This window comes from Chryseobacterium wanjuense (assembly GCF_900111495.1).
Taxonomy (GTDB): domain Bacteria; phylum Bacteroidota; class Bacteroidia; order Flavobacteriales; family Weeksellaceae; genus Chryseobacterium; species Chryseobacterium wanjuense.
Window position 1 is genome coordinate 518,013 of the sequence record NZ_FOIU01000001.1, and the last position, 230,686, is coordinate 748,698.

The 230,686-nt window shown below is 36.0% G+C and carries 198 protein-coding genes, 2 tRNA genes, 4 pseudogenes and 1 riboswitch (1 of these 205 running past the window's edge); of the genes and pseudogenes, 104 read left to right on the plus strand and 100 right to left on the minus strand.

Annotated features, from left to right (window positions below):
- Nucleotides 1–331 precede the first annotated feature (331 nt).
- Nucleotides 332–874, plus strand: a complete 543-nt coding sequence (locus BMX24_RS02370) for an antirestriction protein ArdA (RefSeq protein ID WP_089790479.1) — start codon at nucleotides 332–334, stop codon at nucleotides 872–874.
- A gap of 59 nt (nucleotides 875–933) precedes the next feature.
- Complete coding sequence (locus BMX24_RS02375; RefSeq protein WP_089790480.1) at nucleotides 934–1,521, plus strand: recombinase family protein; 588 nt, start codon at nucleotides 934–936, stop codon at nucleotides 1,519–1,521.
- Nucleotides 1,522–1,839: 318 nt separating this feature from the next.
- Here BMX24_RS02375 and BMX24_RS02380 read toward each other — a convergent pair whose 3' ends face one another.
- The 5 genes from BMX24_RS02380 to BMX24_RS02400 all read right to left on the minus strand — a co-directional run bounded on the left by BMX24_RS02380 (nucleotide 1,840) and on the right by BMX24_RS02400 (nucleotide 6,710).
- Nucleotides 1,840–3,048 carry a tyrosine-type recombinase/integrase gene (locus tag BMX24_RS02380; protein ID WP_089790481.1) on the minus strand — a complete coding sequence of 403 codons (1,209 nt, stop codon included), beginning with the start codon at nucleotides 3,046–3,048 and terminating at the stop codon, nucleotides 1,840–1,842.
- 196 nt (nucleotides 3,049–3,244) lie between these two features.
- Nucleotides 3,245–3,317 (minus strand) — tRNA-Phe (locus BMX24_RS02385).
- A 117-nt stretch (nucleotides 3,318–3,434) separates the two neighbouring features.
- Nucleotides 3,435–3,507 (minus strand) — tRNA-Phe (locus BMX24_RS02390).
- Nucleotides 3,508–3,606: 99 nt separating this feature from the next.
- Entirely contained in the window at nucleotides 3,607–5,448 is a 1,842-nt protein-coding gene (locus BMX24_RS02395) for a lysophospholipid acyltransferase family protein (protein WP_089790482.1), read from the minus strand.
- Nucleotides 5,449–5,471: 23 nt separating this feature from the next.
- A complete protein-coding gene (locus BMX24_RS02400) occupies nucleotides 5,472–6,710 on the minus strand; it encodes an aspartate kinase (protein WP_089790483.1) in 1,239 nt (412 codons plus the stop codon).
- Nucleotides 6,711–7,024: 314 nt separating this feature from the next.
- Between BMX24_RS02400 and fbp the strand changes: the two genes are divergently transcribed.
- Together fbp and BMX24_RS02410 are read left to right on the plus strand one after the other, a co-directional pair.
- Nucleotides 7,025–8,041 carry a class 1 fructose-bisphosphatase gene (gene fbp, locus BMX24_RS02405; RefSeq protein WP_089790484.1) on the plus strand — a complete coding sequence of 339 codons (1,017 nt, stop codon included), beginning with the start codon at nucleotides 7,025–7,027 and terminating at the stop codon, nucleotides 8,039–8,041.
- Nucleotides 8,042–9,046: an o-succinylbenzoate synthase gene (locus BMX24_RS02410; RefSeq protein ID WP_089790485.1), complete on the plus strand. Its 1,005-nt coding sequence runs from the start codon at nucleotides 8,042–8,044 to the stop codon at nucleotides 9,044–9,046.
- A gap of 244 nt (nucleotides 9,047–9,290) precedes the next feature.
- Here BMX24_RS02410 and BMX24_RS02415 read toward each other — a convergent pair whose 3' ends face one another.
- Nucleotides 9,291–10,421: an alpha/beta hydrolase gene (locus tag BMX24_RS02415; protein ID WP_089790486.1), complete on the minus strand. Its 1,131-nt coding sequence runs from the start codon at nucleotides 10,419–10,421 to the stop codon at nucleotides 9,291–9,293.
- A 158-nt stretch (nucleotides 10,422–10,579) separates the two neighbouring features.
- Here BMX24_RS02415 and BMX24_RS02420 point away from each other — a divergent pair, with 158 nt between their 5' ends.
- The 3 genes from BMX24_RS02420 (at nucleotide 10,580) to BMX24_RS02430 (ending at nucleotide 15,995) form a co-directional block, all read left to right on the plus strand.
- Nucleotides 10,580–12,253 (plus strand): glutamine--tRNA ligase/YqeY domain fusion protein, encoded by a 1,674-nt coding sequence (locus BMX24_RS02420; RefSeq protein ID WP_089790487.1) that lies wholly within the window; start codon nucleotides 10,580–10,582, stop codon nucleotides 12,251–12,253.
- Nucleotides 12,254–12,505: 252 nt separating this feature from the next.
- On the plus strand, nucleotides 12,506–13,675 hold the full coding sequence (locus BMX24_RS02425) for an MFS transporter (RefSeq protein ID WP_089792696.1): 1,170 nt from the start codon (nucleotides 12,506–12,508) through the stop codon (nucleotides 13,673–13,675).
- Nucleotides 13,676–13,964: 289 nt separating this feature from the next.
- Nucleotides 13,965–15,995: a TonB-dependent receptor gene (locus tag BMX24_RS02430; RefSeq protein WP_089790488.1), complete on the plus strand. Its 2,031-nt coding sequence runs from the start codon at nucleotides 13,965–13,967 to the stop codon at nucleotides 15,993–15,995.
- 63 nt (nucleotides 15,996–16,058) lie between these two features.
- Here BMX24_RS02430 and BMX24_RS02435 read toward each other — a convergent pair whose 3' ends face one another.
- Together BMX24_RS02435 and BMX24_RS02440 are read right to left on the minus strand one after the other, a co-directional pair.
- Nucleotides 16,059–17,108 carry an ETX/MTX2 family pore-forming toxin gene (locus tag BMX24_RS02435; protein WP_089790489.1) on the minus strand — a complete coding sequence of 350 codons (1,050 nt, stop codon included), beginning with the start codon at nucleotides 17,106–17,108 and terminating at the stop codon, nucleotides 16,059–16,061.
- Between the two features lie 209 nt (nucleotides 17,109–17,317).
- Nucleotides 17,318–18,277, minus strand: a complete 960-nt coding sequence (locus BMX24_RS02440) for a YpdA family putative bacillithiol disulfide reductase (protein ID WP_089790490.1) — start codon at nucleotides 18,275–18,277, stop codon at nucleotides 17,318–17,320.
- Between the two features lie 155 nt (nucleotides 18,278–18,432).
- Here BMX24_RS02440 and BMX24_RS02445 point away from each other — a divergent pair, with 155 nt between their 5' ends.
- Nucleotides 18,433–19,074: a hypothetical protein gene (locus BMX24_RS02445; RefSeq protein ID WP_089792698.1), complete on the plus strand. Its 642-nt coding sequence runs from the start codon at nucleotides 18,433–18,435 to the stop codon at nucleotides 19,072–19,074.
- Nucleotides 19,075–19,271: 197 nt separating this feature from the next.
- Here BMX24_RS02445 and BMX24_RS02450 read toward each other — a convergent pair whose 3' ends face one another.
- The 6 genes from BMX24_RS02450 to BMX24_RS02475 all read right to left on the minus strand — a co-directional run bounded on the left by BMX24_RS02450 (nucleotide 19,272) and on the right by BMX24_RS02475 (nucleotide 25,928).
- Complete coding sequence (locus tag BMX24_RS02450; protein WP_089790491.1) at nucleotides 19,272–20,576, minus strand: glycosyltransferase family protein; 1,305 nt, start codon at nucleotides 20,574–20,576, stop codon at nucleotides 19,272–19,274.
- Nucleotides 20,577–20,614: 38 nt separating this feature from the next.
- Entirely contained in the window at nucleotides 20,615–23,146 is a 2,532-nt protein-coding gene (locus BMX24_RS02455; protein ID WP_170835640.1) for a YfhO family protein, read from the minus strand.
- Nucleotides 23,147–23,169: 23 nt separating this feature from the next.
- A complete protein-coding gene (locus BMX24_RS02460) occupies nucleotides 23,170–23,391 on the minus strand; it encodes a hypothetical protein (protein ID WP_089790493.1) in 222 nt (73 codons plus the stop codon).
- 129 nt (nucleotides 23,392–23,520) lie between these two features.
- Nucleotides 23,521–24,570 carry a DUF6263 family protein gene (locus BMX24_RS02465; protein WP_089790494.1) on the minus strand — a complete coding sequence of 350 codons (1,050 nt, stop codon included), beginning with the start codon at nucleotides 24,568–24,570 and terminating at the stop codon, nucleotides 23,521–23,523.
- A gap of 27 nt (nucleotides 24,571–24,597) precedes the next feature.
- Nucleotides 24,598–25,350 carry a 23S rRNA (guanosine(2251)-2'-O)-methyltransferase RlmB gene (gene rlmB / locus BMX24_RS02470; RefSeq protein ID WP_089790495.1) on the minus strand — a complete coding sequence of 251 codons (753 nt, stop codon included), beginning with the start codon at nucleotides 25,348–25,350 and terminating at the stop codon, nucleotides 24,598–24,600.
- 104 nt (nucleotides 25,351–25,454) lie between these two features.
- A complete protein-coding gene (locus BMX24_RS02475) occupies nucleotides 25,455–25,928 on the minus strand; it encodes a DinB family protein (RefSeq protein WP_089790496.1) in 474 nt (157 codons plus the stop codon).
- A gap of 253 nt (nucleotides 25,929–26,181) precedes the next feature.
- On the opposite strand from BMX24_RS02475, the gene BMX24_RS02480 reads away from it, so the two are divergent.
- From BMX24_RS02480 to BMX24_RS02525, 10 genes are all read left to right on the plus strand, one after another.
- The gene (locus tag BMX24_RS02480) at nucleotides 26,182–27,186 is read left to right on the plus strand and encodes an AAA family ATPase (protein WP_089790497.1); all 1,005 of its coding nucleotides are present in this window, start codon (nucleotides 26,182–26,184) and stop codon (nucleotides 27,184–27,186) included.
- The gene (locus tag BMX24_RS02485; protein WP_089790498.1) at nucleotides 27,186–27,644 is read left to right on the plus strand and encodes a GNAT family N-acetyltransferase; all 459 of its coding nucleotides are present in this window, start codon (nucleotides 27,186–27,188) and stop codon (nucleotides 27,642–27,644) included. Before BMX24_RS02480 ends, BMX24_RS02485 begins: the two co-directional genes overlap by 1 nt.
- 121 nt (nucleotides 27,645–27,765) lie before the next feature.
- The gene (locus BMX24_RS02490; RefSeq protein WP_089790499.1) at nucleotides 27,766–28,629 is read left to right on the plus strand and encodes a DUF58 domain-containing protein; all 864 of its coding nucleotides are present in this window, start codon (nucleotides 27,766–27,768) and stop codon (nucleotides 28,627–28,629) included.
- Between the two features lie 78 nt (nucleotides 28,630–28,707).
- Nucleotides 28,708–29,604, plus strand: a complete 897-nt coding sequence (locus BMX24_RS02495) for a BatD family protein (protein WP_089790500.1) — start codon at nucleotides 28,708–28,710, stop codon at nucleotides 29,602–29,604.
- Entirely contained in the window at nucleotides 29,597–30,589 is a 993-nt protein-coding gene (locus BMX24_RS02500) for a vWA domain-containing protein (protein ID WP_089790501.1), read from the plus strand. The genes BMX24_RS02495 and BMX24_RS02500 overlap by 8 nt, the downstream gene beginning before the upstream one ends.
- Nucleotides 30,589–31,596 (plus strand): vWA domain-containing protein, encoded by a 1,008-nt coding sequence (locus BMX24_RS02505; protein WP_089790502.1) that lies wholly within the window; start codon nucleotides 30,589–30,591, stop codon nucleotides 31,594–31,596. Before BMX24_RS02500 ends, BMX24_RS02505 begins: the two co-directional genes overlap by 1 nt.
- Before the next feature lie 120 nt (nucleotides 31,597–31,716).
- Nucleotides 31,717–32,442, plus strand: coding sequence for a tetratricopeptide repeat protein (locus BMX24_RS02510; protein ID WP_228404640.1), 726 nt, complete (start codon nucleotides 31,717–31,719; stop codon nucleotides 32,440–32,442).
- Nucleotides 32,442–34,178 carry a BatD family protein gene (locus tag BMX24_RS02515; protein ID WP_089790504.1) on the plus strand — a complete coding sequence of 579 codons (1,737 nt, stop codon included), beginning with the start codon at nucleotides 32,442–32,444 and terminating at the stop codon, nucleotides 34,176–34,178. Before BMX24_RS02510 ends, BMX24_RS02515 begins: the two co-directional genes overlap by 1 nt.
- Nucleotides 34,179–34,222: 44 nt before the next feature.
- Complete coding sequence (locus BMX24_RS02520; protein ID WP_089790505.1) at nucleotides 34,223–34,825, plus strand: MarC family protein; 603 nt, start codon at nucleotides 34,223–34,225, stop codon at nucleotides 34,823–34,825.
- A gap of 5 nt (nucleotides 34,826–34,830) precedes the next feature.
- Complete coding sequence (locus BMX24_RS02525; protein ID WP_089790506.1) at nucleotides 34,831–35,025, plus strand: hypothetical protein; 195 nt, start codon at nucleotides 34,831–34,833, stop codon at nucleotides 35,023–35,025.
- A gap of 179 nt (nucleotides 35,026–35,204) precedes the next feature.
- On the opposite strand, the gene BMX24_RS02530 is transcribed toward BMX24_RS02525, so the two are convergent.
- The 8 genes from BMX24_RS02530 to BMX24_RS02565 form a co-directional block, all read right to left on the minus strand.
- The gene (locus tag BMX24_RS02530; RefSeq protein WP_089790507.1) at nucleotides 35,205–36,173 is read right to left on the minus strand and encodes a chorismate-binding protein; all 969 of its coding nucleotides are present in this window, start codon (nucleotides 36,171–36,173) and stop codon (nucleotides 35,205–35,207) included.
- A 21-nt stretch (nucleotides 36,174–36,194) separates the two neighbouring features.
- Nucleotides 36,195–37,103 (minus strand): hypothetical protein, encoded by a 909-nt coding sequence (locus BMX24_RS02535; protein WP_089790508.1) that lies wholly within the window; start codon nucleotides 37,101–37,103, stop codon nucleotides 36,195–36,197.
- A gap of 15 nt (nucleotides 37,104–37,118) precedes the next feature.
- Entirely contained in the window at nucleotides 37,119–38,207 is a 1,089-nt protein-coding gene (locus BMX24_RS02540) for an RNA polymerase sigma factor (protein WP_089790509.1), read from the minus strand.
- Nucleotides 38,208–38,215: 8 nt separating this feature from the next.
- A complete protein-coding gene (locus BMX24_RS02545) occupies nucleotides 38,216–39,271 on the minus strand; it encodes a hypothetical protein (protein WP_089790510.1) in 1,056 nt (351 codons plus the stop codon).
- 368 nt (nucleotides 39,272–39,639) lie between these two features.
- Nucleotides 39,640–40,077, minus strand: coding sequence for a PaaI family thioesterase (locus BMX24_RS02550; RefSeq protein WP_089790511.1), 438 nt, complete (start codon nucleotides 40,075–40,077; stop codon nucleotides 39,640–39,642).
- Nucleotides 40,078–40,143: 66 nt separating this feature from the next.
- Nucleotides 40,144–40,740, minus strand: a complete 597-nt coding sequence (locus BMX24_RS02555) for a 1-acyl-sn-glycerol-3-phosphate acyltransferase (RefSeq protein ID WP_089790512.1) — start codon at nucleotides 40,738–40,740, stop codon at nucleotides 40,144–40,146.
- A 312-nt stretch (nucleotides 40,741–41,052) separates the two neighbouring features.
- Nucleotides 41,053–42,774 carry a PspC domain-containing protein gene (locus BMX24_RS02560; protein ID WP_089790513.1) on the minus strand — a complete coding sequence of 574 codons (1,722 nt, stop codon included), beginning with the start codon at nucleotides 42,772–42,774 and terminating at the stop codon, nucleotides 41,053–41,055.
- Nucleotides 42,775–42,785: 11 nt separating this feature from the next.
- Entirely contained in the window at nucleotides 42,786–43,115 is a 330-nt protein-coding gene (locus BMX24_RS02565; RefSeq protein ID WP_029295092.1) for a PadR family transcriptional regulator, read from the minus strand.
- Between the two features lie 306 nt (nucleotides 43,116–43,421).
- Here BMX24_RS02565 and BMX24_RS02570 point away from each other — a divergent pair, with 306 nt between their 5' ends.
- The 3 genes from BMX24_RS02570 to BMX24_RS02575 are packed head-to-tail and all read left to right on the plus strand — an operon-like array spanning nucleotide 43,422 to nucleotide 44,701.
- A complete protein-coding gene (locus tag BMX24_RS02570) occupies nucleotides 43,422–43,913 on the plus strand; it encodes an XAC2610-related protein (protein WP_228404642.1) in 492 nt (163 codons plus the stop codon).
- Nucleotides 43,914–43,952: 39 nt separating this feature from the next.
- Nucleotides 43,953–44,108, plus strand: a complete 156-nt coding sequence (locus tag BMX24_RS21305) for a hypothetical protein (RefSeq protein WP_228404644.1) — start codon at nucleotides 43,953–43,955, stop codon at nucleotides 44,106–44,108.
- A 2-nt stretch (nucleotides 44,109–44,110) separates the two neighbouring features.
- The gene (locus BMX24_RS02575) at nucleotides 44,111–44,701 is read left to right on the plus strand and encodes an HD domain-containing protein (RefSeq protein WP_089790514.1); all 591 of its coding nucleotides are present in this window, start codon (nucleotides 44,111–44,113) and stop codon (nucleotides 44,699–44,701) included.
- Between the two features lie 305 nt (nucleotides 44,702–45,006).
- Here the strand turns inward: BMX24_RS02575 and BMX24_RS02580 are convergent, their stop codons facing one another.
- From BMX24_RS02580 to BMX24_RS02590, 3 genes are all read right to left on the minus strand, one after another.
- A complete protein-coding gene (locus BMX24_RS02580) occupies nucleotides 45,007–45,390 on the minus strand; it encodes an acyl-CoA thioesterase (protein WP_089790515.1) in 384 nt (127 codons plus the stop codon).
- Nucleotides 45,391–45,498: 108 nt separating this feature from the next.
- Nucleotides 45,499–45,685, minus strand: a riboswitch (cobalamin riboswitch).
- A gap of 63 nt (nucleotides 45,686–45,748) precedes the next feature.
- Nucleotides 45,749–46,549, minus strand: a complete 801-nt coding sequence (locus tag BMX24_RS02585; protein WP_089790516.1) for a hypothetical protein — start codon at nucleotides 46,547–46,549, stop codon at nucleotides 45,749–45,751.
- Nucleotides 46,550–46,829: 280 nt separating this feature from the next.
- Nucleotides 46,830–48,977 (minus strand): endonuclease MutS2, encoded by a 2,148-nt coding sequence (locus BMX24_RS02590; RefSeq protein ID WP_089790517.1) that lies wholly within the window; start codon nucleotides 48,975–48,977, stop codon nucleotides 46,830–46,832.
- A 237-nt stretch (nucleotides 48,978–49,214) separates the two neighbouring features.
- On the opposite strand from BMX24_RS02590, the gene BMX24_RS21310 reads away from it, so the two are divergent.
- From BMX24_RS21310 to BMX24_RS02600, 3 genes are all read left to right on the plus strand, one after another.
- Nucleotides 49,215–49,451 (plus strand): GNAT family N-acetyltransferase, encoded by a 237-nt coding sequence (locus BMX24_RS21310; RefSeq protein ID WP_228404646.1) that lies wholly within the window; start codon nucleotides 49,215–49,217, stop codon nucleotides 49,449–49,451.
- 14 nt (nucleotides 49,452–49,465) lie between these two features.
- Complete coding sequence (locus BMX24_RS21315; RefSeq protein WP_262485638.1) at nucleotides 49,466–49,732, plus strand: GNAT family N-acetyltransferase; 267 nt, start codon at nucleotides 49,466–49,468, stop codon at nucleotides 49,730–49,732.
- 207 nt (nucleotides 49,733–49,939) lie between these two features.
- Nucleotides 49,940–50,581 (plus strand): uracil-DNA glycosylase, encoded by a 642-nt coding sequence (locus tag BMX24_RS02600; RefSeq protein WP_089790518.1) that lies wholly within the window; start codon nucleotides 49,940–49,942, stop codon nucleotides 50,579–50,581.
- Here BMX24_RS02600 and BMX24_RS02605 read toward each other — a convergent pair.
- From BMX24_RS02605 to BMX24_RS02615, 3 genes are all read right to left on the minus strand, one after another.
- On the minus strand, nucleotides 50,568–51,065 hold the full coding sequence (locus tag BMX24_RS02605; RefSeq protein WP_089790519.1) for a hypothetical protein: 498 nt from the start codon (nucleotides 51,063–51,065) through the stop codon (nucleotides 50,568–50,570). The two genes, BMX24_RS02600 and BMX24_RS02605, sit on opposite strands and share 14 nt — an antisense overlap.
- 12 nt (nucleotides 51,066–51,077) lie before the next feature.
- Nucleotides 51,078–51,569 carry a DUF456 domain-containing protein gene (locus tag BMX24_RS02610; protein WP_089792700.1) on the minus strand — a complete coding sequence of 164 codons (492 nt, stop codon included), beginning with the start codon at nucleotides 51,567–51,569 and terminating at the stop codon, nucleotides 51,078–51,080.
- Nucleotides 51,570–51,649: 80 nt separating this feature from the next.
- Nucleotides 51,650–52,831, minus strand: a complete 1,182-nt coding sequence (locus BMX24_RS02615; RefSeq protein WP_089790520.1) for a carboxypeptidase-like regulatory domain-containing protein — start codon at nucleotides 52,829–52,831, stop codon at nucleotides 51,650–51,652.
- 269 nt (nucleotides 52,832–53,100) lie between these two features.
- On the opposite strand from BMX24_RS02615, the gene BMX24_RS02620 reads away from it, so the two are divergent.
- Entirely contained in the window at nucleotides 53,101–54,366 is a 1,266-nt protein-coding gene (locus tag BMX24_RS02620; RefSeq protein ID WP_089792702.1) for a mechanosensitive ion channel family protein, read from the plus strand.
- Between the two features lie 96 nt (nucleotides 54,367–54,462).
- Here BMX24_RS02620 and BMX24_RS02625 read toward each other — a convergent pair whose 3' ends face one another.
- Nucleotides 54,463–56,112 carry a SusD/RagB family nutrient-binding outer membrane lipoprotein gene (locus BMX24_RS02625; RefSeq protein ID WP_089790521.1) on the minus strand — a complete coding sequence of 550 codons (1,650 nt, stop codon included), beginning with the start codon at nucleotides 56,110–56,112 and terminating at the stop codon, nucleotides 54,463–54,465.
- 26 nt (nucleotides 56,113–56,138) lie between these two features.
- Complete coding sequence (locus BMX24_RS02630) at nucleotides 56,139–59,276, minus strand: SusC/RagA family TonB-linked outer membrane protein (RefSeq protein ID WP_089790522.1); 3,138 nt, start codon at nucleotides 59,274–59,276, stop codon at nucleotides 56,139–56,141.
- A gap of 471 nt (nucleotides 59,277–59,747) precedes the next feature.
- On the opposite strand from BMX24_RS02630, the gene BMX24_RS02635 reads away from it, so the two are divergent.
- From BMX24_RS02635 to BMX24_RS02680, 10 genes are all read left to right on the plus strand, one after another.
- Complete coding sequence (locus BMX24_RS02635; protein ID WP_089790523.1) at nucleotides 59,748–60,467, plus strand: pyridoxine 5'-phosphate synthase; 720 nt, start codon at nucleotides 59,748–59,750, stop codon at nucleotides 60,465–60,467.
- 99 nt (nucleotides 60,468–60,566) lie between these two features.
- Nucleotides 60,567–61,346, plus strand: a complete 780-nt coding sequence (locus BMX24_RS02640; protein ID WP_089790524.1) for an alpha/beta fold hydrolase — start codon at nucleotides 60,567–60,569, stop codon at nucleotides 61,344–61,346.
- A gap of 116 nt (nucleotides 61,347–61,462) precedes the next feature.
- Nucleotides 61,463–61,702, plus strand: a complete 240-nt coding sequence (locus BMX24_RS02645; RefSeq protein WP_089790525.1) for a microviridin/marinostatin family tricyclic proteinase inhibitor — start codon at nucleotides 61,463–61,465, stop codon at nucleotides 61,700–61,702.
- Between the two features lie 41 nt (nucleotides 61,703–61,743).
- Nucleotides 61,744–62,001 (plus strand): microviridin/marinostatin family tricyclic proteinase inhibitor, encoded by a 258-nt coding sequence (locus BMX24_RS02650; protein WP_089790526.1) that lies wholly within the window; start codon nucleotides 61,744–61,746, stop codon nucleotides 61,999–62,001.
- 26 nt (nucleotides 62,002–62,027) lie between these two features.
- Nucleotides 62,028–62,252 (plus strand): microviridin/marinostatin family tricyclic proteinase inhibitor, encoded by a 225-nt coding sequence (locus tag BMX24_RS02655; RefSeq protein WP_089790527.1) that lies wholly within the window; start codon nucleotides 62,028–62,030, stop codon nucleotides 62,250–62,252.
- 90 nt (nucleotides 62,253–62,342) lie between these two features.
- On the plus strand, nucleotides 62,343–63,299 hold the full coding sequence (locus BMX24_RS02660) for an MvdC/MvdD family ATP grasp protein (RefSeq protein WP_089790528.1): 957 nt from the start codon (nucleotides 62,343–62,345) through the stop codon (nucleotides 63,297–63,299).
- Nucleotides 63,292–64,296: an MvdD family ATP-grasp ribosomal peptide maturase gene (locus tag BMX24_RS02665; RefSeq protein ID WP_089790529.1), complete on the plus strand. Its 1,005-nt coding sequence runs from the start codon at nucleotides 63,292–63,294 to the stop codon at nucleotides 64,294–64,296. The genes BMX24_RS02660 and BMX24_RS02665 overlap by 8 nt, the downstream gene beginning before the upstream one ends.
- Before the next feature lie 232 nt (nucleotides 64,297–64,528).
- Entirely contained in the window at nucleotides 64,529–65,542 is a 1,014-nt protein-coding gene (locus BMX24_RS02670) for an NAD-dependent epimerase/dehydratase family protein (RefSeq protein WP_089790530.1), read from the plus strand.
- A complete protein-coding gene (locus tag BMX24_RS02675; RefSeq protein ID WP_089790531.1) occupies nucleotides 65,539–67,308 on the plus strand; it encodes an AMP-dependent synthetase/ligase in 1,770 nt (589 codons plus the stop codon). The genes BMX24_RS02670 and BMX24_RS02675 overlap by 4 nt, the downstream gene beginning before the upstream one ends.
- 106 nt (nucleotides 67,309–67,414) lie before the next feature.
- Nucleotides 67,415–68,470 (plus strand): diphosphomevalonate decarboxylase, encoded by a 1,056-nt coding sequence (locus tag BMX24_RS02680; protein ID WP_089790532.1) that lies wholly within the window; start codon nucleotides 67,415–67,417, stop codon nucleotides 68,468–68,470.
- 76 nt (nucleotides 68,471–68,546) lie between these two features.
- On the opposite strand, the gene BMX24_RS02685 is transcribed toward BMX24_RS02680, so the two are convergent.
- Nucleotides 68,547–69,632, minus strand: coding sequence for an endonuclease/exonuclease/phosphatase family protein (locus tag BMX24_RS02685; RefSeq protein ID WP_089790533.1), 1,086 nt, complete (start codon nucleotides 69,630–69,632; stop codon nucleotides 68,547–68,549).
- Nucleotides 69,633–69,759: 127 nt separating this feature from the next.
- Between BMX24_RS02685 and BMX24_RS02690 the strand changes: the two genes are divergently transcribed.
- From BMX24_RS02690 to gloA2, 3 genes are read left to right on the plus strand one after another with little or no spacing between them, the layout of a single operon-like run.
- Nucleotides 69,760–70,203, plus strand: a complete 444-nt coding sequence (locus BMX24_RS02690; protein ID WP_089792704.1) for a nuclear transport factor 2 family protein — start codon at nucleotides 69,760–69,762, stop codon at nucleotides 70,201–70,203.
- A complete protein-coding gene (locus tag BMX24_RS02695) occupies nucleotides 70,203–71,138 on the plus strand; it encodes a hypothetical protein (protein ID WP_089790534.1) in 936 nt (311 codons plus the stop codon). Before BMX24_RS02690 ends, BMX24_RS02695 begins: the two co-directional genes overlap by 1 nt.
- Nucleotides 71,139–71,516 (plus strand): SMU1112c/YaeR family gloxylase I-like metalloprotein, encoded by a 378-nt coding sequence (gene gloA2 / locus BMX24_RS02700; RefSeq protein WP_089790535.1) that lies wholly within the window; start codon nucleotides 71,139–71,141, stop codon nucleotides 71,514–71,516.
- A gap of 4 nt (nucleotides 71,517–71,520) precedes the next feature.
- On the opposite strand, the gene BMX24_RS02705 is transcribed toward gloA2, so the two are convergent.
- Both BMX24_RS02705 and BMX24_RS02710 read right to left on the minus strand, forming a co-directional pair.
- Nucleotides 71,521–71,904 carry a DUF1634 domain-containing protein gene (locus BMX24_RS02705; protein WP_089790536.1) on the minus strand — a complete coding sequence of 128 codons (384 nt, stop codon included), beginning with the start codon at nucleotides 71,902–71,904 and terminating at the stop codon, nucleotides 71,521–71,523.
- Complete coding sequence (locus tag BMX24_RS02710; RefSeq protein WP_089790537.1) at nucleotides 71,904–72,734, minus strand: sulfite exporter TauE/SafE family protein; 831 nt, start codon at nucleotides 72,732–72,734, stop codon at nucleotides 71,904–71,906. The genes BMX24_RS02705 and BMX24_RS02710 overlap by 1 nt, the downstream gene beginning before the upstream one ends.
- 84 nt (nucleotides 72,735–72,818) lie before the next feature.
- Here BMX24_RS02710 and BMX24_RS02715 point away from each other — a divergent pair, with 84 nt between their 5' ends.
- Together BMX24_RS02715 and BMX24_RS02720 are read left to right on the plus strand one after the other, a co-directional pair.
- The gene (locus BMX24_RS02715) at nucleotides 72,819–73,367 is read left to right on the plus strand and encodes a DUF1543 domain-containing protein (RefSeq protein ID WP_089792706.1); all 549 of its coding nucleotides are present in this window, start codon (nucleotides 72,819–72,821) and stop codon (nucleotides 73,365–73,367) included.
- 140 nt (nucleotides 73,368–73,507) lie between these two features.
- The gene (locus BMX24_RS02720; RefSeq protein WP_089790538.1) at nucleotides 73,508–74,620 is read left to right on the plus strand and encodes a 5-(carboxyamino)imidazole ribonucleotide synthase; all 1,113 of its coding nucleotides are present in this window, start codon (nucleotides 73,508–73,510) and stop codon (nucleotides 74,618–74,620) included.
- A 116-nt stretch (nucleotides 74,621–74,736) separates the two neighbouring features.
- Here the strand turns inward: BMX24_RS02720 and BMX24_RS02725 are convergent, their stop codons facing one another.
- From BMX24_RS02725 to BMX24_RS02740, 4 genes are all read right to left on the minus strand, one after another.
- Nucleotides 74,737–75,552 (minus strand): hypothetical protein, encoded by an 816-nt coding sequence (locus BMX24_RS02725; RefSeq protein WP_089790539.1) that lies wholly within the window; start codon nucleotides 75,550–75,552, stop codon nucleotides 74,737–74,739.
- Between the two features lie 70 nt (nucleotides 75,553–75,622).
- Nucleotides 75,623–76,132 carry a hypothetical protein gene (locus BMX24_RS02730; RefSeq protein ID WP_089790540.1) on the minus strand — a complete coding sequence of 170 codons (510 nt, stop codon included), beginning with the start codon at nucleotides 76,130–76,132 and terminating at the stop codon, nucleotides 75,623–75,625.
- Between the two features lie 5 nt (nucleotides 76,133–76,137).
- A complete protein-coding gene (locus BMX24_RS02735) occupies nucleotides 76,138–77,043 on the minus strand; it encodes a DMT family transporter (RefSeq protein ID WP_089790541.1) in 906 nt (301 codons plus the stop codon).
- A 62-nt stretch (nucleotides 77,044–77,105) separates the two neighbouring features.
- Nucleotides 77,106–78,083, minus strand: a complete 978-nt coding sequence (locus tag BMX24_RS02740) for a zinc-dependent alcohol dehydrogenase family protein (RefSeq protein ID WP_170835641.1) — start codon at nucleotides 78,081–78,083, stop codon at nucleotides 77,106–77,108.
- 50 nt (nucleotides 78,084–78,133) lie between these two features.
- On the opposite strand from BMX24_RS02740, the gene BMX24_RS02745 reads away from it, so the two are divergent.
- Together BMX24_RS02745 and purE are read left to right on the plus strand one after the other, a co-directional pair.
- Nucleotides 78,134–79,024, plus strand: a complete 891-nt coding sequence (locus BMX24_RS02745; protein ID WP_089790543.1) for a helix-turn-helix domain-containing protein — start codon at nucleotides 78,134–78,136, stop codon at nucleotides 79,022–79,024.
- Nucleotides 79,025–79,149: 125 nt separating this feature from the next.
- On the plus strand, nucleotides 79,150–79,653 hold the full coding sequence (gene purE, locus BMX24_RS02750; protein ID WP_089790544.1) for a 5-(carboxyamino)imidazole ribonucleotide mutase: 504 nt from the start codon (nucleotides 79,150–79,152) through the stop codon (nucleotides 79,651–79,653).
- A gap of 96 nt (nucleotides 79,654–79,749) precedes the next feature.
- Here purE and BMX24_RS02755 read toward each other — a convergent pair whose 3' ends face one another.
- The 3 genes from BMX24_RS02755 to ahcY all read right to left on the minus strand — a co-directional run bounded on the left by BMX24_RS02755 (nucleotide 79,750) and on the right by ahcY (nucleotide 83,659).
- Entirely contained in the window at nucleotides 79,750–81,309 is a 1,560-nt protein-coding gene (locus tag BMX24_RS02755; protein ID WP_089790545.1) for a BspA family leucine-rich repeat surface protein, read from the minus strand.
- Between the two features lie 445 nt (nucleotides 81,310–81,754).
- Nucleotides 81,755–82,147: an inner membrane protein YiaA gene (yiaA, locus tag BMX24_RS02760; RefSeq protein WP_089790546.1), complete on the minus strand. Its 393-nt coding sequence runs from the start codon at nucleotides 82,145–82,147 to the stop codon at nucleotides 81,755–81,757.
- A 198-nt stretch (nucleotides 82,148–82,345) separates the two neighbouring features.
- On the minus strand, nucleotides 82,346–83,659 hold the full coding sequence (ahcY, locus tag BMX24_RS02765) for an adenosylhomocysteinase (RefSeq protein WP_089790547.1): 1,314 nt from the start codon (nucleotides 83,657–83,659) through the stop codon (nucleotides 82,346–82,348).
- 54 nt (nucleotides 83,660–83,713) lie between these two features.
- Here ahcY and BMX24_RS02770 point away from each other — a divergent pair, with 54 nt between their 5' ends.
- Complete coding sequence (locus BMX24_RS02770) at nucleotides 83,714–84,328, plus strand: 4'-phosphopantetheinyl transferase family protein (RefSeq protein WP_089790548.1); 615 nt, start codon at nucleotides 83,714–83,716, stop codon at nucleotides 84,326–84,328.
- Here BMX24_RS02770 and BMX24_RS02775 read toward each other — a convergent pair.
- From BMX24_RS02775 to porU, 3 genes are all read right to left on the minus strand, one after another.
- A complete protein-coding gene (locus BMX24_RS02775; protein WP_089790549.1) occupies nucleotides 84,309–86,588 on the minus strand; it encodes an FUSC family protein in 2,280 nt (759 codons plus the stop codon). The genes BMX24_RS02770 and BMX24_RS02775 overlap by 20 nt on opposite strands.
- A 457-nt stretch (nucleotides 86,589–87,045) precedes the next feature.
- The gene (gene porV, locus BMX24_RS02780; protein WP_089790550.1) at nucleotides 87,046–88,209 is read right to left on the minus strand and encodes a type IX secretion system outer membrane channel protein PorV; all 1,164 of its coding nucleotides are present in this window, start codon (nucleotides 88,207–88,209) and stop codon (nucleotides 87,046–87,048) included.
- A 60-nt stretch (nucleotides 88,210–88,269) separates the two neighbouring features.
- Entirely contained in the window at nucleotides 88,270–92,166 is a 3,897-nt protein-coding gene (gene porU / locus BMX24_RS02785; protein ID WP_089790551.1) for a type IX secretion system sortase PorU, read from the minus strand.
- Between the two features lie 164 nt (nucleotides 92,167–92,330).
- On the opposite strand from porU, the gene gldJ reads away from it, so the two are divergent.
- Nucleotides 92,331–93,932: a gliding motility lipoprotein GldJ gene (gene gldJ, locus BMX24_RS02790; RefSeq protein WP_089790552.1), complete on the plus strand. Its 1,602-nt coding sequence runs from the start codon at nucleotides 92,331–92,333 to the stop codon at nucleotides 93,930–93,932.
- Nucleotides 93,933–93,995: 63 nt separating this feature from the next.
- Entirely contained in the window at nucleotides 93,996–95,267 is a 1,272-nt protein-coding gene (locus BMX24_RS02795; RefSeq protein ID WP_089790553.1) for a UDP-N-acetylmuramoyl-tripeptide--D-alanyl-D-alanine ligase, read from the plus strand.
- Here the strand turns inward: BMX24_RS02795 and BMX24_RS02800 are convergent.
- Entirely contained in the window at nucleotides 95,260–95,871 is a 612-nt protein-coding gene (locus BMX24_RS02800; RefSeq protein ID WP_089790554.1) for an NUDIX hydrolase, read from the minus strand. The two genes, BMX24_RS02795 and BMX24_RS02800, sit on opposite strands and share 8 nt — an antisense overlap.
- 36 nt (nucleotides 95,872–95,907) lie before the next feature.
- Here BMX24_RS02800 and BMX24_RS02805 point away from each other — a divergent pair, with 36 nt between their 5' ends.
- On the plus strand, nucleotides 95,908–96,297 hold the full coding sequence (locus BMX24_RS02805) for an SRPBCC domain-containing protein (protein ID WP_089790555.1): 390 nt from the start codon (nucleotides 95,908–95,910) through the stop codon (nucleotides 96,295–96,297).
- A gap of 127 nt (nucleotides 96,298–96,424) precedes the next feature.
- Nucleotides 96,425–97,198 carry an alpha/beta hydrolase gene (locus BMX24_RS02810; RefSeq protein ID WP_089790556.1) on the plus strand — a complete coding sequence of 258 codons (774 nt, stop codon included), beginning with the start codon at nucleotides 96,425–96,427 and terminating at the stop codon, nucleotides 97,196–97,198.
- 5 nt (nucleotides 97,199–97,203) lie between these two features.
- Here BMX24_RS02810 and BMX24_RS02815 read toward each other — a convergent pair whose 3' ends face one another.
- Genes BMX24_RS02815 through BMX24_RS02825 form a run of 3 tightly spaced genes read right to left on the minus strand, consistent with a single transcriptional unit; the run spans nucleotide 97,204 to nucleotide 100,148 of the window.
- Nucleotides 97,204–98,247 carry an anhydro-N-acetylmuramic acid kinase gene (locus tag BMX24_RS02815; RefSeq protein ID WP_089790557.1) on the minus strand — a complete coding sequence of 348 codons (1,044 nt, stop codon included), beginning with the start codon at nucleotides 98,245–98,247 and terminating at the stop codon, nucleotides 97,204–97,206.
- A gap of 4 nt (nucleotides 98,248–98,251) precedes the next feature.
- The gene (gene lptC / locus BMX24_RS02820; RefSeq protein WP_089790558.1) at nucleotides 98,252–98,842 is read right to left on the minus strand and encodes an LPS export ABC transporter periplasmic protein LptC; all 591 of its coding nucleotides are present in this window, start codon (nucleotides 98,840–98,842) and stop codon (nucleotides 98,252–98,254) included.
- Between the two features lie 4 nt (nucleotides 98,843–98,846).
- The gene (locus tag BMX24_RS02825) at nucleotides 98,847–100,148 is read right to left on the minus strand and encodes a hypothetical protein (protein WP_089790559.1); all 1,302 of its coding nucleotides are present in this window, start codon (nucleotides 100,146–100,148) and stop codon (nucleotides 98,847–98,849) included.
- A gap of 256 nt (nucleotides 100,149–100,404) precedes the next feature.
- Here BMX24_RS02825 and BMX24_RS02830 point away from each other — a divergent pair, with 256 nt between their 5' ends.
- Nucleotides 100,405–101,523, plus strand: coding sequence for a DNA polymerase III subunit (locus BMX24_RS02830; RefSeq protein WP_089790560.1), 1,119 nt, complete (start codon nucleotides 100,405–100,407; stop codon nucleotides 101,521–101,523).
- Between the two features lie 155 nt (nucleotides 101,524–101,678).
- Here BMX24_RS02830 and BMX24_RS02835 read toward each other — a convergent pair whose 3' ends face one another.
- Entirely contained in the window at nucleotides 101,679–101,900 is a 222-nt protein-coding gene (locus BMX24_RS02835) for a hypothetical protein (protein WP_089790561.1), read from the minus strand.
- Between the two features lie 155 nt (nucleotides 101,901–102,055).
- On the opposite strand from BMX24_RS02835, the gene BMX24_RS02840 reads away from it, so the two are divergent.
- From BMX24_RS02840 to BMX24_RS02855, 4 genes are all read left to right on the plus strand, one after another.
- The gene (locus BMX24_RS02840) at nucleotides 102,056–102,682 is read left to right on the plus strand and encodes a TetR/AcrR family transcriptional regulator (RefSeq protein ID WP_089790562.1); all 627 of its coding nucleotides are present in this window, start codon (nucleotides 102,056–102,058) and stop codon (nucleotides 102,680–102,682) included.
- Nucleotides 102,666–103,979, plus strand: coding sequence for a TolC family protein (locus BMX24_RS02845; protein ID WP_089790563.1), 1,314 nt, complete (start codon nucleotides 102,666–102,668; stop codon nucleotides 103,977–103,979). Before BMX24_RS02840 ends, BMX24_RS02845 begins: the two co-directional genes overlap by 17 nt.
- 22 nt (nucleotides 103,980–104,001) lie before the next feature.
- The gene (locus BMX24_RS02850) at nucleotides 104,002–105,105 is read left to right on the plus strand and encodes an HlyD family secretion protein (RefSeq protein ID WP_089790564.1); all 1,104 of its coding nucleotides are present in this window, start codon (nucleotides 104,002–104,004) and stop codon (nucleotides 105,103–105,105) included.
- Nucleotides 105,106–105,575: 470 nt separating this feature from the next.
- Entirely contained in the window at nucleotides 105,576–107,153 is a 1,578-nt protein-coding gene (locus BMX24_RS02855) for a DHA2 family efflux MFS transporter permease subunit (RefSeq protein WP_089790565.1), read from the plus strand.
- A 368-nt stretch (nucleotides 107,154–107,521) separates the two neighbouring features.
- Here BMX24_RS02855 and BMX24_RS02860 read toward each other — a convergent pair whose 3' ends face one another.
- The 9 genes from BMX24_RS02860 to BMX24_RS02900 form a co-directional block, all read right to left on the minus strand.
- The gene (locus tag BMX24_RS02860) at nucleotides 107,522–108,307 is read right to left on the minus strand and encodes a hypothetical protein (protein ID WP_089790566.1); all 786 of its coding nucleotides are present in this window, start codon (nucleotides 108,305–108,307) and stop codon (nucleotides 107,522–107,524) included.
- Nucleotides 108,308–108,313: 6 nt separating this feature from the next.
- Nucleotides 108,314–109,108, minus strand: a complete 795-nt coding sequence (locus BMX24_RS02865; protein WP_089790567.1) for a hypothetical protein — start codon at nucleotides 109,106–109,108, stop codon at nucleotides 108,314–108,316.
- A 350-nt stretch (nucleotides 109,109–109,458) separates the two neighbouring features.
- The gene (locus BMX24_RS02870; RefSeq protein ID WP_089790568.1) at nucleotides 109,459–110,181 is read right to left on the minus strand and encodes a hypothetical protein; all 723 of its coding nucleotides are present in this window, start codon (nucleotides 110,179–110,181) and stop codon (nucleotides 109,459–109,461) included.
- 33 nt (nucleotides 110,182–110,214) lie between these two features.
- Nucleotides 110,215–110,916 (minus strand): hypothetical protein, encoded by a 702-nt coding sequence (locus BMX24_RS02875; RefSeq protein ID WP_139176697.1) that lies wholly within the window; start codon nucleotides 110,914–110,916, stop codon nucleotides 110,215–110,217.
- 277 nt (nucleotides 110,917–111,193) lie between these two features.
- Complete coding sequence (locus tag BMX24_RS02880) at nucleotides 111,194–112,048, minus strand: hypothetical protein (protein ID WP_139176700.1); 855 nt, start codon at nucleotides 112,046–112,048, stop codon at nucleotides 111,194–111,196.
- Between the two features lie 45 nt (nucleotides 112,049–112,093).
- Nucleotides 112,094–112,915: a hypothetical protein gene (locus tag BMX24_RS02885; RefSeq protein WP_089790571.1), complete on the minus strand. Its 822-nt coding sequence runs from the start codon at nucleotides 112,913–112,915 to the stop codon at nucleotides 112,094–112,096.
- A gap of 560 nt (nucleotides 112,916–113,475) precedes the next feature.
- The gene (locus BMX24_RS02890; RefSeq protein ID WP_139176702.1) at nucleotides 113,476–114,723 is read right to left on the minus strand and encodes a hypothetical protein; all 1,248 of its coding nucleotides are present in this window, start codon (nucleotides 114,721–114,723) and stop codon (nucleotides 113,476–113,478) included.
- Nucleotides 114,724–114,734: 11 nt separating this feature from the next.
- Nucleotides 114,735–115,829, minus strand: a complete 1,095-nt coding sequence (locus tag BMX24_RS02895) for a hypothetical protein (RefSeq protein WP_089790573.1) — start codon at nucleotides 115,827–115,829, stop codon at nucleotides 114,735–114,737.
- Nucleotides 115,830–116,300: 471 nt separating this feature from the next.
- Nucleotides 116,301–117,902: an AraC family transcriptional regulator gene (locus BMX24_RS02900; protein ID WP_089790574.1), complete on the minus strand. Its 1,602-nt coding sequence runs from the start codon at nucleotides 117,900–117,902 to the stop codon at nucleotides 116,301–116,303.
- A gap of 102 nt (nucleotides 117,903–118,004) precedes the next feature.
- Between BMX24_RS02900 and BMX24_RS02905 the strand changes: the two genes are divergently transcribed.
- Together BMX24_RS02905 and BMX24_RS02910 are read left to right on the plus strand one after the other, a co-directional pair.
- On the plus strand, nucleotides 118,005–118,490 hold the full coding sequence (locus tag BMX24_RS02905; protein WP_228404648.1) for a nucleoside triphosphate pyrophosphohydrolase family protein: 486 nt from the start codon (nucleotides 118,005–118,007) through the stop codon (nucleotides 118,488–118,490).
- Nucleotides 118,487–119,038: a DNA-3-methyladenine glycosylase I gene (locus BMX24_RS02910; protein ID WP_089790575.1), complete on the plus strand. Its 552-nt coding sequence runs from the start codon at nucleotides 118,487–118,489 to the stop codon at nucleotides 119,036–119,038. Before BMX24_RS02905 ends, BMX24_RS02910 begins: the two co-directional genes overlap by 4 nt.
- A gap of 245 nt (nucleotides 119,039–119,283) precedes the next feature.
- On the opposite strand, the gene BMX24_RS02915 is transcribed toward BMX24_RS02910, so the two are convergent.
- From BMX24_RS02915 to BMX24_RS02925, 3 genes are all read right to left on the minus strand, one after another.
- On the minus strand, nucleotides 119,284–119,787 hold the full coding sequence (locus BMX24_RS02915; RefSeq protein WP_228404650.1) for a DUF2199 domain-containing protein: 504 nt from the start codon (nucleotides 119,785–119,787) through the stop codon (nucleotides 119,284–119,286).
- 35 nt (nucleotides 119,788–119,822) lie between these two features.
- Nucleotides 119,823–121,409, minus strand: a complete 1,587-nt coding sequence (locus BMX24_RS02920; protein ID WP_089790576.1) for a patatin-like phospholipase family protein — start codon at nucleotides 121,407–121,409, stop codon at nucleotides 119,823–119,825.
- A gap of 210 nt (nucleotides 121,410–121,619) precedes the next feature.
- The gene (locus BMX24_RS02925; protein ID WP_089790577.1) at nucleotides 121,620–122,519 is read right to left on the minus strand and encodes a magnesium transporter CorA family protein; all 900 of its coding nucleotides are present in this window, start codon (nucleotides 122,517–122,519) and stop codon (nucleotides 121,620–121,622) included.
- Between the two features lie 72 nt (nucleotides 122,520–122,591).
- Between BMX24_RS02925 and BMX24_RS02930 the strand changes: the two genes are divergently transcribed.
- The 3 genes from BMX24_RS02930 (at nucleotide 122,592) to BMX24_RS02940 (ending at nucleotide 126,066) form a co-directional block, all read left to right on the plus strand.
- The gene (locus tag BMX24_RS02930) at nucleotides 122,592–123,614 is read left to right on the plus strand and encodes a 3-oxoacyl-ACP synthase III family protein (protein WP_089790578.1); all 1,023 of its coding nucleotides are present in this window, start codon (nucleotides 122,592–122,594) and stop codon (nucleotides 123,612–123,614) included.
- Between the two features lie 339 nt (nucleotides 123,615–123,953).
- A complete protein-coding gene (locus tag BMX24_RS02935) occupies nucleotides 123,954–124,658 on the plus strand; it encodes a hypothetical protein (protein WP_089790579.1) in 705 nt (234 codons plus the stop codon).
- Between the two features lie 319 nt (nucleotides 124,659–124,977).
- Nucleotides 124,978–126,066, plus strand: coding sequence for a hypothetical protein (locus BMX24_RS02940; protein ID WP_089790580.1), 1,089 nt, complete (start codon nucleotides 124,978–124,980; stop codon nucleotides 126,064–126,066).
- Nucleotides 126,067–126,420: 354 nt separating this feature from the next.
- Here BMX24_RS02940 and BMX24_RS02945 read toward each other — a convergent pair whose 3' ends face one another.
- Nucleotides 126,421–126,822 carry a helix-turn-helix domain-containing protein gene (locus BMX24_RS02945; protein ID WP_089790581.1) on the minus strand — a complete coding sequence of 134 codons (402 nt, stop codon included), beginning with the start codon at nucleotides 126,820–126,822 and terminating at the stop codon, nucleotides 126,421–126,423.
- 29 nt (nucleotides 126,823–126,851) lie between these two features.
- A complete protein-coding gene (locus BMX24_RS02950; RefSeq protein WP_089790582.1) occupies nucleotides 126,852–127,229 on the minus strand; it encodes a helix-turn-helix domain-containing protein in 378 nt (125 codons plus the stop codon).
- A 182-nt stretch (nucleotides 127,230–127,411) separates the two neighbouring features.
- Between BMX24_RS02950 and BMX24_RS02955 the strand changes: the two genes are divergently transcribed.
- The 4 genes from BMX24_RS02955 to BMX24_RS02970 all read left to right on the plus strand — a co-directional run bounded on the left by BMX24_RS02955 (nucleotide 127,412) and on the right by BMX24_RS02970 (nucleotide 131,116).
- On the plus strand, nucleotides 127,412–127,663 hold the full coding sequence (locus BMX24_RS02955) for a hypothetical protein (RefSeq protein ID WP_089790583.1): 252 nt from the start codon (nucleotides 127,412–127,414) through the stop codon (nucleotides 127,661–127,663).
- Between the two features lie 16 nt (nucleotides 127,664–127,679).
- Nucleotides 127,680–128,462: a GLPGLI family protein gene (locus BMX24_RS02960; RefSeq protein WP_089790584.1), complete on the plus strand. Its 783-nt coding sequence runs from the start codon at nucleotides 127,680–127,682 to the stop codon at nucleotides 128,460–128,462.
- A gap of 1,075 nt (nucleotides 128,463–129,537) precedes the next feature.
- Nucleotides 129,538–129,768, plus strand: coding sequence for a hypothetical protein (locus BMX24_RS02965; protein WP_089790585.1), 231 nt, complete (start codon nucleotides 129,538–129,540; stop codon nucleotides 129,766–129,768).
- A 73-nt stretch (nucleotides 129,769–129,841) separates the two neighbouring features.
- Complete coding sequence (locus BMX24_RS02970; protein ID WP_089790586.1) at nucleotides 129,842–131,116, plus strand: hypothetical protein; 1,275 nt, start codon at nucleotides 129,842–129,844, stop codon at nucleotides 131,114–131,116.
- Between the two features lie 97 nt (nucleotides 131,117–131,213).
- On the opposite strand, the gene BMX24_RS02975 is transcribed toward BMX24_RS02970, so the two are convergent.
- On the minus strand, nucleotides 131,214–132,374 hold the full coding sequence (locus BMX24_RS02975) for a thioredoxin family protein (protein ID WP_089790587.1): 1,161 nt from the start codon (nucleotides 132,372–132,374) through the stop codon (nucleotides 131,214–131,216).
- A 280-nt stretch (nucleotides 132,375–132,654) separates the two neighbouring features.
- Between BMX24_RS02975 and BMX24_RS02980 the strand changes: the two genes are divergently transcribed.
- Together BMX24_RS02980 and BMX24_RS21320 are read left to right on the plus strand one after the other, a co-directional pair.
- Nucleotides 132,655–133,530, plus strand: coding sequence for a helix-turn-helix domain-containing protein (locus BMX24_RS02980; RefSeq protein WP_170835643.1), 876 nt, complete (start codon nucleotides 132,655–132,657; stop codon nucleotides 133,528–133,530).
- Between the two features lie 282 nt (nucleotides 133,531–133,812).
- Nucleotides 133,813–134,877, plus strand: coding sequence for a hypothetical protein (locus tag BMX24_RS21320; protein ID WP_228404652.1), 1,065 nt, complete (start codon nucleotides 133,813–133,815; stop codon nucleotides 134,875–134,877).
- Nucleotides 134,878–134,974: 97 nt separating this feature from the next.
- Here BMX24_RS21320 and BMX24_RS02990 read toward each other — a convergent pair whose 3' ends face one another.
- The 6 genes from BMX24_RS02990 to BMX24_RS03020 all read right to left on the minus strand — a co-directional run bounded on the left by BMX24_RS02990 (nucleotide 134,975) and on the right by BMX24_RS03020 (nucleotide 140,692).
- Nucleotides 134,975–135,178: a hypothetical protein gene (locus BMX24_RS02990; RefSeq protein ID WP_089790590.1), complete on the minus strand. Its 204-nt coding sequence runs from the start codon at nucleotides 135,176–135,178 to the stop codon at nucleotides 134,975–134,977.
- Nucleotides 135,179–135,314: 136 nt separating this feature from the next.
- Complete coding sequence (locus BMX24_RS02995; protein WP_228404654.1) at nucleotides 135,315–136,577, minus strand: thioredoxin family protein; 1,263 nt, start codon at nucleotides 136,575–136,577, stop codon at nucleotides 135,315–135,317.
- A 19-nt stretch (nucleotides 136,578–136,596) separates the two neighbouring features.
- Complete coding sequence (locus tag BMX24_RS03000) at nucleotides 136,597–136,746, minus strand: hypothetical protein (protein WP_228404657.1); 150 nt, start codon at nucleotides 136,744–136,746, stop codon at nucleotides 136,597–136,599.
- Between the two features lie 393 nt (nucleotides 136,747–137,139).
- Entirely contained in the window at nucleotides 137,140–138,765 is a 1,626-nt protein-coding gene (gene pruA / locus BMX24_RS03005) for an L-glutamate gamma-semialdehyde dehydrogenase (protein WP_089790592.1), read from the minus strand.
- A 179-nt stretch (nucleotides 138,766–138,944) separates the two neighbouring features.
- A complete protein-coding gene (locus BMX24_RS03010) occupies nucleotides 138,945–140,048 on the minus strand; it encodes a DNA topoisomerase IB (RefSeq protein ID WP_089790593.1) in 1,104 nt (367 codons plus the stop codon).
- Nucleotides 140,049–140,254: 206 nt separating this feature from the next.
- A complete protein-coding gene (locus BMX24_RS03020; RefSeq protein WP_089790595.1) occupies nucleotides 140,255–140,692 on the minus strand; it encodes a DUF6526 family protein in 438 nt (145 codons plus the stop codon).
- A gap of 477 nt (nucleotides 140,693–141,169) precedes the next feature.
- Between BMX24_RS03020 and BMX24_RS03025 the strand changes: the two genes are divergently transcribed.
- From BMX24_RS03025 to BMX24_RS03045, 5 genes are all read left to right on the plus strand, one after another.
- Complete coding sequence (locus BMX24_RS03025) at nucleotides 141,170–142,939, plus strand: aminopeptidase P family protein (protein WP_089790596.1); 1,770 nt, start codon at nucleotides 141,170–141,172, stop codon at nucleotides 142,937–142,939.
- Between the two features lie 487 nt (nucleotides 142,940–143,426).
- Nucleotides 143,427–144,266, plus strand: a complete 840-nt coding sequence (locus BMX24_RS03030) for a hypothetical protein (RefSeq protein WP_089790597.1) — start codon at nucleotides 143,427–143,429, stop codon at nucleotides 144,264–144,266.
- Between the two features lie 162 nt (nucleotides 144,267–144,428).
- Nucleotides 144,429–145,814: a tRNA uridine-5-carboxymethylaminomethyl(34) synthesis GTPase MnmE gene (gene mnmE, locus BMX24_RS03035; RefSeq protein WP_089790598.1), complete on the plus strand. Its 1,386-nt coding sequence runs from the start codon at nucleotides 144,429–144,431 to the stop codon at nucleotides 145,812–145,814.
- A gap of 160 nt (nucleotides 145,815–145,974) precedes the next feature.
- A complete protein-coding gene (locus BMX24_RS03040; protein ID WP_089790599.1) occupies nucleotides 145,975–147,117 on the plus strand; it encodes a site-specific integrase in 1,143 nt (380 codons plus the stop codon).
- Nucleotides 147,118–147,261: 144 nt separating this feature from the next.
- Nucleotides 147,262–147,552: a helix-turn-helix transcriptional regulator gene (locus BMX24_RS03045; RefSeq protein WP_089790600.1), complete on the plus strand. Its 291-nt coding sequence runs from the start codon at nucleotides 147,262–147,264 to the stop codon at nucleotides 147,550–147,552.
- Nucleotides 147,553–148,062: 510 nt separating this feature from the next.
- Here BMX24_RS03045 and BMX24_RS03050 read toward each other — a convergent pair.
- The 3 genes from BMX24_RS03050 to dinB form a co-directional block, all read right to left on the minus strand.
- Complete coding sequence (locus tag BMX24_RS03050; RefSeq protein ID WP_139176705.1) at nucleotides 148,063–150,459, minus strand: T9SS type A sorting domain-containing protein; 2,397 nt, start codon at nucleotides 150,457–150,459, stop codon at nucleotides 148,063–148,065.
- Nucleotides 150,460–151,867: 1,408 nt separating this feature from the next.
- On the minus strand, nucleotides 151,868–154,936 hold the full coding sequence (locus BMX24_RS03055; protein WP_089790602.1) for a DNA polymerase III subunit alpha: 3,069 nt from the start codon (nucleotides 154,934–154,936) through the stop codon (nucleotides 151,868–151,870).
- Between the two features lie 16 nt (nucleotides 154,937–154,952).
- Nucleotides 154,953–156,101, minus strand: coding sequence for a DNA polymerase IV (dinB, locus tag BMX24_RS03060; protein WP_089790603.1), 1,149 nt, complete (start codon nucleotides 156,099–156,101; stop codon nucleotides 154,953–154,955).
- A gap of 61 nt (nucleotides 156,102–156,162) precedes the next feature.
- Between dinB and BMX24_RS03065 the strand changes: the two genes are divergently transcribed.
- The 3 genes from BMX24_RS03065 to BMX24_RS03075 all read left to right on the plus strand — a co-directional run bounded on the left by BMX24_RS03065 (nucleotide 156,163) and on the right by BMX24_RS03075 (nucleotide 158,680).
- Nucleotides 156,163–156,948 carry an XRE family transcriptional regulator gene (locus tag BMX24_RS03065; protein WP_089790604.1) on the plus strand — a complete coding sequence of 262 codons (786 nt, stop codon included), beginning with the start codon at nucleotides 156,163–156,165 and terminating at the stop codon, nucleotides 156,946–156,948.
- Nucleotides 156,949–157,047: 99 nt separating this feature from the next.
- Nucleotides 157,048–157,587 (plus strand): alpha-ketoglutarate-dependent dioxygenase AlkB family protein, encoded by a 540-nt coding sequence (locus tag BMX24_RS03070; protein WP_228404659.1) that lies wholly within the window; start codon nucleotides 157,048–157,050, stop codon nucleotides 157,585–157,587.
- A gap of 295 nt (nucleotides 157,588–157,882) precedes the next feature.
- Nucleotides 157,883–158,680, plus strand: a complete 798-nt coding sequence (locus BMX24_RS03075) for a hypothetical protein (protein WP_089790605.1) — start codon at nucleotides 157,883–157,885, stop codon at nucleotides 158,678–158,680.
- Nucleotides 158,681–159,510: 830 nt separating this feature from the next.
- Here BMX24_RS03075 and BMX24_RS03080 read toward each other — a convergent pair.
- A complete protein-coding gene (locus tag BMX24_RS03080; RefSeq protein WP_089790606.1) occupies nucleotides 159,511–160,296 on the minus strand; it encodes a hypothetical protein in 786 nt (261 codons plus the stop codon).
- A gap of 688 nt (nucleotides 160,297–160,984) precedes the next feature.
- On the opposite strand from BMX24_RS03080, the gene BMX24_RS03085 reads away from it, so the two are divergent.
- From BMX24_RS03085 to BMX24_RS20960, 3 genes are read left to right on the plus strand one after another with little or no spacing between them, the layout of a single operon-like run.
- Nucleotides 160,985–161,218: a hypothetical protein gene (locus tag BMX24_RS03085; RefSeq protein ID WP_089790607.1), complete on the plus strand. Its 234-nt coding sequence runs from the start codon at nucleotides 160,985–160,987 to the stop codon at nucleotides 161,216–161,218.
- A complete protein-coding gene (locus BMX24_RS03090) occupies nucleotides 161,219–161,764 on the plus strand; it encodes a DUF6624 domain-containing protein (RefSeq protein ID WP_089790608.1) in 546 nt (181 codons plus the stop codon).
- Nucleotides 161,765–161,779: 15 nt separating this feature from the next.
- A complete protein-coding gene (locus BMX24_RS20960; protein ID WP_449390475.1) occupies nucleotides 161,780–161,890 on the plus strand; it encodes a recombinase family protein in 111 nt (36 codons plus the stop codon).
- 1,229 nt (nucleotides 161,891–163,119) lie between these two features.
- Here the strand turns inward: BMX24_RS20960 and BMX24_RS03105 are convergent.
- The gene (locus BMX24_RS03105; protein WP_089790611.1) at nucleotides 163,120–164,286 is read right to left on the minus strand and encodes a cation:proton antiporter; all 1,167 of its coding nucleotides are present in this window, start codon (nucleotides 164,284–164,286) and stop codon (nucleotides 163,120–163,122) included.
- A gap of 109 nt (nucleotides 164,287–164,395) precedes the next feature.
- Entirely contained in the window at nucleotides 164,396–164,848 is a 453-nt protein-coding gene (locus BMX24_RS03110) for an Hsp20/alpha crystallin family protein (protein WP_089790612.1), read from the minus strand.
- 158 nt (nucleotides 164,849–165,006) lie between these two features.
- On the opposite strand from BMX24_RS03110, the gene BMX24_RS03115 reads away from it, so the two are divergent.
- Together BMX24_RS03115 and BMX24_RS21115 are read left to right on the plus strand one after the other, a co-directional pair.
- The gene (locus BMX24_RS03115) at nucleotides 165,007–165,615 is read left to right on the plus strand and encodes a response regulator transcription factor (protein WP_089790613.1); all 609 of its coding nucleotides are present in this window, start codon (nucleotides 165,007–165,009) and stop codon (nucleotides 165,613–165,615) included.
- 332 nt (nucleotides 165,616–165,947) lie between these two features.
- Entirely contained in the window at nucleotides 165,948–166,121 is a 174-nt protein-coding gene (locus BMX24_RS21115; RefSeq protein ID WP_170835644.1) for a hypothetical protein, read from the plus strand.
- 303 nt (nucleotides 166,122–166,424) lie between these two features.
- Here BMX24_RS21115 and BMX24_RS21420 read toward each other — a convergent pair whose 3' ends face one another.
- From BMX24_RS21420 to BMX24_RS03135, 5 genes are all read right to left on the minus strand, one after another.
- Nucleotides 166,425–166,547, minus strand: coding sequence for a hypothetical protein (locus tag BMX24_RS21420; RefSeq protein WP_262485633.1), 123 nt, complete (start codon nucleotides 166,545–166,547; stop codon nucleotides 166,425–166,427).
- A 148-nt stretch (nucleotides 166,548–166,695) separates the two neighbouring features.
- Nucleotides 166,696–167,844 carry a serine hydrolase domain-containing protein gene (locus BMX24_RS03120; protein WP_089790614.1) on the minus strand — a complete coding sequence of 383 codons (1,149 nt, stop codon included), beginning with the start codon at nucleotides 167,842–167,844 and terminating at the stop codon, nucleotides 166,696–166,698.
- Nucleotides 167,845–167,956: 112 nt separating this feature from the next.
- A complete protein-coding gene (locus BMX24_RS03125; protein WP_089790615.1) occupies nucleotides 167,957–168,874 on the minus strand; it encodes a helix-turn-helix domain-containing protein in 918 nt (305 codons plus the stop codon).
- Between the two features lie 69 nt (nucleotides 168,875–168,943).
- Complete coding sequence (locus tag BMX24_RS03130) at nucleotides 168,944–169,750, minus strand: SDR family oxidoreductase (RefSeq protein WP_089790616.1); 807 nt, start codon at nucleotides 169,748–169,750, stop codon at nucleotides 168,944–168,946.
- A 160-nt stretch (nucleotides 169,751–169,910) separates the two neighbouring features.
- A complete protein-coding gene (locus BMX24_RS03135) occupies nucleotides 169,911–170,741 on the minus strand; it encodes an SDR family oxidoreductase (RefSeq protein ID WP_089790617.1) in 831 nt (276 codons plus the stop codon).
- Nucleotides 170,742–171,261: 520 nt separating this feature from the next.
- Here BMX24_RS03135 and BMX24_RS03140 point away from each other — a divergent pair.
- The 5 genes and pseudogenes from BMX24_RS03140 (at nucleotide 171,262) to BMX24_RS03150 (ending at nucleotide 175,890) form a co-directional block, all read left to right on the plus strand.
- Entirely contained in the window at nucleotides 171,262–171,459 is a 198-nt protein-coding gene (locus tag BMX24_RS03140) for a hypothetical protein (protein WP_089790618.1), read from the plus strand.
- A gap of 235 nt (nucleotides 171,460–171,694) precedes the next feature.
- Complete coding sequence (locus tag BMX24_RS21120; RefSeq protein WP_228404798.1) at nucleotides 171,695–172,108, plus strand: DUF11 domain-containing protein; 414 nt, start codon at nucleotides 171,695–171,697, stop codon at nucleotides 172,106–172,108.
- A 530-nt stretch (nucleotides 172,109–172,638) separates the two neighbouring features.
- Nucleotides 172,639–172,827: pseudogene (locus BMX24_RS21490) on the plus strand (IS3 family transposase); the annotation flags it as partial.
- A gap of 309 nt (nucleotides 172,828–173,136) precedes the next feature.
- A pseudogene (locus BMX24_RS21495) lies at nucleotides 173,137–173,220 on the plus strand (hypothetical protein); the annotation flags it as partial.
- 420 nt (nucleotides 173,221–173,640) lie between these two features.
- Complete coding sequence (locus tag BMX24_RS03150) at nucleotides 173,641–175,890, plus strand: chitin binding peritrophin-A domain-containing protein (RefSeq protein ID WP_089790620.1); 2,250 nt, start codon at nucleotides 173,641–173,643, stop codon at nucleotides 175,888–175,890.
- A gap of 626 nt (nucleotides 175,891–176,516) precedes the next feature.
- On the opposite strand, the pseudogene BMX24_RS03155 reads toward BMX24_RS03150, so the two are convergent.
- Both BMX24_RS03155 and BMX24_RS03160 read right to left on the minus strand, forming a co-directional pair.
- A pseudogene (locus BMX24_RS03155) lies at nucleotides 176,517–177,715 on the minus strand (IS256 family transposase).
- A 285-nt stretch (nucleotides 177,716–178,000) separates the two neighbouring features.
- The gene (locus BMX24_RS03160; RefSeq protein ID WP_089790621.1) at nucleotides 178,001–179,707 is read right to left on the minus strand and encodes a tetratricopeptide repeat protein; all 1,707 of its coding nucleotides are present in this window, start codon (nucleotides 179,705–179,707) and stop codon (nucleotides 178,001–178,003) included.
- Nucleotides 179,708–181,696: 1,989 nt separating this feature from the next.
- On the opposite strand from BMX24_RS03160, the gene BMX24_RS03165 reads away from it, so the two are divergent.
- The 7 genes and pseudogenes from BMX24_RS03165 to BMX24_RS03195 all read left to right on the plus strand — a co-directional run.
- Nucleotides 181,697–182,455 (plus strand): SDR family NAD(P)-dependent oxidoreductase, encoded by a 759-nt coding sequence (locus BMX24_RS03165; protein WP_089790622.1) that lies wholly within the window; start codon nucleotides 181,697–181,699, stop codon nucleotides 182,453–182,455.
- A gap of 493 nt (nucleotides 182,456–182,948) precedes the next feature.
- Nucleotides 182,949–184,025 carry a hypothetical protein gene (locus tag BMX24_RS03170; RefSeq protein WP_089790623.1) on the plus strand — a complete coding sequence of 359 codons (1,077 nt, stop codon included), beginning with the start codon at nucleotides 182,949–182,951 and terminating at the stop codon, nucleotides 184,023–184,025.
- Nucleotides 184,026–184,357: 332 nt separating this feature from the next.
- Nucleotides 184,358–186,241 (plus strand): beta strand repeat-containing protein, encoded by a 1,884-nt coding sequence (locus BMX24_RS03175; RefSeq protein ID WP_089790624.1) that lies wholly within the window; start codon nucleotides 184,358–184,360, stop codon nucleotides 186,239–186,241.
- A gap of 413 nt (nucleotides 186,242–186,654) precedes the next feature.
- Entirely contained in the window at nucleotides 186,655–186,999 is a 345-nt protein-coding gene (locus BMX24_RS03180) for a recombinase family protein (RefSeq protein ID WP_170835646.1), read from the plus strand.
- 185 nt (nucleotides 187,000–187,184) lie between these two features.
- A complete protein-coding gene (locus tag BMX24_RS03185) occupies nucleotides 187,185–188,228 on the plus strand; it encodes a recombinase family protein (RefSeq protein WP_089790626.1) in 1,044 nt (347 codons plus the stop codon).
- 436 nt (nucleotides 188,229–188,664) lie between these two features.
- Nucleotides 188,665–190,887, plus strand: coding sequence for a polyprenyl synthetase family protein (locus BMX24_RS03190; protein WP_089790627.1), 2,223 nt, complete (start codon nucleotides 188,665–188,667; stop codon nucleotides 190,885–190,887).
- Nucleotides 190,888–191,146: 259 nt separating this feature from the next.
- Nucleotides 191,147–191,491 (plus strand): annotated as a pseudogene (locus tag BMX24_RS03195) (S41 family peptidase); the annotation flags it as partial.
- Between the two features lie 100 nt (nucleotides 191,492–191,591).
- Here the strand turns inward: BMX24_RS03195 and BMX24_RS03200 are convergent.
- The 12 genes from BMX24_RS03200 to BMX24_RS03255 form a co-directional block, all read right to left on the minus strand.
- On the minus strand, nucleotides 191,592–192,413 hold the full coding sequence (locus BMX24_RS03200; RefSeq protein ID WP_089790629.1) for an alpha/beta fold hydrolase: 822 nt from the start codon (nucleotides 192,411–192,413) through the stop codon (nucleotides 191,592–191,594).
- Nucleotides 192,414–192,562: 149 nt separating this feature from the next.
- Entirely contained in the window at nucleotides 192,563–193,264 is a 702-nt protein-coding gene (locus BMX24_RS03205) for a YoaK family protein (protein ID WP_089790630.1), read from the minus strand.
- A 25-nt stretch (nucleotides 193,265–193,289) separates the two neighbouring features.
- Nucleotides 193,290–194,336, minus strand: coding sequence for a cupin domain-containing protein (locus tag BMX24_RS03210; protein ID WP_089790631.1), 1,047 nt, complete (start codon nucleotides 194,334–194,336; stop codon nucleotides 193,290–193,292).
- A 162-nt stretch (nucleotides 194,337–194,498) separates the two neighbouring features.
- On the minus strand, nucleotides 194,499–195,056 hold the full coding sequence (locus BMX24_RS03215) for a hypothetical protein (protein WP_034974811.1): 558 nt from the start codon (nucleotides 195,054–195,056) through the stop codon (nucleotides 194,499–194,501).
- Nucleotides 195,057–195,358: 302 nt separating this feature from the next.
- Nucleotides 195,359–195,907, minus strand: a complete 549-nt coding sequence (locus BMX24_RS03220; RefSeq protein WP_170835647.1) for a putative antibiotic biosynthesis monooxygenase — start codon at nucleotides 195,905–195,907, stop codon at nucleotides 195,359–195,361.
- Nucleotides 195,908–195,917: 10 nt separating this feature from the next.
- Nucleotides 195,918–198,125, minus strand: a complete 2,208-nt coding sequence (locus BMX24_RS03225) for a hybrid sensor histidine kinase/response regulator (RefSeq protein WP_089790633.1) — start codon at nucleotides 198,123–198,125, stop codon at nucleotides 195,918–195,920.
- 49 nt (nucleotides 198,126–198,174) lie between these two features.
- On the minus strand, nucleotides 198,175–198,870 hold the full coding sequence (locus BMX24_RS03230) for a LytR/AlgR family response regulator transcription factor (RefSeq protein ID WP_089790634.1): 696 nt from the start codon (nucleotides 198,868–198,870) through the stop codon (nucleotides 198,175–198,177).
- A 68-nt stretch (nucleotides 198,871–198,938) separates the two neighbouring features.
- On the minus strand, nucleotides 198,939–199,412 hold the full coding sequence (locus BMX24_RS03235) for a Dps family protein (RefSeq protein ID WP_089790635.1): 474 nt from the start codon (nucleotides 199,410–199,412) through the stop codon (nucleotides 198,939–198,941).
- A 498-nt stretch (nucleotides 199,413–199,910) separates the two neighbouring features.
- Nucleotides 199,911–200,786: a hypothetical protein gene (locus BMX24_RS03240; RefSeq protein ID WP_089790636.1), complete on the minus strand. Its 876-nt coding sequence runs from the start codon at nucleotides 200,784–200,786 to the stop codon at nucleotides 199,911–199,913.
- Nucleotides 200,787–200,824: 38 nt separating this feature from the next.
- The gene (locus BMX24_RS03245) at nucleotides 200,825–201,703 is read right to left on the minus strand and encodes a hypothetical protein (RefSeq protein ID WP_089790637.1); all 879 of its coding nucleotides are present in this window, start codon (nucleotides 201,701–201,703) and stop codon (nucleotides 200,825–200,827) included.
- Nucleotides 201,704–201,746: 43 nt separating this feature from the next.
- Nucleotides 201,747–202,607: a hypothetical protein gene (locus BMX24_RS21125; protein ID WP_089790638.1), complete on the minus strand. Its 861-nt coding sequence runs from the start codon at nucleotides 202,605–202,607 to the stop codon at nucleotides 201,747–201,749.
- 331 nt (nucleotides 202,608–202,938) lie between these two features.
- Nucleotides 202,939–205,368, minus strand: a complete 2,430-nt coding sequence (locus BMX24_RS03255) for a histidine kinase dimerization/phosphoacceptor domain -containing protein (protein WP_089790639.1) — start codon at nucleotides 205,366–205,368, stop codon at nucleotides 202,939–202,941.
- A 210-nt stretch (nucleotides 205,369–205,578) separates the two neighbouring features.
- On the opposite strand from BMX24_RS03255, the gene BMX24_RS03260 reads away from it, so the two are divergent.
- A complete protein-coding gene (locus BMX24_RS03260) occupies nucleotides 205,579–207,525 on the plus strand; it encodes a sigma 54-interacting transcriptional regulator (protein WP_089790640.1) in 1,947 nt (648 codons plus the stop codon).
- A gap of 37 nt (nucleotides 207,526–207,562) precedes the next feature.
- Here the strand turns inward: BMX24_RS03260 and BMX24_RS03265 are convergent, their stop codons facing one another.
- Together BMX24_RS03265 and BMX24_RS03270 are read right to left on the minus strand one after the other, a co-directional pair.
- On the minus strand, nucleotides 207,563–208,471 hold the full coding sequence (locus BMX24_RS03265; protein ID WP_089790641.1) for a helix-turn-helix domain-containing protein: 909 nt from the start codon (nucleotides 208,469–208,471) through the stop codon (nucleotides 207,563–207,565).
- Nucleotides 208,472–208,508: 37 nt separating this feature from the next.
- Nucleotides 208,509–209,426: an AraC family transcriptional regulator gene (locus BMX24_RS03270; protein ID WP_089790642.1), complete on the minus strand. Its 918-nt coding sequence runs from the start codon at nucleotides 209,424–209,426 to the stop codon at nucleotides 208,509–208,511.
- 385 nt (nucleotides 209,427–209,811) lie between these two features.
- Here BMX24_RS03270 and BMX24_RS03275 point away from each other — a divergent pair, with 385 nt between their 5' ends.
- From BMX24_RS03275 to BMX24_RS03310, 8 genes are all read left to right on the plus strand, one after another.
- Nucleotides 209,812–210,627: an alpha/beta fold hydrolase gene (locus BMX24_RS03275; RefSeq protein WP_089790643.1), complete on the plus strand. Its 816-nt coding sequence runs from the start codon at nucleotides 209,812–209,814 to the stop codon at nucleotides 210,625–210,627.
- 58 nt (nucleotides 210,628–210,685) lie between these two features.
- Nucleotides 210,686–211,486, plus strand: a complete 801-nt coding sequence (locus tag BMX24_RS03280) for an alpha/beta hydrolase (protein ID WP_089790644.1) — start codon at nucleotides 210,686–210,688, stop codon at nucleotides 211,484–211,486.
- Nucleotides 211,487–211,494: 8 nt separating this feature from the next.
- A complete protein-coding gene (locus BMX24_RS03285) occupies nucleotides 211,495–212,352 on the plus strand; it encodes an alpha/beta fold hydrolase (RefSeq protein ID WP_089792713.1) in 858 nt (285 codons plus the stop codon).
- A 25-nt stretch (nucleotides 212,353–212,377) separates the two neighbouring features.
- Nucleotides 212,378–212,668, plus strand: a complete 291-nt coding sequence (locus BMX24_RS03290) for a putative quinol monooxygenase (protein WP_089790645.1) — start codon at nucleotides 212,378–212,380, stop codon at nucleotides 212,666–212,668.
- A 34-nt stretch (nucleotides 212,669–212,702) separates the two neighbouring features.
- Nucleotides 212,703–213,374 carry a type 1 glutamine amidotransferase domain-containing protein gene (locus BMX24_RS03295; protein ID WP_228404661.1) on the plus strand — a complete coding sequence of 224 codons (672 nt, stop codon included), beginning with the start codon at nucleotides 212,703–212,705 and terminating at the stop codon, nucleotides 213,372–213,374.
- 118 nt (nucleotides 213,375–213,492) lie between these two features.
- Nucleotides 213,493–214,236, plus strand: a complete 744-nt coding sequence (locus BMX24_RS03300) for an SDR family oxidoreductase (RefSeq protein ID WP_089790647.1) — start codon at nucleotides 213,493–213,495, stop codon at nucleotides 214,234–214,236.
- Nucleotides 214,237–214,637: 401 nt separating this feature from the next.
- Complete coding sequence (locus tag BMX24_RS03305; protein ID WP_089790648.1) at nucleotides 214,638–215,450, plus strand: alpha/beta fold hydrolase; 813 nt, start codon at nucleotides 214,638–214,640, stop codon at nucleotides 215,448–215,450.
- Nucleotides 215,451–215,646: 196 nt separating this feature from the next.
- Entirely contained in the window at nucleotides 215,647–216,144 is a 498-nt protein-coding gene (locus BMX24_RS03310; RefSeq protein WP_089790649.1) for a MepB family protein, read from the plus strand.
- A 28-nt stretch (nucleotides 216,145–216,172) separates the two neighbouring features.
- On the opposite strand, the gene BMX24_RS03315 is transcribed toward BMX24_RS03310, so the two are convergent.
- On the minus strand, nucleotides 216,173–217,246 hold the full coding sequence (locus tag BMX24_RS03315; RefSeq protein ID WP_089790650.1) for a serine hydrolase domain-containing protein: 1,074 nt from the start codon (nucleotides 217,244–217,246) through the stop codon (nucleotides 216,173–216,175).
- 337 nt (nucleotides 217,247–217,583) lie between these two features.
- Between BMX24_RS03315 and BMX24_RS03320 the strand changes: the two genes are divergently transcribed.
- The 4 genes from BMX24_RS03320 to BMX24_RS03335 all read left to right on the plus strand — a co-directional run bounded on the left by BMX24_RS03320 (nucleotide 217,584) and on the right by BMX24_RS03335 (nucleotide 224,274).
- The gene (locus tag BMX24_RS03320) at nucleotides 217,584–220,679 is read left to right on the plus strand and encodes an amino acid adenylation domain-containing protein (protein ID WP_089790651.1); all 3,096 of its coding nucleotides are present in this window, start codon (nucleotides 217,584–217,586) and stop codon (nucleotides 220,677–220,679) included.
- A 285-nt stretch (nucleotides 220,680–220,964) separates the two neighbouring features.
- On the plus strand, nucleotides 220,965–221,519 hold the full coding sequence (locus BMX24_RS03325; protein WP_089790652.1) for a helix-turn-helix domain-containing protein: 555 nt from the start codon (nucleotides 220,965–220,967) through the stop codon (nucleotides 221,517–221,519).
- A 105-nt stretch (nucleotides 221,520–221,624) separates the two neighbouring features.
- Nucleotides 221,625–222,776, plus strand: coding sequence for a serine hydrolase domain-containing protein (locus BMX24_RS03330; RefSeq protein ID WP_089790653.1), 1,152 nt, complete (start codon nucleotides 221,625–221,627; stop codon nucleotides 222,774–222,776).
- Between the two features lie 268 nt (nucleotides 222,777–223,044).
- On the plus strand, nucleotides 223,045–224,274 hold the full coding sequence (locus tag BMX24_RS03335) for a hypothetical protein (protein WP_089790654.1): 1,230 nt from the start codon (nucleotides 223,045–223,047) through the stop codon (nucleotides 224,272–224,274).
- Between the two features lie 78 nt (nucleotides 224,275–224,352).
- On the opposite strand, the gene BMX24_RS03340 is transcribed toward BMX24_RS03335, so the two are convergent.
- The 3 genes from BMX24_RS03340 to BMX24_RS21425 are packed head-to-tail and all read right to left on the minus strand — an operon-like array spanning nucleotide 224,353 to nucleotide 227,795.
- Nucleotides 224,353–226,617 (minus strand): glycosyltransferase family 4 protein, encoded by a 2,265-nt coding sequence (locus BMX24_RS03340; protein ID WP_228404663.1) that lies wholly within the window; start codon nucleotides 226,615–226,617, stop codon nucleotides 224,353–224,355.
- A gap of 17 nt (nucleotides 226,618–226,634) precedes the next feature.
- Nucleotides 226,635–227,663, minus strand: coding sequence for a glycoside hydrolase family 130 protein (locus BMX24_RS03345; RefSeq protein WP_089790656.1), 1,029 nt, complete (start codon nucleotides 227,661–227,663; stop codon nucleotides 226,635–226,637).
- Nucleotides 227,664–227,795 (minus strand): hypothetical protein, encoded by a 132-nt coding sequence (locus BMX24_RS21425; protein WP_262485634.1) that lies wholly within the window; start codon nucleotides 227,793–227,795, stop codon nucleotides 227,664–227,666.
- Nucleotides 227,796–227,962: 167 nt separating this feature from the next.
- Between BMX24_RS21425 and BMX24_RS03350 the strand changes: the two genes are divergently transcribed.
- The 3 genes from BMX24_RS03350 to BMX24_RS03360 form a co-directional block, all read left to right on the plus strand.
- Nucleotides 227,963–228,523 (plus strand): helix-turn-helix domain-containing protein, encoded by a 561-nt coding sequence (locus BMX24_RS03350; RefSeq protein WP_228404665.1) that lies wholly within the window; start codon nucleotides 227,963–227,965, stop codon nucleotides 228,521–228,523.
- A gap of 78 nt (nucleotides 228,524–228,601) precedes the next feature.
- Complete coding sequence (locus BMX24_RS03355) at nucleotides 228,602–229,393, plus strand: GLPGLI family protein (RefSeq protein WP_089790657.1); 792 nt, start codon at nucleotides 228,602–228,604, stop codon at nucleotides 229,391–229,393.
- A gap of 274 nt (nucleotides 229,394–229,667) precedes the next feature.
- Nucleotides 229,668–230,686, plus strand: the 5' portion of a protein-coding gene (locus BMX24_RS03360; protein WP_089790658.1) for a calcium:cation antiporter. Its footprint extends 79 nt past the window's final position; the window shows 1,019 of its 1,098 coding nt (coding positions 1–1,019); the start codon lies at nucleotides 229,668–229,670; its stop codon lies beyond the right edge, outside the window.

Genomic DNA, 230,686 nt, shown 5'->3' on the forward strand with positions numbered 1-230,686 from the left:
AAACAATAGGTATCTAAACAAAAAGCCCCACCTTAGGGCAAGTTTTTGGTAGTACCCCCACTTGTTGAAAGTCGGGCAAAAGTTTTCAGGCTGTCTAAAAACCTCAACACTTTTTTTGAACATTTTTAGACTGTAACCCAAAGTTAGAACAGGTTTGAGAGAATTTTGCACAGGTTTAAAATATTTCTTCTGTTTCATTCAAAAGTACCCTAAAATTAACACATTTGGCACAGTTTTCGAGTAATAAAAACCAACAAAAAACCCCGTCAATACTACCAATATTGAACGGGGATGTGTAAAAAATTCTAACGCTAATTAAAACTTACTTACAATGGCAAAGTTAACAAATTGTCTTGATACTTTCAGTATCTATGTCGGAACGTATGCAAAGTACAACGAAGGAAGCCTATACGGGGCATGGCTTGAACTTTCAAATTATTCATGTTATGACGAGCTTTTAAAAGCTATGCACGAATTACACCAAGACGAGCAAAACCCCGAATTTATGTATCAGGACTACGAATGCAGTGAGTTCTTTATCAAACAAAAGCTAATCAGCGAATGTCATCTTTCAGTAAACATTTATGAGATAGGCAAACAAATCGACAATTCGGATTATGATTTTGAGGTTATAGAAGCCTATGCAGAGTGCATGAGTTATTCTCATGAAGACGTAAGAGACCTATTAAACAGTCTTTCAGATTCTTATTATGGCGAATACAGTTCGGATGAAGATTTTGCGCAGACTACTTTAGAACAGGACGGCTCAATTCCTGAAAACCTACCTTCTTACATTTACATTGATTGGGAAGTAACCGCCAGACATTTGATGTATGATTATATGAGTTCTAACGGATATTACTTCCGAAACTAATTACAATAAAAATCTTTGCACCTTGCTTAATTGCAGGGTGCTTTATAACATTTACAATTATGAGAGCACGATATATTAGAGTCAGTACAGGAGCGCAGAATACGGCAAGACAGGAAGAACGCCAAGCAAAAGACGAAAAGGTTTTTATTGATGTTGTTAGCGGTTCTACTCCTTTTAAGGATAGAGAACAGGGAAGGGAATTGATAAAAGCAATTGAAGGAAGTAAAATTAATTATGTCTCGGTAAGTTCTATTGATAGGCTTGGAAGAAACCTGTATGATATTCTTACGACTTTGGAATTTTTCAAAGAAAAGGGCGTTATTCTCAAAGTTGATAATCTCGGAATAGAAAGCCTGATTAAGGGTAAAGAGAATCAAGCATTCAAACTTATTATTTCTGTTATGGCTAACATTGCCGAAATGGAGCGTGAAACCATTTTAGAGCGTCAACGAGAGGGGATTGCACTCGCAAAAGCTAAAGGAATCTACAAAGGACGTGAAAAAGGCTCTACGGAGAGCATAGAAGATTTCCTATCTAAGTATAAAGAGGTGATTAAGAATCTCAAAAAAGGAAATTCTATCAGAGATACGGCTAAAATTTGTTCGGTCAGCATTGGAACTGTTCAGAAAGTCAAAAATAATATCTGATGTGATGAGGGTAGACCACTCAAAGAAAATGAAATTATCACTATCGATAAATCAAAAAGTAGGCAAAAAAGGAGCTATTTATACTATTGGGGCTGGTGTCTCTCTTTATTATTTATATATCTAAAATGGTACTTAATTTAGTTGCCTATTGATTTTTTCAAAATAATAAAATTCCACAATTTTTAGCTACATAGATAATCTATGAAAAAAGAGCCTAATTTACAAAATTGTAATAGTTTAGGCTCCTAAAATATTTATATGAATATTTTTGTTATTCCATTTATTGATAAAATAAGAATTTATCAATAAAATAGGATTTTATTTTTTCCATGCAGAATGTAAACTGTCAGCTACCATTTCACGGGAAAACTGAACATATTTTTTGAAAGATTTGTAATCTTTATGACCTGTAATTTCTCTGATGAACTCTTCATTCATACCATTAATCAACGAGTTTGTAATGAAAAATACCCTTCCATAATGCATTGTTAAATAATCGTGAGCATTTTTTTCTACTGTAATCTCATTTTTACCTGAATATTTTACAAACCGTATCTTAGCATCAAAACCAATCGTTTCAAAAAGTTTTTTAATTTCTCTATTACAGAATTGATTAGTAGGTATTTTTAGCCTACCATAGCGTTCTGTATGAGCTTTGATTATTTCTTTTGGTATATCTAATAAAGGTATATCAAGCATTTCTTTAGCTTTTTTGATATGTAATCGTAAAAAATCTTCTGTAACGTCTTCTGGTCTCATGTTTTGAATATCAACAAATCTCAAACCTGTATAGGAGCTAAAAATGAAAATATCCCTTACGATGTTACTATAATCATCTTCGAAATCAGTTGTTCTCAATTTTTCTACTATTTCAGGAGTAAGCTTTATTTTTTCAGAATCATCTTTAAAAACCAAGAACTTTTTAAATTCCATATTATTATGAAATCGTCTTTCTCCTGCCCAATTCATAAATGTTTTAAGTATTGTTACATATTTTCCAATAGTAGAGTTGTAGAAGTTTTTTTCAATGAAATATGCCAATAACTCATCATAGAAGTTAAGCGTAATGTTTTGAAATGACATATCAAATTTCATTTCAGTTGAAAACGTTTGAAGATGGTTTTTACACGTTTTATAGGTCTTTATTGTATTTTCTGATACAGATTGTTTTCTAACATCAATAAATTCATTAAAAACGCTTAATACGTCTTTTTTTCTAGCAGTTGTTGTATTGACGGGTGTAATCTTGTGTTCAAATTCTTTTTCTAAAATTTCTTTAGATAGGGGCTGTTCTTTCAATAAGTACTCCCGCTCAATCTCTTTTAAGATTTTAACAGTGTTTTCGATTTTCAGATTTTTAATTGCTGATTCGGGAGCTAGTTGTCTCACTTTTGTCCCCGTCCATTGTGAGGGTTTTACTTTTACCCCTGTGGAGCGTTTCAGTCTCTGACCTTTTAAGGTTGCTGAGACGTACACCATTGTTTCGGTTGCCTTTGTAGGCTCTTTTAAAAAAAATGCAATGTTCATAGTTCTATTTTTGTTTCAAAATTAGTCTGTGATACAGTTGAAAATCTTTTTAAATTGTCCTCAGGGACAACAAAGGGACAAAAAAGGACTAAATTTGATGAAACAATAATAAACATCACTAAAACAAAAATCCCTTCTAAACATTGTTTAAAAGGGATTTTTTTGATTGATTAAGTTAAATTGTGTTTAACTTTTGTGGTTTCTCCAGGAATCGAACCAGGGACACATGGATTTTCAATCCATTGCTCTACCAACTGAGCTAAGAAACCATTTAATTTTTACTTCTTTTTTTGAAGTGGTGCAAAAGTAATAATAATTATCAACCTTTACAATTTTATTTAAAACAATTTTGAAAAGAAAACCACCTTTTTACAGGTGGTTTTGTGTGGTTTCTCCAGGAATCGAACCAGGGACACATGGATTTTCAATCCATTGCTCTACCAACTGAGCTAAGAAACCATTCTTTTTTACTTCGTTGTTTTAAAGTGATGCAAAAGTAGTAAGTTTTCGTATATGAAGCAAGTATTAACAATACTTTTTTTAACAAAACTTAAAAACCTATTGATTTTCAGCCGGATTATTTTCCTGCTCCTTCCTGATCTGGTCGCTCATTTCCTCTAATACAGGCTTAATCGTGCTTTCGGGAAGATCACTGATCCTGATGTACATCAACCCGTCGATCGCATCATTGAAGTTGGGATCTACATTGAAGGCGATCACTTTTGCGTTTTGTTTGATATATTTTTTTATTAAAACAGGTAATCTCAACTCCGGTTCAAGGTCATCGATGATTTTATCTAATTTATTCAAATCAGATTCCATTTCCTCGAAAAAGATATTTTTATCCCGGTCACGAAGTTTTACCTTATATTCGTTTCTTGGTGTAATGTATTGAGCAACAGCGGAATCGTAATAATTTGAGCGCATAAACTCAATCATTAATGATTTTGAAAATTCAGAAAATTTATTGGAAATACTTACGCCTCCCATCAAAAATTTATGATCGGGATTTCTTAGGCAGACATGCACAATTCCTCTCCATAAAAGGAAAAGTGGTAGTGGTTTCTGCTGGTATTCCTGACAGATATACGCTCGTCCCATTTCAATCACCTTTTTAAAGAAAGGATGAATATCCTGCTCAAATTCGAATAAAGAACTTGTATAAAAACCTTTGATTCCGGATCTTTTCATCACTTCTTTACCCAGCGCCATTCGGTAAGCGCCGACCAATCGTTCCTCGGCATTATCCCAAAGGAAAAGATGGTGGTAATGTTTATCGTATTCGTCCAAATCGAAAGGAAGATTACTTCCTTCACCCACAGCACGGAATGTAAGCTCTCTCTGACGTCCGATTTCCCTCATGATCGATGGGATTTCTTCGTAGTTCGTAAAGTAAACTTCATAATTTCCATTACTGAAAAACATTTTATCTGTGCCTTTCAGTTTGTTGATGTCTTTAATGATGTCTTCTTTCGGAGTTTCGTCGATGATATTCTGAACGATATTTTCTTCTTTTAATAAAGGAAATTTTACCGATAAATTCTGAAGATTGATACTTTGAGCCAATGATTTTCTCTTTTCGTAGTAAGATTTCATCATATAAACCTTACGCTTCAGAAATTCGCCCAGTTCTTCAATAGTTTCCATATCATCCATCGCTTTTACGGCAATAGGTTTTCCGATTCTGATACGGATTGGCTTTTCTCTGTCGTTCATCATTTCTGCAGGAAGCATCAATGTCTGTAAATTCGGGTGTATTTTTGAAACCTGATAAAATAATCGGCTGTTTTTAGCGTGGAAATACATAGGAACCACCGGCACTTTTGCCATTTTTATCAGCTTAAGAGCCGGTTTTTCCCATTCTTTATCTAAAATCTCTCCGTAAGGATTGTTCTTATTCGAAACTTCTCCTGCCGGAAAAATACCTACGCAACCTCCGTTCTGCAGGTGCTTTAAAGTTTCCCGCATTCCGGAAGAGCTGTTATAGGCGTCTTTTCTTTTTTCAAAAGGGTTTACAGAAATCACGTATGGCTCCATCGGCTTGATCTTTTCCAAAAGAAAATTACCCATCACCTTGAAATCCGGACGAACTTCCGATAAGATTTTACACATTAAAATTCCGTCAATAGCACCAAGCGGATGATTCGAAACCAGAATAAACGGTCCCGTTTTCGGAATTTTTGCCAAATCTTCTTCAAAAGCTATATAGCTTAGGTTTCTTTCTCTTACAAATGAGTCGAAAAAGTCTTTGCCTTCCTTGTCTTTTAGTTTATCGTATAGTCTGTTTACTTCATTTATTTTAGCAATGCTCATAACAGCAGATGCCACAGGATTCTTAAGAAATCCTATTTTACTTAAGCCGGAAGCTTTTATCAGATCGTTTTTCGAAATTAAACTCATATTGTGTTTAGTCGCAATTAGTTTTATTGTGTTACCATTTGAAGCGTGTTCTTCGAAATCTGCTCCAATAATACACTTTTTTCCTGGTAAAACCTATCAATGTGATCCATCTTGGCGTTTCTTACCGTAAATAAAGATACGTTTTTTACAACTTCTGTTTTGAATACTTTTTGCAGTTCTTCATTAAGCTCATCGATAGTATTAAATTTATCTTCCAGACATAAAGCTAGTGAAATTGCCGAATTCTGCATCAAAGAAACTTTAATTTTATACTTAGATAAATATCCGAAAATTAAACTCATATGATCTTCCGCGATGAAAGAGAAATCTCTCGTCGAAATTTTCAGTAAAGTCTGGTTTTCCTTTAAAATATACGTTTCCTCACTTTGGTTTTTGTCGGAAGCACCTACTTTTGTTCCTTCTTTTGTAGGATCCACGAAAGATTTTACATAAAAAGGGATGTTTTTTTGCTGAAGCGGCTGCAATGTTTTCGGGTGAATGACACTTGCTCCGTAATAGGCCATCTCAATCGCTTCTTCATAAGAAATATTCGAAAGAAGGGTAACATCCTTGAATTTTCTCGGATCTCCCGTCATTACTCCCGGAACGTCTTTCCAGATGGTCATCGCGTCTGCATTTAAGCAATAGGCAAAAATTGCGGCAGAGTAGTCGGAACCTTCTCGTCCCAGTGTTACCGTGAAATTATTATCATCAGAACCGATAAAACCTTGAGTCACGTAGCAGATTTCTTTGTTTAAATTAGAGATAAACTCTTCCGTTTTTTTCCAATCTACATTACCGTCTCTGTAAGAATTGTCTGTTTTTACATAATCTCTTGCGTCAAGCCATTGGTTGGTAAACTGGATCTCGTTTAAATATTCACTCACAATTTTAGTAGAAATCATTTCCCCGCAGCTTACCACTTGGTCATAGACGAAGTCGTAGTTCGGAGATTTGTTTCTTCTCAAAAAAGAGTCGATATCATCAAAAAACAGATTAATTTCTGCAAAAACCGCATGATTTTCAGGAAATAAGCCATCTGCAATTTCGATGTGTTTTCGTTTTATCTTTTCAATTTCAGTTTGATAATTATCCTTCTTGAAATAAAGTTCTACCACTTTTTCCAACTCATTAGTCGTCTTGCCCATTGCTGAAATTACCAGCAAACATTTGGCAAACCCCTGGCTTTTTAATACCATAGACACATTCTTTACACTGTCAGCATCCTTTACTGATGCTCCACCAAACTTGAAAATTTTCATTAAATTGTTAATAATAAAATTGTTAGATAAAATTTGTGGGAATATTTTACGGGTGTCAAAATTATAAATTTACAACGAGATATGAAATAGCCCAGTGAAAGGATAGGCTTAAGATTTTATTAAAATCACGATTTGGTTAAAAATATTAAGATTGCTTCAACAGATTGGGAGTTGATTTCACTGAGAAGTTTTGGATAAATCATGAAAGTAAGGCTGTATGATGTTGATAAACAGTATTTAAACTCTTTTATGAATAATTTTTTTTAAATGTAATAAATTTTACGAAATTTGGGGAAAACGTAAAAAGAGAAAATATGTCAGATCAGCCATTACAGACTTTAGGAGAATTTCTTATTGATAAACAGGATGATTTCCAATATTCTACGGGTGAGTTTTCTCGCCTTCTGAGTGCAATAAGATTGGCTTCGAAAGTGGTAAACAGGGAAGTGAATAAAGCAGGAATTGCAGATATTATAGGAAAGGCGGGAAATGAGAACGTTCAGGGAGAGGAACAGCAGAAACTAGATGTCATTGCCAATGAGATTTTTATTACAGCACTATCCCAAAGAGAGGTTGTTTGTGGTATTGCTTCTGAGGAAAACGATGATTTTATTGATATTAAATGCGGCGAAAACGGCCATTTAAGCAAGTATGTCGTATTGATCGACCCTCTAGATGGTTCTTCGAATATTGACGTGAATGTTTCTGTAGGAACGATTTTTTCAATTTACAGAAGGGTTACCGAGCCGGGAACTCCGGTTCAGCTGGAAGACTTTTTACAGAAAGGTGTCAACCAGATTGCGGCTGGATACGTTATTTACGGTTCTTCTACGATGATCGTTTATACGACAGGAAACGGGGTAAACGGATTTACACTTGACCCGTCTCTGGGAACATATTATTTATCTCATCCAAACATGCAGTTTCCGAAAACAGGGAAGATTTATTCCATCAACGAAGGAAATTATATCAAATTTCCTCAGGGTGTAAAAAATTACCTTAAATATTGCCAGATGGAAGAAGGCGACAGGCCTTATACTTCAAGATATATTGGCTCGTTAGTGGCTGATTTTCATAGAAATATGCTAAAAGGCGGAATTTATATTTACCCGTCTTATTCACAGGCTCCCAACGGAAAACTGAGATTATTATACGAGTGTAATCCGATGGCTTTCCTGGCTGAACAGGCTGGTGGAAAGGCAACAGACGGTTTCAGAAGAATTTTGGAAGTAGAGCCGACTGAGCTGCATCAAAGAATTCCGTTTTTCTGTGGAAGCATCGATATGGTGGAAAAAGCAGAGGAATTTATGCGAATCGATAGTGTAAAATAAATGAAAGCAGAATATTTTAGATATTTATTACAATTCAAACGCCCGAGTGGAACATCTCGCGGCGTTTTGCATGAAAAGGAAACCTTTGTTCTTGAAATTTCAGAGAACGGGAAAAAAGGAATAGGAGAGTGCGCCGTTTTCAGAGGATTAAGTTTTGACGACAGGCCAGATTATGAAGAGAAATTACAATGGCTTTGTGAAAATATTCAACAGGATTCTGAGTTTTTAAAGGAAAAATTAAAGGAATTTCCATCGATCTGGTTCGGATATGAGCAGGCTGTTCTAAATTTGAAGCATAGTGGAAACCTCTATTTCCCGAGTGATTTTACAGAAGGAAAAGCTTCAATCAACATCAATGGCTTGATCTGGATGGGAGATATTCATTATATGGAAGAACAGATTCAGGATAAGCTGGAAAAAGGTTTTCATTGTATCAAACTAAAAATCGGTGTCGACTGGAAATCCGAGCACGAAATTCTGCAAAAATTAAGACAAAAATTTTCAAAGGAAAGACTGGAACTTCGAGTTGATGCCAACGGAGGATTTAATAAAGATGAATCAAAAGTGGTGTTGCAGCAATTGGCAGATTTAGATATTCATTCAATTGAGCAGCCGATAAAAGCCGGAAATTGGAAAGATATGGCTGAGCTATGCGCCGAAACTCCAACTCCGATTGCCCTTGATGAAGAATTAATCGGAATTATTGATTGTAATGAAAAGAAAAAGCTTTTAGAAACAATACAACCGCAATATATTATCTTAAAACCGTCTTTGGTAGGAGGTTTTGCAGGTTCAGACGAATGGATTTCCCTTGCTGAAAATCAAAATATCGGCTGGTGGATCACTTCCGCGCTGGAAAGCAATATCGGACTGAATGCCATTGCACAATACACGTATACGAAGCATAGTAAGATGCCTCAAGGTTTAGGGACAGGAGGTTTGTTTACCAATAACTTTGAGAGTCAATTGGATCTTCGGGGAGAGCAGTTATTTTTCTTGAAATAGTAGTTTTAGGGTCGAATAAATTTGTGTGTTTTTTAATGTTAATACTCGGTTATTAAATCACGTCTTTTACGAAAATCGCTTTCTTAATGCATTCTAACCAATAAGAAAACTTTTGTTTTACTTTTTTCATGATGTAAAATTTAGTATTCTTTGTCTGTTGATTTTACAATCTTTATGCCAACTTGAGCGGCTGTTTTTAGGGTATGTCATAAGGATTTGTCATATGTTTAAAAATAAAATAGTATTAAGAGACAATTGTGAAAATATTTTCATTATTTTTCAATCTGTTGGCAATAAGATTTCTATCCACACCATACAAGTTTTGAAAAATATCGTTCTGAACCGATGAGCTCGAAAGATATCCCCAATGATTTCCCGCTTCAAATTTGAAGGTATTAAGCAAATCATCTTCTACAAAAGTGCAGTCGATAACAGAGACAATATCTTTGTAAGGTTCAATATTACTGGGCCCGTTTTTTCCTAATCTCGGAGTCAGGATATTTTTAGTAAACTGTGAGATCCCCAGAATCAGGTCTTTTCTGTTTAAATAAATTGAAATTCTATTCGCCAGCAAAGGCAGTTTGTTGAAAGAAGTTTCCTGATCTTCAAAAACTTTATAGGAAACATCGGAATTCAACAATAAAACCTGATCAATTACCCTCAGTATATTTTCCTTTTTCAAGCTGTACAGCATACTCTGAAGTACACGGTTTCCCATCGAATGCGCTGCAATGTGAATCCTCTGGTTGCAGGGAATCAGGTCGCGGTTCGAGAAAATATCCTTTAAAAACTGAGTATAAAAATAAAACAGTCTCATCAGCGAAGCTCCGGAATTGATACTTGCAGCTTTATCATCAAAATAAGTGAGTGGAACAACATTGCTTGAAGCAGGCCAGCTTACAAATAAAATATGTTCAACAGGAGATTCGGTATTGTCGATAAACAGTTTTTTGAGGTCCAGAATAGCTTTCAGTTCATCATCAAAATCGTACGCATACCCGTGAATGAATATTAAAACATCACTTCTGTCCTTTGTAGAAGACATATTTTTATATAATTCATAAAACATTCTTTGGGTTCCGCCGAGATGATTGGCTGTTAAGGAAGATTCTTTGATTCCTTTTTCATTCAGTAAAACGTCCAGAACATCCTGATAACCTTGTTTTTGTGGTTCTGAGAAAAGTTGATAGTTAAGAATATTCCGATTGGTATAGTCTTTTTTCTTTTTGGCTGCGGCGGTCGGTTCTTTATAGCCGTCGAAATTACATTTTGCAATCCTGAAACTGGGAATAGAATATTCATCATTGGAAAAAGAATCTACTCTTTCCCCTTTATGACGAATGATTTTCCGATTGCTTAAGATGTAAACAGCCATGACAGTACTATTTGAGTAACGGTTTTTAGTTATTCCTAAGTTAAAGAAAAATATTGAATTATTAACAATTATAGATTTAAATTATAATTTCCGTAAACCCTTAAAATTTCCTAAATTTGCAAATTGTCGTATTATGCGACATCTTAAAGCGAATTTTAATGGAAGAAGAAAAAAAATCACTCAATTTTATTGAGCAAATTATCGAAGATGATTTGGCAAACGGTCTGAAAAGAGATCAGATCCGTTTCCGTTTTCCGCCTGAGCCAAACGGTTATCTGCATGTAGGTCACACAAAAGCGATCTGCATCAATTTTGGTTTGGGTGAAAAATACAATGCTCCCGTAAACCTTCGTTTCGACGATACGAATCCTGAAAAAGAAGAGCAGGAATTCGTAGATTCTATCATGAAAGATGTTGAATGGTTAGGTTTCAAGTGGGATAAAGTTTTGTACGCCTCCGATTACTTCCAGCAGCTTTACGATTGGGCCGTGCAATTGATCAAAGAAGGAAAAGCTTATGTAGATGAGCAACCGTCTGAAGTGATCACTGAGCAAAGAAAAAATCCGACAGAACCGGGGGTGGAATCACCATACAGAAATCGTCCTGTTGAAGAGTCTTTAGACTTGTTCGAGAGAATGAAAAACGGCGAATTTGAAGAAGGTACAATGTCTCTTCGTGCAAAAATCGACATGACATCGCCTAATATGAATATGCGTGACCCTGTTATGTACAGAATTTTAAAAAGACCTCACCACAGAACGGGAACGGCATGGAAAATTTATCCGATGTACGACTGGGCGCATGGTGAATCCGATTACATCGAGCAAATTTCACATTCTTTATGTTCTTTAGAATTTGAAAATCACAGACCGCTTTATGATTGGTATCTGGATCAGGTTTATGATGAAACTAAAGTAAGAAATAAGCAAAGAGAATTTGCAAGGATGAACGTTTCTTATATGATCACTTCCAAAAGGAAACTACAAAGGCTGATCGCTGAAAATGTAGTGAACGGTTGGGATGATCCTAGAATGCCTACGATTTCCGGAATGAGAAGAAAAGGTTTCACACCGACTTCTATCAGGAATTTTATTGAAAAAGTGGGGGTTGCCAAAAGGGAAAACCTTATTGAAATCCAGTTGTTGGAATTCTGCGTCCGTGAAGATTTAAATAAAATTGCTAAACGTGTCATGACGGTTGTTGATCCTATCAAATTGGTGATCGAAAACTATCCTGAAGGCAAAGAAGAATGGCTTGAGACTGAAAATAATCCTGAACAGGAAGATGCAGGAACAAGAGAAATACCGTTTTCCAGAGAATTATATATCGAGCGTGAAGACTTCAAAGAAGAAGCGAATAATAAATTCTTCAGGCTGAAATTGGGTGGCGAAGTCCGTCTAAAATCTGCTTACATCATCAAAGGTGAAAGGGTGGAGAAAGACGAAAATGGCGAGATCACTACGATTTATGCAACGTATGACGAAAAATCTAAGTCCGGAAGCGGAACTGAAGAAAGCTTAAGAAAAGTAAAAGGTACGATTCACTGGGTATCTGCAAAACATGCGATTCCTGTAGAAGTAAGAAATTACGATAGATTATTCACTGTGGAACAGCCTGATGCCGAGAAAGATATAGATTTCTTAAACTTCATTAATCCTGAATCTGTCACAACAGTTCAAGGATTTGCTGAACCTAGCCTGAAAGATGTGGTTGTTGGAGAACCTCTTCAATTCCAGAGAATTGGCTATTTCACGAAGGATCAGGATTCTACGGATACAAATTTTGTGTTCAATAGAACTGTGACGCTAAAAGACTCTTATAAGCCGGAGTAAAAATTATTTATATCAATATAAATGAACAGGGCTTAATTTTTAAGTCCTGTTTTTTTTTGTTTTAAACACTAACAGCACCAATAATGAGCACCAATTTCACAAATCAAAATTGTGTTATTTCGTGAAATTCATTTGCTTCATTTGTGTTTAAACAAAACATCAAATACAAATTATTAAACTAAAACTTGAGAAATTGTGAAATTAATAAACTTATATACAAATTCATTCAAAGGGCTTTCGCAGGAAAGCTGGATGTTGGCGCTGGTAATGCTCATCAACCGATCGGGTTCGATGGTGCTTCCTTTTTTGGGAGTTTACATGACAAATCATCTGCATTTCAGCATCGAAAATACGGGAATCGTTCTGAGCTTTTTCGGAATCGGTTCGGTATTGGGATCCTGGTTGGGAGGATTTATTACAGATAAAATAGGGGAGTACAAAGTGCAGTCTTTCAGTTTATTACTGAGTGTTCCGTTATTTTGTCTCATTCCTGTTTTCAAAACAGAAGTGGGAGTGGCAGCGATCATTTTACTTCAAAGTATTGTAAGCGATTCCTTCCGTCCTGCCAATTCGGTGGCGATTACAAAATATGCAAAACCTGAAAATATTACGAGAGCATTTTCATTAAACCGTATGGCGGTCAATCTTGGGTTTTCCATTGGTCCTGCTTTGGGAGGGATTTTGTCGGCCATTTCGTACGAATTTTTATTCTTTAGCAATGCTTTGGCTGCTTTCTCGGCCGGAATATTATACATTGTATTTTTTAGAAAACGTAATAAAATTGCCAGATTAAAAGCTAAAAAAGTGAAAGAAGCCATAGAAATCAAAAAAGAAAATTCGCCTTACCGCGATGGTAAATTCCTGGTTTACTGTTTCTTTTGTATGCTGTTTTCGATCTGTTTTTTCCAGATATTCAGTACATTAACGATATTCTACAAAGATGTTGCAAAACTAAGTCAGCAGAATATCGGCTACATTTTAGGATACAGCGGATTTTTGATCGTATTGCTCGAAATGGGCTTCGTACAGATTGCGGAAAAATATTTCAACCTGGCCGTTACCATGCTTTTGGGAACTTTCATTTGCGGATTTTCGTATGCCATGATGGCTTTTGATCACAGTATCGTTACACTGATAATTTCAATGACGCTGCTTTGTATCGGGGAAATCTGGACACTCCCTTTCATGTCAACCATCACTGCATTAAGATCGGGGGACAACAACAAAGGCGCTTATATGGGGCTCAACGGGATCTCTTTTTCCATTGCTTTTATCGTAACTCCGTATTTGGGGACGATGCTTGCGGAGAAATTCGGTTTCAATGCCTTGTGGATCGGAACAGGAGTTTTGGCGACAGTGATTGCCATTGCATTTTATTTTATCATTCCATGGATGATCGGCGATAAAAAAGAAAAAATATAATTGTTTTTTGGGCGTGTCCCCGGAGATTTTCCAATGCTCATCCAATCCGAAAATCTCCGGGGTCGGGCTGCTTTGGGGTCCGCTTCGCTTCCGTACTCGTTCGTTCCTCACTCGCACCGGCTCCTTCGTCGCCGCCCGCCGCATCCCTCACGTGGGAGAGCCGCAAAAAATATAGCCCTGCCAAGGTTTTAAACCTTGGCAGGGCTATATTTTCATTAAAAAAGAACCATTTATGAAATATTAATCTTTACAGAGTAAAAAGAGAATAATTTTTGCTTTCAATACTTCAATGACAAAGTTCTATTTTTTACTTTCCATATTTTCCGTTTCATTTTTCTTTTCACAGAAGAAAGATTCAGCAACATTGATTTCAGAAGTTCAGATCGATGCTTACAAAAAATCAACGCCTTTTATGGCTTCTACAAAATCGGTTTCGGTAGTTTCTGAACAATTATTAAGTCAAAATACCCCTGAGAGAATGTTGGAATCCATCAACCAGATTGCTGGAGCAAGAATGGAAGAACGCTCTCCCGGAAGCTACCGGATTTCACTTCGCGGAAGTACGCTGAGGTCGCCTTTCGGAGTCCGGAATGTGAAAGTTTATCTGGATGATTTTATTCTATCGGATGCGTCGGGTAATACTTATTTCAATGTGATTTCCCCCGAACTGATCGACAAAATGGAAATCTACAAAGGTCCGGAAAGCGGAGATTACGGAGCGGTAACAGGCGGAACAATCCTTTTGCAGACCAGAAAATCGGATCATCTTTCTGCCAATGTATCGATCGGGAGTTATGGAGCTTTTAACCAGAGTTTTGATTTCTCGAAACAGTTGGGAAAACATTTTGTTGAGATTTTCCAGAATTATTATCAGACGGATTCTTACAGGGAACAATCGGCGGTGGCGCGAAAACAGTTTTTTATCAAAGACAATTTTCAATATTCGGAAAAAGCGTTGTTTAAAGCAATGATTTCATACACAGACCTGAATTACGAAACACCGGGAGGACTGACATTGGAACAGATGCAAGCCAACCGCCAACAGGCCAGACCAGCCACGCCTTCACTTCCTGGAGCTAAAGAACAGGACACAGGAATCCGTAACAAAATGCTTCTGACTGGACTTTCTCATGAGTTTAATTTTAATCAAAATTTTTCTCATTTTATTTTAGTTCAGGGATCGTATGTAGATTTTGAAAATCCGTTTATTACCAACTTTGAGAATCGTTTTGAAAAGAATTTTGCACTAAGAACTCATTTTAATTATGAAAAAAACTGGAACGAAATTTCTTTAGCCTACAGGTTCGGTTTTGAAGGTGGAATAAATGATATTTTGATTAAAAATTACGACAATAATAAAGGTATTGAAGGAAATCCACAGAATTTTGATCAAATTAAATATACTTCCGGATTTTATTTTCTTTCGCAAAAATTAGATTTTAACGAAAAACTTTTCACGGATATTTCAGTGAGCTTAAATTCCAATTCTTACCAATGGGAGAGGCTTTATCCAAGATCACAAGACGGGACGATTAGGTTTAAAAATCAATGGCTTCCTAATTTTGGCATTACTTACCTGTTGGGAAAAGGTTTTTCGGTCAGAGGGAAAATAGGGAAAGGCAATTCTGCGCCTACGAATGAGGAAATCCGCTCATCAAATCAGGAGTTTAATGTGAATCTGGTTCCGGAATCTGGCTGGAATAAAGAAATCGGACTTAGAAAACAATTCGGAAATTCCATTTTTGTGGAAGGAAATTATTTTGATTTCAGGATGAAAAATGCGATCGTGAGAAGGCAGAATGACAGCGGACAGGAATATTTTATCAACTCCGGAGAATCGGTTCAGAAAGGCGTTGAAATTTTGTTGGAGTCGAAAAATTTTAATCTTAAAAATACTATTTTGAGTAATTTCAAATTCAGATTTTCCGGAAGTTTTTACAACTTTAAATTTGAAAATTATCAACAAAATAATACGGATTTTTCAGGAAATGATCTGACAGGAGTTCCAAGAACTACAATAAACAGTTTGCTGAATTTTACCTTATTTAAAAAGATTTCTGTTGACTATTCCCATTTTTATACCTCGAAAATTCCTTTGAATGATGCGAATACTTTTTGGTCAGAATCCAGTTTGATAGGAAATATTCAACTTAGATTTCCTATTGATATTGATAATACCAGATTGAATGTGTTCTTTCAAATTCAAAATCTTTACAATACAGATTATGTCTTGGGTTTTGATAGTAATGCTTTTGGGAATCGCTTCTATAATCCGGCTGCAAAAAGGAATTTTGTTACGGGAATACAGGTTAATTTTTAAAAGCAAAGAGCTATGCCGAAGCATAACTCTTTTCATTAAAATTAATTATTATAATGTGATTTTTTATAGTGCAGGAGGAGCTTCATTCATATTCAATTCTTTTACATAGATTTTAGTATCTGAATAATATCCATAATTAATTGTTCCTTCTTGTTCTGTCAGATTTTGAGTTTTAAGGAAAGAAGCCGGACGATTTGTATATGATGCTGCTTGTTTTGTAACAACGCTTCCTGTAATAGAAACGGGTATTTTGTAGCTTATAGCACCTTTTTGTACCTTTTGAATAGCAACAATATACAATTTCTTATGTGGAGGAATCGTTGGGCTGATCGTTTCACTAATTGTTGTTCCTTTTGTAGTAGTGGTAGTTGTTGTTTTGGATGTGCTTAATGTTGCCTGTACTGATGCTTCTGCTGTTGCCTGCACAAATGGTAACGGAATACTTACACCACCCGGAAGCCCTATATTTCCGGTAGGAGAACTCACCATAATTGATATTTTTGCACCAACATTCAGACCTGCCGCCACAGTAGTACTGTTTGACAAGGTAAGCTGATCACTGAAAGTAAGTGTTTTTGAATATGCAAGAGGATTTGAACTGCTGTTGTAGATGGTTGTAGCACTATATGTTGCCTGGCTGCCATCTTGTACGGGATTAAAACTGTTAATCACCGGTAAAGATGTTTTCACATAAGCTTTAGCACCATTATTTGCCGGACGCACAAGACTTGCATCTGTTTTGTAATCGTTTACGATAACTCCTGTAACATTTCCTCCATATTGATTTTTATATAAAGTGACTATTTTCGGAGCTGTTAAGCCTAACTGTTGAAGGTTGGCAGATGTCAATTCTTCCTGTATTGTAGTGGAGTTTTGTAGTGAAATTTTATTACTTCTGCGTTCGGGCATACTAATCGTTGCAATAAGTTTCAAACCATTTTCCTCAATGAATTTTGCTTCTTCTTTGGCGCTCATGGTTTTTGTAGCCAGTTCTGTTTTCTCTGTCGGCTGAATTTGTTGGATAGTGTCTTCAATCCCATCCTGTTCACATGATGCTAAAAAGAAAGAAACTCCAATGATTCCTAAAACTTTTAATGTAGTTAATTTTTTCATAAGGTTTTTTAATTTAAGTTCTCAAATTTATAAAGATCACAACTAATTGAAATATAAAATTCAAAAAAAAATAATTCACATGATACTTTGTATTATTTATGATTTATTTTATTGATAATTTGATAGTTGGGATTTTGTTTAGTTGAAATTTTTAACAAGTAAATCCCTTAATTTGGAAATAATAAATTAAATTTAGTATAAAATTAAACTCACTTTAAAATACTTTGCAAAATAAGTTCCGCATGAATCCTCGAGTTTTCAATAAACCAAAGATGTGTATCTTTTCCGCCGCAAACAACCCCGGCCAGGTAAAGATTTTTGACATTGGTTTCCATTGTTTCCGGATGATAAAGCGGATTTAAACATTCTCCCTGCAATTCAATACCTGAATTTTTCAGGAATTCAAAGTCAGGAAGATAACCCGTCATTGCCAGAACAAAATCATTTTCTATTTCATTGGTTTGTCCGTTTTCATCTTTAAAAATTACGGTATTTTCCTTTATTTCAGTGATTTCAGAATTAAAATAGGCCTTAATGCTTCCTTCTGCAATTCGGTTTTCGATATCGGGTTTTACCCAATATTTCACACTTTTTGAAATTTCGGAATGACGGATAATCATCGTAACTTCAGCGCCTTTCCTGTACGTTTCCAATGCAGCATCTACCGCCGAATTACTGGAACCAACCACTACAATTTTCTGTTTGGCGTAAGGATAAGGTTCGGTATAATAATGTTTTACTTTTGGAAGATTTTCTCCCGGAATATTCATAAAATTCGGGATATCATAGAAGCCTGTTGAGATTATTACATTTTTAGCTGAATATTTTCCTTTCGTAGTCTCAATGGTAAAGACATCGTTTTCTTTCGTTACTTTCAACACTTTTTCGTAGAGATGAATGTTGATATTTTTTTGTCTTGCAATTCCCTGATAATATTCCAAGGCTTCCTGCCTTCCCGGTTTTGGAGCGGTCGAAATAAACGGAATTTCAGCGATCTCCAATTTCTCTGCAGTAGAGAAAAACCTCATATATAAAGGATAATTGTATAGTGAATTTACGATTGTTCCTTTCTCGATAATTAAATACGTAAGATTATTTTTTTGAGCTTCCAGCGCACAATTCAAACCTATGGGTCCTCCTCCGATGATAAGAATATCCAAAATTTCCATATCACAAAAATACGAAAATGCCTTATACATAAGGTCTTAAATACATAAACAAAAAACTATACTTACAATAATTAAACTCTATTTCACTTACTCTGGAAATTTTGATCAAGCTGGCATTAGTTTTGGTGCTTTCTATCAAATTTAACAGTAAACCGATGAAAAAATTATTTACTTCATTATTAATTCTGAGCATTGTTGCTTGTGAAAAAGATCCCAAGAAACCTATAGAAGACAGGAAGGATTCTACCCAGCAAACTGCCATTGACAGTACAGCGGTGACTCAAAACCCTACTAATAATAAGGATATACTTTTAACGCAGAACAATCAGGAAATTTTACAGGCTTTGAAAAATAAAGACTATAAAAAATTAGCAGAATATATCCATCCGGAGAAAGGAATTCGTTTTTCAATGTACGCGTTTGTAAATCCTAAAGAAGACAAGCACTTTTCAAAAACAGATTTCGAAAAATATGAGCCTACCAAAACGCTTTTCACCTGGGGAGCAATGGACGGTTCGGGAGAATTATATAAAGCCACAATTGATGACTATCTTACAAAATGGGTGTATTCAAAAGATTTTGTAACGGGGCAGACTTCATTAAATGAATTCTTAGGAAAAGGAAATTCGCTGAATAATTTAAAGAAAATTTATCCTAATGCAGATTTTGTAGAAAACTTTATCAAAGGTTCCGAAGCCAATGCCGAAATGGACTGGAAAACGCTTCGCCTGGTCTTTGAAGAATATCAGGGGAAATATTATTTAGTTGGTGTTGTGAATGATCAGTGGACGATTTAATATGAATTAACCACAAAAGGCACAAAAGATTTTTACACATTAGCTTATTTGAAGTTAAAAACTAACTGCAAAGAAGAACACATAGTTTTGAAAATCTTTGATTTCTCAATTGATCTAAATGTTTTCAAAGGTTTAAATTGTCTTAAGTGTTCTTCTAATGTATAAAAATCTTTTGTGCCTTTTGTGGTTAAATATAATTAATCTAAAATTTCAACCAATTTTTCAGTCAGGTTTTTTCTTGAAAATTGCTGAATGTTCTGTGTGTTTTCAAGAAGATTTCCATTTTTCCAGAGTTCAAATTTTTCGAGGATAAAATTTTTAATCGTTTCAGAATCGCTGTAACTGAAGTGTTTTCCGGCTTTAGTCTCATTTAAAATTTCGGCAACATCGGCATCATTGGGTCCGAAAGAAATAATTTGTTTTCCGGTGGCCAGATATTCGAAAATTTTCCCGGGAATAATTCCTTTCGACGATTCGTTCGGAAAGTTTGTTATTAATAAAAGGGAAGATTTCGCCATCTCATCAATAGCTTTGTCATGCGAAAGATAACCCAAATTCAGGATATGATTTTTTAAAGCAGAATTTTCAATTGAGTTTAAAATTTTCTCATCAATTCTTCCGGCAAATTTTAAGGTGAAATTTTCTGCAAAATCAGCATTGGTTTTCACCAAATCATCTAAAGTTTTCCAAAGGTTTTCCGGATTTCTCAACTGTTCCAGTACCCCGATATAGCTCAGTATGAATCTTTGTTTGAGGGTTTGAGAGTCTGAGGATTTGGCTGTTTTTGAAGCATCAGATTCATCAAAACCATTTGTGATACAAACTGCATTGGCTCCATTTTTTTTGAAATTTTCCGCGTCGGTGTAGCTTGTGGCTAAAGTAATATCTGCATTTTTAAAAACATCACTTTCGAGCTGTCGGTGTTTTTTGTCGGAGTTTTTGGTGAGTTTTAAATGTTTGTAATATGAAATTTCCGTCCACGGATCACGGAAATCGGCAATCCATTTTAAATGGGGAAGTTTCTTTTTTAAGTTTAAACCAATTAAATGCAGAGAATGCGGCGGCCCTGAAGTGACAACCACATCGATTTTATTTTCTTTTAAATAATTTTCTAAAAATTTTACAGAAGGCTTTACCCAAAAAACTCTGGCATCGGGGATGAAAAAATTCCCTCTTACCCAAATCGAAAGCTTAGATTTCCAGCTTTGGTTTTTCCCGACATCAAACTGTCCGGCTTTGAATTTTTTGTTGCTTTTATTGAGCTTTTCGGCCAATTGATAAGGTTCCCAGATCTTTGTCTTTACAATTTCAATATCTTTTGGAACATCTTTGATCAGACTCTCATCCAGCAAAGGGTAACTCGGATTTTCCGGTGTATAGATCACCGGTTTCCATCCGAATTCGGGTAAATATTTTGCAAATTTCAACCACCTTTGAACACCAGGACCTCCCGCGGGAGGCCAGTAATAGGTGATGATCAATATTTTTTTTTGAGAACTCATTATACTTATTTTAAACACAAAAGAGGCAAAAGACTTTATTACTTTTCAGTTTTTCTTTTGTCTCTTTTGCGGTAAATAGAATAAATTCCAAAACCACTCAACAGAATAAACAATCCGAAGCAAAGAAGAGAAATCCATTTTCCTTTTTCAATAACTTCTGGTTCGAAGATCATTCTTACGTGATGCTTTCCTGCAGGAACATGAACTGCCCGAAGCAAGTAATCTGCCTTGATATAAGGAACTTCTTTTTCATCTACGAAGACTTTCCATCCGTGAGGATAATAAATCTCAGAAAACACAGCCAATTGCGGAGTTTTTGATTCAGATCTGAACTCCAGTTCGTTCGGCTGATATTTTGTTAAATTAATAAATGCCGTAGAGTCTGCCTGAACAGGTTTTCCGTCAAAATATTTTTTATCTGAAGAAGCGATAACAGCGGTTTTTTTACTGTCAATTACTCCAATTGCTTTAATTTCTTGGTTAGGAGAATCTACAAACTTAAGGTCACTTACAAACCATGCATTTCCGTTTGCTTTTGGATTCGGGATTGCTTGAGGCTGTTCCGGTCCGCCTACAACCCAGTATTTAGCATTTAATAAATTCAGGATATTCGGAACTTTTACAGAATCCATTACCTGGAAATATTCATTGATCACATCGTCGTATCTTCTCAATTTTACGGCGTGATATCCTCCGATGGAAGATTTAAAATAAGAAGTATTCGTCTCACTGAATGTCCCTAAAATATTGTTGAAAACTCTGTAATGCGTTTTATCTTTTTCTGCAATGGTTTCCAGGGTTTTGTTAACGTTTACATTCGCTAAAATAGATTCAAGGTTCGGATTTTCCTGCACTTTTTCGGCCATAAGATCTGAGCTTTCGGTCTGGAAAGGATTTTCCGCAAAGATTTTATCAACGTAGTTTTCATCATTCAGATAACGTTTGTTTACTGTCCAGAGATCAAATAAACTTACGGCTCCGATGATGATTAATGCAATATTCTGATTTAATTTTTGCTTTAAACTCAAGAATAAAACTCCGGCTGCAATAGCGATATAAATAAATGCTTTGATCGCATCAATTTTAAATAATTTAAATCTTTCATCCACCAAATAATCCAACAGGAAAGGAGGTAGATAAGTTTTTTCATTATCTGTATGGAATCCTAATAATGATTTTCCGAAAACAAGCATAATTAAGACTAAACCTAAAGCTCCACCACTTACATAAAGAAGAATTTTCTTTTTGTATTCCTCTGTTAATGATGAATCGGTAAAGAATCTGTACAACCCGATAATGGCAATTAAAGGAAATAATAATTCCACGACCACCAAAATCGAAGAAGGCGCCCTGAACTTGTTGTAAAACGGAACAAAATCAATAAAAAAGTCCGAAAGTGGCATAAAATTGCTTCCCCAAGCCAATAAAATAGTAAGAATTGAAGCGCCTAAGATCCAATAACGGTACTTTTTCCAGGCAAAAAAGAATCCTAAAACAGCAAGGAAACAGACAATAGCCCCCTGATAAGCCGGCCCTGAAGTTCCGGGTTGATCTCCCCAGTAGGTTAAGTTTCCGAATCCTTTGGAAATCCTGTCCATTTCAGCTTGTGAACCTACATTTTCCTGCACCAGTTCCTGAACTTTGGCCATCATTTCTTTTCCTTCCGGTTCCTGGCTTCCACCACCCATTAATCTAGGAATGAATAGGTTAAGTGTTTCCAGTTTTCCGTAGCTCCACATCAGCATACTTTCTTTATCCATTCCTGAATTTCCTCCAGTATGGCTGTCGTTGGTTAAAATTTGTTTTCCACGAACGGTTTCTTTAATGTATTCAGAATTCGCCATGATTCTTTGGGAGTTCATTCCGACACCGATAAGACATGAAGCAGCAATAATTCCTGAGGAAATTAAAAAATGCTTCATTGGAGTCTTTTTCTGAATCGTTCTGATTAATTCCGACAAGAATAAAAATCCTAAGGCAAGGAAAAGGTAATACGTCATCTGCGGGTGATTCGCTGCCACCTGAAGTCCCATGAACAGGGTAGTGACGATAAATCCCCAAATGTATTTTTTTCGGATATAGACCAATAAAATTCCGGCTAAAAGCGGCGCGAAATATTCAATAGTATTGATTTTTCCATTGTGTCCGGCTGCAATCGCGATGTAGAAATAGGTCGAAAGTCCGAAGAATGTTGCTCCTAAAAGTGCATATTTCCAGTTTCTGAGCACGACCATTCCTAAAAGGAAAAACCCTGCAGAAAGTAAAAACAGATAGTTTACCGGTCTTGGAAAAAAGTTTAAGTTAGAATCAATTTTTTTAATGATATCACCTTTAAACTGGCTTCCCATTTGATAAGTCGGCATTCCTCCAAACATGGAATCGCTCCAGTAGGTTTCTTTTCCGGTATCGGCTCTGTAGTCGAGAAGTTCTTTTGCACCGCCTCGATATTGCACGATATCATGCTGGAAAAGCTGTTTTCCCGTAAAGACAGGAGTGGAGTATAAAAATGCTAAAACTATAAATACAACTAATGAAATTGCAATATAAATTAAGTTTTTATTTTTCGCCATGTTGATGGTTATTATCTTTTATTTTACCTTTTGTCGTTATTTTCTTTAATCTCTTCATAGTCCACAGTTTCTGCGTCCCAGTTGATTTTTTTATTGATCTTATTTGAGTTTTGTATATCCGGCTGCTGCTTTTTGTTGTTATTAAACATATAACTGTGGAATGTCTTAAAAAAAATCCTTTTCAAAATATTCCAGACAAAATAAATGATAATCGTTGCAAGTACGAACTCAAAAATGTACTTCATAATAAATAAATTGTTTAAAGTTTAGGGTTTAATATTTAAGTTAAAGCTTTGAAAATTAGACTTTAAAACTCCTCCATACTCCAATTCTCCAACCCTCAAATACTCCAACCCCAAAAACCCTCTCACTCCTTACTTCGCCGAAGGATTTACCATTACAGAAGAATTAGAAACACTTTTCATAGACTGAGACTGTTTTCCGTCTGAGATCGTTTCAATCTGTGTAGTTACCACTTTGATGTTCTGGTTAGTGATCCATCCTGTATTTTGGTCAAACTTAATGGTTCCGTTCTGCGCCAATTCACTGCTAAGGCTGTGTGTGATCGCTCCCTGAGCCTGCTTTTCGGTTTTTTTAGGAATTCCTCCGGTTACGGAAATTTCTGCGATACCGTTTCCTACGCTCTTTAAAATATAGTTTGAGGTTACTTTAATTTTTCCATTTGGATCAGCATTTTCACTGCTTGTCCATTTTTCTCCGATTTTTACTCCTTTTTTAGGAATAATGGTTAAATTTTTATTGAACTGGTCTTTCAAAACTTTTTCATTGAAAGATTCTTTAAGACTCGCTACAACACTTGCTTTTTGGTTGGCGTCTTTCACGATCGTCCCCACTGCATTCGAAACTTTAGTGTAGATCGGATCAAAACCTGTAATTGAAATTACATTCCCTTTTGTATCCATCTTCATGTTCAGTTTATTTCCGGTAAGCGCTCTGTTGATATTCCAGATCATTTTCAGGTCATCTTCTTTCGGAATTGGCAGTTTTGTATCCACTACGATTGTTTTTCCGTCTGCCGACTGAGAATTTCTTTTAGCAATTAAATTTAAAGTGATATCATAAATATTTCCTTTAATATCATTTACGGTGAAAGACATTTCGTCCGTAGATTCGCTTGTTCCGTTAAGGGTTTTTCCCTGTGGATCGGTCATTGTTTTTGTATCTCTCTGATACGTTGTTAAAGGATATGTTTTTCCTTTTTCCAATTTGAAAGTCTGAGTATAAACTCCGGCAGAATCTTTAATAGCAGGGTTTTCTGCCACTTTTGCCACAGAATCCGCAGGAACTTCTACCGTGATTGTTTTACCTGTTTTAGGATCAAATTTCGTTACTTTTGTAGTTTCTTTTTTACAAGAAACAAGAGCTATGGAGGATATTAGCACTAATGCTGCTATGTTTTTCATTTGTTTAAATTTTTAATGTTATCGAAATTAATTGATTTTCATAATTTTCTGTCTTACAGCTTCATATAAAATTGCGCCACAAGCTACAGAAACATTTAATGATTGTGTTTTCCCTTCAATAGGAAGTTTTATTTTTTCGTCTGAATGATGCAGAACTTCTTTAGAAATACCGGTTTCTTCATTGCCCATTACCACTGCGCAAGGTTCCGTAAAATTGATGTCGTAGATCATTTTATCTGCCTTTTCGCTTGCCGAATACACAGAAATCCCGCTTTGCTGAAGAAAATCTACAACGTGAGCCAGATTCGGTTCTTTACATATTTTAATATTGTAAATGGCTCCTGCTGAGGTTTTTATAGCATCGGAATTAATAGGTGCAGCTCCTTTTTCCGGGATAATGACAGCATCAATTCCCACGCATTCCGCAGTTCTGCAGATGGCTCCGAAATTTCTCACATCTGTCAATCGGTCCAGAATCAATAGAAATGGAGTTTTTCCCTCTTCAAATAATTGAGGAACAATATCTTCCACTCTATGAAACGGAACATCCGAAATAAATGCTACAACACCCTGATGATTTTTTCTTGTAAAACGGTTCAATTTCTCAACCGGAACGTAATTGGGACGGATTTTATTTTTAGCTAAAATTGTTTTCAGTTCAGCATAAATAGGACCTTGCAGTGCATTCTGCACAAAGATCTTGTCAATCGTTTTTCCCGCTTCAATTGCTTCAATCACGGGACGCAGCCCGAAAATAAAATCGTCTTTTTTATCTGTCATTTTGATATTTTAAATAGTGAAATGTCAATGGTCAATTTTACTTTGTAAGTCAAATTTTAAAATTCACATTTGACAATTGACTTGCGCAGCAAAATTCACTTTAACTATCTTCCTTTTTCCCCTAAAATTGCTCTTTTCTGCGACATTACATAGCCGTAATGCAGGCTTTCATGCATATTGTTGAAGATGATGGCATCCTGAATGCTTTTCAGATCCATTCCGAAACTTGTGGTGTAAGGGGTGTAATCTGAAAAGAAGTCGCTGTCGTAATCTTTCATTAAAATCTTTGAAGTTTCGGTCAATAAAAATTCCAGATCTTCAACTTCAGATTTTTGGACATTCAAGTTTGGAAGAGTGCCTTTTTTGTATGTTTCAATCCAATATTTATCAATTCTGAAAGGGTTTCCGCTCAGATAATAATGCAGAAGCTGCTGGGTAGCAACCGTGTGTGCAATATTCCAGTAAATATTATTATTAAAACCATCCGGAATGAACAAAAGATCTTCGTGGGAAGTGTTTTGTAAAACGGTCAAAAGGTTCTTTCTTACTTGTCTGTGAGCTTGAAAATGATAATTCATTTTGCAATTTTTTTTAATCACCAAAAATAGTTTAATAAACTGGAAATGACAATTTTTGAATGCGCTATTAAAGCAAATTTTATATATTTTTATGAAAAAAAGAAATAATGTTGTTGAGTTTTAAGGTTTCCACTATTTTTCAATCTCGCATTAATGCTGGAATATTTAACAAACTTTAACTCAAATATGGCATTAATTGTGTTGATTCATGCAAGTATTTATTAGAAATTTACCAATTATTTTAAACTAAGATATGTCAGAAATAAATCAGGCGGAAGATATTCGTCAATTAACGGAACAGGTAAAAGAAGCAAACTACTTTTTTTCTCTTCTGAGACAGGAAATCAATAAAGTTATTATAGGACAGGAATATATGATAGACCGTCTGTTGATCGGTCTTTTGGGGAATGGGCACGTGCTTCTGGAAGGGGTTCCCGGTCTGGCAAAAACGCTGGCCATAAAGACATTGGCAGAAGCTGTTCACGGAGAATTTTCGAGAATCCAGTTTACTCCCGATCTGCTTCCTGCAGATGTGGTGGGAACGATGATTTACAATATAAAAGACAATGATTTTTCCATAAAAAAAGGTCCTGTTTTTGCGAATTTCGTGCTTGCGGATGAGATCAACCGTGCACCGGCAAAGGTACAGTCGGCTCTCTTGGAAGTGATGCAGGAAAAGCAGGTGACCATCGGAGATGAAACCATGATGCTTCCGAAACCTTTCCTGGTTTTGGCAACGCAAAACCCGATCGATCAGGAAGGTACTTATCTTTTACCGGAAGCTCAAAGCGACCGTTTTATGCTGAAATGTACCATAGATTACCCGGATTTTGAAGATGAAAGAACGATCATGAAAATGGTTTCTACTTCGCATCAGCCTGTCATTAAGCCTGTTGTCACTCTTGATCATATTGTGGAAGCTAAAAAGCTGATTAATCAGATTTATCTGGACGAAAAGATCGAAAAATATATTCTGGATATGGTTTTTGCTACCCGTTATCCTGAAAATTATGGTCTTTCTGAGCTTAAAAATTATATCAGTTTCGGGGCTTCTCCGAGAGCATCCATCAACCTTGCAATTGCATCCAGAGCGTATGCATTCCTGAGAGGAAGAGCATTTGTAATTCCTGAAGATGTAAAAGCATTGGCAAAAGATGTGTTGAGACATAGAATTGGCTTAACTTTCGAGGCAGAAGCAGAAGAAATTTCATCAGAAGAAATTATCAATAGAATTTTAGCGAAAATCCAGGCTCCGTAATGAGTGAAGTTGTGATCAGAAGGGCAGTTCAGGAAGATTGTGCTCCGATGTTGGAGTTAATTAAAGAATTGGCCGATTATGAAAAGGCTTTGCATGAAGTTACTTTAACTTTAGAGCAGTTTACGGAAGACGGATTTGGAAAATCACCTGTTTGGGGTGCTTTTGTTGCTGAATTTGAAGAAGAAATTGTTGGAATTTCCTTGTATTACGACAGATATTCAACATGGAAGGGAAGAAGGTTGTATCTTGAAGATCTGGTCGTAACAGAAAAATTAAGAGGAAAGCAAATCGGAAAGAAATTATTTGAAGCCACGTTGGAACACGGAAAATCAAATCTGTACAGCGGAATGGTTTTTCAGGTGTTAAACTGGAACGAGCCGGCCATTAATTTCTACAAAAAATACAATCCGAAATTTGATGATGAATGGTTTAATGTTTCCATAGAGTTCAATGTTTAATGTTTTTGGGTTTAATGTTTTTTTGAATGTAATTAAATCAATTTTAAAAAACTTGAACATAAATTAAACAGTTTTAGGCTAAAAACTCTGAACATAAAACCATAAACTTTAAACTAATTGTATGCAGATAAAAGATATTGTAAAAAAAGTCAAACAAATAGAAATCCGTACTCGTAAGAAGACGGAAGCTACTTTGATGGGGCAATATCACAGCGCTTTTAAGGGACAGGGAATGACTTTCTCTGAGGTTCGCCCCTATCAGTTCGGGGATGAAATCCGAAGGATTGACTGGAACAAGACAGCGCGTTTCCGTGAACCATTCGTGAAGGTAATGGAAGAGGAAAGGGAACTCACGATGATGTTGGTGGTAGATATTTCCGCATCGATGGATTACGGTACAAAAACCCAGCTGAAAAGGGAATATGTGGCAGAAATTGCAGCCAGTTTAGGTTTTTCGGCGGCGGGAAATAATGATAAGGTGGGACTGATTTTGTTTGCAGATAAAGTATATAAAGTGATTCCGCCACAAAAAGGAAGAAAACATATTCTTTCGATTATCAGTAATATTCTGACGGCAGATTATGTTCCTGCAGAGTCGAAACTGGATAAAGCGCTGGAATATATGATGGGGATTTTTAAAAGAAAATCACTGGTTTTCTTATTCTCGGATTTTGAAGATCAATATGACTCTAAAATGCTGAGGGTAGCTTCCAAAAAGCATCAGCTGCTGGGAATGAGGATTTATGATGAAAAGGATAATGAAATTCCGGACGTTGGATATACCCTGCTGTATGATGCGGAAACAGGAAAACAGGTTTGGGCAAATACTTCCAGTGCAAGATGGAGATATACTTTTGCTGAAGCTCAGAAGCAAAAATTAAGGACTTTGGAAGAGGATTTTGCCAATAGTTCGGCAAGTTTTATGAATATCAATACCGGTGCGGACTATTCGAAATTATTGTATAATTATTTTCAGAAAAAATAACATCAATAGGAATGGGTTTTAGCCCATTTTAAAATTAGATATAAACATTAGGCTTTAGCCAAAACTTATTATTTAAAATTGAAAAAACTATTATTTATATTTTGTTTTTTAATCTGTGCGAATGCCTTTTCACAGATCCTTTCTTCCAGTGTTGAGAAGAAGACCATTGCTTTGGGAGAAGTGAATCATATTGTAATTACGATTAATAATCTGAAAAACGAGAAGGTTTCCGCGGCTCCCGAGAACGAATTATTGCCTTTTCATTTTGAAGAAGTGAAAGACAGTATTTCGCAAAATCCTGATATTTATTACAGAAGAATCGAGTTTGCGGTTTTTGAGGAAGGCAAATTCACCATTCCGGAACTGGAATTCAAAGTGGGAGAGAAGGTTTTAAAAACTATTCCTTATGAAATCGATGTGATCAATACAGCTCAAAAGACAGATCAGATCAAGGATATCATGAATAATAAAAATGTAAAACTTGAAGCGACAGATTATTGGGAGCTGTATAAGTTTTATATTTTGGCAGTGATTGCAGCCATTGCTTTGATTATTTCAATTGTGATGTTTGTAAAGTATGGACGGAAATCCAAAGATTCACCCGTCGTCGCCACCAATCAGACCTTAAAGGAATTAGACTCTCTTAAAAAGAAAAAATACGTGGAAAGTGGAAATTACCGTTCTTTTTATGTTGAATTAATTGATATTTCACGAAATTTTATAGCAAAACAATACCGTTTGCCGGCAGATGTTTTGTTGACGGATGATTTGATTGATTTAATGAAGAAAAATAATACCATTTCTCAGGAAAATGAAAGAGTGGTGGAAGATGTGTTTTTGAGAGGTGATCTTGTAAAATTTGCCAAAACTTTCCCAGATCAGCAGACGATGGAAAAAGACTTTGCAGACATCAGGGATTTTGTGAAAAGATCATCAAAAGATTTAGAATTCGAAAACTTGAGAAAGGATGTTTGATTTTGAATTTTATAGTCCGTGGTTTTTACTGCTTTTTGCTTTGTTTATTCCGCTATTATTCAGGGATGCGAGCAGACAGAAAAAGAAAGGAATCAAAGTTCCCACGGTTAAAAATATGGCTGACAGCGGAGGTATTCAGGCTGTGATGTTTTTGTTGAAAATCTCAAAATACATCATTCTTTCAGCCTTGATTATTGCCATGGCAAGACCACGAACTTTCACCGTTTCTCAGGACAGGGATGATACGAAAGGAATTGATATCATGCTTTCTGTCGACGTTTCTTTGAGTATGTTGGCGAAAGATTTGACACCGGATCGTTTGACCGCCCTGAAAGATATTGCCATCAAATTCGTTGAAAAAAGACCCAACGACAGGATAGGTTTGGTAACATATTCCGGGGAAGCCTTTACAAAAGTTCCTGTAACTTCCGATCATCAGGTGGTTATTGATGAATTACAAAGCTTGAATCCATTAGAATTACAGCCCGGAACGGCGATCGGGGAAGGACTTGCTGTTGCCGTAAACCACCTTAAAAACAGTAAGGCGAAAAGTAAAATTATCATCTTAATGACAGATGGTGTCAATACCATTGAAAATGCGATGCCTCCTGCTATAGCTGCAGAATTGGCAAAGAATAATAATATTAAAGTATATGCCATCGGTATCGGAACGAACGGATATGCCTTGATGCCTACGCAGACTGATATTTTTGGAGATCTTGTTTTCACGGAAACAGAGGTGAAGATTGATGAACCTGTTCTGAAGGAAGTTGCCCAAATGACGGGCGGGAAATATTTCAGGGCAACATCGAACAGCAGCCTTGAGGAAGTGTATGATGAAATTAACCAATTGGAAAAATCTGACGTAAAAGTTTCCAAACTGTATAATTACCAGGAATATTTTAAAATCTTCCTTTGGATTGCTTTGGGAATGCTTTTCGTAGATGCATTATTGAGATGGGTACTTTATAAAATTTTAAGCTGATGGATTGGTATTTAGGAAATTATTGGTATTTATTATTGCTGTTGCTTTTGCCGCTGTTAGCTGTCTTTTTGATCCGTTATTTAAAATGGATAAAAAAGAAAAGAGAAGTTTTTGCAGACAGCCAGTTTCATGAGCATTTGTTTGAAAAAAGATCGGGTTTCACAAAATTTTTTCCGGCTTTATATTTAATAGCAACATTATTTTTAATTTTTTCAATCATTGATTTATTAAATGGTTCGGAAGAAGTAAAGTCGAATCAGAAACTGAACAATGTCATCTTTATGCTCGATGTCTCCAATTCGATGAATGCGGAAGACATCAACCCAAGCCGTCTGACGGAAGCGAAAAATCTGATGATTCAGACGATGCAGAAGATGAAAAGCGATAAAGTGGGAATTGTCATTTTTGCGGGACAGGCAACTTCGATCATGCCTTTGACAACAGATTATAATTCTGCAGAAACCTACATCAGCGGTGTTGAAACCAATTCGATGCAGATTCAGGGAACCGATTTTTTAAACGGAATGAAGATTGCAGCAGATAAGTTTAAAAATGTAAGCAAAGGTGCCCGAAAAGTAGTTTTGCTAAGTGATGGCGAAGATAATGAAGGGAATGATGATGATGCCATAAAATTAGCCAACAAAGAAGGAATCACAATCACATCCGTAGGAATCGGAACAGATGAAGGAGCACCGGTTCCGGAGTACGTTTTCGGTCAGCTGATGGGGTATAAAACAGATATGAACGGACAGACCGTTATCTCAAAAAGACAAACCGAAGCATTGAAAAAAATGGCGCAGGCTACAGGAGGATCATACATCGACGGAAATAATATCAACGAAGCACCCGACAGGATTGTTGATACATTAAGCAAGAAAATGGGAGCCTCCGAAACGCTGGTAAAATCACAAAATGCCAATCATTATTATCAATATTTTTTAGGGGTTTCTATATTTTTCTTCTTTTTAATTTATATTTTTAATCCTAAAAGAGATTTCAATGTTTAATATCCGAATGTTTGTCTCAAATTAAGACAAAATACTTTAACCCAATTTTAACAAATAAACACCTGTTTATTAACATTTAAAGGAATAATTTTGCACTTGATGAATACTAAAATCATTTTTTTGTCGTTTATTACTGCTTTCATGTTTTCGGGATTTGTTTTCGGACAGGAAAACTACAGAACACTGGTGTATGAAGGCAACGAAAAATTCAACGGTAAAGATTATGATGGAGCGTCTTCCAAATATATGGAAGCGATCAAGGCAAACGGAAAAGATTTTGCGGCTCACTACAATTTAGGGAACGCATTATATAAAAGAAAAAAATACGAAGAGGCAAAGGCAGAGTACGAAAAAGCTCAAAAGCTTTCGCAGACAATTCCTGACAAGGCAGCCGCTCTTCACAACCTGGGAAACACTTATATGCAGATGAATCAGCCTGAAAAAGCGGCAGATTATTATAAACAATCCCTTAAACAAAATCCCTACAGCGAGGCAACAAGAAAAAACTATGAAATTGCCAAACTGAAAGAAAAAGAAAAACAACAAAAGAAAAACCAGCAGAACAACTCGGGTAAAGGAGGCGGTGGTAAAGACCAACAACAAAATGATGATCAAAAAGGAAATCCTAAAGATCAAAAACAAGATCAGGGACAAGGCCAGCAAAATCAAGGTAAAAGTCAGCAGGGAGATAACCCAGACCAAAGCCAGAATAATGCAGGCAAGATGCCGAAAGATCTTGAAAATCAAATACTCAACAAAGTAAACGATAAAGAAAAAGAGACCGCCAAAAGAATTTTAAATAAAAATTCTTATTCGATGCCCGAAAGCAACGAGAAAGATTGGTGATGCAGAACAGATTTATTTACATATTATTCATTTTTACTTCCGTAATTTCTTACGGACAGGTAAATCTTTCTGTAACCCCGGATAAAACAAATTATAACGGAAAAGATGTTATCAATCTTACCATCGTTCTTGAAATGAATGGTAGCGAATATAATCAGCAGACTCCGTTGCGCTTACCCGATTTTTCTAAATTTAACCTGATCGGAACAGGTTCTGTAAGCAATGCTTATGTAGATCCGGAAACCAATACCGTCGTGTCTCAGTCTGTAACGAGACTGGCTCTGGAACCCAAACAGAAAGGGAAGGTAAGGGTAGGTTCGTTTCTGATAACAATTAATAATAAAATCTATAAAACAGAACCTTTTGATATTTTTGTAAAAGATGTCGAAAAGAAATCTGTTGCCAGCAATACTTCCAAGGATGTTTATCTAAACATGGAGATCGAAGATCGTGAAGTGTATCAGGATCAGCCTACAATTGCTGTTTTGAAGGTCTATTCTAAAAATATGGACAACTTCAGAAGGGTGAAAAATATTCATCTTCCGGAGCAGGATAATTTAAGTGTTTATCCCGTAAGTTTTGCAAAATCTGAGATTGATCCTGCCGATTACGGAAATATGGCATCACAGATTCTTGCCGTATTTATGCTCTTTCCCAACGAAGCCGGATATGTGGAAGTTCCTGGTGTTTCTGCGTCTGTAAATTCTTATTCGAATAAGAATAAAATTGTTTCCAATAAAGTAAAAATCAATGTAAAGAAGCTTCCGGAAGGTTCTCCTGAATATTTTAAAAATGCCGTTGGAAACTTTAATGTAAGTCTTTACAATGCCTCAAAAGAAAAAGCTGAGGTAAAGAAACCCATTAATATAGTGGTGAAAGTAAGCGGAGAAGGAAACCTGAAAGATATGGAGCTTCCAAAAATTGCCGCATCTGATGATTATGAAGTTTTTGCTCCGAAAATTACTTCAAAAGTTGTGGTAGGTACAACGGGAATGAAAGGGGAAATTTTAGCCAGTTATGTTGTGATTCCTAAAAAAGCGGGTGAAATTGCCATCAAAACTGAAGAATTTGCATTTTTTGATCCTTCAAGCAAAGAATATGTGGATCTGGGGCAACAGACATTGGCCTTAAATGCACTTTCTCATGAACAGGTACTGGAATCCCGTACAACGGTGGAGAAAGTAAATGAATACACCAATACGTTCCTGGAAACGGTAAATACGCCGGTTTTAAAAACGACTTCATTCAAAGTAAAAGAAAAAAGTAAGTTCCACTGGAATGCACTTTTAATCAATACTGCCATTTTACTAGGATTATTTTTCAGTTATCTTTTATTTAAAACATGGCAAAAAAAACGCAGATTAATTAAAGAAACCGTACCGGTAAAATCTTTAGGTTCTGTTGCTGAAACAGAAAATGAAATCAGGGAAAGACTGAAAACTGATGTAAATGATTATTTCAGCTATTTGGAAAATCTTAAAGATAATGAAGATTATCAAAAATTCTTTCAAGTGGTGGATGAGATGGATTCTGAAGTGAGAAGTCAGTATTTTCAGGGTTCAGGAGAAGATTTCGGGAAGTTCCTGGAAAGCTATAAAGGTTCTGCAATTGCTGAAGAATACAGGAATCTTGCCCAAAGAATTCAGATCGAAAAATATGCCCCGGTAAAATCTTCCGAGGGAATTGAAGAGCTTTTAAAAGCAATTGTTAATTTATATTCTCAGATTAGCAAATAATCAATTTATTTTCATATTTTTGCGAAATTTTTAATTACAAAGAGATGGAAATTTTTAATGATTTTTCTATAAAAGAAATTATTACCTGTTTTATGGTTCTTTTTGCCGTGATTGATATCATCGGTTCTATTCCTATTATAGTAAGTCTTCAGCAGAAATTTGGAAAAATCGATGCCGAAAGAGCTGCTATTACGGCAGGGGTGATCATGCTTGTTTTTCTTTTTGTAGGAAATAAAATCCTAAAATTTATCGGTGTTGATGTAAATTCTTTCGCCATTGCCGGTGCATTTGTAATTTTCATTATCGCTATGGAAATGATTTTAGGAATTGAGATCAATAAAACCGCAGAGGCAAGAGCCGCATCCATCGTTCCTATTGCTTTTCCGTTGGTAGCAGGAGCGGGAACACTTACAACTACTTTGTCTCTAAAAGCTGAATTTCACGATATTAATATCATTTTTGGTATCATTCTCAATACAATTTTCGTATATTTGGTGCTGAAATCTGCGACCTGGCTGGAGAAGAAAATGGGCGATGCTACATTAGCGATCTTACAGAAAGTTTTCGGAATCATCCTTTTGGCGATTTCAATTAAATTATTCACCGCAAATTTTGCACAATTGGTGCAGACTTATATTAATTTTTAAGAATTATGCAGAAGTTTTATAAAGTATTTTTGGTACTGTTTATTGTTTTCATAGCAATCAATCTTTATGCTCTTGACTGGCAATCAGATGTTTTATCTGAAGATAATCTGAAGTTTGTATTTTCTATCGCTTCGGCGGTTATTGGTCTGATCATCGTTTTCGTAATGAATACGTGGAGCCAGATCGGTGCGAAGAAATAAGACAATTTTTGATATATAATATAAAACCCTTTCAATTTGAAAGGGTTCTTTTTTTGTTAAATATTTGGTATATAGTAAGCTTATCCTATATGATCACTTCAAATGAGCTGTTGAAATAAACAATTGGTATTAGGGATGTCAAGCTAAGCCTGTCGAAGCATCTGTAAGTGCAAAGTAGGTTAAGAAATAACCAAATTTTTCAAAACCGCTTCAGACTTCAATTCCGTTTCAATCCACTCTTTTTCCGGACTGCTTTGAGCTGTAATTCCTCCTCCTACGAATAAGTGCACCGCATTTTTATAAAGCTTAGAACATCGGAGATTAACGAAATATTGTACTGTTTTTTCTGTTTCAATCTTGATATAACCGGCATACAATTCACGCGGAAATTTTTCCAGATTTTGGATATTTTCTTTGCAAAATTCTTTTGGGATACCACAAACAGCGGGAGTGGGATGCAATTCCTGAATGATTTTATCTAGATTTTCAGGTTTTATTTTAGCTTTAAAATCGGTTCGAAGATGTTTAATATTTCCTGAAATATGATCGTAAGTCTTAGATTCATTAATGTTTTCAGAATAATTATTTAAAATATTTTTGATATAAGTTGTCACTGGTTTTTGCTCTTCAATTTCTTTTTCCGACCAGCTTTCTGAAATGGGAAGCGTGCCTGCAAGACTCATGGTTTCAAAATCGTGGGTTTCTTTGTTGAATTTTCCCAACACTTCCGAAAAAGCACCCATCCATGAGGTTTCCCCATTGATGAAAATATACCTGAATGCATTCGGATAAGACTGGCAAAGATTTTTGAAACTCTCTTTTACATCAATTTCATTAAAATCAGTGAAAATTTTTCTTCTGGAATAAACAAGCTTCGGAAGTTGATTATTTTTAATAACGTCAATAACTTTACTGAGATTTTCCAAATATTCTTCTTGGGTTTCAGTTGAAAAATGATTGTTATCTTCTGGAAGAGATTCACTTGAAATGGTTATTTGATCGAATCTTTCGGGATTTATTTCAACGATATTTCCATTAAAATTAATTTGCGTTGTTCCATCAAAAGAATAGAAATTAACAAAATTTTCGTTGGAGTTTTCGTCTGTTGAGTACAGTTTTTCGTCGAAAGGTAATTTGAAATACATCATGATCTAAACATTTTCGAAAAATTATCGGGAAATTGTATAAACGATTCCGAGGTTGATTTTTCTTTCTGCAAAGGTATTATTAGTCTTAAAGATGTCAAAATCAAATGAGCTGTTTTTTAACGAAACATTATTCATATGATATTGCTGATAATCCAGTGACAGCAGGATTTTTCTAAACACCCTGTACTGAAGTCCCAATGAAAATCCGATGTTGGTTTGGTTGCTTTTAAAATCTTCCAATTTATCCAAAACATTATTTTCCGGTGTCAGAAACTGCATTTTGTAGATGTTTTTATTGACTAAGAAACCTGCAAAAGGACGAATATTTTTCCATTCATAGAATAATTTTAACTGTAAAGTGTACTCGAAGTGTTTATTATTAAATCTTTGAAATAATAAAGGCTGATTGTCGTCTGTAAAATAAAAACCGTTGAGATAAGTATCTTCTTTGTTGGCATCCAGATCAAATGAAGAGTTCCAGTGGTAGACATTTGCGGATAATCCCAATGATAATCCGGTATTGCTGATTCTTTTTGAAGCCCAGATTCCAATATTTTCTCCAAATTGAGGCTTGCCGGAAAGCTCTTTTCCCCAATCACTGATTTTTAATCCGGATCCGGCTTCCAAACCGTACTCGAAAGTTCTTATTTTCTGCCTTCTGGCTCTGTTGATTGCCCTTTGTTTTTCAATTTCTTCTTTGTAGACATTGCGGACAAATTTTGTTTCTTCCACCTTTAATTCTGAAAATAGTAAACCATTTTGTTTGAATTTTAAAGGCTTTATCAGATAAACCGTATCATATACTATAACTTTTTCATATACTATAACTTTTTCATATACATAAACCGTGTCAACTTTCTTTTTCTTTTGAGCGAATAAAAAGCTGGTGGTTATGACAGATAAAAGGAATATTATTTTTTTTAAAAACATAAATTACTGTTATTGTTATTTTTCAATAAATACGGTATCTCGTTGGATAATTTTCTTTACTACAATTACTTTTTGTGGTGTTTCTTTTATGGAATCTTTAATGATGATTTTCTTTGAATTCGATTTTATTTCTGTATTTTTTTCTGCTGGAATTACCTCAGTTTTCTGGGCTTTGCTGGTTTCAACATTCTGCCCAGACAAATTTTCATTAACAGGACTATTCTCTGATTTTAAATGAATATTCTGGGATATTTTTTCTTTTTTTACTGTCGTTTCCGTACTGTTCATTGAGTTTTTTAATAATGAATTTTTAGGACTTAACAATACAACTGAACCTGCAATGATAACCAAAACGGTAGAACCCATGATCATTTTATTTTTCCAGGCTCCGGTGGGGGTTAATGAAAATGCAGAATTGATATAGCTGATATTTTCCGGGATTTCAAGTTTTTTTGAAGGGGAAATGCTGAAATCTGCAAATTTGCTCCTGAAAGTTTGCGCCCACAACAATCCTCCCAATCCGAAAATAACGAGAAGCTGTGCCAGTTTTTTGTTTTTTGGTGTGTCCTGATTTACAAAATGGCTGGTCAGGAAATTCTGAACAGATTTTTTTGCCCTCATCAAATGAGATTTTGATGTATTGATAGTAATTCCCAGTGCGCTGGAAATCTCTGCGTGAGAATAATTTTCAATGAAAAATAAATTGAAAACCGATCTATGATGCTCCGGCAGATTGTCGATGGAAGACAGCAGTTGCTCTCTCGTAAAATCGTAAATGAAAATATGTTTTTCGTCTAAAGAAGGATGGTTCATCTCGGAATAGGTATCTGGAATTTCTGATGGTTCTGTAGTCACAAAAACCTCTTTACTGTGTTTACGCAAGTGCATTAATGCATTATTGACAACAATTTTCTTAAGCCAGCCAAAAAGCGCCTTTTCATCGGCAAGCTGATGATTCTTCTGGATAGCCGTAATAAAGCTGTCCTGAACAATATCTTCCGCCGTATAGATGTCTTGTATGTATCTTCGGCAGATCCCCAGAAGCTTTGGGGAATAGTCGCCGTAGATCTGTTGCCAGTTGATATCACTAGTGCTTTTTTTCATATCTTTTTCTAATTGGGAACGACAAAAATCGAGTTGAAACAACCTCTTGCTGTATTGGGAAGGCTCATTACTTCTACATTATTGACATAGAATTTTACGGCTGTTCCACCAACACTGCTGTTGTATCTCGTCATATAAATATTTTGATCTTTTGCTACAAAATGCCCGATATTATTAAAATTATTCGCATCGGAGATTTGAACCTGATTATTGTTTTTAAAATAAAAATTGCTGCCAATATAATATTTATCCGAATTATCCCAGCTTAATTCTGTGATTCCGCTTTGGGCAATATTTGTCGGGATAGAAAGATTGGTATTGGTAACAATATTTTTAATTGAAATGGAGCCAGAGATATCGGAGTAAAGAAGATACATTCCTGTGGCATCCGAAATAAATCGGCGAGGAAGTACATTGTTGGTTACTAAATTATAAGTTCCATTTTTATAAAAACCTGTATTCCAGGAAGAAATTGTTGGAAGATTAATCTTGCGTGTCGCAACATAGGTGTCATTATTAAAAATTCCAATTGCTCCCGCAGATTGAGAATTATAAGAGCTGAAACTTTCTAAAACTGTTTTTGCCCCATTTTTCCAACTGCAAAGTTGAAAAAGATCTGCAGAGGAAGTCGGATTGGGATTTCTTATAATTCCGGAAAAATAAATATTTCCATCCTTAACGGTAAAATTATTCCAAAGCTGTAAACTCAGGTCATCATTTATTGTATTTGGAGCAACATTTAAATATTGGGCAACATTGTACCTTACTCCATTTTTCCAAAAGTACCAAGAGGAAATCGTGTTGTTACCGCCAAGCGAAGCGATATTGTTGGCAAGCATATAAACATCGTTGTTATCAACAGTAATATAAGTTCCCTGTAAATTTTCTCCTCCTGGCAAAGAAATTTTTTGTCCGTTTTTCCAATAGCAGGCATTATATTCATCCACACCGCCGACGTAAACATCGTAAGAAGTGGTTTTTTCCTGAAGGATTTCCAAATTATCCGTTTTGCAGGAAATTACAAGTGTCAATAAAAATAAGAAAGGTAAAATCAAAGTTTTCATGGTCGATATTTTCTTATAAGATGCAAGAAAAGAAAAAGGTTGCAGTATAAAAACAAAAAAAGCTCAAAATTATTTTTGAGCTTGATATTTTTGATATTTTTTGAAGTTTTTTTCTGATTTAAATCGATTTTCCACAGAGTTGTTATTCCATAGAATCTAAGTATTCAAGCCTGAATTCCTGCGGAATGACGAACTTTGTTAATATTTTCTAATATTTAAATGAATGACTTAAACCATAGCCCCGATTGAAACGACATCCTTTTTGGTTGCGGGCGAAGCGAAGCGGAGCCCGTAACCAAAAAGATACAGCACTTCGACAGGCCCAGCATAAATTCCAAGCGGAAAAAGCTTCAAATAAAATTAAAATCCTATCGATTAATAATATTATTCGTCATAGTCGTATGATTGATCAACTGACCTTTCTCGTCACGGATCTCTATTTCAGAAACATGCATAGTCTTTCCTTTTCGGATAAATCTTGCAACGGCTGTTACGATTCCCTCTTTTTTGCTTCTTAAGTGATTGGAATTAATATTCGTTCCGACACCGAAATATTTCTCACCATCAATAAAAATATTAGACAGGCTTGAGCCCATTGTTTCTGCCAAAACACAGCTTGCACCGCCGTGCATGATTCCGAAAGGCTGATGAATTCTTGGTAAAACAGGCATTGTGGCTGTTAGAGTTTCATTTTCAAGATCAATATCAATGAATTTTATATCAAGAGTTTTTGCAAATGTTTCTTCACCCCAATTGTTGATGAATTCTAATATTTCTTCTTTAGTTTTATCTTTCGTGTAATACATGCTATCAGTAAATGAGTAATTGATAATGAGTGATTTTGTGAACTTTCAGCATCCAGCTTCAATCTTCTAGCCCTTTGCTTCAGAATCATTTCCCATGATATTCGGATTCCAGTTTTCCGGAACTTTTGGAACGATATCGTTTTTGATGTAATAATCTTCGATTTCGCGCATGATTTCTGTGAACGGAACAGAAGCAATTCTTTCGTAAGGAATGGTATATCCCAAATAAATAATCTTCCTTTTAAAATCTCCTGCCGCCAAAACGATCGGAACTTTTGCTGCCAAAGCCATGTGATAAAAGCCTTTTCTCCATTTCGGAACCCAGCTTCTTGTGCCTTCCGGAGTGATAACCAGACTGAAATTATCTTTTTCAAACTGTTTGGCCACGAAATTCACCAGGTCATTTTTCTGGCTTCTGTCGATCCCGATTCCGCCTAACCCTTTTACTAATCCTCCGTACCAGGCTTTTGTATGAGCGTCTTTAATGATGACCTTCAGAGGCTTCTCCAAAGCCCAATAGGCAAAGTTTCCCAGAATATATTCCATGTTGTGGGTGTGTGGCGCTACAACGAGAATACATCTGTTGAGGCTGTTGACGTCGCCTTGTAAGACGATTTTCCAGCCCATCATTTTTAACATCAGTTTGCCGAATAGTTTCTTCATATCTTCACATTAAAACAAAAAAGTATAACCAAAGTGGTTATACTTTACAAATATATTGAAATATTATCGCTCTTAAAACAAACCGCTGATTAAATCTACGATTTTCATTATGATTTCTAGTGCTAATTGTACCATGATTATTAAATATTTTTGAGTGTTTTGGTTATAATTTTTTTTCTACACAAATGTAAAACTTTTTATTAACATGGCGAACAAATATTTTATATTTTTTTGCCCCTTGTGAGAGAAGAAGAGTGTGAATTTCAAACAATTGGCTATCCATTCACACCTTCTGCCACTCTCTGCAGTTAATTATTTAGTTTGTATGGAAATTTCGTTTTTACCTTCGTTTACTTTGATGTCTACGTTGCCTTTCATTTTTTTGATGCTGTTTTTCATAGAATCAATTACCTGATCAGCCTGGTTGCTCGGAACTTTTTTACCATTGATGATAATGCTGTCGCTGTCTTCATCATTTGAGTTGTACTCAATGGTAGAGCCGTTCACCGTGATTTTATTTTTTTCGATCTTAATATTTCCATGTTCATCTTTATCCTGATCATCATCGTTGATTCCGTCTCCGTTCAAATCTCCGTCGAAGTCGATTCCGTCTCTTTTTGCAGGGATTACTACAGATTTTGCAGGAATTACCAGTTCATAATCGATACTGTAATCTCTGAAGCGGTGAGCGTAAGGATATTTAATATAGTTAGGAAGAATCACTTTGTTGTCTACCACTTCTACCGGAACATTTACGTTCAGAGGAAAATTGTATCCTTTAGCTTCTTTTTTAATAATTAAATATGGTGTCTTTACGTCTGCTTTTCTTGTAACTTCCACGTGGATCCAGTCTTTTTCGAAAACAGAAACCTTGTCAGAATAAAGATCATCTTCGTATCCTCTGAAGTTTTGAGGAATATTTACCTGCTTGAAGTCTACATAAATGCTGTCTGACTTTGTATTGATGGTAACTTCTTCCGTATCTTCTTTATGACCTTTCAGGAACATTTCTTTTTTTGCCATGCTGATTCCGAAGTAAGTGGAAATCGCGATCAGTGCAAGAATTAAAGCTCCGATTACCCATCCTGTATTTCTCAGTTTTGTTTTTGGAGAGATTAATTTAATACTCAATAATCCGAATAACATTGCAGGAATTAAACTTCCTAAAGTGATCATGGCCATTAGAACATATCTCATTCCGCCATCGTCAAAATAGAAATCCATTTCGCTGATAGGAGGGAAGTCGCTGTTGCCCATGAATCCGAAGATTACAAATACTCCGATTAAACAAGAGAAAGACATTAATGCGAAGATTCCGCCCAGAATATATCTGATTACATTCCATACTCCGCTTCCTGCGTTGTTGATGTAAGGCTTGCTTTCGATATACATTTCTCCGACCCTCTGAGTAGATTCGTTGGCAAATTGTACCAATTTATTAGACTCATTCTTAAGATTGTCGAAGTTCATAGGCTTTCCCTTCATTTTCAGGAAATCTGCTGCTGTTTCTGCTTTTGGTAAAACGATCCAAAGGATAATGTATAGCAATACTATTAATGAAGAAGAAATTGCTGCTGTAAAGATTCCTAAAACGAAAACTCCTAGCCAGATAGCTCTCATCGCGGTAATATCCATTCCTACGTAGTGAGCCAGACCTGCGCAAACCCCAGCGATTTTTTGTCTTTCAGGATCACGGAATAGTTGTTTTTTATCTGTATATTCTGTTCCTGTATTGCTTTTTCTCGAATTGTTTTTTTCAGAATAATAAGCTTCTTCCTGTTCTTCGATTTTTTCAGGAGTTCCGATCTGTGCGATTACTTTCTCTACGTCTGTATCGTTGATCACTTCACGTTTTCCTAAAGAATCTCTGAAGATCTCCACCATTCTGATTTCTATGTCATGCATTACCTCATCTGCTTCCGAAGCATCCAGAGAGCTTCTAAGAGCATTCAGGTAGTCGCTGAGCTTTATATATGCGTGTTCTTCTATGGTAAAAGAAAAACCTGCGAGTCCTATTGAGAGTGTCTTGTTCATAGCTTTGTTTTTTAATTTTTTTGAGTGATTTGGTTGACTGAATCTGTTAATTCGTTCCAGGTATTTTGAAGTTCATCTAAAAACAATTTACCTTTTTCTGTTATCTGGTAGTATTTTCTCGGAGGTCCTCCGGTAGATTCTTCCCATCTATATGAAAGAAACTCACCATTTTTTAATCTTGTTAAAAGAGGGTAGAGTGTTCCTTCTACTACATCCAGTTTTCCTTTTTTCAGTTCATCTATTAGGTCGGAAACATACATTTCACGATGATTGATGAGACTTAAAATACAGAATTCCAGAATTCCTTTTCGCATTTGCGCTTTGGTATTTTCAGTATTCATCTTTAATAAGTTTTGTTAATTAGTTATATTTAAGATCAGGTAAAGTTCCTAGCTAGCTGAACCTATTCTGATTTTACATTACAAAGATATGTAATTAAAATGGTATTATGCAATACAAAGTAGTGAAATTTTTTAAATAAAACTGTTAAAGTGTTGAAAATCAGATTAATAATTTTTAATTGAAATTGACTTTGAATTTTGTTTACGCTAAAACCAGGTCAAAAATTTTAAATTTTCGTACTTTTGAATCAAAATTTTACCCTGAAAAACACTCAAATTTTATTTAAATTTAAAAAACACCTCAAGATGAGCTATAAATTATTGTTACCGATACTTTTGATGGGAAATCTCTGTTTTGCACAGCATCAGTTCGAGTTAAAAGATGCTTCAAAGAACTATGACGTGAAAATCAATGTGGAAAACTGTGAGAACAATGAATGCAGCGGGAAAGCAACCATAGAATTATTTGATAAAAAGACTTCTAAAAAATTTCAGACCCTCAGTTCTGACGATTTAAACTTTTATTTAAATGAAGATCAAAAGCCAACTGCGAATATTATTCAGTTATATAATGAACAAAGTCCATTGATTTTTGATGATTTCAATTTTGACGGAACGGAAGATGTGGCGATCAGAAACGGAAATGAAAGCGGCTACGGCGGCCCTTCCTATGATGTATATGTATTCAATATCACCAAAAAACAACTTGTTCCGAGCGAAGAGCTGACACAGCTGGCTCATGAGAATTTGGGGATGTTCAATACCGATTCTGAACGTAAAAGGTTGATTACCTATTAAAAATCAGGGTGTTGCTGGCATCTTACCACTGAATATACGGTGCTTCCGCAAAGAGGGTTATTTAAAGTATATGAATTGGAAGAGGATGCAACCGGCGGTGAAAAAGTAGTGGTGACAAAAAAAGAATTCATTGATGATAAATGGATTACCAATATTAAAGAATATCCAATAAACGAATATTATAAAGAAAATTAATAATGAAGATACAGAAGGAGATTGATTTTATTCTGGCAGTTGATGCCTTAAAAAATGTACAGAGAAGAAATTACAATGCAGATGATTCCAGAAGGGAAAATACGGCGGAACATTCGTGGCAGATTATTATTTTAGCCCAAATCCTTTATCCATACGCAAAAAACAGAGCAGATATTGATTTGTTGAGGGTGATCAGAATGCTGTCAATTCATGATCTTGTTGAAATTGAAGCGGGAGATACTTTTTTGTTCGACGAAGCGGCAATGGTCGGAAAGTTTGAAAGGGAAAAAATCTCTGCTCAAAATATTTTCGGAATTTTAGACGAACCTTTACGCTCAGAATTCTTTGATCTTTGGCTGGAATTCGAAGAAGAGAAAACTCCGGATGCAATTTTTGCCTGCTCCATCGACAGAATCATGCCTTTTATCTTAAACTCCCACACTTCCGGAAAAAGCTGGACAGAAGCCGGTGTTACGGAAAAGCAGATCAGAAATATGCTGGAAAATGCAATCAGTCGTGCTTCGGATGAACTGGGAGAGGCTTTTCAGTTGCTGATGGTTAAAAACTTGGAGACGGAAAAGGTGTTGAAATAAATTTTAATAAGAAAGAAGCACTCCCGTTAATTTGAGTGTTTTTCATAAGGTAATGAAGAACAATGTATCGGGAATTTTTTTGATAGATTTTTTCGAAAATCTATGAATTTGACGTCTTATTATTCCGTCAACAATCTAATTTTGCTTTGTTTAAATGCTTACAGCATGACAAAATGAGTGGTAATCTTGTAAATTAAAACGATTAAAAAAATAAAAAGTTTCGGCGGGCAAAGCCCGCCGAAACCGCTTAAAAAAACATTGAAAATACTGAGCTCCGGCGGCCGAAGGCCGCCGGAGCCTTTTATTTATAATACTTGAATTGGTTTCTTGAATTCATCAATCGCCACAAAAGTAAAATCGCCGACAATTGCTCTTTCCCTTTCGTAAGAATACATCTGTTCGGTGTAGATTTCTACATTTACTTTCATACTGGTAGTTCCGACGTGGGCTACTTTCCCGATCAGCTCGACGATCGTTCCTGCGGGAATAGGCTTTTTGAAATCGATTTTATCACTGTTTACGGTCACCACTCTTTTTCTGGCAAAACGTGTGGCGGTAATGAATGCCACTTCATCCATCAGCTGCATGGCCGTACCTCCGAAAAGCGTATCGTAATGATTGGTTGTATTGGGGAAAACTGCTTTAAAGATTCTGGTTTCCGATGCTGTAATTCTTTCTTCTGTAGTCATATTTCATTATTAATTAATGCGAAATGAAATATTATTAAAACTACAGAAAAACAGAGACAAAAATCCCTGAAGCATCCATCAGATCAATAAACTTCAAATCGCGAAAGTTTTTTGTTTAAAGAAAAGGCAGGTCTCCTGACTTGTAACATCTTTATTTCCTTCCCATCTTATGTAATACGAGACAGTGGATTCTTTATAAAGACTTCAGTTACTTACAGTTGCGCGACAGTTCGTGATTTTCACACGATTCCCTTTTAATCTGCAGTTAAGCAAAACCAGTTTCTAAAAAGAACTAAGCAAGAGGCAAGAAGCCAAAAGCTCAATACTTTTCGATGTAAAAATAATGATTATAAACGAATTATTCCGGATTTTTGAAAATGATCTGACTTTCGACCTTTCCCTGCTTAATAGTCCAGATCGTGGTATAACGGTTGGCACCTGAACCGTTGATCATATAAAGGAAAATATGGTCGTTGTCGATGGCCGTCACTCCGATATTGCTAAAATCCATCGTGGGCATAAACATATTTTTGATGGCGTCCCTCACAAAAACAGACCCTCTTCCCGGCTGCTGTACCCGGATGGATTTAATTTCGGTTAAGTCTTCTGGAAGCTCAGTTCCGACTCCCCAGGATTTTACTTTATCAATTTTAATGATATTTCCGTTCGCATCTTTCTCCTGTTTTTTGAGTTTGGCGTACGAAGGATAAACATCGATAATGACTTTTGTTCTTTGATTTCCCGGAATTTTCGGATTGGTATCGTCCGTGAAGATCAATGATTTCCCGTTTTTAGATTTTGAAGGCGTAAAATGCGGCAGCTGATCCACAAAAACAACACGGTTTTTATTCACCATTCCTTCTTTGGTGATGCTGTCGTATCTTACGAAAGGTTTTTCGGTGTCGTCTTTTTCAGGATATTTGATCCAGATCCATTCGGTTTCTCCCGGAGCCGGCTTTACATAAACAAAAACATCACCTGTTTTCATGCGGATCTTATCAATGATTTTTCGGTAATCTTCTTTGTGAACACGCACCATGGCATATCCTTCCTCAGCTTTTACAACGCCGAAAGGAACTTTATTCTGACCTTTCATCAAAGCCAAAGAAAAAAGACAGAAAACAGATAAATAAAACGCTTTGCTTACGGAAATCATCATGAAATTTTTTTGACAGTTCAAATATATAAATTAAATACTTTTAATAATACTGTTTCAATTCTTTTAAATCTTTAATTTTTAAACATTTCGAAACTTTTGACCATAATTCAAATTTAAATAAAAAGAGTGCCACAACGACACTCTTTTTTATCTTAACATCGACAACTAATCTGTTTATTATCCAAACTTAACAGGTTTTTGAAACCTGTTAGCTTTACATTTTCCAGAATGACAAAATGGGCTATTTCAGAGATTATTTTATATGCCTAACCATATAAATTTAAATTCTCTCCAATTCATCCGCATCAATCGTCGTCTTGAACGTTCCGTAATTCACAATCACCTTATTTCTGGAGATCTTTTCGATCGTTCCCACACTCGTGCTTCCGGTGATGCGAACCCGTTGTCCGACTTTCATCCACAGAGCGCGGTCTGTTTTACGCTTTTCTTCCAGTTTTTCGTTGGTTTCGGCGATTTTTTCAATGACATCTTCCTTCTTCAGTTGTTGGGTGATTTTTCTTTTCACCACCTGAAGCCGTTTACTTTCATCTTTGTCAGCTCCTATTTTCCTGAATTTTTCCTGTTCCAAAAGCTTCACAAAATCCTTCACCACATCTTTCCTCGATTTTCCTTTGGTATAGCTGTCGATGAACGTTTCAATTTTGTTTCCAAACTGCAGTTTACGATGTTCTTCTTCGTAAAGTTTTTGAAAATTATACAACTTTTGCTGAAGCTGCTCGTTCAGTTTTTGCAGGTTATCGCGCTTATCTTCAACAGATTCTTTTCTTTCCGCGAGATCAGTTTTCAGTTTTTCAACCTCAAATTTTTCCTGCTGAAGCTTTACAATCGTTTTATCAAGATTTACAATATCATGTTCTACTTTTTTCTTAGCAGAATGAATGATAAACCTCGGAATTTTATTCTTCTCCGCAACTTCAAACGTGAATGAGCTTCCCGCTTGCCCGACTTCAAGTTTATACATCGGCTCCAGCGTCTCTTCATTAAACAGCATTGCGGCATTTTCTGCATTGGGAAGCTGTTCTACGACCAATTTGATATTCGTGTAGTGCGTTGTAATGATGGCAAAACTTTTCTTATCATAGAAAAACTCAAGGAAACTTTCTGCCAGAGCACCACCCAATTCCGGATCGGAACCTGTACCGAATTCATCGATGAGCAATAAAGTATTTGCATCGGCTTCACGAATGATCCCCGACATTTTTTTTAATCTTGATGAATACGTCGAAAGATGATTTTCAATGGATTGATTATCACCAATATCAGTCATGATTTTGTCAAAGAAAAACATCTCTGATTTCGGATGAGCAGGAACCAAAATTCCGCTTTGAATCATCAGCTGAAGCAATCCGACGGTTTTCAAAGTGATTGATTTTCCACCCGCATTCGGTCCGGAAATACAGATAATTCTGTTATGTTCCGTTAAAGTCAGGGTTTGAGGGTAGATGGTTTTATTTTCCGCTTTATTTCTTAAAAACAATAAAGGGTGAAACGCATCTTTTAATCTTAAGGTTTTATGACGGTTAATTTTCGGTAAAATACCATTGATTAATTCCGCAAATTTAGCTTTGGCTCTCGTTAAATCCAGGTCAAAAATATACACCTGATATCTCCAGAGCTGAGGTTGAAATTCTGCTAATTCTGCCGTTAATTTTCTCAGGATCTTGTCAATTTCCTTTTTCTCTTCTTCTTCATTTTCCCGAAGTTTGAAATAATGTTTAACCACACTGTCCGGTTGAATGTAAGTAATAGAACCGGTTTTTGAAATTCCTAAAACTCTTCCCGCCACTCTTTTCTTGAAACCCGATTTTACAGCTAAAACCCTTTGATCTTCAATAATAGTTTCGCGGATATCATCCAAAAAATCACTTTGACCGTAAGTGGTCAATGCACGGTTGAAGTTTTCCTGAATCGCTTTTTTAGCGTGCTGGATTTCAGTTCTTAACGTTTTTAAAATAGGTGAAGCTTCACTTTTTACTTCACCAAAACGGTTAAAAACTTTATCTACCTTATCAATAATTTCCTTTTTGAATTCCAATACGGAAGCTTCTTCCATCAAAGTAGGGAAGGTTTCCGGCATGGTCGGGAAAAACTTCTGAAGTTTTCCGATTTGCTCCGTGATGGTTTTGATTTTGATGAAAGCGCTGTTTTCCAGTCGGTAATTTTCGATCAGCATGAGTTTCAACTCACTTTCAATATCCTCATATTCATCAAACGGAATCGCATTTGAACTTTCAAAACTCGAAAGATATTCGGAAGTTTTTTTCAAAGAAAGTTCGGCCTCGTCAATTTCCATCGGACGAAGTTGAAGAATTTTTTCTCTTGTTTTCGGAGAATACGCAAAAGGAGAAATTTCCGCGAGCAATTGCGGAAACTCTAATTCGTTTAAATCTTCTTTATTTATATACACAGTGCAAATTTAGTGAAAAATGTGCATTTTATTTTGGAAATGAGTTAATTTGAAAAATGTTGGTATTCGCAAAGGCGCAATTTTTTTTAAAATTATAAACCGTATTTTAAGACGCAAGAAAATCAAAGATTTTCAATTTTATCGAAGATAAAAACCTTGTGTCTTATCTGAAAAAGAAAATTTAAAAAAATTGCGCCTTTGCGAATACCAACACATTAAGTTTATTAAATTTGAGATATGAAGCTAGAAACCGAAAGACTCCAGTTAAAAGAAATCAACGAAAGCCATGTTGACGATATCCTGAAAATCCGGAGCAATGAAGTGATCAATCAGTTTGTGCAGAGAAAATCTCCGAAAAACAATTATGATGCGTTGCAATTTATTTTAACCATTAAAGAAAGAACCCAAAATAATCAATCTTTTTATTGGGGAATTTCGCTTAAAGATCAATCCAATTTAATCAATCCAATTTAATCGGAACAATTTGTCTGTATAATTTTTCTGAAGACCGAAAAGTCGCGGAAGTCGGTTATGAATTATTACCCGATTACCACAGGCAAGGAATCATGTCGGAAGCATTGAATACTGTTGTAAATTTTGCTTTTAATGAATTACATTTGCATGAAATTCTGGCGATGACCCATCAATCGAATGAAAACTCAAAAAGTCTTCTTTTAAAGCATGATTTTGTGCTGGAAGAGGGGAGAGAGGATGAAGGTTTTCCTGAGAATTTGGTTTTTAGTTTAAAGAAATAGACGCTTCATTTGTCATTCGAGACAGACTGAAGGTCTGCGAACGAAGTTCAAGAAATCTATGTTTTATTTTTAATCATTAAATTTGAAGCTTAATTTTAATAATTTTAAAGAGATTCTTCACTACGCTTCTGAACTACGTTCGCAGACCTTCAGTCTGTGTTCTGAATGACAGTCTGGCGCAAAAATTGAATTTTCAAATTGAAAAATATGACCTGGACAGAAATACTAGCCCCCATAAAAAGCACCCCATACTTTACCAATCTTTGGGAAAAAGTAAAACAAGAATATGCAACTACAAAAGTTTTTCCGCCGAAAAATCAGATTTTCAGGGCGTTGGAAATTACACCTTTTGACGATATTGAAGTAGTAATTATCGGGCAAGATCCTTATCATAATGATTTTCAGGCCAATGGATTGTGTTTTTCCGTTTCTGAGCAAGTTGCTGCACCACCGTCATTGAAAAATATTTTCATTGAATTAAAAGATGATCTGGGAGTTGTAAGAACTTCAAAAGAGCTTGATGATTGGGGAAAGCAGGGTGTTTTATTGTTGAATGCCACGTTAACGGTTCGTGCCCATTCTCCGAATTCCCACAAAGATTTAGGTTGGGAAAAATTTACAGATTTTATTATTAAAGAAATTTCAGATAAAAAAGAGAATGTAGTTTTTGTGTTGTGGGGCGCTTTTGCACAAAAAAAAGCCGAACTTATAGATCCGGCTAAACATTTTATTTTAAAGTCTGCGCATCCGTCTCCGTTTTCGGTCCACAGAGGATTTTTCGGGAGCAAACCTTTTTCAAAAATTAATGAATACTTGGTTTCAAAAGGGAAGAAGCCTATTTCGTGGTAGAATTTTCTCCCGCTTTTTTAATGACGATTCCTATTTTGTATTTGCCTTGCAAAGCTTTCGCGCCTTCCGCATCTCCGGGATACGGATCGACCTGAGCTAAGGAAATGGTATATCCGTTGAAATCTGCAGATTTGCTGTAGTTTCGTCCTTTGTTATCCATAGTTGCGATGTTTAAGGTCATTGGTCGCGTCGCTACACCCATCACTTCAACCTGAGCTACGGCAACTCCCGCCCAAATGCAATTAACCCCTTTCGGACAGCGGCTGTCTTCGGAAATCCCTTTGAAAGTCACATTCATTTGGTATTCTTTCAGGAATTTATTTTCTCCTTCGTTGAAGTAGATGACTTTTTCTCCTTTCATGGGTTGAGTTTTTGGAGTTTCGGTGGCAGTCCAGGTTTTTTCGGCAGTTTTCGGCTCTTTCTGGGCATTGCAATTTATTAATACTAATAATCCTAAACTCAGTATGATGGTTTTATGAAACATAATTTTTTTTATTTAAATAACATTAAGCATATCCAGAACTACTACCAAAAACATTGCCACTCCTACCACAAAGCTGAATCCGGTTCCGTAAATAAACCCGATAAATGCTCCTTTTGTAGATTTTAAGGCTTTGTTCATGTCTTTGCTGTCATGAAGCAATTCACCTACAAAAACTCCGGCGAACATTCCGATTAAAAAACCTAATGGAATCGGAAGAAACATCCCGATAATCATTCCGACTACAGAACCGATGCTTCCCCAACGGGTTCCTCCGTATTTCTGGTTGGTTTTGGCAGGAATTACATAACTGAGAACAACTGAAACCAGCGTCAGAATCCCGAAAGCCCAAATGTAAACCATAGGCAAATCTGCATTTGTCCCGAATTTGTAAATTAATAAACCACAGATGCTCAATAATAATCCCGGCAAAATGGGTAAAAATGTTCCCAAAATCCCCAGGAATAAGAGAATCAGACAGAGAATATTAATTAATGCTGTATCCATATTCATGTTTAAAAAATCTGTATGCAAGATATAAAAAAAGTGGCTTTAAAAAAGCCACCTCCATGTTTAAGATAAAGTTATTATAGGTTTAAGATTACATATTGTAGAATCACGCCTGCGTTTCCGATGTTTCCTGAAGCATGATTATGGAAAGTGGTGTAATAAATATAGCCACTTGTTGAAGATCCGGAACAAGGCCCTACCGTTGCTCCTAGCGCAACCAGATAAGGAACTAATACCTGTGGAACTGAAATACTGATCTGGATATTTCCCGGAAGAGTAATACAAACCGTTACAAATGTTGTGGTTGTTCCGATCGGAGTCGTTGTCGTACCCGTCGCTGTAAAATGATTGGATCTGATCATTAGAGGGTCATTTGATGAAGTTTCTTTAACCAAAACTTCCCAATAATTCGGATCGTAGTTAATGATTTTTTGCCATTGGCTTAAATCATAGTCGATATTAAGTGTACTGAAGCCTAAAGCTGAAGTAAGTCCTGCATTATTTACCGTAGCGGCTACCATACCAGAGGTTCCGATATTTTTAGAACATAGTTTTGAATCAGGAACGAATCCTCCTGGAAGCGAACAATTGTTGGTATTGGTTGTTCCACCCACTAAATACGCCACATCCCAGTCTGAAGCATAGATACTTCCTCCATTAGCTACGAAAGTTGCTAAATTCGCGTCAATTACCGTATAAAGTGCCGGATTGGAAGTGTAGCTGGATCTTGAACCGCAGTTAAGAAAAATAATGTCATACTGTGCAATCGTTGTAAGGTTGGCAAGATCGCTATTGTTGATTTCCGTCGCAGTATATCCTAAAGTCTGGATAATATCTTCGATTTTATCATAAGTTCCTTTTACGTAAGCAATTTTTGCAACCTGGTTCAGTTTGGTTTGGCTGACATCGAGATTTAGAGTTTCATTGTCTTTTACAGTGGCGGAAATTTCTGTACGGAAATTGCTTCCGTTACCTGTTTGGATATGGATGGTGTGGTTTCCAACCGGTGCTTCCAAAGTGAAATTACCTTCTGCGTCTGATGTGGTATAGTAGATTTTATACTTGTCATCAAAAGTAAAAACTGAAGCTCCACCAATAGGTTTGGTTCCGTTTTGTGACATCACTTTTCCGGTGAGTTTTCCGGTTTTTGCAACCGCCGGAGTCGTATTCTCTGTAGCTATCGGAGAATCGTCTCCTCCTGCGCAACTGGTTAAAAGTGTGAATACACACAACAAAATAAAAAAGTAGTTTTGTTTCATATTCAATTGATTTAGATTTGTTTAGTTTTTATCAAATTTAAAAAATAAATAAATATAAAATCATAAAATGGTGAATTTTTTTAATATAATTTAGGGATATTCTTGGTTTGTGATAAATTTTTCATTTGTTGATCAGGGTTTGTTGATGGTTATATTTTAAAAATTTGTAATAAAATTTCCATAAATAATAAAATGCAGCTTATTTTGGGATGAAAATTGATACAGAATTTTTAATTAAAAGCATACTTAAATTTTATAAATTTGCTGTAATGAATGATCAGTTACAAGATACCAAAAGTTTTTTGCAAGAGCTTAGCGAACAGCTTTACATTTATATAAGCCAGATTGCTCCATCTGGTCTTGATTGGGTCTTTCATATTATAGTAAAATTGGCTTTACTTTGTGCTATTTTTTTGATTTTTGATTTTATTTTTAAATTCATCATTAATAATTTTTTTAAATTTTTTCATAATCAGGAAAAATATCCTGTAATAAAATCAATTTATCAATCTAAGGTCTCGAATTCACTTGCTCACTTAATAGCTCTTTTAATAATAGGAGGGATTCATGAATCTATATTTTCTGGTGCATTGAGAAACACATCTAAATTTATTGTAAGATCAGTAAATTTAGGTCTTGTAATGATTTTTGCCGGAATGTTGTATCGAGGATTAACAGCTTTTAGAAACTACTTTACAATAAAACAGGATTTCTACAAAATAATGGCTCTCAATGCTATTTCAGAGACTATGAAAATCTTAGGAATTTTCATTTTCTCAATTGTCGGGATCTGCGTGATTTTCGGGATTAAAGGGACAACCATTGTCGGAAGTTTAGGGGCAATTACGGCGGTTTTGGTGTTGGTTTTCCGGGATACGATTTTAGGATTTGTGACGGGGATTCACGTGGCGACTTCGAAAAACATGAAAGTGGGTGACTGGGTAAGTATTCCCAAATACAGCATCGAAGGGAATATCTCGGATATAAGCCTGTTAACCACAAAAATTACCAATTTCGATAAGACGGTTTCCACCATTCCAACATATGATTTGCTGACAACGGAGATTAAAAATCTTCAGGTAATGTCCGAATCCAACACAAGGAGGATTAAAAAATCGATTTATTTTAATATTAATTCTTTTAAATTTTTAACAGAAGAAGATATTGAAAGATTAAAGGATATTAACCTGATTTCAGAATATCTTGAAGGAAAAAGCATTGAATTAAGAAAAGAAAAAGAAACTCTGAAGCATAGTGATAAAATAATCAACGGAATGCAGCTGACAAATATCGGTGTTTTCAGGTATTATGCCCAAAGATATATTGAAAATGATCCTGAGGTAGATCAGGATGGCGCGATGATGGTACGCCAGCTGGATATAACGCCGCAAGGTTTGCCGCTGGAAATTTACTGTTTTGCAAATGATTCGAAATGGGAACATTTTGAGCAGATTCAGGCAGATATTTTTGACCATTTATTGGTAGCTTCAAAAGAATTTGATCTGCAGGTGATGCAGGTGAGTGTGAAAGTGTAATGAATTAGATATTTAAAACGATTTAGTTTTTAAAATAAAAAAGATTCTGGTGAAATTATTGCCAGAATCTTTTTATTTAAAGGGTTTCTTTTATAGTTATTTTTTATCCCACCAAATACGCCCTTGGATATCACTTTCACTGCTGCCAAAATCCGGGTCTTGCTTCATCTGGTTTAGAGCAGACAGCTGATTATTATAATTCAAATTATTGGCTGAAGGGGTAGGAAGTACAATTCTTCTAGGCATTGTCAGAGGAATTCCTCCATTTCGTGTAGGAGCTTCTAGTTTCAAGGCTGTTGAAGTATTTGGCATACCGGTTCTTTTGATAAGAGCCCAGACTTCATTAGGTTGTTTAAAATAATTTAAATATTCCTGAATGATAATCTGTTCCAATGCATTTGACGGATTAAACTGAACATTGGGTGCACTCAGATAAGCCGTTACCTCACCAGCTGTTGTTGGGGCATATTGATCTACAATGGCTTCTTTAGCGATGAAGTTATACGTGTCGATAGATGCCTTGATACCTTCTTCGTAAAGCGTTTGTACGGAACTTCCGGTTGCAATAATTCCTCTTGCCTGTAATTCTGCCTTTAATAAAGAATAATCTGCATACGTTAAAATAGGGAATACGGCATTTCCTGTACCAGATAGGAACTCGGGCTGCCAAATACGGTACTGAAGCTTTGAGATCGTATCATATATGGTTCCGTTCAACGATCTTCTTGCTGAGGTGTAATATCGGCTTGTACTTTGATCCGGACTGATAGGGCCTCCTACATATCTTTTCAGAGAATCATCTATTACTACAGAGTTCATTAAACCTGCATCTGATAATCTTTTGATTGCGGTTTTAGTATACGAGTTTTTTTGAAAAAATATAGGCATTCTAGGGTCTTTATTGACTCTCATATAATCTACCATCGGTTTTGTGGCAAAGAAACCGTTAGGATTAAAGTTGCCATGCTCGGTAAATCTTCTTGAGCGCAGGGAGAAATCTTCACTTTGACTACTGATTTGATCTCTGGATAATACCTGAGCCGCAATTGTGGCAATTTTTGTTGGATTTCTTTTCATTAATCTTGATGCGATTTTTAGCCTTAATGAATTAGAAACTTTTTTCCATTTCAAGATATCTCCATTAAAGAACAGATCTCCGCTGCCCGGGTTTACCTGTATAGACTGGTTGGCTCCTTCTATAGCGGTGTAAACACTATTTAATTGACTATCAAGAATATCATACAGCTGCTCCTGTGTTTCGAATTTTGGAGTTGCAGTACCACCATACCTCGCCTGAAATGCTTCTGTATAGGCCATACTTCCGTTGACATCGGTAACATACCAGGCGTAGTACACCTTTAAAATAGTAGCTATACTTTTAATATTCACATATTTTGCCTGCTCGTCTGCCGGCATTTGATCAATCTTGTGAATAATATCCGTAAGGAGAGAACCATGATCACCATAGAAAACGTCTTTTCTTGCATTCATATTAGAGCCGTCATCCATAAATTCGGGAACATTGCATGAACCAGGCACTAAAGTCTGGGTCCATGGCATAATTCTACGATAATAATCATAATAATATTCAAAACTGGCATCATATCCTTTTTTGATGGCCAGTGGAAGCAGCGCTTCCGGAGTAGTGTTTACAATATCCAGCGGGTTTGTATTAGTTTCAGCAAAATCACGTGTACACGAATTGAGCAAATAAAGTGAAACAGCTAGTAAAAATATTTTTTTCATTTTTTTATTTTTTATTAAGTAAATGATTAGAAAGAAAAATCTAAATTAAATCCTATATATCTTGACATAGGCGAACCTCCGTACTCTGCAAAGCTTCCCGAATTATTGTTGTACATTCCTTCAGGATTAATACCGTCTGGAAGTTTATTATAGATGTAAAAAAGATTTCTTCCTATTAGAGAAGCGTTTAGTGTATTTATACCAAGAGGCTTTATTAATTCCGGCTTAAATGAATAGGTTAATCTTAACTCACGAAGCGCAACCCAAGTATTCTCGAAAATTGCATTTTCCCGGATTCCATTTCCCCACGATCCTAAATTTCTATAATATAAATCGGTACGCAAAGGATCCATCCAACCTCTCTGATAAACCTCTGCATAGGTCATACCGCCTACATCCCGGGTAATGCCCTGTTTATCTTTGATCTGTGTATTTTGGGCAAAAACCCCTTCAGGAATTAGTCCAAACTGAGTCTTTCCGTTGGCATCCGTATACATAATTCCGCCTCTATCTTCATCTCTATACTGTAGAGTTGAAGGCAGGTTTCCGAATTGCACCCCATAATTGTAAGTAGCTGATAAAATATCTCCACCTACTCTGGCATCAATTAAAACGCTTAGTGCTACATTTTTATATTTAAAGGTATTTCTAAAACTGGTCAGGAAGTCAGGTGTAAGCTTTCCTACCGTCACATAGCCTTGGTTTTGATAAGAATTGGAGCGCAGATAGGTACCATTCGGCTTCAGAACTCTCATACCGTTTCTTGGATCATCGATTTTATTTCCGTTGGCGTCAAGAGCCTGATAGGTTGCGAAAGCATAATTAGTTTGTATTAATCCGTACTCCTGTCCCGGAATGGCAATACTTTTTACATCCCTACCCATTGCCCATTGTAGTACATATTCTTCAACTCCAGGAGCGAGTTCAATAATTTTATCCTGATTTTTCGCGAAGGTAAGGGAGGTATCCCATTTAAAATCATTTGATTTTAGAGGAACTGCATTTACAATGATCTCTATCCCTTTATTTTGTAGATTCCCTGCATTGATTTGTTGTGAATCTACACCCGATTCCTGAGGCATAGGAAGTGTTAATAACTGATTGGTAGTATTCGTTTTATAAACCGAAACATCGAAATCTAACCTGTTATTAAGAAATGCCATGTTTAAACCAAATTCAATCGATCGGCTTAATTCGTTTTTTAAATTGGCATTGGCAAGGGCTCTGCTGTTAAATCCGATCAGAGGAATACGTGTACCGTCCGGAGAATTGTAAGCTGACGGATCGCCTTTGTAATAAAAACCGGCACTCGTGTTATATGGGAATGTATCTCGTCCTACCCACGCGAGACTTCCTCTCAGGCTACCAAAGTTGATCCATTTTGGAAGCTTGAAAGAATTAGAGAAAGTCCAGTTTGCTACAAAAGATGGGTAAAAATAGCTTACATCACCATGACCATCAGGATAAATCAACGTTGAAGACCAGTCATTACGCCCGGTAATATCTATAAATAGCTGATCCTTCCATGCAAAATTAGCAAAAGCATATAAAGACTGGATCTTCTTAGGAGACACGTTTCCATCGGTGTAAACTATCTCAGTGCCTGGAACATCTACCGAATTTTGAATTTCAAAAACGCCCGGAATTCTAAGACCGTTGTTGGTAAATAATCTTGTAGATTTATATTTTGAGCTGAAACTTTCTCCTCCGATGGAGGCATTCATTGTTAAATTATCAGTCAATTTAAAATTGGCATTGGCTAAAAACTTAACGGTATTTTGTTCTTTTCTGCCTTCCAGAATACTATATCCACCTCCTTTAAAGCCCGGATCAGAACCTAAAATTTTAGATTCATTTGTGAAATTGTAGTTGTTGAAGTTACCGCCAACAACAAGGTTCAGCCAGTCTGTAAGCTGAGATTTTACTTCTAAACGGCCAATATAATTGTTTTCTTTTTGGCTTCTGGTGTTCTGGAATATATCAAAATATTGTCCTGCCATACCATAGGGGTCGGCATTACCCTGTTTTATCCCGCCATTCACAGGATCTAAATAATTTTGACTCCAATAATTAGCATCAAAACTTCTGGGAGTTCCATATACAAAACTGAATAATGGGCTGCTGTTTCCTCCCTGCGGAACAGGGTTTTCACCATAAGATCTGGTATAATTAAAGCTTGCGTCTAATTGCAGATATTTATTAAACTCATGCGTGGCGCGCAGGAAATAAGCATTTTTGATAAATTTGTTGCGAGGCAGAATACCTTCCGCTTCCTGATTGGTATAATTAAATAAAAATGTTGATTTATCATTCCCTCCCGAAAGCTCAACGGAGTTTTTTCGGTCAATTCCTACCTGATACATTTGAAGGTAGTTTTTAGGTTGAGGATTGTATAAAACTGTTCTTCCATCAATATCTCTTACCGGCTGGCCATCAAACTTTGGCCCATAACTGTAGAAGAAAGTATTTGGATCTATATATCGCTCTCCATTACTGTCTACAGGGAAAGTCGAGCCGACTCCGGCCCCAAATTCGTTTTGTAGTTTAGGACCTGCATATACACTCTGGGTGGTAAGTGAAGAATTTACTTTGACACCAATTCCGTTTCTGCTGCGTCCTTTTTTTGTGGTAATCACAATGACACCATTGGAAGCACGGGAACCATAAAGCGCAGAAGCAGCGGCACCTCTAAGGACAGAAACAGATTCAAAAGCATCGGAGTTTAGATTTTTCATTTCGTTACCAAAATCATACCCAGATCCCCATTCGTCTGCACCCGTCACGGAATTGTCAATAACTACTCCGTCTACTACTACCAATGGCTGGTTATTTTTTCCGAGTGATGTATTTCCACGGATTTGAACTTTTGCACTCGATTGAGGTCCTCCCGATCCGGCTATAATTTGAACGCCAGGGACTTTACCCTGAAGAGCCTCCATAGGATTCACTACTCCGGCCTGGGAAATGTCTTTGCTTTCAACTTTAGAAATAGCATAGCCCAGCTTTCTTTGGTCTCTTTTTATCCCAAGAGCTGTTACTACAACTTCTTTTATTTCTGTAGTTTTAGTAGAATCGGTCTTTGTCTTTTGTGCGTGTATTTGGGCGGTGGTTCCCAGCAAGAAGCAGAAAGCTCCTATACTAGAGTTTTTAGCATTTAATTTCATCTTGTGTTATAAATATTTGATAATGTAATATTAATAAAAAATTCATATTTACAATAGCTTTTTTTAAATTACTGTCAATAAAAATGATTTTATTTTATATTTAATTAATTTTTTTGATTAAATTTTTAAATTAATAGTATTTTATTAGTATATTTTAACTATTTGTATTGTAAATGTTAACTTATCTAAAAAAGTACATTTAATAGAATAAAAATAAGCAATCATAACTGCCTGTTTTATTAAGATTTATGAATTTTTTTATTGTTTTAAAATTGTAACCTATCTTTCGGACTGATCCCTAATTTTCAGGTTTAATGGTGAAAATAACCATGCAGAAAAAATGAATTCATATTTTTTTTCTATTATTTTATACGATAAATAGTGGTTTTTAATCACTAAATTTGTACAGTTTTTAAATATTGTTGGGATTTACTATTTTGTAAATCTAAACTCTAATATCGAGATTAAAAAATGACAAAACTAAGTGTAAACATTAATAAAATTGCCACACTAAGAAACGCGAGAGGAGGTGAAACACCAAGTGTAACGGAAGCTGCAATAAAAATTCAGGAGTTTGGCGGACAGGGAATTACGATTCACCCAAGACCTGACGAAAGACATATCACAAGAAAAGATGTTTATGACCTGAAGCCTTTGGTTACAACGGAATTTAATATTGAAGGAAATCCACATCGTCCATTCATCGATATGGTTTTGGAGGTGAAGCCGGAACAGGTAACTTTGGTTCCCGATGCCGATGATGCTATTACTTCAAATGCAGGCTGGGACACGAAAAAACACTTAGATTTCCTCACTGAAATTATTGCGGAATTTAAAAATGCAGGAATCCGTACTTCAATTTTCCTTGATCCGACACCGGAATTGGTAGAATATGCTGCCAAAACCGGAACAGACAGAATTGAATTGTACACAGAAGCTTACGCAAAAAATTATACATTAAATAAAGAATTAGCATTAAAACCTTACTATGACACTGCAGTTGTTGCGGCAGATTTCGGATTAGGTCTCAATGCAGGTCACGATTTAAGCTTAGAAAATTTAAAATATTTTGCAGACAATATTCCTAATTTACTGGAGGTTTCCATCGGTCATGCTTTAATTTCTGAGGCATTGTACATGGGATTGGAAAATACGGTTCAGGCATATTTGAAGAGATTGGCAAAATGGTAAACTGAGAGCTGGAAGCCAGAAATCAGAAGAGGGAAGCTCAATGGGTATTTGTTAAATTTCAGCTTCCATCATCTAGCCTCCATCTTAAAAACAAAACTTATGGAAATTCTACATTCAAAAATATTTGGCGAAAATCTTTCGTCTACACCACTTTTGGTATTTCATGGTTTATTTGGAATGCTCGATAACTGGGGAAGCTTCGGAAAAGACCTCGGAGAGCTGCTTCCGGTTCATTTAATAGATTTAAGGAATCACGGGAGAAGTTTTCATTCCGAAGATATGTCTCATGATGATCTGGCGAATGATATTGCCAACTATATGAATCATTACGGGATTGAAAAAGCCCATGTTTTAGGCCATTCTCTGGGCGGAAAAGCTGTCATGCAGTTTGCTATGAATTATCCCGAAAAAGTTGAAAAGCTGATCGTAGTTGATATTTCTCCAAAAGCTTATCCTCCGCATCATCAGGGGATTATCAAGGCTTTAGAAACGGTTGATTTCAATACGGTAAATTCCAGAAACGAGGTTGAAGCCGTTTTAAGCCAATATATTCCTGAAAAATCGACCATACAGTTTTTAACCAAAAACCTGTATTGGGATGAAAATAAAAAGCTGAATTGGAGGTTTAACCTTAAAACATTATCCGAAAAGTATAATGAATTTGTTTCCAATGCTATAAAATTTGGAGTTTTTCAAGGGGAAACTTTATTCATTGCGGGAGAAAAATCCAATTATATTCTTCCACAGGATGAGTTTGCAATAAAGCAGCAATTTCCGAAAGCTAAAATTGTAACGGTAAAAAATGCAGGACATTGGGTGCAGGCAGAAAATCCTGTCGATTTTGCTGAGGTTGTTAAGGAATTTTTAGATTTAAATTAAAATTATTTCGTTAAAAACCAATATTTGTTAAAATTTTCATAAAATAATATTTTATTCTTCTCTGGGTGAATTTTTTTTAATACTTTAGATTTTCTAAATCATTAAAAATTAATGCTATGGAAGAAAAAAAATCAAAGAAGCCTTTCTTCGCTTCATTTTTAGAAAAACAGGTTGAAGATCCTGAAAAAATCAAAGGAGGTTCGGGAACTATTACTTCTGCATTGCAGGATAATACCACCGGAGCTTTGAAAGACAGTATTACTTCTGCACTTCAAGACAATGTTACGAAGCCGGGAAGTGATAATGTGACGATGAAATATCCGTCCGATGGCGACGAAGATGGCGATGCTGTCTAAACAAAAAAACTAACAACCAACCACTCAAATTACAAAACAGTATGAAAAAAAACGGGGGTAAGAAGCCTTTTTTTGCTTCGTTCCTGGAAAAACAAATCCAGAATCCTGAAGAGATTCAAGGAGGCAGCGTTCCTACGGCTCCTCTTACCGACTTCGTAACATTACCCACAAAGGATACGGTAACCACTTCGCCTACTTTAGATAATGCCACTTTACCTTTTAAAGATAATGTAGTGACGCTGAAGTATCCGTCTGACAACGACGAAATTGGAGATTTATCAGATCCGGGAGAATCTTAATTAAAAACTATTCAAATCAAATAATTATGAAAAACAAAAATTCAAAAAAGAAACCATTTTTCGCATCATTTTTAGAAAAACAACTTCAAGATCCTGAAAAAATCAAAGGAGGAGGAGATATCACTCTTGCAACGCAGGATATCGTTACAAAACCAGCTTTCGATGGGGTAACGAAGCCGGATCAGGACATGGCTCAGACACAAAAATATCCTTCAGACGGGGATGATGATGTGCAGTATGTTGATCTTTAAGTCAATGATATAGTTCAAAATACACACTAATAAAAACTATAGAAGGGAAACTTAAACTTTAAGTTTCCTTTTTTAATAAAAAGTCGGCAAATGATTCTTTGTATCACACATTCTCAGGATTATTATAATATTGATCTTTTTTTTGAATACATAAAAACGAAAAATATTCCTTATTTCAGGTTGAATTCCGATCGTATGAATCATCTTCAAAAAATAAGTATTAATGAAAATTTTTTTGAATTAACAGATGAATCGGGGAATAAAATTAATTCTGACAAAATCAAAGGAGTGTGGCACAGAAAAGCCTGGAAAATAAGTGTTCCGGAGGAATTGGATGAAGATTATGAAAAAATATTTTTAAAAGAATATGCCAGTCTCCGCTACAATCTTTTCACCATTCTGGAAGATGCAGCATGGATCAATCCTTTTGAAAATGAAAAGAAAATCGATGGTAATAAAATGCTTCAGCTTAAGATTGCTGAAAAGCATCATCTAACAATTCCCAAAACCATTTTTTCCAATGATGCAGAGAAGATCACAGCGTTTTTTCACGAAAGCTGCAACGGAAAAATGGTGGCAAAACTTCACGGAGTATTGTCAAAATCAATGGGTGGAGAAGATCTTGTTTCCACCAATATTATTGACGGGGATTCTTTGGAGTTTATCTCGGATATAGCCTATTGTCCGATGATTTTCCAGCCTTATATCGAAAAGGAATATGAACTAAGGATCGTCTATGTAGATGGTGAATTTTTTACAGGAAAAATCAATAATAGCGAAAATGCGGACTGGAGAGTTGCCCAGGGAAATTTTTTCTGGTCAGCCTATGATTTACCGAAAAATATTAAGGCCAGCCTGACTTCCATGATGAAGGAAATGGGACTTTACCTCGGAGCCATTGATATGATCAAATCCAGAGACGGAAACTATTATTTTCTTGAAGTAAATCCGCAGGGAGAATGGGGAATGCTGCAGAAAGAATTACATTTTCCAATTGCAGAAAGAATTGCCGATAATCTTATAAAAAGAATGAATACCAATGAATAAAATTTTAATAATTACACATACAGGAGATAATTTTTCAATCGAAAAAGTAACGGAATATATTGATAAAAACGGCTGCGAAGTAATTCGTTTTGATGTTGATTTATATCCTTTAAAAAATAAATTATCCACCACTTTTCAGGATGGAAAATGGATCACTATTCTAGAAACTCCTGAAAAAAAATATCGTCTGGATGATATTGCAGCAGTTTGGTACAGAAGGGCTTACAATATCGGTGATGGTCTGAGAGATCAGCTGGATACCAAATTTTACGGTGCCGCAATGGGCGAGATCCGCAATACTCTTTTCGGTTTTTTAGAGTCGGTTGATGTGTATTCATTAGGAAAACCGAGTGTTTACAGAAGACTCGACAGCAAGGAGGAACAGCTGAAAATTGCAGATAAGATAGGACTTAAAATTCCTGAAACATGTGTTACCAACAATCCTGAAGAAGCCAAGCAATTTATCCTGAAGCATCAGAATGTAGTGGCTAAAATGCAGACCGGATTCGCAATTTACGAAGACGGAGTGGAAAGCGTGGTGTTTACGAATGTGGTAAATGAAGATAAATTAGAGGAACTGGACACGCTTCTGTATTGCCCGATGCAGTTTCAGAAGAAAATTGAAAAGAAAAAAGAACTTCGCGTAACGGTCGTTGGCCGTGATGTTTACGCATTCGAAATTGATTCCCAGCAATCGGAAGCCGCAAAAATAGACTGGAGAAAAGACGGCGTAAACCTGATCGATAAATGGATTCAGACAGAGCTTCCCGCAGAGATAGAAGCCAAACTTCTTGAGCTTTTGGATGTCTATCATGTTGATTACGGGGCTATTGATATCATCGTTTCTCCTGAAGATGAATATTATTTTATCGAAATAAACGCAGCCGGAGAGTTTTTCTGGTTGGATAATCTCACAGACGGAAACCTTATTTCAAAAAGTATTGCAGATGTTTTGTGCGATAAAGCGCCGAGAAGAAATAACATGGTTTTAGCTTAATTTCTTCTAAGTAATGAAATTATGTATATCAATAGGAACGGGCTTTAGCCCGTTTTTCTTTTTAAGATCAATCCCAATAGGCTTTAGCCGAAACTTAAAATAATTTTTTGATTTTTGAGTTAAAAAAACCGTAATTCTGCTTAATAAAAATTGAATTCTGCTTTAAAAATCGCAAATTTGCATAACGGAGAATATTATCATAATTTAGTCAGCAATCAAGTAAAAATAATTGATGGTTTTTGTAACGGGCGCAACCGGAATTTTGGGCAGAGTAATCGTTTTAGAGCTTCTTAAAAAAGGCAAAAATGTTCGTGCAGCAAAAAGACCTGCGAGCAATTTAAAAGAAGTAAGGCATTCCTATACATTTTATACGGAAAATCCCGACGATTTTTTCAACAAAATTGAATGGGTAGATGTAGATTTTGACGATATCAATGCTCTGCAAAACGCTTTGAGAGGGGTAGAAGAAGTCTACCACTGCGCCGCAAAAGTAAGCTTTCATCCCAAAGATGAAAAGGAAATGTATCATACAAACATAAAAGGAACGGAAAATCTTCTGTATGCCTGTGAAGGTTCAGAGGTTAAAAAATTTCTTCACGTAAGTTCGGTGGCTGTCCTTGATAATTTTAATGAAAAAGGAGAATTGGACGAAAGTTCTGATTTTAATCCTAAATTGGAACATTCAGCATATGCTTTATCAAAACATCTTTCTGAAATGGAAGTGTGGAGGGCTTCGGCAGAAGGAATGAATGTGATCATCATCAATCCTGGAATGATTATCGGAACCGGAAACTGGAACCAAAGCAGCGGTGAAATTTTTTCAACTTTTGAAGAAAATAGCTTTACTTTTTCCGGGGGTTCTTGTTATGTGGATGTAAGAGATGTCGCGAAAGTTGCTGTTGAATTAATGGAAAGGAATGTTTTCGCAGAACGTTTTCTGGTCGTTGCAGAAAATAACAGATATACTGAAATCGGCGGACAGATCAGGAAAAAACTTGGGTTAAAAGAAGCAAAAGTTCTTTCAAGGTTTCAATTGAATATGGGAAGGCTTGCCAATATATTTTTCGGATGGCTGATCCCAAAACTGAGAATGATTACCAAATCCAATATCGAATCTGTTTCATCATTCAACACCATTTCCAATCAAAAAATTAAAGAAAAGCTTGACTATCAATTTATTCCTGTTTCGGAAAGTATTGATTTTCATTTGAATAATTATATTAACGATAAAAAGCTGAAGAAATGAATCTTGCAGAGGCAATTATCCAAAAGAATATAGAAAAACATCCTGTAAAATCTGCAATTGGCTTTAAAAAGAAAGAAGCAGGATGGAAGGAATTAAGCTGGAAAAAATTTGGTGAAATCATCTTTAAAACGGCTAATTCACTAAAAAATGCAGGAATTCAGGAAAATGATAAAGTTGCGATTTATTCCGACAATTCTTCGGAATGGATGATCTTCGATCTGGCTTCAATGGCCATCGGAGCGATTACGGTTCCTATTTATTCTACCAATAATGCCGAACAGGCAGAATATATCATTCAGGATTCCGGAGCGAAAATGATTCTGGTTGGCGATCAGGCACAGTACGATGCCTGTCTGGAACTTGTACAGAAGGAAGAAAGTACTCTTGAAACCATTATCGTTTCTAAAAAATCGGTTTGGATCAAGAAAGAATTTAATAGTTTTTATCTCGAAGATTTCATTGCAAAATCACCCTCAAAACTTGAGTTTTGCAAAAAAGAATATGATGATGTCGCAACGCTGATCTACACTTCCGGAACCACAGGAACACCGAAAGGAGTGATGCTCACACACGGAAATTTTATCAAAGCTTTTGATGCGCATTTCGAATTTTTTAAGTTTAAAAATTTTGAAGAAGAGCTGTCACTGGCGTTTTTACCTTTGAGTCATGTATTTGAAAGAAGCTGGAGCTTGCTTTGTCTGTATGGAGGGGCAAGAGTCTATTTTCTTGAAGATCCGAAAAATATTGCGAAAACACTGGAAGACGTAAAACCTACGATGATGTGCGCTGTTCCGAGGTTTTTCCAGAAAGTATATGCCGGAGTTCTGGAGAAAGCAGGGGAAGGTTCTTCTTTAAAGAAAAAAATCTTCAATTGGGCTCTGGAAACGGGCTGGCAAACTGCAGAATTGAGAAGGAATGAAAAGCCACTTTCATTAGGTTTAAAAATTAAAGAATCCATTGCAGATTCATTGGTTTTCAGTAAGATCAAGGAAAGGATGGGAGGGAGATTGTGGTTTTTACCATGCGGTGGAGCTTCTTTATCTCCGGAAGTCACCAGGTTTTTCGAATCTGTGGGAATCCACATTACGGTTGGCTATGGTCTGACGGAAACGACGGCAACTTTAACGCTTTTCCCATTAACCCATTTCGAACACGGAACGAGCGGAAAACCCTTACCAGGTGTAGAAATTCGCATTGGAGAGAGCGATGAAATCCAGGCCAGAGGAAACGGAATCATGAAAGGGTATTATAATAAACCGGAAGAAACTGAGAAGGTTTTCACGGAAGATGGCTGGTTTAAAACGGGTGATGCAGGGAAAATTGATGATAAAGGAAACCTGATCATTACAGATCGTTTGAAAGACCTGATGAAAACGTCCAACGGGAAATATATTGCACCACAGCAGATTGAAAACCTGTTGACCAATAATAATTTTATCCAGCAGATTGTGCTGATCGCGGAAGGAAGACAATTTGTTTCCGCTTTGATAGTCCCGAATTTTGAATTTTTACAGGATTTTATTAAAAAGAATAATATTCAGTTTACCAATTGGGAAGAAATTGTGAAAAACGAGAAGGTGCACGATTTTTATAAAGAAAAAATTAAAGAACTGCAAAGTCATTTATCAGACTTCGAAAAAGTGAAAAAATTCACGTTGATGCCTGCGGAATTTGAGATCAGCAGCGGAGAAATCACCCCGACTCTGAAAGTGAAAAGAAACGTGGTTCTTAAAAAATATGCAGATCTTATTGAGAAGATGTATTAAATAAAATTTTTAAACCACAAAACAGACGTTCCGGAAAATCGGTGATTTTTACTTGTGAATACATTGATGTGATTTGTGGTTGAAAATGAATTTTATAAACTAAATTATGACAATACAAGAATTTCTAGGAAAAAAAGATTTTACGATACATAATCAAACGGTTTCAGAAAGCTGTCCGTCAAATATTGCCTTAATTAAATATTGGGGAAAATACGACAACCAGGTTCCGGCAAATCCGAGTATTAGCTATACTTTGAATCATTGTAAAACCAATACTACCATTGAGTTTTTTGCCAATGAGCCTTTTTCTGTTCAGACTTTTTTAGCGGGTAATGAAGAAGTGAAATTTGCTGAGAAAATCGAAAAATATTTTAAAAATATCGAACAATATCTTCCGTGGATTTTGCAGGGAAAATACATTATTAAAACGGAAAATACATTTCCTCACAGTTCAGGAATTGCGAGTTCAGCTTCGGGTTTCGGTGCGATTGCCAAATGTCTGATGAAATTAGATGAAAATTTTTCAGGACAGACTTCGGAGGAGGAGTCATTAAGGAAAGCTTCATTTTTAGCAAGATTGGGAAGCGGAAGCGCTTGTCGTAGCCTATACAACGGATTGGTGGTCTGGGGCGAATCTCAGGTAAAAGGAAGTTCAGACTTTTTTGCCGTACAATATCCGAATGATGAAATTCATGAGATTTTCAAAAATTTCAATGACTGGGTACTGTTGATTCATGAAGGTCAGAAAAGCGTTTCTTCAACGGTTGGCCATGGATTGATGAATACAAATCCTTACGCAGAAAGAAGATTTCAGGAAGCAAGGGAAAATTTTGCCCCGATGAAAGAAATCCTAAAAAATGGAGATATGCAGAGCTTCATCAAACTCGTGGAACACGAAGCACTGACGCTTCACGCCATGATGATGATGAGCGATCCGGCTTTTATTTTAATGAAAACAGGAACTTTGGAAGTGATTAATAAGATCTGGGATTTCAGAAGAGCAACCCATCTGCCTTTATTTTTTACATTAGATGCAGGAGCAAATGTTCATCTTTTATTCCCGAATGATGGTTCTGAAGAAAAAATTAAATCTTTCATTGAATCGGATTTACTACAGCACACTCAAAATAATGGAGTAGTAAAGGATGTAATGAAATTTTAAAATTAAAATAGATCAATAGAAAAGCGGACTTTTGTTCGTTTTTTTTATGTTTTAAATAAATTTTTTTTACTGAAAATCAATCCTCTGTTACTACAGGATCACGGTCCCCATTTTCTTCTTTCCCTTCCTGGATCATTTCTTCGGCTTCTGTTTTTTCCTCGTTCGTGGCCTTGTCGATTCTTTTTTTCTGCTCATCATTTTGATGGTCTATAAAAAGTTCACAATAGACAGGAAGATGATCTGATCCGAAATTTTCCAGTGTTTTAAGTTCTTTAATGAAAATATTTTCGCTGTGGAACATTAAATCAATGGGAAATCTTAGAAAACGGTATTTTGCATGAAAAGTAGAAACAAAAGATCTTCCGATTCTGGGATCAATCAAATGACTTGTTTTTCTAAATAAAACAGAGGATCTCGACCACGCAACATTATTGAAATCTCCCACAACAATCACCGGTTCTTCTATTTTGGTGACGCGTTTTGCCGTGCTCAAAAGATCGCCGTCCCTCTCTTTGGAAGTCTCTTCTTCGGTTGGACTTGGCGGCGGCGGATGGACTCCAAAAAAGACAAATTTATATCCGTTTTCTGTCTCCAAATGCACTTCAATGGTAGGAATATCATTCGCAACAAAGAAATGGGTCTGAGCCTTTTTTATTTCAGTTTTGGAATAAAAATGCATTCCGTAAGTGTTTTCCAGAGGGACTTTATGCTGATAAATATATTCTTTTTCGAGGGGTTGTAATGCTTTTTCCCATTCAGCATTGCTTTCCATGGTCAGGAAAAAATCGGGTTGATATTTTTCTATTAATTTAATGAAATGATGATGTTCTTTATTAAACTGATACACATTAGCGGAAATAAATTTTAGCTTCTGTGAAGAATGATTGCTTTGTGAATATTTTTTTACAGGATAAAGTGGGGTATATTTCACCAATGTGAAACCATGATAAACAAATAGTATGGCAAGAAATGCCTGGTAATACCAAAAGTTTTCTAAATTTTCCGCGACCACAAAACCCAATGCAAAAGTGAATAATATAAAGAATGTGATCTGTATTTTCCCGAATTCCGGAACCCGAAATATCCAATGAGAATTTTGAATTTTTGGAAGTATGGTTAAAATTAATAACAATACTATCAGAATCAGATAAGCTGTCCACATGTTAATCAGAATAATTAGGATAAATTTAATTTATTTTTTGTCATTTTTCCCATACTTTCACAAAACTTTGCCCAATAGATGTAATATTTTTCCTTATTTTTAATTGTCAGTTTCAACAGGAGAAAATATGAATAAAATACTTATGGCAACCGTATTGTTCGGAAGTTTATGCTTTGGACAACAAAATGAGAATCAGGAAGTTGAAAAAACAATCCGGAATCTGTTTTTAGGTATGAAAAACGCAGATACTGAATTGGTAAAATCTACTTTTTCAGATACGGCAATTCTTCAGACCATCACCAAAAACGGCTTGAAAAATGAAGAGCTCAAAGACTTTCTCGGCTCTATTTCAAAGTATTCTAAAAATGATCTGGATGAAAGAATTGTAATAGATGTCATCCGTACAGACGGCGATCTGGCAAGTGTTTTCACTCCTTATGAGTTTTTTTTCAAGGGTAAATTCTCTCACTGCGGAGCCAACAGTTTTCAATTGGTAAAGCAAAACGGGGAGTGGAAAATCCAATATCTGATCGATACGCGAAGAAAAGATAACTGCAAGGAAATCAAGTAATGGGAAATAAAAATCTGATCCTTAATTATATTTTTCTAGGCTGTCTGATTGTTTTATTTTTAAATGATCATTTCTTTAAATTTCAATTTAAAAGCTGGTTTACGGGAAAATTGTCTGATATAGTGGGGATTGTTTTGTTGCCGATGCTTTTAACATATTTGTTTCCAAAGCTGAAACAAAATTCTGTTTTTGTCGCCGGATTGTTTTTTATTTTTTGGAAATCACCGCTTTCTGAAAATTTTATTAATATTTATAATCTGATGTCTCCGATCTCGATTCACAGGGTTGTAGATTATTCGGATGTAGTGGTATTGCTATTGTTGCCGGTTCCTTATTTTTTGATTAAAAATATGAGCTTATTAGAACAAATTAGTGTAAAAAAAATAAATTCATTTGCAGTTTTGCTGCCGACATTATTGGTGTTAATGTCCACTTCTCAACCGAAGAGCTATACGTATTCGCCTGAAACCGGAGTACTTACCTTCAATAATGACACAAGGTTTGAGGTTAAAAAAACAAAAATTGATCTCATAAACGAAATCAGAAATCAAAATCTTGTCATCGTAAAAGATACAGCCTATATTCTTGAGTCTTCGAGATTTATAGTTTCCAGAATGGGAAAATTTGATCAGGAAGCTATAAAAAGTGACGGGGATATTTTTAAAGTTGATAATGCTGATTTAAAGGAAGTTCTGTTAAAAGAAATTGAAAAAAGATCAGATTATAAAATTGCAGAAATTAGAATAGGAGAGCGAACGGTGAAAAATCTTAGATTTTCAATTGAACCCGCATTCAATAAAATAAGTCCTAAAAAATTCAGTGAAATCGTTGTGCATGGCGTACAAATTGATAAAAATCTGGACAATGATAAAATTGGAGAAAGACTTAGAGAAATTTATAAAAGTATTATAACCAGTAAGTTTAAAAATTTTTAAATGAAAATCCATCATATTGCCATTATCTGTTCAGATTATGAAGTTTCAAAAAAATTCTATACTGAGGTTTTAGGATTGAATATCATCCGTGAAGTCTATCGTGAAGAAAGACAGTCTTACAAGCTCGATCTTGCAATTGGCGATCATTATGTCATTGAATTATTCTCATTTCCTGACCCTCCTAAAAGACCTTCCGGGCCGGAAGCCTGCGGGTTAAGGCATTTGGCTTTTTCAGTTGAAAATGTTCATGAAAAACGCCAGGAATTAGTTCAGAAAGGATTAATTTGTGAAGAAATAAGAACAGACGAATTCACAGGAAAAGAATTTTTCTTTACCAGAGATCCCGACCAACTGCCGCTGGAGTTTTATGAAATGTAAAAAATTAATGCGCGTAACCTGTAAAAAAACTGACTGCCATAATAGCCAATACAATCGAAGAAATAGCTACATAGATATAATCTTTTTCCTTTAAATATCCAATTAAAGCGAAAATAATTCTCATTAAAGGTGTAAAGATCAAAAGCAGAATTCCCAACTGGATAATGGCCATTCCTTCACCTTTGCAAAGGGAATCCCAAAACTGCCCCCAAACTTTCTCTGAGGACGTTCCCATGTCGAGGGAAGTATATTTTTTAGGCATTTTAAAGCCTTCGGTGAAGAGTTTTACAAAACCGATCAGAGAAGTGGCTACAGCCAGAATAACGCCCAGTCTCAGAAGATTTCCTACGGAACGGTTCAGATCTACGTCTGTGAAATTCTTTCTCATTATCTGAAACTTTTATTAATTCCGTTATACATCATGTAAACCGACAAAATGGTGATTACAATGGCAAAAAACACCTTTAATTTTTTCGTCTTGGAAACCATGAGCGTTTTTGATCCGATGAAACTTCCGACTACAACCCCGATCAGAACCGGAGCTACAATCACAGGGATAATTTCCCCTCGCTGGAAATAGATGAGTGCACTCGCAACCGCCGTTACACCGATCATGAAGTTACTCGTGGTCGTAGAAACTTTGAATGGCAGCTTCATCATATTATCCATGGCCAGCACTTTCAAAGCGCCAGAACCGATTCCCAGAAGTCCGGACATTGCACCGGCAAACATCATCATCAAAAATCCGGAAACTGTATTTCTTGCAGAATAGCTTTTTACCACTCCTTTATCAGGAAATGTTCCGTATAATTTTAGTTTTTCTTCCAAACTGCCTTTAATGATAGGTTCTTGGTGATCCGGCTTTCCTTTTAAGTTTAAAATTACCGTTAAAAGAAGAATACTAGCGAAAATAATTCCGATTGTATTCGGGTTAAGCATTCCCGAAACCAAAGCTCCGATAATAGCTCCGGATGTAGTGGCAATTTCCAAAAACATTCCGACTCTCATATTGGTAAAACCTTCTTTCACGAAAGCAACAGCCGCACCGGAAGAAGTCCCGATCACAGAGATAAGTGAAGCACCAATGGCATAATGCATAGGAACGCCGAAACCCAGCGTTAATAAAGGGATAATAATGACTCCTCCTCCTAAACCGGTCAGTGAACCCAGAAGTCCCGCCGAAATTGCTCCAAGGAAGAGAATGATGATTTCTGACATGCTACAAATATAAAACTATTGTGGTAGTCTGCCAAACGTTTGAAAAAGATAAATTTGATGTATTTTTGCATTATGGAAAATCAGTTGAAATTATTCTACATAATACTCGGCGCAACGCCAAAAGGAAGGAATATAGAGCAGCATGACGTATTTTTTGGAATTGCGGAAAGCCTGAAAGATTTGGTTCCTGATATGAAAGATTTTTGGAAAGAAGCAGATGGAAAAATCCATATCGATTGCTATCAGGAAGTGAAATTTGCTGACGGATATGAAGTGGAAATTGTTGAAAAAGGACGGAAAACTACAGAAGATCAATTGTATTTTATTAATCTTGGCGGGTATAAAAAAGGTTTTTTTGAAGAATTTCATGAGCAACATCTGATGGTGGGAAAATCGATGGGAGAAATTGTAAAAAAAGCGAAGGATACAGAGTTTTATCACACCATGGGATTTGACGGAGCGGTAAGTCATATTGATGATAAACATGGGGTGGATATCGATGATATTTTTAATGTAAGTGACATTTTGCCAGAAAAAATGAAAGAAAAATATTCAATTGTCTTAAAGAAATCTGATGTGGAAAATCAGGAAAACCTAATGGGGCTGGGGTATTTGAAGATTGATAAAATATAATAAAATTTAAGAGTTCTTTGCTGAGTGAAACGCCTTTGTGATCTTAAAAACATAATGTATTTTTAAATAAAACCTTTGCGGACTTTGCATTAAAAAACTCAATTAAAAATTAAATCTAATAGAAAAAATAAGAATAAAAAATGAAAATAGGAATTTTAGGAGGAGGACAGCTGGGAAGAATGCTGATTCAGGAAGCGTTGAAATATGATGACGAATTTTATACCCTGGATCCGGCTTCCGATGCACCTTGCCACAATATTTCTTACTTTACACAAGGGAATTTTAACGATTATGAAACCGTCCTGAATTTCGGTAAAGATAAAGATGTGGTGACTATTGAAATCGAACATGTAAATGCTGATGCTCTTGCCGAACTGGAAAATCAGGGAATAAAAGTAGTTCCGAATTCTAAAATTATTAAAACTATTCAGCAAAAAATTCTTCAGAAAGAATTTTATAAAGCTCACGATATTCCAAGCCCGGAATTTGAGGTGATGGATGGAAGTTCTGATGAAATCAAAATGCCGTTGCCTTTTGTACAGAAGATGAATACAGGCGGCTACGACGGAAAAGGAGTTCAGGTCATCCGTACTGCTGAGGATATGAAAAATATGTGGACACAGGACTCAGTTATTGAAAAATTGGTTGACATTGACAAGGAGCTTTCCGTAATCGTTGCCAGAAATGAAAATGGTGAAACAAAAACTTTCCCTGTAACGGAAATGGTGGCCGATCCGAAGCTTAACTTATTGGATTTCAATATTTGTCCGGTTTTCCTGAGCGAAGAAATTGAAGAACAAATCAATTCGATCACTGAGAAATTTTTAAATGCAATCAATTCTCCAGGGCTTTTTGCGATTGAATTATTTTTGGATAAAGAAGGAAAAGTCTGGGTAAACGAAACAGCACCGAGACTGCACAATTCGGGGCATCAGAGCCAAGAAGGAAACGCCAATTCGCAGTTTGAGCAGATGTATCGTGTGGTGAAAAATTTACCTTTGGCAGATACAGATGCTATTATCTACAGCGGAATGCTGAATTTGGTAGGAGCAGAAGGATTCTCAGGAAAAGTGATTTATGAAGGAATGGAGGACGTATTGAGAATGCCTGAAACCTATGTTCACCTTTACGGAAAAACAGAAACCAAGCCGGGAAGAAAAATGGGACACATCAACGTGTTGGCAGATTCCAGGGAGGAATTGATGGAGAAGCTGGTGATGGTGAAAGGAATGGTGAGAGTGATTGCGGAGTAATTTAAACTTATTATATTGAAAAAGACTGCGGAAGAGCAGTCTTTTTTTATTTATTATATTTTTTTCTTTACAATTAAATAATAAAAGTAAAATTATAATTTGAAGAAAATTTTTCATTACTTAAGATCTTTAGATTTACTTACTGTATCTTTTTTATAATTATATTTTATATAGCATCCCAAAGCGGGTGAATAGATGGAAAACTCTTCCAGATTTGAAAAAGGAGCATATAATTTAAATGTACAAATATCCGTTGCAGAAATGAAAGGATTGGTTCTTATATGGCTGTGTGTCGACGAAGCTATGGCATTTCCATCCTGCATTCTCGTCATTGTTGGAATAAATCTGGAATGAAATTTTTTGTTGGAAGTAATATTTCCATCCTTATCTGTAATGAATAAATAATCGTTTCCAAAAGGAATGACACCATGTTCGGAAGCTCCTGTAATGATATAATTTTTATAATTTTCATTAAAAGGAATCGTAATAATGTTTAAGTTAAAGCCTTCAGGAACTCCCACTTCATGTTTAGGAGCTGATAATTGTGAGATTAATTTTGCACGCACATTGCTCAATGTCGTTTCTGTTGGGTTCAGATTTCGTTCTTTAAAGTTTTCTTTTACCGGCTTTTTTGAGTCATTTTTAAATGAATATTCAGCAATGATCAGATTTTGAGACTTGTTAAGAAAAACGGTTTTAACGGTATCATTATTTTTATAAGTAAGATAACCGCCCAGTTTTTCAGCTATTTTTTTATGTTCTCTGGCAAGATCTGAGGAGTTCCAGGACGCATTTTCCATTGAAAATAACAAATTTCCCTCAGCTTTGATAGAATCTAATTTCTGCTGAATTTCTTGATCTGTGAATTTTTGATCCTGTCCGAAAATAATGAATGATGTAAAAATTAAAAATAATGAAAAGATCTGTTTCATAAAAGTTTTTAAATGGTTAAGTTTTTAATTAGTAACAGAAAATAAAAAGAAATATTTTAAGCAAATACAATTATTTTATTAAAGTCGAAGTTACTCTTCCTATTTCTTGTTCTTTACCAAATTCGTATCTATCTGTAAAAATCCAAAACTGATTTTTATTGGCTGAGTCTCTTCCAATAAATATTTTAAAAATTCCTTTCGGAGAAATAACTTCAATCGGCTTTTTATCTTCTGGTCCCGTATGGTTGGGTGAAATGTCCTGAATTTTAAGGAGTTCTTTCTTGAGCTCGTTGGGAAGTATTTCAAAATCATTTCTTGATGTAATGATTTGAGTTTTAGGATCTGATAGTATTTCGACGACCTCATTTCTGATTTTTCTAATGATTATTTCTTGTAGTGCGAACATTATAAATCCCATAACAAAAATCTGTAGAAATAAAATAAAACAAATTTTTTTGAACTTAATATTTTTAGCAATATCTGCAATAAATGACATTAAAAATCCAATTAATGCGATCCCAAAAGAGTAAGGAAGAAGCTTACTTAAAAAGTAATAAATATTCTCAAGAATTTCAATCATATATTTTACTCAATCCTCTGTTTCTTAAACATCTGCGGATTATAATTAATTACAAAAACTCCAAAAATAATTAACACAGCGGCCATGATGAACTTCATCGTAATGGTTTCATCCAAAATAAGCCAGCTCAAAAATATGGAAATAATTGTATTCACATAAGCTAAAATAGAAACCTGTACCGGGGAAACTTTCCTCAATGCATAATGATACGCAAAAAATGCTGCCACAGAACCGAAAACCGACAGGTAAATCATTGCGGAAACACTTTTCAGACTCCAGTTTTCGAAGTTGTAATTTTCTGAAAATAAAAATGCAAAAATAATTTGCATAATTCCTGCAAAAGCAAATTGATAAAATAAATTCAGTGAAATATTTTTACTCTGGATATTAAGTTTTTTAGTATAAATCGTTCCCGAAGCCCAACCTGCAATCGCACAAAACAAAAGTAAAATCCCAAATCTGTAATCCGGATTGGCGAGATCTTTTATTCCGTCCCAAAAGATGAAAAGAATGCCTCCAAAACACATTAAAACGCCCACTAATGCCCTGATGGTAAACTTCTGCAATCCGAGAGCAACACTTCCCAGAAATACGATAATGGGGGATGTTGCGCTTATCAGTGAAGTCAGGCTGCTCGTCAAAGTTTCTTCGGCCACGGTCGTCAGTCCATTGGCGATAATGAGCATTAATAATGAAAAAACAATTTGATAGCCCAAATTCTTCCAGCCGATCCATTGAAATTCTCCCCGATAGAGAAGGATCAAAAGCATAATGACAGATGCCAGAAACTGCCGGATTCCCGCCACAAACCACGCCGGAATGGTTTCTACAGCTACACGGATCGACAAAAAAGTCGTTCCCCAGACAATGGCGACGGTAAGAATGGCAAAAGTGAGTTTTAAATCTTTCAAAATATTTGTAAAATGGAACTACAAAGATATTTATTTTAAAAAGATTGTAAGGCAGATAATGCCTAGTCTATTTCTATGACAATTTTCCCTTTGGTATTTCTATTTTCTATATCACCGAATGCGTCATTTGCCTGTTCAAGCGAATAAAATTTATCATCAAGCATAATTTTTAATTTTCCATTTTCGAAAAGTTGAGTGGCTTGTTGTAAAATTTCACCATAATGCTTTCTGTTTTCTCCTGATAGTAAGGGATATAGCGTAAAAACACCGGAATAGGTTGCATTTCTGAAAGATAAGGGAGCCAAACTGTGAGTTCTCCAACCCAAAATACTCACAACATGGCCGGAATATTGTTTTACAGCTTTAAAAGAATCATCTAAAAGCCCGACTGTGTCAAGAATTGCATCAAAACCAATCCCGTTTGTCAAATCCTGAACATATTTTTCCACAGATGATTCATCAGTATTGATAATTTCAACAGGATAGTTTTCTACAGCTTCAATATTTTCAGATTTTACGGTCGTAAAAACTTTTGAACCTTTTGCTAATGCAATTTGTATGGCAACATGACCTACACCGCCGTTTCCTGCGTGTATCAAGACATTTTGGTTTTTTTGAATATTCATTTTATCAATTAAACCTTCCCAGGCAGTGATGAAAATCAATGGAGTGGCTGCAGCTTCTTTAAACGAAATATTTTTAGGTTTTAATGCTAAAAGATCAGCGTCTACAGCAATATATTCTGCCAAAGTTCCGGGGTTATTTCCTACGCCGCTTACCATTCCATACACTTCGTTGCCAATTTTGAAATTTTTAACGTTTTTCCCGACAGCTTCGACGACTCCAGCCATATCGATTCCCAAAATCATAGGCGGAGTTACCTGTGCATGTGCGGCTTGTCCATTTTTTATTTTGATGTCTAAAGGATTCAGTCCGCTTGCTTTTATTTTAACCAAAACTTCATGATCTTTTGGTTGGGGTTTTTCAATTTCTTTTACCACCAATGGTTGTCCAAATTGTTCTAATACGATTGCTTTCATTTTGATATTGAATTAATTATGATACAAATTTTCAAAATATTTATTTTGAAATGTTGTATTTTTACATGATAAAAGGGTATAATGTTGTCATGAGAAAAGATTATTTACAACAACCGTTCGAACTTGATCTGAAACAGCCACTGGGTGTTTGTCCAAGAGGAGAGCATGGCGTAAGTTTTTTTGAATTGGTGTATATTGTTTCAGGAAAAGGTTTTCAGCATATTAACGGAAATGAATTTTCTTATAAAAAAGGCAATCTTTTTTTGCTTAAACCTGAAGATTCTCATCGTTTTACATTTGAAACGAAAACTCAATTGTTTTTTATACGTTTTAATCGGGTGTTTTTTCAGAATACTACAATCGAGAATAATTTCTTTAAACGGATAGAACAGGTTTTTTCCAACATCAACGGTTTTCAGAGTTTTGTAGTAGATGCTATTGAAGATGAGATAGTTATTGAGCATTTAATGGAGAATTTATTCCTAGAAATGAAAAATAAAAAGCTTTATTCAGAAGAGGTGATCCAGTTATTGGTACAGTCTGTTCTAACGGTTGTTGCGAGAAATTTAATTCAAAAAACTTCATTAATTATTGATGAAAAGACAGAAGATAGAGCAGCAAATATTATTCAATACGTCCATGGAAATATTTATGAGCCTGAAAAATTGACCAGTGAAAGTATCAGTAATTTATTTGGAGTTTCAAAAACCTATATCGGACGTTATTTTAAAAACCAGACCGGAAAAACTTTGAACGAATACATCACCGATTATAAAATTAAACTCATCGAAAATCGATTGAAACACAGCGATATGAGAATCAATGAAATTGCTGATGAATTTGGTTTTACAGACAAAAGTCATTTAAACCGTTTCTTTAAAAAACGAAATAATATTTCACCTTCTGCATTCAGGAAAGAGAATTTTACAAGCGGATTGTGAATTTCAGAGCTAAAAAAATAATAAGTTAAATAAATGGGTTTCGGCGGCGGCAAAGCCGCCGCCGAAACCCAAATTGACATTCAGCATAATTTCTTTATCTTTGAACATCTAATACATATTGAAGAATGGTAGGAATTATTATGGGAAGTCAGAGCGACTTACCGATCATGGAACAGGCTGCAAATTTTTTGAAATCTTTAGACATTCCGTATGAATTGACGGTGGTTTCGGCACACAGAACACCGGAAAGAATGTTTGATTATGCTAAAACAGCTCAGGAAAGGGGCTTGAAAGTAATCGTTGCCGGAGCAGGAGGTGCGGCGCATCTTCCGGGGATGGTGGCGAGTTGTACAACATTACCAGTGATCGGGGTTCCGATTTTATCCAGTAATTCTATCGACGGTTGGGATTCTGTCCTTTCAATTCTTCAGATGCCGGGTGGGATTCCGGTAGCTACAGTTGCGCTAAACGGAGCTTTAAATGCAGGAATTTTAGCAGCAAAAATTATCGGAAGCGGAAATCCTCAGGTTGCCGAACAGCTTCAAAAATATCAGGAATCTTTGAAAGATAAAGTATTGGGAACGGTGGATGATATTAAAGCACAGCACCCGAATCGATATGATAAATAAATAATGTCAATAGTGAAGAGTCAATGATGAATTTTTTTTGATTTAAAAGTTGACTGTTAATAATTTAAAAGCCCCACAAAACGTGAGGCTTTTTATTTATTTCTTAATGAATTTAAAATTCTCTATATTTTCCCTGGAAACAATCTGCAAAATATAATTTCCTTTGGGCAGTGCACTTACATTAATCATTTCAGAATCAGTGTTTCCGCTATCTACAATTCTTCCGCTTGCATCCAGTATTTTGAAACTTTGTGCATCATGGATGCTTTCAATGTGAATATTATCCTGTGCAGGATTTGGATAGATTGATCCTTTTTTTCTCAAACCAACCTCAGAAGTAGCAAGGAAACAGCTTCCGGGAACATCTCCGTTGAAGCTCCAACCTTTTCCTATTAAAATATTCCTTTTATTGACTGCATTTGCTGCATACTGCAAAGGAATTACAAAGCCCATATTAACATTATTGGCCGTATTGGGATTGTCTGCCCATCCTGCTAAAGATTTGCTGTAATTTTCACAGCTAAGCCCGGAATTACTTAAAAAGCTGGAAGCTTCATTCAAGACGGCCAGGTTCCAGCTTGCAAGAGACTGATTGAAACTGCTGGCTCCTGAAAACATGGTGTCTGTACTCGTGGTTTTGGTAAGATCCCAGGTATCTAAATTATAATTAAAGGATGTACATCCATGAAACATATGCCCGAAATTGACAACATTCGAAGTATTCCAGCTTTTCAGAGGCTGATTGAAAACCGGAATGAAATGAAACATAAAAGACATATCCGTTACTTTAGAAGTGTCCCAGTTGTCGAGTCTCTGGTTGAATTTTAAACAACTGGCAAACATCCAGCCCATATTTGTCGCGTTGGATGTATTCCACGTGTTCAGAGGCTGATTGAAGTTTTTCCTGTTAAAAAACATACTGTTGAAGTTGATCGCCGAAGAAGTATTCCAAGTGGAGATATAAGGTGTATCAAAATTGTCAATTGCGGCCGGATAATCACCCTGATGAGCAAACATAAACATGAAGTTCTGGATATGAGAGGTATCCCAATTCTGCATCGAAGGTGCTCCCAAAAAATTATGAGCATTGTGAAACATAAAAGAAGCATCGGTAACATTACTCAGATTGGGTGAATCTGTTGCGGTAAGCTGTATAAGACGGCAGTTGGAGAAGGCGCTGTTCATCGATTCCCAGCTGATATTTCCCCATTGTTCTATTTCAAGGATTTTATCTGCGCTTCCATAGATGGTCCAGATCGGGAAAAGGTTATCCGGAAGGGTAATAATGGCGGGCACTCCGAATCTTATCTGTCTGAAAACTCCATTTCCATTACTCGCTTTTACTCTGTAGGTTGCCGTCGCAGGATCAGGATTGATGGGATTTCCGAAATCGATAAGCACCTGTGCTGTTGAGGTTACATCTGTCATTGTACCGTTATGTGTAGGATAACCGACTTCTTCCCAGGTAATCGTATAATTTTCCCCGATTCCCGGAAACCAGATCTGATTGGATGTGGCCTGAGACGGAGCATCAACAACGATAAGGGGCGTCGTAGCGGGAAGTCCCGGGTGCCAAATGGTGATGAATTCATTCTGGGCTTTCGAAAAATGAATCAGAAATAGAATGAAGAAAAAAGAGATTAATTTTTTATGCATATCAATATTTTGTGAAATAAGTATCACAAAAATAAGAAAATGTATAAAGTTTTGAATATTTTATTGAAATAAAAAGGAAAATTTAACAAAAAATAATTTATAAACCTAATTCTTACAAACTTTTAATCAAAATATTTGTACGAATTCCCCTCCTCTGGAGGGGTGGCGAAAATTCTAAAAGAATTTTTGACGGGGTGGTTGAAAAGTGAATCGTGAATGGTCAATTAATATCATCGTCAATTTTAATAATTTACTATTCACTGCAAAGCAAAAATTGACAATTGATAGTAGCCTAGTATTTATGAAAAGACAAACTTCCTAGCCCTGATAGTAGCGGTTACCCCACAGCAAGCGATGGCAAAAAGAGGCTGGGCGAGGAGTATGAGCGGATAGCAGGATAAAGCTCCTAAACAAAAAACTCCCCAAAAAATTGGAGAGTTGTTCGTTATTCCTGAATCATATTGTCTCTTGTATTTTTTTGAACGGCAATTGCGCCAAAAAGAGCCAGCAGAAAGGCAAAAGCATAAAAACCTTTTTCGCTTGGAAGAATGGTTGCATTCCAGAGTCCTATCGCCAATAATACGATCGATGAAAGGGTGGCGAACCAACAGATCCCGTAGTAAATGTCTGTCACCTGAATATTTTCCAGTCTGTCACGTACTGCTTTCTGTAAAGAAACTACTGCAAATAAGCCATAAAGCAGGATCGTAAAATAATATCCTTTTTCATTAAGCAGCATTTCAGCTCTTGCAAGACCTACGATAAATCCGATCATTCCAGCTCCCAAAGCAACCCATGACGCTGCCACGAATGCGTTTGATACTCTTTGTTTTTTCATTAATTATAATGTTTGTGTTTAAAGGCTCAAAGATATTCTTTTTATTTAATGGCTGCAATAACTAAATTATTCGAATTTTATTGTGCAAATTCATTGAAAGTCCTGGTAAATATTCATCATTAAAAAAAACAAAAAACTCCCCAAAAAATTGGAGAGTTTAATTTATTCGAAATCCTTCGCAAGCTTAGGATAACATTCTTAGTATCTGTAATATTCCGGTTTGAAAGGACCTTTTACATCAACACCGATATATTTAGCTTGTTCGTCAGTAAGAGTTTCTAGTTCTACCCCTAATTTTTTAAGGTGAAGAGCAGCTACTTTTTCATCCAAATGCTTAGGAAGTGTGTACACTTCGTTTCCGTATTTATCAGAGTGATTCCAAAGTTCGATCTGAGCCAAAGTCTGGTTAGAGAAAGAGTTTGACATTACAAAACTTGGGTGACCTGTAGCACATCCTAAGTTTACCAGTCTTCCTTCTGCCAAGATGATGATTTCGTTTCCGTCTACGTTGTAAACATCTACCTGAGGTTTTACTTCATATTTTGTAGAACCATAGTTATCGTTCAACCAAGCCATATCGATTTCGTTGTCGAAGTGACCGATGTTACAAACGATCGTTTTATCCTTCATTTTTTTGAAGTGAGAACCTTGTACAATGTTGAAGTTACCAGTTGTAGTGATGATGATATCTGCATTTTCGATTACAGTATCCAGTTTTTTCACTTCATATCCTTCCATTGCAGCCTGTAGCGCACAGATTGGGTCGATCTCCGTTACAGTAACGATAGAACCCGCACCTCTGAATGAAGCAGCAGTACCTTTACCTACGTCTCCGAATCCGCAAACGATCACTCTTTTTCCTGCCAACATTACGTCAGTAGCTCTTCTTACTGCATCTACAGCAGATTCTCTACATCCGTATTTGTTGTCGAATTTAGACTTCGTTACAGAATCGTTTACGTTGATTGCAGGCATTACCAAAGTACCGTTTTGCATTCTTTCGTATAATCTGTGTACACCTGTTGTTGTTTCTTCAGAAAGTCCTTTGATTTCTTTTGTTAATTCAGGGTATTTGTCAAACACCATGTTCGTCAAATCACCACCGTCATCAAGGATCATATTAAGAGGCTTTTTTTCTTCACCGAAGAATAAAGTCTGCTCGATACACCAATCAAATTCCTCAGCATTCATTCCTTTCCATGCATAAACAGGGATTCCTGCAGCAGCAATAGCAGCAGCAGCGTGATCTTGTGTAGAGAAAATATTACAAGAAGACCAAGTAACTTCAGCACCTAAAGCTACCAATGTCTCGATAAGCACAGCCGTTTGGATTGTCATGTGAAGACATCCAGCGATTCTTGCACCTTTTAGTGGCTGAGACGGCCCGTATTCTTCACGGATAGCCATTAAACCTGGCATTTCAGCCTCTGCAAGAGTGATTTCCTTTCTTCCCCATTCTGCAAGGGAGATGTCCTTTACTTTATAAGGAACGTATTGGGTTGTTGTTTCCATCTATCTGAAAAATTTTTCGCAAATTTACAAACTAAAATTCTGCTGACCAAAAATATGCCCCTTTATCGCGATTTTTCAGATGACAATGCCACGATTCTCGTATGGAAGTACGATGAAACCGAAGATTTGGATATTAATAAACTTTTAGAACCCGAAAATGCCGAAAAGGTAAAAGACTACCATCCGAAGAAATTGCTGGAGGTATTAATGGTTCGACAGATGCTGAAAGGCTTAAAACCACATTCTAAAATATTATATAAAGACAGGGAACCTTTTTTGTCTCCGAAAGATGCGGAAATTTCCATCACTCATTCTTTTCCCTTTGCGGCGATAGCCATTTCTAAAAATAAGATAGGAATTGATATTGAAAAATTTAATCCTAAAATTTTAAGGGTTATTGATAAATTCACGTATGAAAATGAAAGAGATTTTATTCCGTTGGATAAAGAAGTGGCCTTTTATACGATTATCTGGAGTGTGAAAGAAAGTATGTACAAAATACATCATTCCAAGCACTGGTCGCTGAAAAAAAATTACGATGTAAGACCTTTTGAATTAAAACATCTTCACCACATCAAATGTAGGGTGTACGATGATCAGAATTCGGATGAATTTAAGGCTAGGGTAGAGTTTTTCGACGATTACTGCTTTACGATTGTTGAGGAATAGATTCCAGAGCTTCAGTTTGCGATTCGGTTTTATAATTTTCGATCACTTTTCGCTGTTCTTTGGCAACATCATAAATAAGTTCCAAAACATCGTGAATGTTTTTAAGCTCCGTTAAATGTGAGATTTTATTCGGGTCTCTCAAATCGTAGCCTTCATTTTCTATCAGCTCGGTTCTTCTTTTCAGAATCAGATCTTCAAGGGATGAGTCTTCCGGCTCGATGCGGCTTTCCATATTCAATGTTTCGTTGATCTCTTCACCATTTAACAGCTTGGAAATTTTCTGCATTTCGGCTTCAATTTTCCGGCTCCAGCCATCTGCATCTATTTCCGGGTATTTTTCGTCGTCTTTTACATATTGTGAAAGAGAAGCGGTGTACGCCGTAATCAGATGTGAAGTTGCCACAAACTGATGCACGACCTCCAGTTTTTTCTGTTGATTTTTCGGCTCAGAAATCATTCTTTGAAAATTATCGGAAAGGTTGGCCAGCGAAATAATGGCGTTTTTACGCTTCACTTTATACTCTTCAATGTCGTAGTCTTCTTCTAAAAATTTAGAAATAACACTTTGGAAATACAGTAAATTGGATTCCGCCGATTTTTTCATTAAATCCAGATTCTGGGTATGTTCCCAAACTGGAAGTACAACATAGGCCACTAATGAAGTAATCACCGCAGCTACGATGGTATCGACAATTCTGTCTTTAAAAATCACGTCTATATTTCCAGGGCTTAAAAAATTAAAGCTGAGAAAAACATAAATCGTCATAAATAAGACCGCCCAAAAATATTTTCCCTTCAGAAAACTGAAGCACATCACCATACTTAAAAGTAGAATGGTGAATAAAGCCTGACGTGTATGAATATAATGAAGGATTCCGTAAGCAATCACCGCACCGGCAACGGTTCCGTAGAGACGAAGCAGGTTTCGCTGTTTTGTGATGGAGTAGGCGGGCTTCAAAATCGCAACAATGGTGATCAAAATCCAATAGGTATGCCCGATTCCCAAAAATTGAAATAAAGAAAACGAATATCCTATTAAAAGAGCAATGGTGATTCTCAACGCATGGCGAAAATGGGACGATGAAAGAGAAATATTGTTTTTTAAAACATTAAAATTCAATTTTTCTTCGTTCGGCATGAATTTTTTTAAATCCAACCCGGTAGAAAGACTTTTGGCCAGCTTTACATTTTGTGAAAATACTTTGTAGATCTCGTTGATTTCTTTTGTAATTTCATTAATACGCATCAGGATCTGACGCAAAATCATGAAATCTTCAAAATTGTCGGGAGAAATTCTTTTGTTTCTTAAGTCGAAATAATTATGGTTTAAATTTCTTAATTCAGTATCAAGGTTAAACATAGGTTTTGCTCTCGTTCCGATCTGAAGCGAGATTCCGATGTTTGTGATTTCTTCGGCCAACAGGTTCAGATAATCGTGAATATTTACAAGAATCGTAGTATCATCAAAACTTTCCTGTAATTTTTGATAGTCGCTTTCAGAGGTCATCAGCTTTTCATGAAGATCCATTGAATTGAGAAACATCAGCATTAATAAACGGCTTGTCGTCGTAGATTCGTTAACGATCGTTCTTGTTTTAAAAACGGTTTCCCTGGTTTCTTCCTGAAGGTTTTTTATTCCGATCTGTTTTGCGATGACTTGTGTTGTAAGTTTATCAAAGTCAGGATTTTTTTGATAATAATTGGCTTTAATTTTTAAAAATTCGGCTAATTGAAGATAATTTTCCCCAATCATCTGGCTCGCCAGTTTATACGGCTGAATGGTGGTTACAATTAAAAATATTAATAAAAACCAAGTACATCCTGAAGCAAAAATCAGAAGGCTTTTTAAAATGTTTTCCCCAGTCAGATGCCCGTCGATAAAGATGGCAAGAACAACCAGTGATAATGATCCTACTGCAGCTAATCTTTGTCCGTACACCCCGATTAAAGAGAAAAACATCCCGAAAACGATGAGTTCTGCAAAGACCAGAATTTTAATATTCATCACCAAACTGGCTATGAGCGCGACAAAAACGAAACAGATAATAGCAAATGACAATGCATTTCTTCTTCGGATAAATGGTCCCGGCTGGTCTGTGAGTGCTACAAAGCTGGTTCCGAGGGGAAAAAGGAAATATTCTTTTAAAATTCCGAAGTGGGCGAGAACGACACAGGGTAAAACAGTGGCCAGTGTAATTCTGATCGCAGAATATACATATTGACTGGTTACGAATTTTTTGAGCTCCGCCGAATAGTTCATACTACAAAATTAGGTATTGAAAACAAAAAAAGCCTTATAAAAATAAGACTTTGTGAACATATTTTTTAGTATCGAGGTTTATATTAATGTGAATTGTGAATTTTTACTTTGGAAGAGGATGTAAATATTTGTGATTAAATTAAACCTTCAAGGTTTTCAAAACCTTGAAGGTTTGAGAACGAGCATTAGAGGAATGTTGAAATGATGTGCAAAGTCCTAGCCCTGATAGTAGCGGCATCCTTTTTGGTTGTGGGCGGAGCATAAACTGAAAGTTTACGAACGTAGTTCAGGAGCCCGTAACCAAAAAGATATAGCGGATAGCAGGAAATAGCTCCTTTAAAAAACAATCAAAATACAATTCGACAAAGTCAAATGACCTGTAAAAATAAATTGGCTGTATCTGAAAAAGAAAAAAGCCCCATAAAATGGAGCTTTATATGTAGAGAAAATATGTTTCTTAGTAATCTACGTTAGATGTTTCATCACCGATGTTCCAGGTAAGACCGAAACGAAGGGTGTTGTCTAAGGCAGTATTAATTTTGGACATATTGATCAGGTAAGAAATATCAAGTCCGAAAGAACGGTATTTTAATCCGATACCTGCAGTAGCAAACTGTCTTGCTCCCTGCTCTTCACTTTCGTGGAAATAACCTCCTCTTACGGCGAATGCATTGTCATAAGAATATTCCAACGCTCCACTGTACATGATAGAGTTTTTATTTTTGAAAGATTTTCCGATACCTGCAATTGGTCCTACGTTTGGAACTTCGTAGATAGGCTGTCTTGTATTCGGATCCATTCCTACGTACTCAGAGCCCGGTACTAAGATTTTAGAACCTTCCACACTGATTCCCACTCTGTTTACATCATCAAGGTACATGTCGTAACCAACCCCTAATCTTGCCATAGTAGGAAGATAAGATCTTGATTCTTCGTTTCCTGTATAATCTAATTTCGGACCAAGATTCTGAACTGCGAAACCTGCGTTTAATTTACCATCATATCCTCCGAAACTTGAGAATCTAGGAGATGTATAGTATCCTGAAACGTCTACTGCAAAAGAGTTTGCCGGTTTTAGCGTCGTATCTGTGTTGAATCCTCCGGCTAAGTCTGAACGGATAAATCTACCCGTAACGGCCATTGAATAAGAATCAGAAAGTTTAAGACCGTAAGCAACGTCGATAGAGAATTCGTTTGGCTTTGAAGTTCCCATGGAAGTTACTTCATTTCCTACTAATTGAGTCAGGTCTACTTCACCCATATTGAAGTAATAAATACTCGCAGAGATGGTAGATCTTTCTTCCTGCCCTAAGAATTTATGGAACGCTCCATACAACAAAAACACATCATTGGTAAGTTTCCCCATGTAAGGAGTATAGTTGATCCCAACTGAAGAACTTGTTCTGCTAAAAGGATATTTCGCTGCATTCCAGAATTGTGAAAAAGCATCCGGAGAGGTAACTACACCTTGGTCTCCCATACCTCCAGCTCTGGCATCTGGTGCGATTCTTAAAAAAGGAGCTCCGGTTAACACAGGTCTTACTAGACTTAAATCTTGAGAATAGCCTAAAAAGCCAGCACTTAACCCGATCCCTAAAAGCAGTTTAGTAGTTAAATTCATATGTTGTCTTTTATATATTATCAGTTTTTTATTAATATTATTACTGTTATCGTTTTAAAATTATTTCAAAAGTACCATTTTTTCTACAGCTGTAGCACTTCCTTTGCATTTTTCTTGATTTTGACTTTTTGCAAATATCTTAAAAATATACGTACCTTTTGCAACTGTAGCTCCAAAATCGTCTCTTCCGTCCCATTCAATTGCCTGACGTGGCGTTCTAAAGCCCTGTAAGAACGGTTCTGCAACCACTGGCTGAGATAAAGTTCTTACCAATTTTCCTGTTATCGTATAAATCTGAACATTCACATCAAGGATATCATCGCAATTGTGCTCAAACTGAATATACGTTTTATTCGTAAACGGATTCGGCCAGTTCAATGGTCTGTTGATCACCAAATGCTGATCGGCCTGATCCTTAACTTCAAAGTTTAACGTAGCAGTTGTCGAATTATTGTTTATATCCCAAACTTTAAATGTTAATTGATGCTGTCCCACTGCAAGATTCCTGAACGGATAGGTTACATTTCCTTTCTGGTAGTCTGCCAGACTCGGGCTTAAACATCCGTTTCCTTCTCCTGAAGCATAGAAATCATTCAATACGATGGTATTAATAATTTGACCGTCCAAATATACTGTAATATCGTGACCAATACCAGAACCTGTTGAATTTATTCCTGTATCATCTGTAAGACATGCCAGTAGCATCGGATTTTGGTCTGTAATACCGCCGTCTGCGAAGTTGGTGTTGTTCATGTACAATTTTACTTTTGGCGGCTCATTATCGTTGATTCCGTTCGGATTGATATCTCCCACCTGTACTGCCTGATTGTTGAATACATCAGAAACTTTATTATCTGCATATCCTAAAATTCTACCTGTCCCAACCGCATAGTTGATATCTTTAGGAACATAGAATTCTACGGTGAAAACTCCGTTTACGGCAGTTCCTGAAGCTTTTACGATCGCACTTCCTTCTTCGGTATATTGAAGGATAGGTGTAAGGTTTCCATCATTATTTAAAGTGCTTTTATTTAATCTTTTATCAAAAATATTAATAACAACCCTTCCGTTGAAAGAAGTGTTAATGGTACCGTCCGGTTTGTTGATGTGTCCTTTTATTTTCACAAAATCCAACGCTCTGATGAGTCCCGGAACCGGAGTTTCAATGGCATCGATATTTAATAATCGTTTAGGTCTGCTCAGTTTCATGGCTGGATCTCCCAGGAAATTTACCTTTAAGTGATCTGTAGCAGCACCTTTTTGCTTTTTAGCATTTAAATGTGCATATCCTAACGTATCAAAATCATCACTTGTCAGTTTAAAAATATTCTGAGTATAAAGGTTGGTAAAATCAATACCATACCCAACATCAATCGCACGGCTTGAAGTAATCATGGAAGCAGGACCTCCTTGTTTTAGTTTAAGGAACTGTTCCCCTGCAGAAGACGTATCCGGCTCATCCCAAAGCGTAAATTCACAAGTAATTGTCGATACAAACGGGAATCTGCTGTATACGTTGGAAAAGTTATTAGAATTTTGAATTTCATCTAATGTTAAAACCCTTTCCTGAGACCATCCGTTGATCCCTCCATGTCCGAAATAGAAAAGATATAAGCTGTTTCCGATGTCATTGGAAATGGCCTGGTTTACCTGAGGATATCTTTGTCCGCCGGCTGTACTTACTGCCTGAAAAGCATCTAAATAAAGCTTTCTTACATTATATTCTTTAAGATTTGTTGATGGTTGTTCAAAGGTTGTCACCAAAGAATTGTTCATTACCGTATGGAAAGGAGTACCACCGTCATTATCATCATCCACTACAAAATCCAGTTTCATTCTCCATTCTCCGAAAGGGGTAGACTGCCCGGATAGATTATTGTAATACGCCAAAGTTTTATCCATCATATTACCTGCTTCCGTAACGTTTGCCGCAGGAATTCTACCCACCGGAAGATCAGGAAGGTTATTGGTGATGAATTCGTTGGTCTGAGGTTTTGTCATTACAATATAATCATCGGTAACGAAAGACCTGATAACGTCCATAGATTCTTCACTCTGATAGCTGGAAACTACATTGGTATTATTAGGAATTCTGTTTTTATAATCGTAAGAGGTATCTCCTAAAATGAAAACATATTTTAAGGTACCAAGCGGCGTATTCAGTTTAGTTACGAAATCTCTGATTGCTGTAAGATCCCTGCTTCCGCTGCCAAATTCATTGTAAATTTTATCAGTATCTATAATCTGTACATTAAAGTTGCTTTTGGTCTGGTGATAAGACGCCAGCCTCTGAGCCTGTCCCATCATTTCCGGAGTGGTAATGATAAGATAATCTACATTCTGTAATCCTGAAAGATTCTGATTGTTTATTCTTCCTACAAACTGAGGACTAAAAGCTGCATCTGCTTTAAACGCTACAAATTCATTATTAAAATTAAGATCAGAAGCGGTATAGGCAAAATTAAACGTTGTATTTCCTGCAGCTTTGTTTACCCTTCTGTTCACATTGGTAATATCTGTAACGTCCCAAACTTGTTCCGCTGTAGAAGCATTAGACAAACTAAAACCATAGGTCGTATTGCTCCCGCTTACCAAAGAGAAATCTCTGAAATTCATCTGGCTACCGTTAAAATTCAGATTGTCCTTGTACTGTACTTCCAGGTAATCTACGTAGAAAGTTCCGTTAGGATTTACAGAAATATCCGGTTTTAGATTAAAAGTAATTTGAGTTCCGCTCAGACCTGTGATCGTTCCTGAATATCTTGCCGGGTAGAAATCGTTGGTTCCGCTTGAATTCACAGGCGGTATCGCTACCGTGAAAGGATTCAGGTTGTTAATATTGAATGCAATGCTGTTTTGCTGAGATTTATAACCAATTACTTGAGCTCTGTATCGGATCACATCTCCGCCCTGAATGGCAGAAGCAGTAGTGAAAGTCACAGGTTTATCCGTAGTAAAAGGAGTGTCTTCCACCCAGATTCTTCCTACTTTCATCAGGTTTTTCTGGTCATTATTGATAACCTGATAATTGTCAAATCTTGTAATTAAAGGTGTTGTCGGCAGGTTCACATCCACAGGCTGGATCCTTTTTCCCGGACCTTTATCAAAATTAATATAGTAATATGAAAAATCTTCGTAGATATTTTTTAAGTTTTCACTTCTGTCACTTCTGGTATCGACTCTCTTGTAGCCGTTTCCGTTGGATGTATTGTAAAGATTGTACCCGTTCGGTCCCTGAGCGTAAAACAAGGCGTAATCATTGTCATTCCAGACACCGTCATCTTCACCCACTACTTGGATGGCATTTTCCTGAAGGGCACTGTATTTCACATCCTGGTTGTATTCCGGAAGCATAATTCCTCCATTACCATAGATTCTGAAATTTTTAGGATTTACAGAAGAAGGATTGATTCCGTTGTCCTGCAAAAACTGTTTTGTAATTTTAAAAACACCGGATTTGTCAACTTTTATTTTATAAAAACCGCCTGTTGATAAAGGATTTCCGGTCGTTCCTACTTTTAAGGTACTTCCGATATTGTTTGAAGCATTGGTCTCCGAAATTTCGAATGAAGACAATCTCTGAACAGATCCTTTTACATTTTTAAATAAAGCAACATTAATACTTGCATATCTTTCTCCATCGAGATAATAGTAAGCAACATCTTTTATTTCGTAGTCGGGCAGAAGACCTTTGCTTAGCTCGAATAAGTCTCTGCTGGAAACATTTTCCCAGACAGGATTAGAAACTTTTAATTGCTTTTCGCCAATTTTTTGTTTGATTGTTATAAAAATGTTATTTTGGCTGAATGAAAATCCCTGATTTTTAAAGTTTGGGAGATTTATTTTTGTATCACCAAAGTCTTGAATTTTAGAACCATCCCAGTCGATGTTTATTCTTTGAGCCCAAACTGTTGATACAAAGCCAATTAGGAATAAAAGCAGTATTTTTTGTTTCATGTTTACTTTTGAAATTTCTAAATTACAAAATAAATGAAAATTTTATAATTAAATTATGATACAATAAAATTAATTTGTTAACGTTTTTCAAAAAAATCAACTCTTTACTTGATTTATTGAATAATTTATTTTTTCTTTGTACTTTGAAAATATTTATATCGACTATGAAAAAACTAAAGTTGTTTTCATTAATAGCATTAAGTTCTACACTTGCATTAACCAGTTGTGGTGGAGGTACTAGCAAAGGAGGCGGTACTAAAAAATTTGTCAGCAAAACGGGTTGGAAACCAAACGAAAAACAAGGTTGGTTTTTTGCAGGAAAGCAACAAAAGCAGAAAGGTTGGCCGGGAATGGTATATGTAGAAGGTGGAACTTTTACAATGGGATTAGTGAAAGATGATGTTATGCACGATTGGAATAACTCGCCGCGCAGAATGCAGGTAAGTTCATTCTTTATCGGGGAAACAGAAATTACTAACTACGAATACCGTGAATACCTTACATGGTTGAAGTATGTATTTCCTCCAAGTGATCCTAGTTTTAAGGAAATCTACAACGGTGCGTTGCCAGATACCTTATTATGGGACAACAAACTATCCAGAAATGATTACAACGAGACGTATTTCCGTTCTCCTGAATTCGATTACTATCCGGTAGTAGGTGTTTCTTGGACTCAGGCAAACAGATACTGCGAGTGGTTGACAGACAGAGCAAACGAAAAAGCTTTAATGCAAGCTGGTATTATTGCTAAAGATTTGTACATCAACGAATCGAACAATCAGGGTGGAACCGCATTCAACATGGATAAATTCAAGTCGAATGATCCTGAAATGCAAGGATACATCAATGAAAAAAGAATGCAGCAAAAGAATGGTATTAAAACTACCAACCAAAGATTATTGGCTGCTAACAGAGCTCCTGCTGCTGCAATGGTTCAGAAATTCAGACTTCCTACAGAAGTTGAATGGGAATATGCAGCGTTGGGTATGGCTAAAAACAGAGAATACAACCAATACTTAGGTAAAAAACCTGAAATCCAGACATTGGTAGGAAAGAAAGGTAGAGACAAAGGAATGTACCTTGAAAACTTCAAAATGGGAACGGGTGATTACTCTGGTATTGCAGGCTGGAAAAACGACGGTTCTGCAAGAACTTCTGATGTAAGACAATATCCATCAAACGACATAGGAATCTATGGTATGTATGGAAACGTATCAGAATGGACTGCCGATATCTACAGACCTATTGTTGACGAAGATTTCAGTGACTTCAACTACTACAGAGGAAATATGCCTCAAGCTGTAGTAAGAAACGGTGACGGAACTTATAAAATGGTAGATGAAAACAGCATTAAGTATGATACTTTGGATGACGGAAGATTAGTTTACAGAAACTTACCGGGTCAATTCGAAAGAGAAACTATCGCTGACTACAGAAACTACAGAGATGGCGACAGAATGTCTTCTCTAGATTACAGAAGTACTTCTGATTCTGCTGATTCTAAAACGAATATGTATAACGGACCTCAAAGAAGATTCATTGTAGATGCAAGCGGAAAAGTAATTCTTCAGAGAGATAGGAAGGAAAGAACTTCTGCTATGACTAATGATATCAGAGTAGTAAAAGGTGGTTCTTGGCAGGATACAGCATATTGGTTAGACCCAGGTCAAAGAAGATATAAAGACGAAAATAAAGCGTACGGATGGATCGGATTCCGTGTTGCTCAAGATGCGAAAGCAAGTGACAAAGGTAGAACAAGAAGATAATATTTATCAAAATAATTTTCAAAAACCTTCCAGATTTCTGGAAGGTTTTTTTATTTTTGAACTATGAATATAGAACAGTTTTATCCTTTATTTTTAAAGTCCGGAAAGGTAACAATCGACAGCAGAAAAATCGGAAAAGATGATATTTTCTTCGCATTTTCAGGAGAGAATTTCAATGCGGCAACATTAGCGGAAAAAGCCATAGATGAAGGTGCTTTGGCCGTGATTGTAGAACAGCAGGATTTTGAAAATACAGATAAAAATATTTTCTATGTTCCCTCAACATTGGAGTTTTTGCAGGATCTGGCAGTTCGTCACAGAGAACAGTTGGATATTCCTATTATAGGATTAACGGGGAGTAACGGTAAAACAACGACGAAAGAAATCATTCATGCCGTTCTTTCAGAGAAATTCAATGTGCAGTATACTTTTGGAAACCTCAATAATCATATTGGAGTTCCCCTGACAATCCTTTCCATTAAGCCTGAACATGAGATGGCAGTGATCGAAATGGGAGCCAACCATCAAAAAGAAATCGAATTTCTTTCAAATATTGCTAAGCCAAATTACGGCTATATCACAAACTTTGGCAAGGCCCATCTGGAAGGTTTCGGTGGATTTGAAGGAGTAATTAAAGGTAAATCTGAGCTGTATGATTACCTTAAAAATCATCAGCAAACGATTGTTGTTAATGAAAATGATCCTATTCAGGTTCAAAAAACAGAAAATTATTCACCTAAAATTACTTTTGGAAAGGAAAATTCAGACTATCAGTTCGAATTATTTTCGGAAGAACACTTTGTCGGATTACAATATAAAGGAATAAAAGCTGTTTCAAAGCTGACGGGAGAGTATAATTTTACCAATCTTTGCGCTGCTGCAAGTTTAGGATTACATTTCGGAATTGATTTTGAACAAATAAAACATGCCATAGAAAATTATACCCCGACGAATATGCGCTCTCAGGTAGTGAAAAAAGAGGGAAGAACTTTGGTTTTGGACACCTATAATGCCAATCCAAGCTCTATGACGGCTTCTTTACACAATTTTATCACCTTTGAAGGCTCGAAAACAATCGTCATTGGCGATATGCTCGAATTGGGAGAAGAAAGCGAAAAAGAGCATAAAAATATTCTGAAACTAGCTCAGGAATTAGGTTTTAACGAAATTATTACCGTCGGGAAAAACTTTAAACATGTAAATTCTTCAGCAAAAGCTTTTGAAAATACATTGGAATTAATAGAATATTTAAAACAGAATAAAATCTTATCAGAAAATATCCTATTAAAAGGTTCGAGGGGAATTGCCCTGGAAAGGTCGATCGACTTTATTTAGCCTTCGTAGCCCAGAATTCTTCGATAATTAATTTAATATTTTTGAAAGTGCTTGGGAAAACTTCATCTTCAATCTGAGCGGTGTTTTTCCAGGCAACTTCAGTGATTCCTTCTTCAATCTGCGGTTTTGAAGTATCTTCACCATTGAAATTCATTTCAAACCAATGGGTGCATTTCAGGACTTTATCACCATTTCTTTCGACGTAAATGTGATAAGTGGTGTTGATAAATTGGACTAATTCTACGTCTTTCAGCCCGGTTTCCTCTTCAATTTCCCTTACAGCAGACTCTTCGCGGGATTCGCCTTTCTCCATTTTACCCTTCGGAAGATCCCATTTTCCTAATCTTTTAATGAATAGAATTTCACCTTCAGGATTATTGACAACCCCTCCCGCAGCTTCAATGATCCGAAATAATTTTTGGAATTCTGCCCAAATCTCATTAATATTTTCGCCAAAAACATTCAATTCCTTTACAGATGTATTTTCCAAAAGATCCAATGCGATCTCTAAGGTTGTGACGTCTTCATAGCCAAGCGTCTTTTCGAGGTTTTCAGATTGCTTAGACAGTAATAATTTTTTTTCGTTCACAAAAACTTTATACATTTGTAATAATTAAGAATTTAAATACAAAAATAAAAAATGAATTTAGAAGGACGAAAGATTATTGTCAATAAATCATCTAAAGAGTTGGTAGAAATACTAAAATCTCCGGAAAACTACAAAGATTTCATGCCGGATGGTCTTCAAAAGTTTGAAACGAGAGAAGATGGGTTTAAATTCGGGTTGCAGGGAATGCCGGAAATTGCTTTAAAAATTGATGAAGTGAATGATCAAAAAGCTGTTTTGAAGTCTGCAAGTTCAAGTTTAGATTTTTCATTAACGGCAACTTTGAATCCTCTTAACGAAAATCAGACGGAAGTACAGATGTTCTTTGAAGGAAATTTCAATCCGTTTATCAAAATGATGGTGGAAAAACCTTTGCAAAACTTCATAAATACGCTTACAGATAAAATTGAAGCATATAAATAAGAAAGCCGCTTTTTAAGCGGTTTTTTTGTTGAAAATCTTTTTATTGAGCATAATTTACTGATAGTGTTGGTCTTATGGTTGAATTTTTAGTAACTTTATTAGACATTTATTACTAAAATTAACTGCTATGAAAACCAAATTAATCTTTAAAAAAGCAGATTTTATACTTTTGCTTTTGGCATTATTTATCTCTGTAAATTTTTACGCACAGCAAAATAAAACGATCAAAAATATAGTGCTTGTTCATGGAGCTTTCGTCGATGGCTCCGGTTGGGAGGGGATTTATAAAATTTTAGCCAAAAAAGGATATCACGTATCGGTTACCCAGCATACGCTTCTTTCTTTCGAGGAAGATGTGAAGGCGGTCAATAGAATTATCGATCAGCAGGATGGCCCTTGTATACTCGTAGGACACAGCTATGGCGGCGCAATTATAACGATAGCCGGCAACAATCCGAAGGTTGCAGGGCTTGTGTATGTCGCTGCTCATGCTCCTGATGAAGGGGAGTCGGAGGCTGATAATGGGAAAATTTATCCGCCGGCTTATAAATCTTTAATAAAAGGACAGGACGGACTGGATTATATTAATCCTGAAAAATTTCCGGATGATTTTGCTGGTGGAGTAGCAAAGGAAAAGGCGAAATTTATGGCTGTATCTCAAACTCCGACGGCAGATGTTGCTTTTCATGCGATTATTAAAAATCCGGCTTGGAAAGTAAAACCAAGTTGGTATGTTGTGGCAAAATCAGACAAAATTATCAATCCCGATTTGGAAAGAATGTATGCAAAAAGAGCAAAAAGTACTGCGATAGAAGTGGAAGGAGCGAGCCATTGTGTTTACATTAGCCATCCCAATGAAGTTTCCAATTTAATTATTTCAGCTTCAAATCTTAGTAAATAAGCAGATTAAGCAATAACTCCGGAGCTGTGATCATGCGAACTTCCCGTTGCGGAAGAAAGAACATTTATTTCATTATTGAGTCTTAAAACGCCCATAAATGCAAAGATTAATGCTTCTTTGTATTCGATTATTTCATTTTCAGGAATGATGATTTGAGTGTTTGTCTTGGCTTTAATTTTTTCAATTAAAAATTGATTGTAAGTTCCGCCACCTGTAAAAAGTACGTTCTTTAGCTGGTTTTCATTAAAAACTTTTGAAATTTGCTGAGCGGCGTGTTCAGTAAAAGTTGCCATTATATCAACGGTTTCGAGTGTTTCAAATAGTGGAAAAACTTTTTCGTTGCACCATTCGATTCCTAGAGATTTTGGATGAGATTGCTGATAAAAAGGTAAAGAATTTAATTGTAATAGCAAATCGTCATTAATTTTTCCTTTTCTGGCCAAATCCCCGTTTTCATCAAAATTTTTATTGAATTTTTGAACCAGTTTGTTCAAGACAATATTCACCGGAGCTATATCAAATGCAATTCTTGTGTCATTAATTTTCAAAGAAATATTAGAAAATCCACCTAAATTAAGGCATGCATCGTATTGGGAAAATAACAGCTCATCTCCGATAGGCACAAGTGGAGCGCCGTTTCCGCCCATTAAAACGTCCTGGCAGCGAAAGTCATAAATAACGGGTAAGTCGGTTGCCAACTTAATAGCTCTTCCATCTCCGATCTGTAAAGTGAATTTTTTCTGTGGCTGATGAAAAACCGTATGTCCGTGAGAAGCAATAAGATCTATATTCTCAATCTGATGTTTTTCAATGAAATTTTTAACTGATTTTCCTAAATAAAAACCATATTCTGAATGTAATTCTAACAATTCTGCTGCCGAAAAGTCGATACAGTTTCTAAGCTGATCTTCCCAATCTTTAGGATAAGGAACCGTTTCTGCTTTTACAATTTCAAAACTCCAGGAATCTTGCTTTTCAAATCTTGCAAAACAAATATCCAGGCCGTCTAAGCTCGTTCCCGACATCAAACCGATCGCATGGAATTTCATAGATTTATTTTTTGCTTTCAGATAATTTAGTAGTCGTAAAATCTCCGGAATTCTGTAAGAAAACATATTCCGAGAAGTCATCTTTTGCCCTCATCCCGTGATTACTGATCAGGGTGGAGCCGTCTTCCAGCGTTACATATACCGTATCGTGGGTATAGATTTGCTTTTTTCTTTGATCCCAAAAAACACTCTGCATGGCAAATTTTTGCCCTTCATTGGTGGTAATTCTTACATTTCCTCTTGCTTCATAGAATTGTTTATAATCAAAAAACTTGGCATATTTTGCTTTAATTGTTCCCGGAACTTTAGGCTTTTTCTTATCAAAAAACTGGATGTCAATTCCTTTTCTTGCCACAGTGTATGGGCTGTCGATCAATTCATACTTTTCGATGATCGGTGCTTTTGCCCTTAATGTCACAAACCCGGAATCTCTCTGAATAATATTCGCATTATTGATGATCTGCGATGGAAAATTTTTACTCTGCTTTCCTCCGGCTTTCGTAAGGTCTTCTTCACAAGACGTTAATATAAAAAATATAGCACAACTAAAAAGGTATGCTATATATTTATATGATATGTTTTTAATCATCAACATAATTTTATTCGTAAAGTCTCTTTCTGAACCACTTATCAGCAAAATTGAAACCAACTCTGAAGTTGATGTAATTCTGGTTGATCAGATCGTTCTTAAGAGTTCCTCTTTTCCCAACCTCAAGACCCAGCTCAAGACCACTCATTCTGGTAATGCTGCTGTTTTTGAATGGAAGAAGTACCCCGGCAGAAACTCCAAATTTATTGATGTTCTGTCCTGCAATTTTCAAACTTCCTTTTTCATAGAAAGCTCCGTATCTATACACAACTCTTGAAAAATAGCTTCTGAAATTGTTGTAATTCGGCAAATACCAACCTCCGGCAGAAATTCTGTAAGAATCCTGAAGGTCAAAAGATTTTCCGAAATACGTGATGCTTTCTCCTTTTTTATAATCTCCCTGTAAAGAAAGGAACCATTTGTTTTCCTCTCCATAACCTACCCCAAGTGAAGCCTGTAATGGTAAAAGGTTTTTAGAGCTAGCTGTTTTTTGTTCGATGATGCTTTCGCTGCCACTTTGGATCGTTGTTCCGGTAGCATCATAAAAATAAGTACTGTTTTTATACTCAGAAGTCATATTACTGGTATTCCCAAAGGTAGTGGTAGCACCAATTGTCAGTTTTTTGTCCGTACTTGTATTTAGATTCTGATAGCTTGCTCCTAATGTAAAGTTGAAGTTTCTTACATTGTTTTTAGTCTCGTATCCATTGATCAGTTCTGCATTAGATTGAGCTAATTCATTAAGATCGTAAAGATTTCCGAAATAATAATTGGCTCTTAAACCAACTGCAAATTTTTCAGTAAGTTCATATCCTAAAGCAATCTGAGCCGTATTCAATGTTCCGCTTCCTTTGAATCTGTTGGCTCTAGTAGCATATACTACACCGTTTTCGTCTTTAAGTTCATCTGTATGTATGATTTCATAACTTTTTGAGCTGTAAGGCTGGTAAGAAAGACCCATTTTCAACTTTGGTGACAAAGGAAAAGCTATGGAAATATTAGATAAATACGTAGAATGTTTGGTAGACTTCGTATTATTATAATCAGTTTTGAAGTAATTGTTTTCGTTGGTAGCTTCCAGCTTGATACTTGTAAGCTCGAAATTAGCGTTGTTTGCAGGGTTTGCAAAGTTAAAATTACTCGTAAAATCGCTTATAAAAGCGGTTGATATACCCCCCATTGAGGTAGTTTCAATCGTATTATCATATTTTACATCTCCAATTCCATAAGTGGCATAAGGTGAATTACTCAGATTCTGCGCATTTAAGAAATATCCAACTGATATGAATGATAGTACAAAGATTTTTTTCATTCTTTATTTTTAAAACAATGCGCAAATATCTTAAATATTAATGAATTGTAAAAATTATATGAGGTTAAAGTTTGTTAAGGGTGATGAATAGCCATAATTATGGTGAATTGTCAATTGTAAAACGCTTTGCTCGTGAATTTTTATGCCCTATTTCTAAATTAGATTACTAAAATTCACCATTCACTTGCGAAGCAAAATTCACTTACAAAGTAAAATTGACGATCTACCAAACTACAATTTTCTTTATCTTTGAGCCATGAATTGGGAGAACATTGCCGGACAGGAAAATCTGAAAAAACTTCTGAGAGACAGTATCGCCGAAAACAGAGTAAGCCACGCCCAGCTTTTCGTAGGAAAGGAGGGTTATGGTACTTTGCCTATGGTTTTGGCCTATGCAAAAGAAGTGTTAAGCTTGGAAAATGAGCACGCCGCTTCGAAGGTTGAACACCTCAATCACCTTGATCTGCATTTCAGTTTTCCGGTTTTTACGGACAATAAAAATTCTTTAAGCAAAAATAAATTTGAAGATTTCAGGGAAATGATCATGGCTTCTCCATATTCGAGCTATGACGATTGGACGGCTTTTTTGGAGTCTGAAAACAAACAACTTTTTATTTCCGCGGATGAAGTGGATGACCAGAATCAAAAGTTTTCATTAAAAAGTTTCGAAGGCGGAACTAAAATTTTAGTTGTCTGGAGAGCTGATAAAATGAATGTCGCTGCATCCAACAAATTCCTGAAATTTTTGGAAGAGCCACCTGCAAAAACCATTATTTTACTGACTGCAGAGTCCACCAATGATATTTTGCCAACAATTCTTTCGCGGACACAGATCGTGGAAGTTCCGAGAATCAATGATGAAGATATTGAAGCGTATCTGAAAAAGAATTTCAATGTTTCTGATGATAAAATAAAAGAAATCGTGCATGAAGCGCAAGGCGATCTGAATGATGCTTTGAAGCTTTTGCAGTCCGGAAATAAAAGCGATGAATTTGAGAAATTGTTTGTTCAGTGGGTTCGTGATGCTTTTATGGTAAAAAAGAAACCTGAATTTTTGAAAAGCATTATTCTTTGGGCAAGAGAAATTGCAGGCTGGAATCGCGAAAAACAAAAGAATTTTCTAAATTATTGTTCGGAAATTTTCAGATTGGCTTTGCTTCAGAATTATCAGTCGGAAAGTCTGGTGTATAAAAAAATTGATGCCAATGGTTTTAATTGGGTCGGATTCTCAAAATTCATCAGCGGAGCGAATATTGAAAGCATTTTGGAAGAAATAAGCACTGCAGATCTGCATCTGACCCGAAACGGAAACCCTAAAATTGTATGGACGGATTTAGGAATAAAATTATCGAGACATATTCACAAGAATTCATAAAAAAACTCCGGCAGTTGTGTCGGAGTTTTGTTTTTATAATAATTAAGATGTTTTTAATTGGCTCAGATTAGCTAAACATAATCCAAAAACAGTTAGTATTAGCGATGTCATGCTGAGCGTTTACGAACGAATGTTCACGAAGCATCTGTCAAAATTTAAGCAGCTTTCTTCACTGCTTTCACAGCCTTCTTATTTTTTACGGTATTTTCAGCAGTTTTAGCTTTAGCATCACAAGATTTATGATGATCACCGCAAGCTTTTTTATCTTTTACGGAACACTCTTTTTTGTCTTTTCCTGCGCAGCAGCCTTCTTTTTCCTGTGCGAAATTCAGAGTAAATACACTTAAAATAGCTGCAATTGAAATAATTTTTTTCATTGATTTTAATTTTTAATTGAATTCAAATATAACAAATTCAGCGTTTTAAAATTAACCAACATTAAAAAAAAATTAAATTTAAATAAAAAATCAATCAATCGTTTGATTTATAAAAAAATCATTGTAATTTTGTCCCTTGAAAAAATGAGAGTACAATGATTTCAAAAGAAGAAAATATATTATTCGCCGCCGAGATACTTTTTGCTGAAAAAGGTTTTGAGGGAACTTCCACACGGGAGATCGCCAAAGCAGCGAATGTGAATATTTCTATGATCTCTTACTATTTTGGATCGAAAGAGAAGCTTTATGAAAAATTGGTTGAATATAGAATGAATGAAGGCCAGTTTTTCTCAAAAGATATTATTGAGAGAACGGATATTAATGACTGGGAGAAAGTAGAAAAAATCGTAGACCAATTTGCCAATAAGGTGAGACATCATAAATGTTTCTACAGAATCATGCAGAGAGAGCAGCTTCATGCAGAAAATCCTCAGATCGTGGAGTTTTTGAAGGAAACAAAAATGGGATTTCTTACCATGTATTCAAAAATATTGGAAAGTGGTTTAAAAAAAGGAATTTTCACCAAAAATCCTCCGATTTACTTGCTTCATTCAACCGTAAGCGGAACTTTATTTTATGCATTCAATGCAAAGGAGATGTATAAAGAATTCTTGAATGATACCAATGATGAAGAAGTTTTTGACGAAAAATATTACACAGAACTTAACACTCATATTAAATATTTACTAAAAGACCTTTTAGGTTATGAAGAGAATAAATAACTCAGTTATTGCACTTGCCCTGTTTATAGGGGTAGCAAACGCAAATGCTCAGGAGAAAAAAACACTCACTCTTGATGAAGCCGTGCAGTTGGGTATCCAAAACAGCAAAAATCTGAAGATCGATGTTGCAAAGATCGAAGAAGCGACGGCAGACCTTCTGGAAGCGAAAAACAGACAGCTTCCGGAATTGAAAGTTTCAGGAAGCTATATGTATCTTCCGTTGAAACCGAATGTTAATATAAAACTTCCCGGTGTTTCGGGAGACGGAGGGCCTGAAGTACATCAGGTAGCCTACGGATCGGCGAATCTTAGTGTTCCGATCTACAGCGGAGGAAGAATAAAATATGGGATCGAATCTGCAAAATATTTGGTGGAAGCATCAAAATTAAGCACTGAGAACAACAAAATCGCAGTGGCTTACAATGTTGCTCAGGCTTATAATAATTTGTTTAAAGCCAATCAGTCGATCAAAGTTTTAGAAGAAAACCTTACGGCTTCTCAGAAAAGGGACGAAACTTTCCTTAAAATGGAAAACAACGGATTGATTGCAAGAAACGACAGGTTAAAAGCCAATCTTCAGACTTCAAATATCGAGCTGCAATTATTGGAAGCCAAAAACAATTACAATATTGCCAACATCAATATGGACTTATTACTGGGTCTTCCGGAAACCACGGAAATTGAAGTAGATCAGAATTATATCGAGGAAGGCGACGAGGTAAAACCAGTTGATTTTTATGTAAATGAAGCGAAAGAAAACCGTAAAGATCTTCAGGCTCTCGACAAGCAAAGACAGGCTGCAGCACTGGGAACGAAAGCTGCAAAAGCAGAAAATCTTCCTTCAGTGGCTCTTACGGGAGGGTATGTAGCGGCAGATATTCCGAAATTTTTAACGATTTATAATGCAGTGAATGTCGGAGTTGGGATTTCTTACAATCTATCAAATATCTGGAAGAAAAACTCGGCGTTAAAACAATCTCAGGCAAGAGAAATGGAATTATCTGCGACGAATGAACTGCTGAACGACAATATCAAGCTTGATGTAAACAGAGAATATCAAAACACAGACTACTCGAAAAAGAGAATCGCCGTTTTCGAAAAATCTGCAGAGCAGGCTAATGAAAACTACAGAATCACAAAAAATAAATACGATAACGGTCTTGCAACCATGACGGAATTACTGGATGCAGATGCAGCTCAGATTTCGGCAAACGTAGGAGTTATCAATGCAAAAGCAGATGCAGCGCTGGCTTACAGAAAACTATTACAAACTACAGGAACTTTAACAATTAAATAAAAAATAAAGAACGATACCAACAATGGAAAACAATAATACACAAGCGACTGAACCTAAAAAGAAAAAAAGTTTAGTTTTTCCTATAATTTTAGCTGTTGTTTTAATCGGAGGAGGAATCTATGGCTACAGAGCCTATACTTACGGGCAATACCACGAGGAAACCGACGATGCGCAAATTGCGTCCAACATGGCTCCGGTTATTTCTAAAATTTCAGGATACGTAACTGAAGTGAAAGTGAAGGATAACCAATTTGTAAAAAAAGGAGATACATTGGTTATTTTAGACAGCAGAGATCAGAAAATGGCTTTGGAACAAGCTGAGGCAGCTTTATCTACGGCGAAAAGCAATATTTCCAATGCCGAAGCTACAACGACTGCGACTTCAAAAAATATCGGTTCGTCTGAAGCGGCGGTAACTACTGCCAATGCACAGATCGAAGCCGCTAAAGTAAACGTCTGGAAAACTTCCCAGGATTTAAAAAGATACGCCAATCTTGTAAAAGATCACTCGATTACAGAGCAGCAATATGAGCAGGCTTTGGCAGCAAAACAAACGGCTGACAAACAATTACAGGTTTTAATCGATCAGAGAAATCAAATCGCTCAGCAAACGAATATCGCATCTTCTCAAACGGCTGCAAGTTCTCAGCAAATCAGTGTTGCCGGATCGGTAGCAAAACAGAGAGAAGTGGATGTTGAAAATGCAAAATTAAACTTGTCATACACGGTAATCGTGGCTCCTGAAGATGGATATGTTGCGAAAGTTCCTATCCAAGCGGGACAATATCTTCAGGCAGGGTCACAGCTATTTGCTTTGGTGAAAAACGACCAGAAATGGGTAGTGGCCAATTTCAAAGAAACTCAGGTAGATAAAATGGTGGAAGGCCAGAAAGTGAAAATCGAGATCGATGCTTTCCCTGACCAGGAATTTGAAGGAGTAGTAAGCTCATTCTCTCCGGCAACAGGTGCTACATTCTCCATTCTTCCTCCGGATAACGCAAGTGGTAACTTCGTAAAAGTGGTTCAGAGACTTCCTATCAAAATCGATTTTGTAAACCTTGACAAAAACATCGCGAAAAAGTTGAGAACAGGAATGAATGTGAAAGCAGAAGTTTCTTTGAAATAATAAATAAAAATAAGTGAATTGTCAATTTTTTGCTGGAGAAAGTCGATGCTGAAATGTGGAAATGAAGGAGGAAATTTGACCATGAAGCTGATGTCGGTTGGTAGATGAAAATCAGTCACAATGTGGAAATGAAGAAGAAGACTGACCATGACGATGACGCCGTTCTGAAGATGGAAATCAATAATGAAATGTTGAAAATGAAGTAGTAAAAATGACAACAACGTTGATTGACCATTGACAGTTCACTTTTTAAATTAAGATATTTAGAGATTCGGAAACGATCTGTGTTGATAATCGATTTTTTTAATTTAATATAAATAATAAAAAATCGACGGGTGAATAAGTTTTTGAACCTGAATCTTAGCCTAAACACAGATTATTCAAGAATACAGTTAGTTCGTAAAAAACAAATTCTTATTTCTAAATCTTTGAATTTCTTAATTTTTTTTAAAAAAATAGTAAAAATAAACATGCAAGATTCATTAGTAGAATACGGAGCCCGAAGAGTAATCATCACGATTACGGCGATCCTTTGTGCCCTGCTTGAAATTGTGGACTCCACGATTGTAAACGTTGCCCTGAACGAGATGAAAGGTAACCTGGGAGCCACACTTTCTGAAGTTGGGTGGGTAATTACGGCTTATGCCATCGGGAATGTGATCATTGTTCCGATGACCAGCTGGCTGTCACAGCAGTTTGGACGTAGAAATTACTTCGCGGCTTCGATCATCATATTTACCGTATTTTCATTTCTATGCGGAAATGCAACAAACATCTGGGAACTCGTATTCTTCAGATTGATGCAGGGAATCGGAGGGGGAGCCTTACTGGTAACTTCACAGACGATCATTACGGAATCTTATCCGATTGAAAAAAGAAGTATGGCGCAGGCGATTTATGGTCTTGGGGTAATTATCGGTCCTACTTTGGGGCCACCTCTGGGAGGATATATCGTAGATAATTTCAGCTGGCCGTATATCTTCTATATTAATATTCCTATCGGGATTGCGGCGACTTTAATGACACTGCAGTTCGTAAGAAGTCCGAAATATGCCGAAAAACGAAAAGTTTCGGATGTCGACTGGATCGGGATTGCCTTATTGGCCATAACGGTAGGTTCTTTACAGTTTATTCTGGAAAGAGGGCATGAAGAAGACTGGTTTGCAAGCGGAATGATTGTAGCATTTACAGTGTCAGCAGTTTTAGGATTTATTTTATTCCTCTGGCGAGAGCTCACCTTCAAATATCCGATTGTAGAACTGCGGGTATTGAAAAACGGTAATTTGAGAATCGGTACTGCGATGTCTTTTGTGTTGGGATTCGGACTGTATGGTTCAACGTTTATCGTTCCTTTATATACACAAAGTATTTTAGGATGGACGGCGTTGCAGTCGGGAGCTTTGATGATTCCGGCAGCATTAACGACCGCTTTCATGATGCCGATTATCGGACGACTGCTTTCAAAAGGAGCAAAACAACAGATTCTGGTAGCTTTAGGACTCTTCGTTTTCTTTGTTTACAGTTTCTGGGGGTATAAAATTTTAACACCCGATACCAGTAAAGAAGCCTTTTTCTGGATGTTGATGGTAAGAGGAGCCGGTTTAGGACTTCTGTTTATTCCGATCACATCGTTGTCATTAAGTACTTTGAAAGGTCAGGAAATTGGTCAGGGCGCGGCTTTCACGGGGATGATGAGGCAGCTTGGCGGTTCTTTTGGGATTGCGGCGATCACTACATTTATTGCCAATGAAGGTCAGAAATACAGGCTTAATTTAATTTCTCACCTTGATGAAAATGATTTTGCGGTTCAGCAAAGATTGCAGGCTCTGAAAGGAAGCTTTATAGCAAAAGGAATGACTCCCGATGCAGCAATGAATGCCGCATACAAAATGCTCGATTTATCGGTAACGAAGCAGGCAACGGTACTTTCTTATATGGATGTTTTCCTTTATTTAGGTGTGATATTCTTAATATGTATTCCGTTTATCCTTTTTATTAAAGAAAGAAAAAGCAAAGAAAAAATAGATTTGAGTGAAGCAATGCACTAAATATATTTTAAATAATATAAAGACCTTCGATCATTTCGGAGGTTTTTTTGTTTTTACAGGTTGCAGGATTTTGGTTAACTTAATTTAGTTAATCTAAAAAAGTGTAGCAACCCTTTCAGAGTTTTAAACTCTGAAAGGGTTATCGTCTACAAACACATTCTTTGTTTCTGGCCTGAACGATGAGATTTTCATTAATTTAAAACTAATTCATTTAACAAAAAAAGCCCGTTCAAAAAGAACAGGCTTGCAATAACTTACTAAAATTAAGGAAATTAAAAACAAAGGGGAATAACCTTTATATATTGACATTTGCATTTTTAAGAGTAATGAAAAATGAGGGGAAATTTCATTACAATGTATGATGACTTTTAATTGTTGATGTACGATGCATTAAAGGACATTGAGATCGCTCTGCAAGTCATATTTGCACCGGAAGTTACTCCATTGTTGAAAGATCTGATCATTCTTACGTCAACCGTATGCGCACCTGCAGTTAAGGTTTTTACTGTACTCATCGAATATTGTGTCTGAGATCCTCCCTGTACTCTTTCCTGAGTGATAAGATATACGTTGGTAGGAACATTATCTACAAATAATCTTGCCTCATAATAAGCTGCCCCACCTCCCGCAAGAAAAGTGAAGTAGTCTATTCCCAACATAAAATTGATAAACACGGCTTTTCCTCCCGCCGGAATATTCAGGGTTTGTTGGGAAGTTGGGATCATTGTATAAGCCAGATCATTTACAACATAACTGAACCCTGTAGAGTTAGAAACCTCTTCAGTGATTACATTGGGAGTGGTAGGTGTAGGAACAGTAATAACATTACCTGATGCATCTACTCCGAGGTTTTGTCCGGTAGCAGCGACAGGTGTTGCCGATGTTAGGTTTCTAAACTTTAAACCACTGATATTTGCCGTTCCTGAAGTGATTTCCATCTTCGAAGTAGGCGCTGAAGTTCCTATTCCCAGACTTCCTGAAGAAGTTGATGTAAAATCATTAAGCTGTTGAGCAGCAGAAGGAGTTCCTGATGTATTGTTATCTTTTGCTCCGTCTACATGAAAAGCCGTCTGAGGGTTTTGGGTGTTTATTCCCACTTGTGCAGACAAAGTATTTATGACTAAGAATCCTGCCAATAATAGATACTTTTTCATAAATCATTAGTTTAGGTAAGACGCATTGAATGACATTGAAATAGGACGGCATCCTGTAACAGTACCTGCTGCAGTACCATTGTTGGCAGTTCTTCTCATCCTTATATCAAGAGTGTGATTACCTGCGGTAAGGAATTTTACTGTATTTAAAGTATAAGAAAGCTGTTGTCCTCCTGAAGCTGATGCAGAACCCACCGGTTCCTGTATAATCAGATAAGTATTGGTAGCAACTCCATCTATAAATAACATGGCTCTGAAATATCCTGCGCCGGTTCCTGTTACAGTTGTAAAATCGATACCCAGCATGAAATTGATAAACAAAGCCTTTCCTCCTGTCGGAATATTGATTGTTTGTGTAGTTCCTGAAACCAGAGTATCCGAGCTGTCATCTACGTTAAAATCTGCACCGGTTGTAGAAGCTACTTCATAAGGAGTAACACCTACAGCAGTAGGGTTGGGTAGAGTTACCACATTTCCTGAAGCATCTACTCCGATGGTTTGTCCGGCTGAAATGGGTGATGCCGAAGTTAAATTAGTAAGCTTAAGCCCACTTGTATTAGCTGTACCCGAATTGATCTCCACTTTAGAGGAAGGAGCTGTAGTTCCTACTCCGACATTTCCGGCACTGGTAACGATTAAATCGTTAAGCTGTTGAGCGGCAGTGGGAGCACCTGTACTGTTGTTGTCCTTAGCACCATCAATGTGGAATGCTCCTTGTGGATTGGATGTATTGATTCCCACTTGTGCAAACGAAACTCCGAAAGCAATTAATGAGCAAAGCAAAGTAACTTTTTTTTTCATTGTTTATAGTATTATGCGTGACATTATTTAGCTCAAAACTATTCAGAAATCTTGTGGTAAAAAAGAAATAGCCTTTTCGTTTTCCGAAAATGAATAAATTTTAATTTTTAAGTAATTTAAAATCAGGATGTTAAAAATTTAAATAAAAAACTAATAATTCAGTACTTAGTGAAAATAAAAAGCGGAAATCGCAATGAAAAAGCCTGTTCAAAAAAAGAACAGACTCACAATAACCTACTAAAATTAAGGGAAATTAAAAACAAAAGGGAATAATCTTTATATTGATATTTGTATTTTTAAGTGTAATGAAAAGTGAGGAGAAATTCCATTACCATTTATAATAAGGGTTTTTATAGCTGTACGATCGTAAATAAAGCTCCTGCTCCAATGGTAAAGTTTACCGTATTTCCAAGACATCCGATATAACAGTGTACCGACCCGAATTTTACAATCTGATCTTTCTTCAGCTCAAAAGTCAAAGTACCTCCTCTGAAAGCTGCCCCGCCAACACTGTAATCAATCCCTCTAAAAACAAAATTTCTGACTTCATTAGTACCCGTACTGTCATAAACAAAAATGGTGAACTCAGATAAATTGTTGACCTGACTGGGTCTCAGCGGTGCTCCCATAGACATCTGATAAAGACCATCCTGAGGAACGGTATAGCTGTTGGTTGTGGAATTCCAGTTGCCGTCATTCAGAATCACATTCTGGAAAAGCCATGGGTGGGTATCTCCGGTATTGGTGCTGATTATTTCATCTACCGTTTTTCTTCCCGCTGCAACCACTTTGGGAAGAGATGTAGTACCTGATGTAAGGAATTGCTGCCAAACTACGCCATCACTGTAATAAATTCCGTTATTATTAACACTGTTGTCATATTTCATTGCCCCGGCTCCTGCAGCAGGTGCAGTCTGATTGGTGTTTCCAAAAGCTATGGCAGAATTTCCCGTTGTCGCTCTTGCATCCAAATGTACTCTGGGCGTTGCTGTATTGATTCCCACTTGTCCTGTTTGTCCGAAAAAAGCTCCGGAAACAAGAACAGAGAGAAATAAAATAAATCTGTTTTTCATTGTCTTCCAATTTGATATTAAAACTTATTTATTTTATGAATTGCTCAGCTGGGTAATCGTGAATCCTGCGTCCGGCGTAACAGTATAAGTTTTTGGGGTGCTACATCCGTTACAGTATGATGATCCTAATTTTACGACCTGTCCTGCTGTAAGATATAAGGCAAGAGTTCCTCCAGTTGCGGTATAACCTCCAGCTGTGAGTATCGATTGAGTGGCGACAATATATCTCGTTTCTGTAGCTCCGTTAAATACATAGATCGTCCAGTTTGCAGAATTGTTGGTAGCGTTTGCATATATTCTTCCAAATAAAGATACCTGATAAAACCCTGAAGTAGGAACAACATAGCCGGATGTAGTGTCATTCCAGTTTCCGTCATCTATTACGGTTTCGTGAAAAGTCCATACATAAGATTCGTTGGTGTTTGTAGGCCCCATTATCTGTGTATCGTCTTTTTTTCTGGAAGCTACTACTCTGGGAATGAAAACCCCCGCCTGTTTTTCCAAAATAGGAATCCAGGTGGTTCCGTTGCTGTAATACAATTGCCCGGTGTCGTACTTCATGGCACCACCTCCGGCAACGGGAGCTGTTTGATTGGTGTTTCCAAAAGCGATGGCAGAATTTCCTGTTGTTGCTCTTGCATCAAGGTTTACTGTCGGATTGTTGTTTCCTACTCCCACTTGTGCAGAAAAAGCACCGAAAGCAAGAAGAAATAGCATTAAAAAATTTTTTTTCATTGTTTCTCTGTTATTATGCATGATATTTTGTTTTCATTTTAATTATTAAAGTCTTGTGTTTTTTCTAATAAATAATTAAAATTAATTTTTAAAGTCTTGAAAAAGAGTACCCTCAAAAAAAGGGGTACTCAAACTAAATTATACAGATACAATGTATACTGTAAAACATGACTGTGAACTTCTAAGCATTTCAATTAAATATTTTCTATCCGTACTGTGGGGAACAATGGACAATAGAAAACTTGTAATGGCTTTAGCAGCATTTGTGTATTTAGAATCAGTCACCTATTCTTGTTATTAAAAATTGTGTTCCGTCGGCAAAGAGTGTCATTCCCGTTCCGCCACAATTTCCAGATTGTCCTCTTCCTAAGTTGGTCAGGATCATTTTTCCGTCAGGGAGTGATGCAGATGCATAGGTGATCGTTCCTGTGTGTCTGGATCCTACACCTGCGCCCGTAAGGTGGTCAGACGTACTGTGTACTCTGGTAAAAGAAGAAGGTAAAGGAAAATCATAAAAGTATGAACTCAATGTACATCCTCCGTGGCTGGCTGAATATACTACCGTAAAACGATACGTTCCTGCAGGGAGTGTAACAAAATGTGTGGTCGCATTATAAGATAATCCCGGTATTCCGTTCTTTATGACAGTCATCGGCATATCCTGTGCACCTCCGGCGCTTACACCGTTTAGAAAATTAGTAACGTCGGCAGACAGACCAAGCACTGTAGTTCTTGGAAGATCCAGTTCGTTAAGAGATTGTTCTCTTTTTAAATAAGAAAAACCTGCCCCCGGACGAACGACACCTAATAAGTCGATATCCTCAGGATTGGGTGCGGGGAGAAGATTGTCTATTCTTACATTATCACCACCGGTAGTAGCGAAAAATAAAAAGAATTTACTTCTTGGCATACCGGCAGCAAAATAAGGTCCTATATTCATACTTCCGTCTGTATCGATCAGAAAATCGTCATAAACCAGAGGGAGTGAAGGCAATCCTCCTGTAGCAGGATTATTCGCTCTGGTATCAAGATGGAAGGGCGCCTGAGGATTTGAAGTTCTGAAACCCACTCTTTGACTAAACAATGCAGTGCTCATACAGGTAATGGAAAATATTAGTAATAATTTTTTCATTGTAATAAAGATTATCAGTTAAAATTCAGCTTACAGAAAAATCCGTTAAGCTCCCATTCTGTATATCAATAAGTGTGTAGAATCTTTTACCAGAGTCATACCTGTTCCGGTGCAATTTCCAGCCTGTCCTCTTCCTAATCTGATAAAAAAGCTGTTGGTAGGGTTTACCAGTTTTACAGAATAACTTATCGTTCCGCCATGATTGGAAACACCTCCTTCTAAATGCGAAGCATTACTCTGAACTCTTACTGCCGTTCCGTCATTCGGGAAATCAACGAAATATGAGCTTAGAGTACAGCCGGTATTATTATGATCAGCTTCGTATACAAAAGTGAATTGGTATGTTCCCGGTGGAAGTACAATTTCTCTTGTCGCCGCCGTGAAAGTAAGCCCGGGGATTGCGTTTTTTATCATTGCCATATTCACCACCTGATTGTTTCCGGGAGCAACTCCATTAAGGAAATTGGTAACGCTAGTGCCTAAAACGAAAAGTGCCGGTCTGGGAATAGAAAGACTTTCTACAGATCCTATTGATCGTATTAAACCTGTAGACGTAATACCCAGTAGGTTATCTAGTTGTGGATCACCGGCGACAAGTCCGCCAATCTGTGCAGGATCATTCACCCCGTCGCCGACAATATGTAATTTTCTTGCCGGTGTTGTGGTACCGATTCCGACATAGCCATTGGGCGAGGTGATCACAAAATCATTGGCTTGCTGTGCAACGGTAGGTGCCCCTGTCGCAGGATTGTCTTTTCCGGCGTCGACATGAAACATGCCTTGCGGATTATTTGTATGAATTCCTACTTGAGCCTGCATATATAAAGCAGAAATCAAAAAAATCGAAAGTAATAGCTTTTTTTTCATAGTTATAATGCGGTTTTATTGTTGATTTTATTTAATTAAGCTCTGTTTATATTGTTTAATACAAAAATATATTGATTTTATTGTTATTTTCGAAAAAAGCCGTAGAATTAAGCCTACAAATTGTAGAACTAATTCTACAAAGAATGCAGTGAAGTTTTATCGTTAGTTAAAATGAAATTCTTATATTAAATAAACTCCCAACAAGAAGCTCGTTGGTCAAAAGTTCTTACAACGGTTACCGAAAAGGAACTCTGGAGCGTTGTGGAGCAGGTTTAGAACGGCTGGCTTAAAAAAAACCTTATAGATTTTCAAAATCAATAAGGTTTTAATGTATTAACAGACATTTATTTTTTTTCATTTCAAAACAAATTAAAATTAAAGAATGCGGGTTATATTCCCGCATTCCACCAGCTAAGCGATCACTATTTAAGTTTACAAATTCACAAGATGATATTTAAAACATGTATAAATCCTGTCACGGCATTTTATCTTATGGATGATATGATATTTAAAACTTACTCTGAAAATTGCTTTCGTAGCCGGGTTATTTAATATTAATCTTATAATGGTTTTACGCATCTTACAGGATAACCGTCGAGCGTTCCTCTTGGATCGAAGACAGTGCCTGTAGCTAAATTAAATCCTGAAACACGTCGGTCTGCATGTTCTGTACTGCCGCCGCCGCCATAAACAATATTACCTCCTTCAATAACAAACTCAGAGCTGTAGAATGTATCCATTGGGAAAAGAGCCAGCCTGCTTGTTCTCATTAATCTTCTGGGATAAGCTACTAAAGCTCCATTAGCTGCATTTCTAAACATTTCCGGAGCTACAAGTTTTAAAGGATTGTTGAGCCACGGTGTGGAACCTGCATTATAATTAGCTGGACCATAGTTAGCATCCTGAGCAACTGCAAAACCACTTGGACAAGGATCTCCGGGACCTACTGTATATTTTTTCAAAGCGAGATTTAATACCTTAAGACCATAATAATTTCCTGTTTCCGGATCGGGATTTCCTGTACCGTCCAAATTACGGGTACCATCGGTAGAGGTATAAAATAATCCTGAATTTACGGGTGTTACAGTAGGGTTGGGAGCAGGCGTGGCAGTAGTAGACAATCCTGTTGCTGTAGTTGCTGATGTCCAGTTAACAAGCTCATGCCCATCAGAGTTTCTTCCTAACTGAAATAAACTTCCGAATGCCAGATAATCGTCAACATTGGTTGCTCCCATTTCAGGATTGAAAGAAGGATGTCCCACTTCGTTATAATGCGATCCTAAATTGGTCTGCAGCCATTCATCACTTCCGGGGCCTAATATTACCTTATACAAGAAGCGGTGATTGCCGTCATTTCTTATTGTTCCGGTATAGTTCTGATCCGGGACATATACTTTTCTGGTGAAATTACAGCTTCCAGCATTTGTTCCGGTTGTATTGGTTACAGTATAGGAAAATGTTCCATTGCCAACGGTATAATCAACCGGTATTCCTGTACCTGTTAAGGTAACATTCTGTACGCCGGTTGTCGTAAAAGTTCCGGATGCACTGAAAGTCACTCCGTTTACTGCGCCGGTTGTAAAGGCATACGGACCGGGAATGATGACATTCACTGCTATTTCCTGTTTGGCTGCAATGTCAGCACTAGCTGCTGGTAAGCCTGTTCCTAGCCATCCTATTGTAGAAACGTTACATGCTGTAATCGTAAAAACCGGATCCGGAGCATCCAAAGCTTCCATAATCACATTTTGCTGGGCTTTTACCTGTGAAAATAATAGCAGTATAATTGATATATATAAACTTTTCATAAATATCTTTTTTAATTAACTGCGTCTCCTGTTACCGTTGCATAAACAGGGCTTTTTCGAATGATTCCGATAGCGGAATTCTGGGTTCTGGTTTTCAATCCGCGTGCTGAAGCCAATCCCGGTCCTGCAACCGTAACCTGTCCTGTACCCTGCTGAATAATTACACAATGAAATGCATTAGGAAGAGTATCCGGTACAGTGATCGTTACCGGTGTCGAAGACATTACATAGATAAAACCGCCTTCATCAGTAGCCACCAATGCATCGGTAGCGGTTGTAATGTTTCTGAAAGGTGTATTAATTTTAGCATAATTTACGCTGTTATCTGCAATTTTAGCAGTAGTAATATCTCCGTCAGCAATGCCTAATGTGTACGGACTTGCAGCGGTACCTGCTCCGGATCTCGTCAAAGCACCTCCCGCTGTTGCGTTTAATACTTCGTTTCCGATAATTCCGTCTGTTGCTTCCCAAGAGGGTGCTGTTCCGGCTCCGTTGGATACAAGGACTTGCCCTGCTGTACCTGCACTTCCCGCAACGGTTGCTGTACCACCTACATTGAGTTCGTTTGTAAGCTGCATGGTTCCGTTGATATGCACTTTTCTTTGAGGGGTGATGGTTCCCATTCCGACTCTGTTATTTTCTCCATCTACGGAAAAAGTATTTCCATTAACAGAAAATCCGTGAGCTATCGTAGGAGTAAAACGTAGAAAGTTTGTTCCTTGTGTTACAATTCTGTTTCCTTCGAGTGTGCCGTCGGAATTATAAATATTTACAGAACTTGTGGGTGCTGATGTAGGAATCAGTTTTGTCCATGCTGTTCCGTTAAAATAGTAATATCCTACAGCATCGATGTTCACGGCATTTCCGGCCAAGGTTCCGTTTGCAGTACTGTTTACATAGATTAATGTAGAAGTGGGAATAGCAATCATCGACTGGGCTTTTAATCTGTCTACTCTTGGGATCAAAAGTCCTTCTACAGATGTTCCTGTCAGATTTTTAGCCGTAATATCTAATGATGCCTGTGGTGTTGAGGTATGCACACCAACCTGTGCAAATGTTATTACACCGAATGTAAGTGTAAAAATTGATAATAGTTGTTTTTTCATGTTTGTAATTTTTAGAATCTTGTTACTCTAGTTTTTTACCAGTACAATTTCTGGTATAATAAATTTTGCGATCGTTGGGAACTTTAATCGCAATGATAAAATTGTTTGGAATCTAGTTCGTGTATTTTTTTAGAAATCGGGAACTTTTTGATAGAAGAATAATAGTGTTTTTCATGTTGTGAATTGTTTAAATATTGTTATGCCTGACATTGTTTGCAAATTTATCAGCAAACATATTGTGAGGAAAGAAATACCCTTTCCATTTTCGAAAAACGAGAATGATTTTAATTGTAAAATATTGATAATTAGAGTTTTAATTTTAGTTATAAATGAAATCGCAAGTATGTTTTTTATTAAAAATCTTGTTGTTTTTTGAATTTGAAAAGTAAAAAAGTGTCATAAAAATCATAAAAAAAGCCTGTACCTCGATGAGATACAGACCGCTGTAAAAAATTAATAATTTTATCGAAATTAATTTTTATTCTTCTTTGTTTCTTCTTGTTCTATAAATGAAATAAAAGTAGAAGGTGAAATTCCTGTAATGGATTTAAAAATAGTGGTGAATTTACTGTGCGATGAAAAACCGCACTCTTCAGCCAAAGCTCCCACTTTGTATTTTCTGTATTTTTCGGATGTATTTAGCTTATGGATGATGTAGTTGATTCTTAATTTATTGATATAACTCTTAAAGTCTGTTCCTTTATGTTTTTTCACGACATAAGAAATATATCGGATATTGGTATTAAATTCTGTGGCCAGATAGGAAAGGGATATAAAACTGTTGTTATATTTTTCATCTTTTTCAAACTGCTCGAGCTCCGAAAGGATTTTAGCCTCTGTTTCTTTATTGATGGCTATGTCATTCTGTTTGTTTTCTGCTTCTATTTCTTCGTAGATATTTTCCTCTTCATTTTCATTTTCCTCCATTTCTGAGGTTACTACTTTAGATTCCAACACGTATTCTTCCTTTTCTTTATAATGATCGATAATACTTTTGAATTTCTGATATTCGGCTTTGTGTTTCTTTCTATTAATGATGAAAAGAATAGCGAGACTCAAAATCAGCAGGGAAGCGACACCGATTATAATATTCTTTGTACTGTTCCAGCCTATATATTGCTCTTTTTCTTTTTCTATTTTATCGTAATCATTATCAACAGTTTTCTTGTACTTATCTTCTGTTTTCTTGAATACTTCTACGAATTTTTTTCTGTATATGCTGGCTTTTTCATATTGCTTTGTCTGCTCATAATATTTTGCCAGGCCATCGTACACTGTTCTTTTAGCAGCCGGATGATCGGCAGTTTCGGCATATTGCAATCCTTTTAGAAGATACTTTTCAGCCTCTTTATATTGCTTTTGATTGGTTTTTGATATTCCCAACCCAATATAGCTCAATGCTGTACCGACAAATGTTTCAGGTAAAATTTCTATAGCTTTTAGATTATAGCTATCAGAATTTTTATAATCATGCAGCTCAAGATAATTTTGTCCTAAAAGTTGATATGTTCTTCCCAGATTAATTTTATCAGCAGGTATTTTTGAAAGGCATTCAAGTGACTGATTCAGATAATGTATTGCGTTTTTGTGGTTTTTCTGTTCCATTTCATAATATCCTAATTCCTGGTAAAAAAGGGATTTTACTTGCGCTTTTTTCTGTTCATTATTAATTTTATCAGCCAGCTTTAATCCTTCGTCCGCATATGTTTTAGATTTATTATTAAGTCCAATAATTCGATATTCAGAAGCTAGAAGACCACGGATTTTTGATTTTAATTCATCATTTTCAGATTTGTCGAGAATATCTTTTGCTTTTTCCGCAAACTTTATACTTTCTTCATTTTTATTTTGTTGCAGGTAGATGTTAGCGCTTAACATGAAAGCTCTTCCCTTATGTTCAGGAGTAGTAGCCGCTGCATACATCGAATCGGCAATCTTTAATGCACGAGGGGTATCTTTTGCCGCAACTTCTGTTAAAGTTTTCATATACAACTGTTCAAAAGGATCATTGCTTTTTTGGGCCCATCCCATCGTAGAATACAGGAAAATAAGAAAAAGTAAATTTTTAGTCATAATTCAAATTAATGGTGAAAATTTTCTATCAAAATATGTTTTTAACGAATTTAACGAAAATAAATTAAAAAAAAGTTGTTATGTTTAAATTTTCCGTTAAATATGGTATGTGTTGAAAATGAGATTTTTAATTGTCTGAATGATTCTTTTCTGGATGATTTATCTAATGAATTTGTGATGATTTTATCTAAAATTAAAGAAAACTCTCCTGACAAACAGTTGTCATCATTTCATTTTATCTTTATCCCGACAAAAATTGTTTTTTTTATGGATCAGAATAGTTTAGATAAAATCATACAGCGTTCCCTTGAAATCAGAGAAAAATATCATCAACTGGAAATTCGGCAGAATGGTAAAGAATGGACACTGGAACAGGACGTATTAGCTTTTTTAACCGATGCCGGATTGGTGGGAAGAGACGTTATGTCGCATGAAAAAACATGGACAAAACCCAATTCCGCAGAAGAACTGGAACATAAATTAGCCGAAAATATCTGGTGGTTGATTATCTTAGCAGACCGAACAGGAATTGATATTAAAGAAGCGTTAGAAAAATTTTTAATCAAAACCGAAAATATACTGAAATGAGTTATTGTTTAGCCATAGAAAGAATGCAGCCTGAAAGCAGGAGGGAACTTCACAAAAAATACCATGACAATCATTATGGTTTTCCGATTCATGATGATAACGAATTGTTCGGAAGATTAATAATGGAGATCAATCAGGCGGGTCTGAGCTGGGAAACGATTCTGAAAAAGGAAGAAAGTTTCAGACTGGCTTACGATAATTTTGATATTCAAAAAGTGGCGGTTTACACGGAACAGGATCGTGAAAGATTATTAAGTGATCCGGGAATTATTCGGAATAAATTAAAGGTAAACGCAGCCATCGAAAATGCCAAAACCATTATCGATTTGCAAAAAGAATTCGGATCCTTCGAAAAATGGCTGGAACATCATCACCCGAAAACATTACCGGAATGGATGAAATTATTCAAAAAAACTTTCAAGTTTACAGGTGGAGAAATTGTGAATGAATTTTTAATGAGCATCGGTTATCTGAAAGGTTCTCACGATGAAAGTTGTTCGGTCTATCACGAAGTGTTGAAGCATGAACCGATGTGGAAGAAAGGATAATTTTTTTGATTCTCAAAAATATCACATTATTAATAGTAAAAGCTTATTTTACAGTTGTTTGTAGCGGTGTTATACTGAGGTTCTCGAAGCATATTAAAATCAATCTCAAACAGATGCTTCGACTGCTTCGCGCTCAGCATGACACTGGCAAATTATTCTGTGAAAGTAGCAGTTAGTATTAGCGATGTCATGCTGAGCGCGAAGCAGTCGAAGCATCTAAAATATGTTAGTTTACTTAATCGCTTTTAAGAACCATTTAAAACAACACCAATCCTTTTTTCAGCCTCTTCTTTTGAAATTCCGCTATAAAAATCCTTTACAAAAGGATGTTCGCAACTCTCATGAGGATAAATGAAAGGTCTTCCTATTTTATTATCAATAAATACATCTGTTGGAATGGCTTCGTCAAATTCATAATCCGGAATGTAATTTGACAACCAACCGAAACATCCACCTTCAAAATTTTTATCATCGTAGTTCTCGATGTAATTATTAAAGCTTTTTTCACTTAATGAAACCCAAACGCCATATTCAAGATCCTGACAACTATCATCAACTTCCTGTACAAGAACCACTCTGATAAAATAGTTTGTGTGATCGGGATAATTAATAATACATGTATCAGATGTTAGTTCTGAATGCTCTAATTCTTCTTCAGTTAAATGAAAATAAGGAGATGGTGCTGAAAAAGCTATTGCGGGCCAGTCTTCTTTTTCTTCGCCGCAGCATTGGCAGATATATTTCATCATGTAAGATATTTAAACCCAAAAATACTCAAATTTCCTTACCCCACAGTCTTCGTATCCTCCTCCTTCAAAATCTTTTTCTCCTTCATGGACAGCATCATTCTTTCGCATTTGTATTTTTCCCATTCAAAACGGTTGAGAAAATCCAGGGCGGCTTGGAAACCTTTGTTGAAAAGCTCTTCTTTTTCTTCCTTTTTCATAAAGAAATTCAGCCAGTTGCTCGTTCCGCAATTCACGGTTTGTATGCTGTATAAATGGTAAAAAGTATGCTTGGTAAGGAATGTTTTATCATTAAAACCTTTCAAAGTACTGATGATATTTCCGGCGAAAGACAGGGGAGATTTCAAAATTTCTTCACTGGTTTTTCCTTTTTCGGAAAGAATGTCGGAATCGCTGGTCAGCTGTACTCCAAACAATGGAAGTCTGGGATAAAAAATATCGGCAGAGTGGAAAAGATCGATCGGGAAATTGGATATACTTCCGCCGTCAATAAAAACTCCGACAGGGTTGATATCTTCCTGTTTGGTATTCATCCAGAATTTCCAGGCGTACTTCACAGAGTCATCATTTTTGTCAATTCTTTTCTGCATCGGCTCGAAAAAAAACGGAACCGACATCGATGCCCTTACAAATTCGGCGGGGCTGATGTGTTTCATTTCCTCTTCAGACCAATAGAGATTGGCCATTGTCGGAAGTTCGACCTTTATTTTAGCGTTAATATCTGTTGTAATGACAATGTATTCAGATTTTAATAAATAGAACGGATCTTTTTTATAATATTCGTTGTTTACGGCACTTTCGTAGAAAATTCTGTAACGTATTTCGTCGATGTGTTCTTTGTTGTTTACCTTGATCTCTTCAATGCTGTTTAAGGCGATGGCGTAATATTCCATGCCGTTTCCGTAGCGGTAGTCAAGGTTGAGATTTTCTCCGGATTGTACGAATTTTTTATTCAGGGCAGCAACTGTTGTGATGCCGAAACCGTCCAACACCTGTTTCATCTGGTTTAAAAATGTATTTCCGGGATTGAGGCCTGAATTTCTCTTTTTTAAATCAGAGTAAAGTTTCGACAGACATAAAATTCCAAAAATAACAAGGAATAGAGGAATGGCAAAAAGAATTTTCGTTTCCCAGGTCGATTTGGTGGGCAATACAAAAGCCAGTATCCCAAAAAATGCGAGAATCGCCACTGCAATATAAAGATTGATTTTCAGGAAATTTTTATTGTTGAGCATAGCATGGATGGTCGTTTTCACATACGTTTTTCCATCCATAAAATCGGCGAAGTTCCAGTTGAACAAAATATCTTTTATGATTTCGCTTTTGGGTTCTTCTTTGGTTTTGCAGGCTGCGATAAGCATCGTGTTTATGGCTCCTGCACTTGTTCCTGCTACTTTTAGAAAACGAATTCCGAAAATTTCGAGGCCATACAGGTAACCTACCAGTGCGCTTCCCCAGACACCGCCGCCTTCCTGTACAAATTCTACATACTGATTGCCTTCCGCATCCAGCAGATCCGAAAATTCTTTGGACGAAATATTTTCATGCAAAGCAGCAAGCTTTTCTTTGGATTGAGGGGAGAGAACATCTTCCTCTAGGATTTGGTTTAGGGCTTCAGTTTTCATTTTAATTTGGTGTTTAGTTTTTTGTCATTGCCAAGAATGATGTAGAATCTCTGAATATTTGAGTGAGATTGCTTCACAGTTTGCAATGACAAGCTGTTGTGATTTAACATAATAAATTTACAACGTTCTGTTCATTCGTTTTTACGATTTAAAATTAATTATATTTAAAATCTTAAAGCATGGGGTTTTTACTAAATCTCACAGGTAAAATCACCATTGTTTTCTTCTGGCATAGATAAAAGTGCAGATCACGACCAAAGCCATTAATCCCAATGTGAAAAAATACCCGTATTTATGATGCAGTTCCGGCATATTGTCGAAGTTCATCCCGTAAACTCCTGCAATAAAGGTGATCGGTAAGAAGTACACCGAATAGATCGCCAATACTTTCATCACCTGATTTGCTTTTTGGTCGGATAATGCCAGAAACATCGAAATAAGGTTGGTAATCTGGAGATTCAGATGGTCGAAATCGGCCACAACATCTTTATGTTTGTCTTTCAAATCGACTACTTCGGAATCCTGTAGTCCCAAAAGCCTGAATTTATCAACCGCATCGGTAGAAATGGTCAATACCCTTGAATTTAATCCGGATTTCCTTTTAAGTTTATATAATCTTTTAATCTGATTGGTATGGTTGGTATTTTTCAGGAAAATCTCATTTTCGATGTTATCCATGGTTTCCAGAAGGCTTACGGATTCGTCATCGAAACTTTTCATTATTAATAAAGCAATTTTCAGGGCAATGGTTTCGGGAGTGGTTTCTTCCTGTAAAATTGAGATCTGTTTTTTGGTTTCATAGATGCTTTTGGTTTTCATCCTGTGAATGGTGATAATGGTTTTATCGATAAGGAAAATCCCGATTTTTGTGCTGATATCACTTATGGTGTTGAGGTTTTTGCGTTCCAGTTCGGTGCTTTCGCGAAGAAGGAAAAACTTTACGTCTCCGTCTTCTTCATATTTTGGTAAGTGGTTCGGGTCCAGGGTATCTTCCAGGAGAAGGTTGTTGATTTCGTATCTTTCATGAAGAAATTTCAGGTCTTCCGCAGTTGGAGCCTCTACATCTACCCAGTCACATTGGGCGTTTCTGAAAATTGTGTCAATTGGCATAAGTAAAAATACTAATATTTTGAAAAACGATGTATTAAATAAGTTTTATCTTTGTCAAAATTATAAAACTATATGATTAAAAGTACAATAAAAGGGATTGGTTTTCATGTCCCGGATAACGTTGTTACCAATGATAATCTAGCAGAATTAATGACCACCAATGATGAATGGATTACGGAAAGAACGGGCATCAAAGAAAGAAGACACAGAAAAGACCGATATGATTCTCAGGAAACCACTGCTTACTTAGGTTTCAAGGCTTCGGAAAAAGCGATTGCCAAGGCAGGTCTTACTTCAAAAGATATCGACTATATTATTTTCGCGACCCTTTCTCCGGATTATTATTTTCCGGGATGTGGTGTTTTGCTGCAGGAGATGTTGGGCTGTGATACGATCGGAGCTTTGGATGTGAGAAATCAGTGTTCGGGGTTTGTGTATGCGATGAGTGTGGCTAATGCTTTTATTAAATCAGGTACTTACAAAAATATTTTGGTGGTAGGAGCTGAGATCCATTCTTTCGGGCTGGATTTTTCTGATGAGGGAAGAGGTGTTTCCGTGATTTTCGGAGATGGGGCAGGAGCGATCGTGCTTTCTGCAACGGAAGATGAAAATGCAGGAGATGTGCTGGCGTTTAATATGCATTCTGAAGGAAAATATGCAGATGAACTTTGCACCCAATTCCCGGGTTCTAAATTCGGATGGAGCGACAGAATGAGAAAAGATCCTGAAAATGTGACGAATAAAGAAATTTATCCGATCATGAACGGAAATTTTGTTTTCAAACATGCGGTGACGAGATTCCCTGAAACGATGATGGAGGCTTTGGATAAAGCCGGAAAAACCATCGATGATGTAGATATGTTTATCCCGCATCAGGCGAATCTGAGAATTGCCCAGTTTGTACAGCAAAAATTCGGATTGCCGGACGAGAAAGTCTTCAACAACATCCAGAAGTACGGAAATACGACGGCGGCATCTATTCCTATTGCTTTAAGTGAAGCGATCGAGCAGGGGAAAATCAAGAGAGGAGATCTGGTACTTTTATCAGCTTTCGGAAGTGGATTTACCTGGGGAAGTGTTTTGTTTGAATATTAAAATTAAACATCAATATATTAAAAAGACGGAAATATTTTTTCCGTCTTTTTTGTATTTAGAAATTATATTTCCGGATAAGATTGATTAATTATTGCTTTTTTGGTTATTATTTTTACTGTTTAAGGATGAATATTTTAATTTTATTCTGAAATGAATGTTTGTTTTTTAGTTAATATTTTAATTTTAATTAAAATTCTACTATTTGTGACTTAATTTTAATTATTTGGTTTTCAATTAGTTATTTTAAAGTGGTATATGCATGGTATACCATTTTTTTTGTGTTCTGACTGAATTGTTATCTCTTTGTTCAAAATTTTCAAATTTTAAAAATACTAAGCGATGAGAGTAAAATTTTTAACAATTCTATTATTGATTATAAGTGCATCATTTTTGAAAGCACAAGTGGGTGTGAATACAACGACCCCACAAAAAACTTTACATGTGAATGGTTCTTTACAGGTAGTAAATGAATTAAACGTAGGAGGTGATGCCTCGAAAGCGGGAGATGCGGGTACGGCCGGACAAATTCTGACATCTAACGGAGCCGGAACTGCACCAAGCTGGCAAACACTGAACATACATAGCGGAACAATTTCTAATGCATATTATGTACAGGGAACTACCGGCTTAACTATCCCGGCGGGAACAACGGCTGATGTACCGGGAGTTACCATTACATTAACAGTTCCTGCAGGCCGCACACAGACTTTTTTGTTTAATATTTTAGGATATGCGGTTAACCCTTCTCCTGGTACCGGCAAATCTTCACAAGGGGTCTTCAGTCTATTACAAAATGGAACTAAAATATCTTCTGCATATACTTCTAATGTTGGAAATGCAGGTGGGGGATTTGTAGATTTTCCTATACCTGTTACTTTTTTGAAAGCTGTATCGCTTCCTTCGGGTACTTATACTTTTAAAGTTCAGTACAAAGCCTGGGCTGGTGATCAAAGGGTTAATCATAATCCTACTGCTTATGCCGGATATGACGGAGATGCAGAAGCCATGCTTACCAAAATGCAGGTGCTGGTATACAATAACTAAATTTTTTTTGTAGGAATACTAAAAACACTTTATGATGTAAAATGAGTCGGAAGAATTTTCTTCCGGCTTTTTGGGTTGATTTCCTGTCATTAAACATACTACTGCTAAACTCATTTTTATATTTCCTGAATTTGGCTGATTTATATACGTGAAATAAAATATTTTCTATTAAAAAAAATAATTTAAAACTAATTATTTTATTATTATTTTAATTAATTGTGATATTTATTGGTAATATGTCATTTATGTTATATTATTTTTATAAATTTATGTAAAATAATGACTTTTGTTAATAAATTACAAATTAAAAACAGAAAATATGAAAAAGAAAATCTTATTCGGGACTTTACTATTTCCTTTATTCTTTTGTGCTCAGGTAGGAATAAACAATAATGTTCCTGCTTCGACGCTAGACATTACTGCCAAAAATGCGACTGGAACTTCTACTAATGTGGAAGGTCTTTTGGTTCCAAGAGTAGACAGGCAAAAAGCTCAGTCTATGGCTTCTGTTCCTGTATCTACTTTAATTTATGTAAACAGTATTGCTACCGGAACTCAAACAGGAACTGCAGTAAATGTAGATGCTGCTGGATACTATTATTTTAATGGTACGGTTTGGATAAAACTAAACCCGAGTGTAAATATTTATAATTCCGATGGTACACTTACCGGAAACCGAACCGTTACTCAGAATGCAAATACGCTGGCTTTTACCGGCACGGCAACCAATGCATTTTCTGTAGATGGTACCACTTTATCGGTAGATGCAGCAAATGACAGGGTAGGTGTCGGCACGACAACCCCGCAAAAAACACATCATGTGAATGGTTCTTTACAAGTCGTAAATGAATTGAATGTAGGAGGTACTGCCTCTACAGCAGGAAGTGCGGGAACTACAGGGCAGCTTCTCACATCCGGAGGATCAGGAGCTGCTCCCAGCTGGCAAGCTCTGAATACGATGAGCGGAGCTCTGTTCAATACCTATTATGTACAAGGGACAACAGAATTGAATGTAGCGCAGGGAACTACTGCTGATGTACCGGGAGTGACTCTTACAGTAACTGTTCCTGCAGGCCACACCCAGACTTTCATGTTTACTATTATGGGATATGCGGCTCAGACTGCAACAGGAGCCTCACAAGGGGTTTTTATTTTACTTCAGAACGGTACCAAAATTAGCTCAGCTTACGCATCATCCAGTGATGGAAGTGGTTTGTCGAGACTTCCGCATCCGGTTACTTTTTTAAAATCGGTTACACTTACGGCAGGAACTTATACTTTTAAAGTGCAATATGATGCATGGGTAGGGACTCAGGCTGTTAATTTTGTTCCAAGCTTTTATGGAGGATATAATGGCGACGTAGAGGCTATGCTTACCAAAATGCAGGTATTGGTATACAATAACTAAATTTTTCAGAAAAAAAATAAAAATCGCCGGAGAAATTCGGCGATTTTTTTGATATATAGGGTTTTATAATCTTAATATTTTTTATAAAAGCAGTTTATATTTTATGGCTAAATAAAAGGTGGACTTATTTTTATTTCCCAATAGTTTATAAATAAGTAAACGTCACCTGAAAATCATGATGTTACCTGTTTTTTCGAATGACTTAATGCCTATATTTGAAAACGATCCAGTCGGATTATAGTGGAAAATATTTTAGACCCCACATATAATTTTATATCTCATAGTTTATGTTTTTAGAATCAGCGCGTCTTGAAAAAGGCGTGCTTTTTCGTACCTAAACCAGAGACATGAAATCTAGTTTTTCAGAAGTTTTTCGATCAGCTTATTCTGCATTTCCATAAGCTGACTGATTTGTTCTTGTTGTTTTGTAATTTGTTCTTGATTTTGCACAAAACTTTTAAACAAATCTCCATCAATGTTGTTGTTTATTGTATAGTTTCTAAAATATCCAACAGCTGAATTATTACTTGTTTCAATGTCATTAATAACAGTATCGCCTTCCAGAAAATATTGAGGTTCTACCTTAAAAAACTCTGCTACTCGCTGCATAAAAAGAAAGTCTATTTTTTCAATAGAGCCGTTTTCTATTTTGCTGAGATAGCTTTGTGAAATATCCAGTTGGAAAGCCAGGTCTTCCTGCGAAATTTCCTTTTGTTCTCTTAATTTTTTTATTTTAAAACCAATGCTGTTATTCATACGATATCGAATTGAAATGTAAAGATAATCTAGTTTTTCAGAAGTTTTTCGATCAGCTTATTCTGCATTTCCATGAGCTGGCTGATTTGTTGCTGATTTTGCATGACGCTTTTAAACAAATCATTATCAATATTATTATTTATTGTAGACATATGAATATTACCCACAGCAGAATTATTACTTGTTTCAACATTAAAAATTGTATCACCTTCCAGAAAATATTGAGGTTCTACCTTAAAAAACTCTGCTACTCGCTGCATAAAAAGAAAGTCTATTTTTTCAATAGAGCCGTTTTCTATTTTGCTGAGGTAGCTTTGTGAAATATCCAATTGGAAAGCCAGGTCTTCCTGCGAAATTTCCTTTTGTTCCCTTAATTTTTTTATTTTAAAACCAATGCTGTTATTCATACGATTTGGAAATTGAAATGTAAAGATAATCTTTTTACCAGAATATTTTTATTCCGATCGGAATAGTATTTTATTCTATTTGGAATTGTCAGGTAGGGAATTGTTTCACATTTTTGGGAAAAGTTTCGCGAAATACTTTTGGTGTAAAAAATTATTATTAATTTCAAAATTCTAAAAAACAAATGAAGAGAATTTTTTTATTGGCAGCAATGGCAGTTGCCGGAACAATAAGTGCCCATACTTCCGTGGCTGAAATGAAAGCAGAATCCAAAGTGATTTATAATCCTATAAAAATTACTTCCTCTTGCGGGTATACCCAATATGTCACAGTAGGAGCAAACGATGATCCTTTGTGCTATCTTGTAGATGCAGACCAAATGGAAATAGATTGCGACAGTCCGTTTGAAAATCCGCAATATGGTTACAACCCTTAGAAAACCAAACTTTTAGATGCGTTATTACTTTTCAATTTTATTGCTCTTTTCTTTCTTTTTTGCATGTTCCCAGCAGAAAGAAGAAAAATCCTTTTCCGATCTTGAGGTTCTTTATGAATATTCTTTTACCAGAGATACGACAGATGTAGATCCCAGTCACCGGTCAAAAGAGCTCATGGTTTTAGATTGTAATCCCCGGTCATCAATATATTATAGTAGGCAATATGTAGCGGCAAGAAAGGTTTTTGAGCAAGCCGGTATTGCTGCCCAGACTTCGGCGAATGTGGAAATCCGCACTGCTGATCTTCCCAAATACAAAATAAGTTACTCGATATATAGGAATGGCTCGCAAATCTATTACACAGGAAACATCTTTCGGGACGTCTTTACATTCGAAAGTACCTATCTGAAATGGAATACGAATTATGATGAGGTAAAAACGATTCTCGGATATCGATGCAACAAAGCGACAACCAATTTTAATAACAGGATATTTACGGCTTGGTATACGAAAGATATTCCGATTTCGGAAGGACCTTACAGGTTTAAAGGATTGACAGGTTTGATTCTGGAAATCAATGATGAAAAAAATTACCACTCATTCAAAGCAATAGGTATAGAAAAAAAGCAGACGGAAATAAAACCCCTGCAAAAAGGCATTCCTGTAACAAGGGAGCAGTATATTAAAAAGAGAGAAGAATTTAAAAGTAATCCGTATCCGGAAAGAAAGAATCTTCCCAAAGAGAGAAGAGATCAGATGATTGAATCTTTTAAAAAGGAAGTTCCGTTGGAACGATAAATCAGGCACCTGCATCAGCGGGTGTTTTTTTGATAAAAAACGGTTTGAGTTTATTAACTAAATATTAATTAAAATAAATTGATATTCGTAAGATTGGTGGTTTTTTGTTAATATTTTCTTAAAATTTTAATATTTCTTTAAATTTTTTTAATCTTGATTTTAAAATGATATTTGATAAATATTAAATTTAATTTACATAATAACTTATTTTCTTATAATTAATTTAAATCTATATGATTTTTTTTATCTATATTTACATATGGGTAACGGTAGTAGTTTCAACAATTTTTTTGTTAAAGATTACCTGAAAATATGAACTAAAATGAATAGCTAGGAATAGATATTATTTAAATATAAGAACATAAATCACCACAAATAAATAAACTATAGGAGACACAATCAGGCACAAAAAACAAGCTGTTAAATAATAGGTTGGAAAATCTAAAAACACAACACGAAAAATTTATATGTTCCTTTAATATTGTAAATTAAACTTGTTTGAACGCAATCCTGAAAATCCGCAGAATCTTCTGCGGATTTTTATTTTGGTAAAAATCCAAGCATACCTTCCACATTCTGGTAAAAAAAATCTTGTTTTATACATTTCATCAAAATACCTTTTAGAATAATTGAATGTAAATTTTTTTCGGGGGAGAAACGGGTAACGATGTATAAATCACTTGTTATTGATGTTTTTGATTTATTCTGTTATTAATTTTATATGTAAATATGTATTTTTTAATATTATTCATAATAGGCTGTTTGAAGAAATAATTTGAAGTGAAAATGTTAGAGTTAATTCAATATATTGTGTTTTTAAAGAATAATTGTTATATATACTATTGATAATGATAATTATTTGCGAAAAATTAATTTTTTTTATTTATATTTTGTTAATATTTCATGATAAATATCATATGGTTGTGATATAAAATACAGGAAAATGCTTTAATAAGCGCGTTTTTGCTAAATATTTTTTTTTCAAATTAATAAGTAATTATTAAAAATTATACGAAAAATTAAAAATGGTTTGTGAGTTTTATTTGTTTTTTATATTTTTGGGACTTAAACAACAATGATGAAAAAAACTTTATCTGCAGCTATTTTGCTGACAGTTACCTCTCTTTGCTATGCTCTGCTAAATACTCCCGGTTCTACGTTGGGTATTATTGCTAAAACTTCTTTACATACTTCAAGAAATGGTCATGATCTGTTCTCTTCAAGAGGGGGTATTGAAAAATCACAACCAATAATTTTAATTCCCCATTTGAGTATTTATTCAGGCGGTAACGTATTGATAAATTAAATACAAAGAAGTACGGAACTTCAATAACAATGGTTGACTTTAAAAAAACAACAATAAATTAAAAATATAAATTATGAAAAAAGCTTTATCTGCAGCTATATTACTAACAGCCGCCTCATTTTTTAATGCACAGGTTGGTATTAATACACCTACTCCAAGTTCTACATTGGATATTACTGCAAAAAATTCTACGGGTACTTCAAAAAATGTTGATGGTCTTCTCGTTCCGAGAGTAGACAGAGAAAGAGCGCAATCTATGAGTTCTATCCCTGTCTCTACTTTGATTTTTGTTGATAGTGTGGTAAGAGGAACTCAAACAGGAAATGCCGTAAATGTCGATACGGTAGGGTATTACTATTTTGACGGCAATGTCTGGGTAAAGCTGAATGCAGGAAGCTCCGGCTCTTCGGTGAATATCTATAACTCGGATGGTACTGTTTTGACTAACAGAACCGTAACACAGAATGATAAAACCCTTACTTTTACAGGTACGGCCACCAACGCATTTTCAGTAGACGGAAAAACTTTTTCGGTAGATGCAGCCAATGATAGAGTAGGAATAGGTACAATGGCTCCGGTTGCGAAACTTCATGTGGAAGGTATTGAGTCTCAATTTACAAACGCAACTTCAAAATGGGCGCTGTCTCCGGAAGGAACATCGCCAAATTCACAACTAAGCCTTGTTGACAGAAATAATAATATTCGCCGTATCATAATGCAGGAAAACGGAAATGTATTTTTGGGCGGAAATATGGGGAGTGTTGGAGCTAATGCGACCATAAGTGCTGTAGGAGGAAATGTTGGAATTGCCAATACAGCTCCTACCAATACCTTGGATGTAAATGGTACGGCAAGAGTAAGAACTGTGAATTCTGTTGCAGACAATGTAATTTCGACTCCGGTACACGCAGATGCTAATGGTGTTTTTGTAAAAATGAACCCTGGTACCTATGGGAGTGTTATTGCATCTTCTTCTCCTGCTATTACGCCCGGAGCTACAGCTACTGTAATATCAGGATTAGCATTAGGAGCTATTTATAAAGCTGTTGTTTCTGTCTCGAATTGGTGTACGGATGTCGCTATTGCCGAATATTATATTTATAATGGAAGTTATCCCACCCTTACCGGGGACGACGGAGTTGTAGGAACTACAGGATCTAAACCTACATTTACCCAAGCCAGCACAGTGACTACCCATACAACATGGAATCCGATAGGTTGTCAGGATGGAAGTAATACCACCGGTTTTAACTATACTATTTCGCTAGTGGGAGGTGGTACTGTCAATATTACCAACAACGGAAATATTGTTAAAAATTATAGAATTGTTCTTACAAGAATGAACTAAAATTCAAAAATGGAAAGATATTTTATTATTTAAACTATTATTAAAAAACAGCTCCGGCATCGAAGATGCCGGAGCTGTTTATTTCTATGTATTTTAATTAAAGGGTTTTCAACAGCTTTTCTGTGTCTGCAGAATCCTGTCCTTCTTTTTTAGCCAGTTCAATAGATTTTTCTGCCCAAAGCTTAGCATTTTTCTTGTCTCCGATCTTGTTGTAAAGATTGGCCAATGTATCTGTATTGGCATAATTTTCATTTTTCTTTACAGATTCCTGAGCCCAGGTTACTGCTTTTTCCAGAGAAGATTTAGTATTCACATTTTCAAAGAAGTTCCATGCTATTGAGTTCAGCTCTTCTGAATTCGCAGCTGAAGTATCTTTATATAATTCCAAACTTAATTTTTCGTAAGTTGGGATGTCTTTATCTTTCAAAGCTCTGCCTGCTTTTGCTCTTTTCAGAATCTTTTCAGCTTCATCTTTTGTTAAGAATTTTTGCGCTTCCGTCATGAAATAGCTGTCGTTCCAAGTTTTTGTATCGGCATTGTAAGACTTCTTGAAAATACTGTTGATCTTGATATTTTTGTCAATAGCATCATATTTTTCTGCAGGAAGAATTTTCGTGATTTCCACTTTTCTGGCTTGGAACATTTTGTACAAAGGGCTGTCTGTATTTTGTGCTCCGGTAAGCAGCATTTGTACATCTCCTCTGTCTAGTTCTGTTTTTCCGCTCAAATAACGCTCCATCACACGTCCTGCAAATTCAGAATCATTGTACATCGTAAGCTCAGCAAGATTTTTCAAAAACTCAGGATCTTTTTCCCCGTTTTCGAATCTTTGCTTTAATGTTCCTATTCTTTTACTAGGATCTCCTGCATCTTTTGCAAATTGGATGAAGTCGTTTTCTTCAACATAACCCAGCGTTCTGTGTACCACCTCACCGTTTCCGTCTACGAAAAGATAAGTAGGAAAGGCTTTTACGTTGTATTTTTTAGCAAGATCAATACCTTCACCTTTCTCCATATCGATTTTGGCGTTTACAAAGTGAGAATTGTAATAATCCCCGACTGCTTTCTGTGGGAAAACATTTTTCACCATCAGTTTGCATGGCCCGCACCATGATGCGTAGGCGTCGATGAATACAAGTTTATTTTCTTTTTTAGCTTTGGCTAAAATGGTTTTGAAATTGGTGTCTTCAAATTTAATTCCCTGTGCAAAGGCAATTGCTCCGATGAAAAGGGAAGAGAGTATTGCTAATTTTTTCATAAATACTTTTTATTGATTGCAAATGTAATAATAATGCCTACAAATTAGTCATCATCTGATTAAAATAGTTACAACTAAGTTTTGATTATTTTTTTAATGGAAGGTTAAAAAAAGAGAAGGGTAAGTTATTAAAATAAACGATTGTTTAATTTTTAGTTTAAAATATTAATTAATATCGTAAAATTTTAATAAAATATAAATTATTCTTAAGTTTGCACCCAACAAAAAGACACCTCTGAGATGATGAATTATTATAATAACCATGATAATTTGTTGCTTTATGTCTAAAAGTTTTTACAAGCTTTTGTTTTTTATTGTTGCTGCTTTACTCACATTTCCCACTCATTTTCTTCACCACACGAAAAATTTCAAAAAATTATTTCCTTTAGCAGAAATCAATATCTATAAAATTCCTTTGCCTGAGAAAGATTATGCAAAAACAGTTGCAGCAATAACGGTTTCTCCTGAAAATTCAACAATAAAATCTGAAAAAAGAAGCACAGAGATAAGTATTGCTAAAAATATCGCGATTATTATTCTGGCAGCCGCTTTGGTTGGATTGTTTGTCTATTGTAAATCCAAACAGAAAAAACAGTTTTCGAAATTCAGAAATATTATCAGAAACCACTATGTTCAAATTAATAAAGAAAACAATTCCGAACCAGTAAAGGAAGTTGCAGAACCGGATTTTTCAAATATTTCCGTAGAAGAGGTTTTTAAGAAAAAAGATGATCATAAAAAAAGGAATGAATCCCTCATGACATCCGAGACAGAAACAAAATTGCTTGAACTTTTGAATGATTTTGAGAAAGGAAGTCTTTACAATAATAAGAATATGTCCCTGCCTTTTCTGGCCGGAGAACTCAATACCAATACAAAATATCTTTCATACATTATCAATCAACATAAAAGCGCAGATTTTAAAACGTATATTAATCGTTTGAGGATAAATTACATCATCGATAAGCTTATTAATGAAGAAAAATACCGGCAATATAAGATCAGTATCCTTGCTGATGAGTGCGGTTTTTCTTCCCACAGTAAGTTTGCCGCCGTTTTTAAAGCGGAAACCGATTTTTCTCCATCTTCCTATATAAAGCTTTTAGATTCTGAAAACCAATCAGATAAACATGTTCATTTTCAGGAAAACAATTAGAATGATTCGCGATTTAAACAATTATTCTTATCATTTTCCCGAAAACGGATAAGTAATTGTTTTATGCCAATCGATCACTTCAATATCTTTGCAGCAGTTTTACGGGACATAACCCATACTGCAGTCTGTCACACTTTTTCTCAAGGAAAATTTCCTTTTTTAAAAGAAAAAATCTCGTATTTCACACCTAAACACTAAAACTAAAAACTACTAGCGGTACCGGATATCTAACCAATATTTTGTGCCAGACCATGAACATTAAACTAGTATTAAATTAAACGGATGAGAACAACTTTAACGGTCGTTATGGCATCTGTATTGTCCAATCTTGCCTATTCGCAAGTAGGAATCAATACGGCTGACCCGATAACGAGTCTGGATGTCGTTGCCAAAACAAACGACGGATCTTCTGCGGAAGGAATTTTACCACCGAGACTTACGGGAGATCAGATCAAAGCGGGAGATAACCAGTATTTTCCACAACATGCGGGAGTCATTGTATATGCAACAGCTCCTGTAGGTGTACCCAGTACCAAAACCATCAACATTACTTCTGTAGGATTGTATTATTTTGATGGTGCGGTTTGGGTAAAAATGATGCAGGGAGACGGGAGAAACTTCAGCACACAGGCGGCAGGTGATATTAAGCATTCTATACAGCCTATTGATCACAATGGGTGGTATTTACTGGATGGAAGAGACGTTTCCACTCTTCCCGCAGGAGCAATGAATGCCGCGGTAAGCTTAGGCTTCCCGTCCAAATTGCCAAATGCTGCAGATAGGGTTCTAAAAACAAAAAACAATGTTGAAATTTTAGGTAGCGTTGGCGGAAGTAATACGTTACAGATTGAAAAAGAAAATCTTCCGAGTGTAAATTTTACGGGTACTATCAGCGGAAATACCAACGCCGCAGGAGTTCATACCCACACCATGAGCGGAACCGCGATAAGTGCGGGAGCGCATACCCATTCCGTATCGGGAACTGCAGCCAGTGCAGGAGCGCACGCTCACGGCCCGACTTCTGGAGGAGGTTTTCTATTGGGAGGAACAAATGCCGGAAACAACGGAACAGGTAATTATCAGGGGAACGGTTCGCCGGGAGCCTGGGGAAATGTCGGTATTGGAGGAACTACGGCCAATGCAGGAGCTCATACACATTCTGTGACAGGAACCGGAGCCAATGCAGGAGCCCATACCCATAATCTTGATGTAGATGCTGCCAATGCGGGAAATCATACCCATACGGTGACAGGAACGGCAACGGTAAGCTCAGGAGGAACGGGTGAAGCTTTGGATAACAAATCTGCGTATCTGGTAGTGAATACCTTTATCTATCTGGGAGAATAATTTTAAGATTTTTCTATACAATAATCGGGGTGATTGCCCGGTTTTTTTCAGTCAAGTTTTTTTAAAAGATAAAACCGCAGTTTCTGCGGTTTTATTATTATTTTGTTTTTACAGTATCGTTTACTTTTGTGGAGTCTATTTCTGGCCCGATCTCTGAATTGGCAACTGCAGAATCTCCCATCGAGTTTCGCATGGCGCTTTTGTCATGATCATCTTTAAATTCTTCCCTTTTCTCTTTATTCTGAGCGCAGCTTGCTAAAAAAAGAGAACCTACAACAGCTCCTAACAATAATTTTTTCATAGTTAATTTCTTTAAATGTTTAGTATAATCAAATATAATGATATTGGATAAAAGATAAAAGAAATTTATTGGAAACCTTAGTCGTTTATCATACGGGTATTATAATAAAAATTTACAAATAAGTATCTGTAGATTTTTATTTTAAACTGTCTAATAATTTCTGAATATCAGCATTAAGATCCTCACTTTGGTATTTAGCTTTCTTTGCTTCTTCAAGAGCTTTTTCAGCATATATTTTAGCATTAGTTTTATCTCCAAGCTTATTATAGAGACCCGCTAAAGTAAAAAAAGTCATTGAATGTGGATTTCTTTTTGCTGCATCAGAAGACCATAGCAATGCTTTTTCTAAAGACGATCTTGTTTTGATATGATTTAGAAAGTTTTGTGCGACATAGGCCAGCTCAAGAGGCTCTTCATTAGAATAATTATCTTTATATTTATCCAAAACCATTTTTTCGTAAGCTGCATAGTTTTTATTTTCAAGTGATTCACTTATTTTTTCATTAAATAAAATTTTTTCAGCCTCTTCTTTTCCGAAAAATTTTTGTGCTTCTGCTAAAAAGACTTTTTCATCAAGTTTTTTTGATTTTTCATATGCTTTTTTTCGAATGCCTTTTAGTATTACAAATTTATTATACTCATCAAAATTTTCTTGAGATATTAATTGTATGATCTTAGATTTATTTTCTTGTAGTAGTTGATAGCGGCTATCATCTGTACCATTGATAGAAGTAAATAGCATCATTGCATCTTCTTTATCAATTTCAGGTTTTACGGTAAAGTAGCGTTTAAAGACCTTAGGATTATATGCATCATCATCATTTGTCAGCTGGATAAGGCTTTTTAGAAGTTCCGGATCCTTTTCTCCAGCATCAAATCTTCTTTTGAGAGTGGTAATTTGTTTAGAAGGATCCAGAGCATCTTTCCCAAGCTGAATGAATTCTTGTTCATCCATAGAAGACATTGTCCGATGTATTTCCTTACCATCCCCGTCCAGAAATAAATAAGTAGGGTATACTTTTACATTATATTTTTTTGCAATTGCAATACCTTCTCCCTTCTCCATATTGAATTTTGCATTAATAAAATTGGAATTGTAATAATCACCTACAGATTGAAGCGGAAAGATTTTTTTTGCCATTATTTTACACGGAGCGCACCAAGAAGTATAAGAATCTATAAAAACAAGTTTGTTTTCTTTTTTAGCTTTAGCAAGAATTTCAGAAAGTTTGTTTTCTTCAAATTTGATTCCCTGTGCATAAGTAAGAAGTCCTATTGCCGTAAAGGCAACAAATAAGATTTTTTTTATCACTGTGTTGTTTTTAGGATACAAATATAATTTATTTTCAAATAAGTAAATAAAAAAAATCCACAGAGCTTTCATCTGTGGATTTTCCATTTTAAGTTAAACTTTATATTTACTTAACAGGTGTTGTGGCCGCTGAATCCGTTTTAATCTTGATACTGTCAGGATTTGTTGTCTTAGTAGTCATTGTATCAGTCGTAGCAGGCGATACACTTTGTGTTGTATTGTCTACTGCTGTCGAATCTTTACTACTTGTTGACATTGAGGATTCCTTTGTTCCGCAACTCACTGCGAATATTCCTAAACCTACGGCTATTAACAAAAACTTTTTCATAATACTTTGTTTTGGTGTGTGATTTTTAAAATTCAATAATTATTCCGAAAAGGTTTAATTTTTATTAAAATATCAATAAATTAATGTAAAAATTGTTAAAAAAAGTAGAATTTGATTAAATGTTAAATGTTCAATGTTCAATGTTCAATGTTCAATGTTTAATGTTTAAAGTTTAAAGTTCAGGGTAAAGCAATAACTAATAACAATAAACAATTAACTGTCAACAAGCAATCATCAATAAAAAAGCCCCGAAACCGAAATTCAGAGGCTATATGTATTGATGAAGCAAATTACTTATTGCCCATTATTTATTACTTATGATTACCCAAGATAAGGATATCTGTAATCTTTAGGAGAAACAAAAGTTTCTTTGATACTTCTTACGGAAGTCCATCTCAATAAGTTCATTTTCGAACCTGCTTTGTCGTTTGTTCCGGAAGCTCTACCACCACCGAAAGGCTGCTGACCAACAACTGCACCTGTAGGTTTGTCATTGATATAGAAATTTCCTGAAGCATTTTCCAACGCTTTGAAAGCTTCATTGATCGCATAACGATCCTGTGCAAAAACAGAACCCGTTAATGAATAAGGAGAAGAAGAATCTACCAGTTGTAAAGTTTCTTTCCAGTCTTTATCTTCATAAACGAAAACAGATAAGATCGGCCCGAAAATTTCTTCCACCATACTTTCGTACTGAGGATTTGTCGTTTCGATTACAGTCGGGTGTACAAACCATCCTTTAGAATCATCAGTTTTTCCGCCGATCGCTACGTTGGCTTCACTGGATGCATTGGCTCTGTCGATATATCCTTTGCATTTTTCGAAAGAATTTTTATCGATTACCGCGTTCACGAAGTTTGAAGGATCTTCAGGAGAACCGATTTTAATAGAATTGATCTGCGTTTCCATTACTTTTTTCACATCAGCCCAAAGAGACTGAGGAATATAAGCTCTTGAAGCGGCAGAACATTTTTGCCCTTGATACTCGAAAGCACCTCTTACCAAAGCCGTTGCTACAGCTTCTACATTGGCAGAAGGGTGGGCGATAACGAAGTCTTTCCCTCCAGTTTCTCCTACGATTCTCGGATATGTTCTGTAATTGTGAATATTGTCACCGATCATTTTCCACATTCCCTGAAAAACTTTTGTAGAACCTGTAAAGTGAAGTCCTGCAAAATCTCTATGAGCTAAAACTTTCTCAGCAGTATCTTTTCCGTCTGTAAAGATCATGTTGATTACCCCTGCAGGAAGACCCGCTTCAGTAAGAACATCCATGATTACTTTTGCAGAATAAACCTGCTTGTCAGATGGTTTCCAAACCACTACGTTTCCAAGCATGGCCATACAAGTCGGCAAATTTCCTGAAATCGCTGTAAAGTTGAACGGCGTTACTGCAAAACAGAATCCTTCCAATGGTCTGTATTCTACACGGTTCCAGATTCCGCTGTCGGAAACCGGCTGCTCAGAATACATTTCCGTCATGAATTCTACGTTGAATCTTAAGAAATCGATAAGCTCACAAGCAGAATCTATTTCAGCCTGATGAACATTTTTAGACTGTCCGATCATGGTAGCGGCGTTGATTACATCTCTGTAAGGTCCGGCTAAAAGATCAGCTGCTTTTAAGAAAATTGCTGCGCGCTGTTCCCAGCCCAGTTCGTTCCATTCTTGCTTGGCTGCCAATGCCGCGTTGATAGCATCATCCACATGCTGCATGGTACCTTTATAGTAAAACCCGAAATCATGAGCATGATCCTGAGGAGACTGAAGCTGAACTTTTTCGTTAGTTTTTACTTCTTTTCCGTTGATGATCATTGGGATTTCTATCTTTTCTGCCCACATTTTTTTGTATTGAGCGATAAGGCTTTTTACTTCCGGAGTTCCCGGTGCATAAGAATTTACCGGTTCGTTTACTGCAAATGGTACTTGCGAAATTGCTTTTGACATATTACGTTGTATTATTTTTTAATTTGCTAATGATACAAATTTACAACATTTAAAATTGATTTTGTTGATAGATGAATATGTGAATTGTCAATTTTGCTTAGCAAGTGAATAGTGAATTTTAAAAATAATACTTAAAAAATTGCCAGGCAAAGCGAATTGACCATTAACTATTGACGTTTCTACATTTTTTCGTTTTCCAAAATCTTCAACACCAGTTTTTCTTCCTGGGTTAAGCCTGCTTTTCCGTCATTTTGTTCTATTTCTTCAAGCTCGTCAAGATATTTTTTAATGGTATTGTTTTCGTAAAGGTTGATTACCAAAGGATGTACGTAATATTTTCTGCAGACGGTGCTTGTATTTCCGAGGTGGGAAGCTACAATTTCCAAAGCTTCTTTTACTTTTTTCTTGTATTCCGCATGGGTTTCTGCGTAGCCGATTTCTTTAAAAGCAATTAATGCACTTACCGTTCCCGACCAGGTTCTGAAATCTTTTGCCGTAAAATCTTCCCCGCTGATTTCTTTAATATACTCATTCACCATTCCCGAATCGATGGAGTGGCGGTTGCCTTCATCATCATAATATTGAAACAGCTCTTTTCCGGGAATATCTTTACATTTCTGAACGAGTCTGGCCAATCTTCTGCTTTTCAGATCGACATTGTGCATGACTCCTTTTTTACCTTTAAATGAAAAAGTAATTTTCTGCCCGTTGATTTTTACGTGTTTAACTTTTAAAGTCGTTAAACCAAAAGAACCGTAGAGTTTTTCGTAGGCATTATTTCCGATCCGGATGTTGGTTCTCTGCATTAAACTTACGATTAATGCCAGGATTTTCCTCTTTTCAAAATTCCTCAAAGCCAGATCCTGCTCCACATGAAGCCTGATGTTCGGAAGAGCGTATCCGAACTGTAGCATTCTGTAAAACTTTGTGTGATTTCGTAAGGCATTCCATAGAGGGTGATAACGATACTGTTTCCTCTTTTTTACATCAAATCCCGTTGCCTGAAGGTGTCCGTTGTCCAAAGCACAGATCCAGACATTCTCCCAAGCCGGGGGAATAACGAGTTTGTTGATTCTTGAGATCTCGTCCTTATCCTTGATTTTTTCGCCGTCTTTATAATAAGAATATTTCTTTCCGGTTTTTTTCCGAATGATACCGGCCGTTTCTGCATCGGAAGTATATACTAGATGTACCGCCTTTGCAGAAGCCTCCGGATCTCTCATAATCTTGACAATCTTAGAAGGGTTCAGATGGGAAATGATTTCTAAGTCTGAATTTTCCATAAGATTTTTTGGTTAAGAGTTCTTACCCCTTGAAAATAGCCATAATATAATAGCTAATACGCCAACTACTAATATAATTCCCCACCACATTCCTGCCTTAAAGATTGTCTCTATCGCTTCACAACTTGTTAGTGTTAATAAACATAAGATCATAATACTGTATAAGCTCCATTTTTTCATAGCAATTTATTTTGGTGTTTATTATTCTAAATTCTGTGATGGTCTGCTCGCCAGTTTTTGATGGATTTTTTGATTTCGTTCCCCGAAATATTTTCATGAAGTGCTTTGTACAACAGCTCTTTAAATTCATCATCATAAGCAAACCTCAATGCTGCAATCTGATCAAATCCCAACTTGCTTTCAACTTCATCAGACCTCTGGCCGAATAACTCAAAATACCTTTGTTTGAATTCCAGTCTTACCAAACGGTTTTGAAGTCCCAGCGCATAATGCTGTCTGATCATAATTGCCAGATAGAAAAGCAGAAAAATAACAATCGAAAATAAAATCCAGATCAGTTTATTAGGCTCATCATTAAAAATTTTCCAGATCCCGAAAACTTCCAGCAGAATTAATAATGGAAGATAAATAAAATGATGTGGCGGATAAAATTTCCTGTGATTTTGATAACTCTGACTTTCCATATTGTGTAATATAGCAAGAATCTTTCCAAAATGTTAAATTTTTAATAATAATTGATATTTGTGGTATCTAAATATTGTTGATTGTACTGAAATGCCTAAAATTTTTCAATAATTAAACCGGAAGCTTGTCAGGAAATTTATTATTTAAACTTCCATAAACTCTTTTTTAGGAGCTTTATCCTGCTTTCCGCACTCGCTATTTTCTGTTTTTTTTTCGGGCGAGCCAAAGGCTCGCCCGAAAAAAAAACAGAAAATGAGCTCAAACAAATGCTTCAATCAGGGCTAGGGTTGCAGGTTTCATTTAGAAATATTCGATATTAAATTTAATCTCCGGTTGGTAATTCAAGTTATAAAGTCACATTTAAATAAATATATCAACAGAATTATTTATAAAAAAATTAGCATTATCTCTCCTGAAAAATATACCGGGAACACTCAAAAATTCGTAACTTCCGATCTTTAAAAATTCAATAAAAAATGACTTCAAAGGAAAAAGTAGCTGCGCTTCGTGAAGAAATGCAGAAAAATAATGTTGATGCATTTATAGTATATTCTGCAGATCCGCATATGAGTGAATACTTGCCGGAAGAATGGCAGGAAAGAGCCTGGCTGTCAGGGTTTTTAGGTTCTGCTGGTTTTGTGGTGGTTACCAAAGATAAGGCCGGACTTTGGACAGACGGAAGATATTACACACAGGCTGCCATCGAATTAGAAGGCTCCGGAATCGATCTTTTCAAAGACGGGCTGGAAGGAACTCCCAACTATATCGACTGGATCATTTCCGAAATTCCGGCAAACGGAAAAGTAGCGGTAAATGCATTGGCAACTTCTCACGCAAACTGGGAACTTCTTTCACAAAAATTCAATCCAAAACATATAACATTAGTTGATCTTCCTCTTTTAAAGGAAATCTGGAAAGACAGAGGAACACCTTCCAAAAATCCAATCTTTGTGCACCCTGTAGAAAGAGCAGGAAAATCTGTGACAGATAAGATCGCTGCAATCCGCCAGAAAATGGAAGAGCAGGAAGCTACGGTTCATATTATTTCAAGCCTTGATGATGTTGCATGGACATTGAATCTGAGAGGAAGTGATGTAGAAAGTAATCCTGTATTTCTGGGATACATCATTATCACTAAAAATGATGCGATTCTCTTCACTGGCCTTGAAAAATTAGAGGTTGAGGCAAGAAAATCAATGGACGATTCTTTCGTTAAAATGATGCCTTATGAAGAATTTTCAAATCATTTAAAAACTTTCAGAAATGAGAAAATTCTCGTTTCTCCAAACAGCAATCAGTCAATTTTTGAAGCATTAAAATCTGAAAATCAATTCATCAAAGCGCCGGTTCCCGGAAATCTGATGAAAGCCCAGAAAAACGAAACTGAACTGGAAGGTTTCAGAAAAGTAATGGTAAGAGACGGTGTTGCTATGGTAAAATTCCTGTATTGGCTCACTCACAATGCCGGAAAAGAAGCAATGAACGAGTATTCCATCGGTGAAAAGCTGAGAGGTTTCCGTGCGGAAGGTGAAAATTTTGTAGGGGAAAGCTTCGGAAGTATCGTCGGATATAAAGATAATGGCGCTATCATGCATTATTCCGCAAAAAGCGAAGGAAGCAAAGACGTGACAAATGATGCGAGCATTCTGGTAGATTCCGGAGGTCAATACCTTGAAGGAACAACAGATATCACCAGAACATTGGCTTTGGGAGCAGTTTCGGATGAATTTAAAAGAAACTCAACATTGGTGTTACAAGGCATGATCCGTTTATCGATGGTGAAATTCCCGAAAGGTACAAGAGGTGTTCAGCTTGATGCCATTGCAAGACTTCCGTTGTGGATGTCCGGAAAAGACTACAATCACGGAACAGGTCACGGTGTGGGAAGTTTTATGAATGTGCATGAAGGTCCGCAAAATATCAGAAAAGATATGAATCCGCAGGAGCTTTTGGTAGGCATGGTTTGTTCCAACGAACCTGGATTTTATGTGGAAGGAGAATACGGAATCCGTCATGAAAACCTGATCGCCGTAAAAGAATCGGAAAAAACCGCTTTCGGTACTTTCTACGAATTTGAAACATTGACGTTCTGCCCATTCTTTAAAGATACAATCGTAAAAGAAATCCTTTCCGAAGAAGAAATCGCATGGCTGAATAATTACCATAAAACCTGCGAAGAAAAAATCGCTCCATACCTGGAAGGGGAAGTGAAAAACTGGTTCCTGGAATTGGTAAGCCCACTTTAAAAAAGTGAAATAGTCAATTCTCAATTGTGAATTGATATTATTTAAATAATTCAAAGCCTTGTAATGAAAGTTACGAGGCTTTTCCGTTTATACAACCGTATTTTCACGGATAATTTTTAGGGTTTATCCTGATAGATTGGGAAATAAGGCAAGCTATCTTTGTATCAACAAAATGACACATCATTCATATCTTCATATACATTTAGTAAATTCAAAGCAGCGAATCATCTCAGTTCTTGGGATGATTTTTTTATTTTATTAATAATCATTTAAATGGAAAAGTCAAATTTGAATATTTTAAGCGGAGTAAGTCTGGAAGAGTACTGTCATACCTGATCATTAATTTTCAATTATGAAAAAAAATGATTGATTATTTAATTTTTTTATTAAATAATCTTGAAATAAATATAGATATTATTAAAAAAGAATAATATCTATATTTTTTGAATTAATTTTATTAACTTTACATTACACTAAATAAATAAGAATGAAAAAGAAAATTATTATTTTAATGTGCTTTTGTTCTTTATTACACACAACTTATGCACAAGTAGGGATCAATACATCTAATCCCCAAGCTACTTTTCATATTGACGGACAAAAAAATAACCCCTCAACAGGTGTTCCGAATATTGCCCAACAATCTGATGATATTGTAGGAACCTCAACAGGAAACTTAGGGTTAGGAACTACTGCTCCTACTGCTAAACTAGAGATTCAGACAGGTGGAACAACTGCTGCACCGATTTCGGGGATCAAGGTAGTTGATGGTTCTCAAACGGATAAATACGTATTAACTACAGATGCCTCGGGAAGCGCGCTCTGGAAACCTATTACTTTGACTACCATTATGGGAGTATTTCCTTCAAATGTAGGAGCCGGTAATTATACTTTCAAAACGACGGCATTATGGGATAAAACAAATGCATTTATTACCCTTCCTCCAGGAAGCTGGAGAGTAGATGTCACACAGCTTTTAAGAATAACTGGAGATGCACTTACAGGTGATCAGTATATGTGGCTTCGTTTTAGCTTCACTGATGATAATACACCCCTTAATCCTACACTAACAAACGATTTTTCTAACAATGCAAGATATATAAGTGCTCAAATTTCCGGACCAACAGTAGTCATGACAAATGTTTATAAATATGCCTTGGCACAAGGAAGCGTTTTGATAAATAATTCTTCCGGAGCTAATAAAACGTATTATTTAATTGTAGGCAGTACAACATCTTCATTTACAAGTACAGCAACCTGGTTGGAAAGGGTAGGAGCAAATATTTGGGGTGAAAACATTATAACTGCAATTCCTATTTCTCAATAAAACATAAATTTTATATATTCTATTACCTTATAATGTTTTCATTATAAGGTTTTTCTTTTAGTAGCGAATTTTAATTTACAACTTCTGATTGTGGCGGTGCAATGTATAAGAACTGTATTTGAAGAATTAAAAATTACCATTAAAAAACCGTAAATTTGCGGCATGAATAACGATACCATTTGTGCACTGGCTACGGCCAATGGAGTGGGAGCTTTGGGGATAATCAGGGTTTCCGGAAATGAGGCTTTACCGATAGTTCAGAAGAGTTTTCCTGCCAAAAATCTGGAAAAACAAAAATCGCATACCATCCATTACGGATATTTTGTGGATGGCGAAGAAGCGATTGATGAGGTAATGCTTTCGATTTTTTTGGCTCCGAAAAGTTTTACGACAGAAAATTCTGTGGAAATTGCTTTTCACGGCTCGCCGCATATTGGAAAACGTATTCTTGAAACCCTTATTAAAAATGGAGCGAGAATGGCAAAAGCGGGAGAATTTACGCTTCGTGCTTTCATCAACGGAAGGATTGATCTTTCTCAGGCTGAAGCCATTGCAGATGTCATTGCCTCTGAAAATGAAGCTTCAAGAAAGGTAGCCATCAATCAGCTGAAAGGTGGAATTACCAATGAAATTTCGTTGTTGAGAACCGACTTGCTGAATTTTGTTTCGTTAATCGAACTGGAACTGGATTTTGCAGAGGAGGATGTGGAATTTGCGGACAGAACGGCATTGGTTCAATTATTAAATAAAATTGAATTAAAATTAAACTCCTTGATTGAAAGTTTCCAATACGGAAATGCCATCAAAAACGGAACAGCGGTTGCCATCATCGGAAAACCGAACGCCGGGAAATCAACCTTATTGAATGCTTTGTTGAAAGAAGAAAGGGCGATTGTGAGCAATATAGCCGGAACGACAAGAGATACGATCGAAGAAGTTTTACATATTAAAGGTCATGCTTTCCGTTTGATTGATACCGCAGGATTACGGGAAACGATGGACGAAATTGAAGCCATCGGAGTGAAAAAAGCCAAAGAAAAAGTGGAAAACGCCAATGTTCTTGTTTATTTGGCCGATGCGGGAACAGAAGATTTTTCCGAAGATATCGAAATGATAAAATCTTTGCTGAGAGATGATCTGAAACTGATTATCTGCGCCACAAAAATCGATGAAGTGATTCCGACTCAATATGAAAAAGTGGAGGAAATTTTCAGAAACGAGATTTCTCAGGAGTTTGATTTTATTAAAATTTCCGCAGTTGAAAACCAAAATATTCAGGATCTGAAGAATGAATTGTCTTCTTACGTTGAACAATTAAAAACTGAAGAAAATAATGTGGTGATCACCAATCAGCGCCATTTTGAAGCTCTACGAAAGTCTCTGGCTGCTGTTCATAAAGTGAAGGAAGCCATTACTTTCCAGATTTCAACTGAATTGCTGGCGTATGAACTTAGAAATGCCCTGGAACATCTTGGCGAAATTTCAGGTGAGGTGACGAATGATGAGGTTTTGGGAAATATTTTTTCTAAGTTTTGTATCGGAAAGTAAATATGTTTTCTTTTGAATTCTTATTGTTTCTTTTAGTTTATTTTCAGTTATTTACTGTTTTTTTTACTTTCTCATGTGATCTTTTATTTTTATATTTGGTACACCTTATGTACACCTCAAATAAGAAAAGGTGTACAATTGTACACCTTAATTTACAAATATGCTGATTACACTAAAACAGAAGAAACTTAAAGATGGAAGAATAAGTCTGTATATAGAATATTATAAAGGATCAAATACAGATAGTAATGGTAAACGAATTCATATAAGGGATTTCGAATACCTGAAAATTTATTTGTATGAAAATCCCAAATCTGCTTCTGAAAAAAAAGCTAATAAAGAAAATGAAAAATTAGCAGAAGATATTTTGGCTATAAGAAAAACAGAGTATGTTCAGGGAAAATTTGATATTAAAAATACATCAAAAGGGAAGAGAAGGTTTTTGGAATATTTCGAAGAAAAAACGGAAGAAAAATCAAGCTCAGTAAACAATTATGGAAATTGGTATTCTACACTTCACCACTTAAAAAAAATCTTACCGAAAAATTTACTCTTTGAAGAAATTGATCCAACTGTTATCAAAAGGGTTAAAGATTATTTTGACAAAGACGCTAAGACCAAGAGTGATCTTCCGTTATCGTTGAATTCTAAATATTCTTACTTTAATAAATTCAAGGCTTGCCTAAGAAGTGCTTTTGATGAAGGGTATCTAACTATTAATTATGCTTCAAAAGTAAAGTCTTTTGAACAGGCGGAAAGCCAAAGAGAATACCTGACATTTAACGAACTACAATCACTGGCTAAAACTGAATGCAAATATCCGGTTTTAAAAAGGGCTTTTTTGTTTTCTTGCTTGTCGGGTCTAAGATGGTCGGATATCAACATGCTAATATGGTCGGAAGTTCGTGATGAGGGAGAAATGAGTAGAGTTAATTTTAGGCAGGAAAAAACTGACAGTGTGGAATATCTTTATATTTCTGTTCAGGCTCGGGCTCTATTGGGTGAAAGACAGGATCAACAAGATAGGGTTTTTCGAGGGTTAAAATATGGAGTGACCTACAATACTGAGATTGTTCGCTGGTGTAATCGTGCCGGAATTCCTAAACATATTACCTTTCACAGTGCCAGGCATACGAATGCTGTTCTTTTGTTGGAAAACGGAGCCGACATATACACCGTCTCAAAAAGGCTGGGACACCGTGAAATAAGAACCACAGCAATTTATGCAAAAATAGTGGATCAAAAAATGAAAGAGGCTGCTGAGATAATCCCTGAATTGATCATAAAGATTGACAATTTTTAATAAGACGTAAGAGCTTGTGATGTTTATCTTAGTGATATTTATTCGTAAAAATAGGAAAAAGTAGGCCATTATATTCCAATTAATGCTCATTTCAATAAGCTTAAATCGTATTGATCAAAATTTGCTTAATAAAAGAACTTTATTATGGAAAATGATAGAATCTTAAGCAAGCTCAATAGAATCGAAAAGTATATTATTGGTTTAAAAGATATCCTGAATACCGATGAATTGTCAGACTATACGGGATTTAAAAAGTCTTATATCTATAAATTGGTTCATCATAACCTTATTCCTTATTCCAAACCTAACGGTAAAAAATTATTCTTTGATCGTAAAAAGATAGATATTTGGTTATTAAGTAATTCCTTTAAATCTAGCCAGGAGATTGAAAGAAATGCATTGGATTTTATAGTAAAGCATAACAAAATGAAGTAATCATTTTATAAGAAATTACAAAAAGCTTACTAAGATTATCCATAATATTTTAAAGCAGTAATCTTTCTTAATTGTAAGAAAATACCACGAAAATGAATGAGTATTTATTCACCCTTCTTCCAATAATAATACATTTGCGGACTGGATTTGAAAAGCCAAGACGGAAGAAAAGAAGTACAGGAAGCCATCTCCTTTATTATTGGGCAACTATATATTTCAGTGTACCAAATCAAAAATATAAAATAGTAAGTGCCAATGATCTGTCAGGTTTAAATTTGTATTTAATAGCAAAACTCATAATTTAAATAAAGATACTATTTTGTACAATTAGGTATATAATTACCTAGATTATCTGTTTCGACTACAAAGAAGAGCAGAGACGGAAACCGGATGGAGCGATTACAGGAACTCAATGAAAAAAGAAAAGATCTTCTTGTTAAAAACCAGAGCCAAAAAAGGCTGTCTCAAAAGTGAAACAACCTTTATACCTTTACAATGTAAAATTTATAATTAATGTCTTACCATGAGCTGCAGGGATTTGTTCTCAAGGCCTGAGCTGATATTTACCATATAACTTCCTTGCGGTAGACCTGCCGTAGAGAATTGAATACTATTTTTACCTTTTTTCAGTTCACTGGAAATAAGGCTCTTTATCTCTTTTCCATGCCAGTCTGTTATTTTTGCGGTAATTTTCGCATCATTCTTTAAAGTAAAGCTGAGAAAGGCTATATCTGAAACAGGATTTGGAGACAGCTTAAGATCATCCGAAAATAATGAGTAGGAATTACCGCTTTGTTTTTCCAGATATTCTTCATTTTGGTCTTCTCTGTTTATGTCTACCAGAAAATGGCATACACTGCCATACTGCTCTGATGGCTTATCAGATGCGACCTGAGAAACGGCAAAATCATATTCCTGAAGAGTATTGATATTCATATTAACCAGATTGAAATTGACTGTAACAGGTAACGATTCTTTTGCCTGTAGCCGTATGTTTTTTAATATGGCTTTCGATATATTTGTGACGAGGATTTCATGCTGGTCATAATTCAGGATCTGTATCCCTTCTCCCTGCTTTCCGCCTTCTATCCATCTCTGCCATATTCTGGGATCGAGTTTTATGGTAACATTGCCAGCATTTTCAAATGGTATTCCCGAATCTTTTACACGCTCGAAACGGATGTCAAAATGATGTTCATCATTAAAATAATTACCTATGAAGAAGCCGCTTCCACTGAAAGGATATACACCGCTCAGGTTTACCAGTCTGGTGTTTCGGGTAACGATGTTGTTGTTATTCACTACATTGGGTTCAATAGGTCCAACTTGCTCATTATGCATCGGGTCATTGGGATCATCTATTCTTCCCAGAAAACAGATCACATTATCTGCATTGGCTCCATAAATGCTTGGATTTACAGGATGCCACTTTGCATCTATAATGTATTCCTCTCCGGGTGCCAAAGCCGGTATCTTAAAACCATAACCCGGAACATATATATTCGAAGGATTAAAGCCCGTATAAGGAATATTCAATTCACCTCCTGCCGCAATACCTCCGATGTTTCCTACTCCCACACCTATCCAGGAATCAGGCCAGGTTTCACCCGTTGACCCCATTGTCCAGTAAAGTCTTGCATAACTAGGGGATGAGGTATGACAGCTCTGGTTGTGTACTCTGAATCTCATAACATTGGAGCCCGGACCCGAATATCCCGGATTTTCATGGATAAGGTTTAGCCCGGAATTAGTTACTCTATTCCATATATCGGGACTTTGGTAGATATTAATCCATGTGTTTGCGCTAGGGTTTGGTTCCAGACCTGTATCCACAGGGCTGTCATATGATGCCAGATCTTGCTTGTGGTTGACAGTAAAATAATTTTCATTATCCACCTGCTCGGGGAGAGCCCTTACATGGTAACGGCCGATAGCCGGAAGTGTTACAACCTCAGTAGCTGTTAAATTCACAATATCAACCGAAGCCAATTTATACGGAGGAAATTCTCCCGAAGTAGTATAGAACTTTCCATCGATCGCTTTTTCAATATGTGAGTCAAGGTATTGTTGAGAGCCCGGAATATAGGATATGCTGCCAGAAGCCATGTTTATGACTGCAAGACCGCGTTTCAGCGCAACATTATTATTTTGTGAAACGAGCAGCCTATTACTGTCAATAAATTCAAGCCCCCTTACATTCTGTACCCCAAATGATGAGGGTACAGACCATGTGCTGATGTATCCGCCCTGGTTGTTCAGATTATACACCTTAAAGCCTGCATAAGTAGCCAGAGCCAGCTTCATATTTCCGGAAACCGGATCTTCATAAAGATCTGCTTCATCAGAAATATCATTGATATTACTAATAATTGTTGCTTCATAGGTGATACCGGTATTTGAAATTCTAAATCTTCTGCTTTCGCCTGCCGTTGCAAAAAGAAAACGTGTATTATCGGCTTTTAACTTAGAAATGGCTATTGATCCCATTAATGTATTCATGGATCCCAGGTTAACCATATAATAGCCGGGAACATAGTTCACAGATCCGTTGGAAACCTCAATCATGCTGTAATATAATGATGTTGTTCCGCCAACCGGTGCGGGAGGAATTCCGATAAGGTAAAACCTGTTACAGCTTCCCGGCACTCTGATGATTCCCATTTCCTGTGCAAATGAGGTATTTTGATTGATTCCTCCTCCTGTCCTGTTGAAAAGAAGATTATTGTTCTCATCATAAAATCCGTTTACAGACCACAGGTCACCGGTGTTGATGCCTAATGAATTGATAATTGTGGGTGAGGTCCCAGAAAAATCTATTAAAGAATTACCTACCGTCCATTTGGGCATCTGTGCGCTGAATATACAGGCACAAAGAGCCAAAGATAATAGCAGAATTTTTGTTTTCATGGTAATATTGTTTTAGTGAATTAAGCTATTAATATACTCAAGAAGCACAAGCCATGATACTAAAAATGATTATATGGGATGATATTGCCTGTAAGTGTAGACACTTGCTTTGTAAGTGTATTTATAAATATAAAATGATCAGATGATAAAATGAAAGTTGCAATTAAAACATTTTTAATTTTGGATTAACTGAAGGTTAAATATTATGTTTATTACAAAGGATAGGTAAAAAGAAATATCAAAAGAATTTAAACAAGACGCATGAGATTTTATTGTCTTCTATCACCGGTACCAGTGATTTTTTGGTTTTACCCACTAGTGGTGTTTTTTGATAGCCTGTAAAGGAATTAACTTTGAGAAAACTAATAACTAATTATTCCTAAGAGGCCGTTCTTGATAATGGTTATTTTGTAATTATTGTCAGATACGGAGTCCTTTTGGTAATAAATATTTAAAATAGTTTTTGCCAAAAAGAAATCCTTATTGATTACATAGCTAAATTACATTTAACCAGAGAATGGTATTCAAGACTTTTCAGAATCCAACCCCAACCCATAGCATAAGGGATTGGGGTTTATTTAACTAAGTTTGTTTTATTTTAACAAGTAGTTTCCTGTTATAATAAATTTTTTTTTGTAGCAAACCCGTTGTTGGAAATAATAACTTTTCACAGCCCTAATGAAATCTTCGAAATTTTAGAAGGACAAAATATTTCCTAGAAATCCTATTTCATATCCAGTAGATCGAATAATTTAGTCTTATTCCTATTCCTATTGTTGGGGGCATAAGATCGATGTTAATCTGGAAATAGACGAGGTCAAAAAAATTCCATCATGTTTCTTACTTTCGATCTTACATTCATATACTTTGTATTTCAGGCATATAAAAAGTACTATTATTACTTTTCAGTGATTATTCTGCTTAACCTGATTACAATTTGCTGTATCAAATATAAGGGGCTAATAGAGAAATAATCGGTCAAGTAAGTCAGAGTCAGGATTGTGGCTTAGAATATCTTCAGGTAAAAGTTCTGGTTTGTCTGTAAAACAGTATTTTATTTGAATAGATTATTAGGACTGAATTATAACTAGAAAAGATAAAGCTTCTCAGAAGAGAAGCTTATTGATAAGGTTGTAAACTAACTGATCGTTAACCTTTTATAAAGATAGTGAATTTTTTATATATAAAAATTGCCTCTCAGGGGCGAGAGGCAAAAAGATCTATTACCACTAAGCGAAGCGGTAGGGTAAATTTATAAAAAACATTAATTGTATGCAAGTAATTTGTGAATAATTTTAGTTATACTCCTTTGTATAATGAAATATTCACTAAATGCTGATGAATTTGCTTTAATTGATATCTTCAGCTTATAGTAAGATTGAAGTTATATTTATCTTATAAAGCAATTTTAACTTTTTGTTTGAGTGCCGAACATCTGACGGGGTAGTCCTATTTCATGCGCCTGAGGATAAGGTTCCCTGAAGGTCATACTCACATCCTCCTTGATGTGGCGGTGGATATCGTATTGTTTATCTTTATCATAAGCATACCGGGGATCGGGAATCATCGGCATTTTGGCCATTTTATGGATGGTAATGGAAGGGAAATGAAAGTCAACTTCCACGGTTCCCAATAGCAAATAACAGCCGCCGCCCTGAAAATCATATTTTTTCAGGCTGTCCGGAAAATGTGCCGTATCGAAGTAATGACCATTTACATCGATCCAGGTTCCGAAATACATGGTTCCTTTTTTTGTGGGAACGTGTTTCCTGGCAATAAGATAGGCCAACATTTTTACCTGTTTCTTATGATACTGTAAAAGGTCTTTTACAAAAACAGAGCCTCGGTACTTGGTTTGCAGCAGATCAAAAGGAGTGCATGAAACAGGAAATCCGATGAGTTCGATTTCATCAAAAGCATCTTCAAAGTTTTCTCGTTTTAACCGGGGTAATCGATGCTGAGGAACAGCTTCCTCAAATAATAACATGCCCCTGTTTTCAGGTTTAAAATTCACCAGCAATATACGGGCTTCAACAAGCAGTTCGTTTTTAGGTTTCCCGGTAAAGCGGAATGCTCCGACGAATATCAAGGTTTGTACAGTCTCAATACCGATGGGAATACGCCTTATGAAATCTTCCAACGATGTATAATTGCCGTTTCTTTCACGTTCTTCAACAATAGTATTGGTTATTCTTGTTTCCAGGCCTTCCAAAAGCATAAGTCCTAAATAGATACTTTTCCCTTTCAATATGGTTTGAAACTCACTTGTATTAACACAAGGAACCTGAATATTTCCACCTGACATTTTTGCCTCATGGATATAAACTTCAGTACGGTAAAAACCTCCTTGATTATTAATCACGGAAACCATGAATTCCAACGGATAATATACTTTCAGATAGAGGCTCTGATAGCTTTCCACAGCATAGGATGCCGAATGCGCCTTACAGAAAGAATATCCCGCAAAAGATTCAATCTGCCGGTATGCTTCGGCGGTCAACTCCTGCGAATGCCCTTTATCTCTACAGGAATTAAAAAAATTGGCTTTTACTTCCTGAAGCTTTTTAATGGAGCGGCCTTTGCCACTCATTGCCCTTCGTAGGATATCCCCATCCGCTAAAGAAAGTCCTCCAAAGTACTGGGCAATTTTAATCACATCTTCCTGATACACCATAATTCCGTAGGTTTCCTTCAAATGCTCTTGAAACACCGAATGAAAATATTCAAATTGGTCAGGATGGTTGTGCCTGAAGATGTATTCCCGCATCATACCGCTTTGTGCCACACCGGGCCGGATAATGGAAGAAGCAGCTACAAGGGTGCGGTAATCACTGCATTTTAATCTTCTTAAGAGTCCCCGCATGGCCGGAGATTCTATATAGAAACACCCGATGGTTTTCCCTACGGCCAGATATTCATTGGCTTTTTCCTCATCCTTGGATAGGGTTGTATCGCGAATATCAACGTTAATGCCTCTGGTTTTCTTGATAAGATTGACTGTATCGTTGATCGTTCCCAAACCTCTTTGGGAAAGAATATCAAATTTCTCAAGCCCGATATCTTCCGCTACGTTCATATCAAACTGAACGATAGGGAATCCTTTAGGCGGTATTTCCAAAGCGGAATAGTTCGTAATGGGGTCTTCTGAAATCAGAATTCCACAGGCATGCATGCTCCTTTGGTTAGGAAAGCTTTCCAATAACTTAACGTACTTATGAATGGTTTGGATCACTGAATTGGACTCATGGGTTTCCATGGGTTTTTTCGTCAATTCGTCGAGTTCCTCTTTAGGTAGCCCAAAAGCTTTTCCTACTTCTCTGAACCTGGATTTGTGCTTGAACTCTACATTAGTTCCACAAAAAGCCACATGGTCTTTCCCATATCTTTTAAAGATATATTCCAGAATGGTATCCCTGTTCTGCCAGCTCCAGTCGATATCGAAATCCGGCGGGGTCATCCGGTTAAGGTTTAAGAACCGTTCAAAATAAAGATCCAGTTCCAACGGGCAGATATCGGTAATGCCTAGGCAGTAGCTGACAATTGAATTGGCCCCGCTTCCACGCCCCACATGCATAAACCCCAGGCTGTTGCTATACCTTACAATATCCCATGTAATCAAGAAATAGGAACAAAAGTTAAGCTCGTTGATGACTGCCAGTTCCTTCTCAATCCTTTTTCCTGCAATTTTATGATCCGTTCCGTAGCGTCTTTTTAAGCCTATATATGCCAATCTTGTCAATAGCTTTAAGTCAGATTCTTTTGACTGGGTATAACATTGTTTATTCCTGACCTTTTTAAATTCAAAATCAAAGCTGCAGGCTTCTAAGATTTTTTTTGTATTTTCTATAATCCTTGGATACTGCCGGAAAGCTTCCAGGATGGTGTTTTCAGATGTAAAATATTCTGATGGACGGGCTATATCCTGGTCGCTTAATTTTGATAACAATATATTTTTATCAATCGCCCTTAAAATCCGATGAAGGCTGTACTCTTTTTTTGTGCTGAAAGAAACGGGGTGGAGGATCACCATTTTTGGAATCAGCAGGGCAAGCTCAGGACGAATTAAAAGGGTAAGCTCGTCTTCACGAATCCCTATCAATTCATTTGCTTTTAAGATGGAAGGAATTTGATCCAAGGGATAGACTACAAATATATCCTTGAATTCTGGTGCAGTTTGAGAAAGTTCCCGGCCATGGCAATGGTAATCCGTCAGCATGACATTGACTTCGCCGATTCCCGAAAATTCTTTGGCAATAGCGATATAAAGAAGCCGATCCTCTTTTCGTATTTCGACTCCTGCGATAGGTTTGATATGGTAGTTTTCACATTCTTTCTTAAAATCATAGATTGCGGTAACGGTATTAATATCTGTCAGAACCAAAGTTTTAATATCCTGTTCATATGCCTGTTTTACCAGCTGTTCAACGGATAAGGTCCCGTACCTGAGACTGTGAAAAGAATGACAATTGAGAAACATAGTAAAGATGTTAAAGTTATTTTCCGAAATCAAAACCAGATGCCTTGCCCACAGCCCCCGTTCCGAATCGATTTTTAAGATAATCCATGGTCTGGTAGAGCCTCATCTGCTCTTCGGTATCTTCAAAAAGATTCATCTGATGGCTGCCGTGGACCAAGCCTGTAAAGCGCAAGCCGACCAGCCGGAGCCTCATCCGTCTTGTATACACCTTGTTGAAAAGCTCCAGCGCCACTCTCGAAAGCGTATGATCAGCAGCAGTATAGGCTACTTTACATTGCTTGGTCTCCGTATCGAAATTGGCATAACGGATTTTAATGATAACTGTAGAGGTCAGCCATTTTTCCTGCCTCAATTGATAGGCCAATTGTTCTGCCATCCCGGATATGAGTCTTTTGAGCTCAATAATATCCATCGTATTATTTGAAAAAGTCCTTTCGGTTGAGATGGATTTTCTTTCAGAATAGGGGATAACCGGATTTTCATCAATGCCGTTGGCTTTTTTCCAAAGCTCTTTCCCGTTAACCCCAATCATTTGCTGAAGTACCAGCACCGGCATCTCGGATAAGGTGTGGATGGTACGGATACCGATTCTTGAAAGAAGCTGGAAAGTCTTGTCTCCTACCATCGGAATTTTTTTAATGGACAAGGGATTTAAGAAGGGTTTTACCTCCATGTCCTTAATTTCAAGCCTTCCTACAGGCTTTGACTCTCCCGTCCCGATTTTTGAGACTGTTTTATTCGTCGATAAGGCAAAGCTGATAGGAAGTCCTGTCTCTTTGGTAACGGCTGATGCAATTTCCTGTGTCCACTGATAACATCCGAAGAACTTATCCATTCCGGAAAGATCAAGGTAAAATTCATCTACACTTGCCTTTTCCATGACCGGAACCTTTTCCCGGATAATTTCAGTAACGGTATGTGATAAATTGGAATACAGTTCATAATCCCCGCGAATTATCCTGGCATCAGGGCAAAGCCTCTGAGCCATGCGTATCGGCATTGCGGAACGGACTCCGAATTTCCTTGCCTCATACGAGCAAGAAGCTACCACTCCCCGGTCTCCGCCTCCTATAATCAGAGGGATACCTTGAAGCTGGGAGTTATTACGCCTCTCACAGGATACAAAAAATGTATCCAGGTCCATATGTACAATCGCTCGGTTCACGGTGTAAAATTAGATACTATTTGGATCAAATTGTTTATATTTGTTGGTATAAATTATACCAATGTCAGTTTTTGCAGAAAATATCAGGTTTTTGAGAGATCAGGAAAAAATATCGCAACAGAAGCTTGCCGATGCTCTTTTCATTACAAGAGAGCGGTATGCAAAATATGAAGATGGCAGATCGGAGCCACCTATTGAGATCCTGCTGAGGATATCAAGGTATCATAAAGTGAGCATCGACCTTTTGGTGAGTATCGATATCAGGAAATATCCTTTGGATAGCCTGGTAAATCTTCCAGACAATAAAATTTTACTGCCCGTAGTGATTGATCCTGAAGGAAACAAATATATTGAAATTGTCCCTCAGAAAGCTTCTATGGGGTATCTGAAAGGCTTTAGTGATCCGGAATATATTGAAAGCCTTCCGCGAATCCAGCTTCCGTTTTTGGGGCATGGAATATTCAGGGGATTTATGGCTGACGGGGATTCAATGCCGCCTTTTGCTGACGGAACCTGTGTGATAGGGGAATATGTCGAAACCCTGGATGATTTAAAAAAGGGAAAAGAATATATGTTTATCACCCAACAGGGCTATACCTTCAAAACATTTGTAAAAAAAAATACCCGAAGTATAACGGTAGTCGCAGATAATACATTCTATGATCCGTACGATATTCCTTTAAAGGATATGATCCAGATATGGCGTTATGTACGAGGGATTTTACCCCAGGATTATAAACCTCATTATCTTCCGGATCATGTCAAGCTTAAAGATTTGGTGGATGAAGCAAAACGGAGTATCAGTAATTTGGAAACGAAACTTTTTCATTTGAATAACAATGAGTAAAAACTTCCCCGAAGGGAAGTTATAAAACACAAATGATGAAAAAAAAATCCCTTTTTTGAATGGGACAGCATAAAGTTAAGAATTTAAGATAGAATTACAATGGATCAGCTGAGTTTATTTGATGCAAAAGAATTTTATGAATTTCCCAAAGACCTTATAGAATATCAGGAAGATTTTTTAAGCAGAGCAGAAGCCGACATGCTCAAAGACCAACTGCTGCATACTGTTCCCTGGGAGCAGCGGACCCAAAAGATGTATGATAAAATGGTTTTAACACCACGCCTTACGGCTTGGTACGGTGAGCGTAATAAATCCTATAACCCGGAGGAAAATTCTTTACCTACTGATTCATGGATACCTGAACTCTTGCTGCTTAAAGAGAGGATAGAAAAAGAATTCGGCTATCGGTTCAACGGAGTACTGCTCAATTTGTACCGTGATAATAATGATTCGGTGGATAAGGAAAGCCGTTACGGCAAAAGGCCTGTGATTGCGTCAATCAGTTTGGGACAAACCAGAAATTTTGATTTTAGAAAAATGGATCATCATCAAAGCAAATACAGCCTGCCCCTTCCGCATGACTCTTTGCTGATTATGAAAGGGGATATGCAGGAGCACTGGGAGCCATGGTATTGCTAAATCTTCAGTCCCGATGAAAGAGCGGATTAACCTAACGTTCCGATGGATTAAGGAACCCTAACCAAACAGAATAAAAAACTATTTTACGATTGCTTATCATTGGTAACTCTCAAATCATTTAATAATAAATTTTGCCTTTTTCAATTCTCAAGACTTTCCCTTTTCCATTTTTTTGACGGTCCGGATAACCGTTTCAATGCATAAGCCTGTTAAACTGGTCAGCTGTCTTCTGCTGAATGGAACCATATAAGGATAGGGAGATTGATTTGAATTATAGTCCTTATAATAATCCATAATGGTTATATTAACCTCATGTAACACAAACGATGATGAAACTATTTTAGAAGGCAAACAGGCAGCAGCAGTAGATCGGCAGGGCTGGACTCAAACATCTGTACTTCTTGCTGGTCTGAACAATCCGGAAGATACGAGTTTCATGCGATCTGAATTGAATAAGTTAATTAATTTTTGGGGAATTCCTGTTCAAATGATGTTTGTAAATGACCCAGTGGATCCAAACGGGAGTATGAATGCCATATCATACGATAATGGCTCCATGATTTATTATGGATATACTTTTTATAATGACGCAAAAAGTAAAGCAGGAAATATCGGTAATGTATTCATTCTAGGGCATGAGTATGGGCACCAGATTCAATACAAGTTCCAGTTGCCTCAAATAATAACAGAAAATACTTCAAGAGGTATAGAGCTTGAAGCAGACGGATTGTCTGGATATTATCTTGGACGCAACCAGGTCAGTTTTCAACAAGTTGCGATAGCCGCTAATTATGCTGCAGCTATAGGTGACTTTAATATAACGGATCCTAGTCATCACGGTATTCCATCGCAAAGAAGATCTGCTGTCCGTTTAGGTTATTTACTCAGTGCAAACGCTTTGACTCCGCAACAATTTGACATGTACTTTAAATATTATTATTTTGGGGTATTAAATGGACAATATAAAATTAAAGATAACAGCTCTATCTCCATTGATCCTGAACTAGATCAAAATATTAGCAAGCATCTTGAAGAGATACAAAGAATTAAGAACGGTGAAATGTCTTATGAGGAATATCGTAATCTTAAATAAATTGCCTATGTGATCTTGTAATTTCTAGCTAATTTACAAGCAAGCTTAATCATCTGAGACAACAAGAGCGAACTTTATTTTTACTCGATTGGGATGTAATCTGATCGTATTTTAAGGCATTGACAAAAGTTTAAAAACTATTTAATCAAATTTCACTGTTGATACTAAAGTATATACATTCAGTGTTTTTGTGTGCGGGAGTAAGAATACTCCCGCTTTCTTGTTGTTAAAACACAAAATTTTTTTAGTTATAATGAATTGCTGATTTTGGAAAAACTAAGGATATATAGTAAGAACCTTTCTTACAATTTCTCTATTCCTTATATTTTTCATGGTATGTACGATTTCTATAGAATTTAATGACTTTTCTAATTTTACTCATGTCTGTTATTTTATTTGCCATAACCTGTAATTTTTTTACGAATATATGACTGTAACAACATGAAAAAATCTGTAGTATTTTATTGCAAATTTCGAATACAAGGTTGTCAATTTGAACTGAAATTAGGGGGTCAGTTTGCTCCGAAATTAGTGGATACTACATGGTCAATATTACTGAGATTTACATCTTAGTGACGGATGTAATGCTTTCAAGTGATGATATTTTCATTATCAACTTTCTCCAATTGATAGAGATAAATATATTTGCATATCAAATGTTGGGAGGGTACCGCATGTGTTAAGGGAGTGATCTTAATACCTATCTTCATAAATAATAGATTTTCCATAAAATCCAAAGGGATCATAACAACTCCAAATGGTCCTTATAAAAGAACTTACTACAAAGTAAAGGATATTTTAATCTTCTTGTTGTTAATTTTCATATATTGCTATAGTTCCTGGATAAGAATATAGGTAGCAGGGGTCTTGCCTAAGGGATCATTCGGAAAAAGTCCATAGGTATATGAAGGTCCGAAAGTAGTTAACTTAACAGTCACAGGCGTATTACCCGTTTGGATAACGGAAGTGGCGAGACTTATTCCTGCGTCCTTCACAGATTCTGTACTAGCCTCCTGGTACCCTGTAATATTAACAACACCTACTCGGTTTCCTGTGGTGGCGTCCAAAAAATGAAATCTCATCCATGCTTCACCATCTGGTACCGTGGAGCTGTAAAGCCAGCTTACATTGCCATGCAATAAAAATGTTTTGTTGGGAGGTAAAGTTATGTTGCTGCCTGATACACTAATTAAGTCGGCATTGACTCCTGTTTTAGTTTGCCATACAATATCACCCTGCTGCATTAATTGAGCCTGGTTTTTACCAATATATGCAAATATTTTCTGTGTTGTTGCTGTTGTAATAAACTTTTGCCATACATTGCCGTCAAAATAATAAAATCCTACAGTATCAATATTTACAGCGTTACCGGCCTGAGAGCCGGTAGCAGCGTTATTTACATAAATCATGGTAGAAACAACAATACCTACCATACTTTGTGCTCTCTGCCTGTCTACACGGGGAATCACCAAGCCGTCTACATTTGTGGAAGTGCCGGTAGGATTTTTAGCATTAATGTATAATGTAGAAACGGGGAAAGGTGTGTTAATTCCTATTTGTGCATTAATGGTTATCCCTAAGATTAAAGCAAAAATTATTAAGAGTTGTTTTTTCATTTTCGTTGTTTTTAGAATCTACTTGAATAAATTGTATAGATTTTGTTAGTATAAATTGTCAGACTACACTGTAGTTTTTTTGTAAAAATATAAAGAAGAAAATTTTTACAAAATAAAAAGCTTTTCCATTTTTCGAAAATGAAAAAAGAAAAATAATTAATTAATTGATTTATAGTCGGTTATATTTTGTTAAGTTATCTTATTGAACTTACTCTGTTTTGAAAAAAAAAATCTTTAGTCATATAATTGTTTGTTCCACAGTGTATTTATATACAAAGTGACCATCCCATACCTTGAAACGACTAAAATAAATCTCAAAAACGATTCATTTTAATTTTTTAAAAAACGTTTTTAAGATCACATTTCAATTTAAAACATCACTAAAAAATAAGTTTTGATTGACGAGTTGCTGAATGTGGCTAAAGGTAGTTTGAGCTGAGGAATGGAGGTAATTTTATGTTTTTACCCTAAAAATAAAAGATTTGTCAATCCATCGAAAACTTAGAATGAAAATTTTTTGGTAAACACTTAACAATCATATCATCAAAATAAATTTTATATTAGCAGCATACATGGCTTTACGAAAGTTATATAAATCAGATTGACGCAATGCGTAAATTTGAAAGTTAGCAGACATTTTGAAAACAGAACTTAAATATCTAAAATTTAGCAATTAAATACAGAAAAAATGAGAAACAATATGTATACTTTGTTATTATTATTTTTATTCACAAGCATTAATGCTCAAGAATATTCAAAATTAATAAGTGAAGCTGATAAATTATATGAAACAAAAGATTATAAAATGTCTACTGATTTATATAATAAAGCTTTTAAAATTGAAAGTAAAAATCCCAATCACTTATATAATGGCGCATGCGCATCTTCTTTAGCAGGAAATACAAAAAAAGCATTTAAATGATTGAACTTATCAATAGAGCAAGGTTGGACAAATCTAAAGCACTTAAATTCTGATACTGATTTAGAAAATTTACATTCAAAAAAAGAATGGGGGAAAACAATTAAAAAGTTAGAAAAAAAATTAGAGTTAATGGAAGCAAATTATGACAAACCATTGCAGGCTGAATTATTGACAATTCTTGACGAAGACCAAAAATATAGAATTCAAATCAATGAAACTCAAAAAAAATTCGCTCAAGATTCTAAAGAAATGCAAGACCTTTGGAAACTAACAATTCAGAAAGACTCAATTAATGTATTAAAAGTAAAAAAAATATTAGATGAAAAAGGTTGGGTTGGTAAAGACAAAGTAGGCGCACAAGCCAATAGTGCATTATTTCTTGTCATTCAACATTCAGATTTGGAAACGCAAAAAAAATATTTACCAATGATGAAAGAAGCTGTAACAAAAGGAAATGCAAATCCAGGCTCTTTAGCTTTGTTAATTGACAGGATAGAAATTCGGGAAGGCAGGAAACAAATATACGGAAGTCAGATAGGAACATAACAATCTTAAAAAACAATGGCTTCTTTGGCTGAATATGAAAGAGAGTTGATAAGAGAAAGAATTAATGCCGGTTTACAATCTGCAAGAATAAAAGGAAGAGCCGGCGGAAGACCAATCGAGTGGTAATTTTGTATATTTAGTGATAAGATATAGCCTTATCGGTGGGTGCCTATTATATACCAACCAATATCAATAAACTAATAAATTAAGAATTCTATGCGGCCTAATTACAAAAAAATTTATTATGACCTATTAAAAGAGAAGCAGCCTGAGAAATTGGATGATCCGAAAATTTTGCATCTTCTGAATAATTTAAACACAATGGAAGATGTTCTTAAGATTAATGCACTGGTCTCTGATTCGTCGAAAAAGAACTTGAAAAAAAACCAACAGCTTAAAAATTACGATAAAAAAACTGTGTTAAGATTATTGCATTATCAAAAAAAACACAATCTTTCGGATAATTTTATGTCAAAGAAACTTAAAATGAGCAGAACTACCATTGCAAAATGGCGGAAAATATTTGGTCATGAGGTTTGATAATTCACATTCATCTATTGTCGCGATTATTCCCTATAATATTGATTGATATAGGCCAGTTGGCACTTTCATATTAAATAATCTCAAAATGATACGAAAGGGGGTATTTTTATACAGGATCGGGAGAATTATGGTTGGAGTAATTCTGTTTGTGAAAGAATTGAATAAAAAAGAAATACATTGTAAATCTAGGAAAAGGAGGTTGTTACTATTTATCGTCAGGCGGAAATAAGGAATATTTGACAAAAGCTATTGTAAAGGTTATTATTAATATGAATATATTGCAATACTTTTTGTTGATTAATGTATATATTAATTTTTTGAAGAGAATTTAAAAATGTAAATATGTACAAATGTAAAAGCAGGTGTAAATGAAAATTTATATAATGGATTATAAACATTTTTATTTATAACTTCATTGCATTATTGTGAAAAATATAGATATGCTCAGTATTGGTATTACAGCTCCAGAAGATAAAATTAGAATCACTACAATTCTCCGATGCACTATTGAAATTCCCAAAGAGAATGACTGGCCCCCCCCCCCCCCCCAACTAGTTACAGTAAATACTCAATCTTATTTTAATAGTGATCGAGGTTGGAATAATGATAAAAAACTTTTATGCATATCATATTATGGCAATAAAAAATCCTTACCGAGGATTTTATTGATGACTGACTATTGGTGAAATTCTTGGAGTTTAGAGTCTCATTAAAATCATATCAAAATATTTTGTGGAGTGATTGAACATACAGCAATAAATAAACCAATGAAGAGAGGAGAATTAAAATCGATACCACATATTCAAGTCCATTTAATGTGGGATAACTGATTTTCTTTCAATAAGTTTTTTGAGCACCGAAATCCATATCGTAAAGAGTAGCAGTGATAAGCATGTGATGCCAAGTCCGTCTTTATATAAGCTGTATTCGATAATCCCTGTTTTATAGGCTATAGACAATGCCAGAATACCGAATTCTCCTGTCTGCGAGAGCAGGGCTCCTCCATACCAGCTGTCTTTCCAGTTATATCTCAGTAAGCGGAAAATAATAGCTGACATGATACTATTGCTGATCAGAACAAAAAATGCTCCTAACAGGATGAAGCGGAAGTTAAAATAAAGATAAGAAATGTCAATACGCAGCCCTATGGAAACAAAAAAAAGGGTAACAAAGAAAATCTTGAAAGGAATGAGTGAATGCTCAAGCCAGTGGAATGTTTTTATCCTTCCTACCAGAACACCGGCAATAAAACTCCCTAAGGCGCTGCTTAATCCGGCTGTTTCAGCCAGCAGTCCGAATCCCAGACAAATAAGAAGTCCCGAAAAAACCTGTAGATCATGGTCGTTTTCTATGGTCTTGAAAAATTCCGGTAATTTGATCTCCTGGGCAGTCCTTATTTTTTTCAGAACAAAAAAAATAGCAATACATACCAAAATGGGAAGCATACTATTCACAAAACTGGAATCATCCTTATTCCAGACTTTGAGCATCATTAGGACAGGAGCTAACAGCAAATCCTGAAAAATCAGCATATTGAGAATCATTATTCCAAAGGTTGTTTTTAAAGTATGGTGTTTTTTCAAAAATTCGCTGACTACTGCAGTACTGTTAAATACAAAAAGTACGGCGATAAGAATGATACTGTTCAAAGAAAGCCCTATAATATAGCCTACTGAAAAGGCACAGATGATACTCAAAAGTATTTTTATGCTTTGTGCTATGACAGGTTTTACAAGCAAACTTCGGTTATCGGGAACATCAATTTCCATTCCCAGAAAGAACATCAGGAGCATAATTCCTATTTCGCCGACAAGTTCTATCTCGTCCGGCTCAGTGAAAACCCCCGATACGTGAGGTCCGAGCACAATACCGGCCATAATATAGGCAATCAGGTAAGGCTGCTTAAGTTTCTTGAGCAAAAACATTATTCCTAATGTGGTAAGACAGAGTAGGCATATTGACCAGAGTAATCCATTCATAACCTTAATCAATGTTACAAATTAAAAATAGACTGATGGTTGGCAGATCTGATAGAAAATTGGTTTTCCTGAATTCAGGAAAACCAATATAGATGTAAAAAAGTGATAGTTATTGGATCTCGATTAGGCGGGGAGCTTTCTTTTTGGCATCTTCCGTCTTCGGGATTATGAGTTTTAAAACACCATTTTCGTATTTAGCTTCAATACGATCCTCATCCACTACATTCTTGGCCAGCTCAAAGCTGCGTTGGAAAGACTGATAGCTAAATTCTCTGCGGGTGTAATTGTCATTATTTTCTTCCTGTTGGTTTTTCTTGGCAGAAGAAATGGTAAGAAAATTACCATCCAGGGTAATTTGGAAATCTTGTTTTTCCATACCCGGTGCGGCAACTTCCACTTCAAAGTTCTCAGGATTTTCCTTGATATTGACCGAAGGAAGTGTGCTGAGGGTGGAAGAAAAATTGTTGTTGCCCCAGTTAAAAAGTTCGCGGCTGAAAAAGTCATCGAACAGTGTACGATTGGCAGGGAGCAAGCTGCCATTGTTTCTTTTTACGATTGACATAATAAACGAGTTTTTAAAGGTTAAACAATATATTTTAATGATCTCAATCAAAAATTTGCAAACGATATACCAAGGCCAATATTTGGAAAAAATGTCACATTGTGAATGAAAAAATGTCAGAATGAGAAGGTGTATCTATTAAATCGGTCTAATAAAACATGGTAAATAAAATTCTAATAGCTGATGATCATCACGTTGTACGTGTAGGAACATCAATCATTGTAAAGGAAACATTTCCGGAAGTATCCATTGATTTTGCTACGACTTATGATGAAGTCAAAGAGAAGCTGGAAGCTGAGAATTATGATCTTATCATTCTTGATATCGATATGCCTGGCACCATCTATAAATCAATGGTGAAAGAAATTAAAATGTTAAGAGAAGAAATCCTAATCTTAATATTTTCGTTTTATGAAGAAGATATCGCTTTGCAATATTATAAAGAAGGAGTACACGGTTTTCTGAGCAAACTTTGTGACCCGAATGACATTGTCTCAGCCATTAGCTCAATTTGTGAGAAAGGGCATTATTATTCCTCATATATTATTAACCAAATGATTGAGAATAAGAATTCACCCGTAGAGACATTATCACAAAGGGAGCTTGAAATATTCAAACTTTTGGCCCAGGGAAACGGAAATCTTGAAATTGCGAACCTTTTAAATATTGAAGAATCGACTATTGCCACACATAAAAGAAAATTATATAAGAAACTCAAAATTTCCAATCTGGTAGAGCTGATAAGAATTTATAATACACTTCATTAGAATTATTTGAAAGCCATAACATAAACAGCAATAAAAAAGACAAACTGGGCAGTATAGAAACCTTGACAAAACTTCAGATAATACATGCTTTTCAGCACAACATTTGAATTTTCAAGAGGATGAAACATTGAAGAAAGACTCTGGCACTTTATGGAGTTTTTTCTTTTATGTATTGTGTACTTTAATTATAACATCCTATTTACTTTTACAAAGCTGTAGTTATATAAATCAGATTGATACAATGTGTAAATTTGAAAGTTATAGGCTATTTTAAAAAGACACAGTGAACAAGAAACGCATATTACGAATTCTGACAATTTTACTAGCATTGGTTGTACGACTTTTCGGATTCTACAGATTTTATAACCTACGACAGAAATTATACTTTTGCCAAAGAATATGAAGAAGAACTAAAATACATCTCATCAAACGTTTACTTTGGAGAAGAAAAATATTTTACAGTATTTGAATTAAAAGGTCTAGAATCCAGAATACACTCCTACTGAAAGCGGGAGTTTTTATTTAATTCCTAAATCAAATCTCATAGAAAATCCTCGTTTGTCTCTGCGTAAATGAGATAAAATGCATTTTCCAATTTATCTTTGCTAATGCGATCCAAATTTTAGTTCTTTTTTTTGCAACTCTAAATTGCTAATTTTCTGGAAACTTATTTCTAAATAAGTTTAAATAAGTTCATTAATTCTCTGTTTTTTCACGGTATTAAACTTGAATTGACAAGAATTTCCTTATCACTTGGAGTTAAGATAAACAATAACATTTCATTAAAATAATAAAAAAATAGCAGGAGACTATGCTCCTGCTACCTGAGAAAATAAATGTGGCTGGCTTCTTGCATGGAAAATAATATCATTATCTTTATAATGATTATAGTCTGCGCCATATTCTAATAGTAAAGTCTCATTAATAATCATAATTAAATATTTTATGGTGTAGTCGAACATACAGCAATAGTAAACCGCTGAAACAGATCATAATTAAAATCGATACCTCATATTCAAGTTTATTTAATATGGAATAGAGGATTTTTTCTATAAATTTCTTTATTCTTGTTATGAGAAATTATAAAGCTTGTGAAGTTTCAACTATATCCTGCATATTATATTTTAAAAGTTTAACTATTTCTTTACTTATTTCTACGGCTATCGGTCGATGTGAGGCTTCTAATACTGCAATTGCAATCGATGCGTTCAGCTCTGGAATATAGATAAGATCTGTCCCGAGGCCACCACCATGATTATAACCTAAGATTCCTGCATATGTAATTTTGCGGATTCCAAGGCAATAATTTACCTCTAAATTAGGAAGAACATCTTGTGTCATCAAAGCGAGTACTCTTTTATTTTTAATAATCTTTCCATTGAACAGTTGTTGAAAATAACTTGACATTTCTTTTACATTGGTAATTATGCCACCACCGCCATATAAGTCCCAAGATGGATCAAGATTATAAGTATCCCATCCAAATTCATCCCAATATTGGTGAGCCTGTTCAGGAGTATTTTTTCTTTCTTTTTCAAACTTGGCGAAGCGTGTAATCAGCAGTCCATTATTTTTGTAGCTGAGCAGCTTTCTGATCGAAAGATAATAGGGAAGATGGGTAATATTTTCAATTATTTCGGTTAGAAGTACATAGTTGATATCTGCATATTTAAAACCTTCGCCAGGCTGTGAAAGCGGTTTTCCAAGCCTTGTAGCCTTAGCGATCTGTTCGTCCCTTGTCCAGATGTATTTTGGGTGCTCACCAATAAATTTGAAATATTCGGCATCGACATAATCCCTGATGCCTGAAGTGTGTGAAAGTAGATTTTTTATTGTTATACGGGATGTATTATAACCTGCCTGGGTAAGTTCTGTTTCTGATCGCTGGCTGAGATAATCTTTGATGGGCTGCTCGATGTCAAGTTTTCCTTTTTCAACAAGTCTTAATATGGAGGCTGCCACATAGGGCTTGGTTGTACTGGCTATCAATACAGGCTGGTCCATAGAGAGTTTATGTTTGGTATCTCTATTTTCATAACCTGTGGCATAGCCAAAAGATAGCTTTTGGTCCGGCGCTTCAACGTAGACTGCAAAACCAACTGCTTTTAGATTAGCAGCGTAAATGGAATCAACAGTATTTTTTATTTTTTGCTGGATATTCTGAGCACACACATTCACACTGGCCAGCATGATCAGAAATATGGCTTGAAGATTTTTTAAGATATGCATATTGTATTTAAATATTTTTGAGAGAGAATAAAAATTAACAGGAAATAAAATACGTAAGCAAATTTTATTCTCTGTATAATCATAAATCTACTTTTTTTAGCTTATTGATAACTTAATTGAGGTGTTCTCTAAATTGCAATGGTGTCAATCCCGTTTTGTTTTTGAAGAGCTTATTAAATGATTGAGGATACTCGAACCCCAGTTCATAGGCAATTTCAGCTGCAGTAAGTTCTGATGTAGACAGCTTCTGCTTGGCAACTTCGATCAATTTGGCGTGGATATGCTGCTGTGTATTCATTCCAGTCATATTTCTTAGCATATCGCCCAGATACCCATATGATACATTGAGCAAAGCCGAAAAATAATTAACTGATGGGATACCTTTCTGAATGGACTGTTCGTCTTCGTAATAGTTGTTGAGTAGTGTTTCGAAACGCTCTATTAAAGGGCTACTTATAGCCTTTCTGGTGATAAACTGCCGCTTATAATAACGATTACTGTAATTGAGCAAAACTTCAAAGTATGAAATAATCAATTCTTGGCTTGTATCGTCTATTACCATTTCGATTTCTTCCTTAATATTTTCAAAAATAATCAGCACTTTATTTCTTTCTTTTTCTGAAAGATGAAGCGCTTCATTTATATTGTAGCTGAAAAATCCGAATTTTGTTATTAACCTCGCAAGTGGGTGTCCAGCAAAAAAATCTGGATGGATGAATAGGCTACGTCCACTACACACCTCATCATCAATGACGGAAAGAGCCTGTCCCGGGGCTACAAATATTAATCCACCTTCATCAAAATCATAGTAGCTCTGCCCATATTTCAATTTGCCCTTCAAGTTACTTTTATAGGATACCATATAAAAATCGTGAACAAGGTATTGTACTTCCGATTCCGAAGGAATGTCAGCATGATTGACAGAAACAATAAGGGGATGTAGAGGACTGGCAACCCCCAGCCCTCTACATAAATCACTAATTGATTTATAATAATGCAGTTCCTTTTTTTTAACTGATTTATCGATCATGATTAATTTATGAATTTTATTAAACAGGGATTGATGGTATAAAATTAGCTATTTTTAACTACAACGGGTTTAGCCCACCAATCCTTTTGCAATGAGTTTTCTGAACTTTTCCTGACCAATATCTAATCTTTGCTGATACGTCGATATGGCATCATTGCCTGCAAGATAGCGGAGTTGATCTTTACCATCGGTTATTGCTTCGTAAACTATGGCGGCAATAGATTCAGCAGTTGAAAATTGAAGCGGGCTTTCATTATTCTCAAAGCTTGCTAAAAACTTGTCAAACTGCTCTGCATAGGCCTCATGCTTCCCAAAATCTAAAGACCTGCTCATAAAATCAGTGGCAATTCCGCCAGGAGAAATGGTCTTTATCTGAATATTATGTGCAGCTAACTCAAAAGACAGGCTTTCGCTCCAACCTTCAATAGCCCACTTTGTCGCATGGTAAATAGAAGCAAATGGGAATGCTACCAGTCCGCCTATAGAGGTAATACTGATAATTAAGCCACTACGTTTTTCCCTTAAATGAGGAAGAAATGCCTCTGTCACCCTGATCACGCCCAAAACATTCGTATCGAACTGTCGCGTAATCTGGTCATCTCGGTATCCTTCCAATGGACCTGTCAGTCCGTATCCTGCATTATTGAAAACAACGTCTACAGGCCTAATTTGAACAGCTGCCGCTACCGCTTTTTCAATAGATGAAAGATCTGTCACATCTAACTGTAAAAGATGGATATTTTTGATTACATTCAGTTCAGTTTCTTTTTCAGGATGTCTCATCGTTGCAATTACGTTCCAGCCTTTGGATGCCAACAGCTTTGCTGTTGCTTTTCCCAAACCGGAAGATGCCCCGGTAATGAATATTGTACTCATATTATTTGATTTAAAATTTAAAGGTCAATGAATTTCTTGAATTTTGTCAATAAGTACTTCATCTATATCCCCTTATTGACATTAATGTAAAAGCGAGCAACATCAGTTCTATCTAGTCCATAAGAAGCACCTGTTATAAAGACCGTTTTAATTTATCTGCTTATTTCGCTAGGAAAATACTATTTGTAAACGTCTGATATTCCTCCTCAGAAGTATTTCGGCGTGCATTTAGAATAGGCTTGATGTCGTCAGTAGGAGAATAACGCAAGCGATCAGTTCCATCTGTGGCAGCTTCATAAATGGCATGAACTACTTTTTCTACTGCATCGGCGTCTGCCGTTCCCTGCATGCCACCATAGACTTTACCAATTTGTTCTAAAAAAGGCAGATAATCCTCAATCAAATTCAAACCTGCACTTTCGCCACCCACACGGCTCATAAAACCGGTTTGCATAGCACCTCCAGGTTCAATAATTTTTGCAGTGATACCTAATGATACTAATTCATATCTTAACCCTTCTGTCCATCCTTCTAAAGCAAATTTGGATGAACTGTACACGGAAGCCATAGGGAAGCCAATAGCACCGGCACCTGAACTGATATTGATGATAGTACCTGATCTATTGGAACGGAAATAAGGTAAAATAGCTCTTGTGACATCCATAGCCCCAAATACATTCACATCAAATTGTGTTTGGATGGCTTCGCGAGACGCGCTTTCAAAAATTCCGAAAAGCCCATATCCTGCATTATTTACCACTACATCAATACTTCCGAAATGGTTTATGCCCTCAACGATTGCTTTATCAATTGAATTCTTGTCCTGAACATCTAGTTGAGTGACAAAAATATTTCCTGACTTCTCAAGATTTCCATTTTTAGTGGTATCTCTCATTGTAGCAATAACATTCCATCCTTTTGCAGCAAAATAATTGGCAGTTGCGGCACCAAAGCCTGATGATGTTCCTGTGATTAGTATTGTTTTGTTCATTTGTTTGATATTTAAATTTGTCTAACACTTTTGATATTACAAATATCCCATGTATCTTGACCTTCTGATAAACCATATTAAGGAATTGATAATCCAAAATGAGGATTCTTATTGATCAGGTATTTTTATGGTGCAGTAAAAAAACACTTTCCTGCGGGCTTAATTGCAGACTTTTCAATAATGCAATATTTTAATGATTGCTTAAAATCAAGCCTTTGAACTAGATGTTGGTTTCACAGCTCTTGGCTCCAGGAATGCTCCAAACCAAAAGGACCGAATTCACGCCCGACACCAGACTGCTTAAATCCTCCAAATGGATATCGTAGTCTTAATACAGAAGGAGATGGATGTTGCAGAAAAACAGATGAAGCATTGACGGAAAAAAGCTCAAGAAACCGGAGAAAATCACAGTAGAAACGCAAAAAGAAATCGTTAATTATGAAATTATTTAGTTTTATTTTACAATATTCAGAGGGAACATTTATCTCTCAAGTAGAAGCCGAAAATAAAGAAAAAAGCTATGAGGAAATGGCTTAGGGAGATAGATATAACTCAATATCCAAATTTTTATCAAGAAGAAAGGAAAAGATTAATAGAAGAAGATTTTGAAGACGAAGATCCTATTCTTATTCAAGGATGTAAAAATATATGGTGTTTTGGAATGAGGATTAACGGAGAGTTAGCATTCATTAACTTCATTCAAACAGAAAATTTATAATATCAGAGTTTTAATTCCTATCAATGGGCCACGAGGACGTTTTTCTGACCCGAAAAATAACAGCCATTTATCAGGAAGCTCCGGCGTAAGCAGTAATTCGAATGGCCACATCTGGGGACAAGGTGGCACAGGTACAACGGGACTGTTCGGAGATAGCAGGTCTATCGATACCTGGACTTTCATTCCTGGCATACCTGCCCATATTACAGCTGATGTAACGGTCAAGGTTGCCGATCTGAAGGTCACACAAATTGTGCCGGACAAAACAAGTGTTGTTGTTGGTGATCAGGTGCTTTATACAGTAAAGGTGAAAAATGATGGACCTAGCGGTGTCGAAAATGCAACATTTACATTTTCTCTCCCATCTGGTTTTAATCATCAGAATGTAGTGTTTCAGGGTAATGGATGCGGTAGCCAAGGAGCGGTAATAATTTACAACTCCCAGACCGGGAAATATACATCTAAGCTTAATCTTCCCAGCGGATGTGAAATAACATATATTTTTACTGCAGGAGTTACAGCTACCACATCAGGAACCAACCAGCAGGCCGAAGCTACTATTTTAAGGCCTAATGATGTAACAGATCCTGATGCTACCAATACAAGTTTGAATATTCCACCTGCCGATCCGCATTTTTTTTCAGCATGAGAATATATAAGACAAAAAATACTAATCTAGTTGTAAAATCTAAAAAATAATGTTTAATACACTCTCATCGGATAGATTACATAAAAGATGATTGAAATAATCTTTAAAAATAAAGAAAGTAAATTTCAATAATTCAAATAAATGAAAGCGTAAATGAATTTTTACGCTTTTTTGTAAATCAATACCATCAATGATTGGCAGATTTTTTTAAAAAAATTGTAAACCTTTCGTTACTACGAAAAAGTAGTGATTTTATATGATTTCTGTTGTTCAATTTTACACTACCAATATAGCTAGAATGTGACATCTTAAAAAAGGCAGTAGGCATCTTCTTGGGGAGAGACGGGTAAGATATAAATTTATCAAGGATCACATTAGGATGTTTCCTGTCGGGAGGATGTGTGAAGTATTAAAAGTTAAGCAGGAGCAGCTTCTATCATTGGAAGAAAAGAAAATCTACTAGACGATCAGAAATAAGAGCCGTTTTATCTGCTGAGATCTTCAGTATTTATCACTAGAGCCGTGACAGATATGAAAGTCCTCGCATCACCAGGGAATTAGAAACAAAAGAGATGAAAACTTCACATCCTTTCGTTGCGAGACTGATGAGAGAACGTAGCCTGAGAAGTATAGTAAAGAAAAAATTTAAGAAAACTATCAATTCTTCGCACAGATATCCCCCTTGTAGAGAATTATTTGAATCAAAATTTTCAGGCTAACAACAGCAAAGAAGTCTGGGTTTCCGATATTACCTATATCCGCGCTGGTCAAGGCTGGTTGTATCTCATGACGGTCATTGATTTGTTTGGCAGAAAGGTTTAGAGTGGTAGCTAAGTAAAACGATGAAAGCTAAGGACATCAGTATTGATGCCTTAAAAATGGCACGGCTTCACCATCCTTATACAGGATCAAGACAGTTTAATTTCATTTAGAAGGATACCATATGCCTGCACAGAATATACGTCAATAATCGGGAAACCATTATCCGCAGCATGAGTGGAAAATGAAATGCTGTAGCAGAGAGCTTTTTCAAGACCCTTAAAACAGAACTTATTTGTCAAAATAGATATGAAACTAGGAATCATGTCAAAACTCTCTGCTTGAATATATAGAAACATTTACAATACTCAGAGAGGGCATTGACTCCGTCGAATCTTCGATTTCTGCTTTAGGAAATTAACCATGAAAGAGTGTCAAAATTTAATGTCTAATCCATCTAAAAATGTAGCATAAAGAAGTATATAAATTTTGTCTCAAAAATAGTTGCAAATTTAACTTCTCTATAGCATCTTACTGTATACAGTATCTAATTAAAATATGAAAGATAGTTACAAAACGATTTTTTTATTACATTTTTCAATAGCGATGACGAATTATAGAGGTACTGCAATTTTACTGCATTGAATAATTAAGTGATTGAAATTTAAGAAATTATATTGTACAGTGAAATTGCAGTATCGTTATTTGTCCTCAGTTGCTCTAGATTTGCATTCGAATATTTCAACGATTCAAATTATTAAACACTAGATAAAATGAAAAACAAAACCATTACAAGCTTGTTCCTTGTATTAGGTACTATGACCTTTGCTCAAGTTGGGTTCAATACGCCAGAACCCAAAGTGACTGTAGATATTGTGGCTAAAAGTGCAACCGGCACCACAACAAATCCCGAAGGGCTATTGATCCCCAGAGTTGATAGACAGAAAGCCCAATCTATGAAAGAGATACCTGTTTCAACTTTAATTTTTGTAGATAATGTAACAACGGGATCCACGACAGGAATCGCTACAAATATTTATCAGGTAGGATTTTATTATTTTGATGGGGAAAGATGGGTAAGATTAAATTTTGACCCTGTTTTATATGCTCCCATCAATTTGTATAACACTGATGGAACTTTAGAAGCCGATAGAGTTGTTACCCAGAATGATAAGAAGTTGGCTTTTACTTCAACAGCTAATAACGCTTTTTCTATTGATGGCGACACCTTTTCGGTGGATGCCAAAGCTGATCGAGTTGGTATAGGAACGATAGCTCCGGCTGAAAGGTTAGACATAAGTGGGGCGGTGTCAGTTAGGGGACGAGCAGCTATTGATAAAACTTCAGCTGGGACTTTTGATTATGGGCTAGGCCAAACAAGAATTTTATCTTGGGGAGACACAACCTCCGGAGTTATTGGTTTCTGGACAGGTGCAGGAGGGAAACCTACGAGTGAGAAAATGCGTATTCATTCCGATGGAAATGTCGGTATCAACACAAATGCACCTAAAGCTAAGTTAGATATTATTGGATCTACTTTTGGACTTAGAAATTCTGTTGGAAGTTGGGATAATATTTGGTTTGATGTTAACAACACGAGTGCTCCTTCTATCAATGCATCAGGAGCTGAGACCGGTCTTCAATTTAAAGTCGGAAAAAATGCTACGGGTACCTATGGAGATGAAAATCAGTCTTTAATAACAGTTGCAACAATGTCTCCCGACGGAAATATAGGAATAGGAACTGTTTCACCTGCAAATAGTGCCATATTAGAATTAAATGCTACTAATAAGGGATTTCTACCACCAAGACTTACGACAGCCCAAAGAGATGCATTAAACCCAAAACCAGCTGGATTGATGGTGTATAATGTTAATACCAACTGTATGGAATTTTGGAATTCTGCATCGTGGGTATCTACCTGTGCTATTACAGCTCCTCCAGTTGGAGTGGTTACTACGCTTAACTGTGGAGGGGCTACTCATAACGGGACTATTTTAACAGGAACTAATGCATCGGTGTCTTCGGTAATTCCTTACGATGGCGGAAATGGCGGAACGTATGGTGGGCAGACTATTGCTTCTACAGGAGTAACGGGTTTAACAGCTACTTTAACGGCAGGAAATTTTGATAATGGAGCAGGAAGCCTAACTTACACAATTACAGGAACTCCTTCAGGAGCAGGAACAGCGAATTTTGTCATTAACATCGGAGGACAAGCTTGTACTCTTTCCAGAACTGTGAGTGCTGCACCTGGATCTGTTCTAAACTTAAATTGTGGTGGTGCCACAAACAACGGAACTTTAACATCCGAAACTCTAGCAGCAGGTGTATCTTCTATAATCTCTTATACAGGTGGAAACGGAGGTACTCATAACGGACAAGTTGTAAATTCGACAGGAGTGGTAGGTCTAACGGCTACCTTAGCAGCAGGAAACTTTGCGAACGGGTCAGGAAACCTTACCTATACTATTACTGGAACTCCTACGACAGCAGGTACCGCATATTTTACTATTAATATTGGGGGGCAGACCTGTATTTTATCAAGAATTGTGAATGCTCCGACTGGGGTGATTACAAATTTAGACTGTGCTAGTGTTACAAGAAATGGAAATTTACAGTTGGGAGCTGTTGCATCTAATGTTTCATTTGAAATTCCTTATACAGGAGGAAATGGGGGGGCTCATAATGGGCAGACTGTCACTTCTACAGGAGTAACAGGTTTAACAGCTACTTTATCTGCAGGAAATTTTAACGCAACTGGAACGTTAACTTATATTATAACAGGAACGCCTTCTGCGGCGGGTACAGCAAATTTTGCGATTAACATAGGTGGAAAGACTTGTATTATATCAGTTGGAGTTTTAGCTCCATGTACGGCAGAAGGAGTATATGCATATCCTCATGATGTAAGGAAATATTATAGATGTATTAGGATTGGAGGAGATTTGTATCGATATATTTATACTTGTCCTAATGGATCAGTATTTGATCCTATAAAGAAAATTTGTGTTGCTCAGTAAATGCCTAAATTAATATTTATAAGAAGTATATAAGAAGATCAATTAGTCGTAAGCAATAACATAAATGCTATTATAAGTAATCTTAATTATTCTACTTAAAATTAGAGTAAAAAAAGACTAATATTTTTCTTAGTGTTTGTAGCATGAGTACTTTAAAATTTAAGGTCTCATGCTTTTATTTTCATTAAAAAAAGTCTTTAACCGAAAAAACTGTAACCATTGAGTTATGTATATATGGTAGCATTTAGTAAGAAAATGTAATAAATAAAATGAAAGCTTAGTAATCGGCAAATCCATAAAATTAAGCAATACAATTAGAGAATAACAAATGTGATACTTTGACGCAGTGGCTTATACATTAATATCTAGTTATCAATTAATGTTAATATAATTAATAACCAAACTTAAAATATTATGCTGATTAGTGACCAGAGCTGGAGACCATAGTTTTTATAACAACAAAGGTATTTATACTTACACTACTTTAAAAACGAATTGGATGCTTAGTAAAAGTGAAAAAGAAACAGACCTGGGTTATACAAATGAAACAAATTAAACAATAGCCTATAACTATAAAAAAGATATTCTCCAGCGAAGTGTGTAAGTTAAAAAGTTAGGCTTGGATTTTATAATCTGAGCCTTTTTTCAAAAATAAGTATAAATTGATTGAGAACAATACCCCAATTTTGGATAGGCATCGTCCATTTTTTAGCAGCTTCTTTTAATGCCATCCACTGATTTTATTACGGCATCATCGGTAGGAAAGGACATTTTATTTTTGGTGTATTTACGGATTTTTCCGTTGAGATTTTCAATTAAATTAATGGTATAAATGATTTTTCGGATTTCGAGAGGAAATTCAAAGAATACGGTCAACTCATCCCAATTGTTTCGCCAGGATTGGATAGCATAAGAATATTTACTTTCCCATTTGTCTGCAAAATCACCCAGAGCTGCTTCAGTTGCTTGTTTTGTTGGAGCTGTGTAAATATGTTTCATATCGGCAGGAAATTCTTTTCTGTCCTTCCAAACTACATATTTGCAGGCATTTCTGATTTGATGAACCACACAAATTTGGGTTTGAGATTCAGGAAAAACAGAACGGATAGTCTGGGTAAATCCGTTTAGATTATCGGTGGCGGTGATGAGAATATCTTCTACACCACGGGCTTTTAAATCCATGAGAACGCCCATCCAGAAAGCTGAACTTTCATTTTTTGCAAGCCACATTCCTAACACCTCCTTTCTCCCGTCACGGTTTAACCCCACAGCCAGATAAACGGTTTTATTAATGACTTTGGAGTTTTCCCTTACCTTGAAAACAATGCCATCCATCCAAACAATGAGATACAAATCTTCAAGCGGGCGGTTTTGCCAATTCACCACTTCACTTGCAATAGCATTGGTTATTCGTGATATGGTGGAAGTAGAAACCTCAAAATCATACATCTCACGGATCTGTTCTTCAATGTCTGATACGCTCATTCCTTTGGCATAGAATGAGATGATGATGTTTTCCAAACCATCGATAATGTTGTGCCTTTTGGGAACTAATGCGGGCTCAAAATTTCCTTCACGATCTCTGGGAACTTTAATTTCAGACTCTCCAAACGACGACTTTATTTTCTTGCTTCCGTGACCGTTTCGGTAATTTCCAGTGGGTAGATTTCTAATGTTTCTCATTATCCAGATGAGAGTCCAGTTCTGCATCAAGCATATGCTCTACAGCTCGTTTGTGCATTTCTTTGAAGAAAGAAATTAAGTCTTCTCTATTTTTAAAGGACTTATAGAAATCCTTGTTGTTTAATAATTCTTCTTTGTCCATCATAAACTATGTAGGTTTAAAATTAATAAAAAGTTATTTCCGTAAAATTTTTTGAGCTATAAGGGCTCAAAATTTTCCAGAATAACTTTTTAACTTACACAGTTAGTGAAACACTACCCACTTAATCTTACAATAATTTGCATATTAACATAGAACATCGGGGTTGTAAACTCTTTTTTGATTGCATTTCGATGAACTTATTTTGGTTTAGATTTCCTAATGAAGCATGAGGTCTGTAATATATCATCTAGAAGAACGAGTATTTCCTCTCTTTTAATTAACATTTTAGACACTTTTTAAAAACTGATCTAAGCTAGAATTTTTATCGAGACCTATTTTTGTTTTTATTTTTGTCTTATATACTCTTATAGTATTTGGAGTTGTATTTTCAAAAGAAGCAATTTCCTTTGAAGAAAGCTCAAGTCTAAAGTAGACACAGAGTTTCAATTCGTATTTTGTCAGACGTGAAAATTGCAGTGAAAGTTTTTTGATAAAATGTTCATTTTGTAAAGAACTCTCTGTTAACAAATCATAATCCCTTTTGTCGATGTCAAGTAGGTTTGTTACTTTCAGCAGAAGATCTTTTAAGATCTGCTCTGGTTCTTGAATTCTAAGTTTTTTTAAATTTTTTAAACTTTCAAGAAAAGCTTTCTCCGTTTCCATTTTAAGATTAAGTCTTAAATATAAATTCTTTAGTTTCTGATCCTGAATTTCTAGATCTTGCTCAAGAAGTTTCTTATTATCTTCAAGGATAATTTTTTGGTTCTCCATCAACTCTCGTTCTTTTTTATTATGAGTAATAATATATATAATGATAGTTGCAGATAAAATAATGGAAAGGAAGAAAACCAATTTAAGCAAAAAGCTTCTTTTTTTTTCATAATCATATTTTTGATTTACATTTTTTATAATATATTGATTAAGTAGATCAGAGGTTTCCATGTGACTTTTCTCTACCTGAGCCTTGTACTGGTCATTCAGTTTGATACCTTTTTCAGAAAATATTTTTAAATTTTGAAAATCATTATGATTCGCGTAATAAATTTGAATAAATTTGTTAGCTTGTATCTTGTCTTGTATTGTTACTAATTCTTCCTCTTTTTTGATCAGATATACAATAAGTTCTTTGAGACCTTGATGGTCGTTTGTCAGAGTAAGCAAATTAAATAATCTTTTGCTAGGACCCATAATTTCATTTAGAAAATTGCCGCTCTTGTCAAAATTGAATTCGGCATTATATAATTCTTTTGCTTTGTCATAATTTTTGAGTTCCATATAATAATCTCCTAGGTTTCCTAGTATATAATATAAAAAAAGATCATCTTCTGCAACTTTATTTTTCTTTTCCTTTAATAATTGTATTGCCCTATTGGTCTCCTTAATAGCTAAATTTGTTTTCCCTAATTTGTAATAACACAATGCAAAATTATTATGCATTGAGGCTATAAAAAGAATATTGTTTTTATCAAGGGCTTTTAAAGATTTATTAAAATAGATTAATGCTTTGTTGTAATCTTTAGATTTATAGTAATATCTACCTTTTTGATGATACAAGTGAGGAAGAAAATATTTCTTTTTTGATTTTTCATCAAGGCATATAGCTTTATTCAGAAATTCTAGAGAGAGTTCAGGAGAAGTATTTTCGTATTGGATGGAAAGATGGTAATTACATACGATAGAAATATAATTGTATTGACCATTGTTTATTTGGATAAGTTTATATAGCAATAGTTGCTTTTTTTTATTATAATTATTTTGATAAAGGGAAAGTTCTACAAATTTGCTGCTTATTAGATACTGATTAGTTTTAAATTCTTTATATTTTTTAAGCTCTCGGTCATAAATAGCTTTGATCCTTTCCGGTTGGTGTTCATCAACGGCTATGGAAACTTCTTGATTAATATCAAAAAAATATTGATTAAGTTCATTTTGAGGACGTGTGCAAGAATTAAATGTCAACATTCCGATCAGAAATAATAAAATTTTCTTCATAATGTTATTTTTACAGTTTTTACAAATTTAATTATTTATGCTGCTTCATATTGCTTATAATAAACTGTTATGCATGATTTAAAATTAAAAATAAATAGTTTTTTAGATTTTTAATATGTTTTTGATAAAATTTTTTATCTATTTTATTGATTTAATAAATCTGAAGGGGCCAATGTGTTATGCTTATTAGCTTCTTTTTCAATTAGATTGTTTAAAAGAAGCTGAAAATACTATGTAAGGTACAAAGAATATCATTGGATTTATAGAAAAGTAAATACTTTGTTCAAATCCTTTAAGTCACATACTTTATAAAAGGCAAAAAAGCCAGAAATTATTATTAATAATTTTGGAGCTTGAAAAAATATGGTTAGATAGGAATATGTAGTTAAAGTAAAATAGATCAATTAATCAATGCAGCTCGAATGATTTGCTTGATCAAGTTAAACTCCGTACCTGTAAACAAAAATATTTTTAAAAAACTCAAGTTTTGATCAATAATTAAAATTGGAAGATACAAGCTTAAAATAATTTATTCAAAACTACTCACAATTCTATTTTTAATCACAAATTAATATATTTAAAAATTGTCAAATTTTTGTCTATGTCTTTGTTACAGACTTGAAAGCAGATACAAAATAATTTTAACAATGTAATTTTACTTCTACTAAGAAATAAAAATTGTTTTATAAAATTTAAAAAATTATGATGATGAAAAAAAAATGGTATACTGATTATATTTAGTATATGTAACCTATTAGAGACACCAAGCATATAAAAATATTCTTAAAACCGATATTATAATAGATGAATATTTTTTGAATATTCATCCCGATGATCTTAGAAAAGCATTCTTAAGCGAAGATTAATAGATATTAAAAATACTGTTTGGGTTCAAGGTGCAAAAGCTACAAAACCGATGGTTTCAAGACCTCTATAAACTATAATAGTTAATGATAATTCTAATGAATTTGAGGGATTTTAAAATTAATTGCCTCATCTCCCGAAAAGCACAAAGAGTATACGATGGTGGTTCGCCCGATTGCGGAATATCGTAATAGTTACTGAAAGGAAAATCGCATAAAGAATTAGGATTACCCTGTAATGAGGAAGTTTTTAAGTCTGGATGATTTTTCTGAAGATATGCCTTTGGTGAAAGGTCGAATTTAATTGAACAAGAATCTAAAGTTGATTATCTTAATCTGTTAAAGGTTAAAAGAACCTGGATATTAGCAAGAAAGTTTATCATAGAGCTAACGGTTGAATAATTTTACATTAAACATTTTATTTAAATAAAAAATCATTTTTTATATCTGTGTCTTGTGTTGAAAATCCTCTCTATAAAGAGAGGACTCTTTGGTAGCTAAATTTGCAAAAATTTATTTCTTTTTTAATTCACTAGTTATAATGCCGGTTGTTTATTATTTTAATCAATTGACGAAGAAACAAAACTTATTTGTAGTTGATTATGATTTTGAGTTTAAATTATTAATGGGTTTATAATTTAATTGAATTGATAATCAGTTGTTTATTTTTTTTAAGCTAATGTTTTTTTAATAAAAATTGGTTGATTACTAATGAAAATTAATACATTAAAATTTGTGTAAGAGGTATTATTCTATATACCTTTAAAACAATAAAAGCCTATTTCGCATTAAATTAAAAAAATATCATATTGTATTTCTCTTTAATCCTTAATAATATTTTATATATAGCCTGAATTAGTGTTTGTGATGAGAAAGAAGAAAGTTCCCAAATTAAGGAGGGTTTATATTTTTACAAACTTCTAAATATATATACTATGAAGAAAATTACAGTTTTTTGCTTTATACTTGTTTCTTTATTTGGATGTTCTCAGGTTGGGATAAATACTCCAAATCCGTTAGCGAGTTTAGATGTAACATCAAAGAATCCTACTGGTAATTCTTCTAACATAGACGAATTACTAATACATTATGTGGAGGGGAATTAATATCTATGTATACTTGAAATATGAAAACAAAAATTGCATTAATAACGGGTGCTAGCCGTGGGATAGGTAGAAACGCTGCTTTGAAAATTGCTGAAAAAGGACTGGATATAATCATTACATATAATAACCGCAAAGAGGAAGCCGAAACTGTCGTAAAACAAATAAAAATGAAGGGAAGACATGCTGTAGCTTATCAATTAAATACTAAGGATTTTAAAAGTTTTGATCAATTTGTAAAAGACGTTACATCATATTTACAGCAACATAGAGGGAGTCCAGCTATAGATTACCTTATAAATAATGCTGGAACGGCATTAAATTCACTTATTAGTCAAACAACAGAAGATCAAATTGATGACATAATTGATATACATTTCAAAGGAATGTTCCTTTTAACCCAAAAAATGCTTCCTTATCTTAACGATGGCGGTGGAATTGTAAATATTTCATCAGGACTGGCAAGAATTGCATTACCTAGCTCTTCTGTTTACGGCTCCATAAAGGCTGCTGTGGAAATGATGACAAGATACATGGCAAAAGAACTGGGTAATAGGAAAATTAAGGCAAATGTCGTAGCTCCCGGTGCTGTAGAAACTGATTTTGGAGATGGAAGAATACGAGATGACAAGGAATTAAACAAAATAATTGCCAGTAGAATAGCCTTAGGAAGAGTGGGAATTCCAGATGATATCGGAGGGGTTATTGCCTTTTTGTGCACTGAGGAAGCTCGATGGATTAATGGACAAAGGATTGAGGTGGCCGGAGGAATGTGTTTGTAAAAAATAATTATTCAATTGTATGAGAAATATTTTTTATTTACCTTTGAGAGGTTAGTATGTTAATTTAATAATAATATTTAGGTTTTGTTAATGTTTTCGTAAATATTACACTGTAATAATCAATTAATTGAAATCAGATTTTATTGATGCTAAATAATAAATAATCAAAATTATTTTTATATGAATTAGATTATTGTCAATAGTTTGTACGTAATGAAATAAAAACTTGGTATGCCTGCTTTCGGCGGATATCGCTGATATTTTATTCAGTTAACGATTTCCAATATGGTGATTATTTTATAAAAGATATAAAGTTGGAAGATCTATTGAAAGCCAGCTATTAAAATATAAAATCCAGTAAAAAAAATACTGAAATAAGCTTCACTCCCTTCTTATTTACTGACCCTAGAAACGCTGCTGATGAGAAAGAAGAATGTTCCCAAAAAATAAGAAGGGGTTTTACATCTAATTATAACCTTTAAATATTATTATTATGAAAAAAAGTACACTTTTTTGTTTTATGGTTGCTTCTTTATCGGGCTATTCTCAGGTTGGGATAAATACTTCGTCTCCACTGGCAATTCTTCATGTAGATGGATCTAAAGATAATCCTTCAACAGGTACACCTAGCGCAAACGCACAAGCAAACGACTTTGTAGTATCATCATTAGGAAATATAGGTGTTGGCACCATCTCTCCTGCTAATAAAATAGATGTACTAGCTACTGCAGGAACTGGTGATGTCATTGGCATGAGATTGCGCGCTAATAGCAATAACGCATTAACTGGACAATCAATACTGATCGGTTTTCATCCCAATACCGTTCTAGGTGGAAATGCACCATGGGGAATTGGAGCTCAGTTTTTAGCTTCCGCCACAGGACAAGGCAGTGCTGATTTCATTTTTAAATCTTCAAATGGTGCAGCATATAGTAACCGGATGATTATTAAAAATAATGGAAATGTAGGCATTGGTTTAGATTCCCCAAGCTCCAGATTAGAAGTTTCTTCCGGACTAGCTGGAGCATCTGGACTCAAATTTACCAATATGAATAGTGCCAGTACTGCAACTGCAAATGCAGCTACATTAGGGGTAGATGCAACAGGAAATGTTGTAATACAAGATGTCCAAAAAGCTAGATTTAAGGGAAGTGTGAGTACAGCCAGCTTCCCCGGTAACAGTAATTCCGATTCGGGTCCCTTCACTCAATTGTCTTATACAGAAAATTTTGATGAAGGAAATAATTTTGCAATAAACACATTTACTGCCCCTAGGACTGGTTTTTATATTGTTAATGCAAATGTGAGTCTGAGCCGTACTAGCGACTGGAATACATCAAGAAATGAATTATATCTGGATGCGAGAGTAAATGGAACTCTGGTATTAGCTAACTCCAATATATTTTCTGTTTCAGCAGCTTCTAGCGAGGCAGGTCCTACAATAAGTATAAATGGTATCCTTCAGATGATTGCCGGACAACAACTGGCAGTCTTTGGTTGGATGCAGAATAATAATATCCTTAGACCAATACTCGGCGGACGTAGTTATTTATCTATTGCTGAATTATAAATTATTAACTCTTTTGCCTGTTTAATTTAAGATGATGTTAAATTTCTTGCCTTTATCATAAGACTTGATGAAAGTCATTAATAATATTTCGTTTTATAATACAATGCAATCTGATCTGTACCCCGTAATTTTATACCCCTAAAGCTGCTTCAATAATCTGCAATATAAATAGATACAAATAATTGAAATAAAAACACTTACAAATTTGAAATGTAAATGAATTAATACATCCCTTCTTATTGCTTTACTTGAATTATTGCTTGTGATGAGAAAGAAGAAAGTTCCCAAATTAAGGAGGGATTTATATTTTATAAATTCTAAATATATACACTATGAAAAAAATTACAATTTTTTGCTTTATGCTTGTTTCCTTATTAGTATATTCTCAGGTTGGGATAAATACAACTAATCCTGCAGCAAGTTTAGACATAACAGCCAAGAACCCTACAGGCAATACGTCTAATATAGATGGTATTATAGTTCCAAGGGTTGACAGAGAGCGTGCTCAGTCTATGACAACACCTACAGTTTCTACATTAATATATGTAAATGATGCCTCTACTGGAACCGCAGCTGGAACCGCTATAGATATAAATACTGTAGGCTTCTATTATTTTGATGGAACGAAATGGACAGCAATCAACACAACAGCAACAAACAATGATTGGAAAACTATAGGAAATGCAGGAACAAATCCTGCTAATAATTTTATTGGAACTACAGACAATCAAAACCTTATTTTTAAAAGGAATAATGCTGATGCTGGTTTTTTAGGTAATTTAAATACTGCATTTGGACTTAATTCTTTACCATTTACTTCTTCAGCAATACAAAACACAGCATTTGGTATTAATGCTTTAGGTAACAGTGCAGGACCTGCTTCATCAGCTTTTGGGCATCAGGCTCTTGCCGCTAATACTACAGGCGGTAATAACTCGGCTTTTGGCTGGCAGGCTCTCAATGCCAATACCACAGGTACAAGCAACACGGCTTTTGGTTCAAGAGCCCTTGCTAGTACTATTTCTGGAGGTTTTAATACGGCAGTAGGACACTTATCCATGCAAACTATTACTACTGGTGGTTTTAATACAGCATTGGGTTATGCCTCATTAAATAATTTAACTAGTGGAACCGCGAATGTGGGGATTGGGCACAATGCAGGAAATGAAGGTACAGGAGGTGTTTCATTAACATCTGGAGATGGAAATATAATAGTAGGAAGACAAGCTGGTTTACCCAATGGTAATAACCAAATGAATATTGGAAGCATAATCTTTGGAACCAATATTAATGGGACTTTAGCTAATCGTACAGGAAATATAGGAATAGGAACAGTAAATCCGCAAGGAACATTCCATGTTGACGGAGCAAAGGATAATCCAATAACAGGTGCTCCAACGACTGTTCAACAAGAGAATGACGTTGTTGTTTCACCAACAGGAGATGTAGGTGTAGGAACTACATCACCAACGACAACTCTTGAAGTAATTACTAGGAAAGTAAATTCTGGAAATGTGGGAATAAGATTTGCGGGGTATAATGCAACTCCAGCAATAAATCAAAATGTTTTAATTGGATTTAATCCTAATACCGCAGCAGGGGGATATGCACATTGGGCGATAGGGTCACAATTTTTTACTGGCACTTCATTAGGTGAAGCAGATTTTATCTTTAAATCTTCAAATGGAGGAGGTTATAGTGATAGAGTGATTATTAAAAATAATGGGAACGTAGGAATAGGAATTATTGCACCTACAGCTAAGCTTCATGTAAGTGGTACTACTATTCTTGAAGGGGCGACTTCTGTTACTGGAGCTGCCAATCTCTTTGGTACAACAAGCCCACTTCAAATGAATGGAATATCTGGTAACTCAGGACAGGTTTTAGTTTCCAATGGTACAGGTACTCCTGCGTGGAAAAATGTGGTGCAATCAAGTTTTACTGCCGCATTTGACCTGTCATATCCGATTGGTTACTATGAGCGAACAGCAAACTTCATATTGCCAGCCATTACAGGTCCTGCTGATTCAGGTAAACTATTCTACATAAAAAATGTTGGTTTAGCACCAATTGATGCAGCAGTCGCGGCAGGCAATTCAATCTTTGGTCCAAATAATGGTTCCGTTAGTATACCAGTTAATGGAACCGTCGGTTATGTCGCTTATTATGTGAGTGCAGGTAGTCGAGGATGGATTGCAGTGAGTAAAACATGGTAAGGAATATGAGAATTCTTCTGTTTTAAGTAGTAAATAAATTATAGGCTTGCACTTTATTTCTTGAATGTTATAATTAATCTAATTTCTCTAACTGCTAGTATGACTTAAGAAAAGTAAATAATTCCACATACAAAAAAACGGAGTAAAAAAAATACATTTATGGGCAAATTTTTAATCAAAAAGCTGGAAGTAATATGATTTAAAGTATAACTTTATAGATCTTGCGCTTTAGTTTAAAATTATAAATCACAGATATTTGAGAATAATAAATGATTTTTTTCATCACCTTATGTTAAGTGAGATTTTCCCTTTGTGAGAGGAACTTTTTATTTTCTCATCAACTTCAGAAATCTAAATAAAGGAAATATTAAATAATGTTTTTTGATTATTAAATGAGTTTCGAATCTTCAGTTATGTATATACCAAATAAAAAGATTGTCTTTAAAGGTTATTCCCAAAGAGATCAGGAAGAGAGATTACGGAGGTATTGTGAAAATTACCACATCATAATTGGTGAAATCATTTATGAAGATTACTCGGCCAAGGCCTTCAACAGACCTGAGTGGATAAAATTACTTGAAACACTAAAGAAAAGAAGTTCTAAGACAAATTTATTATTATTTACAAAATGGGATCGTTTTAGCCGAAATGCAGGTGATGCCTATCAAATGATAAATTTACTCAAAAAGTATAACGTTGAGCCACAAGCAATCGAACAACCTTTAGACCTTTCCATTCCTGAAAATAAAATGATGTAGGCTATCTATCTTGCAGCACCGGAAGTTGAAAACGACAGGCGTGCCTTAAATACTTATTACGGAATGCGTCGTGCTAAAAAAGAAGGTAGATTAATGGGGAGAGCTCCTTACGGGTATGTCAATAAAATAACAGAGAATGGTAGAAAGTATGTCACTTAAAAAGAACCGGAGGCTTCCAACATGAAATGGGCATTCAACGAAATGGCAAAGGTATATTTTCAGCAAGTCAGATAATGGAAATGATGAACAAAAGTGGAGGTAAGCAAATAAAGATTAGCGCTTTCCTTGCCGGACTGAGGAATCCGGCATATTGCGGAAAAATATATATTGAACAGTACAATGAAGAGGAAGCTCATTTTGTTCCAAGTATTCATGAACCCTTGATCAGTGAAGAATTATTCGAAAAGGTTCAAAGTGTAATGGATGGAAATGTTAATCCTGCTAGACCTAATGCTAAGATATTATGTGATGAAAATCTTCCACTTCGTGGGTTTCTGGTTTGCCCTGAATGTCATCATTTGATAACAGGTAGTGCATCAACAGGGCGGACAGGACAGAAGTATTACTATTACCACTGTAAATCGTCTTGTGGATATCGTTATAAATCAGAAATTGTCAATAACAAATTTATTCAATTACTGGAAGCATTAGAGATGAGGGAATCCATTAAAAAATATTTAAGGAAAGTATTGAAACAAAACTTTGAAAAGTTTATAAGTAATCCTCAACATGAAAGAAAAACAATACTATCAGAAATTGATTGCTTAAACAGCAGGTTGAAATCGGCAAGAACCAAATTGCTAGAAGATGTTATTGATAATGACGAATACCTAGAAATCAAGGCTGATTGCAAAGATCAGATTGATAAGTTAGAGAGCAAACTATCCAAAGTAAAAGATAAGAAAAAAATAGATTTTCCAAAACTACTAGACCAAGCATTATCGAACCTTGTAAACCTGTCTAAAGTCTATGCTGATGGGGATATTGAGGTAAAACGTAAAATAGTTGGTTCGATATTCCCCGAAAAATTAGAATTTTTTGAAAATCATTATCGAACCACCAAGGCTAATGTTCTATTGTCATATATCTATCATATTAATAACGAGTTAGGAGTTAGAAAAAACCGGAAAGAAAGTGAATTATCACCTCTTTCCGGTCTTGTACCGGATAAAAAACAGCTTGAAAATCAATTGAATAAATTATTGGACAACGAGGAATCTTCCCTATAGTGTTCCCAATTAATGGCATAATTGGATAAAATCTAGTGATAAATTTGAGAAATAATATTATTATCAATTATTAGAATTAATAATAAGTGAATTTAAAAGAGAAATAAATAACTAATTAAAGTAACGAAAATATTGAAAATTGTACACCCTATGTACATCTTTAAAATCATAATAGGCTGATTGTCAAAACAAATGAAGATTTTGTATCGGAAAGTAACCAGCGCAAAACAAACAATTGTAAAATATATAATAAACTTGTATTAGTCCCTTTTTATAGGGATTTTTTTATGCTTCAAATATATGGTTATTTTGTTTTGTTATTTGCTTATTTATGAATGTTTGTACCTTTGTTGTATCTCAATCCCTATTTTCTTAATGAAAAAATTATCATAGATTGTGAGAACATAACCTAATATAAAAACTTCTAACTTTGAAAATGAAAAATTATTCTGTTGAAAATAATTCCGAAAAGATAGGTATTAATTTACTTATTGATGATTTACCGCATAAGACATCTAATTTAGAATGGTGGTATTTTCATGCACATGTTGAAGATGATGCAGGAAAAGCTTTTGCGTTCTTTTGCTCATTTTTTAGAATTGCTAGAGATTTTAATGTATTTCCTTTTGAGTTTACTCATTCGCTTACCTGGTCTTTGGTTGATATAGAAGATCAAAAATACCATAGCGAGACCAGCCATGACGATAAGATTTTGTCTAAAATTAGTGATGATTTGAAAGAAAAGAAAGAGTTGAAACCAATTGATAATGCCTTTAAAGAAATTATTGACAAAGGAAATTTTCCGGCTCCAGATTTTCTTATGAAAAAAAGTGTTGTTACTTCTAACAATGAATTAAAATTAAATTATGATCTTGGTCATCTTGAAAAAGATGAGAAAGGGAACTACCTTGTTAAAATTGGTAATCAGATAGGAAATAGTAATGTTAATTTTTGCTTTACTCCTCTTAAAAATCCTGTTCATCATGGTGAAAACGGACTTGTGAAATCATCAATGAATGCAGCCAACAATATGCATTATTACTTTATTCCGGAAAATGCTGTAGAAGGTAATATTACTCTTAATAATAAAACTTTTCGGGTAAAAGGGTCTGGATGGTATGATCATGAATTTAGCGAATCGTACAACCCTGCTCAAAAAGTGGAGCAAAATACTTCAAAACATTGGATGTGGTTTGCAATACAATTTGATAATCATTGTCAGCTTACTTTTTATTCCCTGACTGACAAAAATACAACGCAATCAGATAGACTTATTGTTTGGATTGATGAAAAAGGAGAGTCTTTTACGCTTAAAGATGATAACATTGTTATTGAAATAATTGACTATTATATAAGTAAAAAGACCTGCGCAAAATATCCTGTGGAATGGCAAGTGAAAATTCCAGCGTGGAATCTTGATTTTAATGTAAAGGCAGAACTTTCAGATCAGGAAGTTATGACATTCTTATATGCTCCGGGATTTTGGGAAGGACGGGCAAAGGTTTCTGGTACATTAGAAAATGAAAAAATTACAGGAAATGCTTTCGTAGAAATCACAACAGATAAAGGATGGAATAATATGAATGATCTTTTAGATCAGGCAGCAGAAGAGGTTTTGGATATTATCCATGAGGTAGTACCATATCCCCATGAAAAAGAAAAGATTAAGAAATTGATGAAAGATTATTATTCATCATACTTGAATGCTGTACCGTCCGAGATACTTCATGAGGCCTTAATAAAACCTTTACTTGAAATGCTTGACAGAAAAGGAAAAGGATGGCGTTCTCATTTATTACGTTTGTTAGTAGGTCTTTGTGAAGGTAATATTTCTCAATACGATCCTTTTGTTGCACTTGTTCAATTAATCCATTGTAGTTCACTTATTATTGATGATGTTCAGGATCAATCGCCATTGCGAAGAGGTGATGCAAGCTGCCACGTCATTTATGGAATTCCTGCAGCAATAAATTCCGGCACTTTCGGATATTTTGTGGGCGAAATATTGATTCGCAATATGACACATTTATCTGATTCTAAAATGAAAAAAGTATACGAAGCATATTTTGATACAATGAGACTTTGTCATGCCGGGCAGGCTTTAGATATCAGAACTTTTACAGATTTACTTCCTCAGGCTTTTGAAACGGGTGATACCTATTCAATATCTGAAAGCATGAGAGAAATCCATATACTTAAGACAGGTGTTCCTATTAAAATGATGGCAAATATCATAACTATATTAGAAGATCTGAGCCTAGAAAAGCATAAAGCAATTTGTCATTATGGTGAAGCTTTTGGGCTTGCTTATCAAATAATTGATGATGTGAGAGATCTGAACGGTAGTTTTAAGGGAAGTAAGGTAGAATTGGAAGATATCCGCGAAGGGAAAGTGACATTACCTTTGATAAAAGCTATTGAGCTTTCCCAACCGGAAATTCGTCTGAAAATGAAAAACCTCTGGAGTAAACCCAATAAATCTTCACAGGATATTCATGATATTGCAGATTGGATTATTAGTTCAGGTGCACTTACGCAATGTCGAAAAGATGCTATTAATCTTATCGACGAAAAGTGGATCGAGATTGATAAAATATTTCCTGATTCCCACTATAAACTTATGATTCGGGCAATGAGCAACTATTTTTTAAATTTATAATAATCTTAAATGGTAGTGTTTCACTAACTGGCTAAGTTAATTTTAAACCTACATAGTTTACGATGAACAAAGGAGAATTATTAAACAATAAGGCTTTCTATAAATCCTTTTAAAAATGAAGAAGATTTGACATCTTTCTTCAAAGAGATGCACAAACTGTTGTAGAACATATTTACGCAAAGGTTGTTGAGTTGGTAGACAAGAATATTATAATTGAAACTTATGAGGGATTGTTTATTAATTAGACCATTTTAATGGAAATTTGTATGTTTTAATTGATGGAGCTACTTTTTCTTCTGCTGCACTTTTTACTGCTGCACTTAAATCACAGCGTAAAGCGACAAAATTTATTGGCAGAGAAACTGCAGGTGGTGAGGAAGGCTGTAACGGAATGGTTATCCAGGAGTTTACGTTGCCAAATACAAAGGTTTTAATTGATTTTCCTTGGATGTGCGTCGAATCAGTTGCTCATAATCCAACACATGGCAGGGGCATATTGCCGGATTACGAGGTGAATTATGATCCCTTAGATGTAGTAATTAATAAAGATCGTGATCTTGAAAAGGTTATGGAACTGATCCGGGAGGACGGAAAAAACGAGTAACTATTTAAATTACTCGTTTGTATTATTTAAGAATAAGCCCTTTGTAGAATCTTATTTTTTATTTAAAATAATGTCATTTGCGACAAAAAAGCCTTATTTACTATTCTTCAATAAACTTCAAAAGATCTTTATTGATTGTTGCTGCTTCTGTAGTCGGCATTCCGTGAGGGAAACCTGGGTAAGTCTTTATTGTTCCGTTTTTTAATAATTTAATTGATTTTAAAGCGGCATTTTGGTAAGGAACGATTTGGTCGTCTTCACCGTGAAGCACTAAAACCGGAATATCAACGGCTTGCAAATCTTCTCTGAAATCAGTTTCAGAAAACGCTTTGATTCCGTCATAATGGGCAACGATTCCTCCCATCATTCCTTGTCTCCACCAATTTCTCTGGATGCCTTCCTTCACATCAGCACCTTCTCTGTTGTATCCATAGAAAGGAATGGTCAAATCGATGTAAAACTGCTGTCTGTTGTTCAAAGTCTGATTTCTGATGTTATCGAAAACTTCCATCGGAACACCGTCAGGATTGCTTTCGCTTGCTACCATAATCGGTGGAACAGCACTGATTAAAACAGCTTTTTTCGCTCTTCCTTTTGCATATTTATTTACATATCGGATCACTTCACCGCCACCTGTAGAGTGTCCGATGTGAACAACGTCTTTCAGGTCTAAGAATTCTACCAATTCAGCTGCATCAGCTGCGTACTGCTCAATCGTGTGACCGTAGATGTTCTGGCTAGATCTGCCGTGACCTCTTCTGTCGTGCGTTACCACTCTGTAACCTCTTTGTAAGAAGAAAATAACCTGTGCGTCCCAGTCATCTGATGACAATGGCCATCCGTGGTGAAACATCAATGTTGGTCCTTCTCCTTGATCTTTGTAAAAAATTTCTGTTCCGTCTTTTAATGTTAGTGTGCTCATTTTTTTAATTTTTTAATGTTGTGATTAATTTATTTTAATATTTTGTTGTCTTAATTCTTTAGCAAATGTAGGATGGCTCGATTCATTTCTCGTTAATCTAGTTTAATATCGTACATTTTTAAAAAGAAATTATCTGATTGTCGTAACAATTAGTTTTTAGAGTTAATTCTTGAAATCAATAATCCGCAAATCATTAGCAATAATGCAGGAAGAATAAAAGTCCAGTTTCTTAAAAAGTCGAGTAGGAAAGGAGCAATAAACGCACCGGATAAAAAGCCAACCCATAAGAATAAAAGATGAATGGCGTTGGATTTATATTCTACTTTTGCCACTTTATCATCCGTCATGCTCAGCATTGCAACGTTTCTTGCCAGGCTGTTCAAGGTTCCTGTCACAAAATCTGTATTTACCTTTTGATTTCCTACAGAAGTCACAATGGTGTTCATCAATCCCATAGAAAACCCTATAATCCCAATGGATGATAAAATATTGAGAGTATAAAAATAATCAGCTATCGTATAGAAAATCAGAATTCCTGAAACGATGTAAAATATTAATGCTTTATTCTTTATCCTCTTCCATAATGACAGACAGGTTCCCGTGTAAATTCCTGATAAAAAGCAGGCAATGACCGTAACAGACGTTATGATGACCCCTGGCTTATCAGTAGAAAGTGCAGCTCCTAATTGCGTGGTATTTCCACTCATAAAAGAAACGTATGTTTTCCATTTTATCAATCCTGTTGCATCGATGTATCCTGCGATTAAGGCTAAAAATAGGGCTAATTTCTCCTGTATCCCAATCGATTCAGATGATGCGGAAACGCTTTTCGTATCGTCGGAATTATCCATTATTTCCAGAAATTGAGTTTAAATCTTATTTCTTTGGCTGGATAAATACTTTTTCAGTAGGGAACTTTTCAATTTCGCCTTCTTTCAGCCCAAAATTAGTAATGACTACATCTTTCGGATTCCCGGCCAGCCATTCGCTCAAATCAATGGATTCATATTTTCCACTGTTAAAACCTATTAGAATTCTGCAAACCGTGTCGCCTGTATTTTTGATGTAATGTCCCGCTCCCATTGGTACATACCCTACATCTCCGGCATTGAATTGCTCTGTAACACAAGTAGATTCTGCTAAGAAAACCGACATTTCTGCCTGTCCGGATATAAAATATTGCCATTCGTCTGCGTTGGGATGCCAATGCATTTCTCTCAAAGCGCCGGGCTGAAGTTCCAAAATAGAACCGGACATTGTACTGCTGATAGGGAATTCTTTGCTCGTGACCAATCTCTGCAAACCGCCACCAGGAACAATTCTCGGTTGTTGAGAATGCAATGGATATCGATGAAAACTGGTCAGTTCTATATCAGATTCATTAGGACGGGCTTCTGCATTGAAAGACATTTCATCCGGGACAATTCCTGCTGCGAAATACGCTTCTTTCTGAGGTAGAGCCGCCACTTCTTCCAAAGTTAAACCTAAATTCTGAGCCACAATTTCCGGTGGAACGCTTGAAACAAAATCTGTCACACTGAATGTATGGTCTTCAGAAAAATTACCGTTATCAAATATCAGAATAAAATGACATTCTTCTGTTCCGGTTGCCTGAATCGAGTGGCCATAACCTTTTGGAAAATACCAAACGTCACCCGGTTCAAAATTATCCGTATAACTATGTCCGTCGGGATGAATTATTGTTGTTCGCACAGTTCCGGAAATCACGTAAGCCCATTCTGCAGCGTTGGCGTGCCAGTGCAATTCTCTCATACTTCCCGGCTGCAGTCTCATGGAAACTCCGGCAATTCCGATGGAAGCAGGAAAATCTGTAACAGAAGCTCCTCTTGTTGTTCCACCGTCATTGGTGCGGGGTTCTTTTTTTTCTAATTCATATTTAAAACTTAGTGATGTCGTTTTCATAGCAGTAGATTTTATGATTATTAATAAATAGTTTGTTTTTATTTCTATTGTAAAGCTACTTCGGAATCATCCGGTTTTGAAGTGGTTTTCGGTGAATGGGCAAAAAGAGTCGGTGAAAATTTCAAAAGAATAGCTGATGTGTTTCTCCTTTATCTTTTTTAATTAAAAGGGTTGATTATATTTTCCTGTTAGCGCTTTGTTTTCGATACTTTTTGCAAAGTTGGGTGTTTCTTCGTGGTTGTGGGCATCGGATGCAGCTTGTCTGGACGCGGCGGCATCGGCAAGATTTACATTGTGCTCTTTCAGATATTCAAACATTTCCGGTGTAGCGGTTGCATGAATTTCGTTGGTGTACAATGTGGTATTGTCGTCAATTTTCGTGGCTTTCAGCTCCCATAAAACCTGAACTTTGGTACGGCCGCCTTTGGTGATAGAATCTGAAATTGATAACATTCTGCAGTAATCCGGACGGTGCTCTACAGCGACATAATGCTGTACCATCAATGCATCTCCGATTGTTTCAACGTTCAAGGATACAGGTTCGCCATCATAAGTGGTAGAAATTGCCGCTCCGATGTGCTGTGTTGAGCATCTCTGATATTCTGCATCGGGAAGGTTAAGCAACCAATCTGCGATGTTTACTTTTTCGATAGGTGCATTGATGATCGCTGTTACTGTAGAGTGAGACAATGCGTTTTCTGGTGTTTGAATAATTTCCATAATGTTTAAAGTTTAAGTGTTTAAATTAAATTGTTTGATTTATTTGATGGTGTAAAGCTACGCTCAACAAGTGTCAAAATCAATTGGTCTTCGATGAACAGGCGAAAACTGTCGTTGAATAGTCTGAAATTTAAAGAAAGGAAAAGAAAAAGTTTGTCATTCTGTAAGAATTTAAAATTATTAAAAAAAACTATGTTCAAATTCCGACGGAATAACAAAAACCGATAAGTTACCTTTATCGCAAATAAAAAATCACTGTAAAAAACAGTGATTTTCAATGTATAAATAAATCATTAATATTATCATTTATACAGCCATTTCCTGATTAATTTCGTGTAATTCGGCATCACCACATAAATCACCAGAAAAACCAGACAGCCTGTGCTCACCAAAGTGTCAAAGTATCTGTTGGCCGGGATATTCACGAATCGTAAACCGGGTAATAATACCAATTGCATCAGCAATGATAAAGGATAAATGGCTGACCAGGTGGCCAGATATTGTTTCCAGCGAACCGGAACTTTGTCCGTTTTTTCACCATAAAAAAGAAAATCCAGACCCGATTTGATCTCGTAATTATCTTCTTTGGTGAATAACGGATGTGCTTTTTCAATCAATTTTCTGCGTGCGTCAGATTCCATCCAGCTTCTGAGATGATCAATGGTATCGAAGCGGATAATAACGGTATACACAAAAGTAAGATTAGGAATCGGGCGCACGATCTGCCAATCAATAAAGCCCAAAGCACTTTTTGAAACGGGCAGGATTTCATCGAGCCATTTTTCATATTCAGCCTGTTTTCCGTCCAGAACGTGATGGGTAATGACCACAGAGGCACCTTGAGTTTCCATAATTTTCGATTTATAGCTGTTTGAGAAATTGTTTCGCTTCGTCAAGTGCAAAATTGAGAATGTTTTTTACGTTTTCTAAATCATTTTGCGCTGTCGTATTTTTTTCTGTTGACCTTTCAAGTGCCGTAAGCTTTTCCTCCAAAATGGGTAGAAGTCCCATGATTGCAACACTTGATTTCAGGTCGTGTGCTCTCAGTTTTACAGTGGTAAAATCCTGATTTTCGTAAGCGGTTGAAAGTTGCTCCAAATGGGGAGGAATATTATCAATAAACTGTTTGGTAACGGTTTGTTCGAAACTTTTATTGCCACCACTTATCGACTGCATATAGCTTAAATCAATATATTGGAATGTAACAGGAGTTGTTTCTGCTGTAATTTTTGATGATTCTGTTTTCTGCAATCCGAAATTGGCTATTAATTTAAACAATTCTTCTTCTTTAATCGGTTTAGAGATGTATTCATTCATTCCCCGGCTCAGGCATTTTTCCCGTTCGCCTGCTAATGCGTGTGCAGTCATTGCGATAATGGGAATATCTAATTTCAGCACCTCACGGATTTGCTGAGTGGCAGCATAGCCGTCCATTTTTGGCATCTGAATATCCATTAAAACCAGATCATACGTTTGGTTAACTAGCTGTTCTACCGCCTCCAAACCATTAGAAACGATATCAAAATTGATGTTCCACTGTAAAAGCAGATGCTTCATCAGGCTTTGGTTGATCGCATTGTCATCCACCACCAAAACACGCAAAGGAGTATTGGTTTTATCCTTGAAATAATCGGTATTTGCGGTTGTAATCGTAGTAAGCTGTTCTTCTGAAATACCGTAAGGAATATAAAAATCGAAAGTCGTTCCTTTTCCCGGTTCGCTGCTGACTTCTATACTTCCATCCTGCAAAATCACCAGATTTTTGACAATGGACAATCCTAAGCCGGTACCTCCGAAATTTCGTGTGATAGAATCTTCACCCTGGTTAAATCTTTCAAAAACTTCACCCAGTTTTTCTTTATCGATTCCGATTCCGGTATCAGAAATTTTGAATCCCAGCACAATATTTTTTTCAGTTTGAGACTTGTTGTAAACTTCAATGTCAATTTTTCCATGATGAGTAAATTTGATGGCATTTCCGATCAGATTAACTAAAATCTGCGTGAGTCTCGTAGCATCGCCCGTGAGTGTATCCGGAATCGACGGATCTACTGTACTTGAAATGATCAGTCCTTTTTCTTTTGCCCGTTCCAGGAAAAGTGTTTCCACAGAATCGATTAAACCATTAATGCTGAAGATTCCCGGAGTAATGCGCATCATTCCGGCCTCAATTTTAGAAAGATCTAAAATATCATTAATAATGGTCATCAGGTTTTCTCCCGACCGCTGAATCGATGAAACAAATTCCTTAGAAGTTTCATCCAAAGGCCTTTTTTGTAATAAATTGGTAAAACCTAAAATTCCACTCAAAGGAGTACGGATTTCGTGACTCATATTGGCGAGGAAATTTTCTTTGGTCTGTGCAGCTACTGAGGCTTTTTTCTCGGAAATATCCAGCTCCTGAATAAGTAAACGTTGTCTTTTGAACTGGCGGAGGATATGAAAACCTACAATTCCGCCGCTCAAAACCAATAATGCCAGTAATGAAATGTCATACAATTTGGCTTTTTTACCCATCTCAGCACTTTGTTGGCTGAGTTCCACCATCTGAAGTCTTCGGCTTTTGTAAATTTTAGCGGTTATATTGGTGATTTCATTGGAAATTTTTCTGGCTCTCGGGTTGGCAATTGATGTCTGATCATCCATATCTCCAATGGTGTTGTAACGGAGCAGCAATTTTTCTTTGACGAGTTTTTTCTCCAATGCAAGCTCGCTGAGTCTGTGTATCAGTTTCTGCTCTTCGGGATCTGTATTGTCTTTTGACAGGGAATCGAGGAAATTTTCCACTTCATCAATTTTCTGGTCGACGCCGTTAAGATGCGTTGTATCATTAGTCGCTATCGAAGCCCTGATTCTGCTTTCCACACCCAGAATATCACGGTCAATTTCTCTCAGATGATTGCTCGATCGCAACTCGTTGAGAAGGGTATTGTTATTTTTTATCAGCTCTTTGGTGTTTTTAGCCGAATTGATCTGAACAATGATCAGCAGGAAAGTACCAATAATGAACGAAATAATGATGAAATAACTGAAACGTTTGTTGCCCATTACCGAGGATATATTTTTCATAATTAATGCTAAAATGAATGACCAGAATTAAACAGACAAAAGGAAAATATTAAAAAACATTCATCCTCGCGTTGAGTGCCTTCCGGTAAGCATCTGCAACAGGAATGAACTTTCCGTTGATCATAATTCCGCCATCCTGTAAAGTGTCAATCTTGCCGACGGAAACGATATAAGAGCGATGGACTCTGATGAAAGCATCTTTCGGCAAGCGTTCTTCAGCCGTTTTCATCTTACCGTGAATGGCAAACATTTTTTCCCGCGTGTAGAATTTTACATAATCGCCCATTGCTTCTGCATAGAAAATATCGTCGAGCTTCAAACGTCTCGTGATATTGGAATCTCTGACGAAAAGAAACTCATCCTTGGTGACTTCCACATCTTCTTTTTTGCTTTCAAAAATTGACTGTGCTTTGCTCACCGCCTGTAAAAACCTCGCAGGCATCACTGGTTTGAGGATATAATCTGCGATATTCAGCTCGAAGGCTTCGAGTGCATATTCTTTGTTGGAAGAAGTGAAAATGATAATAACGTCTTTCCCGGAAAGGTTTTTTGTAAGTTCGATCCCTGTCATTTCCGGCATTTCAATATCCAGGAATATCAGGTCTACATGATTGGTCTGCAGGTGGTTGTAAGCTTCAATAGCGTTGGAATATTCATTAACAATGGTCAGATTGGGGATCTGTTTTGCCAGATGCGCCAAAGTGGTTCTTGCAATCTCATTGTCATCGACAATTAAAGCTTTCATAGGGATAGTTATTTAGGATGTACACAAATATAATTATTCCTTTTTATTTTCAGGCCTTCCCAGTCTGTTTATCTGAAATACGAACGGATCATCCAGGCCATTTCCTCGTGGGTTTCCATCACACCTGTAATGAAATCACTTGTCCCGTAATCTTTGTATTTTTCAGCAAAAGGCGTGATGTTTCCTCTCAGAAAATCGATAATGCTTTCGTGGTCTTTTAAGAGATCTTTCATAAAGCCGGGCCCGTCGTTGGTTCTTTCGCTGTATTCGGTAAGGTGGGTTAATTCAAGATAAATTTTCATTGTAGCCGGTGCGTAATGACCAATTTTACGCATACGTTCTGCAACGCTGTCGATCAATTCATCCAATTGTTTATACTGTTCTTCAAAGAAAATATGATTGGCGTGAAAATTTTCGCCATTTACATTCCAATGTGCATTTCTTGTTTTGATGTAAAGTACAGTTTCATCAGCTAATAATTTGGCCAATTGTTCTGCTACTGCTTCAGTGTTTTTTTCTGTAATTCCGATGTTTGTTTTCATAATTGTAAGATTTAAGTTTGAGCGGTATTGCTCTTTTTCTAATGTAAAGTTATGTCGAAATCCTGTTATTTTGATGAATTTTTCGATGAACGGGCAAAATGAATCGGTGAAACAGTTTTTTTTAATCTTTTACTGGAGCTGATCTTTTCTATGCTGCGAAAAAGCATCTATTACAATTCACATCATTTCTCCTTTGGCTGGGTTTGAATGAGCTCGCAAGGAGACTTTGAGACCTTTTTCTTTTTATATAGTAAAGAGTTTAAGCTTCTCAGACAAGTTATTAATGGATAATAAGTTCAGTTTCAACAAATAAAAATTCTTTGTAGATCTTTCCACTTATGCAAATTATTGATATTTAACAATAAGAACTTTGCGGTCAGCTTTTATCAGCTTGAAAAAAAATTTAAAATAAAACCATATTTATCCTTATGAATACGGAAAATTCTCTCCATAAAACAAGGACAAATATGGTTTATATAATATTAATTATTCAAAACTTTATTGCCCTAAATAGATAAAAGAGTTGACAACAACATAGGCAGACCGATTGTTTATGGATTGACCCGAACCTAATGTTGTAGATGTCGTTCCGGAGAAGCTATGGGCATGATTTCCAGAAACATTTGTAATACCTATCCCCACACCTCCAAACAAAGTGGGACTTATATTGCCTCCATGTCCGGTGCCATTGTTCCCATTACTTGTCCCACCATATAAAAATGAACCTCCCGTATCTGAACCGTGAGTGTGTGATCCTGCAGACAAGGCAGTACCGCTGACAGTAGTGGTTAAATTGATATTAGGCAGATTGCTCTGTAAAATGGTAAAAGAATCGCTTCCTCCTGTATCACCTATATTTTCTGTCGCGTTTTTAGTTTTTAAAGTTCTGTCTGTGGCATCAAAAAGGGTAGTCGTTAAACCTAAACTTGCCGCCGCTACCTGCGCTGCAGCCGGAAGTGTAGAGATTGCTCTTCCGTTTAAAAGATACCATCCGCTGTAATCCGCAGATTTAAATGACTGTGTAATACTTCCGATCGGGTATGATAAAAGAGTTTTGTTGATTTTTTCCCAAACACTTCCATTGAAATAATAGAATCCGTTAGCATCAATATTCTGGGCTTTTGCTGTCTGGCTGCCCGTAGTATAATCATTAACATATATAATTGTAGAAACTTCTACCGTTCCCATGTTCTGTGCACGCTGTCTGTCCACCCTCGGAATTAGCATTCCATCTGTATTAGTGGTAGTACCGGTAGGATTTTTGGCATTAATATCCAGCGTTGATTGAGGTGTGGATGTATTTATTCCGATCTGGCTGTAGACTGTATTAATGACTGACAAGAATATAATTGATAATAATGTTTTTTTACTCATGATTTTTTGTTTGATGGTTTACTATGAAATAATAACAGTTATTCACCTAAATAGATAAAAGTATTTACAGATAAGTAAGGAGCTCTGTTATCAATTGACTGGCCGCCTCCGCCCAGAGGAGTACTTGCCACTCCACTGAATGTATGAGCATGGGCACCTGCAGCAGCTGTATTGGCTCTCCAGTTTACTCCTCCCCAGGCTCCACTTCCGGCATTACCGTAACCCTGTCCGTTGTTTGAATAACTTGTTCCGGAAAGCAGGTAAGCACTTCCTACTGCAGTACCGTGCGCATGGGCTCCCGATGCAGTAGTTGTTCCACTTGTATTGCTTGTAAGTGTTATATTGGGCAAATTACTCTGTGAAATTGCAAATAAATTGCTTCCGCCTATAGTACCCAAGCTTTCTGCAGTATTTTTTGATTTTAAAACCTTGTCGGATGCATTAGGGATATTAGTGGTAAACCCTAAAGCCTGTGCCTTTGCCTGAACTGTAGCCGGAAAAGTAGAAACAGCCCTGCCGTCTAATAAATACCACCCATCATGATCGGTTGTTTTGATGGAATATTTTACATTTCCCACAAGAGAGCTTTTGTCGGTAAAAAACAACTTTTCCCATATACTGCCATTGTAATAGTAAAATCCTGTGTTATCGATATTCTGAGCTTTTCCTGTTTGGCTTCCCGTAGCAGCATTATTTACATAAATAATAGTAGACGTCTCAATAGAAGCCATGTTCTGTGCCCGCTGGCGATCAACACGGGGAACTAAAATCCCATCCGCATTAGTAAACGCTCCCGTAGGATTTATAGCTTTAATATCTAAAGTTGATTGAGGAGCCGAAATATTAAATCCCACCTGTCCATATGCTATATTTACAATTGAAAGGAATATAATTGACGATACATATATCTTTTTCATATTCTATGTCTGATAAGTTTTTGGTTAATGATTAGTTATAATTTTATTCACCTAAATAAATAAAAGTGTTCAAAGCCAGATAAGCAGATCTGTTATCTATGGGTTGATTGGATCCCCCCAATGCAACAGGTATTGCCTGGGATAGCGTATGCGTGTGGGCTCCTGCTGCTCCTGTAGTACTTGCCACACCAGTTCCTCCCCAAGAGCCGGCATCACCGCCTCCGTATCCTCCTCCGGCCAATCCGGTAATTAAAAAACCTGTGCCTTTATCAGGACCGTGGGCATGGCTCCCTGCTGAATTTATGGTTATGCTGGTACTCCCCGCCAGAGATATATTGGGTAAATTGCTTTGTGAAATTGTGAAAGAATTGGCTCCTCCCACAGTACCGATGCTTTCGGCTGTGCTTTTGGTTTTCAGTGTTTTATCGCTTGCATCGAATAAGTTGCCTGCCAATCCCAGACTTGCAGCCGCCGACTGCGCATTTGCAGGAAGACTTGCAATGGATCTCCCGTCTAAAAGATACCACCCCTCATGATCAGCTGCTCTTGCAGAGTACTGAATATCACCTAAAGAGTAAGAATTATTATTAAAAGCAAGTTTTTGCCAAACATTTCCGTCAAAATAGTAAAAGCCTGTTGCGTCAATATGAATGGCTTTTCCTGTGTTTGTTCCTGTTGATATATCATTCACATATATCATGGTGGAAGTGGCTACTGTAGCCATATTCTGTGCACGTAACCTGTCGGTGTGCGGAATAAGAATTCCATCGGTATCCGTTACTGTACCTGTTGCATTTTTTGCCCCAATGTCTAATGTCGCTTTTGGCTCAACGCTGTTAATACCTACTTGGGAAAACACGAAGCTACCTATCAGCAATAATGCTGTTGTGTATAACCTTTTCATTTCTTGTATTCTTTTATTTTAATGGTTAAAATTTTCATGGTATAATTGCACTATCAAGAAAGTTTAGAGAAAATAAAATTCCGCTTTGATAGTGTTTTTGAGATAAAAATTAATTGTTTAATTAAATATTTTGAGTTATTAACTACAAATAAGAGTATAAGGGGGTTATTACGATTTCCGATTCGTCACAAATTTAAATTTTTAGAGTAAAAACGAACGCTTAATTTTGTACTAATACTACTACACGGTGTAGTAAAAGAACTACACGGTTAATGAAAAAACTGTGGTATTTAAGTATAATTTTTAGTGCTGCATTGTAGTTTATAGCTGCCTAAATTGTATGTTTTCGCGTCTGCTCATTTTTTTCAAAAGACAACTGTAATAAGGTACCGTTGCTGTTTTCAATTGAAAATTTACCGTCCAGATCATCTGAGAGTCCTCTGATAAGGCTCATTCCGAACGAATTTTTTGTTTTTTTGTCCGGATCCAAGATAATTCCGGTTCCGTTATCTGCAATAGTCAGTAGATAGTGGTCTGTATCTTTTGTAATCAGTGATATAGAAATGATTCCTTGTGAGTTATCAGGAAATGCATATTTTATGGAATTGGTGACGGCTTCGTTTATAATTAATCCTAAAGGTATCGCCTGTGATACATCCAGTTCTATTTCATCGATATTGATTTTAAATCGGATATTCTGTTTTAGGTTAAAAGAATCTTTTAAATATTCAACCAGCTCATTGATATAGATGGGCATATTAATGGTTGAAATATTTTCGGACATATAAAGTTTTTGATGAATCAGGGACATCGCATGAATCCTGTGTTGGCTGTTCTTGATGGTAGATAATGCCAGATCGTCATCAATATACGCAGACTGTGAATTGAGCAGGCTGATGACGGTCTGGAGATTATTTTTAACCCTGTGATGAATTTCCTTGATAAGCCATTCTTTGTCTTCCAGCAAATGCTGAAGCTTTATATTCTGTTGGCTGATTTCATTTTCTTTGATCATTAATTCCTTATTGTTTTTCTGTTTCACCTTGTAGCTGTTGTACAGCAATCCGATGATCACGACGAGCAGCAATATAGATCCGATTGACAGGTTAATCAGAAGTCTTGAACGGTGGAGTTTGCTTTGCTGTAATTTGCTCTGCATTTCCAAAGTCTTAATATTATCTTCTTTTTTTAAGGTTTCATATTGAATTTTTAATTCTTCGATTTCTCTGTTTTTTGAAACATTGTACAAAGAGTCATTAACCTTGTTATAGTCCTGATAGTGCCCTATTGCAGAAAGGTAATTGCCTTTAAGGGAATCGATTTTAAATAACGAAAGATCGAGCTCCTGAATAGTAAAATTTTGATTTGTTTTTTTGCTGACATCCAATGCTTTGTCGGCATAGAATTTGGCTTGATCCGGTTTTCCTGTTTTTGCATAAAATAATGATACCTGAGAATATCCTATGGCAACATTTCTGGAGGTTCTGGTAGACATCATGTTTTCTGCATTTCGCGCCATTTCCAGATAATACTTTTCAGCTAATACATTATTTCCGATTTTCTCATACAGGGACGCTCTGGTTTGGGAGAGGTAAAAAATATCTATTGCGGTATTAGGCGGGTATGTATCTGCTTTTTTTAAATAATCAAGGGCTTCTTTGTATCTTTTATCTTTTATAAATAATTGAATCGTTAATGGAAAACTTTTGTACCAGCTCCCGCTGTTAATGTTTTTCGTGCCGACATCGAAACTCTTTTTGTATAATTCCAAAGCTTCTTTTGTATGTTCCATTTTCTCGTAGATGTTACCCAAACGGAGGTAGAAATTATCTGCGCAGATCATATCATTTGTTGCTTCCATCGTCTCTATACTGTTGATGGAATAAAATAGTGACTTATTCAGATTATATTTCACAGAATATATAAACGCCAGTGGAGCAGAAGTATAGTGAAGATGCTTAAATCCAATCTTTTTTTGAAGGGCAGAAGCTTGTAAAAGCTCTTTCTCCGCAAGATCGATATTTCCCTTCCAGAAATGCACCGTTAATAGTTTCATCAACAATTCTATTTCCAATTCCTTTTCACCAACAGACCGATATAATATCATGGATTCGGATAAGGCTTTTTCTTTATCAGGATCGTCCAAAGAGAGATAAGTTCCCTGGTTACTTAAGGCTTCGGCTAAAGATTTTCTGTCATTAAAATTTCGGCTTTCAATAACAACTTTTGCAAAAATCTTTTTGCTCTCCACAGGATTATTTGCCTGTACATAGTATTTTCCCAGTAGGATATTGCTTTGTTGCTTCCATTTAGGAATCCCCATGGCATTGCTCAGTTCAATAGCCTGTTGTATGAAAAATAATGATTGTTGAAGGTCTTCCTTTTTTTCTCCGGTTTTAAAAAGATAATGGCTTCCCAAGTGTAATAGCAAGCGTATTTTGTCGGTTTTTTTTAATTGTTTAAGTATATCTTTTGCAGTATCAATATTATTCTCGTCGACCATTTTTCCGCCAGGCAAATAACTCCCGTCATTATATCCTTCATCAAATGACATCGAAACCGGGAATTTATTGGCTGTACAGGCCAGAACCACAGCACTGTCCATATCTATAAAACCTTGGTTTACAGAGTGGATGTACATGGCAGTAGCTTTTATTAATAATCTGTTTTTTTTGATGTCATAATTATTTTTAATCGAAGTCTGACCATAGCCCAACAAGGAAAATGATAGGAGAAAACAAAAAAGATATTTGGCTTTCATGTTTGATTATTCTTTAGTTTTTTAGTATAAAATTATTAACTTTAGGTGAAAGTTATGGTGATAATTTATTGATGTTTAAATTAATAATTATCTACCATACTGTGATGAATTTTTTATTGATTTTTAAAAGCAGGCCATTCAATCTTGAATCCTTCTTTCAGCTGAAGTCAGCAGTTAAAAAAATCCTTTTTTCATTAAAAAAGCAGAGCCATGGAATTAGAAAAAAATGAGATTGATAAAAAAAAGAAAATACTCATTGTTGAAGACCAGTTTATTGAAGCGCACGATTTACAGTTAATCCTTGAAAAAGCGCAATATGAAGTCATCGGAATTGCACGTTCCGTAGTTCAGGCTCTTACTTTTATTGATGAAGAAAAGCCGGATTTGGTTTTTGTAGATATCTTCCTCAAAGGCACGGAAACGGGGATTGATTTGGCTAAAAAGTTACACGAAAAGCATATCGGATTTATCTTTTTGTCTGCCAATTCCAGCAGATCGGTACTGGAAGAAGCCAAAAAAACGCAGCCTTACGGTTTTATTGTGAAACCGTTCAGAGAACAAGATGTGCTGATAACCTTAGAGATCGCTTTTTATCGTCACAATCATGGGATCGAATCGCAAATGCAGCAGGAAAATATTTTACGGGAAAGTATTGATGCGATTTCCTGCCAACCTGTAAAATGGGAGCAGGCCTTGTTGCAGCTAGCCAGACTTTTTCAAACCTACATACCGTTTGATTATCTGCAGCTAGAGCCTGTTCATAATGGCTATAGCCCGACAGGACTGCTCAGGAAAGATTTTGAAAATTATGAAATAATCGATGCCGACAAAATAGCCAAGATCAGCGGAAAAAATAAGTCAGAAATAGACGAAATACAGTCAGGGTCCCCAAAACATGAATTTCCAAAAGTGTATTACGACCAATCTTTCAGGGAAATTTTTCAAAACTCAGGTTTTGTAAGGTTAATTGCAGCCACTTTCGGCATCAGGTCTTTTATGGTATTGCCGGTAAGGATGGGGGAAGATGTTTTTAATTTTTCCTTTTTCAGCCGAAATTCTGATGCTTACAACAATGAACATTTGCAGCTTTTGACCAAACTTGAATCCAAATTGGCCAAGCTGGTAAGCAATCTACATAATACAAAGAAAAAACAGCCTAATATAATTACTAATAAAAAGGTTGATATTGATCAGATGTCAAACGGATTTTCCTCTATGGTAGGCAACAGCCAAAAGATGATTTCCGTGTTTGATTATATTAAAAGAGTAGCGCCTTCGGATACGTCAGTATTAATTATGGGAGAAAGCGGCACCGGAAAGGAAAAAGTAGCACAGAGTATACATAATTTATCACCCAGAAAAAATAAGCCTTTGGTGGTCATTAATTGTGGTGCTATTCCCAATAATCTGGCAGAATCTCTTCTTTTTGGTCATGAAAAAGGAGCTTTCACCGGAGCCTTCGAAAAACGCATCGGAAAGTTTGAAGCAGCAGACGGCGGTACTGTTTTTTTGGATGAAATAGGTGAAATGCCGATGGATATTCAGGTAAAGCTTTTACGGGTGCTTCAGGAAAAAGAAATCGAAAGGATAGGAAGCAGTTCTCCGGTCAAATTAAACGTTCGCATTATAGCTGCGACCAATCGTAACCTGGAAGATGAGGTGGCAGCCGGACGTTTCAGGCTCGATCTGTATTACAGGCTTCATGTTTTTCCAATAACGGTACCGCCGCTTAGAGAACGAAGAGAGGATATCCCTGTTCTGGTAGCTCATTTTATTACGATATTCAGTAAAACACTGGGAATTGATGAGCCTGCGGTTTCGGATCATGCATTGACACAAATGAAAGCCTACGACTGGCCGGGCAATGTGAGGGAGCTGGAACATGTCATTCATAGAAGTATGCTGATGAAGGATGGTAATTTGATCAAGGATATCATACTTCCCAATTTTCCGAAAAACCAGGGTGAGGAAAAAACGCAGGAATTTTCGATTAAAACCATTCATGAAAATGAAAGAGATTACATTAATTATATTTTAAAAACATGTAGAGGAAAGGTTTCCGGGGCAGGTGGTGCTGCAGAAATCCTGAATATTCCGGCATCTACTTTATATTCAAAAATGAAAAAGCTGGGCATAAAAAACAACCCGCTTCTGTAAACAGGTTGCTTAATGTTTTATTTCCGACGAAAACTTTCTAGGCGATCATTTTTCGGAATTCGGTGGGGGTAAATCCGGTATGTTTTTTAAAAAATATTGTGAAATAGGAGATATAAGGAAATCCCAGCCGGTAAGAAATTTCTTTTATTGAAAACGAAAAATTTTCGAGCAGTCTTTTAGAAATTAAAATTGTTTTTTCTGAAATCCAATGGCTTACGGTTTTGCCTGTTTTTTCTTTCACAATATTGGAAAGATAATTTTCATGGATGCCCTGTTTTTTTGCATAATCATTTACCCTGAGTTGTATTGATGCTGTACCTTGCTGTATTTGCTGATAATGATCCTCAAGATGTATTATAAATTTCCTTACAATATCATGATTTTTCTTTCTATCGGCATTCATGTCATATTCTGTCCAGAAATTCCGTTTTATTTTTAAAAGCAATTGAGTAAGCAGATTAGCGATAATATTTTTACTTATGCTAAAATTTTCTTGATATTCGTGGGCAATTTCCTCAAAAATAATCCTGAAATCGTCAATAATTTCCTGATTACCATATTTCGGGGCATAGTTTTCTAAAAATAAAAAGGGAAATGTTTTGAAAAGTTCTACTCCGGCATATTTCTGCAGAAAATGTTCAGAAAAGCAGACATGGTAAATTTCATGTAATCCCGTCCACTCCATGAGTCGGAATGTTTCGGGTCTGCTAAAAAAGAAAGTTCCGGGTACAATATCGTAGGTATTTGCCTTTGTTTTGTACTGTCCGCTGGCATCCACTGCAAAAGTAAGGGTAAAGCAGTTGGGCTCAAACCATGTCAGGTCGGCAAAATATTCCGAAGGAACCCGTCTTATATTGATGCATCCGAATTCTTCATCCCTGTCCGACGATGGAAACCGGATTTGCTTTGGAGTCAATAGCCTTTTATTGTTCTCAGTGATTATCATTTCAGTTATTAATTAAGTGTGAATTATGTTTTAATCTTCAGGTAGTAAAGCTTTTTCTAAATAAACCCGGAGCATTTTTAGTATGTCTTTTAAAATAATTATAAAAATAATTAAGGTCATGGAAACCGTATAAGCTTGCGATTTCGCGCATAGATTTGTCGGTATATTTCAGCAAAAATTTAATCTCGTTAATCAGTTTTTCATGGATCCACTGGCTTACAGTTTTTCCGCTATGGGTGCAAACTGTTTTTGAAAGGTAATTTTCATTCAGGTTTTGCCGATTTGCATAATCTTTGGCGCGGAGCAGTACTTTGGTTTCTCCGGAAATGATGGTGCTGAAATTATTTTCGAGATCCAAAAAAAATTGCGTGACATACGGATTTGAAGTATTAACGGGCACTTCCTGCTGTTTTGTTTGCTGTTGGCGCCGTATCAGTAAGAGAAGATTGAGAATGAGATTGGTGATGAGCTCATATTTGTAAGGAATTTGTGAGGTCGTTTCTTTGTAAATATTCTGACAGATCTGTTCTACGTTTTTCATCATTTTTTCTGTAAGGTTGGTGATATAGCCTTTAGAATTGTCAAGCCTCTGAATTTCATTGATTCCCGAAGCCCAAAACTGCAAAAAGAAACTGGCGCTGAAGCTTATCATATAAGCTCTGCCAACATGCAGCCAGCGGTAGGAAAGAAAAGTGTCGGGTCGTATAAAAAGTATCTGGTGGGAAGAAATCTCGAAGATCGTATCATTGATAAGATAGGTTGCACTACCGTCAGGCACGACAATAATATTAAAATGATCCGGCCGGAAGACGGGGCTGTTGTGGGGAATTTTCATTCCTAATTCTTCCACACGGACAATTGCAAAATCATCGCGCTCAATGTATGTAAAAACAGGCAGGTTCATAAAAGCCAGGCTGTCTGTAAATTTTCTTATTTCGGTTAGTTGTGGTTTCATAGTACTTATTTTTGCGGTGTATCATTCGTGATATGATAATTGCATTTCAAAATAAATACCCTGTAGTGTAAGTTTTTGATTATTAAATTTTTACATTGTTTATCCTCACCGTTTATTTACGATATATCGCTATTTTTTAATAATTTTTATTATATATAACAAAAACTATGTTGGTGATAATGGCTTTATTCAAAATATAACAGTCTATTATTTTCAAGATATTCCAAAATTCTATTTGTACTCCTGAACATTAGCTTTTCAGCATTTAATTATAATTATCTAAGATTTTTTGTAAGGGGCATTTGATTGTAACTAACTTTGATAATGCAAATAATCAAAATACTGTTATTCAGTTGATTATATATAATTTTTAAAATCTGAAATCATGAAAATATATAGACTTTCGAGAAGCTTTGCTATTATAGCTTTGTTAATAATCAGCTTTTTCTCCATTGCCTGGATTCCCGAAAATCGGCACAACAATGTAGAATCTTCTACAAAAGCAAAACCAACCATTGTTTTGGTGCATGGTGCATTTGCAGACGGTTCCTCTTGGAGTAAAGTGATTCCCATATTGCAAAAAGAAGGATTTCGCACTGTTGCGGTACAAAATCCGCTGACTTCTCTACAGGACGATGTGGCGTTTGTCAATCGGATATTGGAAGAAATCGACGGTTCTGTCGTACTGGTTGGGCACTCTTGGGCAGGAATGGTAATTACAGAAGCCGGAAATAATCCTAAGGTAAAATCTTTGGTATATGTAGCGGCTTATGCACCGGATGCTAATGAGAGCATTTCCGATCTTAGTAAAGAAGCGTATGAAATCAAGAAATTTCCTCCTGTACCGGGACGTGATAATCCTAAAATCAGCAACGGATACATCCAATTGCGTGAAGAAACTGTAATAAAACATTTTGCCCATGATCTTCCGATAGAGGAAGCTAAAATACTTGCAGCGGTACAGGGGCGTTTTCATACAGGGAATCCAACGGCAAAAATTTCTAAACCCGCATGGAAGGATAAACCAAGCTTTTATATAGTTGCAGATGAAGATCATATCATCTCTCCGCTTATGGAACAGGAAATGGCCAGGAAAATAAAGGCTACAACTTATCATCTCAAAGCGAGTCATGCTGTAATGCTGTCTAAACCACAGGAAGTGGCAAAAGTGATTATAAAAGCATCGGAAGGTATAGAATAATAACCATTCGATATGAATGATTAAAATAGTAAAGTTCAATTCATTACAATCAGCTTATATGGAAACTGCAAAGCAAAAATCAAATATCATTGTATTTATTCATGGCCTGTTTTTAAATAATGAAAGCTGGACAGAATGGAAAAACTATTTTGAAGCAATAGGATATACGGTGTATGCTCCTGCTTATCCCGGCCATACCGGAAATCCGGTTTCTTTAAGGGCGAATATCGATCCCGAACTCATCACAGCAGGGTTCACGGATGTCATGAACGTCATGAACAGCTTTGTCGATTCGCTTTCAGAAAAACCGATTGTTATCGGGCATTCAATGGGAGGGCTTGTTGCGCAAAAGCTTGCAGAAGCTGGTAAAGCTGTAGCTTGTGTAAGTATCGACGGTGCTCCGCCCAAAAATGTAATGCCGCCTTTTACAACGATAAAAACAACCTGGCCTGCACTGAATATCTTTAAAAATAATTCACATGCATATCTCGGGACTAGAAAGTGGTATCGGAAATCGTTTTTCAATACCGTCTCAGAAGAGGAAAGCAATAGTTTCTATGAAAAACATGCCGTTCCGGAAAGCAGGAAAATCGTGAAAGAATCTGCTTTCAGTAGTGCCTCAAAAATTAATTTTAAAAAACCGCATGTTCCGCTATTGTTTATTTCAGGGGAAATGGATGCTTTTTTTCCTCCCGGGTTTATCAAAAAAATAGCAGGTATGTACAGTGATAAAAACAGCATTGTTCAGTTTAAAATGTTTGAAAAACGCAGCCACTTTATCTGTGGGGAAAAAAACTGGATGCAAGTGGCAGATTATATCAATATCTGGCTTTGTGATGTATTAAATAAGATTAAATGATTTTTAGTATGAAAAATAATATTTATTACCGAAAAATAAAAATTGACACGATAGATATTTTTTACCGGGAAGCAGGCAGTAAAGAAAACCCCGTATTATTGCTGTTGCATGGTTTTCCTTCTTCGTCGCACATGTACAGGGATCTTATCCGTGAGCTTTCAGGAACATTTTACATAATTGCTCCGGATTATCCGGGATTTGGCCAAAGCAGCACCCCGGAAATCAAAGATTTTACCTTCAGTTTTCACAATCTGTCTGTGGTGATGGAGGCTTTTATAGATGCACTTGAACTTAAAGATATTAATCTCTTTGTTCAGGATTACGGAGGTCCGATCGGCTTCAGGATTGCTTTACGCAGACCTGGATTGATCAAATCATTTATTATACAAAATGCCAATGCATATGAAGAAGGACTTGGGGAAGCCCTTGCTCCTTTGGCTGCTTATATTGAAAATAACAGCGATGAAGCTGAACAGGGCGCAAGAGCATTCTTAAAGCCCGAAGCAACCCAATGGCAATATCTTGAAGGGGCATCACAACCGGAAAAAGTAAGTCCCGACAGCTATTCAATGGATCAGTTTTACCTGCAGCGTCCGGGAAATGATCTTATTCAGCTGGCTTTATTCCGTGATTATGGAAATAATATGGCTTTATATCCGGAATGGCAGCATTATTTAAAGACCAATCAGCCGAAAACTCTTGTTGTATGGGGTAAAAATGATAAAATGTTTGTAGAAGCCGGAGGAGAAGCATATCGAAAAGATTTACCCGATGCGGAAATTCATCAGTTGGAGGGAGGCCATTTCTTACTTGAAGAACATTCTGAGAAAGTAGCCCGTCTCGTTGAAAAATTTCTTATGAATTGATAATCAATTTTTTAATATTAAAATTATGGAAAAAGAAGTCATCGTAAAATGGAAAATCGAGGAAACAAAGATTGACGAAATTCTGACATTGTTGCCGACTCTTGCAGAAGAAACAAAAAAAGAGGAAGGAAACGTTCATTATGCAATTTATCAGTCTGAAACCGATCCTAATGAGCTTATTCTGCATGAGCGGTATCGAAGTCCAGAGGCTCAGGAAGCCCATAGAAATTCAAAACATTATCAATCCATTGTTGTAGAAAAGATAATGCCTTACCTCATAGAACGTGAGGTGAATGTGGTAAAAAAAATAATCTGAAAATATTACTGTTTAATTTTAAAAAACTAACATTATGAAAAAAGTTTTAATCATTGTATCAAACACCAATGCAATTGGTCCGAACAACAGAAGAACAGGTAATTTTCTGCCTGAAGTAGCACATCCTTATGCTGAGTTTCAAAGAGCTAACTATCATGTAGATTTTGCATCTCTCAGTGGAGACACTCCATATCTTGATGATCTCGAATCTGCTGCAGACCCTGACAATCTTGCCTTTTTAACAGGAAAAGGGTGGGTCGATATGCGAAAAGCCGTGAAGCTGGAAACAGTAGACGTAAGCCAGTATGACGCAATTTTCATCCCGGGCGGTCTTGCTCCTCTCGTAGATATGGCAGATGCCCCGCTGATCAAGAAAGTGGTGAAAGAAACTTATGAACGCGGAGCAGTCGTAGGCGCCGTATGTCACGGTCCTGTATCGTTATTGAATGTTAAGCTTAGCGACGGCAGCTATCTGGTAAATGGCAAAAATATCTCATCTTTCACGACTGAGGAAGAGGATGGCTATGCCAGAGCTGATGTTCCGTTTGATCTTCAGACGGCGCTTACAGAGCAGGGTGCTATCTACCATACCGTAGAGCCGTGGCAGCCTTTCAGTATTACGGACGGTAATTTGGTTACAGGCCAGAACCCCGCGTCCGGTAAAGGGGTTGGTGAGAAAATGGTGAAGCTCTTAGAAGGAGCCTGATCCGTACTATTATTTGGGCATATTTTGATAGATAATATTTAAATAAATCTGTTTAAAATATGTCCAATTTTTTCAAAGTGTTTTTAATCTCACTTTTATTCATAAAAACTAATAGAAAATGGAAAATAATATAATAAATAAAGTAATTGTCATTACAGGAGCCAGTAGTGGTCTTGGTGAAGCTACCGCGATGCATCTGGCAGAAAGGGGAGCTAAAGTTATTCTTGGTGCAAGAAGGACCGATTTGCTGGAAAATTTGGTCAATAATATCTCTGCAATGGGCGGAATCGCAGATTTTCGTCAGACAGATGTTACCAAAAAAGAAGAAGTTCAGGCATTGGTTGATTTTGCGGTAAATAATTATGGTAAAATTGACGTTATCATTAATAACGCAGGAATTATGCCGATCGCACCTATATCGGAGCTTCGTACAGATGAATGGGACAGCATGATTGATATCAATATCAAAGGAGTACTTTACGGAATCGCTGCTGCATTACCGTTTTTTCAAAAGCAAAAATCAGGGCATATTATCAATTTGGGATCTGTTGCAGGAATTAAAGTTTTCAGTCCCGGAGGAACGGTGTACAGCGGAACTAAATTTGCTGTTCGAGCCATCAGTGACGGACTAAGGCATGAAGTGGGAGCAGATATTCGTGTAACAACCATCGAACCCGGAGCTATTGAATCTGAGTTGAAAAACAGCACAAAGCACGAAACAAGTTCAGTGATCGTCAATGAATTTTATAAACAGGCGATTCCTGCCTCATCGGTTGCCAGAGCAATTGCCTATGCTATCGAACAGCCGGCGGATGTAGACATCAACGAAATCGTTATCAGACCTACCGTTCAGGAATTTTAATATTTTTTAAAGCTAATAATTTGATGAAGTATGGAAATGATCAAAAAACTGCAGGTTAGTTTGCAAAGAAGCGGTAAGTTATTAATCATGATAAGCTGCTTCATTAGGTGAGACAGAGATTTGATTTCAGCAAACCCAAAATGAAACCCGAATAGCTATTTATATATCTTACCAGTACATTTTTTTGGGTTTCTATCCTGATAAATTTGTAAAAACATATTCATTTAAGACAATAAATTATAAATATCAAAGGGGTTCCTTACAATTTCATGCAATGTATTTAACTTTGATAATGAGCTTGTTATAAGGGAATTTTATTAACTCGGAAGTTTTTCTTAAAACTATCATAAATCCCACATAACAGCAGTGAAAAAATATCAACCAATAAAAAACCTGAAATTATGAAACTATTTATCTCTTCCCGAAAAACAATCTTTTCTGTGATCATTTTCGGAATCTTTGCTTTAGCAAGTCAAGTGTCATTATCCGGACAAAAATCTTCTGAGCCGATTTCCGGTAAAGAAAAACCGACTATTATATTGGTACATGGAGCTTTTGCAGACGGCTCATCATGGAGTAAAGTAATTCCCATATTACAAAAACAGGGATACAATACGATATCGGTACAAAATCCCCTTACTTCTCTTGCAGATGATGTGAGTTTTGTCAACAGAGCCATTGCGGAAGTGGACGGGCCTGTTGTTCTTGTAGGACATTCATGGGCTGGTGTTGTTATTACCGAAGCCGGAAACGACCCGAAGGTGAAGTCGCTGGTATATGTTGCGGCGTATGCACCGGATGTTAATGAAAGTGCTTTAGGACTTACTAAAGATGCCCACGAAGTCAGAAAACTTCCTGCTGTTCCCGGACTTGATAATCCGATAATTACCGATGGATATATCCGTCTTCGTGAGGAAACGGTGGTAAAGCATTTCGCCCAGGATCTTCCGGAATCTGAAGCAAAAGTAGTTGCTGCAGTACAGGGACGTTTTCATACAAGTACCCTTACCGCCACTGTTACAAAACCTGCCTGGAAAACCAAGCCAAGCTTTTATGTAGTGGCAGATAATGACCATATCATTTCACCTCTTATGGAGCAGGAAATGGCTAAAAAAATCGGCGCCGAAACTTATCATGTTAAATCCAGCCACGTAGCGATGCTTGCGCGTCCTGAAGAGGTAAGCAAGATAATTATCAAGGCTGCTCAAAAATAGAATGATGCCGTGAAATCAAATGGTTTGAAGTGTTTTAATGATCTTCAGACCATTTGGTTTTGTTCTTATGCGATATTTGTAGTTGAGATTCAGGAAAAATAGAAATGTAGTTTTATTACAAAACTATTTTTATACTTTTAGCACGTTTAATGAGCCTTACTGTAAGGTATCTAAAACTTGAAATCCCAAATCTATAATGATAGAAGAATTAAAACGAATTGAAAATTTAATTTTAAAAGCAAAAGGGCACAAAATTCTGAATTTAACTGAAGACTTAGAATGTAAAGAATATTTTGGATTTAATTTTCAAGCTGGGCAATTAACCATTAAGTTTAGAAAAGCAAAAATAACACCCAAGAAAGTAGGGCATTTTGTAACTCTTTGGAAACGAAATGCTGAAAAAGTAACTGAACCATTTAATATAAATGACCATTTTGATTTTTATTTGGTATTCACAGAATATGAAAACGACATGGGTTTTTTCCTGTTTCCCAAACAAATTTTAATGGAAAGACAAATTTTAAGTACAGATCAAAAAGAGGGGAAAAGAGGTTTCAGGGTCTATCCTAAGTGGACGAAGACAGAAAATAAGCAGGCTGAAAAAACTCAATCATGGCAAATAAAATACTTTATTGATTTAGCAAATAGTGAACTGAAAAATGTTGAAAAATTTAATTCAATCCTACTCATTTGATTACACTTTTCATAATAAGTTTTAATGATTATTTAGTTGGTTTATCAAGCTTTACGGTAAGTTTTGCCAGATCTCTGACCAGTTGGGTAGGAGAGTTACAGTCACAATTGCTGAAACCCAGTACATAGATGTCTTTATTGGGTATGTAAACGCCCATGGATTTGAACCCGAACACACTGCCGCCATGCTCGCGTGTTGCTGTACCCTCCATGTTTTTCAGGTGCCATCCGTATCCATATTCTACTTCCTGACCATTGTTGAGTTGGTATTTAATGAAGGCTTTCTGTGTTTCTTTGGAACCCAGCAGCTGATTCCTATTAAGGGCATTCTGCCATTTCAGCATATCGTCCAGAGTTGACATCAGCGAGCCTGAGGAAAACGGGACACTAAAATTGATTACCGTTTTATTCACATAACCGAAGCTCTTTTTATGGTAACCGTAAGCTCTGTTTTTAATGATTTTACGGTCGGTCGCGTAATAGGAATGGCTCATCCCTAATTTTTCAAAGATATTTTTAACAATAAAATCTTCATAGCTCTGGCCTGAAACCAATTCAATAAGATAGCCCAGAACGACATAACCGGAATTATTGTATTCAAATTTTTCCCCGGGGATAAAATCTACCGGTTCATTCTTGAAAAAATCCACCATCTGCTTTGGAGTCATTTCTTTTTGGGCAATATCCCCCAAAGCTTTCATTTTCGTGAAGTCTTTGATGCCGGAGGTGTGATTTAAGAGCTGGTGAATGGTAATATTAGCGCCATTGGGATAATCAGGAATATACTTAGAGATAGGGTCATTCACCGTCAGCTTTCCCTGTTCTTCCAGCATCAGAACAGCGATGGCCGTAAATTGTTTGGTCATGGAGCCTATCTGGAAGACATTATCGGGAGTCATTTTCACTTCGAGCTCGAGGTTAGCCATACCAAATGCTTTCTTATAAATGGGCTGTCCCTTTCTGGCGATCATAAAGACACCACCTGGGCCATTTGCCTCTTTAAATTCCGACAGGATCAAGCTATCTGCTTTATCTTCAAGAGTCTGGGCATAGGAGCAGTTAATCAGTAGTATAGCCGTAAAAAATAAAATTAGTTTTTGCATAATTGTTTGTATTTAATACAAAGATATATTATTAAAATGATACTATGCAATACAAAGTAGTGAAATTTTAAAAACAAAATAAATCTCATCCATCTATTTGATAAATTTTAGTTGAATTTTAAAGACTATTGAATTAATTACTAATAGGATGGATGAAAAATAATTTATAATAATTCATCATATGTTGATTTTTTTATTAATTTTAAACTTATTAAAAGAAAATTATTAATACCTATTGTCTTGTTGATGAAACTTTTAAAATTATATGTTTAGGTAGGAATTAAGATTTTAATAAATGCTAAAAAAATATTTACCAAACCACACAAAAACTAAACCCATGAAAAAAGAACTTACCGCAGTAAACTTTCATTATGCCAATGATTTTTTTGAACATAATTTTCTGGAAAATGCGGACGATATTGTAAAGCAGATTGAGAAAATCGCTGAAGAATATCCGGAAAAAGTTGCCATTACTAATGGCTCTGAAAAAACTACATATGAAAAACTCAATCAAAAAGCCAATCAATTAGCGTACTATTTACAAACGCAGAATATTGAAAAAGGAGCATTAATCGGAGTTTGTATCCCTCAGTCAACAAGCCGTATTATTGCTTTCTTAGCTATTTTAAAAACTGGCGCTACCTATTTACCTATTGACGGAGAATTACCACAGGCCCGAATCCGGATGATGATTGATGATTCAAAAATCAAACTGATGCTCAGCGTAGATCAATATTTAGATAAAGTAAGCAATGACCAAATTCAAAGTATTGCATTAGATTCTTTATTTTCTGATGAAAGTTTTCAAAAAATCTCAACCGAAAATCTTTTAATTGACATTGTTCCTGAAAATTCGGCTTATGTAATTTATACCTCCGGCAGTACGGGAATGCCAAAAGGAGTGATTATCTCGCATCAGTCGTTTTATAATTTTGTGCAATATCAGGCAGAACTTTTGGGCTTATCGGCTGATAATATCACACTGCAGTTTGCTTCTCCAAGTTTTGATGCTGCTGTAATAGACATTTGGACACCCTTAATTAAGGGGGCTACGATGCATTTATACCCAAATAATAAAATTGTGGGCGAACCGCTTTTGGATTTTATTGTCACTCATAACATAGATACTGTTCCTTTGATGCCGCCAATGGTTTTAGCGTCGTTACCTTTAAACAAACCTCTCGGAAATCTTCAAACTGTAGCTATCGGAGGGGAAGCCTGCAGTGAAAATACTGTGAAGGCATGGTATAAAAAAATACGTTTAATTAATAGCTATGGACCAACCGAAGCCACCGTTGCAGTAAGTAATTATGAATTTAAAGAAGAAATCAATCCAAAAATTATCGGGGCTGCAATGCCGTTTGTAGATATTTTTTTATTGGATGAAAGCTTAAAGCCTGTAACAGATGGAACAGTTGGAGAAATTTATATCGGAGGTTCTCAATTGGCACTAGGATATTTACATCGTGACGAAGACACAAAAAAATCTTTTATTCAAGCTCCGGAATGGCTTTCAGATCAATTAAATAATAAAAAACTTTATAAAACAGGAGACATGGCTCTGCGAAGAGAAGACGGCAATCTTGAGTTTTATGGAAGAAAAGACGATCAGGTTAAAATCAGAGGGTACAGAATCGAACTTGCTGAAATAGAATATCATATCTCAAAATTACCACAAGTCACTCAAAGTGCTGTTAAAGTTCAAAGAAAAGAAAATGGTTTACCGGTTTTAATTTCTTTTATACAGCTTGCAACAGATGAAGATCAGGCAAAAGTTTTACAGAATATAAAGGCAAAATTACAACAGGTAATGCCTGCCTATATGCTTCCGGACAAGATTTTTATTGTAGATCAAATGCCGTTGAACCATGCCGGAAAAATAGATAAAACGCTTTTGGAAATTCCGGAAAATCAAACGAAAAATAGCAATTTACCGAAATGGAAAGAAGATAATTTAACCCAAGTCGTAACGCATATCTGGAAAGATCTTCTTTCACTGGAAGACATTAATGAAGAAGATGATTTTTTTGAATTGGGAGGGCATTCGCTGTTGCTTGCTCAACTTCATATGCTGCTTCCCGAGCCTGTCAGAAATTTGATCAGTTTGCCGGAACTTTATATTTATACCACTATTTCAGCTTTTGTTAAAGAGGTGGAAACCCGAATGGTAAAAACCGAGATTTCGCAAAAAAGTAAAGCTGAAATCATGATCCGTGAACTGATAAAAGATTCAGAATTACATATTGATTTTAATATAAGTGAGTCACCGGATCCAAATATTTTAAAGAATCCTAAGAGTATTTTTTTAACAGGCACAACTGGTTTTGTAGGATCACATTTATTAGAAGAACTTTTGCTGCAAACCTCAGCCAATATTTACTGTTTGGTGCGTGCTTCATCTTCAGGAGAAGGCCTGGAGCGTATTAAAGCTACTTTTAAAAAATTTAAATTATCATGGTCGGTCGACTATGACAACCGAGTTATTGCGATGATTGGAGACTTGTCTTTGCCTCATTTCGGGATGGAGCATGAAAACTATAATTTCATTACAAATCATATCGAAGTCATTTATCATTCGGGAAGTTCGGTGAGTTATGTACAGCCTTATTCTTTAATTAAAAAATCAAATATCGATGGTCTGCATAATATCATTGATCTTGCGGTGACGGGAAAAATAAAATTCCTGATGCTGTTATCTTCTATGGGCGTTTTTAGCTGGGGAAGACCTTTCACAAAGAAAACCTGGATGTATGAAGATGATTCTATCGATCAAAATATGGAAGCAGTTTCACGAGATCTGGGATATATAAAAAGCAAATGGGTGATGGAAAGTATTGCCGAAAAAGCCCGACAAAAAGGGCTTCCCATTACAAATTTCAGGCTAGGTTTTGCGGTTTGTCACAGTACATCCGGAGCCACTGTGATGAATCAGTGGTGGGGATCGCTGATCAGAAGCTGTGTTGAGCTTAATTCGTTTCCGCTTGTCATGGGATTAAAAGACGAACTGACGACGGTAGATTATATGTGTAAGGCAATCATGCATATCAGTAAAAAGAAAGAAGCGGTAGGACTCAATTTCCACCTTTCTCCATTGCCTGAAAATGATGTTTCGCTCACCGATTTCTGCGCCAAAATAAATGAATATTACGATATTGATTTGAAAGGAATGGAATATCATCAGTGGCTCAGACAATGGAAATATGATAGTAATTTACCAATTTATCCTTTACTAAGCTTATTTACAGAAGATGTACACGAAGGAAAATCATTAGTGGAAGCCTACGAAAACACCTATTATTACGACAGAAGCAATACAAAGCAATTTTTAGCGGATACTGATTTGGTGCCTCCTGTTTTTAATAAAAAGCTGATGACGCCATATCTGGAATTTATGGGGATTTTGAGTGTAAAAGCAGTTAAAGAAAATTATTAATGTTATTTTGTGGGCATGTATTAATAAATATAAACATAAATACTTGCCGGATAAATTTAATGGCTTTCCGGAAGATTTTTAAAGCTAAAATTCTGAGATAAGATTAAAGGAAAAATATTGTTTTAACATTCCACAGTCAGAAAAATTGGCGGTTTGTAAAATCGCTGATTTTCCTGTGGAAGTTGAATATATAATTGAGAATAAAAATTAAAAAATCAGAAGCTGATTTCAGTACGTCGAAGAAATTAACATTTTCCAAGATCATAAATTTATTTATTTTTGTGTATGATGACTTCTAAATTAGCTCATTACAGACGTAAGAAAGGACTAAGCCAGGAACAGCTGGCCGTGGTTTCCGGTGTGAGCGCCAGAACCATACAGCGCATTGAAAGCGGCAAAGTAGAAGCTCATCCCGCAACCTTGAAGATGCTTGCCGATGCACTCGAAATGAAAAGTGAAGAACTGACAGTAAAAGAAGAGGTTTTGCTTCCTTCTGAAACTAATAATGAAAATAAGGTAAAGCCGATTTTTCATATATTAGCCTTGATCGGACTTTGTTTTCCAATTTTCAATATTATTCTTCCATTACTCTTTTGGTTCTTAAAAAAGGATGAATCGCCGGCTTACGATCTCGAAGGGAAGTTAGTTGTTAACTTTCAGATCACGATATCAATTGTTTTTGTACCAGCGATTATCTTTATGATCTTTGTATTTTCTGTTGGATTTCCATTGGTGATAATCATTTATTTTTATGCACTTATCATGTGTCTGATTAATATTTTTAGAACCATCAACAAACAAGAGAGTCGCTATCCTTTGACCTGTCAATTTTTAAAATAAACCTTCAAAATGTGCCTTCCAGAGGCAAATGGCGTGAACATGTCGTGAAAGTGTCTTAATAAATTATACCATCTTACTGCTAAATTTGCCACAAATATTTTTAACATGAAAAAACTATTAGCCCTTGCTTTTTGGATTTGGATGCTGCCTTTATATGGTCAGAATAATTCTCATATCAGACACCTTAATGGAAAAAAAATCGATGCCAAAATTCTGGATCAGCAGTTGGCTCGGTTGGTTGATAGTGCCAAGATTGCCGGTTTGCAAGTAACAATTGTTAATCATAATAAAGTAGTGTATTCATCCAGCTTTGGTTTCAAGGATATTGAAAACAAAAAGAAGCTGAATGACAGTACCGTAATGTATGCAGCCTCGCTCACCAAACCGGTAAGTGCATATATTTTCATGCGTCTGGTAGACAAAGGAATATTCAACCTTGACCAGCCTGTTTACACCTATCTGAAAAAACCGATAAGAGAATATGCCAAATGGAAAGACCTGGCGGATGATCCCGCATCTTTCAACCGCATTACTCCAAGGATGTTATTAAGCCATAGCTCTGGTCTTCCGGTTCTGCGTCAATTATATGATAATAAAGTGAACCTTATTGCCAAACCTGGCGAGAAATTCTATTACTCCAACGAGGGGATCAACCTGCTGGGATTTATGATAGAAGAATTTACCGGAAAGAAACTTGAAGTGATTGCCCGGGAAGAAGCCTTCGATCCACTGCAAATGAATCATACCGGGATGATCTGGGAAAAAAAATTTGAGGATAATTTTTCTTATGCGTATTTCAAAGACGGAAAAAAATACGGTTCAGAAAGACGGGAAAGCAGTCGTGCCGCAGGTTCAATGTCGACCACGGCAAATGACTATGCTCAGTTTGTGATCAACCTGATGAAAAAGAAAGGCTTGTCGAGTAAAAGTTACCGTCAAATGTTTCTGCCGCAGATTATGGTAAAGAGCAAGCGCGGTTTTGGACCTTTGAAAGACAGCATTACCAATGAAAATGATACCATCAGGCTCGCCTGGGGATTAGGGATAGGTTTGTTCGAATCACCTTTTGGTAAGGCTTTTTTCCATACAGGGCATGGTGATGCCAATCAGAATTTTGCCGTGGCATATCCTAAAGCCGGTACTGCTGTCATTATCCTTAGCAATAGCGAAAACTTTGAAAAACACAACGCACAAATTTTAAAATTGTGTATAGGTGATACCTATTCTCCGTTGACATGGCTTGGCCACTTAGATTAGCTTTCTCTATAGAAATATTGTTAGGTGTAAGATCTGGATAATGATTATATTGAACTTTTATGAGTAAAAAGAGGTAATATTTTACTAAAATATATTTTTTATTTTAAAATAATCTTTTATGCTGTTCGAATGTTTAGTTTAAATATCACCCAAACGGGTAATTGATAGATTGATGCAGGTTGATGAAATTTGTATTCATACAATACAACGGTGCTTTAAGGCATTTTCAAACTGTACTAATTTATTAATCATATCAAAAACTAAAACCATGAGATCATTATTGATAACCATCGTCTTACTTGTCCAGTGTGCTTTTTGCTACGGGCAATGCCCAGAAGCTGTTTCTACCTGCGAAAAACTGTTGCAGGGAGGCTTGTACAGCTTTACCGGGATGACCAATACCGGCTCTTTCAGCCAGGATTTAAGAACATATTATTTGTCTGAACAATTTAAAACAGACATGAAAAACGGAAAATGGGGAGGCTCTCTTACGATTCCTGTGAAGGGAGTTCCGTTTACTTTAGGAGCTTCGGATAGTGAAGAAAAATTTCAGCAGTTCAGATCGATGATCATGTCGGAAACTACGCTCAATATTTCCAGCGACTATTACCAGACTACTTTTGCTTCAATCCCGAATACGAATTTGTATGAAGCCTTCAACCAGTGTATACAGACCATTTGCAATGAAAATCAGGTGGGTTTCTTGCCTGTAAAAGAATTAATTACAGAAGATTATGTGGTATTCACGATTCATTACAGACCGCAGGTATCGACCGATCCGCTTCCGAAAGTTGAATATTTTAAAGTTGAAAATGCTTTGTCAGTGAGCAATGTTCCTGTGAAAGACCAAGTTTTGTCCCAAACAACGATCATTTCTGCCCGAAGAGATCCCGAAAAAGATATTTTGCTTACCCTTCAGACCGACAGAGGAACAGTCAGCAGAAAAATAGACGCAGAAAATTCGCTGTCGAGTAACAAAGAATTGCCTATAGGAACTGTAATCACGTCCTTTCTTACTTTCGAGGAATTTAATTTTGCCTCAAAAAACAATCTGAAAAGCCCGGGAGAACTCTGGACCGCAGAAAAAAGCAAATGGGCGCCGTGTGATGGGAGAAGTATTGCCAATTCAGGGTATTCCAGGATTACATCCAAAGCTTTTACTCCGGATTTGAGAGGGCAGTTTATGAGAGGATTGAATTCTTTCGACCCTGTGAAAGGACCTGTTTTAAGGGCTGAAAGTGAAAGAGATCCCGACAGCAACAGAGCGGTGGGCAGTTATCAGGAAGATGCATTTCAGGGACACAAGCATTTCCAGGCCGAAAACCTGATGAAAAGCAGAAACAACGACGATATCCCCAATATGCCTGACAAAAGGCCTTACTGGGACAACATCCCAAATTCTGCCGGAATCTACGATGCCGGATATGGCAAACCCCGCCTGAGTACGGAGACCAGACCTAAAAATGTTGCCGTGTATTATTATATTAAAATCAATTAATAGCAACCGAGATTAAAAACTGATATACTTTAATGTACCGCCAAAAGTGCATTAAAGTATATTTTTATTTATTATTTTTTAAAAGCAATGTCTCGCCATCAGATAACTGACCGTAGATTCTGCGCCTTGGTTAAGGTTGATATTTTTTTCTTCAAGACCGTCATAACAGCCGCCGGTCACGGGATTATAAATTATTTGATTTAAATGATTTTTCCCCAAGAACCAGTTGAAGGAATTTCGCATCATCTTCAGGTATTTTTCATCATTAAAAACGTTGTAAAAAGTAGACAGCGCAAGAATAGTATAAGCAACATCGATGGGCTGTTCGCCGCCGGCTGAGGTATTTTTTTCGGTATTTTCTTTTTGCAACCAGCCTTTGTTTGAGATCACTTTTATATCATCTCCAACCATTATTTTAGAAAGTAAAAAACGGAAAGATTCGTGGGCGATTTGTTTATACATATCATCTTTGGCAGCAAGCCACGCGCAAAGTAAAGCTTCCGGTAGCAGGCTGTTTCCGTAGGTCATATAGCTTTCAAACCAATGCCAGTCTTCTTTTGCTTCGTGTTGGTACATTTTCACAAGACGGTCGGCCAGTTCTTTTAATAATGGAATATTACTTCCAGAATTTTGATAGTATAATCCTTTTATGATAAAAGCCATAGCTCTTGTGGAATGGGTTTTTTGTGCACAGATGAGGTTTTTTTGAATGATTTCTTCTGCGATTTCAGAAAATTCCAGAGGGAGAATTTCTTTTAGTGAAATTAAATATCCTAAAGACCAGATCGCTCTTCCATTTGAATCTTCGAGATTCACGTCATCATTCTGAGGGGTAAATTTTCTTTGTTCATCTACATAATTAAGGAAACTTCCGTCTTTCTGCTGGCAAAATGCAATGAAATTAAGGTAAATTGAAATAAGTTCAAGGTTAGATTCTTCCCTTCTCACTTCAAAATCTCTGCAAATCGCGATCATTGCCCTTGCATTATCATCCAGCGTATATCCCGAATCGATATCCGGTTTGCTGATTTTTGAAAACTGAATCATCCCGAAATCTGTTGTCATATTTTTGATATGGCCAAGATTGATATTGGGCAGGGTATAATGAAATTTTATTTTATCATCTCCAAATTTATCAAACAGCATAGAATGCAATATTGAAGAGTTTTCCCAGGCCGTCGGAGCCATTTTTTCTAAAGATTTTGAACGTAATTTTTCCCGCTTCGTTTCATTTTCCAACAAAGTGTTCACGGCAGCTGCCAATTGTTTGGGTGCTTCAAAATCAATGATGATTCCGGTGTCTTCTTTTAAAACTTCCAAAGCGTGGGGAATGGGCGTTGAAACAATAGGGCAGCCACAGCTGATGGCATAAGAAAAAGTACCGCTTACCGCCTGATTTCTGTCTTTTGAGGTGAAAAGATAGACGTCCGTAAGCTGGAGATATTCTAAAAGCTCATCCAAAGGCAGGTATTCGTTGATAAAACGGGTATGTCTTTCGAGGTGGTGCTTTTTAATGGTTTGATATAAAAATTCACGATACTCTTCACCTTCATTTTTTACGATGACGGGGTGTGTTTTTCCGAGAATTAAAAAAATGACATCGGGATTTCTAGAGATGATTTCCGGCAAGGCTTCCAATGTGGTTTCCAGGTTTTTTCCTGAGCCTAATAAGCCGAATGTGGAAAGCACTTTTTTGTCCTTGAGTCCGTATTTTTCTTTTAAAGAAATTTTATTGGTAAAAGGCAGCAAATGGGTTCCATGCGGAATCACAGTGATTTTATCGGCTGGAATATCATAATCAGTTGACAAAATCAATGCAGAAATTCCGGTCATCACAATAATGGATTTTGAAAATGCTGCAATTTCCTCTACTTTCTCTTTAAGTTCCTGATCCGGTTTTGGTAAAACGGTGTGAAAAGTAATGATAACATCTTTTTTTAAGTTTCTGAGAAAAAGAGGCAGTCCGTTTTTGGCTTCATTAAAAAATCCGAACTCATGCTGAAGCATTACGAGCCGGATATTGTTATTTTTATTGATCTGGTCGGCAATTTCAAGGTAAGAGACTGCGTCAGAGGTATTTAATCGATATTTAATATGTTCTTCGTACTGGTAGTTTTCTTCTTCTGTTTCCATCGGGCAAATGACGGGAGTAAATGATTCGCCGAATTTTGACTGAAGAGATTGGATGAGATCCTGTGTGTAGGTTGCAATTCCGCACACCTTAGGAGGAAAAGTACTGATAAAGACAATTTCAGGTTTACTATTTTTGACTATGTGTTTTTTGCTGTTTTCAGCTTGTCTTTTTGCTTTATCCTCCACGTCTGAATTTATATTTTTATTCATTTTTAATTTCATTTCGATTATACTACATCCCGCATCAGCTCTTTCAGTAACTTGGAAATACTCAATGAGGCCACTGCAATTCTTTCATCCGCAGCTCCGTAATAAATATACAGAGTGTCGTTCTTTACCACCGTGCCGGTCGGGAAGCAGACATTGTTCACTTCTCCTTTCAGTTCCCATTTTTCTTCCGGTTTGAAGAGCGGATAAGAAAGCCTTGTGATTTCTTTTTCAGGATTATTAAGCTCCAATAAAGCAGCGCAAGCGCCATATACATAACCATCGATGGTATCATGAACACCATGATAGATCATCAGCCAGCCGTATTCCGTTTCTATGGGCGGACATCCGCCTCCGATATAGCTTATTTCGTGATCGTGCTTTGGAGATAAAAGAACGTGATCCTTAAAATGTAAAAAGTAATCTTTCCAGAAATCAGGAGTCAGGTCTTCGATGTTTTCGACACTTGCGATTTGAATATCGGGTCTTATGCGGTGCAGGAAATACAGTTTTCCGTTGATTCTTCTCGGGAAAAAAATAAGATTCTTATCCCAGAGAAATATGTCTTCATCAGTATTATGATTAAGCTGGAACTGGTTGTACCGCTGATATTTTTCAGGGATTAAACTTTCTGATTCTGACAGCAGTTTAAATTCATCATAAGGGATTTTCGGAACAACAATTCCTGTTTTTTTCCATGATTTCAGGTCTTGGGAAGTTGCTAATGTGCCTAATGCATTGATGCCGTCGTAGCTGGTATAGGTGAGATAAAATGTATCATCTATTTTTACGATCCGGGGATCTTCTATGCCGTGTTTTTCGTGTTCGAATTCCGGAATGATGATCGGGATATCAGACCGTTTTTCTACCGTAAGCGGATCTGATAATAAACAATATCCGACACTTGAAAAATTGCCTTTGGCTACTGCCCGGTAAAATATATGTATTTTTCCGTTTTCGGAGATCACCGCAGGATTCAAGACTCCTTCACATTCAAAACTTAATTCGGTTTTTTTAAGTATAATTCCTTCTTTTTTTATTAATACCATCTAGGTGCTCGCGTTTCGGCTTTCGTTTTCTTTATCTATTCTTTTGTTTATCTTGTCTTCCCGCTTCTCTTTTGCCGATTTTAGGGGCGGTGTTTTGTCAGATTTTTTCTTCGAGTCTTTTTCTTTTGACATTTTACTTCTTTTTTATTCTATGTAAAGATCATCTATTGAAAAGGGAAAGCTTTGTAATAGTCTTTCAATTTGTTACATAAATCATAGATATTCTGATTGTAAAGGAGTAACTTTGATGGAGAAGCTGTTAGTGCATTGATTAGCAAGCTGTAAATAATGTAAGGAGTATGAAGTTGTATATAAAATATATGGTAAGCCTGCGCTGCAAAATGGTCGTTCAGCAGGAATTGGAAAAGCTGAAGATCAGAAATGCGGTGGTAGAGCTTGGTCTGGTGGAGATCTTAGACGATATCAGCCCCGAGCAGAGAAATCTGCTGAAAAAAAACCTCCTGAAAACAGGACTTGAACTATTAGACGATAAAAAAAGCATCCTGATAGAAAAAATAAAAAATGCAGTGATAGAAATGATCCATTATTGTGAGTCGTTGCCAAAGGAAAATTTTTCAGATTATATCAGTGAAAAGCTCGGCTATGATTATACTTATCTTGCCAACACGTTTTCTGAAGTAAAGGGAATGACGCTACAGCATTTTATCATCATTAATAAAGTGGAAAAAGTAAAGGAACTTTTGTTGTATGACGAGCTTAATCTTACGGAAATTTCATATAAACTCAATTATAGCAGTGTAGCACATCTATCGAATCAGTTTAAAAAAATCACCGGACTTTCACCTTCATTTTATAAACAATTAAAGCAAAAACGATTCAGGAATTTGGAAGATTTGTGAAATTCTGATAAAAGATTTAAATTAAAATTTTAAATACATCAGAATAATCTCAAAATCCAAAAGTCGTAAATTTAAATCATGCGAAAACCTATTTTAATAATTTGTTTAATTTTATCTAAGCTTCTTTTTTCCCAAGAACCTGAATACTCTGATATAAAGTGCAATTATCTCACTACATTTTTAACTGATACTACCGATGTAAATACAAAAAGAGAGGAACTAACAGGGTTATGGATAGGAAAAAATTCTTCAATTTTTAAAAGTGATCAAAAGGCGAAATATGATTCATTAACAAAAGAATCAGTTAAAAAGAGTATTGCAAATCCGGTTAACGGAAAAATTATAATAGATTTTTCTCGTATTCCAAGAGCTCACTTTATTCCAGAAGTTTTTAAAATTGGGGAAAAATTGGAGGTTTATGACAAAATTTTAGGAGTTTACTATAAATTTGAAACTGATCAAAAGATTAAATGGACTTTAGTTAATGAAACTAAAAAAATCAGTACTTACACGTGCAGAAAAGCAGTTGGGAAATATCGCAATAAAAATATTATAGCATGGTATACAGAAGAAATTCCTATTTCAGAAGGGCCTTATACTTTTAAAGGATTACCCGGATTGGTGATTGAAGCATACGATGAAAAAGATTTTTTTCATTTCACATTAGTAAGGCTAAAAAATTTAAGTGAGATTATTGCTCCTATCAGAAATATGGTAAGTACAGACTATCAAGGATTTATTAAAAAAAGAAATGATTTCCAAAAAGACCCTGCGGGAGCATATTTTGCTGCAACGGGTAACCAGGTTCCAAAAGATGATGTTGAAAGGGTGACAAAGTTGCACAGAAAGTATAATAATCATTTAGATTAAGATTTAAAGTTTTAGGTGATTTTAAGGCAAAATATAGGTGACATCTTTGTAGATGCCTCAGAATAACTTATCACTTGTTGCCGGAATCATAATGTTTAATGCCCAATAAATACCTGATAATTTGTATCTTAGTAGAATATTGTGTGAAACTGCCCATTTTAGTTTAAGTTCTAGTGCCATTCACTTCGCTTATTCAAATGTATTACGACTGATAATTCTTCTGAAATTCTGATATTTTGCTGGCGGACTTACAAAAATTATTAATTCCGTTTTTATGAAGAAAAAAAATTATATAGGAATGTGGACGTATTTAGTTCCCATTTTCGCCTGGCTCAGTTATTTCGGAAACTCTCTTTTTTCCTCGGGATATTATTCTGTTATTTTGGCTTTATTCCTGATGGGAAGTGTTCTTGCAGCGGTTTATCATTCCGAAGTTATTGCGCATCGTCTGGGTGAGCCTTTCGGAACTTTACTTCTGGCATTTGCCATTACGGTTATTGAAGTCGGGCTAATTATTTCCATTATGATGGGAGCCAAAGGATTGGAAACCATTACCCTGGCCAGAGATACGGTTTTTGCGGCGGTGATGATTATCCTCAACGGAATTATCGGAACCTGCATCATCATGGGTTCTCTCAGGTACAGAGAGCAAAGTTTTACCCTGCAGGGAGTAAGTACGGCACTCATTACCCTTACTTCCGTGGTTATTTTCGTTCTTATCCTGCCCAATTACACGGTAAGCCATCTGGGCGGGGAATATACTTCGTTTCAATTGCTTTTTATCGCGGTGATTTGCTTAGGGCTTTATTTGGGATTTACCATGATGCAGACGCTCAGACACCGGAGTTTCTTCATTTCTCCAAAAGATAAATTATCGGAAAAAATATTAACCAAAAAAGATCCTGAAAAACTTTCCAAAAAAGAACTGTACATCAGGTGTCTGCTTTTGGTTTTGTGTTTAGGAATAGTAGTTTTGCTGGCGAAGCTTTTGTCAAAAGATGTTGAACATATTGTAGTTTCTGCAGGTGCTCCAAAATCTTTGGTAGGGATCATTATTGCGGGTATTGTTCTTCTTCCTGAAGGGCTTGCTGCATTGAGGGCTGCAAAAGTCGATCAGATCCAGACTTCCCTGAATCTGGCTTTCGGTTCTGCTTTGGCAAGTATCGGACTGAGTATTCCTGCCATCGCCATTATTTCTGTCATCACCGGAATTCGAATGTCTTTGGGAATCGATATCAAATCTACGATATTGTTGGGGCTGTCACTTTTCATTATTACCGTTTCGCTCGCAAC

Bases quoted from the DNA above. Each gene is read 5' to 3' on its own strand.
- BMX24_RS02975 (WP_089790587.1), bottom strand. From the start codon at position 132,374: ATGAAAAAATTAGCAATACTCTCTTCCCTTTTCATCGGAGCAATTGCC.
- BMX24_RS02995 (WP_228404654.1), bottom strand. From the start codon at position 136,577: ATGGAAAATCCACAGATGAAAGCTCTGTGGATTTTTTTTATTTACTTA.
- BMX24_RS03210 (WP_089790631.1), bottom strand. From the start codon at position 194,336: ATGAAAACGACATCACTAAGTTTTAAATATGAATTAGAAAAAAAAGAA.
- BMX24_RS03260 (WP_089790640.1), top strand. From the start codon at position 205,579: ATGGAATTAGAAAAAAATGAGATTGATAAAAAAAAGAAAATACTCATT.
- BMX24_RS02675 (WP_089790531.1), top strand. From the start codon at position 65,539: ATGAATCTTGCAGAGGCAATTATCCAAAAGAATATAGAAAAACATCCT.
- BMX24_RS02400 (WP_089790483.1), bottom strand. From the start codon at position 6,710: ATGAAAATTTTCAAGTTTGGTGGAGCATCAGTAAAGGATGCTGACAGT.
- BMX24_RS02740 (WP_170835641.1), bottom strand. From the start codon at position 78,083: ATGAAAGCAATCGTATTAGAACAATTTGGACAACCATTGGTGGTAAAA.
- BMX24_RS21125 (WP_089790638.1), bottom strand. From the start codon at position 202,607: ATGAAAAGGTTATACACAACAGCATTATTGCTGATAGGTAGCTTCGTG.
- BMX24_RS03200 (WP_089790629.1), bottom strand. From the start codon at position 192,413: ATGAGCACACTAACATTAAAAGACGGAACAGAAATTTTTTACAAAGAT.
- BMX24_RS02410 (WP_089790485.1), top strand. From the start codon at position 8,042: ATGAAAGCAGAATATTTTAGATATTTATTACAATTCAAACGCCCGAGT.
- BMX24_RS03120 (WP_089790614.1), bottom strand. From the start codon at position 167,844: ATGCATATCTTAAAAAATCTTCAAGCCATATTTCTGATCATGCTGGCC.
- BMX24_RS02935 (WP_089790579.1), top strand. From the start codon at position 123,954: ATGAGAGTAAAATTTTTAACAATTCTATTATTGATTATAAGTGCATCA.
- BMX24_RS03055 (WP_089790602.1), bottom strand. From the start codon at position 154,936: ATGTTTCTCAATTGTCATTCTTTTCACAGTCTCAGGTACGGGACCTTA.
- BMX24_RS02610 (WP_089792700.1), bottom strand. From the start codon at position 51,569: ATGGATACAGCATTAATTAATATTCTCTGTCTGATTCTCTTATTCCTG.
- BMX24_RS02565 (WP_029295092.1), bottom strand. From the start codon at position 43,115: ATGAATACTGAAAATACCAAAGCGCAAATGCGAAAAGGAATTCTGGAA.
- BMX24_RS03255 (WP_089790639.1), bottom strand. From the start codon at position 205,368: ATGAAAGCCAAATATCTTTTTTGTTTTCTCCTATCATTTTCCTTGTTG.
- BMX24_RS03115 (WP_089790613.1), top strand. From the start codon at position 165,007: ATGGTAAATAAAATTCTAATAGCTGATGATCATCACGTTGTACGTGTA.
- BMX24_RS03215 (WP_034974811.1), bottom strand. From the start codon at position 195,056: ATGGAAATTATTCAAACACCAGAAAACGCATTGTCTCACTCTACAGTA.
- BMX24_RS02585 (WP_089790516.1), bottom strand. From the start codon at position 46,549: ATGATGATTTCCGTAAGCAAAGCGTTTTATTTATCTGTTTTCTGTCTT.
- BMX24_RS02915 (WP_228404650.1), bottom strand. From the start codon at position 119,787: ATGATGAAATATATCTGCCAATGCTGCGGCGAAGAAAAAGAAGACTGG.
- BMX24_RS03240 (WP_089790636.1), bottom strand. From the start codon at position 200,786: ATGAGTAAAAAAACATTATTATCAATTATATTCTTGTCAGTCATTAAT.
- BMX24_RS03135 (WP_089790617.1), bottom strand. From the start codon at position 170,741: ATGAACAAAACAATACTAATCACAGGAACATCATCAGGCTTTGGTGCC.
- BMX24_RS02830 (WP_089790560.1), top strand. From the start codon at position 100,405: ATGAATTGGGAGAACATTGCCGGACAGGAAAATCTGAAAAAACTTCTG.
- BMX24_RS03010 (WP_089790593.1), bottom strand. From the start codon at position 140,048: ATGGAAAATTCAGACTTAGAAATCATTTCCCATCTGAACCCTTCTAAG.
- pruA (WP_089790592.1), bottom strand. From the start codon at position 138,765: ATGTCAAAAGCAATTTCGCAAGTACCATTTGCAGTAAACGAACCGGTA.
- BMX24_RS03265 (WP_089790641.1), bottom strand. From the start codon at position 208,471: ATGATAATCACTGAGAACAATAAAAGGCTATTGACTCCAAAGCAAATC.
- BMX24_RS02990 (WP_089790590.1), bottom strand. From the start codon at position 135,178: ATGAAAAAATTATTGTTAGGAGCTGTTGTAGGTTCTCTTTTTTTAGCA.
- BMX24_RS03275 (WP_089790643.1), top strand. From the start codon at position 209,812: ATGAAAATATATAGACTTTCGAGAAGCTTTGCTATTATAGCTTTGTTA.
- BMX24_RS02895 (WP_089790573.1), bottom strand. From the start codon at position 115,829: ATGAAAAAACAACTATTATCAATTTTTACACTTACATTCGGTGTAATA.
- BMX24_RS02800 (WP_089790554.1), bottom strand. From the start codon at position 95,871: ATGTATAAAGTTTTTGTGAACGAAAAAAAATTATTACTGTCTAAGCAA.
- BMX24_RS02725 (WP_089790539.1), bottom strand. From the start codon at position 75,552: ATGAAACAGATCTTTTCATTATTTTTAATTTTTACATCATTCATTATT.
- BMX24_RS02555 (WP_089790512.1), bottom strand. From the start codon at position 40,740: ATGAAGAAACTATTCGGCAAACTGATGTTAAAAATGATGGGCTGGAAA.
- BMX24_RS03330 (WP_089790653.1), top strand. From the start codon at position 221,625: ATGAAAAAACTATTAGCCCTTGCTTTTTGGATTTGGATGCTGCCTTTA.
- BMX24_RS02655 (WP_089790527.1), top strand. From the start codon at position 62,028: ATGAAAAACAAAAATTCAAAAAAGAAACCATTTTTCGCATCATTTTTA.
- BMX24_RS03170 (WP_089790623.1), top strand. From the start codon at position 182,949: ATGAAAAAAAGTACACTTTTTTGTTTTATGGTTGCTTCTTTATCGGGC.
- mnmE (WP_089790598.1), top strand. From the start codon at position 144,429: ATGAATAACGATACCATTTGTGCACTGGCTACGGCCAATGGAGTGGGA.
- BMX24_RS02475 (WP_089790496.1), bottom strand. From the start codon at position 25,928: ATGAATTATCATTTTCAAGCTCACAGACAAGTAAGAAAGAACCTTTTG.
- BMX24_RS03085 (WP_089790607.1), top strand. From the start codon at position 160,985: ATGAGAAACAATATGTATACTTTGTTATTATTATTTTTATTCACAAGC.
- BMX24_RS02480 (WP_089790497.1), top strand. From the start codon at position 26,182: ATGTCAGAAATAAATCAGGCGGAAGATATTCGTCAATTAACGGAACAG.
- BMX24_RS02710 (WP_089790537.1), bottom strand. From the start codon at position 72,734: ATGTCAGAAATCATCATTCTCTTCCTTGGAGCAATTTCGGCGGGACTT.
- BMX24_RS02950 (WP_089790582.1), bottom strand. From the start codon at position 127,229: ATGAATAACAGCATTGGTTTTAAAATAAAAAAATTAAGGGAACAAAAG.
- BMX24_RS02605 (WP_089790519.1), bottom strand. From the start codon at position 51,065: ATGTTTCATAAAACCATCATACTGAGTTTAGGATTATTAGTATTAATA.
- BMX24_RS02960 (WP_089790584.1), top strand. From the start codon at position 127,680: ATGCGTTATTACTTTTCAATTTTATTGCTCTTTTCTTTCTTTTTTGCA.
- BMX24_RS03340 (WP_228404663.1), bottom strand. From the start codon at position 226,617: ATGAATAAAAATATAAATTCAGACGTGGAGGATAAAGCAAAAAGACAA.
- BMX24_RS03270 (WP_089790642.1), bottom strand. From the start codon at position 209,426: ATGAAACCACAACTAACCGAAATAAGAAAATTTACAGACAGCCTGGCT.
- BMX24_RS02810 (WP_089790556.1), top strand. From the start codon at position 96,425: ATGAAAACCAAATTAATCTTTAAAAAAGCAGATTTTATACTTTTGCTT.
- BMX24_RS03230 (WP_089790634.1), bottom strand. From the start codon at position 198,870: ATGAAAGCTTTAATTGTCGATGACAATGAGATTGCAAGAACCACTTTG.
- BMX24_RS02375 (WP_089790480.1), top strand. From the start codon at position 934: ATGAGAGCACGATATATTAGAGTCAGTACAGGAGCGCAGAATACGGCA.
- BMX24_RS02680 (WP_089790532.1), top strand. From the start codon at position 67,415: ATGACAATACAAGAATTTCTAGGAAAAAAAGATTTTACGATACATAAT.
- BMX24_RS03185 (WP_089790626.1), top strand. From the start codon at position 187,185: ATGGGCATTCAACGAAATGGCAAAGGTATATTTTCAGCAAGTCAGATA.
- BMX24_RS03225 (WP_089790633.1), bottom strand. From the start codon at position 198,125: ATGAAAAATATATCCTCGGTAATGGGCAACAAACGTTTCAGTTATTTC.
- BMX24_RS02840 (WP_089790562.1), top strand. From the start codon at position 102,056: ATGATTTCAAAAGAAGAAAATATATTATTCGCCGCCGAGATACTTTTT.
- BMX24_RS02665 (WP_089790529.1), top strand. From the start codon at position 63,292: ATGAATAAAATTTTAATAATTACACATACAGGAGATAATTTTTCAATC.
- BMX24_RS03325 (WP_089790652.1), top strand. From the start codon at position 220,965: ATGATGACTTCTAAATTAGCTCATTACAGACGTAAGAAAGGACTAAGC.
- BMX24_RS03130 (WP_089790616.1), bottom strand. From the start codon at position 169,750: ATGAGTACAATATTCATTACCGGGGCATCTTCCGGTTTGGGAAAAGCA.
- fbp (WP_089790484.1), top strand. From the start codon at position 7,025: ATGTCAGATCAGCCATTACAGACTTTAGGAGAATTTCTTATTGATAAA.
- BMX24_RS02485 (WP_089790498.1), top strand. From the start codon at position 27,186: ATGAGTGAAGTTGTGATCAGAAGGGCAGTTCAGGAAGATTGTGCTCCG.
- BMX24_RS02815 (WP_089790557.1), bottom strand. From the start codon at position 98,247: ATGAAATTCCATGCGATCGGTTTGATGTCGGGAACGAGCTTAGACGGC.
- BMX24_RS03165 (WP_089790622.1), top strand. From the start codon at position 181,697: ATGAAAACAAAAATTGCATTAATAACGGGTGCTAGCCGTGGGATAGGT.
- BMX24_RS02505 (WP_089790502.1), top strand. From the start codon at position 30,589: ATGGATTGGTATTTAGGAAATTATTGGTATTTATTATTGCTGTTGCTT.
- porU (WP_089790551.1), bottom strand. From the start codon at position 92,166: ATGAAACAAAAAATACTGCTTTTATTCCTAATTGGCTTTGTATCAACA.
- BMX24_RS02535 (WP_089790508.1), bottom strand. From the start codon at position 37,103: ATGTTTTTAAAAAAAATAATATTCCTTTTATCTGTCATAACCACCAGC.
- porV (WP_089790550.1), bottom strand. From the start codon at position 88,209: ATGAATTTAACTACTAAACTGCTTTTAGGGATCGGGTTAAGTGCTGGC.
- BMX24_RS02545 (WP_089790510.1), bottom strand. From the start codon at position 39,271: ATGAAAACTTTGATTTTACCTTTCTTATTTTTATTGACACTTGTAATT.
- BMX24_RS03070 (WP_228404659.1), top strand. From the start codon at position 157,048: ATGGATCAGCTGAGTTTATTTGATGCAAAAGAATTTTATGAATTTCCC.
- BMX24_RS02965 (WP_089790585.1), top strand. From the start codon at position 129,538: ATGATGAAAAAAACTTTATCTGCAGCTATTTTGCTGACAGTTACCTCT.
- BMX24_RS02970 (WP_089790586.1), top strand. From the start codon at position 129,842: ATGAAAAAAGCTTTATCTGCAGCTATATTACTAACAGCCGCCTCATTT.
- BMX24_RS03110 (WP_089790612.1), bottom strand. From the start codon at position 164,848: ATGTCAATCGTAAAAAGAAACAATGGCAGCTTGCTCCCTGCCAATCGT.
- BMX24_RS02885 (WP_089790571.1), bottom strand. From the start codon at position 112,915: ATGAAAAAAAAGCTATTACTTTCGATTTTTTTGATTTCTGCTTTATAT.
- BMX24_RS02880 (WP_139176700.1), bottom strand. From the start codon at position 112,048: ATGAAAAAATTATTACTAATATTTTCCATTACCTGTATGAGCACTGCA.
- BMX24_RS02955 (WP_089790583.1), top strand. From the start codon at position 127,412: ATGAAGAGAATTTTTTTATTGGCAGCAATGGCAGTTGCCGGAACAATA.
- BMX24_RS03345 (WP_089790656.1), bottom strand. From the start codon at position 227,663: ATGGTATTAATAAAAAAAGAAGGAATTATACTTAAAAAAACCGAATTA.
- BMX24_RS02520 (WP_089790505.1), top strand. From the start codon at position 34,223: ATGGAAATTTTTAATGATTTTTCTATAAAAGAAATTATTACCTGTTTT.
- BMX24_RS02630 (WP_089790522.1), bottom strand. From the start codon at position 59,276: ATGAAATTAAATGCTAAAAACTCTAGTATAGGAGCTTTCTGCTTCTTG.
- BMX24_RS02890 (WP_139176702.1), bottom strand. From the start codon at position 114,723: ATGAAAAGTTTATATATATCAATTATACTGCTATTATTTTCACAGGTA.
- BMX24_RS02645 (WP_089790525.1), top strand. From the start codon at position 61,463: ATGGAAGAAAAAAAATCAAAGAAGCCTTTCTTCGCTTCATTTTTAGAA.
- BMX24_RS02930 (WP_089790578.1), top strand. From the start codon at position 122,592: ATGATTAAAAGTACAATAAAAGGGATTGGTTTTCATGTCCCGGATAAC.
- BMX24_RS02920 (WP_089790576.1), bottom strand. From the start codon at position 121,409: ATGAAAACTGAAGCCCTAAACCAAATCCTAGAGGAAGATGTTCTCTCC.
- BMX24_RS03350 (WP_228404665.1), top strand. From the start codon at position 227,963: ATGAAGTTGTATATAAAATATATGGTAAGCCTGCGCTGCAAAATGGTC.
- BMX24_RS02670 (WP_089790530.1), top strand. From the start codon at position 64,529: ATGGTTTTTGTAACGGGCGCAACCGGAATTTTGGGCAGAGTAATCGTT.
- BMX24_RS03000 (WP_228404657.1), bottom strand. From the start codon at position 136,746: ATGTCAACAAGTAGTAAAGATTCGACAGCAGTAGACAATACAACACAA.
- BMX24_RS02705 (WP_089790536.1), bottom strand. From the start codon at position 71,904: ATGAGAAAGAATTTCACAGACGTAGATCTGAACCGTTCCGTAGGAAAT.
- BMX24_RS02845 (WP_089790563.1), top strand. From the start codon at position 102,666: ATGAAGAGAATAAATAACTCAGTTATTGCACTTGCCCTGTTTATAGGG.
- BMX24_RS03190 (WP_089790627.1), top strand. From the start codon at position 188,665: ATGAAAAATTATTCTGTTGAAAATAATTCCGAAAAGATAGGTATTAAT.
- BMX24_RS02575 (WP_089790514.1), top strand. From the start codon at position 44,111: ATGAAGATACAGAAGGAGATTGATTTTATTCTGGCAGTTGATGCCTTA.
- BMX24_RS02770 (WP_089790548.1), top strand. From the start codon at position 83,714: ATGCCCCTTTATCGCGATTTTTCAGATGACAATGCCACGATTCTCGTA.
- BMX24_RS02660 (WP_089790528.1), top strand. From the start codon at position 62,343: ATGATTCTTTGTATCACACATTCTCAGGATTATTATAATATTGATCTT.
- BMX24_RS02635 (WP_089790523.1), top strand. From the start codon at position 59,748: ATGACAAAACTAAGTGTAAACATTAATAAAATTGCCACACTAAGAAAC.
- BMX24_RS02860 (WP_089790566.1), bottom strand. From the start codon at position 108,307: ATGAAAAAGTATCTATTATTGGCAGGATTCTTAGTCATAAATACTTTG.
- BMX24_RS02940 (WP_089790580.1), top strand. From the start codon at position 124,978: ATGAAAAAGAAAATCTTATTCGGGACTTTACTATTTCCTTTATTCTTT.
- BMX24_RS02550 (WP_089790511.1), bottom strand. From the start codon at position 40,077: ATGTATTACACGAAAGATAAAACTAAAGAAGAAATATTAGAATTCATC.
- rlmB (WP_089790495.1), bottom strand. From the start codon at position 25,350: ATGACAGATAAAAAAGACGATTTTATTTTCGGGCTGCGTCCCGTGATT.
- BMX24_RS03310 (WP_089790649.1), top strand. From the start codon at position 215,647: ATGATAGAAGAATTAAAACGAATTGAAAATTTAATTTTAAAAGCAAAA.
- BMX24_RS02640 (WP_089790524.1), top strand. From the start codon at position 60,567: ATGGAAATTCTACATTCAAAAATATTTGGCGAAAATCTTTCGTCTACA.
- BMX24_RS02865 (WP_089790567.1), bottom strand. From the start codon at position 109,108: ATGAAAAAAAAAGTTACTTTGCTTTGCTCATTAATTGCTTTCGGAGTT.
- BMX24_RS21425 (WP_262485634.1), bottom strand. From the start codon at position 227,795: ATGTCAAAAGAAAAAGACTCGAAGAAAAAATCTGACAAAACACCGCCC.
- BMX24_RS21310 (WP_228404646.1), top strand. From the start codon at position 49,215: ATGAAGCTAGAAACCGAAAGACTCCAGTTAAAAGAAATCAACGAAAGC.
- BMX24_RS02440 (WP_089790490.1), bottom strand. From the start codon at position 18,277: ATGGAAATTTTGGATATTCTTATCATCGGAGGAGGACCCATAGGTTTG.
- BMX24_RS02875 (WP_139176697.1), bottom strand. From the start codon at position 110,916: ATGAAAAAAAATTTTTTAATGCTATTTCTTCTTGCTTTCGGTGCTTTT.
- BMX24_RS02620 (WP_089792702.1), top strand. From the start codon at position 53,101: ATGAATGATCAGTTACAAGATACCAAAAGTTTTTTGCAAGAGCTTAGC.
- BMX24_RS02905 (WP_228404648.1), top strand. From the start codon at position 118,005: ATGGTATGTGTTGAAAATGAGATTTTTAATTGTCTGAATGATTCTTTT.
- BMX24_RS21420 (WP_262485633.1), bottom strand. From the start codon at position 166,547: ATGATTATTAATGAGACTTTACTATTAGAATATGGCGCAGACTATAAT.
- BMX24_RS02825 (WP_089790559.1), bottom strand. From the start codon at position 100,148: ATGAAAAAAATCTTTGTACTATCATTCATATCAGTTGGATATTTCTTA.
- BMX24_RS02755 (WP_089790545.1), bottom strand. From the start codon at position 81,309: ATGCATAAAAAATTAATCTCTTTTTTCTTCATTCTATTTCTGATTCAT.
- BMX24_RS03030 (WP_089790597.1), top strand. From the start codon at position 143,427: ATGAAAAAGAAAATTATTATTTTAATGTGCTTTTGTTCTTTATTACAC.
- BMX24_RS02925 (WP_089790577.1), bottom strand. From the start codon at position 122,519: ATGCCAATTGACACAATTTTCAGAAACGCCCAATGTGACTGGGTAGAT.
- BMX24_RS02900 (WP_089790574.1), bottom strand. From the start codon at position 117,902: ATGACTAAAAATTTACTTTTTCTTATTTTCCTGTATTCTACGATGGGA.
- BMX24_RS03050 (WP_139176705.1), bottom strand. From the start codon at position 150,459: ATGAAAACAAAAATTCTGCTATTATCTTTGGCTCTTTGTGCCTGTATA.
- BMX24_RS02395 (WP_089790482.1), bottom strand. From the start codon at position 5,448: ATGAGTTTAATTTCGAAAAACGATCTGATAAAAGCTTCCGGCTTAAGT.
- gloA2 (WP_089790535.1), top strand. From the start codon at position 71,139: ATGAAAATCCATCATATTGCCATTATCTGTTCAGATTATGAAGTTTCA.
- BMX24_RS02515 (WP_089790504.1), top strand. From the start codon at position 32,442: ATGCAGAACAGATTTATTTACATATTATTCATTTTTACTTCCGTAATT.
- BMX24_RS02460 (WP_089790493.1), bottom strand. From the start codon at position 23,391: ATGAAGTACATTTTTGAGTTCGTACTTGCAACGATTATCATTTATTTT.
- BMX24_RS02720 (WP_089790538.1), top strand. From the start codon at position 73,508: ATGAAAATAGGAATTTTAGGAGGAGGACAGCTGGGAAGAATGCTGATT.
- BMX24_RS03285 (WP_089792713.1), top strand. From the start codon at position 211,495: ATGAAAAATAATATTTATTACCGAAAAATAAAAATTGACACGATAGAT.
- BMX24_RS02560 (WP_089790513.1), bottom strand. From the start codon at position 42,774: ATGAACAAGACACTCTCAATAGGACTCGCAGGTTTTTCTTTTACCATA.
- BMX24_RS03125 (WP_089790615.1), bottom strand. From the start codon at position 168,874: ATGATCGATAAATCAGTTAAAAAAAAGGAACTGCATTATTATAAATCA.
- BMX24_RS02490 (WP_089790499.1), top strand. From the start codon at position 27,766: ATGCAGATAAAAGATATTGTAAAAAAAGTCAAACAAATAGAAATCCGT.
- BMX24_RS02870 (WP_089790568.1), bottom strand. From the start codon at position 110,181: ATGAAAAACAGATTTATTTTATTTCTCTCTGTTCTTGTTTCCGGAGCT.
- BMX24_RS03080 (WP_089790606.1), bottom strand. From the start codon at position 160,296: ATGAAAAAACAACTCTTAATAATTTTTGCTTTAATCTTAGGGATAACC.
- BMX24_RS03020 (WP_089790595.1), bottom strand. From the start codon at position 140,692: ATGGAAAGTCAGAGTTATCAAAATCACAGGAAATTTTATCCGCCACAT.
- BMX24_RS03040 (WP_089790599.1), top strand. From the start codon at position 145,975: ATGCTGATTACACTAAAACAGAAGAAACTTAAAGATGGAAGAATAAGT.
- BMX24_RS03025 (WP_089790596.1), top strand. From the start codon at position 141,170: ATGACTTCAAAGGAAAAAGTAGCTGCGCTTCGTGAAGAAATGCAGAAA.
- BMX24_RS02370 (WP_089790479.1), top strand. From the start codon at position 332: ATGGCAAAGTTAACAAATTGTCTTGATACTTTCAGTATCTATGTCGGA.
- BMX24_RS20960 (WP_449390475.1), top strand. From the start codon at position 161,780: ATGGCTTCTTTGGCTGAATATGAAAGAGAGTTGATAAGAGAAAGAATT.
- gldJ (WP_089790552.1), top strand. From the start codon at position 92,331: ATGAAAAAACTAAAGTTGTTTTCATTAATAGCATTAAGTTCTACACTT.
- BMX24_RS03295 (WP_228404661.1), top strand. From the start codon at position 212,703: ATGAAAAAAGTTTTAATCATTGTATCAAACACCAATGCAATTGGTCCG.
- BMX24_RS02425 (WP_089792696.1), top strand. From the start codon at position 12,506: ATGTTGGCGCTGGTAATGCTCATCAACCGATCGGGTTCGATGGTGCTT.
- BMX24_RS02805 (WP_089790555.1), top strand. From the start codon at position 95,908: ATGAATTTAGAAGGACGAAAGATTATTGTCAATAAATCATCTAAAGAG.
- BMX24_RS02420 (WP_089790487.1), top strand. From the start codon at position 10,580: ATGGAAGAAGAAAAAAAATCACTCAATTTTATTGAGCAAATTATCGAA.
- BMX24_RS02745 (WP_089790543.1), top strand. From the start codon at position 78,134: ATGTTGTATTTTTACATGATAAAAGGGTATAATGTTGTCATGAGAAAA.
- BMX24_RS03205 (WP_089790630.1), bottom strand. From the start codon at position 193,264: ATGGATAATTCCGACGATACGAAAAGCGTTTCCGCATCATCTGAATCG.
- BMX24_RS02525 (WP_089790506.1), top strand. From the start codon at position 34,831: ATGCAGAAGTTTTATAAAGTATTTTTGGTACTGTTTATTGTTTTCATA.
- BMX24_RS03175 (WP_089790624.1), top strand. From the start codon at position 184,358: ATGAAAAAAATTACAATTTTTTGCTTTATGCTTGTTTCCTTATTAGTA.
- BMX24_RS03315 (WP_089790650.1), bottom strand. From the start codon at position 217,246: ATGCAAAAACTAATTTTATTTTTTACGGCTATACTACTGATTAACTGC.
- BMX24_RS02430 (WP_089790488.1), top strand. From the start codon at position 13,965: ATGACAAAGTTCTATTTTTTACTTTCCATATTTTCCGTTTCATTTTTC.
- BMX24_RS03065 (WP_089790604.1), top strand. From the start codon at position 156,163: ATGTCAGTTTTTGCAGAAAATATCAGGTTTTTGAGAGATCAGGAAAAA.
- BMX24_RS02980 (WP_170835643.1), top strand. From the start codon at position 132,655: ATGTCTAAAAGTTTTTACAAGCTTTTGTTTTTTATTGTTGCTGCTTTA.
- purE (WP_089790544.1), top strand. From the start codon at position 79,150: ATGGTAGGAATTATTATGGGAAGTCAGAGCGACTTACCGATCATGGAA.
- BMX24_RS02540 (WP_089790509.1), bottom strand. From the start codon at position 38,207: ATGAAAAAAAGCACTAGTGATATCAACTGGCAACAGATCTACGGCGAC.
- BMX24_RS02690 (WP_089792704.1), top strand. From the start codon at position 69,760: ATGAATAAAATACTTATGGCAACCGTATTGTTCGGAAGTTTATGCTTT.
- BMX24_RS02945 (WP_089790581.1), bottom strand. From the start codon at position 126,822: ATGAATAACAGCATTGGTTTTAAAATAAAAAAATTAAGAGAACAAAAG.
- BMX24_RS03280 (WP_089790644.1), top strand. From the start codon at position 210,686: ATGGAAACTGCAAAGCAAAAATCAAATATCATTGTATTTATTCATGGC.
- BMX24_RS03335 (WP_089790654.1), top strand. From the start codon at position 223,045: ATGAGATCATTATTGATAACCATCGTCTTACTTGTCCAGTGTGCTTTT.
- BMX24_RS03320 (WP_089790651.1), top strand. From the start codon at position 217,584: ATGAAAAAAGAACTTACCGCAGTAAACTTTCATTATGCCAATGATTTT.
- BMX24_RS02625 (WP_089790521.1), bottom strand. From the start codon at position 56,112: ATGAAAAAAATATTTTTACTAGCTGTTTCACTTTATTTGCTCAATTCG.
- BMX24_RS02775 (WP_089790549.1), bottom strand. From the start codon at position 86,588: ATGAACTATTCGGCGGAGCTCAAAAAATTCGTAACCAGTCAATATGTA.
- BMX24_RS02500 (WP_089790501.1), top strand. From the start codon at position 29,597: ATGTTTGATTTTGAATTTTATAGTCCGTGGTTTTTACTGCTTTTTGCT.
- BMX24_RS02465 (WP_089790494.1), bottom strand. From the start codon at position 24,570: ATGAAAAACATAGCAGCATTAGTGCTAATATCCTCCATAGCTCTTGTT.
- BMX24_RS02600 (WP_089790518.1), top strand. From the start codon at position 49,940: ATGACCTGGACAGAAATACTAGCCCCCATAAAAAGCACCCCATACTTT.
- BMX24_RS02455 (WP_170835640.1), bottom strand. From the start codon at position 23,146: ATGGCGAAAAATAAAAACTTAATTTATATTGCAATTTCATTAGTTGTA.
- BMX24_RS03045 (WP_089790600.1), top strand. From the start codon at position 147,262: ATGGAAAATGATAGAATCTTAAGCAAGCTCAATAGAATCGAAAAGTAT.
- BMX24_RS21320 (WP_228404652.1), top strand. From the start codon at position 133,813: ATGAGAACAACTTTAACGGTCGTTATGGCATCTGTATTGTCCAATCTT.
- BMX24_RS02530 (WP_089790507.1), bottom strand. From the start codon at position 36,173: ATGATGTATTTCAAATTACCTTTCGACGAAAAACTGTACTCAACAGAC.
- BMX24_RS02910 (WP_089790575.1), top strand. From the start codon at position 118,487: ATGAGTTATTGTTTAGCCATAGAAAGAATGCAGCCTGAAAGCAGGAGG.
- BMX24_RS02850 (WP_089790564.1), top strand. From the start codon at position 104,002: ATGGAAAACAATAATACACAAGCGACTGAACCTAAAAAGAAAAAAAGT.
- BMX24_RS03180 (WP_170835646.1), top strand. From the start codon at position 186,655: ATGTATATACCAAATAAAAAGATTGTCTTTAAAGGTTATTCCCAAAGA.
- BMX24_RS02380 (WP_089790481.1), bottom strand. From the start codon at position 3,048: ATGAACATTGCATTTTTTTTAAAAGAGCCTACAAAGGCAACCGAAACA.
- BMX24_RS02835 (WP_089790561.1), bottom strand. From the start codon at position 101,900: ATGAAAAAAATTATTTCAATTGCAGCTATTTTAAGTGTATTTACTCTG.
- BMX24_RS02570 (WP_228404642.1), top strand. From the start codon at position 43,422: ATGAGCTATAAATTATTGTTACCGATACTTTTGATGGGAAATCTCTGT.
- BMX24_RS02650 (WP_089790526.1), top strand. From the start codon at position 61,744: ATGAAAAAAAACGGGGGTAAGAAGCCTTTTTTTGCTTCGTTCCTGGAA.
- BMX24_RS02445 (WP_089792698.1), top strand. From the start codon at position 18,433: ATGAAAAAATTATTTACTTCATTATTAATTCTGAGCATTGTTGCTTGT.
- BMX24_RS03235 (WP_089790635.1), bottom strand. From the start codon at position 199,412: ATGAAAACAAACATCGGAATTACAGAAAAAAACACTGAAGCAGTAGCA.
- BMX24_RS03300 (WP_089790647.1), top strand. From the start codon at position 213,493: ATGGAAAATAATATAATAAATAAAGTAATTGTCATTACAGGAGCCAGT.
- BMX24_RS02415 (WP_089790486.1), bottom strand. From the start codon at position 10,421: ATGGCTGTTTACATCTTAAGCAATCGGAAAATCATTCGTCATAAAGGG.
- BMX24_RS02795 (WP_089790553.1), top strand. From the start codon at position 93,996: ATGAATATAGAACAGTTTTATCCTTTATTTTTAAAGTCCGGAAAGGTA.
- BMX24_RS03150 (WP_089790620.1), top strand. From the start codon at position 173,641: ATGAAAAACAAAACCATTACAAGCTTGTTCCTTGTATTAGGTACTATG.
- BMX24_RS03075 (WP_089790605.1), top strand. From the start codon at position 157,883: ATGGTTATATTAACCTCATGTAACACAAACGATGATGAAACTATTTTA.
- BMX24_RS02580 (WP_089790515.1), bottom strand. From the start codon at position 45,390: ATGACTACAGAAGAAAGAATTACAGCATCGGAAACCAGAATCTTTAAA.
- BMX24_RS02685 (WP_089790533.1), bottom strand. From the start codon at position 69,632: ATGTGGACAGCTTATCTGATTCTGATAGTATTGTTATTAATTTTAACC.
- BMX24_RS03290 (WP_089790645.1), top strand. From the start codon at position 212,378: ATGGAAAAAGAAGTCATCGTAAAATGGAAAATCGAGGAAACAAAGATT.
- BMX24_RS03140 (WP_089790618.1), top strand. From the start codon at position 171,262: ATGAGGAAATGGCTTAGGGAGATAGATATAACTCAATATCCAAATTTT.
- lptC (WP_089790558.1), bottom strand. From the start codon at position 98,842: ATGTTGATGATTAAAAACATATCATATAAATATATAGCATACCTTTTT.
- ahcY (WP_089790547.1), bottom strand. From the start codon at position 83,659: ATGGAAACAACAACCCAATACGTTCCTTATAAAGTAAAGGACATCTCC.
- BMX24_RS02615 (WP_089790520.1), bottom strand. From the start codon at position 52,831: ATGAAACAAAACTACTTTTTTATTTTGTTGTGTGTATTCACACTTTTA.
- BMX24_RS03245 (WP_089790637.1), bottom strand. From the start codon at position 201,703: ATGAAAAAGATATATGTATCGTCAATTATATTCCTTTCAATTGTAAAT.
- BMX24_RS03220 (WP_170835647.1), bottom strand. From the start codon at position 195,907: ATGGAAACTCAAGGTGCCTCTGTGGTCATTACCCATCACGTTCTGGAC.
- BMX24_RS03160 (WP_089790621.1), bottom strand. From the start codon at position 179,707: ATGAAGAAAATTTTATTATTTCTGATCGGAATGTTGACATTTAATTCT.
- BMX24_RS03355 (WP_089790657.1), top strand. From the start codon at position 228,602: ATGCGAAAACCTATTTTAATAATTTGTTTAATTTTATCTAAGCTTCTT.
- BMX24_RS02855 (WP_089790565.1), top strand. From the start codon at position 105,576: ATGCAAGATTCATTAGTAGAATACGGAGCCCGAAGAGTAATCATCACG.
- BMX24_RS02435 (WP_089790489.1), bottom strand. From the start codon at position 17,108: ATGAAAAAATTAACTACATTAAAAGTTTTAGGAATCATTGGAGTTTCT.
- yiaA (WP_089790546.1), bottom strand. From the start codon at position 82,147: ATGAAAAAACAAAGAGTATCAAACGCATTCGTGGCAGCGTCATGGGTT.
- BMX24_RS03105 (WP_089790611.1), bottom strand. From the start codon at position 164,286: ATGAATGGATTACTCTGGTCAATATGCCTACTCTGTCTTACCACATTA.
- BMX24_RS03305 (WP_089790648.1), top strand. From the start codon at position 214,638: ATGAAACTATTTATCTCTTCCCGAAAAACAATCTTTTCTGTGATCATT.
- BMX24_RS02730 (WP_089790540.1), bottom strand. From the start codon at position 76,132: ATGATTGAAATTCTTGAGAATATTTATTACTTTTTAAGTAAGCTTCTT.
- BMX24_RS02695 (WP_089790534.1), top strand. From the start codon at position 70,203: ATGGGAAATAAAAATCTGATCCTTAATTATATTTTTCTAGGCTGTCTG.
- BMX24_RS02450 (WP_089790491.1), bottom strand. From the start codon at position 20,576: ATGAGTTCTCAAAAAAAAATATTGATCATCACCTATTACTGGCCTCCC.